At 63.6% G+C, this 227,809-nt stretch carries 218 protein-coding genes and 10 pseudogenes (1 of these 228 cut by a window edge); 132 read left to right on the forward strand and 96 right to left on the reverse strand.

The features are described from left to right. Positions 1-135 precede the first annotated feature (135 nt). The 3 genes from RM530_RS00005 to RM530_RS00015 all read right to left on the reverse strand — a co-directional run bounded on the left by RM530_RS00005 (position 136) and on the right by RM530_RS00015 (position 1,816). Positions 136-780 carry an outer membrane protein gene (locus RM530_RS00005; protein ID WP_311363146.1) on the reverse strand — a complete coding sequence of 215 codons (645 nt, stop codon included), beginning with the start codon at positions 778-780 and terminating at the stop codon, positions 136-138. Between the two features lie 335 nt (positions 781-1,115). After that, positions 1,116-1,469 (reverse strand): c-type cytochrome, encoded by a 354-nt coding sequence (locus tag RM530_RS00010; protein WP_311363147.1) that lies wholly within the window; start codon positions 1,467-1,469, stop codon positions 1,116-1,118. Positions 1,470-1,480: 11 nt separating this feature from the next. Next, positions 1,481-1,816, reverse strand: a complete 336-nt coding sequence (locus RM530_RS00015) for a c-type cytochrome (RefSeq protein WP_311363148.1) — start codon at positions 1,814-1,816, stop codon at positions 1,481-1,483. A 231-nt stretch (positions 1,817-2,047) separates the two neighbouring features. Here RM530_RS00015 and RM530_RS00020 point away from each other — a divergent pair, with 231 nt between their 5' ends. Both RM530_RS00020 and ppx read left to right on the forward strand, forming a co-directional pair. Then, a complete protein-coding gene (locus tag RM530_RS00020; RefSeq protein WP_311363149.1) occupies positions 2,048-2,455 on the forward strand; it encodes an MAPEG family protein in 408 nt (135 codons plus the stop codon). Beyond that, positions 2,455-3,972: an exopolyphosphatase gene (ppx, locus tag RM530_RS00025; RefSeq protein ID WP_311363150.1), complete on the forward strand. Its 1,518-nt coding sequence runs from the start codon at positions 2,455-2,457 to the stop codon at positions 3,970-3,972. The genes RM530_RS00020 and ppx overlap by 1 nt, the downstream gene beginning before the upstream one ends. 48 nt (positions 3,973-4,020) lie before the next feature. Here ppx and ppk1 read toward each other — a convergent pair whose 3' ends face one another. The 3 genes from ppk1 to pyk all read right to left on the reverse strand — a co-directional run bounded on the left by ppk1 (position 4,021) and on the right by pyk (position 8,547). Further along, complete coding sequence (ppk1, locus tag RM530_RS00030) at positions 4,021-6,132, reverse strand: polyphosphate kinase 1 (protein ID WP_311363151.1); 2,112 nt, start codon at positions 6,130-6,132, stop codon at positions 4,021-4,023. An 87-nt stretch (positions 6,133-6,219) separates the two neighbouring features. After that, on the reverse strand, positions 6,220-6,990 hold the full coding sequence (locus RM530_RS00035) for a glycerophosphodiester phosphodiesterase (protein ID WP_311363152.1): 771 nt from the start codon (positions 6,988-6,990) through the stop codon (positions 6,220-6,222). Positions 6,991-7,086: 96 nt separating this feature from the next. Continuing rightward, on the reverse strand, positions 7,087-8,547 hold the full coding sequence (pyk, locus tag RM530_RS00040) for a pyruvate kinase (RefSeq protein ID WP_311363153.1): 1,461 nt from the start codon (positions 8,545-8,547) through the stop codon (positions 7,087-7,089). A gap of 71 nt (positions 8,548-8,618) precedes the next feature. On the opposite strand from pyk, the gene purT reads away from it, so the two are divergent. Then, positions 8,619-9,806, forward strand: a complete 1,188-nt coding sequence (gene purT / locus RM530_RS00045) for a formate-dependent phosphoribosylglycinamide formyltransferase (protein WP_311363154.1) — start codon at positions 8,619-8,621, stop codon at positions 9,804-9,806. A 6-nt stretch (positions 9,807-9,812) separates the two neighbouring features. Here the strand turns inward: purT and dtd are convergent, their stop codons facing one another. Next, positions 9,813-10,253 carry a D-aminoacyl-tRNA deacylase gene (gene dtd / locus RM530_RS00050; RefSeq protein ID WP_311363155.1) on the reverse strand — a complete coding sequence of 147 codons (441 nt, stop codon included), beginning with the start codon at positions 10,251-10,253 and terminating at the stop codon, positions 9,813-9,815. Between the two features lie 735 nt (positions 10,254-10,988). Here dtd and RM530_RS00055 point away from each other — a divergent pair. From RM530_RS00055 to RM530_RS00075, 5 genes are all read left to right on the forward strand, one after another. Beyond that, complete coding sequence (locus RM530_RS00055) at positions 10,989-11,900, forward strand: lysophospholipid acyltransferase family protein (protein WP_311363156.1); 912 nt, start codon at positions 10,989-10,991, stop codon at positions 11,898-11,900. A gap of 80 nt (positions 11,901-11,980) precedes the next feature. Beyond that, positions 11,981-12,922, forward strand: coding sequence for an ABC transporter ATP-binding protein (locus tag RM530_RS00060; protein ID WP_311363157.1), 942 nt, complete (start codon positions 11,981-11,983; stop codon positions 12,920-12,922). A gap of 1 nt (position 12,923) precedes the next feature. Continuing rightward, positions 12,924-13,667, forward strand: coding sequence for an ABC transporter permease (locus tag RM530_RS00065; protein WP_311363158.1), 744 nt, complete (start codon positions 12,924-12,926; stop codon positions 13,665-13,667). A gap of 10 nt (positions 13,668-13,677) precedes the next feature. Then, positions 13,678-15,072, forward strand: a complete 1,395-nt coding sequence (locus tag RM530_RS00070; protein WP_311363159.1) for a GldG family protein — start codon at positions 13,678-13,680, stop codon at positions 15,070-15,072. Positions 15,073-15,081: 9 nt separating this feature from the next. Further along, on the forward strand, positions 15,082-15,975 hold the full coding sequence (locus RM530_RS00075; RefSeq protein WP_311363160.1) for a DUF4340 domain-containing protein: 894 nt from the start codon (positions 15,082-15,084) through the stop codon (positions 15,973-15,975). On the opposite strand, the pseudogene RM530_RS00080 reads toward RM530_RS00075, so the two are convergent. Next, positions 15,972-16,253, reverse strand: a pseudogene (locus RM530_RS00080) (GNAT family N-acetyltransferase); the annotation flags it as partial. The gene RM530_RS00075 and the pseudogene RM530_RS00080 sit on opposite strands and share 4 nt — an antisense overlap. A gap of 75 nt (positions 16,254-16,328) precedes the next feature. On the opposite strand from RM530_RS00080, the gene mutM reads away from it, so the two are divergent. Both mutM and RM530_RS00090 read left to right on the forward strand, forming a co-directional pair. After that, a complete protein-coding gene (gene mutM, locus RM530_RS00085; RefSeq protein ID WP_311363162.1) occupies positions 16,329-17,144 on the forward strand; it encodes a bifunctional DNA-formamidopyrimidine glycosylase/DNA-(apurinic or apyrimidinic site) lyase in 816 nt (271 codons plus the stop codon). Positions 17,145-17,251: 107 nt separating this feature from the next. After that, complete coding sequence (locus tag RM530_RS00090) at positions 17,252-18,565, forward strand: NADH:flavin oxidoreductase/NADH oxidase family protein (protein ID WP_311363163.1); 1,314 nt, start codon at positions 17,252-17,254, stop codon at positions 18,563-18,565. Here RM530_RS00090 and apaG read toward each other — a convergent pair. Both apaG and sufT read right to left on the reverse strand, forming a co-directional pair. Then, positions 18,558-18,944 (reverse strand): Co2+/Mg2+ efflux protein ApaG, encoded by a 387-nt coding sequence (gene apaG / locus RM530_RS00095; RefSeq protein WP_311363164.1) that lies wholly within the window; start codon positions 18,942-18,944, stop codon positions 18,558-18,560. The genes RM530_RS00090 and apaG overlap by 8 nt on opposite strands. Before the next feature lie 22 nt (positions 18,945-18,966). Further along, positions 18,967-19,515: a putative Fe-S cluster assembly protein SufT gene (gene sufT, locus RM530_RS00100; protein ID WP_311363165.1), complete on the reverse strand. Its 549-nt coding sequence runs from the start codon at positions 19,513-19,515 to the stop codon at positions 18,967-18,969. Between the two features lie 132 nt (positions 19,516-19,647). Between sufT and RM530_RS00105 the strand changes: the two genes are divergently transcribed. The 3 genes from RM530_RS00105 (at position 19,648) to RM530_RS00115 (ending at position 22,081) form a co-directional block, all read left to right on the forward strand. Beyond that, positions 19,648-20,406, forward strand: a complete 759-nt coding sequence (locus RM530_RS00105; RefSeq protein ID WP_311363166.1) for an SIMPL domain-containing protein — start codon at positions 19,648-19,650, stop codon at positions 20,404-20,406. Positions 20,407-20,540: 134 nt separating this feature from the next. Further along, a complete protein-coding gene (purE, locus tag RM530_RS00110) occupies positions 20,541-21,002 on the forward strand; it encodes a 5-(carboxyamino)imidazole ribonucleotide mutase (RefSeq protein ID WP_311363423.1) in 462 nt (153 codons plus the stop codon). Next, on the forward strand, positions 20,999-22,081 hold the full coding sequence (locus tag RM530_RS00115; protein WP_311363167.1) for a 5-(carboxyamino)imidazole ribonucleotide synthase: 1,083 nt from the start codon (positions 20,999-21,001) through the stop codon (positions 22,079-22,081). The genes purE and RM530_RS00115 overlap by 4 nt, the downstream gene beginning before the upstream one ends. An 18-nt stretch (positions 22,082-22,099) precedes the next feature. On the opposite strand, the gene RM530_RS00120 is transcribed toward RM530_RS00115, so the two are convergent. Next, the gene (locus RM530_RS00120; protein WP_311363168.1) at positions 22,100-22,867 is read right to left on the reverse strand and encodes a ParA family protein; all 768 of its coding nucleotides are present in this window, start codon (positions 22,865-22,867) and stop codon (positions 22,100-22,102) included. Next, positions 22,864-23,082, reverse strand: coding sequence for a DegV family protein (locus RM530_RS00125; RefSeq protein ID WP_311363169.1), 219 nt, complete (start codon positions 23,080-23,082; stop codon positions 22,864-22,866). The genes RM530_RS00120 and RM530_RS00125 overlap by 4 nt, the downstream gene beginning before the upstream one ends. A 248-nt stretch (positions 23,083-23,330) precedes the next feature. Between RM530_RS00125 and RM530_RS00130 the strand changes: the two genes are divergently transcribed. After that, on the forward strand, positions 23,331-24,878 hold the full coding sequence (locus RM530_RS00130; protein ID WP_311363170.1) for an amidase: 1,548 nt from the start codon (positions 23,331-23,333) through the stop codon (positions 24,876-24,878). Positions 24,879-25,049: 171 nt separating this feature from the next. Here RM530_RS00130 and gyrB read toward each other — a convergent pair whose 3' ends face one another. From gyrB to dnaA, 4 genes are all read right to left on the reverse strand, one after another. Next, positions 25,050-27,455 carry a DNA topoisomerase (ATP-hydrolyzing) subunit B gene (gyrB, locus tag RM530_RS00135; protein ID WP_349256132.1) on the reverse strand — a complete coding sequence of 802 codons (2,406 nt, stop codon included), beginning with the start codon at positions 27,453-27,455 and terminating at the stop codon, positions 25,050-25,052. A 96-nt stretch (positions 27,456-27,551) separates the two neighbouring features. Next, positions 27,552-28,634 (reverse strand): DNA replication/repair protein RecF, encoded by a 1,083-nt coding sequence (recF, locus tag RM530_RS00140; RefSeq protein WP_311363172.1) that lies wholly within the window; start codon positions 28,632-28,634, stop codon positions 27,552-27,554. Positions 28,635-28,648: 14 nt separating this feature from the next. Continuing rightward, positions 28,649-29,749: a DNA polymerase III subunit beta gene (gene dnaN, locus RM530_RS00145; RefSeq protein ID WP_311363173.1), complete on the reverse strand. Its 1,101-nt coding sequence runs from the start codon at positions 29,747-29,749 to the stop codon at positions 28,649-28,651. Positions 29,750-30,050: 301 nt separating this feature from the next. Beyond that, positions 30,051-31,373, reverse strand: a complete 1,323-nt coding sequence (dnaA, locus tag RM530_RS00150; protein ID WP_311363174.1) for a chromosomal replication initiator protein DnaA — start codon at positions 31,371-31,373, stop codon at positions 30,051-30,053. Positions 31,374-31,574: 201 nt separating this feature from the next. On the opposite strand from dnaA, the gene rpmH reads away from it, so the two are divergent. The 12 genes from rpmH to RM530_RS00210 all read left to right on the forward strand — a co-directional run bounded on the left by rpmH (position 31,575) and on the right by RM530_RS00210 (position 47,361). Next, positions 31,575-31,709 carry a 50S ribosomal protein L34 gene (gene rpmH, locus RM530_RS00155; RefSeq protein ID WP_311363175.1) on the forward strand — a complete coding sequence of 45 codons (135 nt, stop codon included), beginning with the start codon at positions 31,575-31,577 and terminating at the stop codon, positions 31,707-31,709. A 32-nt stretch (positions 31,710-31,741) separates the two neighbouring features. After that, positions 31,742-32,095, forward strand: coding sequence for a ribonuclease P protein component (gene rnpA / locus RM530_RS00160; protein WP_311363176.1), 354 nt, complete (start codon positions 31,742-31,744; stop codon positions 32,093-32,095). Continuing rightward, positions 32,080-32,295, forward strand: a complete 216-nt coding sequence (gene yidD / locus RM530_RS00165; protein ID WP_311363177.1) for a membrane protein insertion efficiency factor YidD — start codon at positions 32,080-32,082, stop codon at positions 32,293-32,295. The genes rnpA and yidD overlap by 16 nt, the downstream gene beginning before the upstream one ends. Positions 32,296-32,305: 10 nt before the next feature. Next, complete coding sequence (yidC, locus tag RM530_RS00170; RefSeq protein WP_311363178.1) at positions 32,306-34,033, forward strand: membrane protein insertase YidC; 1,728 nt, start codon at positions 32,306-32,308, stop codon at positions 34,031-34,033. 19 nt (positions 34,034-34,052) lie between these two features. Next, positions 34,053-35,393, forward strand: coding sequence for a tRNA uridine-5-carboxymethylaminomethyl(34) synthesis GTPase MnmE (gene mnmE, locus RM530_RS00175; RefSeq protein WP_311363179.1), 1,341 nt, complete (start codon positions 34,053-34,055; stop codon positions 35,391-35,393). A gap of 419 nt (positions 35,394-35,812) precedes the next feature. Next, a complete protein-coding gene (locus RM530_RS00180; RefSeq protein WP_311363180.1) occupies positions 35,813-39,103 on the forward strand; it encodes a helicase-related protein in 3,291 nt (1,096 codons plus the stop codon). Then, complete coding sequence (locus RM530_RS00185; protein WP_311363181.1) at positions 39,100-39,765, forward strand: DUF4391 domain-containing protein; 666 nt, start codon at positions 39,100-39,102, stop codon at positions 39,763-39,765. Before RM530_RS00180 ends, RM530_RS00185 begins: the two co-directional genes overlap by 4 nt. Positions 39,766-39,799: 34 nt before the next feature. After that, a complete protein-coding gene (locus tag RM530_RS00190) occupies positions 39,800-41,665 on the forward strand; it encodes a site-specific DNA-methyltransferase (protein ID WP_311363182.1) in 1,866 nt (621 codons plus the stop codon). 14 nt (positions 41,666-41,679) lie between these two features. Further along, positions 41,680-42,804, forward strand: a complete 1,125-nt coding sequence (locus RM530_RS00195; RefSeq protein WP_311363183.1) for a Fic family protein — start codon at positions 41,680-41,682, stop codon at positions 42,802-42,804. Between the two features lie 246 nt (positions 42,805-43,050). After that, positions 43,051-46,104: a type III restriction-modification system endonuclease gene (locus RM530_RS00200; protein WP_311363184.1), complete on the forward strand. Its 3,054-nt coding sequence runs from the start codon at positions 43,051-43,053 to the stop codon at positions 46,102-46,104. A 271-nt stretch (positions 46,105-46,375) separates the two neighbouring features. Next, the gene (locus tag RM530_RS00205; protein ID WP_311363185.1) at positions 46,376-46,840 is read left to right on the forward strand and encodes a YiiD C-terminal domain-containing protein; all 465 of its coding nucleotides are present in this window, start codon (positions 46,376-46,378) and stop codon (positions 46,838-46,840) included. Beyond that, positions 46,837-47,361 (forward strand): NUDIX domain-containing protein, encoded by a 525-nt coding sequence (locus RM530_RS00210; protein WP_311363186.1) that lies wholly within the window; start codon positions 46,837-46,839, stop codon positions 47,359-47,361. The genes RM530_RS00205 and RM530_RS00210 overlap by 4 nt, the downstream gene beginning before the upstream one ends. Before the next feature lie 4 nt (positions 47,362-47,365). Here the strand turns inward: RM530_RS00210 and RM530_RS00215 are convergent, their stop codons facing one another. Beyond that, a complete protein-coding gene (locus RM530_RS00215) occupies positions 47,366-48,145 on the reverse strand; it encodes an inositol monophosphatase family protein (RefSeq protein ID WP_349256133.1) in 780 nt (259 codons plus the stop codon). 118 nt (positions 48,146-48,263) lie between these two features. Here RM530_RS00215 and RM530_RS00220 point away from each other — a divergent pair, with 118 nt between their 5' ends. Continuing rightward, entirely contained in the window at positions 48,264-48,830 is a 567-nt protein-coding gene (locus tag RM530_RS00220) for a cob(I)yrinic acid a,c-diamide adenosyltransferase (protein WP_311363188.1), read from the forward strand. A gap of 10 nt (positions 48,831-48,840) precedes the next feature. Here the strand turns inward: RM530_RS00220 and RM530_RS00225 are convergent, their stop codons facing one another. From RM530_RS00225 to ampD, 3 genes are all read right to left on the reverse strand, one after another. Then, complete coding sequence (locus RM530_RS00225; RefSeq protein ID WP_311363189.1) at positions 48,841-49,641, reverse strand: helical backbone metal receptor; 801 nt, start codon at positions 49,639-49,641, stop codon at positions 48,841-48,843. A gap of 68 nt (positions 49,642-49,709) precedes the next feature. Continuing rightward, entirely contained in the window at positions 49,710-50,570 is an 861-nt protein-coding gene (ampE, locus tag RM530_RS00230) for a regulatory signaling modulator protein AmpE (protein ID WP_311363190.1), read from the reverse strand. Then, complete coding sequence (ampD, locus tag RM530_RS00235) at positions 50,567-51,139, reverse strand: 1,6-anhydro-N-acetylmuramyl-L-alanine amidase AmpD (protein WP_349256134.1); 573 nt, start codon at positions 51,137-51,139, stop codon at positions 50,567-50,569. Before ampD ends, ampE begins: the two co-directional genes overlap by 4 nt. Positions 51,140-51,244: 105 nt before the next feature. On the opposite strand from ampD, the gene RM530_RS00240 reads away from it, so the two are divergent. Beyond that, a complete protein-coding gene (locus tag RM530_RS00240; protein WP_311363192.1) occupies positions 51,245-54,043 on the forward strand; it encodes a M16 family metallopeptidase in 2,799 nt (932 codons plus the stop codon). Positions 54,044-54,138: 95 nt separating this feature from the next. Here the strand turns inward: RM530_RS00240 and RM530_RS00245 are convergent, their stop codons facing one another. After that, positions 54,139-54,444 carry a hypothetical protein gene (locus RM530_RS00245; protein WP_311363193.1) on the reverse strand — a complete coding sequence of 102 codons (306 nt, stop codon included), beginning with the start codon at positions 54,442-54,444 and terminating at the stop codon, positions 54,139-54,141. Positions 54,445-54,543: 99 nt separating this feature from the next. On the opposite strand from RM530_RS00245, the gene RM530_RS00250 reads away from it, so the two are divergent. After that, positions 54,544-54,849 (forward strand): putative signal transducing protein, encoded by a 306-nt coding sequence (locus RM530_RS00250; RefSeq protein WP_311363194.1) that lies wholly within the window; start codon positions 54,544-54,546, stop codon positions 54,847-54,849. Then, entirely contained in the window at positions 54,846-55,304 is a 459-nt protein-coding gene (locus RM530_RS00255) for a tRNA (cytidine(34)-2'-O)-methyltransferase (protein ID WP_311363195.1), read from the forward strand. The genes RM530_RS00250 and RM530_RS00255 overlap by 4 nt, the downstream gene beginning before the upstream one ends. A 215-nt stretch (positions 55,305-55,519) precedes the next feature. Here RM530_RS00255 and RM530_RS00260 read toward each other — a convergent pair whose 3' ends face one another. From RM530_RS00260 to RM530_RS00280, 5 genes are all read right to left on the reverse strand, one after another. Next, positions 55,520-56,245 carry a hypothetical protein gene (locus RM530_RS00260; protein ID WP_311363196.1) on the reverse strand — a complete coding sequence of 242 codons (726 nt, stop codon included), beginning with the start codon at positions 56,243-56,245 and terminating at the stop codon, positions 55,520-55,522. A 192-nt stretch (positions 56,246-56,437) separates the two neighbouring features. Then, positions 56,438-57,454, reverse strand: a complete 1,017-nt coding sequence (locus RM530_RS00265; RefSeq protein WP_311363197.1) for an NAD(P)H-dependent glycerol-3-phosphate dehydrogenase — start codon at positions 57,452-57,454, stop codon at positions 56,438-56,440. A 13-nt stretch (positions 57,455-57,467) separates the two neighbouring features. Beyond that, positions 57,468-57,962, reverse strand: coding sequence for a protein-export chaperone SecB (gene secB / locus RM530_RS00270; RefSeq protein ID WP_311363198.1), 495 nt, complete (start codon positions 57,960-57,962; stop codon positions 57,468-57,470). Positions 57,963-57,967: 5 nt separating this feature from the next. Continuing rightward, complete coding sequence (gene grxC / locus RM530_RS00275) at positions 57,968-58,237, reverse strand: glutaredoxin 3 (protein WP_311363199.1); 270 nt, start codon at positions 58,235-58,237, stop codon at positions 57,968-57,970. A 35-nt stretch (positions 58,238-58,272) separates the two neighbouring features. Next, positions 58,273-58,710: a rhodanese-like domain-containing protein gene (locus RM530_RS00280; protein WP_311363200.1), complete on the reverse strand. Its 438-nt coding sequence runs from the start codon at positions 58,708-58,710 to the stop codon at positions 58,273-58,275. Positions 58,711-58,788: 78 nt separating this feature from the next. Between RM530_RS00280 and RM530_RS00285 the strand changes: the two genes are divergently transcribed. The 3 genes from RM530_RS00285 (at position 58,789) to RM530_RS00295 (ending at position 62,311) form a co-directional block, all read left to right on the forward strand. Further along, the gene (locus tag RM530_RS00285; RefSeq protein WP_311363201.1) at positions 58,789-59,955 is read left to right on the forward strand and encodes a murein hydrolase activator EnvC family protein; all 1,167 of its coding nucleotides are present in this window, start codon (positions 58,789-58,791) and stop codon (positions 59,953-59,955) included. A gap of 144 nt (positions 59,956-60,099) precedes the next feature. Continuing rightward, positions 60,100-61,452, forward strand: coding sequence for a S41 family peptidase (locus RM530_RS00290; protein ID WP_311363202.1), 1,353 nt, complete (start codon positions 60,100-60,102; stop codon positions 61,450-61,452). A gap of 19 nt (positions 61,453-61,471) precedes the next feature. Continuing rightward, on the forward strand, positions 61,472-62,311 hold the full coding sequence (locus RM530_RS00295) for a divergent polysaccharide deacetylase family protein (protein ID WP_311363203.1): 840 nt from the start codon (positions 61,472-61,474) through the stop codon (positions 62,309-62,311). Here RM530_RS00295 and ubiB read toward each other — a convergent pair. The 4 genes from ubiB to RM530_RS00315 all read right to left on the reverse strand — a co-directional run bounded on the left by ubiB (position 62,250) and on the right by RM530_RS00315 (position 68,134). Continuing rightward, the gene (gene ubiB / locus RM530_RS00300) at positions 62,250-63,839 is read right to left on the reverse strand and encodes a ubiquinone biosynthesis regulatory protein kinase UbiB (RefSeq protein ID WP_311363204.1); all 1,590 of its coding nucleotides are present in this window, start codon (positions 63,837-63,839) and stop codon (positions 62,250-62,252) included. The two genes, RM530_RS00295 and ubiB, sit on opposite strands and share 62 nt — an antisense overlap. Continuing rightward, entirely contained in the window at positions 63,836-64,462 is a 627-nt protein-coding gene (locus RM530_RS00305) for a ubiquinone biosynthesis accessory factor UbiJ (protein ID WP_311363205.1), read from the reverse strand. The genes ubiB and RM530_RS00305 overlap by 4 nt, the downstream gene beginning before the upstream one ends. Beyond that, complete coding sequence (ubiE, locus tag RM530_RS00310; RefSeq protein WP_311363206.1) at positions 64,459-65,226, reverse strand: bifunctional demethylmenaquinone methyltransferase/2-methoxy-6-polyprenyl-1,4-benzoquinol methylase UbiE; 768 nt, start codon at positions 65,224-65,226, stop codon at positions 64,459-64,461. Before ubiE ends, RM530_RS00305 begins: the two co-directional genes overlap by 4 nt. Before the next feature lie 292 nt (positions 65,227-65,518). Continuing rightward, on the reverse strand, positions 65,519-68,134 hold the full coding sequence (locus RM530_RS00315) for a sensor domain-containing protein (RefSeq protein ID WP_311363207.1): 2,616 nt from the start codon (positions 68,132-68,134) through the stop codon (positions 65,519-65,521). A gap of 166 nt (positions 68,135-68,300) precedes the next feature. Between RM530_RS00315 and RM530_RS18545 the strand changes: the two are divergent. After that, a pseudogene (locus RM530_RS18545) lies at positions 68,301-68,465 on the forward strand (response regulator); the annotation flags it as partial. A 162-nt stretch (positions 68,466-68,627) separates the two neighbouring features. On the opposite strand, the gene RM530_RS18880 reads toward RM530_RS18545, so the two are convergent. From RM530_RS18880 to RM530_RS00340, 3 genes are all read right to left on the reverse strand, one after another. Continuing rightward, positions 68,628-68,846, reverse strand: a complete 219-nt coding sequence (locus tag RM530_RS18880) for a hypothetical protein (RefSeq protein WP_311363209.1) — start codon at positions 68,844-68,846, stop codon at positions 68,628-68,630. A gap of 93 nt (positions 68,847-68,939) precedes the next feature. After that, the gene (locus RM530_RS18885; RefSeq protein ID WP_311363210.1) at positions 68,940-69,134 is read right to left on the reverse strand and encodes a hypothetical protein; all 195 of its coding nucleotides are present in this window, start codon (positions 69,132-69,134) and stop codon (positions 68,940-68,942) included. 9 nt (positions 69,135-69,143) lie between these two features. Next, positions 69,144-69,698 (reverse strand): HNH endonuclease, encoded by a 555-nt coding sequence (locus RM530_RS00340; RefSeq protein ID WP_311363211.1) that lies wholly within the window; start codon positions 69,696-69,698, stop codon positions 69,144-69,146. A 234-nt stretch (positions 69,699-69,932) separates the two neighbouring features. On the opposite strand from RM530_RS00340, the gene RM530_RS00345 reads away from it, so the two are divergent. From RM530_RS00345 to RM530_RS00365, 5 genes are all read left to right on the forward strand, one after another. Beyond that, positions 69,933-70,610: a TetR/AcrR family transcriptional regulator gene (locus RM530_RS00345; protein WP_311363212.1), complete on the forward strand. Its 678-nt coding sequence runs from the start codon at positions 69,933-69,935 to the stop codon at positions 70,608-70,610. A 145-nt stretch (positions 70,611-70,755) separates the two neighbouring features. Next, positions 70,756-71,097 carry an aromatic-ring hydroxylase C-terminal domain-containing protein gene (locus RM530_RS00350; protein WP_349256135.1) on the forward strand — a complete coding sequence of 114 codons (342 nt, stop codon included), beginning with the start codon at positions 70,756-70,758 and terminating at the stop codon, positions 71,095-71,097. A 194-nt stretch (positions 71,098-71,291) separates the two neighbouring features. After that, positions 71,292-71,480: a hypothetical protein gene (locus RM530_RS00355; protein ID WP_311363214.1), complete on the forward strand. Its 189-nt coding sequence runs from the start codon at positions 71,292-71,294 to the stop codon at positions 71,478-71,480. Beyond that, the gene (locus RM530_RS00360) at positions 71,477-72,247 is read left to right on the forward strand and encodes a hypothetical protein (RefSeq protein WP_311363215.1); all 771 of its coding nucleotides are present in this window, start codon (positions 71,477-71,479) and stop codon (positions 72,245-72,247) included. The genes RM530_RS00355 and RM530_RS00360 overlap by 4 nt, the downstream gene beginning before the upstream one ends. Before the next feature lie 292 nt (positions 72,248-72,539). Then, on the forward strand, positions 72,540-72,815 hold the full coding sequence (locus tag RM530_RS00365) for a hypothetical protein (RefSeq protein ID WP_311363216.1): 276 nt from the start codon (positions 72,540-72,542) through the stop codon (positions 72,813-72,815). Between the two features lie 166 nt (positions 72,816-72,981). On the opposite strand, the gene RM530_RS00370 is transcribed toward RM530_RS00365, so the two are convergent. Then, positions 72,982-73,107, reverse strand: a complete 126-nt coding sequence (locus RM530_RS00370; protein ID WP_311363426.1) for a hypothetical protein — start codon at positions 73,105-73,107, stop codon at positions 72,982-72,984. 209 nt (positions 73,108-73,316) lie between these two features. Here RM530_RS00370 and RM530_RS00375 point away from each other — a divergent pair, with 209 nt between their 5' ends. Further along, positions 73,317-73,799: an antirestriction protein ArdA gene (locus tag RM530_RS00375; RefSeq protein ID WP_349256128.1), complete on the forward strand. Its 483-nt coding sequence runs from the start codon at positions 73,317-73,319 to the stop codon at positions 73,797-73,799. A 74-nt stretch (positions 73,800-73,873) separates the two neighbouring features. On the opposite strand, the gene RM530_RS00380 is transcribed toward RM530_RS00375, so the two are convergent. Both RM530_RS00380 and RM530_RS00385 read right to left on the reverse strand, forming a co-directional pair. After that, positions 73,874-74,116: a type II toxin-antitoxin system RelE/ParE family toxin gene (locus RM530_RS00380; protein WP_311363218.1), complete on the reverse strand. Its 243-nt coding sequence runs from the start codon at positions 74,114-74,116 to the stop codon at positions 73,874-73,876. 50 nt (positions 74,117-74,166) lie between these two features. Further along, positions 74,167-74,424, reverse strand: coding sequence for a type II toxin-antitoxin system ParD family antitoxin (locus tag RM530_RS00385; protein WP_311363219.1), 258 nt, complete (start codon positions 74,422-74,424; stop codon positions 74,167-74,169). Positions 74,425-74,592: 168 nt separating this feature from the next. On the opposite strand from RM530_RS00385, the gene RM530_RS00390 reads away from it, so the two are divergent. Both RM530_RS00390 and RM530_RS00395 read left to right on the forward strand, forming a co-directional pair. After that, positions 74,593-74,811 carry a hypothetical protein gene (locus RM530_RS00390; protein ID WP_311363220.1) on the forward strand — a complete coding sequence of 73 codons (219 nt, stop codon included), beginning with the start codon at positions 74,593-74,595 and terminating at the stop codon, positions 74,809-74,811. A gap of 31 nt (positions 74,812-74,842) precedes the next feature. Next, a pseudogene (locus RM530_RS00395) lies at positions 74,843-75,532 on the forward strand (IS66 family transposase); the annotation flags it as partial. 81 nt (positions 75,533-75,613) lie between these two features. On the opposite strand, the gene RM530_RS00400 reads toward RM530_RS00395, so the two are convergent. The 4 genes from RM530_RS00400 to RM530_RS00415 form a co-directional block, all read right to left on the reverse strand. Then, the gene (locus RM530_RS00400) at positions 75,614-75,802 is read right to left on the reverse strand and encodes a hypothetical protein (RefSeq protein ID WP_311363221.1); all 189 of its coding nucleotides are present in this window, start codon (positions 75,800-75,802) and stop codon (positions 75,614-75,616) included. 172 nt (positions 75,803-75,974) lie between these two features. Further along, positions 75,975-77,390, reverse strand: coding sequence for an NAD(P)(+) transhydrogenase (Re/Si-specific) subunit beta (locus tag RM530_RS00405; protein ID WP_311363222.1), 1,416 nt, complete (start codon positions 77,388-77,390; stop codon positions 75,975-75,977). A 9-nt stretch (positions 77,391-77,399) separates the two neighbouring features. Further along, positions 77,400-77,693 carry an NAD(P) transhydrogenase subunit alpha part 2 gene (locus tag RM530_RS00410; protein WP_349256129.1) on the reverse strand — a complete coding sequence of 98 codons (294 nt, stop codon included), beginning with the start codon at positions 77,691-77,693 and terminating at the stop codon, positions 77,400-77,402. 11 nt (positions 77,694-77,704) lie between these two features. Further along, positions 77,705-78,829: a Re/Si-specific NAD(P)(+) transhydrogenase subunit alpha gene (locus tag RM530_RS00415; RefSeq protein ID WP_311363223.1), complete on the reverse strand. Its 1,125-nt coding sequence runs from the start codon at positions 78,827-78,829 to the stop codon at positions 77,705-77,707. Positions 78,830-79,147: 318 nt separating this feature from the next. On the opposite strand from RM530_RS00415, the gene RM530_RS00420 reads away from it, so the two are divergent. From RM530_RS00420 to RM530_RS00440, 5 genes are all read left to right on the forward strand, one after another. Further along, positions 79,148-79,375 carry a hypothetical protein gene (locus tag RM530_RS00420; RefSeq protein WP_311363224.1) on the forward strand — a complete coding sequence of 76 codons (228 nt, stop codon included), beginning with the start codon at positions 79,148-79,150 and terminating at the stop codon, positions 79,373-79,375. A gap of 352 nt (positions 79,376-79,727) precedes the next feature. Next, positions 79,728-80,186 carry a MarR family winged helix-turn-helix transcriptional regulator gene (locus RM530_RS00425; RefSeq protein WP_311363225.1) on the forward strand — a complete coding sequence of 153 codons (459 nt, stop codon included), beginning with the start codon at positions 79,728-79,730 and terminating at the stop codon, positions 80,184-80,186. Positions 80,187-80,235: 49 nt separating this feature from the next. Beyond that, positions 80,236-82,005: an N-acetylglutaminylglutamine amidotransferase gene (locus RM530_RS00430; protein ID WP_311363226.1), complete on the forward strand. Its 1,770-nt coding sequence runs from the start codon at positions 80,236-80,238 to the stop codon at positions 82,003-82,005. A 46-nt stretch (positions 82,006-82,051) separates the two neighbouring features. Continuing rightward, entirely contained in the window at positions 82,052-83,791 is a 1,740-nt protein-coding gene (ngg, locus tag RM530_RS00435) for an N-acetylglutaminylglutamine synthetase (RefSeq protein WP_311363227.1), read from the forward strand. Beyond that, positions 83,772-84,932 carry an osmoprotectant NAGGN system M42 family peptidase gene (locus tag RM530_RS00440; RefSeq protein ID WP_349256137.1) on the forward strand — a complete coding sequence of 387 codons (1,161 nt, stop codon included), beginning with the start codon at positions 83,772-83,774 and terminating at the stop codon, positions 84,930-84,932. Before ngg ends, RM530_RS00440 begins: the two co-directional genes overlap by 20 nt. A 103-nt stretch (positions 84,933-85,035) precedes the next feature. On the opposite strand, the gene RM530_RS00445 is transcribed toward RM530_RS00440, so the two are convergent. After that, positions 85,036-86,382, reverse strand: a complete 1,347-nt coding sequence (locus RM530_RS00445; protein ID WP_349256138.1) for a D-amino acid dehydrogenase — start codon at positions 86,380-86,382, stop codon at positions 85,036-85,038. 15 nt (positions 86,383-86,397) lie between these two features. Next, positions 86,398-87,264: a D-amino acid aminotransferase gene (locus RM530_RS00450; protein ID WP_311363230.1), complete on the reverse strand. Its 867-nt coding sequence runs from the start codon at positions 87,262-87,264 to the stop codon at positions 86,398-86,400. Positions 87,265-87,950: 686 nt separating this feature from the next. Between RM530_RS00450 and RM530_RS00455 the strand changes: the two genes are divergently transcribed. The 12 genes from RM530_RS00455 (at position 87,951) to RM530_RS00510 (ending at position 104,808) form a co-directional block, all read left to right on the forward strand. Then, complete coding sequence (locus tag RM530_RS00455; protein ID WP_311363231.1) at positions 87,951-88,970, forward strand: AAA family ATPase; 1,020 nt, start codon at positions 87,951-87,953, stop codon at positions 88,968-88,970. Positions 88,971-89,079: 109 nt separating this feature from the next. Next, the gene (locus tag RM530_RS00460) at positions 89,080-89,907 is read left to right on the forward strand and encodes a DUF58 domain-containing protein (protein WP_311363232.1); all 828 of its coding nucleotides are present in this window, start codon (positions 89,080-89,082) and stop codon (positions 89,905-89,907) included. A gap of 19 nt (positions 89,908-89,926) precedes the next feature. Beyond that, positions 89,927-90,952, forward strand: coding sequence for a VWA domain-containing protein (locus RM530_RS00465; protein ID WP_311363233.1), 1,026 nt, complete (start codon positions 89,927-89,929; stop codon positions 90,950-90,952). A 125-nt stretch (positions 90,953-91,077) separates the two neighbouring features. Then, entirely contained in the window at positions 91,078-92,634 is a 1,557-nt protein-coding gene (locus RM530_RS00470) for a M81 family metallopeptidase (RefSeq protein ID WP_349256139.1), read from the forward strand. A gap of 181 nt (positions 92,635-92,815) precedes the next feature. Further along, the gene (locus tag RM530_RS00475; RefSeq protein WP_311363235.1) at positions 92,816-94,546 is read left to right on the forward strand and encodes a VWA domain-containing protein; all 1,731 of its coding nucleotides are present in this window, start codon (positions 92,816-92,818) and stop codon (positions 94,544-94,546) included. Between the two features lie 17 nt (positions 94,547-94,563). After that, positions 94,564-95,970, forward strand: a complete 1,407-nt coding sequence (locus RM530_RS00480; protein WP_311363236.1) for a hypothetical protein — start codon at positions 94,564-94,566, stop codon at positions 95,968-95,970. Between the two features lie 351 nt (positions 95,971-96,321). Beyond that, entirely contained in the window at positions 96,322-97,827 is a 1,506-nt protein-coding gene (locus tag RM530_RS00485) for a M81 family metallopeptidase (protein WP_349256140.1), read from the forward strand. A gap of 174 nt (positions 97,828-98,001) precedes the next feature. Beyond that, positions 98,002-99,501, forward strand: a complete 1,500-nt coding sequence (locus tag RM530_RS00490) for a M81 family metallopeptidase (RefSeq protein ID WP_349256141.1) — start codon at positions 98,002-98,004, stop codon at positions 99,499-99,501. A 328-nt stretch (positions 99,502-99,829) separates the two neighbouring features. After that, positions 99,830-101,143, forward strand: coding sequence for a dicarboxylate/amino acid:cation symporter (locus RM530_RS00495; protein WP_311363239.1), 1,314 nt, complete (start codon positions 99,830-99,832; stop codon positions 101,141-101,143). Between the two features lie 439 nt (positions 101,144-101,582). After that, entirely contained in the window at positions 101,583-102,641 is a 1,059-nt protein-coding gene (dgcN, locus tag RM530_RS00500) for an N-acetyltransferase DgcN (protein WP_311363240.1), read from the forward strand. Beyond that, positions 102,626-103,618, forward strand: coding sequence for an N-acetyl-D-Glu racemase DgcA (gene dgcA, locus RM530_RS00505; RefSeq protein WP_311363241.1), 993 nt, complete (start codon positions 102,626-102,628; stop codon positions 103,616-103,618). Before dgcN ends, dgcA begins: the two co-directional genes overlap by 16 nt. 266 nt (positions 103,619-103,884) lie before the next feature. Then, a complete protein-coding gene (locus tag RM530_RS00510; protein ID WP_311363242.1) occupies positions 103,885-104,808 on the forward strand; it encodes a LysR family transcriptional regulator in 924 nt (307 codons plus the stop codon). A gap of 21 nt (positions 104,809-104,829) precedes the next feature. Here the strand turns inward: RM530_RS00510 and RM530_RS00515 are convergent, their stop codons facing one another. Further along, complete coding sequence (locus tag RM530_RS00515; RefSeq protein WP_311363243.1) at positions 104,830-107,979, reverse strand: efflux RND transporter permease subunit; 3,150 nt, start codon at positions 107,977-107,979, stop codon at positions 104,830-104,832. A gap of 4 nt (positions 107,980-107,983) precedes the next feature. After that, the gene (locus RM530_RS00520) at positions 107,984-109,066 is read right to left on the reverse strand and encodes an efflux RND transporter periplasmic adaptor subunit (protein WP_311363244.1); all 1,083 of its coding nucleotides are present in this window, start codon (positions 109,064-109,066) and stop codon (positions 107,984-107,986) included. A 944-nt stretch (positions 109,067-110,010) separates the two neighbouring features. On the opposite strand from RM530_RS00520, the gene RM530_RS00525 reads away from it, so the two are divergent. From RM530_RS00525 to RM530_RS00575, 11 genes are all read left to right on the forward strand, one after another. Then, positions 110,011-112,968, forward strand: coding sequence for a TonB-dependent receptor domain-containing protein (locus tag RM530_RS00525; protein ID WP_311363245.1), 2,958 nt, complete (start codon positions 110,011-110,013; stop codon positions 112,966-112,968). Positions 112,969-113,041: 73 nt separating this feature from the next. Next, positions 113,042-114,451, forward strand: coding sequence for a CapA family protein (locus RM530_RS00530; RefSeq protein ID WP_311363246.1), 1,410 nt, complete (start codon positions 113,042-113,044; stop codon positions 114,449-114,451). A gap of 152 nt (positions 114,452-114,603) precedes the next feature. Beyond that, positions 114,604-115,716, forward strand: a complete 1,113-nt coding sequence (locus RM530_RS00535) for a HupE/UreJ family protein (protein WP_311363247.1) — start codon at positions 114,604-114,606, stop codon at positions 115,714-115,716. Positions 115,717-116,079: 363 nt separating this feature from the next. Then, complete coding sequence (locus RM530_RS00540; protein ID WP_311363248.1) at positions 116,080-118,965, forward strand: TonB-dependent receptor plug domain-containing protein; 2,886 nt, start codon at positions 116,080-116,082, stop codon at positions 118,963-118,965. 669 nt (positions 118,966-119,634) lie between these two features. Beyond that, positions 119,635-120,444 carry a DUF3450 domain-containing protein gene (locus tag RM530_RS00545; protein WP_311363249.1) on the forward strand — a complete coding sequence of 270 codons (810 nt, stop codon included), beginning with the start codon at positions 119,635-119,637 and terminating at the stop codon, positions 120,442-120,444. A gap of 20 nt (positions 120,445-120,464) precedes the next feature. Continuing rightward, positions 120,465-121,847, forward strand: coding sequence for a MotA/TolQ/ExbB proton channel family protein (locus RM530_RS00550; RefSeq protein ID WP_432276066.1), 1,383 nt, complete (start codon positions 120,465-120,467; stop codon positions 121,845-121,847). 32 nt (positions 121,848-121,879) lie between these two features. Next, positions 121,880-122,419 carry a MotA/TolQ/ExbB proton channel family protein gene (locus RM530_RS00555; protein WP_311363251.1) on the forward strand — a complete coding sequence of 180 codons (540 nt, stop codon included), beginning with the start codon at positions 121,880-121,882 and terminating at the stop codon, positions 122,417-122,419. A gap of 11 nt (positions 122,420-122,430) precedes the next feature. After that, positions 122,431-122,844, forward strand: coding sequence for an ExbD/TolR family protein (locus tag RM530_RS00560; RefSeq protein ID WP_311363252.1), 414 nt, complete (start codon positions 122,431-122,433; stop codon positions 122,842-122,844). A 73-nt stretch (positions 122,845-122,917) separates the two neighbouring features. Further along, complete coding sequence (locus tag RM530_RS00565) at positions 122,918-123,532, forward strand: energy transducer TonB (protein ID WP_311363253.1); 615 nt, start codon at positions 122,918-122,920, stop codon at positions 123,530-123,532. A 16-nt stretch (positions 123,533-123,548) separates the two neighbouring features. Continuing rightward, positions 123,549-124,877 (forward strand): tetratricopeptide repeat protein, encoded by a 1,329-nt coding sequence (locus tag RM530_RS00570; protein WP_311363254.1) that lies wholly within the window; start codon positions 123,549-123,551, stop codon positions 124,875-124,877. Positions 124,878-124,952: 75 nt separating this feature from the next. Further along, positions 124,953-125,675 (forward strand): queuosine precursor transporter, encoded by a 723-nt coding sequence (locus tag RM530_RS00575; protein ID WP_311363255.1) that lies wholly within the window; start codon positions 124,953-124,955, stop codon positions 125,673-125,675. A 21-nt stretch (positions 125,676-125,696) separates the two neighbouring features. Here the strand turns inward: RM530_RS00575 and RM530_RS00580 are convergent, their stop codons facing one another. Then, positions 125,697-126,137 carry a DUF3574 domain-containing protein gene (locus RM530_RS00580; protein ID WP_311363256.1) on the reverse strand — a complete coding sequence of 147 codons (441 nt, stop codon included), beginning with the start codon at positions 126,135-126,137 and terminating at the stop codon, positions 125,697-125,699. A 128-nt stretch (positions 126,138-126,265) separates the two neighbouring features. On the opposite strand from RM530_RS00580, the gene RM530_RS00585 reads away from it, so the two are divergent. From RM530_RS00585 to RM530_RS00600, 4 genes are all read left to right on the forward strand, one after another. Then, complete coding sequence (locus RM530_RS00585; protein WP_311363257.1) at positions 126,266-127,996, forward strand: autotransporter assembly complex protein TamA; 1,731 nt, start codon at positions 126,266-126,268, stop codon at positions 127,994-127,996. Further along, on the forward strand, positions 127,993-131,592 hold the full coding sequence (locus RM530_RS00590; RefSeq protein ID WP_311363258.1) for a translocation/assembly module TamB domain-containing protein: 3,600 nt from the start codon (positions 127,993-127,995) through the stop codon (positions 131,590-131,592). Before RM530_RS00585 ends, RM530_RS00590 begins: the two co-directional genes overlap by 4 nt. A gap of 286 nt (positions 131,593-131,878) precedes the next feature. Beyond that, the gene (locus RM530_RS00595; RefSeq protein ID WP_311363259.1) at positions 131,879-132,208 is read left to right on the forward strand and encodes a type II toxin-antitoxin system PrlF family antitoxin; all 330 of its coding nucleotides are present in this window, start codon (positions 131,879-131,881) and stop codon (positions 132,206-132,208) included. Continuing rightward, positions 132,205-132,711 (forward strand): type II toxin-antitoxin system YhaV family toxin, encoded by a 507-nt coding sequence (locus tag RM530_RS00600; protein WP_311363260.1) that lies wholly within the window; start codon positions 132,205-132,207, stop codon positions 132,709-132,711. Before RM530_RS00595 ends, RM530_RS00600 begins: the two co-directional genes overlap by 4 nt. A gap of 286 nt (positions 132,712-132,997) precedes the next feature. On the opposite strand, the gene RM530_RS00605 is transcribed toward RM530_RS00600, so the two are convergent. The 4 genes from RM530_RS00605 to RM530_RS18890 form a co-directional block, all read right to left on the reverse strand. After that, positions 132,998-133,132, reverse strand: coding sequence for a hypothetical protein (locus RM530_RS00605; RefSeq protein WP_311363261.1), 135 nt, complete (start codon positions 133,130-133,132; stop codon positions 132,998-133,000). Between the two features lie 190 nt (positions 133,133-133,322). Beyond that, positions 133,323-135,620, reverse strand: a complete 2,298-nt coding sequence (locus RM530_RS00610; protein ID WP_311363262.1) for a CaiB/BaiF CoA transferase family protein — start codon at positions 135,618-135,620, stop codon at positions 133,323-133,325. Positions 135,621-135,633: 13 nt separating this feature from the next. Continuing rightward, on the reverse strand, positions 135,634-136,332 hold the full coding sequence (locus tag RM530_RS00615; RefSeq protein WP_432276063.1) for an IS4 family transposase: 699 nt from the start codon (positions 136,330-136,332) through the stop codon (positions 135,634-135,636). A gap of 381 nt (positions 136,333-136,713) precedes the next feature. Then, positions 136,714-136,893, reverse strand: a complete 180-nt coding sequence (locus RM530_RS18890; protein ID WP_311363263.1) for a hypothetical protein — start codon at positions 136,891-136,893, stop codon at positions 136,714-136,716. Between the two features lie 328 nt (positions 136,894-137,221). Here RM530_RS18890 and RM530_RS00625 point away from each other — a divergent pair, with 328 nt between their 5' ends. The 3 genes from RM530_RS00625 to RM530_RS00635 all read left to right on the forward strand — a co-directional run bounded on the left by RM530_RS00625 (position 137,222) and on the right by RM530_RS00635 (position 138,773). Then, positions 137,222-137,548 (forward strand): hypothetical protein, encoded by a 327-nt coding sequence (locus tag RM530_RS00625; RefSeq protein WP_311363264.1) that lies wholly within the window; start codon positions 137,222-137,224, stop codon positions 137,546-137,548. A 129-nt stretch (positions 137,549-137,677) separates the two neighbouring features. After that, positions 137,678-138,124, forward strand: a complete 447-nt coding sequence (locus RM530_RS00630; RefSeq protein ID WP_311363265.1) for a hypothetical protein — start codon at positions 137,678-137,680, stop codon at positions 138,122-138,124. Between the two features lie 493 nt (positions 138,125-138,617). Beyond that, positions 138,618-138,773 (forward strand): hypothetical protein, encoded by a 156-nt coding sequence (locus tag RM530_RS00635; RefSeq protein ID WP_311363266.1) that lies wholly within the window; start codon positions 138,618-138,620, stop codon positions 138,771-138,773. 195 nt (positions 138,774-138,968) lie between these two features. Here the strand turns inward: RM530_RS00635 and RM530_RS18560 are convergent. The 5 genes and pseudogenes from RM530_RS18560 to RM530_RS00660 form a co-directional block, all read right to left on the reverse strand. Further along, positions 138,969-139,049, reverse strand: a pseudogene (locus tag RM530_RS18560) (transposase); the annotation flags it as partial. Beyond that, positions 139,019-139,600 (reverse strand): hypothetical protein, encoded by a 582-nt coding sequence (locus RM530_RS00645; RefSeq protein WP_311363268.1) that lies wholly within the window; start codon positions 139,598-139,600, stop codon positions 139,019-139,021. The pseudogene RM530_RS18560 and the gene RM530_RS00645, both read right to left, overlap by 31 nt. A 15-nt stretch (positions 139,601-139,615) precedes the next feature. After that, a complete protein-coding gene (locus RM530_RS18895) occupies positions 139,616-139,795 on the reverse strand; it encodes a hypothetical protein (RefSeq protein ID WP_311363269.1) in 180 nt (59 codons plus the stop codon). Between the two features lie 201 nt (positions 139,796-139,996). After that, the gene (locus RM530_RS00655; protein ID WP_311363270.1) at positions 139,997-142,465 is read right to left on the reverse strand and encodes an acyl-CoA dehydrogenase; all 2,469 of its coding nucleotides are present in this window, start codon (positions 142,463-142,465) and stop codon (positions 139,997-139,999) included. Between the two features lie 22 nt (positions 142,466-142,487). Continuing rightward, positions 142,488-143,120: a TetR/AcrR family transcriptional regulator gene (locus tag RM530_RS00660; RefSeq protein ID WP_311363271.1), complete on the reverse strand. Its 633-nt coding sequence runs from the start codon at positions 143,118-143,120 to the stop codon at positions 142,488-142,490. Positions 143,121-143,359: 239 nt separating this feature from the next. Here RM530_RS00660 and RM530_RS00665 point away from each other — a divergent pair, with 239 nt between their 5' ends. Next, positions 143,360-144,742, forward strand: a complete 1,383-nt coding sequence (locus RM530_RS00665; protein ID WP_311363272.1) for a DUF1329 domain-containing protein — start codon at positions 143,360-143,362, stop codon at positions 144,740-144,742. Positions 144,743-144,805: 63 nt separating this feature from the next. On the opposite strand, the gene typA is transcribed toward RM530_RS00665, so the two are convergent. Beyond that, positions 144,806-146,638 carry a translational GTPase TypA gene (typA, locus tag RM530_RS00670; protein WP_311363273.1) on the reverse strand — a complete coding sequence of 611 codons (1,833 nt, stop codon included), beginning with the start codon at positions 146,636-146,638 and terminating at the stop codon, positions 144,806-144,808. Positions 146,639-146,839: 201 nt separating this feature from the next. Between typA and RM530_RS00675 the strand changes: the two genes are divergently transcribed. Then, positions 146,840-147,595, forward strand: coding sequence for a DUF4197 family protein (locus RM530_RS00675; RefSeq protein WP_311363274.1), 756 nt, complete (start codon positions 146,840-146,842; stop codon positions 147,593-147,595). 8 nt (positions 147,596-147,603) lie between these two features. Here the strand turns inward: RM530_RS00675 and RM530_RS00680 are convergent, their stop codons facing one another. Then, entirely contained in the window at positions 147,604-148,629 is a 1,026-nt protein-coding gene (locus RM530_RS00680; RefSeq protein WP_311363275.1) for a 2Fe-2S iron-sulfur cluster-binding protein, read from the reverse strand. Between RM530_RS00680 and RM530_RS00685 the strand changes: the two genes are divergently transcribed. From RM530_RS00685 to glmS, 12 genes and pseudogenes are all read left to right on the forward strand, one after another. Further along, complete coding sequence (locus RM530_RS00685) at positions 148,628-149,491, forward strand: NAD-dependent epimerase/dehydratase family protein (protein WP_311363276.1); 864 nt, start codon at positions 148,628-148,630, stop codon at positions 149,489-149,491. The two genes, RM530_RS00680 and RM530_RS00685, sit on opposite strands and share 2 nt — an antisense overlap. A gap of 117 nt (positions 149,492-149,608) precedes the next feature. After that, positions 149,609-150,022: a large-conductance mechanosensitive channel protein MscL gene (gene mscL, locus RM530_RS00690; RefSeq protein WP_311363277.1), complete on the forward strand. Its 414-nt coding sequence runs from the start codon at positions 149,609-149,611 to the stop codon at positions 150,020-150,022. Positions 150,023-150,212: 190 nt separating this feature from the next. Next, positions 150,213-150,401, forward strand: coding sequence for a hypothetical protein (locus tag RM530_RS00695; protein ID WP_311363278.1), 189 nt, complete (start codon positions 150,213-150,215; stop codon positions 150,399-150,401). A 69-nt stretch (positions 150,402-150,470) separates the two neighbouring features. Continuing rightward, positions 150,471-151,412: a D-2-hydroxyacid dehydrogenase gene (locus RM530_RS00700; protein ID WP_311363279.1), complete on the forward strand. Its 942-nt coding sequence runs from the start codon at positions 150,471-150,473 to the stop codon at positions 151,410-151,412. Positions 151,413-151,471: 59 nt separating this feature from the next. Continuing rightward, entirely contained in the window at positions 151,472-152,383 is a 912-nt protein-coding gene (locus RM530_RS00705) for a lipid kinase (RefSeq protein WP_311363280.1), read from the forward strand. A 148-nt stretch (positions 152,384-152,531) separates the two neighbouring features. Beyond that, positions 152,532-152,897, forward strand: a complete 366-nt coding sequence (locus tag RM530_RS00710; protein WP_311363281.1) for a hypothetical protein — start codon at positions 152,532-152,534, stop codon at positions 152,895-152,897. Positions 152,898-153,017: 120 nt separating this feature from the next. After that, entirely contained in the window at positions 153,018-153,893 is an 876-nt protein-coding gene (locus RM530_RS00715) for a DNA ligase (RefSeq protein ID WP_311363282.1), read from the forward strand. Continuing rightward, positions 153,893-154,759, forward strand: a complete 867-nt coding sequence (locus RM530_RS00720) for a PHP domain-containing protein (protein ID WP_311363283.1) — start codon at positions 153,893-153,895, stop codon at positions 154,757-154,759. Before RM530_RS00715 ends, RM530_RS00720 begins: the two co-directional genes overlap by 1 nt. A 68-nt stretch (positions 154,760-154,827) precedes the next feature. Then, complete coding sequence (locus tag RM530_RS00725) at positions 154,828-155,016, forward strand: transposase (protein WP_432276064.1); 189 nt, start codon at positions 154,828-154,830, stop codon at positions 155,014-155,016. 3 nt (positions 155,017-155,019) lie between these two features. Further along, positions 155,020-155,247, forward strand: a pseudogene (locus tag RM530_RS00730) (IS701 family transposase); the annotation flags it as partial. Positions 155,248-155,472: 225 nt separating this feature from the next. Then, entirely contained in the window at positions 155,473-156,861 is a 1,389-nt protein-coding gene (gene glmU, locus RM530_RS00735) for a bifunctional UDP-N-acetylglucosamine diphosphorylase/glucosamine-1-phosphate N-acetyltransferase GlmU (protein WP_311363284.1), read from the forward strand. 55 nt (positions 156,862-156,916) lie between these two features. Then, complete coding sequence (gene glmS / locus RM530_RS00740; RefSeq protein ID WP_311363285.1) at positions 156,917-158,752, forward strand: glutamine--fructose-6-phosphate transaminase (isomerizing); 1,836 nt, start codon at positions 156,917-156,919, stop codon at positions 158,750-158,752. Positions 158,753-159,045: 293 nt separating this feature from the next. Here the strand turns inward: glmS and RM530_RS00745 are convergent. After that, a pseudogene (locus RM530_RS00745) lies at positions 159,046-159,246 on the reverse strand (hypothetical protein); the annotation flags it as partial. 155 nt (positions 159,247-159,401) lie between these two features. On the opposite strand from RM530_RS00745, the gene RM530_RS00750 reads away from it, so the two are divergent. Further along, a complete protein-coding gene (locus RM530_RS00750) occupies positions 159,402-159,587 on the forward strand; it encodes a CsbD family protein (RefSeq protein ID WP_311363287.1) in 186 nt (61 codons plus the stop codon). Between the two features lie 170 nt (positions 159,588-159,757). Here the strand turns inward: RM530_RS00750 and RM530_RS00755 are convergent, their stop codons facing one another. After that, positions 159,758-160,225, reverse strand: coding sequence for a DUF4124 domain-containing protein (locus RM530_RS00755; RefSeq protein WP_311363288.1), 468 nt, complete (start codon positions 160,223-160,225; stop codon positions 159,758-159,760). Further along, positions 160,209-160,628: a SufE family protein gene (locus tag RM530_RS00760; protein ID WP_311363289.1), complete on the reverse strand. Its 420-nt coding sequence runs from the start codon at positions 160,626-160,628 to the stop codon at positions 160,209-160,211. The genes RM530_RS00755 and RM530_RS00760 overlap by 17 nt, the downstream gene beginning before the upstream one ends. Positions 160,629-161,012: 384 nt before the next feature. Between RM530_RS00760 and rph the strand changes: the two genes are divergently transcribed. The 9 genes and pseudogenes from rph (at position 161,013) to hepT (ending at position 166,950) form a co-directional block, all read left to right on the forward strand. After that, positions 161,013-161,732 carry a ribonuclease PH gene (rph, locus tag RM530_RS00765; RefSeq protein WP_311363290.1) on the forward strand — a complete coding sequence of 240 codons (720 nt, stop codon included), beginning with the start codon at positions 161,013-161,015 and terminating at the stop codon, positions 161,730-161,732. 9 nt (positions 161,733-161,741) lie between these two features. Next, positions 161,742-162,149, forward strand: a pseudogene (locus tag RM530_RS18570) (GNAT family acetyltransferase); the annotation flags it as partial. Between the two features lie 90 nt (positions 162,150-162,239). Continuing rightward, a complete protein-coding gene (gene rdgB, locus RM530_RS18575; RefSeq protein WP_432276067.1) occupies positions 162,240-162,785 on the forward strand; it encodes an RdgB/HAM1 family non-canonical purine NTP pyrophosphatase in 546 nt (181 codons plus the stop codon). After that, entirely contained in the window at positions 162,779-163,948 is a 1,170-nt protein-coding gene (gene hemW, locus RM530_RS00775; protein WP_311363292.1) for a radical SAM family heme chaperone HemW, read from the forward strand. Before rdgB ends, hemW begins: the two co-directional genes overlap by 7 nt. Further along, positions 163,941-164,123 (forward strand): CPXCG motif-containing cysteine-rich protein, encoded by a 183-nt coding sequence (locus tag RM530_RS00780; RefSeq protein ID WP_311363293.1) that lies wholly within the window; start codon positions 163,941-163,943, stop codon positions 164,121-164,123. The genes hemW and RM530_RS00780 overlap by 8 nt, the downstream gene beginning before the upstream one ends. Positions 164,124-164,237: 114 nt before the next feature. Further along, the gene (locus tag RM530_RS00785) at positions 164,238-164,483 is read left to right on the forward strand and encodes a type B 50S ribosomal protein L31 (protein ID WP_311363294.1); all 246 of its coding nucleotides are present in this window, start codon (positions 164,238-164,240) and stop codon (positions 164,481-164,483) included. A 282-nt stretch (positions 164,484-164,765) separates the two neighbouring features. Further along, on the forward strand, positions 164,766-166,052 hold the full coding sequence (locus tag RM530_RS00790) for a citrate synthase (RefSeq protein ID WP_311363295.1): 1,287 nt from the start codon (positions 164,766-164,768) through the stop codon (positions 166,050-166,052). Positions 166,053-166,139: 87 nt separating this feature from the next. Further along, on the forward strand, positions 166,140-166,535 hold the full coding sequence (gene mntA, locus RM530_RS00795; RefSeq protein WP_311363296.1) for a type VII toxin-antitoxin system MntA family adenylyltransferase antitoxin: 396 nt from the start codon (positions 166,140-166,142) through the stop codon (positions 166,533-166,535). Next, on the forward strand, positions 166,525-166,950 hold the full coding sequence (gene hepT, locus RM530_RS00800; RefSeq protein ID WP_349256143.1) for a type VII toxin-antitoxin system HepT family RNase toxin: 426 nt from the start codon (positions 166,525-166,527) through the stop codon (positions 166,948-166,950). The genes mntA and hepT overlap by 11 nt, the downstream gene beginning before the upstream one ends. A 13-nt stretch (positions 166,951-166,963) precedes the next feature. On the opposite strand, the gene RM530_RS00805 is transcribed toward hepT, so the two are convergent. The 3 genes from RM530_RS00805 to RM530_RS00815 are packed head-to-tail and all read right to left on the reverse strand — an operon-like array spanning position 166,964 to position 169,612. Further along, positions 166,964-167,419, reverse strand: coding sequence for a GNAT family N-acetyltransferase (locus tag RM530_RS00805; protein ID WP_311363298.1), 456 nt, complete (start codon positions 167,417-167,419; stop codon positions 166,964-166,966). A 1-nt stretch (position 167,420) separates the two neighbouring features. Next, positions 167,421-168,893 carry a RimK family ATP-grasp domain-containing protein gene (locus RM530_RS00810; RefSeq protein WP_311363299.1) on the reverse strand — a complete coding sequence of 491 codons (1,473 nt, stop codon included), beginning with the start codon at positions 168,891-168,893 and terminating at the stop codon, positions 167,421-167,423. Continuing rightward, complete coding sequence (locus tag RM530_RS00815) at positions 168,890-169,612, reverse strand: C39 family peptidase (RefSeq protein ID WP_311363300.1); 723 nt, start codon at positions 169,610-169,612, stop codon at positions 168,890-168,892. Before RM530_RS00815 ends, RM530_RS00810 begins: the two co-directional genes overlap by 4 nt. Positions 169,613-169,834: 222 nt before the next feature. On the opposite strand from RM530_RS00815, the gene RM530_RS00820 reads away from it, so the two are divergent. The 11 genes from RM530_RS00820 to RM530_RS00870 all read left to right on the forward strand — a co-directional run bounded on the left by RM530_RS00820 (position 169,835) and on the right by RM530_RS00870 (position 178,756). Continuing rightward, positions 169,835-170,854, forward strand: a complete 1,020-nt coding sequence (locus tag RM530_RS00820) for an SPOR domain-containing protein (RefSeq protein ID WP_311363301.1) — start codon at positions 169,835-169,837, stop codon at positions 170,852-170,854. After that, a complete protein-coding gene (locus RM530_RS00825) occupies positions 170,836-171,948 on the forward strand; it encodes a glycoside hydrolase family 5 protein (protein ID WP_311363302.1) in 1,113 nt (370 codons plus the stop codon). The genes RM530_RS00820 and RM530_RS00825 overlap by 19 nt, the downstream gene beginning before the upstream one ends. Before the next feature lie 5 nt (positions 171,949-171,953). Next, on the forward strand, positions 171,954-173,180 hold the full coding sequence (locus RM530_RS00830; protein ID WP_311363303.1) for an MgtC/SapB family protein: 1,227 nt from the start codon (positions 171,954-171,956) through the stop codon (positions 173,178-173,180). Further along, positions 173,177-174,055, forward strand: coding sequence for a TIGR04283 family arsenosugar biosynthesis glycosyltransferase (locus RM530_RS00835; RefSeq protein WP_311363304.1), 879 nt, complete (start codon positions 173,177-173,179; stop codon positions 174,053-174,055). The genes RM530_RS00830 and RM530_RS00835 overlap by 4 nt, the downstream gene beginning before the upstream one ends. Before the next feature lie 690 nt (positions 174,056-174,745). Continuing rightward, positions 174,746-174,946, forward strand: a complete 201-nt coding sequence (thiS, locus tag RM530_RS00840; RefSeq protein WP_311363305.1) for a sulfur carrier protein ThiS — start codon at positions 174,746-174,748, stop codon at positions 174,944-174,946. After that, the gene (locus RM530_RS00845) at positions 174,946-175,740 is read left to right on the forward strand and encodes a thiazole synthase (RefSeq protein WP_349256130.1); all 795 of its coding nucleotides are present in this window, start codon (positions 174,946-174,948) and stop codon (positions 175,738-175,740) included. The genes thiS and RM530_RS00845 overlap by 1 nt, the downstream gene beginning before the upstream one ends. 14 nt (positions 175,741-175,754) lie before the next feature. Next, positions 175,755-176,147, forward strand: a complete 393-nt coding sequence (locus tag RM530_RS00850; protein ID WP_311363307.1) for an FMN-binding negative transcriptional regulator — start codon at positions 175,755-175,757, stop codon at positions 176,145-176,147. Positions 176,148-176,155: 8 nt separating this feature from the next. Continuing rightward, complete coding sequence (gene trmB / locus RM530_RS00855; protein WP_311363308.1) at positions 176,156-176,890, forward strand: tRNA (guanosine(46)-N7)-methyltransferase TrmB; 735 nt, start codon at positions 176,156-176,158, stop codon at positions 176,888-176,890. Continuing rightward, a complete protein-coding gene (locus RM530_RS00860; protein ID WP_311363309.1) occupies positions 176,887-177,816 on the forward strand; it encodes a phosphoribulokinase in 930 nt (309 codons plus the stop codon). The genes trmB and RM530_RS00860 overlap by 4 nt, the downstream gene beginning before the upstream one ends. 85 nt (positions 177,817-177,901) lie before the next feature. Beyond that, complete coding sequence (locus RM530_RS00865; protein WP_311363310.1) at positions 177,902-178,291, forward strand: DUF1761 domain-containing protein; 390 nt, start codon at positions 177,902-177,904, stop codon at positions 178,289-178,291. Positions 178,292-178,459: 168 nt separating this feature from the next. Beyond that, positions 178,460-178,756 (forward strand): DUF6763 family protein, encoded by a 297-nt coding sequence (locus RM530_RS00870; protein ID WP_311363311.1) that lies wholly within the window; start codon positions 178,460-178,462, stop codon positions 178,754-178,756. On the opposite strand, the gene RM530_RS00875 is transcribed toward RM530_RS00870, so the two are convergent. Next, on the reverse strand, positions 178,749-180,131 hold the full coding sequence (locus RM530_RS00875; RefSeq protein WP_311363312.1) for an AmpG family muropeptide MFS transporter: 1,383 nt from the start codon (positions 180,129-180,131) through the stop codon (positions 178,749-178,751). The two genes, RM530_RS00870 and RM530_RS00875, sit on opposite strands and share 8 nt — an antisense overlap. Beyond that, the gene (locus RM530_RS00880) at positions 180,128-180,904 is read right to left on the reverse strand and encodes an exodeoxyribonuclease III (protein WP_311363313.1); all 777 of its coding nucleotides are present in this window, start codon (positions 180,902-180,904) and stop codon (positions 180,128-180,130) included. Before RM530_RS00880 ends, RM530_RS00875 begins: the two co-directional genes overlap by 4 nt. 80 nt (positions 180,905-180,984) lie before the next feature. Between RM530_RS00880 and pyrE the strand changes: the two genes are divergently transcribed. Together pyrE and RM530_RS00890 are read left to right on the forward strand one after the other, a co-directional pair. Next, a complete protein-coding gene (pyrE, locus tag RM530_RS00885; protein WP_311363314.1) occupies positions 180,985-181,623 on the forward strand; it encodes an orotate phosphoribosyltransferase in 639 nt (212 codons plus the stop codon). 48 nt (positions 181,624-181,671) lie between these two features. Next, positions 181,672-182,340 carry a hypothetical protein gene (locus RM530_RS00890; protein WP_311363315.1) on the forward strand — a complete coding sequence of 223 codons (669 nt, stop codon included), beginning with the start codon at positions 181,672-181,674 and terminating at the stop codon, positions 182,338-182,340. Between the two features lie 6 nt (positions 182,341-182,346). Here the strand turns inward: RM530_RS00890 and argB are convergent, their stop codons facing one another. Genes argB through coaBC form a run of 3 tightly spaced genes read right to left on the reverse strand, consistent with a single transcriptional unit; the run spans position 182,347 to position 184,917 of the window. After that, positions 182,347-183,234, reverse strand: a complete 888-nt coding sequence (gene argB / locus RM530_RS00895) for an acetylglutamate kinase (RefSeq protein WP_311363316.1) — start codon at positions 183,232-183,234, stop codon at positions 182,347-182,349. A gap of 2 nt (positions 183,235-183,236) precedes the next feature. Continuing rightward, a complete protein-coding gene (gene dut / locus RM530_RS00900; RefSeq protein ID WP_311363317.1) occupies positions 183,237-183,680 on the reverse strand; it encodes a dUTP diphosphatase in 444 nt (147 codons plus the stop codon). Positions 183,681-183,693: 13 nt separating this feature from the next. Continuing rightward, positions 183,694-184,917 carry a bifunctional phosphopantothenoylcysteine decarboxylase/phosphopantothenate--cysteine ligase CoaBC gene (gene coaBC, locus RM530_RS00905; RefSeq protein WP_311363318.1) on the reverse strand — a complete coding sequence of 408 codons (1,224 nt, stop codon included), beginning with the start codon at positions 184,915-184,917 and terminating at the stop codon, positions 183,694-183,696. A 104-nt stretch (positions 184,918-185,021) separates the two neighbouring features. On the opposite strand from coaBC, the gene radC reads away from it, so the two are divergent. From radC to mtnC, 7 genes are all read left to right on the forward strand, one after another. Then, on the forward strand, positions 185,022-185,693 hold the full coding sequence (gene radC / locus RM530_RS00910) for a RadC family protein (protein WP_311363319.1): 672 nt from the start codon (positions 185,022-185,024) through the stop codon (positions 185,691-185,693). Positions 185,694-185,834: 141 nt separating this feature from the next. Continuing rightward, positions 185,835-186,071: a 50S ribosomal protein L28 gene (gene rpmB / locus RM530_RS00915; RefSeq protein ID WP_311363320.1), complete on the forward strand. Its 237-nt coding sequence runs from the start codon at positions 185,835-185,837 to the stop codon at positions 186,069-186,071. Positions 186,072-186,081: 10 nt separating this feature from the next. Next, positions 186,082-186,249 (forward strand): 50S ribosomal protein L33, encoded by a 168-nt coding sequence (gene rpmG, locus RM530_RS00920; protein ID WP_311363321.1) that lies wholly within the window; start codon positions 186,082-186,084, stop codon positions 186,247-186,249. Positions 186,250-186,399: 150 nt separating this feature from the next. Beyond that, the gene (mgtE, locus tag RM530_RS00925; protein ID WP_311363322.1) at positions 186,400-187,839 is read left to right on the forward strand and encodes a magnesium transporter; all 1,440 of its coding nucleotides are present in this window, start codon (positions 186,400-186,402) and stop codon (positions 187,837-187,839) included. 229 nt (positions 187,840-188,068) lie between these two features. Next, a complete protein-coding gene (locus tag RM530_RS00930; protein WP_311363323.1) occupies positions 188,069-188,683 on the forward strand; it encodes a methylthioribulose 1-phosphate dehydratase in 615 nt (204 codons plus the stop codon). Positions 188,684-188,703: 20 nt separating this feature from the next. Next, a complete protein-coding gene (locus RM530_RS00935; protein ID WP_311363324.1) occupies positions 188,704-189,264 on the forward strand; it encodes a 1,2-dihydroxy-3-keto-5-methylthiopentene dioxygenase in 561 nt (186 codons plus the stop codon). Positions 189,265-189,286: 22 nt separating this feature from the next. Continuing rightward, positions 189,287-189,964 (forward strand): acireductone synthase, encoded by a 678-nt coding sequence (gene mtnC / locus RM530_RS00940; protein WP_311363325.1) that lies wholly within the window; start codon positions 189,287-189,289, stop codon positions 189,962-189,964. Positions 189,965-190,058: 94 nt separating this feature from the next. Here mtnC and RM530_RS00945 read toward each other — a convergent pair whose 3' ends face one another. Genes RM530_RS00945 through cysQ form a run of 3 tightly spaced genes read right to left on the reverse strand, consistent with a single transcriptional unit; the run spans position 190,059 to position 192,221 of the window. Next, complete coding sequence (locus RM530_RS00945; protein ID WP_311363326.1) at positions 190,059-190,598, reverse strand: M15 family metallopeptidase; 540 nt, start codon at positions 190,596-190,598, stop codon at positions 190,059-190,061. Then, positions 190,595-191,431 (reverse strand): glutamate racemase, encoded by an 837-nt coding sequence (murI, locus tag RM530_RS00950; RefSeq protein WP_311363327.1) that lies wholly within the window; start codon positions 191,429-191,431, stop codon positions 190,595-190,597. Before murI ends, RM530_RS00945 begins: the two co-directional genes overlap by 4 nt. Further along, positions 191,424-192,221 (reverse strand): 3'(2'),5'-bisphosphate nucleotidase CysQ, encoded by a 798-nt coding sequence (cysQ, locus tag RM530_RS00955; protein ID WP_311363328.1) that lies wholly within the window; start codon positions 192,219-192,221, stop codon positions 191,424-191,426. Before cysQ ends, murI begins: the two co-directional genes overlap by 8 nt. A gap of 65 nt (positions 192,222-192,286) precedes the next feature. Between cysQ and yrfG the strand changes: the two genes are divergently transcribed. Next, on the forward strand, positions 192,287-192,946 hold the full coding sequence (yrfG, locus tag RM530_RS00960; RefSeq protein WP_311363329.1) for a GMP/IMP nucleotidase: 660 nt from the start codon (positions 192,287-192,289) through the stop codon (positions 192,944-192,946). A 292-nt stretch (positions 192,947-193,238) separates the two neighbouring features. Here the strand turns inward: yrfG and RM530_RS00965 are convergent, their stop codons facing one another. Beyond that, the gene (locus RM530_RS00965) at positions 193,239-195,707 is read right to left on the reverse strand and encodes an ABC transporter permease (protein ID WP_311363330.1); all 2,469 of its coding nucleotides are present in this window, start codon (positions 195,705-195,707) and stop codon (positions 193,239-193,241) included. After that, positions 195,704-196,417, reverse strand: a complete 714-nt coding sequence (locus RM530_RS00970; protein WP_311363331.1) for an ABC transporter ATP-binding protein — start codon at positions 196,415-196,417, stop codon at positions 195,704-195,706. The genes RM530_RS00965 and RM530_RS00970 overlap by 4 nt, the downstream gene beginning before the upstream one ends. Between RM530_RS00970 and RM530_RS00975 the strand changes: the two genes are divergently transcribed. The 6 genes and pseudogenes from RM530_RS00975 to RM530_RS01000 all read left to right on the forward strand — a co-directional run bounded on the left by RM530_RS00975 (position 196,416) and on the right by RM530_RS01000 (position 200,034). Then, complete coding sequence (locus RM530_RS00975; protein WP_311363332.1) at positions 196,416-197,066, forward strand: arylesterase; 651 nt, start codon at positions 196,416-196,418, stop codon at positions 197,064-197,066. The genes RM530_RS00970 and RM530_RS00975 overlap by 2 nt on opposite strands. Before the next feature lie 55 nt (positions 197,067-197,121). After that, positions 197,122-197,355 (forward strand): annotated as a pseudogene (locus tag RM530_RS00980) (FAD-dependent oxidoreductase); the annotation flags it as partial. Between the two features lie 124 nt (positions 197,356-197,479). Next, positions 197,480-198,178, forward strand: coding sequence for a class I SAM-dependent methyltransferase (locus RM530_RS00985; RefSeq protein ID WP_311363333.1), 699 nt, complete (start codon positions 197,480-197,482; stop codon positions 198,176-198,178). After that, positions 198,172-198,537 carry a hypothetical protein gene (locus RM530_RS00990; RefSeq protein ID WP_311363334.1) on the forward strand — a complete coding sequence of 122 codons (366 nt, stop codon included), beginning with the start codon at positions 198,172-198,174 and terminating at the stop codon, positions 198,535-198,537. The genes RM530_RS00985 and RM530_RS00990 overlap by 7 nt, the downstream gene beginning before the upstream one ends. Further along, positions 198,534-199,025, forward strand: coding sequence for a DUF2062 domain-containing protein (locus RM530_RS00995; RefSeq protein ID WP_311363335.1), 492 nt, complete (start codon positions 198,534-198,536; stop codon positions 199,023-199,025). Before RM530_RS00990 ends, RM530_RS00995 begins: the two co-directional genes overlap by 4 nt. Before the next feature lie 280 nt (positions 199,026-199,305). Then, positions 199,306-200,034, forward strand: a complete 729-nt coding sequence (locus RM530_RS01000) for a DUF4197 domain-containing protein (RefSeq protein WP_311363336.1) — start codon at positions 199,306-199,308, stop codon at positions 200,032-200,034. A gap of 294 nt (positions 200,035-200,328) precedes the next feature. Here the strand turns inward: RM530_RS01000 and RM530_RS01005 are convergent. The 14 genes and pseudogenes from RM530_RS01005 to rsmG all read right to left on the reverse strand — a co-directional run. Continuing rightward, a pseudogene (locus tag RM530_RS01005) lies at positions 200,329-200,571 on the reverse strand (reverse transcriptase domain-containing protein); the annotation flags it as partial. A 200-nt stretch (positions 200,572-200,771) separates the two neighbouring features. Further along, positions 200,772-201,188 (reverse strand): F0F1 ATP synthase subunit epsilon, encoded by a 417-nt coding sequence (locus tag RM530_RS01010; RefSeq protein ID WP_311363338.1) that lies wholly within the window; start codon positions 201,186-201,188, stop codon positions 200,772-200,774. Positions 201,189-201,267: 79 nt separating this feature from the next. Beyond that, positions 201,268-202,665: a F0F1 ATP synthase subunit beta gene (gene atpD / locus RM530_RS01015; RefSeq protein WP_311363339.1), complete on the reverse strand. Its 1,398-nt coding sequence runs from the start codon at positions 202,663-202,665 to the stop codon at positions 201,268-201,270. A gap of 70 nt (positions 202,666-202,735) precedes the next feature. Beyond that, a complete protein-coding gene (gene atpG, locus RM530_RS01020) occupies positions 202,736-203,599 on the reverse strand; it encodes a F0F1 ATP synthase subunit gamma (protein WP_311363340.1) in 864 nt (287 codons plus the stop codon). Positions 203,600-203,705: 106 nt separating this feature from the next. Beyond that, a complete protein-coding gene (gene atpA, locus RM530_RS01025; protein ID WP_311363341.1) occupies positions 203,706-205,259 on the reverse strand; it encodes a F0F1 ATP synthase subunit alpha in 1,554 nt (517 codons plus the stop codon). 29 nt (positions 205,260-205,288) lie between these two features. After that, positions 205,289-205,825 (reverse strand): F0F1 ATP synthase subunit delta, encoded by a 537-nt coding sequence (locus RM530_RS01030; protein ID WP_311363342.1) that lies wholly within the window; start codon positions 205,823-205,825, stop codon positions 205,289-205,291. A gap of 2 nt (positions 205,826-205,827) precedes the next feature. Further along, positions 205,828-206,298, reverse strand: coding sequence for a F0F1 ATP synthase subunit B (locus tag RM530_RS01035; protein WP_311363343.1), 471 nt, complete (start codon positions 206,296-206,298; stop codon positions 205,828-205,830). 41 nt (positions 206,299-206,339) lie between these two features. Next, a complete protein-coding gene (atpE, locus tag RM530_RS01040) occupies positions 206,340-206,600 on the reverse strand; it encodes a F0F1 ATP synthase subunit C (protein ID WP_311363344.1) in 261 nt (86 codons plus the stop codon). A 91-nt stretch (positions 206,601-206,691) separates the two neighbouring features. Then, a complete protein-coding gene (gene atpB, locus RM530_RS01045) occupies positions 206,692-207,531 on the reverse strand; it encodes a F0F1 ATP synthase subunit A (protein ID WP_311363345.1) in 840 nt (279 codons plus the stop codon). Positions 207,532-207,573: 42 nt separating this feature from the next. Then, entirely contained in the window at positions 207,574-208,008 is a 435-nt protein-coding gene (locus RM530_RS01050; RefSeq protein ID WP_311363346.1) for an ATP synthase subunit I, read from the reverse strand. A 157-nt stretch (positions 208,009-208,165) separates the two neighbouring features. Further along, positions 208,166-208,948, reverse strand: a complete 783-nt coding sequence (locus RM530_RS01055) for an SDR family NAD(P)-dependent oxidoreductase (RefSeq protein WP_311363347.1) — start codon at positions 208,946-208,948, stop codon at positions 208,166-208,168. A 291-nt stretch (positions 208,949-209,239) separates the two neighbouring features. Beyond that, a complete protein-coding gene (locus RM530_RS01060; protein ID WP_311363348.1) occupies positions 209,240-210,079 on the reverse strand; it encodes a ParB/RepB/Spo0J family partition protein in 840 nt (279 codons plus the stop codon). Next, positions 210,079-210,873, reverse strand: a complete 795-nt coding sequence (locus RM530_RS01065; RefSeq protein WP_311363349.1) for a ParA family protein — start codon at positions 210,871-210,873, stop codon at positions 210,079-210,081. Before RM530_RS01065 ends, RM530_RS01060 begins: the two co-directional genes overlap by 1 nt. After that, a complete protein-coding gene (rsmG, locus tag RM530_RS01070) occupies positions 210,870-211,508 on the reverse strand; it encodes a 16S rRNA (guanine(527)-N(7))-methyltransferase RsmG (protein WP_311363350.1) in 639 nt (212 codons plus the stop codon). Before rsmG ends, RM530_RS01065 begins: the two co-directional genes overlap by 4 nt. A gap of 107 nt (positions 211,509-211,615) precedes the next feature. Between rsmG and RM530_RS01075 the strand changes: the two genes are divergently transcribed. Then, positions 211,616-212,110 (forward strand): GNAT family N-acetyltransferase, encoded by a 495-nt coding sequence (locus RM530_RS01075; RefSeq protein ID WP_311363351.1) that lies wholly within the window; start codon positions 211,616-211,618, stop codon positions 212,108-212,110. 153 nt (positions 212,111-212,263) lie between these two features. On the opposite strand, the gene RM530_RS01080 is transcribed toward RM530_RS01075, so the two are convergent. From RM530_RS01080 to RM530_RS01105, 6 genes and pseudogenes are all read right to left on the reverse strand, one after another. Further along, positions 212,264-215,362, reverse strand: a complete 3,099-nt coding sequence (locus RM530_RS01080; RefSeq protein WP_311363352.1) for an efflux RND transporter permease subunit — start codon at positions 215,360-215,362, stop codon at positions 212,264-212,266. After that, a complete protein-coding gene (locus RM530_RS01085) occupies positions 215,359-216,597 on the reverse strand; it encodes an efflux RND transporter periplasmic adaptor subunit (RefSeq protein ID WP_311363353.1) in 1,239 nt (412 codons plus the stop codon). Before RM530_RS01085 ends, RM530_RS01080 begins: the two co-directional genes overlap by 4 nt. Then, positions 216,594-217,856 (reverse strand): TolC family protein, encoded by a 1,263-nt coding sequence (locus RM530_RS01090; protein ID WP_311363354.1) that lies wholly within the window; start codon positions 217,854-217,856, stop codon positions 216,594-216,596. Before RM530_RS01090 ends, RM530_RS01085 begins: the two co-directional genes overlap by 4 nt. A 68-nt stretch (positions 217,857-217,924) precedes the next feature. After that, entirely contained in the window at positions 217,925-218,278 is a 354-nt protein-coding gene (locus RM530_RS01095; RefSeq protein ID WP_311363355.1) for a hypothetical protein, read from the reverse strand. 30 nt (positions 218,279-218,308) lie between these two features. Continuing rightward, positions 218,309-218,440 (reverse strand): hypothetical protein, encoded by a 132-nt coding sequence (locus RM530_RS01100; RefSeq protein ID WP_311363356.1) that lies wholly within the window; start codon positions 218,438-218,440, stop codon positions 218,309-218,311. A gap of 45 nt (positions 218,441-218,485) precedes the next feature. After that, positions 218,486-218,722, reverse strand: a pseudogene (locus tag RM530_RS01105) (transposase); the annotation flags it as partial. 101 nt (positions 218,723-218,823) lie between these two features. Here RM530_RS01105 and RM530_RS01110 point away from each other — a divergent pair. Both RM530_RS01110 and RM530_RS01115 read left to right on the forward strand, forming a co-directional pair. Next, a complete protein-coding gene (locus tag RM530_RS01110; RefSeq protein ID WP_311363357.1) occupies positions 218,824-221,586 on the forward strand; it encodes a parallel beta-helix domain-containing protein in 2,763 nt (920 codons plus the stop codon). 55 nt (positions 221,587-221,641) lie between these two features. Next, positions 221,642-222,811, forward strand: coding sequence for an alpha/beta hydrolase family protein (locus RM530_RS01115; RefSeq protein ID WP_311363358.1), 1,170 nt, complete (start codon positions 221,642-221,644; stop codon positions 222,809-222,811). A 62-nt stretch (positions 222,812-222,873) separates the two neighbouring features. Here RM530_RS01115 and RM530_RS01120 read toward each other — a convergent pair whose 3' ends face one another. The 4 genes from RM530_RS01120 to RM530_RS01135 form a co-directional block, all read right to left on the reverse strand. Further along, positions 222,874-223,446, reverse strand: a complete 573-nt coding sequence (locus tag RM530_RS01120) for a YceI family protein (RefSeq protein ID WP_311363359.1) — start codon at positions 223,444-223,446, stop codon at positions 222,874-222,876. A gap of 55 nt (positions 223,447-223,501) precedes the next feature. Continuing rightward, positions 223,502-224,077 (reverse strand): YceI family protein, encoded by a 576-nt coding sequence (locus tag RM530_RS01125; protein WP_311363360.1) that lies wholly within the window; start codon positions 224,075-224,077, stop codon positions 223,502-223,504. Between the two features lie 22 nt (positions 224,078-224,099). Next, entirely contained in the window at positions 224,100-224,645 is a 546-nt protein-coding gene (locus tag RM530_RS01130) for a cytochrome b (RefSeq protein WP_311363361.1), read from the reverse strand. A 144-nt stretch (positions 224,646-224,789) separates the two neighbouring features. Then, entirely contained in the window at positions 224,790-226,955 is a 2,166-nt protein-coding gene (locus tag RM530_RS01135) for an acetyl-CoA hydrolase/transferase C-terminal domain-containing protein (RefSeq protein WP_311363362.1), read from the reverse strand. Between the two features lie 167 nt (positions 226,956-227,122). Here RM530_RS01135 and RM530_RS01140 point away from each other — a divergent pair, with 167 nt between their 5' ends. Continuing rightward, a protein-coding gene (locus RM530_RS01140) for a DNA/RNA non-specific endonuclease (RefSeq protein ID WP_311363363.1) crosses the window boundary here: on the forward strand, positions 227,123-227,809 show its 5' portion. 582 nt of this gene lie beyond the right edge of the window; only the first 687 of its 1,269 coding nucleotides appear in the window; the start codon lies at positions 227,123-227,125; its stop codon lies off the right edge, out of view.

The raw sequence follows: 227,809 nt of genomic DNA on the forward strand, positions 1-227,809 counted from the left end.
TAACCGTTCCCCTTGCCGGGCGAGTGGAGGACTTCCACCTCCAAGCAGGTGCGCTCTGCCGGGCGCACCAAACAAAGACCCCGTGTTTTTCACGGGGCCATTTGCATTCCGGCCTGCAGCGACGTTCTTTCGTGTTCAGACGCCGAAGTTGAAGCGTACCCCGGCACGCGCCTCGCCGATTTCCGGATCGAGTTGGTCCGCGCTCAGATCCATGTAGCGATACTCAACGAACACGCCGACCATCGGGCTGAAGTCATAGGAAATGCCACCTGTCGCCTGCAGGCCGTCGCCGAAATCACCGATGTCGACATAGCCGACTTCCACATAGCCAGCCAACTGCGGCAACAGATAGCCGCTGCTGCCGATATGGACGCCATAGCCGTCCTCATCAACATCGTCCGCCGTCAGGTCCGCCGGCAGATCGTTCAGCTCGCCTTCGACGTGGATGTATTCGACCCGACCGTACAGCGGCCATTCGAACGGCACGTAGCCGACACCGGCGCGGATGAAATCGAGGTCCAGATCCACAGCATCGCCGTCAACGTTGGCGATGTCGTCATAGGTGTTGGCTTGGTACTCGGCTGTGAAATACGCTTGGTCGATGAACTGGAACTCGCCTTTGATGCCGTATCCGTCTCCGTCGTCGACCTCGCCGGCTTCGGTGTCGATGTCCGAATAGGGGACGTAGTATCCGTCGAGATGCGTGCTGATCGGTACCGCGAGGGCCAAGCCTGGCGACAGCAGCAACAGGCCGGCAGCGAACGTTCTGGCGTGAGTCATGACAGCTCCTTGAGGTGGGGGGACAGCGGCGGTGGGCGAATGGAGACGCCGCAACAGTGGTGGCCCGCGTTGTGCGGATCCTCCCTGTAACCGCCGCCCGTACTATCGTAGCGCGCTCTGAATTCGGACTGAACGCAGGCGCTTGCCGGACACGCATCGAAGCTGTTCGAGCTGTGGCGCTTGTCCCCGCGTTCCGGACAAACCGCAGGCCTGAACCGAAACGATGGTGGCGCCGATGACGCGCGGCCCGGCTTTGCGCCCGCGCCATTCGACCACCCGACAAAAAACGGCCCGTGAGTACGGGCGGTCTCTTGTCATGCCTTGGGTCGCTTGCCTTACTTCGGCGTCGCCGGCGTGTGCAGCGGGCTGGGCTGCAGCGAGAAATACCGCGACAACACCTGAATATCGGCATCGCTCAGATTCGCGGCCTGCGCCGACATCACCGCGTTCTTGCGCTGCCCGTTGCGGTAGGACTTGATCGAGTGCTCGAGATAGTTCGCATACTGGCCGGCCAGGATCGGATAGTTTGGTGCGATCGGCTTGTCACCGTGCTCGCCATGACAGGCGGCACAGACGGTCACCAGTTCATCGACACTCCTTTGCGACGCAGCGTCCTCGTGATGTTCTTCGGCAGCCTGCGCAAAACCCGCGGACAGGCCCAGCACCAGCATCAATAAGGTCTTCTTCATAAGGCCCCCGTTCACTTGCCGACAGCGCCGTCAGCCGGCGCTGTCGACAGGAATGCCGCGATGTCCTGAATGTCTTCGTCGCTCATGCTCGACGCCTGCGCACCCATGGTCGGATGCTGACGCTCGCCCGAGCGGTAGGCCTTGAGCGCGGTGACGATGTACTCCGCACTCTGGCCGCCGAGCTTGGGTACACGGTAGGTCGGATACACATTGTTGTAGCCGGGGATGCCGTGACATCCGAAGCAGGTTTCAGATTTGTCGCGGCCGGCTTCGCTATCACCGGCGGCTACGCCTTGCGCAGACCAAAGCGCGATGACGGCGAAGGTCGCCCATCGCAGGGCTTTCATCGTGGAGGACTCCTGGATACATGCGCGGAACGCGCCTTTTCGGTCGCATATGGTCTGGGAAAGCGGCTGCCGAGTCAATGGATTGGCAATGTCATGCGAACCATGAGCGCCCTTCATGCCGGGCAAGTCTGGACGTGCCGACCCGCAATCCGCACACTGCCGCCTGCCGGTCAGGCAGATGTTCGCGAGCCGGCCTTACGCAGCCCCTTCCAGCATCAGACCGACAACGGCATGACCGAACTCCCGGAAAACCTGGTGATGAGCCTGCCGATCTCCGCCATTGCCGCCGCAGCGCTGGGCCTGTTGATCGTGGCGCTGGCTCTGAACGTGTCCAGACTGCGCTTGCGCCTGCAGATTTCCTTGGGCGACGGGGAACGCCCGGAACTGTCGCGTGCCATTCGAGCGCATGGCAACACGGTCGAAAACGCGCCGCTGTTCCTGCTGCTTTGCCTGTTGCTGGAACTGACCGGCAGCGGCGCCTGGCTGGCTTGGGCCGCACTGCTGTTTGTGCTCGGTCGCTACGTCTACGCCTGGGGCTTGCTGCGACGCAGCTTCTCCCGCCAGCGACAGATCGGCGCGCTGCTGAGCTATCTGATCATCGCGGGAATGTCGCTCGCCCTGTTATTGCGCCTGGCCTGATGAGCAGCTCCGGGGAGGGCCTGGCCGCGGCGCGCGCGCAGGAAGTCGCAGCGGTCGATCTCGGTTCCAACAGTTTCCACATGCTGGTGGCGCGCGCGCGCGGCGATGAGATTCAGGTCATCGATCGCCTGCGCGATTCCACGCGCCTGGCCGCGGGCCTCGATGAGGAACGCAAGCTGTCGCCGCAGGTACAGGAACGCGCGCTGGCCTGCCTGGAGCGCTTCGGTCAGCGCCTGCGGCATATCCCGCCTTCACAGGTACGCGCCGCCGGCACCAACACCATGCGTGAGATGCAAGGCGGCGAGGCTTTCCTGTCCGCTGCCGAAGCGGCGCTGGGCCACGAGATCGAAATCATCTCGGGCGTGGAGGAAGCGCGGCTGGTCTTCGGCGGCGTGACCCACGGCCTGGACGGCGCGCAGAGCCGGCGTCTGGTGGTGGATATCGGCGGCGGCAGCACGGAGCTGATCATCGGCCGCGACAACGATCCGAAACTGATGGAAAGCGTGTCGCTGGGTTGCGTGGTGCATACGCAACGCTTCTTCGCCGATGGCTCGATCAACAAGCGCAACTTCAACGCCGCAAGGCTGGCCGCACGTGTCGAACTCGAGTTTCTGGAAAAGACCTACCGCGACGCCGGATGGGATCTCGCCCTGGGTTCCAGCGGCACCATCCGCGGCATATGGCGGGTCATGTGCGCGCAGAAGTGGGCCGAGGATGAAATCACCCGCGAGGGCCTGGAGAAAACGGTCGAGCTGCTGCTGAAAACCGGCAAGATCAGCAAGATCGATTTCGACGGCCTGCGCGAAGACCGCCGCCCGGTGTTTGCCGGCGGTCTCGCGGTGCTTGCGGGCGTTTTCGATTCGCTGGGCATCGAACGCATGCGGACCTCCGATCGCGCCCTGCGCGAAGGTCTGGTGTACGACCTGCTGGGACGGCTGTCCGATCAGGATGTGCGCGCGGACAGTGTGGCCGCAGTGGGGCGGCGCTTCGGTATTGATGCGCGGCATGCCCAGGCGGTCGCCGAGACCGCGGGCGAGGCGCTGTCGCAGGTGGCCGCCAGCTGGAAGCTGGACACCAAGGAGTGCCGCAGCCTGCTGGGCTGGGCCGCCGGCCTGCACGAGATCGGCCTGTCGATCGCGCATTCCTCGTACCATAAACACGGCGAATACATGCTGCGGCACGCCGATCTGCATGGCTTTTCGCAGACCGATCAGCGTTTGCTGGCGGTGCTGGTACGCCTGCATCGCGGCAAGATCGCCGTCGCGCTGTTCGACGAACTGCCGACCCAGTGGCGCGAACCCTTGCGCCGCCTCACGGTGATCCTGAGGCTGGCCTATCTGCTGAACCGCTCGCGCATGCTCGACCAGCGGCCACGTTTCGTGTTGACCGCAGGCCGTCGCAGCCTGGAATTGCGCTGCCCGCGCGGCTGGCTGGAACAACACCCGCTGACGCGCGCCGATATCGAGCGCGAGCAGGAACTGCTCAAGGTTATCGACTTCAAACTTTCGGTGGATTGAACGGCCCGAGGCGACTTCGATCCGAGGAGCTGGGACGCTCTTCGCGATTCAGACCAGATCGCCGTCCAGCAATCGCTGTTGAACCGCGACGTCCTGCACATGGTCGGCACGGTGGTAGCCGCCGTCGGGCTGCAGATGCCAGCTTTGCGCGGTGTCGGCCAGATAGGCCTGCAAGTGCGTGATCAGGCGCTGGCGCAGCTTGTCGTCGAGTATCGGCGTGGCGATCTCGACGCGGCGATAGAGATTGCGTTCCATCCAGTCGGCACTGGAGATCCAGACCTCGGGTTTACCGGCGTTCTCGAAATGGAACACGCGATGGTGTTCCAGGAAGCGGCCGACCACGGAACGCACACGAATGCGATCCGATACGCCGGCAATGCCGGGTCGCAGCGAACACATGCCGCGCACGATCAGATCGATCTCCACACCGGCCTGTGAGGCGCGATACAGCTTGCGGATCAATTCCGGTTCCACCAGCGAATTCATCTTGGCGATGATTCTTCCCGGGTGGCCGGCGGCGACGTGCTCGATCTCGCGGTCGATGCGTTCGACCATGCCCTTGAACAGGGTGAACGGCGACTGCAGCAGCCGTTCCATCTTGTTGACCTTGCCCAGCGAGGTGAGCTGCAGAAAGACGTTGTGCACGTCCTTGCAGATCTTCTGGTTGTAGGTGAACAGGCCGTAATCGGTGTACAGCCGCGCCGTGCGCGGGTGGTAGTTGCCGGTGCCCAGATGCGCGTAGTGGCGCAGACCTTCTTCTTCCCGCCGCACCACCAGTATCATCTTGGCGTGGGTCTTGTAGCCGACGATGCCGTAGACGACATGTGCGCCGACGTCCTGGAGCTTTTCGGCAAGGTCGATGTTGTCGGCCTCATCGAAACGCGCGCGCAGTTCGACCACCACCGTGACTTCCTTGCCGGCCTTGGCGGCCTCCATCAAGGCATCGACGATCGGGCTCTTGGTGCCGGTGCGGTACAGGGTCTGCTTGATCGCCAGTACGTTCGGATCGCGTGCGGCCTGGCGCAGGAATTCGACGACCGGGACGAACGAATCGAAGGGGTGATGCAGCAGCACGTCGGCGTCGCGCACCGCGGAGAAGATGTCTTCACGCTGCAACTGGCGCGGTACGCGCGGCACGAACGGCTGGAACTTCAGATCGGGCCGGTCGACCAGATCGGGCAGCGCCATCAGGCGATTGAGATTGACCGGACCGTTGACCTGATACACATCCGCCGGGTCGAGCTGCACGGTCTGCATCAGATACTGCCAGAGATGATCCGGACAGTTGTGGGCCACCTCCAGTCGTACCGAATCGCCCCACTGGCGCTGCGACAACTCGCCTTCGAGCACTTCCAGCAGATCCTCGGCCTCCTCGACATCCACCAGCAGATCGCTGTTGCGGGTGATGCGGAACTGGTAACAGCCGGTGGCTTCCATGCCCGGGAACAGGTCATCGACATAGGCGTGGATGACCGAGGACAGGAACACGAAGTCGTGCGGCCCGGTGCCCTTGATCTCGTTCGGAACCTGGATGATGCGCGGCAGCGCGCGCGGTGCCTGCACGATCGCGAAGCCGCTGTTGCGGCCGAACGCGTCCTTGCCGTGCAGGGAAACGATGAAGTTCAGCGACTTGTTGAGAATCCGCGGGAACGGGTGCGCCGGGTCCAACCCCAGGGGCGACAGCACCGGCAGCAGCTCGTCATGAAAGAACTGCCGTAGCCAGGCATCCTGCTGCGGGGTCCATGAGGAACGGCGCAGAAAGCGAATGTGTTCTTCATCCAGCGCCGGAACCAGAACCTCGTTGAACACGCGGTACTGCTCGTCGACCAGGGCATGCGCGCGCTGGCTGATGTCGCGCAGCAGGTCGATCGACGAGAGCCCATCGGCGCCACGCTGGTTCTGCCCCAGTTCCACGACTTTCTGCAGTCCGGCCACGCGAATCTCGAAGAACTCGTCGAGGTTGGAACTGGAAATGCACAGGAACTTGAGCCGTTCCAGCAAGGGCAGCCGCTCGTCCTTGGCCTGCTCCAGCACGCGCTGGTTGAACTCCAGCAACGACAGCTCGCGATTGATGAACAGCTCCGGATTCAGCGGCTCGGCGCTGTCGGAAACGGGTTCGGCTTGACGGGCGGCGATGCTCGGGGCGTCCATGTTGCTCATGCGGTCAGGGTGGGGCACGGCTGGATCGGAAGCCGGGCCATTCGGCGGTGAATCCGGCAATCAGTCTACGCCTTGCCCGGGACCGGCTCAGGCGGCGCGGTCGACGAATACCGCGCGCTCCGGGTAGTCGGTGAACACACCATCGATACCGCAAGCGCGCAGCTGTTCGATGTCGTCCTGATCGTTGACGGTGTAGACATAGACCTTGAGTCCGCGCGATCGCGCATCGGCCACCAGTTCCGCGTCAACGAAATCGGAGGCGAGATTGATCGCCACCGCGCCGATTTCGGCGGCGCAGGCCGCCAGATCCAAGGGCACGCCACACAACAGCACGGCCGTCGGAATCATCGGCGCCAGGCGGCGGAATTCGCGCAGTTCGCGCAGGTGAAACGAGGACACCAGGAACTGATCCGGCACCCAGCCGCGCTGGTCGACGTACTCGCGCAACACCGATGCCACAGCGGCGGCAGTGCCGCCGAAGGACTTGAGCTCGATATTGACCCCGACCCGACGGTCGATGTGATCGAGCATTTCCTGCAGCGTCGGGATCGTTTCACCACGACCGGCATCGAGCTGACGGATCGTTTCCAGCGACTGTTCGAGCAGGCGGCCCTGGCCATCGGTGGTGCGATCGAGCCGGTCGTCATGAAACACCAGCAGCGTATCGCCGTGGCGTTGTACGTCGAATTCGACCCACTGCGCGCCAAGACGTACGGCGGTGTCCATGGCGAGGCGGGTGTTTTCCGGAGCGTGGCCCGAAGCGCCGCGGTGTCCGATGGACAGAAATCCGCTGGGCGCGCCAGCGGCAAGCTCCTGGCGGGTCTTGAACGGAATCGGCATTTTCAACAAGTCATCCATTTGCGTCACCGCCCCATACTGAGTGGGAAATAATGCAGTTTCGTGACCGTGGCCGCCTTCAGCAAGCGCCTTTGTGGCGATTCTGTCCCGGAAAACTCAGGGCGCCGTGAGAATCTTCATCGCGTTGGTACCACCGGGTCCGGTAAAATCGCCCTTGGTCAGCAGAACCCGGTCGCCACTGGACAACACGCCGCGCGCAGCGAGCATTTCCATCGCCTCGGTGGTCGGCTTGAGCGTCTCCAGCGCAGTCGGGACGAACGGCACCGGGTGCACGCCGCGGCACAAGGCCATGCGGCGCAAAGTGGCGACGTGCTGGGTCAGCGCATAAATCGGTATGCGCGTATCCGTGCGCGACATCATCAAGGCCGTGGCACCGGATTCGGTCAGCGCGACGATCGCCTGGGCGCGCATGTGGCGTGCGGTCCAGCTGGTTGCCATCGCGATCGCCTCGTCGGTCTCGCGGAAATGCGAATCCAGATTGATCACATGGCGCTCCGTGACCAGCTCGGCGGCCTCGGCGCCCTGGCAGACCCGGACCATCGCCTCGACCGTCTTCACCGGATACCTGCCGGTGGCGGTTTCGGCCGAGAGCATCACCGCGTCGGTGCCGTCCATGACGGCATTGGCCACGTCCAGTACCTCGGCACGCGTGGGGATGGGATTGTTGATCATGGTTTCCATCATCTGCGTGGCGGTGATGACCATGCGGTTCTGCTCACGCGACTCACGGATGATCTTCTTCTGCCAGCCCGGCAATTCGGCATCCCCGATCTCCACGCCCAGATCGCCGCGCGCCACCATCACCGCGTCCGAGGCCGCGACGATCGCGGACAGTTCGCTCAGCGCTTCGGCGCGTTCGATCTTGGCCACCAGAGCCTGGCGTCCGCCGGCCGCGGTGATCAGTTCGCGCGCGTCGATCATGTCCTGCGCGCTGCGTGGGAAAGAGATCGCGATGAAGTCCACATCCAGTTCGACGGCGTGCTTGAGATGTTCGCGGTCGGCGTCGGTCAGGGCGGCCGCGGACAGACCGCCGCCGAGCTTGTTGATGCCCTTGCGGTCCGACAGCCTGCCGCCGAGCACCACGGTGCACTGCACACGCGAGCCGCGCACCGAATCGACCTTGAGCGTGATCGCACCGTCATTCAGCAACAGCGTGTCACCGGCGTTCACATCGCGTGGCAGGTCCTCGTAGGCGCAGCCGACCACCTCGGCGGTGCCCGCGGTTTTCGGCCAGTGCGTGTCGAGCGCGAACGGCGCGCCTTCCTCGAGTTCGACATGGCCGCCGACGAAACGCTCGACGCGAATCTTGGGGCCCTGCAGATCGGCGAGGATGCCGACTTGCCGCTGCAAGGACTCGCCGACACGGCGTACTGCCGCGACCCGAACGGCCTGATCCTCGGGCTTGCCGTGCGAATAGTTGAGTCGCACCACGTCCACGCCGGCGGCGATCAGACGGTGCAGGACGGCCGGATCATCGGTGGCCGGACCGAGGGTCGCGAGAATCTTGGTGCTGCGTGGCGGCGGTGTCTGCATGCCACCGCATTCTAGGCCGATCATTGATGATGTATAGAACCCGGCGGTTCAGGTCGCGATAATCGGCGTCCGACCAAGCCCACGAGCACTTCATCATGACTTCAAGTCTGCGACTCGGCACGCCGCTGTCCCGCGACGCGACCCGTCTGATGCTGCTCGGCGGCGGCGAACTCGGCAAGGAGGTGCTGATCGAGGCGCAGCGGCTCGGCGTGGAGACCATCGCGGTGGACCGCTACGCCAACGCGCCGGCGATGCAGGTGGCGCATCGCAGCCACGTGATTCCGATGCTCGACGGCGCCGAGCTGCGCCGCGTCATCGAATCCGAGAAGCCCGACTACCTGGTGCCCGAGATCGAGGCGATCCACACCCCAACGCTGCTGGAACTGGAAGCCGAGGGCTATCACGTGATCCCCACGGCGCGCGCAGCGCGGCTGACAATGGACCGCGAGGGCATACGCCGACTCGCCGCCGAGGAACTGGGGTTGCCCACCTCGCCTTACCGATTCGCCAGCGACAAAGCCGGGTATCACGCGGCTGTGGAAGCGCTGGGCCTGCCCTGCGTGGTCAAGCCGGTGATGTCGAGTTCCGGCAAGGGCCAGTCCCTGCTGCGCGAACCGGCCGATATCGACAGCGCCTGGAACTATGCGCAGGCCGGCGGCCGTGCCGGCACCGGGCGCGTGATCGTGGAAGGCTTTGTGCCGTTCGACTACGAGATCACCCTGCTGACGGTGCGCAGCGTTTCGGGCACGCGTCACTGCGATCCCATTGGCCACTTGCAGGTGGACGGCGACTATCGCGAATCCTGGCAACCGCATCCGATGTCCGCGCTGGCGATGCAGCGCGCCCGCGCCGTCGCCGAGCAGATCACCGGCGCGCTCGGCGGGCGCGGCCTGTTCGGCGTGGAGCTGTTCGTCAAGGGCGAGGAGGTGCTGTTCAGCGAGGTCTCGCCGCGCCCGCACGATACCGGCCTGGTCACGTTGATTTCGCAGGACCTGTCCGAGTTCGCGCTGCACCTGCGTGCCATCCTGGGTCTGCCGATTCCCTCGCTGCGCCAGTTCGGGCCGTCGGCCTCCTGCGCGGTTCTGATGGAGGGCGACCGCAAGGCACCGCATTATTCCGGTCTCGAAGCGGCGCTGGCCGAACCCGACACCCAGCTGCGGCTGTTCGGCAAACCGGAGGTCGTCGGCCGCCGGCGCATGGGCGTGGCGCTGGCGCTCGGCAATTCCATTGACGATGCGCGCGCGAAGGCGCGGCGGGCGGCGGCGGCGATACAGGTCGGCTAGAACCTGTCAGCGCGTCTCCAACCAGAACGTAACCGGGCCGTCATTGATCAGAGACACCTGCATATCCGCGCCGAAACGACCGCAGGCCACATCACGATGCTCGTCGCGCGCGCGATTGACGACGTCGGCGAACAAGCGCCGCGCCGCGTCCGGCGGCGCGGCCGTCGTGAAACTGGCGCGCATGCCCCGGCGCGTATCGGCCGCCAGCGTGAACTGCGGCACCAGCAACAATCCGCCACCATGTTCACGCAGGCTGCGGTTCATGCGTCCGTCCGCATCGGTGAAGACGCGATAGCCCAGCAGTCGTTCAACCAGACGGCGTACATCGGTCTCAGCATCGTCGGGACGCACACCCACGAGTACCAGCAGACCGGGACCGATAGCGGCGATACGTTCGCCGTCGACGTCCACCGCTGCGGAGCGCACTCGTTGTAGCAATCCGATCATTTCTGAATTCGTCCCTGTTGGTCGGGTCTGCGTAGGGAATTCCCTACAGACCGTGTCGTCACCATCCGACTGTACTTGCACGGGCCCGCGCCCATACTGACATCAGAGTCACCAAGGATCAGGACGCAGGGATGGGTCCGGTGACTTCTCCAAGGATTGGAACAGCGCAGGAAGCGCGCTAATACCGACCGACCGTCAGGCAAGAGGCCCAACGGTCGGTTTTTTTCGTGGTGTCGGCGCCGGTGTTCGGATTTTGCGCGAAAAGTCCTACAACAAACATCGGCGCTGTCCGACTGTGTTGCCGCGATGGCGCGAGCACAATAGCCGCCAGTCGCCAAGGACAAGGAGCACACGGAGGTTCAGGCGACAACCGCAGGATGCGGACAGGATTCGCAGGACAGCTTGAAAACGAACCGGCCATCGACAGGGAATTCGATGGCCGGTTTTTTCGTGCCCGGATGCTCTCTTCGACGATACCGGAAATGAGCTACAGGCCACCGCGTGGGCACGCTGAGCTTTGCCCCCCCTACCGGCCGACAGGCGCGGGGTTCGCGCAAAGAGGCAAAGGCGCGAAGAACAGCCGTTAACCTGAATCACGCGCCGCGTGATGCCGACCGACCCGCGCGAATGCGAGCGCTGGGTGAGGGCAACGGCCATGCCGCAGCAGATTCATTCTGTGGGGTGCCGCTTGCGGCATGGCCGTTAGGCGGCCGCTGCCTCTACAATCCTGCACCCATGAAACTGCGTCTGGCGCGTTGGCTGTTGATGCTGAGCGGCTATCTGCCGTTGCCGCTGCTGCATGCCTGCGGCTGGCTGGTCGGACGGGTGCTGTGGTGGATTCCCAACAAGCCGCGTGCCATCACCCTGCGCCATTTGAGGCTTTGCCTGCCGGAACTCGATGACGCGCAGCGGCGACGGATCGCACGTGAAAGCCTGGGGCACATGGCGATGGCGGTACTGGAGGCCCCCGCGATCTGGTTCGGCCCGCAAGGCAGACTGCGCGCCTGGCTCAAGGATCCCGCCGCCGAGGCGGCATTGCGCGGCGCCTGCGCCGACGGCGGCACCATCGTGCTGTGTCCGCACCTGGGCTCCTGGGAACTGGCGGGCATGTTCTGCGCGGCGCAGGGGCAGATCACCTCACTGTACAAGCCGCAGAAAGGGGTGTTCGATCAGCTGATCCTCGAAGGCCGCCAACGGCTCGGTGCGCGGCTCGTACCGACGATCGGCAGCGGCGTCAAAGCCTTGCTCGAAGCCCTGCGCCAGGGCGAGATGATCGGCGTGCTGCCGGACCACGATCCACCGGCCGGCTCCGGCGTGTTCGCCCCGCTGTTCGGCATCCAGGCGCACACCACGGAACTGGTCAGCAAGCTCGCCGCACGCACCGGCGCCCCGGTATGGTTCTGCTATGCGGAACGCCTTGCGTTCGGCCGCGGCTTTCGTCTGCACGTGATGCCGGCGCCTGACGGCGTGGCCGACAAGACCCAGGGCGTCACCGCGATGAACCACGGCGTGGAACAATGCCTGCGGCACCTGCCCCAGCAATACTGGTGGAGTTACAAGCGCTACCGACGACGTCCGCCGGGCCAGCCGGACTTCTATAGGGCTGAAGGCCTGCGGACGCTCCCCGGAATCACCGATGCCGAGTAAGCCTTTTTGCAAACAAGACGGAACCCGGAACGAAGATCCGGGTCCGAATCCGCATCCAGCACACTACAAGGACGCAAACAATGGACGGTGAAATCCTCATCGAGGCCCGCCATTTGTCGCGCCGATACGGCCCGACACTGGCGGTTTCCGATGTCAACCTGACGCTGCGCAAGGGCGAGATTCTGGGTCTGCTGGGCCCCAACGGGGCCGGCAAGTCCACAACCATGAAGATGCTCTGCGGCTGCCTGTCACCCAGTCAGGGCGAGGTCCTGATCAACGGGCAATCGATGCAGGTCAAGCCGGAAGCCGCGAAACGCTCTCTGGGCTATTTGCCGGAACAACCGCCGCTGTATCCCGAATTCAATGTGGACGAGTATCTCGGCTACTGTGCCGGCCTGCATGGCATCAGTCGGGCCGAACGTGTGGCCGCGGTGACACGCGCCAAGCAGGCTTGCGGCCTGAGCCACATGGCCAAGCGCAACATCGCCAATCTGTCCAAGGGATATCAGCAGCGCGTCGGTCTGGCACAGGCGATCATTCACCGTCCGCCGGTGATCGTGCTGGACGAGCCGACCGTGGGTCTCGATCCAATCCAGATCCAGGAAATCCGCGCGCTGATCAAGGAGCTGGGACGCGAGCATTCGGTGATCCTGTCCAGTCACATCCTTCCGGAAATCCAGGCGGTGTGTTCGCGCGTGGCGATCATCGACAAGGGCCGGATCGTCTTCGCCGAAGCCATGGACGTCATCCAGCGCGAGAGCTTCGGCTCCATTGTGCTCGGCCTGCGGCGCCCACCGGATCTCGCAGCATTGTCGGCCCTGCCTGAAATCATCGGTGTGGAAGCGCTCGGCGAGCAGCATTTCAGACTGCGCTGCGCGCGCGAAGCCGATCCACGCGAGGCCATCGTGGCCGAAGCCGCCAAAAGCGACTGGGGCCTGATCGAACTGCGGCCCGAGGTACGCACCCTGGAAGAGATCTTCATCGAAAAGACATCGGGCGACGTGCTCGCGGAGGCGGCTTGACATGGGCAACACACTGACGATCGCCAGCGCCGAATTCCGTCGCATCTTCGTCTCGCCGCTGGCTTGGGCGGTACTCGCGGTACTGCAGATCATCGCCGGCTATGTGTTCGCGGTGACGCTGTACCAGATCAGCGCCAACCCGACAGCGCTCAATGATTTTCTCGGTGTCTCCGACTACGTGGGCGCCAACATCTTCGGCTTCATGACGGTGCTGTATCTGCTGGTGATGCCGCTGATGACGATGCGCGCGTTTTCCGAGGAGCGAAAATCCGGTTCGATCACCCTGCTGTTCTCGGCGCCGGTGTCGCTGAGCCAGATCGTGCTCGGCAAATTCATGGGCCTGTTCGGCTTCATGCTGGTGATGCTGCTGCTGGTGGCCCTGATGCCGCTGTCGCTGATGTTCAGCACCGACCTGGACCTGGGACGCATCGCCGCCGGCCTGTTCGGCCTGTTGCTGATGTTGATGGCCTTCGGTGCGGCCGGTCTGTTCGTGTCCACCCTGACCAAGGAACCGACGATCGCCGCGATCGGTGGTTTCGGTCTGTTGCTGCTGGTGTGGCTGGTCAATGTCATGGCGTATCAGGAAGGGGCCTACGCCGAGGTGTTCAAGCAGATCTCGCTGCTGTCGCACTACGAAAACCTGCGGCGCGGTGTGTTCAACACCTCGGATGTGACCTACTACCTGCTGTTCTGCGTCCTGTTCCTGTGGGGCTCGGTGCAGCGCCTGGACATGGAACGCAACTGAGGACCTGTCCATGAACAAGAATCCACAACACAAGAAGCCACATCTCTCGCAACACCTGCTGACGATCCTGCTGGTGCCGGCGATCATCCTCGCCCTGGGCTGGCTGAGCGTGCGCTACCAGACCGACTTCGACTGGACGGCCGGTAACCGCAATTCCTTGACCGAGGCCAGCGAGCGACTGCTGGACGCGATGCCCGACGAGATCGTCTTCACCGCCTACGTCTACCCGGATGGCGAGCAGCAGCGCCTGATCGAATTGGACCTGCGCCGCTACCAGCGTCTCAAGGACAACATCCGCATCGATTACGTCGATCCCAGCCGCAATCCGCAGCAGACGCAGGAGGCTGGCATCACCATGGCCGGCGAAGTGGTGGCCAGCTATCAGGGCCGCACCGAAACCCTGCGCGAGCTCACCGAACCGGTGGTCAGCGCCGCGCTGCAGCGACTCTCGGCATCGAGCGAGCAATGGATCGTGTTCCTCGAGGGTCATGGCGAGCGGGCCATCGACGGACAGGAACCGGGCGCCTTCGGTCGCTTCGCCGAGACGCTCAAGAGCAAGGGACTCAAGGCGCGCGGCCTGAACCTGGCGGCGACGCCGACGATACCGGACAACACGTCCGTGCTGGTCATCGCCAGCCCGCAACGCGCACTGCTGCCGGGCGAGGTCGAGCTGATCCGGCAGTATGTGGACGGTGGCGGCAATCTGATCTGGCTGTCCGATCCCGACAGCGCGCCGATTCCGGGTCTGGCTGAAACATTGGGTGTGAACTGGCTCAGCGGCATCGCCGTGTTCCCCGATTTCCAGTACACCTCGGGCGATCCGGCGGTGCTGCTGGCCAACCAGTACCCGCCACACCCGATCACGCGGCAGCTCGCCTACATCTCCATGTTTCCGTACGTGCACAGCCTGGAGGCCAAGCCGGATTCGGGCTGGACGGCCTTGCCGATCGTGCAGACCGGGCCGGTTGCCTGGCTGGAATCGGGTGATTTGTCGCAGGCCGTGGACTTCGATCCCCAATCCGGCGATGTCGGTGGCCCGCTCAATGTGGCGATGTCGCTGACACGCAATGTCGAACCGCCCAAGGCCGACGACGGCGACGGCGACGGCGACGAGTCCGAAACAGCGAAAGCCCGTCAACAGCGAGTGATCCTGGTCGGCGACGCGGATTTCGCCTCCAACGTCTATTACGAGCAGGTCGGCAACAGCGAACTCTCGATCAACCTGGTGCAATGGGCGGCCGCGCGGGACAAGCAACTCGACATCAATGTACCCAAGGTGCCGGACAGTTCGCTGTACCTGCCCAACTGGTTGCTCTACCTGTTGATTCTGGGCTTCGTGATCGTGCTGCCGCTGGCGCTGATCGTGTTCGGCGTGATCCGCTGGGCCGTGCGCCGCCGTCGCTGAGGACTGCCGATGAACCGCAAATACCTCAACCTCGCACTGCTGGTGCTGCTTCTCGGGCTCGGCGCCGTCCTGTATTTCGGTGACGAACAGGACGAGGAAGAGACGCCGTTGACCGCGCTTGCAGCCGCCGATGTCGAACGTGTGCAGATCGATCACCCGCAGCAGGCGCCAACCGTGCTGGTCAAACAGGACGGTGACTGGCGTCTGAGCTCACCGGTCGAGGCACGCGCCGACAACTTCGAGGTCAATGCGCTGTTGGCGCTGGCTGACACTCCAGTGCACAAGCAATTCCCGGCCGCCGGAACCGATCTGGCCGGGCTCGGACTGTCACCGCCGAAATACACGGTCACGCTCAACAACCGCGTGATCGATTTCGGCGATACCGAGCCGCTGCAACACCAGCGCTATGTGATGCTGGACGACGCGGTGGCCCTGATCGACGATCTCGGCTCGGCCGCCTTCGACGAGGACCCTTCCGACCTCGTCGCCAAGACCCTGTTGCCGGACGGTGCACGACTGAGCCGTATCGAACTGCCGAACCTGGTTCTGGTACGCAAGGACGATCGCTGGCAGTCCGAACCGGAGCGGCCCGAAGCCACTTCGGAACGAATCGAAGCGCTGGTCGACGCCTGGTCGCGCGCACGCGCGATGTGGAACGAAGCGATACCGGAGACCGGAGGCGGAGACCCGCTCACACTGGTTCTGGAGGACGGTCGTCAGATTCATCTGACCGTGGCTGCGCACGAACCCCAGTTGATATTGGAGCGGCCGGACTACGGCGTGCGCTACCACCTGTCCAAGGCGCTGGCCGATGAACTGCTGCGGCTGCCGCCGGCCACCGATGCGGCCGCCGATGAACCGGAGACAACGGAGGCAGCGCCGACTGCGGAGGGGCCCGATTAGAGATCGCGCGAATCCAGTGCCGACTGCAGATGGCGCTTCACACCGGGCCATTCCGATTCGATGATCGAGAACACCACGGTATCGCGATAGCTGCCATCCGCGAGGCGCTGGTGATTGCGCAGCACGCCATCCTGCTTCGCCCCGAGCCGCGCGATCGCCGCAGGTGAGGCGCGATTCATCCAGTGCTTACGAAACTCCACGGCGACGGTTTCGAGCGTCTCGTACGCATGCTGCAACAACAGCAACTTGCATTCGGTATTGACGGCGCTGCGCTGCACGATCGATGTGAGGAACGGCGCCTGCGCTATGCTGCGCCGCCGCCTTGCGCAAAGCCTGCCAGCTCCAGACGCACCGTGCCTGAACTGCCCGAAGTCGAGACGATACGCCGTGGCATCGAGCCGCATGTGCTCGGCCGACGCATCGAACGCGTCACCGTGCGCGACCGCCGCCTGCGCTGGCCGATTCCCGAGGATCTGGAGGCGCGCCTGAGCGGGCGTACCGTGCACGCGACCGCTCGCCGCGGCAAATACCTGCTGTTGGACGTGGGTGAGGACCAACTGATGCTGCACATGGGCATGTCCGGGCGGCTGTTCGTGCTGCCGGCCAATGAGCCGCTGCACAAGCATGACCATCTCGACCTCTTGCTCAGCGGCGATGTATTGCTGCGTTTCCACGACCCACGCCGCTTCGGTGCGGCACTGCTGTGGCCCAAGAACGAGCCCGAGCATCCGCTGCTCCGCGCGATGGGCCCGGAGCCGTTCGACGAAGCCTTCGACGGCGACTATCTGTTCCGGCGTTCGCGCGGACGCATCGCCGCCGTCAAGACCTTTCTCATGGACGGTCGCATCGTCGTCGGCGCCGGCAACATCTACGCCGCAGAAGCCCTGTTTCGCGCCGGCATCCGACCCTTGCGCGCGGCCGGCCGCGTGTCCCGCCGCGAATATCAGCAACTGGCCGAAGCCACGCGTCAGACCCTGGCCGACGCGATTCGCGCCGGCGGCACCACGCTGCGCGACTTCTTCGGCGCGGACGGCAATCCCGGCTACTTCCAGCAGGATCTCTACGTTTACGGCCGCGAAGGTCTGCCCTGCCATGTCTGCGGCTCGATCATCCGCCACGCGGTGATCGGCCAGCGTTCGAGTTGCTGGTGTCCAAGCTGCCAGCGCTGAGCGCATTGCGCCTCTGCGCGAGACAAAAGCCGGGTACTTGGCACGATCTGTCATGAGCGGCTGTCGGGTGCCGGGCATACTCCGCGCGAACCGGAGCGGGGAAACCGATGATCGATCCACTGGCGCAGCCGCTGACGCTGCCGTGCGGTGCGCGTCTGCCGAACCGTCTATGCAAGGCGGCGATGACCGAAGGTATGGCGGACGCGAAGCTGCGCGCCACCGAACGCCACGAACGCCTGTACCGAACCTGGTCACTGGGCGGCGCCGGGCTGCTGCTCAGCGGCAATGTGATGATCGATCGCGAGGTGCTGGAGCGGGCAGGCAATGTCTGCCTCGACGTTCGGCACGGCGTCAGCGATGAAGCGTTGGAGCGACTGCGCCGCTGGGCGCGTGCCGGCACCGAGGGCGGCAATCATCTGTGGATGCAGATCTCGCATGCCGGGCGACAGTCGCCGCGCTATCTGACGCGACGCCCGCTGGCGCCTTCGGCGGTGAGCCTGGACCTGCTCGGCAACTACGCACGGCCACGCGCGCTCGAAGAATCGGAAATTCTGGATTTCGTGGACCGCTTCGCGCGGGTGGCCGAGCTTGCGCGCGACACCGGCTTCACCGGTGTACAGATTCACTCCGCGCATGGTTATCTGCTGTCCTCGTTCCTGTCTCCGATCACCAACCAACGCGAGGACGCCTGGGGCGGCAGCCTGGAAAATCGTGCCCGCTTTCTGATCGAAACCCTGCGCGCGGTGCGGGCACGCGTCGGCGCCGATTTCTGCGTGGGCCTGAAGTTGAATTCGGATGATTTCCGCAAGGGCGGCTTCAGCAACATCGAGTGCCTGAAACTCGTGGAATGGCTCAATGCCGAGCAGCTGGACCTGCTTGAAGTCTCCGGCGGAACCTATGAGCAACCGCGCTTGCTGGGCTTCTCGGGCCGTGCCGATTCGGCCGTGCCGGAGCAATCCAGCACGCGCCAGCGCGAGGCCTATTTCCTGGACTATGCCCGCGCGATCAAGACGGTGGCGACCATGCCGGTAATGCTGACCGGCGGCTTCCGCTCACGCGCCGGAATGTGCGAGGCGATCGACGAAGGGGCCTGCGATGTCATCGGTCTGGCGCGTCCGCTGGCGACCGACCCCGAGGCCCCGTCCCGCCTGCTGTCCGGCGAGATCGAAATGCTCGATACCTACGAGCAAGGGCTGCGCCTGGGTCGCGCCAAATGGCTGTCGGCCGCCAGTCCGATTCTGCCGCTCAAACTGATCAACGTGCTCGGCAGCCAGGCCTGGGCGGGACAACAGATGCTGCGCCTCGCGGACGGGCTGGCACCGCAACCCGAACACGGCGTGCTGTGGGCGTTCCTGCGCTATCTGCGTGATGAACTCAGCGGCGCGGTGCGGCTTTGGCGATCGCGACGCGGGCTCAGTTGAGCAACTGCGGCACGGCGAGCCGGAAGGGGCGGATCGCGGCGTCGAAGCATTCGGTGAAGCCAATCACGGCCATCTGGAAACTGCCGTGCATGGTGCCCACCGGCGTTTCCAGCGGACAGGCGCTGGTGTATTCGAACTGTTCGCCGGGTGCCAGCGTCGGTTGATGGCCGACCACGCCGGGGCCGCGCACATCCTCGGTCTGTCCCTGACCATTGGTGATGATCCAGTGGCGGCTCAACAACTGCACGGTCCTGTCGCCCTCGTTGCGGATCGTCACGTGGTAGGCGAACAGCCAGCGCTCGTTCTCGGGATCAGACTGTTCCTCGATATAGCGAGGCCGGACCAGAATGCGGATGCCACGGGTGACTGTGTCAGACATTCGAAGTTCGGTCCGGATCGATTCAGAACATGCCCAGCGCAAGCTGCGCGGTTTCGGACATCATCTCGCGCGTCCACGGCGGATCGAAAGTCAGTTCGACCTCTGCGTCCTCAACGGTCGGAACTTCGAGCAGCTTGCTACGCACGTCATTGACCAGAAAATCACCCATGCCGCAGCCCGGCGCGGTCAGCGTCATCTGCACCGAGGCACGGCGCGAACCGTCGTCCTGCTTGTCGAGCCGGCATTCATAGATCAATCCGAGTTCGACAATATCGATCGGAATCTCCGGGTCGTAGCAGGTCTTGAGCTGCGCCCAGCAGGCTTTCTCGACGTCCTCGTCGCTGGCCTCGGCGGGGATCTCGACCGTGGCCGGCGGCTCGCGCCCGATCACGTCCGCATCTTTGCCTTCGATACGGAACATATGGCCTTCCACCAGCACGGTGAAGCTGCTGCCGAGCGCCTGCGTGACCGTGGCCTTGGCGCCTTCGGGCAGTTCGACTTTCTGGCCGGACGGGACCAGCGCGGCGACGACGTCACGCGTCAGAGCGACTGTTTCCTGGGTTTCTTGCATCGTATGGAAATCGTTGATTCGAACGGCTTGCAGAGCCGAACAGTCTAAACCTCCGGCGTGGTGCCCGCATCCGCGTCACGATCTCGCGTGTAAGCTTCGCCAGCCCCGTGCCCCCGAACAAGGAGAATTCCAATGACCGTTGTTCCTACATCCGCCACATCGTTGCGATTCGTCCTGACCCTGGCGGTCGCCGCCCTGTGTCTGAGCCCGGCGCTCGCACTGGCGCAGAATCCGCCGCCGATGCCCCCCCGCGCGATCTCGGTTTCCGGCAACGGTTCGGTACACACCCAGCCCGACCAGGCTTCCGTGAGCATGGCCGTGGACATCGTGGACGCGAAACTGGACACGGCGGAGGCCTCGGTCAGCCGCAGCGTTCGCGATTTTCTGGCGGCGGCGCGCAAGCTCGGCATCAGCGACAAGGATCTCGCCAGCGGCGCGGTCAGCGTGCGGCCCGAGTACGTCTGGGACGAGGAAACGCGCAAGCAGAAAATGGTCGGCTATCGCGTGCGCCGCGGCATCGTGGTCTCGCTCAAGGAGTTGGGCAAGCTCGGCGATCTGCTGCAAGCCGCCACCGGCGCCGGCATCAACGAGATTTCCCCGCCGACGCTGGAATCCTCGCGCGCCAAGTCGCTGCAGCGCGAAGCCCTGGTCAAGGCCACGCAGGACGCGCAGGAAAAGGCCGCGCTGCTCGCCAAGACCCTGGGCGTGGCGCTTGGACCGGTGCTTAGGCTGTCGGCGGACGACGGCATGAGCGCACCGCCCGTGCCGATGATGAAGGCTTCGCGGATGGTCGCGGACTCGGCCGAAAGCGGCAATTCCGGCATGGGCATCTCCACCGGCGAGATCGAGTTCCAGGCCAACGTGCACGCGGAGTTCGAACTCCAGCCGTAGGAGCCAGGCCGCGGCGGACCCGATCGAGCATGGCGCCTTTCGGCACAGGCGCCGCAGTGCCATAATCCGTCGCTTTCTCCGCAGCAAGGGGCAGATCCAAGGTGGCCGAAAGCAAGGCGTTGGTTGGCGTGATCATGGGCTCGCGCTCCGATTGGGAGACGATGTCGCACGCCACCGAGATACTCGATCGGCTGCAGCTGCCCTATGAAGCCGAGGTGGTGTCTGCGCACCGCACGCCGGATCGTCTGTTCGAATACGCGCAGACAGCCCAGGCGCGCGGGCTGCGCGTGATCATTGCCGGCGCCGGCGGCGCCGCGCATCTGCCCGGCATGACGGCCGCCAAGACCATGCTTCCGGTCCTCGGCGTGCCGGTACAGTCCAAGGCACTGTCGGGCATGGATTCGCTGCTGTCGATCGTGCAGATGCCAGCCGGTATTCCGGTGGCCAGCTTTGCGATCGGCCGCGCCGGCGCGGTCAATGCCGCGCTGTTCGCCGCCGCGATGCTGGCCACCGGCGACACCGCTTTGGCGCAGCGCCTGCAACAATTTCGGGACGCGCAGACCCAAGACGTGCTCGACGCAGCGCAGCTGCCGTGAAGATCGGGATTCTCGGCGCCGGCCAGCTGGGACGCATGCTGGCCCTGGCAGGCTATCCACTGGATCTCGAATTCACGTTCCTCGATCCGGCCACGGATGCCTGCGCCGCTCCGCTGGGCACGCACCTGCACGCGGACTACGAGGACGAATCCGCACTCGCCCGTTTCTGCGAACAGATCGATGTGGCGACCTACGAATTCGAGAACGTGCCGGCCTTCACCGCCGGCTTCGTCGGCGGCCTCAAGCCGCTGATGCCGCATCCTCGTGCGCTGATCGCCGCTCAGGACCGCTGCTCGGAAAAGCAGCTGTTCACCTCCTTGGGCATTCCGGTTGCCGGCAATGTCTCGGTGGGCAGCCTGGAACAGTTGCGCGCCGCGACCCGGGACATCGGTACGCCCGGCATCGTCAAGACACGGCGCTTCGGCTACGACGGCAAGGGCCAGAAGATCATTCGCGGTGAAGCCGATGTCGCCGCCGCCTGGGAATCACTCGGCTCCCGTCCGCTGATCTACGAAGCCTTCGTCGACTATCAGCGCGAGGTCTCGATGATCGGCGTGCGCGCCGCCGACGGTACCACCGCCTTCTATCCGCTGAGCGAGAACGTGCACCGCGACGGCATTCTGCGTGTTTCCACCCCCAGAGCGCACGACGCGCTGCAGGCCCTGGCCGAGGACTACACGCTGCGCGTGCTGGAACATCTGGACTACGTGGGCGTGATGGCCTTCGAGTTCTTCGTGGTCGGCGATGAGCTGTACGCGAACGAAATTGCACCGCGGGTACACAACTCGGGGCATTGGACGATGGACGGCGCGGTCTGTTCGCAGTTCGAGAACCATCTGCGCGCGATCGCCGGGCTGCCTCTGGGCGAAACCCGCCTGCGCGCACCCTGCGCAATGATCAATTTCATCGGCGAGGTTCCGCCCACGGAACAGCTGCTGGCGATTCCGGAACTGCATCTGCACCTCTACGGAAAGACCCCGAAGCCACTGCGCAAGGTCGGCCACGCCAATATCATGGCGCCGGATCATCGAACGCTGCAGGATCGTGTGGCCGCCGTCGAACGGCTCTGCTTGAGCTGAGCGGCGGCGCGGCGCGCTTCAGTCCGGCTGCTGCAAGCGCTTGAGACTGCGCTGAGCTTCTTTCCAGAGCGCATCGTAGGCCAGGTTTGCCACGTGCAGGCCCGGCGCGTAGGTTGCCAGCGGCGCACGGTATTCGCCCATGCGTTCGACCATCGAGGAGTACGGAATCGAGGTTCGACAGGCACCGGCCATCGCAGGCGGGGGATGGTCGAGCAATTCGTTGTGGAGATGACGACGACGGTCGACCATCGAGTAGAACGGCTTGAGCTTGGTCTCGTCCAGGTTCTTGCTGCGGAAGTATTCACGCAGCTGTTCCAGCGCCCGTACCGACAGATGCGTCGGCACCACCGGCACCAGAATCAGGTCCGAGGCTTCGAAAATTGCCTCGGCGAGGTGCGAGATCGTCGGCGGACAGTCCAGCACGACCAGCTGGTACTGCTCCGAGAACGGCTTGAGCAGGCGGCTCAGGACCTGACGCGGCCGGTCCGCCTTCTTCATCAGCACGTCCAGCGAACGGAACGAGAAGTCGGCCGGAATCAGTGACAGCCGCTCGAAGGCCGTGGGCTGGACCAGCCGGCCCACCGGCGTGGAACCGTCGATCAGCTTGCGCGCCTTGGCAGCGGTCTCTTCGGCTTCCAGATACCAGCTGGCGGCACCCTGGGCATCCAGATCGAACAACAGGGTGTGCAGGCCGGATGCGGCGGCGAGACAGGCCATGTTGACGGCGGCGGCGGTCTTGCCGACACCTCCCTTGAGGTTGTACAGCGCGAGCGTTTGCATCGTCATTGGTCGGATTTTAAGGGACGCCGATCGAGCGGCTCAGGATGCAAAAGGTACATGATCACGGGCGAACGCGATGCCGAGCGTTCCAGGAACACGGCGCGAATCTGCTCGGCGCTATAGGACAGCATTTCGTTACCGAGACGGATGCTGATCGGCAGTATTCGAATGCCGTGCTGTCGAATGAACTCCTGCGGCAAATCACAGCTGGCGTCCGCCACGATTCCTATGCGCATCTGGTTCTTTCCTCCCGATCTTGTTCTTGAACATCTCGGCGACGCGAAACACAGATCATCCCTGGAGATCATCCCTGGCGCTGCAACGACCGGCGGAATCGAGACGACCCGATTTTCCCGGCTTGCCGCAGCCGTGCCGGCACCGCAGAGTACCGCTGTCCAGAATGCTCAAGGGGAAGCCCCGGATGGAATTCCAAGCACGCTCGCGGTCGCCTGCCGCCCGGCGATTTTGCATGCTGCTGCTGCTTGCCATATCGCCGTCGGCCTGGTGCCTGTCCGCGGCCACGGCCCTGCACGAGGCCGACATCACCACGCTGCAAGCGGAAATGGACGCCGGGCGGCTCAGCTCGCATGAACTGGTCGAGCATTTCCTGCGACGCATCGACGCCTTGGACCGACACGGACCCACACTCAACAGCGTCATCGAACTGAATCCGGACGCCCTGACCATCGCCGATCGGCTGGACGCGGAGCGCCTCAAACACGGACCGCGCAGTGCGATGCACGGCATTCCGATCCTGCTCAAGGACAATATCGACACCGCAGACCGCATGCATACCAGCGCCGGTTCGCTGGCATTGATGAATGATCGGCCGAGTGAGGACGCGTCTATCGTGCAGCGGCTGCGCGACGCCGGTGCGGTCATTCTCGGCAAGACCAATCTCAGCGAATGGGCCAACTTCCGCTCATCGCGCTCGTCCAGCGGCTGGAGCGGTCGCGGCGGCCAGACGCTGAATCCCTACGATCCGGCGCGCAGCCCCTGCGGCTCCAGTTCAGGTTCCGGCGTGGCGGTCGCTGCCGGCTTCGCGGTCGTGGCAATCGGCACCGAAACCGATGGATCGATCGTCTGCCCCAGCAGCGTCAACGGCATCGTCGGAATCAAGCCAACGATCGGACTGGTGTCGCGTCGCGGCATCGTGCCGATCTCGGCCAGCCAGGACACTGCCGGCCCGATGGCGCGCAGCGTCGCCGACGCCGCCATTGTGCTCGCGGTGATTGCCGGCGCCGATGCCGAAGACCCAGCCACTGACGCTTTGAACGAGCGCTCGATTCCCGACTACCCGGCTTTGCTGAAAGACAGACAGGCACTGCGTGGCGCGCGCATCGGTGTTGCGCGCGATCTCGCCGGCTTTCACGAAGGTGTGGATGTCGTCTTCGAGCAGGCCATCGTCGCGCTGCGTGCCGCAGGCGCCGTGATCGTCGATCCGGCAAACCTCGAACTCGACGAAAGTCTTGGTGACGACGAATTTACCGTACTGCTCTACGAGTTCAAGGACGGCTTGGCGCACTACCTCGCCACACGCCCCGAGGCGCCGCAGGATCTGGGTGCGCTGATCGACTACAACCGTGCCCATCCGCAACAGGAGATGCCGTATTTCAGGCAAGAGCTGTTCCTGGCGGCGAACGAGAAAGCAAGCCTGGACTCGCCGGAGTATCTGAAAGCGAAGGAGCGCGCACAGCGTCTGGCGGGGCCGGACGGTATCGATGCCGCGATCCGCAGGCACCGGCTCGATGCCCTGATCGCACCCACGGTGGGCGCCGCTTGGACGATCGATTTGGTCAACGGCGATCACTACCCCGGCGGCAACGCATCGACGGCGCCGGCTGTATCCGGCTACCCGCACATCACCGTGCCAGCGGGCTATCTGCACGGCCTGCCGGTCGGTGTCAGCTTTTTCGGACCCGCCTGGAGCGAGCCCTCGCTACTGCAGTTTGCGAATGACTACGAGCACAAGACAAACATCCGGCAAACACCGATGTTGCCGGGTCCGGCTCCGTAACGAAGTGATCGCGCACGAACTTGTCTGTTTCTCGCGCAAAGGCGCAGGAATAAGAATAGTGTCGTGACTCAGCCTTGGGTCTTGGCAGCCTTCACGCGAGACCGAACGCCACGGCTTTTCCGGAGCGAAGCAAAGGCAAACGTGTCGGCTGAAACCGAGGTTTAACGCCTATCAGACGTCCAGATTACCCACCAACAGCGCGTACTTCTCAATGAACTCGCGACGCGGTTCGACGTGTTCGCCCATCAGCGTGGTGAACATCTGGTCGGCCGCCACCGCGTCTTCGATCTTGACCTGCACCAGGCGGCGTTGCTTGGGGTCGAGTGTGGTCTCGCGCAGCTGCTCGGGATTCATCTCGCCCAGACCCTTATAGCGCTGAATGCTGAGCCCGCGCCGCGCTTCCACCAGCAGCCATTCGTAGGCTTCGGCGAACGTGGCGACATTCTTGCTGCGCTCGCCACGCTGTATCGTCGCGCCCTCACCGATCAACGCCATGAATTCACGCTGTTGTTCGGCGATCCGCCGATATTCCGCACCAGCGAAGAACTCCGGCGTGAAATTGATGGTATGCGTCAGGCCATGGGTCAGACGGGTCACACTGACCGCCGGCCCGTTCTGATCGGCCCGCGTTTCGACCTTGAAGCTGCCCCGTTCCCGGCCGCGGTCATTGAGCCAGGCAGCGAGCTTTTCGCCCCAGGCTGGCAGTTCGCCATAGGCTTCCGGCAGCGGCGCATTGGCTCGAATCGCTTCAAGCTGGAAAAGATCGTAACGACGCGCGATCTTCGACAACATATTGTTTATATTTGAATATTCGCTTACGAGCCGAAGCAGTTCGTCGGCCTCGACCGCCTCGGCACCGCCGCGCGCGATCAACTTGCTGTTGTTCAGCGCAGCCCGCATCAGGAAGTCCGACAGTTCTTCATCGTCCTTCACATAGGCTTCGCTCTTGCCGGATTTGAGCTTGTACAGCGGCGGCTGCGCAATGTAGATGTGTCCGCCTTCAATCAGGCTGTACATGTGCCGATAAAAGAAGGTCAGCAGCAGCGTCCTGATATGTGCACCGTCCACGTCGGCGTCGGTCATGATGATGATGCGGTGATAGCGCAGCTTTTCCGGCTTCATCTCGTCGGCACCGATGCCGCAACCCAGCGCGGTAATCAGCGTCCCGACTTCGACCGATGACAGCATTTTTTCCAGACGTGCTTTTTCCACGTTCAGAATCTTGCCTTTCAAAGGCAGAATCGCCTGAAAATGACGGTCGCGACCCTGCTTGGCAGAACCGCCTGCGGAATCGCCCTCGACCAGGAACAGTTCCGACTTGGCTGGGTCCTTCTCCTGGCAGTCTGCAAGCTTGCCGGGCAGTCCGGCAATATCGAGCACGGACTTGCGTCGGTTGAGTTCTTTGGCCTTGCGCGCCGCTTCACGCGCGCGTGCGGCTTCGACAACCTTGCCACCAATGATCTTGGCGTGGCGCGGGTTCTCAAGCAGAAATTCCTTGAGTTTGTCGGTCACCACATTGGCGACGATCGGCGTCACTTCGCTGGATACCAACTTTTCCTTGGTTTGCGACGAGAACTTGGGATCACGCACCTTGACCGACAACACCGCCGTCAGGCCCTCACGCGTGTCCTCACCGATCATCGTCACCTTCTCGCGTTTGGCCAATCCCTCGCTTTCGAGGTAATCACCCAAAGTGCGCGTCAAGGCATTGCGAAAACCGGTCAAATGAGAACCGCCGTCCTTCTGCGGAATGTTGTTCGTAAAGCAGAAGACGTTCTCCTGATAGGAATCGTTCCACTGAAGCGCGCATTCGACCCGTGTTCCGTCATGATCCACGTCCACGTAAATGATGGAATCGTGCGCCGGCGTCTTGTTGCGATTCAGGTATTCGACAAAGGCCGCAATTCCTCCCTTGTATTCGAAGACGTCTTCCCGCAGCTCGTCGCGTTCGTCGCGCAGAACAATGCGAACACCCGAATTCAGGAACGACAGCTCGCGTAGCCGCCGGGCCAGGATCTCATAATGGAATTCGATGTTGGTGAAAACAGCCTTGCTGGGAAAGAACCGCACGCTCGAACCACGCTTGTCCGTAGCCTCGCCTCTTGCCATCGGCTCGAGCGGAACACCTTCCCGGTACTCTTGATGGTGATGATAGCCGTCGCGATAAATGTCCAGGCGCAGATTTTCGGAAAGCGCATTGACGACGGACACACCCACGCCATGCAAACCACCAGAGACCTTGTATCCGCTGCCGCCGAACTTACCGCCGGCATGCAACACCGTCATGATGACTTCTGCGGCGGATCGCCCTTCCTCCTCATGCACATCGACAGGAATGCCACGACCATTGTCCGTGACCAGCACGCTGCCCCCCGCCTGCAAAACCACTAGAATCTCGGTGCAATAACCAGCAAGTGCCTCGTCGATTGAATTATCGACGACCTCGAAGACCATGTGATGCAGGCCGGTACCGTCATCGGTATCACCGATATACATGCCAGGGCGCTGGCGAACAGCTTCCAGTCCCTTGAGAACCCGGATGCTGCGAGAGTCGTATGTGTTGTCGTTGGAGGTCATAAAAAGCGGGCACGTTAAAGCGTCGATTATACCCCAGGCAGCCCAGCCCCCGCCGATCAAGCGGGGAAGCCCCGTTTGATGTTCCCAGGCCGGCGATCAATCGTCTCGGGAACGAACCTGCCCTTGTTCCACGTGGAACAGTGTGCCGCCGAGCAATGCCTGCAAACCCGGATCGATCTGCAAGGCCGTAATAAAAAGCTGACCTTCATAAGTCTTGAGAACGTCGACAAAGCGACTTTGGAATTCCGCCCCAAGTTCGGCTGGGAGGTCATCGATCAACAGTATCGGGGGTGCACCACGTTCGATCCGGATCAATTCGGCCTGTGCCAGCACCAGGGCCGCGATCAGCATCTTTTGCTGTCCGCGGCTCACATGATTGCGAACGCTGTGTTCACCGAAGCGAATCCGAAGTTCGGCGCGATGCGGCCCTTCAACGGTTTGCCGCATTCGTCGGTCACGATCGCGGCCGGCATCCAGGGCCTCAGCGAAGCCGAGTTCCCGACGCCACCCTTGCTGAAGCTCGACGGTCCACCGTTCAATCCCGAGCAGGCGTCCTACGTGGTGGTTCAATATTGGCCGCAAACGCTCAAGGTACGCCTTGCGCAGCTCGGCAACCTGCACTGCGGAGTTGATGAGATCATTGTCCCAAGCGCGCAGCAGCCGGTCGCTGGCGCTTTGTCGCAAGGCCTGGTTTCGTTGTCGCAACGCGCGCTCGTAGGTCCGCCACACCTTCAAGAAGCGATGTTCCACGTGGAACACGCCCCAATCCAGGTATCGCCGACGATAGCCCGGCCCGTCTTCCAGTAACCGATGCTGCGCTGGATCAATCACCTGAATCGGCAGGCGCTCCACAAGCTCCGCTCGCTTGGCCTCATGCGAATCGATGTGAACAGATGTTTGACCGTTCTGCCAGCGCATCAGCATCGCTGAACCGGGCGTACCATCATCTGCGCTCTGGAGTCGGCCGCGCACGCCCCAATGCTGACCGGCAGGGCCGGCTAGCTCCCCAGCAGACGAGCCGCGAAACGAGCGTGCGCGTCCCAACACAAATATGCTTTCCAGCAGGCTGGTCTTCCCTGCCGCATTGGCGCCCACAAAAAGATTGAGCCGCGCATGCGGCTCAATCGAATACTTTTCCAGACAGCGGAAATTCTGAGCCGCCAGGGCACTTAACCACATTGCCTGACCGGTGATCAGAGACGCATCGGCATCACGACGTAACGGCAGTCACCATCGCTGCTCTCCTGAATCAGGCCGCTACTATCGGCAGATTTAAGGTCCATGATGAAATCGTCTGTATCCATTACGCCCAGCGCATCCAGCAAATAAACCACATTGAAGCCGATCTCCAGGGGCGCACCGCTGTAGTCGACTTCCAATTCTTCCTCGGCTTCTTCGTGCTCCGGGTTATGGGTCTGCAAGCTGAGCTTATTGTTCTCAAGCTGCAGCCGAACGCCACGAAACTTCTCGTTGGCGAGAATCGCGGCACGACCCAGCGCCTGCCGCATGCGTTCACGGTTGGCCGTGAGCCGCTTGTCGCCACCTTCTGGAACCACGCGTTCATAGTCTGGAAAACGACCGTCGATCAACTTGGAGGTCAATCGAATCGTGTCGACATCAGCCTGGAACTGTCCGTCGCCGATACGCATCTGCACGATCTCGTCACTGCTTTCGAGTAAACGCTGCAATTCAAGCACGGTCTTGCGCGGCAGGATCACTTGCAGGTCATCACTGAAACCCGTGTCCATCATCACTTCGCTCATCGCCAGGCGATGACCATCCGTAGCCACGGCGCGAACTCGCTTGGGGCTGATGTGCAGAAGCAAACCGTTGAGGTAGTAACGAACGTCCTGGGCCGCCATGGCGAACTGCGTGCGATCAATCAAACGCCGCAACGCCTTCTGGGACATGGTCAGTGATTGACCACCTTCTGCAATTCCGAACGCTGGAAACTCTTCCGCTCTCAGGGTGGCGAGCGTAAAGCGACTTCGACCTGATTTGAGGATCGCCTTATCCGCGCTGGCGTCAATCGTTATCTCCGCGCCTTCAGGAAGACCTCTGCAAATATCATTGAGCTTGCGCGCTGGAATCGTGGTTTTCCCCGGTTGGACTGTGCGTACACGGGCGCGACTGACCAGTTCCAGTTCCAGGTCGGTACCTGTGACAACAAGATCTTCTTCCCCGACATCAAAAAGCAGATTGGAGAGCACAGGCAAGGTCTGCCGCCGTTCGACAACGCCAATCACTGACTGCAGTGAACTCAGCAATTCGTTTCGCCCTACTTCGAGCTTCATGTGTGTTCCTGTTCGCTTAATAAATATCTTTTTATCTTGTAAGGAAAGACAGTGATGATTAGCCCGCTGCCTCTGCCCTGCAAAACAAGAATAAAAGTATAAACAACAACGGCTTACTTCATTCAAAAACTGTGTATAGCCAGCCTGCTCTAGGCTTGTGCCGGCTGTGCATAAGTTGTGTGCCGCATGGGCCTTTCAACTTGTGCATCGGTTTGTTCACACCCTTGTGCCCAAGCTTATCCCTAGCCCGTAGGCGTTGCGAGCCTGCGTCGATCGAGGCACGGGAACCGCCGGCACGAACCTAGCCACCGAGCTGCCGAACCAGATTCTCCCAATCCTCACGCATGCGGATATCTTCGTCCTTCAGTTGCTTGATTCTGCGGCAGGCGTGGAGCACGGTCGTATGGTCTTTGCTGAAGGATTCACCAATTTCCGGAAGGCTGTGCTGGGTCAGTTCCTTGCACAGCGCCATGGCCATTTGCCGTGGCCGGGCAAGTCCACGGTTACGCCGGACGGATGCCAGATCGGCAACACGAATCTTGTAATAGCTCGCCACGGTGCGCTTGATGTTGTCCATCGTGATCATCCGCTCGTAGGACGAGAAGATGTCATTGAGCGTTTCACGAGCGAAGTCTTCGGTGATGTCGCGACCCAGAAAGCGCGAACTGGCGGCGAGCCGGTTGAGCGCACCTTCTAGCTCTCGCACATTGGACCGGACCCGCTGTGCCACGAAGAATGCCACCTTTTCCGGAAGCGGCAATCCCAGGCCCTCGGCCTTCGACAGCAGGATCGCGACCCGCGTCTCCAGCTCAGGCGGTTCCACTGGCACCGTGAGACCCCAGGTGAAGCGCGACTTGAGACGCATGTCGAGCCCGTCGAGTTCGGCCGGATAGCGATCGCAGGTCATCACCATTTGCTGACGACCGTCCAGCAACTCATTGAAAGTATGAAAAAATTCTTCCTGAGAACCGGCCTTTCCGACCAGGAAATGAATGTCGTCGATGAGCAGAGCATCGACCGAGCGGTAGTTTTCCTTGAACGTTTCCGTGGTACCGCCGCGTATCGCCGAAATCATGTCGCGCACGAATTTTTCGGCACCCACATAGAGCACACGCGCCGCTGGATTACGGTCGATCACGAAGTTCCCGATCGCGTGCATCAGGTGGGTCTTGCCGAGACCGGATTCACCATAGATCAACAAGGGATTGAAACGGGCGCCCGGGGCCTCGGCGACCTGCTCCGCCGCGGCGCGACCCTGCGCATTCGATTTCCCCTGGATGAAGCTGGCGAAGGTGTAGCGTGCATCGACGCGGCCGACATAACGTGGCGCGGTGGACGGATCTTCCGTGCTCGGGGCCGGGTTGTTCTGCGGACCCTCGGTGGATCCCGAAACGGCGAGTTCGACCTGTGGCGCATCGTCGCCACCGACCCGCGACACTGTCAGCCGAATCACCGTCAGATAGTGCTCGCTGACGCGAGCCATCACCACCGGATTGGGTGCGAGCAGCAGCAGGCGCTCGCCATCGGCAACGGCACGCAAGGGCCGGATCCAGGTGGACAGTTCGCGATCCGAAAGTTCGCCTTCCAGACGCGTGAGACAATGACTCCATAACGCAGCCGACACAGCAGGCTCCGGGGCGATTCACGCATGGGAATGGCCGAGCAGTCTAATCCTTGATGGCTACGCTTATCCACAAGCATCCGACGACCGAGTTGCCACCTCGTTTCCCGACCTGAATTTTGGGCCAAACCGTGACCTTGCCGTGCTCTGGCTTAAGCGCTAAACTCCGCGACCTTTTTGACCCAACCCAACCGGGGCAGTGCCATGAAACGCACTTTTCAACCGAAAAATCTGCGCCGCAAGCGCACCCACGGCTTTCGAGCCCGTATGAGCACCCCAGGCGGTCGCTCGGTGCTTGCGCGCCGTCGTGCCAAAGGCCGTCAGCGGCTGATTCCGTAAGCCGATTCTTCCAGTCCAGGCCTGCGCGCCGCGTGCAGCGGTTCACACCGCAAAGCCGCCTGCGCAAGCCCGCTGAGTTCAAAGCGGTGTTTGCGGCCGGCAAGCGGTTCTCGGGACAACATCTCGGGGCCGTGATCAGCGATTGCCCAGGACAGGAGCCGCGGCTGGGTCTGGCGATCGCCAAGCGAGCCGTGCCGCATGCGGTCGACCGCAACCGGATCAAGCGTCAGATTCGCGAAAGCTTTCGCGTGAATCGCAGCCGCCTGCCGCAGGTCGATGTCGTATTCAAAGCGCGCAATGGCGCGGCCCAGGCCGAGAACGCACAGCTGCGGGCCGAGCTCGAACAGCTTTGGAAGCGGGTACGCGAGCGATGGGGCATTTGTTGATCGGCCTGATTCGTTTCTACCAGCGGTGGATCAGCCCGCTGCTGGGTCCTCACTGCCGCTTTCACCCCACCTGTTCCCAATATGCGATCGAAGCCATCCGCCGTTATGGAATGTTCCGTGGTGGCTGGCTGTCCTTGCGGCGAATCAGCCGCTGCCATCCGTTGAACCCGGGTGGTCACGACCCGGTTCCGACCGAATAAAGCACCTGCAATGGAAAATCGTCGTTTCTTCCTGATCTGCGTCGTTGGCGTCATCCTGTTCTTCATCTATCAGGCCTGGAAGGAGGATCACGCCGAGCCGTCGTCGATCATCAGCGAGCAGACACCGCAGACGGATGCTTCGGATGTGGTGGCACCGCCGGCGCAGAGCGGCGACGTCCCCAGCATCGAGGGTCCGGCGGATTCGACACCGACCGCGAGGCCGGCCGGGAATGCCCGGGTTCGAATCGATACGGACGTATATCGCGGCGAAATATCCTTGGCAGGCGGTGATCTGCATAGACTGGAGCTGAAAGCGTACGCGGCGGTCAAACAGCGTGAGGACATACCGGTGTCCTTGCTGGACGATCGCGGTGATCGTCTTTTCGTCGTTCAGAGCGGCCTCCTGGGACAAGGCGAGGCGCTGGTGTCGCAGTACACCGACTATCGGGCGTCGCAGACCGAATACGCCTTGGGCAAAGGCCAGGACCAGGTCGATGTCAGTCTCGAAGCCTCGCCGGCTCCGGGCGTAACCGTAACCAAGACCTACCACTTTCAGCGTGGCAGCTATGAGATTGGCCTGAGCCAGAAGGTCGTCAATACGGGCACGCAGGCCTTGCAGCTGAGCCCGTACGTACAGCTGCACCGCACCGAGTTCAAGCTCGGCGAGGAACCGCCTTTCGTCCGGACCTTCAGTGGTTACGGTATCTACGAGCAGAAAGCCGGCAGCAATGATTACCGGTTCCGCAAGACCGCGATGAACGACATCGCCGAGGAACCGATCGAGCTCAAGCAGACCGGCGGTTGGCTGGCAATGATGCAGCACTACTTCCTCACCGCGGTGATACCGCCGGAAAAGGAAGAACTGCGCTTCATCGCCCGCCCCAGCAAGACGCGGGGCTATCTCGGCCAGTACATCGGCGCCTACCACGTGGTGCCGGCCGGCGGCGAACAGGTATTCGAGAGCAAGCTCTATGCGGGCCCGACCTTGCAGCATGGTCTGGCGAGCAGCGACGACGCGGATGCCGGCTTTTTTGCACTGGACGGTCTGGAGAACATCGCGCCGGGTCTGGAGCTGACGGTGGATTACGGTCTGCTCACGCCGATCTCGGAGCCGCTGTTCTGGATCCTGCAGAAATTCCACGCCCTGACCGGAAACTGGGGCATCGCCATCATTCTGCTGACCTTGCTGATCAAGGGCGCAATGTTCAAGCTGTCCGAGGCGCAGTACCGCTCGATGGCGAAGATGCGCAAGTTCGCGCCGAAGATCCAGGACATCAAGGAGCGCTACGGCGACGATCGCGAGCGTCAGCAAAAAGCGATGATGGATCTGTACAAGAAGGAAGGCTTCAACCCGCTCGGTGGCTGCTGGCCGATGCTGGTGCAGTTCCCGGTGTTCATTTCGCTGTACTGGGTGCTGCTGCAGTCGGTGGAACTGCGTCAGGCCGACTTCATGTTGTGGATCAATGACTTGTCGGCCAAGGATCCCTACTACGTATTGCCGGTTCTGTTCGGCATCAGCATGTGGGCCCAGCAGAAACTGTCCGGCAATGCAATGACCATGGACCCGATGCAGAAGCGCATCATGAGCGCCATGCCGATCGCCATGGGCGCCTTCTTCACGCTGTTCCCGGCGGGTCTGGTGCTCTACTGGTTCTTCAGCAATCTCGTCAGCATCATCCAGCAATGGCTGATCAATCGAAAGCTCGACAAGGAAGGTCTCGGCAAAGCCTCCAACTGAGGCCGCCGCGGAGCCGCGCATGAGTGGCGGCGATGACACCATCGTCGCCATCGCTACGGCTGCCGGCCGCGGTGCGGTCGGCATCCTGCGCTTGTCCGGCGGCGATGCCTTCGCCATCGCCGAGCATCTGGCCGGCAGCTTGCCAGCCCCACGCCAGGCCCGCCTGCGCTCGCTGCGCGGCTCCGACGGCGAGATCATCGACCAGGGTCTGGTGCTGTGTTTTCGCGGGCCGAATTCCTTCACCGGCGAAGACGTGGTCGAATTGCAGGGCCACGGCGGCCCGGTTCTGCTTGAAGTCTTGCAGCGTGCCGCCGTCAGTGCCGGCGCCCGCCGCGCCCGGCCCGGCGAATTCAGCGAACGTGCCTTTCTCAACGGCCGCGTCGACCTGGCCCAGGCCGAAGCGATCGCCGATCTCATCAATGCCCAGACCGAGCAGGCCGCGCGTGCCGCACAGCGCTCGCTGGAAGGCGCCTTCTCGCGCCGCATACAGGCACTGCTGGACGCCCTGATCGGAATCCGAGTCTTCGTCGAAGGCGCACTCGATTTCTCGGACGAGGACATCGACTGGCTCTCGGACGAGGGTCTGCATCAGCGCATTGCGGAACTCGATGTGGCGATCGAACAATTGCTGCGCGAGGCCGAGCGTGCCAGTCGCCTGCGCGACGGCCTGGTTGTGGTACTGGCGGGCCAGCCCAACGTCGGCAAATCCACGCTGCTGAACCGGCTGGCCGGTCGCGAAGCGGCCATCGTCACCGAGGTCGCCGGCACCACACGAGATGTGCTGCGCGAGGACATCGCCATAGACGGCATGCCGCTGACGATCGTCGATACCGCCGGTCTGCGTGAATCCGACGATCCGGTCGAACGCGAAGGCATACGCCGCGCCTGGGCCGCCGTGGAGCAGGCCGAACTCCTGTTGTTCCTGGTGGATGATCGCGACACCCGGAGCCCGGCCGATACCGCCCTGCTGGAAAAGCTGCCGGACGCCATCCCGCGTCTGCAGATTCGGAATAAATGCGATCTCAGCGGTGCGGCGCCCGGGGCATTTGAAGGCGGCGTACGGATTTGCGCGCGCAGCGGCGCCGGCATCGAAGCCCTGATCTCGGCGATGCGCGAGGTTGCCGGCATTGCCGAAAGTGGAGAAAGCGCGTTCTCTGCGCGCGCACGTCACGTCGAGGCACTGCGCCTGACCGCACAACAGCTACGCGTCGCCGCCGCCACACTGGCCGCAGGCAGCGGTGCCGAACTCGCCGCCGAGGATCTGCGCCTGGCGCAAAAGGCGCTGTCGCAGATCACCGGCAGCTTCGGCAGCGACGAGCTGCTGGGACATATCTTCAGCAGTTTCTGCATCGGCAAATAATCTCAGTCCGGTGCGATTGACCTCGCCGTGACGATGATTTGCGCTTTCGGCGACACGTGATAAGTCACTGTGGGACGGAAGTGGGCGCCCACGCCGTCGGTCAACGTGACCAAAACAGCCAAACTGACAGTGCTACGACGCGCCGGTTTGGCCGCCTTGTGGGAGCAAGTGGGTCTCTCCTTGCATATTCCTGGCGCTTGTTGAGCTGTGAACTTGGAGTATTTGGCCGATCAGCGGTGGTCCGGACTTCGACCGCAGGCCGGTGCGTGCTGCGGGAATCAGAGGATCGGCCACGTAGGAAATCGTGGGTTGTTCTGACAATCTATAGAAATGAACAACATAAGACGTCTGCCAGCCGCGGCAGATTCACCCGTTGTCGGTAAGCATCGGTGGTTGGTTGACTCGGGGGGATCATTGCAGTGGATCTGATCGACAACATCAATTCTCTGCTGGGAGACGACTTGAAGCGCACGCTGCAGCCTGGGGCCAAGCTCAAGGTTGCGGCCTCGTGTTTTTCGATGTACGCCTACATCGCTCTCAAGCAGGAGCTGGAGGCCATCGAGGCGCTTGAGTTTGTGTTCACCTCACCGACCTTCGTGCCGGACCAGGTTGCGGACAAGCTAAAAAAGGAAAAACGGGAGTTTCACATCCCCAAGGCGGAGCGCGAGCGCAGTCTTTACGGAAGTGAGTTCGAGATCCAGCTCCGAAACAAGCTGACCCAACGCGCCATTGCCCGCGAATGTGCGGACTGGATTCGCCGCAAGGCTTCATTCCGGTCCAACAAGGCACAGGCACCGATGCAACCGTTCGCCGGCGTTCGAGGCGCCGAAGAAGACACCGTGTACATGCCCATACCGGGCTTCACCGCCGTCGACCTCGGCTACGAGAAGGGCAATGCGGTCTCCAACATCGTGACGCGCTTCAACGAGCCAGCGCACACCGCGATGCTCCTGAATCTATTCGACCACATCTGGAACAGTCCGGACCAATTGGAGGACGTCACAGCGCGGCTCTGCGATCACATCGCGTCTGTTTACCAAGAAAACCCGCCGGAGCGCATCTACTTCCTGATGCTCTACAACATCTTTCGGGAGTTCCTGGAAGACATCAACGAAGACGTGTTGCCCAACGACCGAACGGGTTATCAGGACACGCTGATCTGGCAGAAGCTCTTCAATTTCCAGCGCGATGCGGCCACTGGCCTGATCAACAAGCTGGAGACCTACAACGGCTGCATCCTGGCGGACAGCGTCGGCCTCGGAAAAACCTTTACCGCGCTCGCGGTCATCAAGTATTACGAGCTGCGCAACAAGTCCGTGCTGGTGCTGTGCCCAAAGAAGTTGGCGGATAACTGGCAGACCTACAAGGGCAACCTCAAGACCAACACCCTGTTCAAGGACCGGTTCAACTATGACGTGCTTTGCCACACCGACCTGAGCCGAACGCGCGGCGAGTCATTGGGCATCGCGCTGGACCGAGTGAATTGGAGCAACTATGACCTCGTCGTGATCGACGAATCGCACAACTTCCGCAACAACGACATCTACAAGGACAAGGAAACGCGCTACCAGCGCCTGATGAATCAGGTGATCCGGCAGGGCGTGAAAACCAAGGTGCTGATGCTTTCGGCCACCCCGGTCAACAACCGCTTCAACGACCTCAAGAACCAGCTGGCGCTGGCCTACGAGGGCGACAGCGAAACCCTCGGCGGCCAGCTGCGCACGGCCAAGGACATCGACAGCATCTTCCGCAGAGCGCAGGCCGCGTTCAACGCCTGGTCCGTGCTGCCGGCGGAAAAGCGCACCGCCACGGCCATCCTGACCGCGCTGGATTTTGATTTCTTCGAGCTGCTGGACAGCGTCACCATTGCGCGCTCGCGCAAGCACATCCAGACCTTCTACGACACCTCCGAGATCGGGCACTTCCCCGAGCGCCGCAAGCCGCTGTCCTTCCACTGTCCGCTGACCACGCGCGATGACGTCATCGGCTTCAACGACATCTTCGACCGCCTGTCCCTGCTGAAGCTGGCCGTCTACGCGCCCATCAGCTACATCCTGCCCAGCCGCCTGAAGAAATACGAGGAGTTGTACGACACCGAAGTCGAAAGCGGCGGCGGCAAGCTCAGGCAGGCGGACCGTGAGAAGAGCCTTCAGGCGCTCATGACCACCAACCTGCTCAAGCGCCTGGAAAGCTCGGTGCAAGCCTTTCGGCTCACGCTCAAGAGCCTGCGGCAGAGCCACACCAGCGCCCTGGACAAGATCGCGGACTGGCGCGAGCGCGGCGTGCCGAGCACTTTCGCTGACACTTCCAACGCGTTTGAAGACGTGTCGGAAGATGACGACGAACTGCCGCTGCCCGGTGACGCCACCATCGGCAAGAAGATCCAGATCAGCCTGGACGACATGGATTTGCCGAGCTGGGAGCAGGACCTGCAGGCCGATCTGGTCTTCATCAACGAGCTGCTGCGCGAGATGGAAAAGGTCACGCCCGTCGACGACGCCAAGCTCCAGCACCTCAAGACGCAGATCACCAGCAAGCTCACCTCACCGATCAACCCCGGCAACCGCAAGCTGCTGGTCTTCACCGCCTTCGCCGACACCGCCAACTACCTGTACGACAACCTGGCGGAGTTCCTGCTGAAAGCGCACAAGGTCCACACCGGCAAGGTCACGGGCTCGGACGCGCCCAAGTCCACACTCGGCACCATCCCCGGCAGCCGGCAGACCTACGACTTCCAGGGCCTGCTCACACTGTTCTCGCCGCGCTCCAAGGAAAAGGTGCTGGTCTACCCCAACGAGCCGCGCGAGCTGGACATCCTCATCGGCACCGACTGCATCTCGGAAGGCCAGAACCTTCAGGACTGCGACTACCTCATCAACTACGACATCCACTGGAACCCGGTCCGCATCATCCAGCGCTTCGGCCGCATCGACCGCATCGGTTCGCAGAACGCCAGCATCCAGCTGGTCAACTACTGGCCGGACATCAGTCTGGACGAGTACATCAACCTCAAGGAGCGGGTCGAGAACCGCATGATGATTGCGGACGTCACCGCCACCGGGGATGACAACGTGCTCAACGCCCAGGCCAACGACGTGGCCTACCGCAAGGAACAGCTCCGCCGCCTGCAGGACGAAGTGATCGAGATGGAAGACGTGCGCACCGGGGTCAACATCACCGATCTCGGCCTCAACGACTTCCGCATGGACCTGCTCAACTACATCAAGACCCACGGCGACCTGAGCAATATCCCCAACGGACTGCACGCGGTGGTCCCCGCTCGACCGGACTTGGGCCTGCACCCCGGCGTGATCTTCACGCTGCGCAACCGCAACCCCGCCGTCAACCTCAACCAGCACAACCGCCTGCATCCGTTCTATTTGATCTACATCGGCGCCGATGGCCGCATCGTCAACGACCACACCGAGGCCAAGCGTCTGCTGGACCTTGCCCGCACGGCCTGTCGCGGGTTCCACGAACCCGTGCGGGAAGCCTATCTGCCGTTCAACGAAGCGACACAAGACGGCAAGGACATGAAGCGCTACTCCGACCTGCTCGACCAGGCGATCAAGACCATGATCGACGTCAAGGAAGAAAAGGACCTGGACAGCCTGTTCACGCCCGGCAAGACCACGGCCCTGACCGGCACCCTCTCCGGCCTTGATGACTTCGAGCTGATCACCTTCATCGTGGTGCAAGCCGTCGCATGATCGGCGCCCCGTATAGCTACCCGGCCAAGGCCAGCTTTGGTCGGATCATCCCCAAGAATCGGATTTACGAGCACGGCCGCCTCGGCAAGGCCCTGCGCGAGCGCATCAAAGCCCAGGTGGACCGCATCACCTGGGCCGCGAAGCTGGCGCCAGAAACCACCAACCTGCCGGAAGCGCAGGGCGTGCAGGAAATCCAGATCATTGAACTGACTCAGCGCGACAACGACCTGGATACGTCCGTGCTGTTGGCCATTGACAGGGCGATTCCCAAGCCCACCCTGTTCCACCTGCGCTACCGGGGACAGGTTCGCATGGCCGCCGCCTACAAGCGGCCGAGCGAGGCGGACCGCAGCAAGTGGGTCATCGGCGAGCACTATCTCGGGGACTGGTACCCTGAGAACGGGGACCGACAGGCACTGCCGATTGCCCTCGACCTTCAGGGGCTCTACGAACAACTGCTGCGCGGCCTGCTGCCGCACCCCGCGCGGCCGGGCGAGAGCATCGCCGCGCATCTGGAACGGGTCGAAGCGATCCGTCGCCATGAGCGCGAACGGGCCAGGCTGGATGCCAAGCTCCAGCGGGAAAAGCAGTTCAACCGCAAGGTCGCGCTCAATGCGCAGCTGCGCACGGTCAACCAACACATCGAGACGCTGACCGCCTGACGGCAAGCCAGCGCTGTGCAACACGGGGAACACGATGGACAAGCTGAAGATGCACTCGCCGGACCTGACGCAGGACAACATCGCGCGCATTCGCGAGCTGTTTCCGGGGTGCGTGACGGAAGCCGCCGACAAGAATGGCAAGCTGCGACTGGCGGTGAACTTCGATCAGTTGCGGCAGGAGCTGAGCGAGCAGGTTGTCGAGGGTCCGCAGGAGCGTTATCAGCTTGATTGGCCGGGGAAGCGCGAAGCGCTGCTAGCTGCGAACGCGCCAATAGCAAAGACGCTGCGGCCTGTCCGCGATGAGAGCGTTGACTTCGATACCACCAAAAACCTGTTCATTGAGGGCGACAATCTCGATGCAGTCAAGCTGCTGCAAGAAACCTATCTCGGCAAGGTCAAGATGATCTACATCGACCCGCCGTACAACACAGGGAATGACTTCATCTACGAAGATGATTTCGCTGAGGACTCTGGTGAGTATCTACGCCGTTCCAATCAGATTGATGAATCGGGAATTAGGCTGGTAGCCAACACGACATCTAATGGTCGATTTCATTCCGATTGGTTGACCATGATTTATCCCCGTCTGCGCCTTGCTCGCAACCTGCTGCGTGATGACGGAGTGATCTTCATCAGCATCGATGATGAAGAAGTTCACACCTTGCGAAAGGTATGCGACGAGGTCTTCGGGCGCGAAAATTTTGTTGCTCAGTTTGTTTGGAAGGCTAGGCAGTTTACGGATGCGAGGGCCAAAACCAACGTGTCCACAGACCATGAATACATCATTGCTTACGCTAAGAACAGTGGGTTTTCATTAAAGGGAGTTGGTCGAGATGAGTCCAAGTTCTCAAATCCAGACAATGACCCTCGCGGCGACTGGATGAGCCGTAGCATTCTTGGCCTCGCGACCCGCGACCAGCGCCCAAACTTGCATTACGAAATTGTTGAGCCTGGAACAGGGCGTGCATTTCCTCCGAGCCCATCCACGGGCTGGCGATACTCGAAGGAAAGAATGAATGAGTTGGCCGTAGAGGGGCGCATCCTCTTTCCAAAAAACGATGATGGCAGGCCGAGGGAGAAGAAATTTCGTAAAGAAATGAAGTCGGACTTCATCGCTTTTCGGTCCATCATTGATGATGTCCACACGGCAGATGGTACGCAGGAGATACGCGCCCTCTTTGGATCAGATCTTTTCCCATTTCCGAAGCCAGTCGCCCTTATCGCAGACCTCGTCAATCAGGTTGCAGATGAAGAGGATCTGGTCATGGATTTTTTCAGCGGGTCCGCAACCACGGCCCAGGCCGTAATGCAGGTCAACGCTGGTGACGGTGGAAAGAGAACATTTGTCATGGTGCAGCTTCCAGCGCCCTGCGATGAGAAATCAGATGCGCACAAGAGTGGCTACAGAACTATTGCCGAGATCGGCAAAGAGCGTATCCGTCGTGCTGGCAAAAGAATCCTCGAAGCCCAGTACCACGCAAGTTGGAACAAGGACACCGGCTTCCGCGTCCTGAAGGTGGATGCCTCCAACATGGCGGACGTGTACTACTCGCCGGACGCTGTAAAGCAGGACCTGCTCGCCGAACAAATCGACAACATCCGCTACGACCGCACCCCTGAAGACCTGCTGTTCCAAGTACTGCTCGACTGGGGCGTCGATCTTTCGCTGCCGATCCGGCAGGAGAGCATCGCCGGCAAGACGGTGTTCTTCGTGGATGACAACGCGCTTGCCGCCTGCTTTGATCCTGGCGTGGATGAGGCCTTCGTCAAGACGCTGGCCGGCTACAAGCCGCTGCGCGTGGTGTTCCGGGATTCGGGCTTCGCAAGCGATAGCGTGAAGATCAACGTGGAGCAGCTGTTCAAGCTGCTGTCGCCGGGCACGGAAGTGAAGTGCGTCTGACCCGGTAACCCGCCATGCCAACCCACACCCCTTACGAACCCGACGTCTTGCCGCTCACCGCGCTGGACTGGCGGCGACTGTTGCCACTGGTGGGCCAGGCCAACGCGGCGCTGGCGCGCTATGACGGGCTGCTGCAGGGCATCCCCAATCCGGCGGTGATGCTTTCGCCGCTGACCACGCAGGAGGCGGTGCTGTCGTCCAGGATCGAAGGCACCCAGGCCACCGTAGACGAGGTGCTGGAGCAGGAGGCCGGGTTGCTGAAGGAAGGCTCGAAGTTCCAGGACATCCAGGAGATCTCCAACTACCGCGCGGCGCTGTATGCCGCGCGCGAGCAGTTGAAGGATTATCCGATACGGCTGGCCTTCGTGCGCGAGCTGCACCGCATTCTGATGAGCAGCGTGCGCGGGCAGGACAAGACACCCGGCGAGTTCCGCAAGGACCAGAACTGGATCGGCAAACACGGTTGCCCCATCGAGCAGGCCAGCTTCGTGCCGCCCAACCCGGTGCAACTGCCCGACCACCTGCAGGCCTGGGAACGCTATCTGGACAGCGACGATGCCGATTTCCTGCTGCAGACGGCCGTGGTGCACGCCCAGTTCGAGCTGCTGCACCCCTTCAAGGACGGCAACGGGCGCATCGGGCGCATCCTGATCCCGCTGTTCCTGTTCCAGAAGCGTGCGTTGTCACAGCCGATGTTCTACCTGTCGGAATACCTGGAGGCGCACCGCGAGGACTACTACGAACGGCTGAAGGCGATCTCGGCCGATGGCGACTGGGACGGCTGGATCGCGTTCTTCCTGCAGGCCATCGTGGCGCAGGCAGGCACCAACAGTGCCCGGGTGACGGCCATACAGGCGCTGTACGAGGAGATGAAGTTGGCCATTCAGGAGGCCACGCATTCGCAGTACACCGTGCATGTGCTGGACGCGATCTTCAGCAAGCCCATCTTCCGTTCGTCGGACTTGACCGCGCAGCTGAAGCGCGATTTCGGCATCCACGAGAAGACGACGCCCGGCCTGCTGCGGCAGATGCGCGACGCCGGCATCCTGCGGGAACTGCAGGCCGGCAGCGGCCGCCGCCCGGCCACACTGTGCTTTCCGCGCCTGATCAACCTGGCCGAAGGCCGCGAGGTGCTTTGAGATGCTTGTGGAGCGCCTGAGCGCGACTAGCAGGCTTGTGGTGTCCATTTTTTGTTTTGGACTCCGCAAAACCGTTTGTGGCGTTCCCAGGCTCCGCAAGTTGTCCGCGGCTTGCAGAAACGGCCGAACCGAAGTCGGCCGCCGCGCGCGCGGAGAGCCACGACAAATCAATGGCTTAGGCTTTTCTGCAGGTCAAACACCGCAGGAAGCTTGTAGAAAGGGTAAAGAAAGCGAGCGCAGATTCGAATGAAACTCAAGTTCAAGGTCCAGCCGTACCAGACGGCTGCGGTTGAGGCGGTGCGGGATTGCTTCACCGGACAGCCGCCGGCCGCCCCGGTGCGCTACCGCATCGATCCGGGCAGCGCACCAGCATCCGAGCCGGCACCCCGGCAGGTGGGCATGTTCGGCGACGAGCCGCCCCCGGTCGATGCGGGTTTTCGCAATGCTGATGTGATGCTCAGCGCCGCGCAGCTGCTGGAGAACATCCAGACGGTCCAGCGGCATCAGAACCTGCCGCAGTCTGCCGCGATGGTCGTCGACAAGAAGACCGGCTGCGCGATCAATCTCGATATCGAGATGGAAACCGGCACGGGCAAGACGTACTGCTACCTGAAGTCGATGTTCGAGCTGAACCGCTGCTACGGCTGGAGCAAGTTCATCGTGGTGGTGCCGAGCATCGCGATCCGCGAGGGCGTCTTCAAGTCCCTGGAGATCACGGCCGACCACTTCCTGCGGGAGTACGGCAAGAAGGCACGGGCCTTCATCTACAACTCGAAGCAGTTGCACGAGCTGGAAAGCTTTTCGTCTGACGCCGGCATCAACGTGATGGTCATCAATGTCCAGGCGTTCAATTCCACTGCCAAAGACAATCGACGCATCTACGAGGAGCTGGATGACTTCCAGTCGCGCCGGCCCATCGACGTGATCAAGGCCAACCGGCCGATCCTGATCCTGGACGAGCCGCAAAAGATGGAAGGCGAGAAGACGCTGAAGTCACTCAGCGAGTTCAAGCCGCTGATGATCATGCGCTACTCCGCCACGCACAAGACCGAGTACAACAAGATCCATCGGCTGGACGCGCTGGACGCCTACAACCAGAAGCTGGTGAAGAAGATCAGTGTGCGCGGCATCACGGTGAAGGGCCTGACGGGCACCAATGCCTATCTGTACCTGGAAGGTATCGAGACCTCGCCGAGCAAGCCGCCGATCGCGCGCACCGAGCTGGAGATCAAGCAGGGCAACGGCATCAAGCGGGTGATGCGCAAGCTGGGGCGCAACGACAACCTGTTTGACCTGTCCGGCGGCCTGGATCAGTACAAGGGTTTCGTCGTCTCCGACATCGATGCGCGCACCAACACGCTCAGCTTCTCCAACGGCAAGGAGGTGAGCGCGGGAGAAGCCACGGGCAACGTGGACGAGGCGGCGATGCGGCGGATTCAGATCCGTGAGGCCATCCGCGCACATCTGGAGAAGGAGCAGACGCTGTTCCCGCAGGGCGTGAAGGTGCTCACGCTGTTCTTCATCGACGAGGTCGCGAAGTACCGCCAGTACGACGCCAGCGACGAAGTGCCGGGCGAGTACGCGCGGATCTTCGAGGAGGAGTACGCGAGCCAGCTCAACGAGCTGAAGACCCTGCTGGAGCCGGAGTACACCGCCTACCTGAACGGCATCGCGGCCCAGAACACCCACGCCGGCTACTTCTCGATCGACCGGAAAACCAAACGGCTGGTGGACCCTGCCACGGGCCGAAGGTCCACAGAGACGGACGACGTCGATGCCTACGACCTGATCCTGAAGGACAAGGAGCGCCTGCTGTCGCTGACCGAGCCGGTGCGCTTCATCTTCTCCCACTCCGCGCTGCGCGAAGGCTGGGACAACCCCAACGTTTTCGTGATCTGCGCGCTCAAGCACAGCGACAACACCATCTCACGGCGGCAGGAGGTGGGGCGCGGCCTGCGTCTATCGGTGAACCAGAATGGTGACCGTATGGACAATCCCATCACGGTTCACGAGATCAACGAACTGACGGTGGTGGCCAGCGAGAGCTACAGGGATTTTGTGAATGCGTTGCAAAAGGACATCAGCAACTCGCTCTCCGCGCGGCCGCGTATTGCTGACGAGGCGTACTTCACCGGCAAGGTACTGAAGACGAGCACAGGTGATTTGGAAGTAACGCCGCTGATCGCCAAGCAGATCTATCGCTACCTCGCGAAGAACGACTATACCGACGACTACGACAAGATCACGGATGCCTATCACACCGCCAAGAAGGAAGATCAGCTGGTTGAGCTTCCTCCCGAGTTACAGCCCTACACGGAGCAGGTATTCGCCCTGATCGATAGCGTCTTCAGCGAGGCTCAGCTGCCGACGATTGGCGATGACCGAATGGCGAAGACCAATGCACTCAACAAGAACTTCGAGAAGCAGGAGTTCCAGGCACTCTGGGGCAAGATCAACCAAAAGGCGGCCTATACCGTTCACTTCGATACCGATGAGCTGATCAAGAAGTGCGTGCAGGCTCTGGACAATGAGCTGAGAGTCACTCCGATGAAGTACTTGATCGAGCGCGGAACGCAGATCGACAAGGCGAAGCACGAGGACCTACAGGCCGGCTCGGCGTTCCGGGTTCTCGAAACCACGCGTGAGGAGTATCAGCATTCCGTGCACTCGGCAGTGAGGTACGACCTGATCGGCAAGCTCGCGGAGGCCACCCAGCTTACCCGACGCACCATCGCCAGCATCCTGACCGGGATCAACGAGGTTGTATTCGGACAGTTCCGGACCAACCCTGAGGATTTCATCGCGAAAGCGGCCATGCTGATCGGCGAACAGAAGGCGACCGCCATCGTCGAGCACATTGCGTACGACCCCGTCGATGAGCGGTATAACTCGGACATCTTCACAACAGAGAAGCCACGAGACGACCTCAGCAAGGCGTTTGAGGCCAGGCGTCACGTCTACGACTACGTATTTACCGACTCCAAGAACGAACGCCGTTTCGTCGAGGAGTTGGACGCGAGCGCCGAGGTCGTGGTCTACGCCAAAATGCCGAAGGGCTTCTTCATCCCGACGCCGGTCGGCAACTACAACCCTGACTGGGCCATCGCGTTCCAGGCGGGCAAGGTGAAGCACATCTATTTCGTGGCCGAGACCAAGGGCTCGATGTCATCCTTGGATCTGCGAGCGATCGAGCAATCGAAGATCGACTGCGCGAGGAAGTTTTTCGCCAGGATCACGTCCGACCAAGTTCGTTACGACGTCGTTGATAGCTACGGTAAGTTAATGGATTTGGTTGGTTGATAGCATCTAAAGCTGCGGCAAGGTTCGCCCTATTTGTTTGATGCTAGACCGTCGTCATCGGCCGGCGAACAGAAGGTCTCTGACATTTGTGTCCACTTTTGGGTGGTGCTCCTTTCAGATTCGCGCAATGTCAAGATATTCAAGCAGTCTTCAATAGTTTCTTCATCGAGAGGCTTGGACGAATACGCGCTCAAGGACAGAGCGGCCGATTGGCGTCTTCAGATCGCTGCGCTATGGTGCGGCTCAGTCCCGATCATGAAATCCGCCTCCAATGAACGCCCTGCCCGGCGCACGAGAAATTACGCAATTCCTGCATCAAAGCATCCCGCTGACCGCGGCTGCGCAACTCGATGTCCTGGAATTTTCGATCACGCGCGTCCGTATCGCGGCGCCGCTGGCGCCCAATCGAAACCACCATCAAACGGCCTTTGGCGGCAGCCAGGCAATGGTCGGTGTGGTCAGCGGCTGGACGCAGGCGCACGCACTCGTATTGCAGTCCGGTGTGTCGGTGACGTTGGTGGTGCAACACAGCGCCATGGATTTTCACGCGCCGGCACGTGCTGACTTCGAAGCGCTCAGCAGTTTGCTCGATTCGGAGGCGCAGGCCTTCGTCGAGACCTTGCGGCAGGGCCGGAAAGCCCGCATCGAGATTCACACCGAGATTCGACAGGCGGGCCGTCGCGTGTCGGGCCATGTCGGCCGTTATGTCGCCCTACCCGAGGAGCAAGCCACATGAAAACGCCCCGATTCTGTCTCGATTGTGCAGCGCCGCTGGTCGCGGCGGAGCAAGGTGGGATGACGCGCCTGGCCTGCTCGGCGCCGGACTGCGCTTACGTGCACTGGGACAATCCGACGCCGGTGGTCGCCGCCGTGGTCGAGTATCGCGGCAAGATCGTGCTGGCCCGCAACAAGGCCTGGCCCGGCCCCTTCTTTGCGCTGATTACCGGTTTTCTCGAAAAGAACGAAGTGCCGCATGAAGCGGTGCTGCGCGAAGTCGAGGAAGAATTGGGATTGCACGGCGAAGTCGCAAGCTTCATCGGCCACTACGGTTTCGAACGCATGAACCAGCTGATCATCGCCTATCACGTGCGTGCCGAAGGCGAGATCGTGCTCGGCGAGGAACTGGCCGAATACCGGCTCGAGAACCATGCGGACATCGTGCCCTGGCCGGCCGCGACGGGTCTGGCGCTCTACGACTGGCTCAAGGCGCAGGGACACGAACCGCCGACGCCGCGCTGGACGGTGCGGCCCGAATGAGCCCTCATCCGGAGGTGTAGGCCAGCGCCTCCAGCAGCATCGGATGCAGCGCCGGGACCGCCGCCAGCAGATTGCGCGTGTCCAGATTCACTTCGCCGCCGTCGAGTTCGCTGACCACGGCGCCGGCCTCGCGCAGGATCACCGTCAGCGCGGCGATGTCGAGGATGTTCAGATCCGATTCGAGCACGGCATCGAGCTTGCCGTCCGCGAGCCAATGGTAGTGCAGGAAATCGCCATAGCCGCGAATGCGGTGCAGGCGCGGAATCAGCTCGCCGAAACGCATCCAGGCCGGTGACTGCGCCAGGGACTTGAGGTTGCCGGTGGACAGCGTCGCTCGGTCGAGGCGGTCCACCTTGCTGACCGCAAGCGGACGCGGCGTCTCGTCGTCACGCGCGAACCAGGCGCCCTCACCGCGAGCGGCCCACAGACGTTCGGTGCCGTACCAGCACGGCGCGCTGGAGACGCCGACGATCAGATCGCCGCGCTGCATCAGCGCGATCTGTGTCGAAAACACCGGATAGCGACGCACGAAGGATTTGGTGCCGTCGATTGGATCGATCAGCCACAGAAAATCCGCATCGGCATTCTCGCGTCCGAATTCCTCGCCGAAGAATCCGTGCTCGGGAAAGCGCGTCTGCAAGACCTGCTTGATCGCCTTCTCCGCGTTTTCATCCACTTCCGTGACCGGACTGGCGTCCTGCTTGTAGCGCACGTCGAAGGGCTGGGCATAGGCCGTACGAATGACCTGAGCCGCCGCGTCGGCGGCTTCCAGCGCGGCCTGCAGGTAAGGGTTCGACGTGGCGTTCGACATGGACAAGACAATGTGAAAAACGGGGCGCAAAGCATACCCGAAGCCCGCCGCCGGACTGTGGCCGGGCGGTACGGTGAATTACACTGCGGCGATGGGCAAAAGACTATCCAAGATCGTGACGCGCACCGGTGATGCCGGTGAAACCGGCCTGGCGACGGGCGCGAGACTGGCCAAGACCGATCCGCGTATTGCGGCGATCGGCGAGGTCGATGAACTCAACAGCCATCTCGGCGTGCTCATCGAAATGGGTTTGCCCTCGCCCTTGCCAGAAATTCTGCGCGAAGTGCAGAACGATCTGTTCGACGTGGGTGGCGAGTTGTCGATGCCGGGACTGGCGCCGGACCAGGCCCTGATCCGCGATGTCGCGCTGGAACGACTGGAAGCGGATTTCGAGCGCATCAACGATACGCTGCCTCCGCTCACGGAATTCGTGCTGCCGGGCGGCACCCCGGCCGCCGCGCAGGCGCATGTGGTGCGTGCCGTGTGCCGGCGCGTGGAACGCGCACTGTGGTCCGTGCCGGACCCGGCGATGAATCCGTTGCTGCCGCGCTATCTGAATCGTCTGTCCGATCTGATGTTCGCGGTGGCGCGCCAGCTGGCGCGGATCGACGGCGGCAGTGAAGTCATGTGGCGGCATTCACGGAAAAAGAAGAACTGAGCGGCCGGCTTCAGTCCTTCGGCAGCTGCTCACGCATGCCGACGCAGAGCTGCTCGATGCCGTCGAGGATGCGCGGCGACTGACGCGCCAGCAGGCTGGCGTCGACGCGCACGAAGGCCTGGGCGTCCACGGCCGGAATCGCATCGAACCGCGCCCAGTAGTCGCGCACGCTTGCGGCATCCTCGTGCTGGCCGTAGACGATCAGCTGGGGACTTTGCGCGATGATCGACTCCATGCCCACCGGCGCGGCGATGGCTGGCAGATCGGCGAAGACGTTGAGGCCGCCGCAGAGTTCGATGGCCTCGCTGATCGGCGAGGCCGCATTGACCGTGAACACCGGCTGCATCTGGATTTGGTAGAGCACGCGCCAGGGATCCGCGTTCACCGGTCGCCGAAAGCGTTCTCTGACGGCTTGAAGACGTCGTCGGTAGTCCTGTTCCAGTTCACAGGCGCGATCCTCGGCGCCGATCCAGCCGCCGATATCCAGAATCGCTTCCCCGATATCGTCCAGCCCTCCGCTGTCGATCCAGACCACCTGCAAGCCGAGCGACTGCAGACGCCGCACGGTGTCATCGCGGGTGCCGCCGCGCCAGGCCAGCACCAGATCGGGTTTGGCCGCCAGCAGTTGTTCGAGGTTCAGATTCGCAGCATCGCCGATGACCGGCTTGGCCGCTGCCTCCGCCGGGTAGTCGGTCCAGGCGATCACCCCGACCAGCGCATCGCAGCGGCCGAGCGCGCAGACCAGTTCGGCCAGGTGCGGTGCCAGCGTGACGATGCGCTGTTGGGCCTGGAGCGGTGGCGAGAGCAGCATTGCGGAGAAGACAAAACCGAGTTTCGCGCAAAGACGCAAAGACTCAGCGACAAAAGCCGGAGATCCTCTCAAACGATGAATCCGCCGGCGGTGAAGGCCGCGAACGCCGCGAGCAGAATCAGCAGCGCGCGATTCTGCAGCGCCAGGACTTCGCGCAGCACCTCGTCCAGGGTCGAGGGCAGCGCCGGGCCGTCTCCGTCCTCCGGTTCGCTGCTGAGCGCAGCCACGGCCACGCCGGCCAGCACGTCCCAGGTGCGTTCGCGCCAGTCCGTAGCCCGTTCGCCGACGCGCCGCCAGGCCGCGAGTGCGTCGTCGAGACTGCCGGACAATCCGAACAGCAGCGCCACCACGCGTGCTGTCCACCACGCGGCCGCCGCATGCAGCCGCATCGCGGCCAGCTCCGCCGCGCCGCCCGGCTGGATTTCGTGCCAGATGCGCGGCAGCCGGCTGGCGGCGCGATACAGCACGGCGCCGGCCGGGCCCAGCAGAAAGAACCACAGCAACACGCCAAACAGGCGTTCGTGCGACTGAACGAACAGGGCGCCGAGCAGGGAACGGCGCTGCCCGTAGTCTTCCACGCTGTGCAGCAGGGTCTGAGCCAGCGCATCCGAGCGTCGCTGATCGCCAGCCTCGCGCGCGGCCATCAGCGCACGTACATCGTCGCTGAGGTCGCGTGGTCCCAGGCACAGCACCAGAATCACGACGCTCAAAAGTGTCTGCAGCAAGGGTCCGTGAATCAGCAGGTCGACATAGCCGGTCAGCAGCACTGGTATCGCCAGCAGCAGCGGCGGCAACCAGGCCGACTGCAACCAGGCTGCGTCGCCGGCCCGCGAGATCAGCAGGCCGGGCAGGGTCGGCCGGCCCAGCGGCAGGGTCTGCGACAGCAGTCGTTCGAGCGCCAGTGCCAGCAATATGCCGAGCAGGGTCATCGTGCATGCTCCAACAGCGTGAGGAATCGCGGCCAGTCGAAATGCGGGCCGGGATCGGTCTTGCGGGCCGGCGCGATATCGGCGTGACCGATCACGCGCGACAGTTCGATCGCCGGGTAAGCGCGCATCAGTGCCGCACCGGCTTCGACCAGCCGGCGATACTGTATCTCCTCGAAGGGCTGCGTATCGCTGCCTTCGAGCTCAACGCCGATCGAAAAATCATTGACCCGGGTGCGGCCGTCGAACCAGGACTCGCCGGCATGCCAGGCGCGCTGGTCGAAGGGAACGTATTGGGTGATGCGTCCATCGCGGCGGATGCACAGATGCGCCGAGACGCGCACATCGCGCAGGCCTTTGAAGTCGGGATGCGCATCGCAATCCAGCTGACCCAGAAACAGGTCGTCGATGTAACTGCCGCCGAAGGTCTCGGGTGGCAGGGCGATTGCGTGAATCACGATGGTGTCGATCTCCATCGTCACCGGGCGCGCGTCGCAGTGCGGTGACGACAGAAACGTCACGTCTTGCAGACGCTGCGTCTGGGCGTCGACCTCAAGCCGCGGCAGACGCATCTGTGGCGGCGGGCCGGAACTTCGGGAAGCTGATGGGGTCTGCTCGGACATGGTGGCACGATAAGCCGTAGACTCGTTCGAATCCAATATCGGGACCAGTACCGAATGCTTTCAAGCAAGAACATGCTCGTGGCCGCAAGCGCGGCCGCCCTACTTTGCGGCTGCGCGACGGCCACCGTATCCACGGACGCGCCCAAGGCGGCAACGCAGGCGGGCGAACTTGCCCTGCCGAGCGTCAGCATCGATTTCGAGAAGTTCGTGCTGCCGAATGGCCTGACCCTGATTGTGCATGAGGACCACAAGGCCCCCATCGTGGCCGTGTCCGTCTGGTACCACGTCGGTTCCAAGGACGAGAAGCCGGGCAAGACCGGATTCGCCCACCTGTTCGAACACCTGATGTTCAATGGTTCGGAAAACTATCCCGGCGAGTTCTTCGCGCCGTTCGAACAGGTGGGCGCCACCAGCATGAACGGCACCACCTGGCTGGACCGCACCAACTATTTCGAGAACGTGCCGAGTACCGCCGTCGACCTCGCGCTGTGGATGGAGTCGGACCGCATGGGCCATCTGCTCGGCGCGATCGATCAGGCCACGCTCGACGAACAGCGCGGCGTGGTGCAGAACGAGAAGCGCCAGGGCGAGAACCAGCCCTACGGCATGGTCTGGGAACGCTTGCAGCGCGCCAGCTTTCCGGAGGGCCATCCCTACCGCTGGGAAACCATCGGTTCGATGGAAGACCTCAATAGGGCTTCGCTGGAGGACGTGAAGAACTGGTTCGGCGAATACTACGGCGCGGCCAACACCACCCTCGTGCTGGCCGGCGACATCACACCGGAACAGGCCAGGGCCAAGGTGATGCGCTACTTCGGCGACATACCGGCCGGACCGCCCGTCGCACGCCGCGAACAATGGGTCGCAGCACGCACCGAGTCCACCCGCGACCGTATGCAGGATCGCGTGGCGCAGACGCGCATCTACAAGTCCTGGAATGTGCCGCCGTTCGCCAGTGAGGACGCCGACCTTCTGGATCTGGCGGCCAAGGTGCTGGGCGGCGGGCGCACTTCGCGTCTCTACCAGCGTCTGGTCGTCGATGAGTCCCTGGTCGATAACGTCAGCGTCAGTGCCGAGCCGTTCGAACTGGCCAGCCTGTTTCTGGTCACCGCCGACGTGAAAAGCGATGCCGATCCGAAGCGTGTGGAGGCGATCATCGACGAGGAGATGCAGACCTTCTTCGAGCAAGGCCCCAGTGTCGAGGAACTCAATCGCGCCAAGACCTCGATCTTCGCCGGTCTCGTGCGCGGTGCCGAGGAGATTGGTGGCTTCGGCGGCAAGGCCGATCTGCTGGCGAGCTGCCAGACCTACACCGGCGATCCCGCCTGCTTCGAAACCTCGCTGGACACGACCCGCAAGGCTTCACCCGAGGCGGTACGCAAGGCGGCCCGGACCTGGCTGGCGCAGGGTGACTACACGCTCACCGTGTCGCCGTATCCGAGTTTCGAAACCGTTGCCAGCGAGCTGGATCGCAGTGCCGGGCCGCCACAGGTCGACAACTTCCCCAGCCTCGGTTTCCCGGCGCTGCAACGCGCCGAACTGTCGAACGGCATGCAGGTGGTTCTCGCCGAACGACATGATATGCCCTTGGTCGAAATGCGCCTGCAGTTCGACGCCGGCTACGCCGCCGACGCTTCGGGCTTTGGACTCGGCACCGCGAGCTTCACGATGGCGATGCTCGACGAGGGTAGCGAGGGCCTGCAGGCACGCGAGATCGCTGAGCGCTTCGAGGATCTCGGTGCACAGTTCTCGGCGGACAGCGGCCTGGATACCTCCGAAGCCGACCTGTCGGCGCTGCGGGCGCGCTTGCCGGAAACCTTGGCGCTGTTCGCCGAGGTGGTGCGCAACCCGGCATTCCGCGAAGATGATCTGGAACGCTTGCGCGGCCAGTGGTTGGCCAGCATCGCGCAGGAGAAGTCGGAGCCGATGGGCTTGGCGCTGCGCAATCTGCCGCCCTTGCTCTACGGTGAAGGCCACCCATATGCGATGCCGTTCTCCGGCAGCGGCACCGAGGAGTCGATTACCGCGCTCAGCGCGGACGATTTGCGCCGCTTCCACCAGACCTGGATACGACCCGACGAGGCCACGCTGATCGTGGCCGGCGACGTGAGTATGGCCGAGCTCAAGCCGCTGCTGGAGAAATCACTGGGAGACTGGACCGCGCCGGCGCAGGCCGCGCCGCTCAAGTCGATACCGGACGTGGCTGCGCAGGCGAAGCCGCGGGTCTTCCTGATGGATCGACCGGGTGCTCAGCAGACCGTGATTCTGGCCGGCCAGCTGGCGCCCTCGTCCAAGGCCGAAAACAGCCTGCAGATCCAGACGATGAACTCGATCCTGGGCGGCGTCTTCACCGCGCGCATCAACATGAACCTGCGCGAGGACAAGCACTGGGCCTACGGCGCCTACAGCTTCATGCCGGGGGCTCTGGGTCAGCGGCCCTACCTGTTCTACGCCCCGGTGCAGACCGACAAGACCGCGCCGGCGATCAAGGAACTGCTCGGCGAGATTCGCGATTATATCGGCAGCAAGCCGGCCACCGAAGCGGAACTCGACAAGATCAAGGCCAAGGATGTGCGCAGCCTGCCCGGCAAGTTCGAAACCCTGAGTGCGGTCGCGGGCGCGGTGCAGAGCATCGTCACCTACGATCGGCCAGACGATTACATCGACACGATCAAGCAGCGCACTGAAGCGCAGACCCTGTCGCAGATTCGTGCTGCGGCTCAGCAGATCATCACGCCGGACCAGCTCACCTGGCTGATCGTCGGCGACCTGTCCACGATCGAAAAACCCGTGCGGGCGCTCAAGCTCGGCGATGTGATCCTGCTGGATGCCGAAGGGCTGCCGCAGCCCTAGGGTATCCGCGCGCGGCGCCCATCACCGGATTCCGGACAAGGCAAAGCGGCGTGGCCACAATGGCCACGCCGCTCATGAACGCGCCGCGTTGCGATTTATTCCAGCTGACCCAGCGGCCGCGTGAACGTATAGCTAAACGGTTCCACCACCAGCTTGTCGCCCGGCGCACTCGACCATTCGCCGTCGGCGGCGGCCTGAATACCGTTGAACGGAAGCTGCAATACCCAGAGTCCAGTACCGAGTACCGTTCCGACCAGTGAAATCGGTCGAACCACCACCAGGTCGAAGGCCATGGCGCCGGCCGACGGCGAGTGTTCGATTTGCTGATAGTCTTGCGCGGAGGCGACTGACACCGCCCCCAGCAAGGCCACTGCGGCACACATCTGCTTGAACTGTTTCATGTCCCTGATCCCCGCCTCGACACATCGAATACCCGGCGAGCGTAGGCACCGCCTCCGCTGGCTGTCAATTCAGGCGCGGCTGCCCAAGACGGTGTGCTGATGCGCACCCTGTATCTGGCGGCCAATCCGGTCGATGCGCGCCTCGCCGCGGATTTTCTGGCCGGGCATGGCATCGCCGTACACATCTTCGACGAATTCGCCTGGGGCGGGCGCGGCGATCTGCCGGTAAATCAGTTTCCACGCCTGATGATCGAGGATGAATCGCAGTATGAACGTGGCCGCGCGCTACTCAAGCAGTATGAGCGCGGCGTTCCTGGCGCACCGCCGTGGACCTGTCCGAACTGTGCCGAAGGCGTGGATCGCGGATTCGATCTGTGCTGGAACTGCGGTGGCGAGCGGCCATGACCGAGGTTGCGCTTTACCAGCCGGAGATTCCGCCGAATACCGGCAACGTGATCCGCTTGTGTGCGAACACCGGGGTCGGGCTGCACCTGATCCATCCGCTTGGATTTCGTATGGAGGACCGCGAGTTGCGGCGCGCCGGCCTCGACTATCACGAATATGCACGGGTCGCCGAACATCAGGATTTCAAGGCCCTGAAAGCGGCACGGCCGCGGGCGCGGATACTGGCCTTCACCACCAAGGCACAGCAGCGGTTCGACCACTTTGAGTACGCGCCCGATGATCTGCTGTTGTTCGGGCCGGAGTCACGCGGCCTCCCGCCGGAGGTGCTGGATGCGGCGGATGCCTGCCTGCGCATACCCATGCGGACCGGTTCGCGCAGCCTCAACTTGTCGAACGCCGTGGCCGTGGCGGTGTTCCAGGCCCTGCTCCAGCTCGGCGCCGATTCGCTCGACTGACTACCGGACCAAACTTTCGGCGACCGCGAACATCAGCGAGGCGACCTTCACCGAGGTGGCCGCGATTCCCGGCTTGCCGATCCACGCCAGCCAGCGCGGAGCCGGCGCCGGGCCGCGCCAGTCGGCGTCACGGCCTGACGGGCCTGAATCAAGACCCCCAGATCCGGGATGGTTCCCGCGAATCGTTTCCGAACCTTGTCGCCCGGCTTGCCGCCTCAGGCGTTCAGCACCGCCGCGCGTCGCGATCGCGTCGCCATGGCCGCGCGCCGATACTGGATCAGCGCGATCCCGAAAATGATCGGCAAGCTCATTTCAAAGCCTTCTTCGTAGGCACCGATGAAGCGGCCCAGCAGGCCAGTGATTTCCAAGCCAAACCAGTCGTTCGCCCAGGAAATCATTCGATCCAGTATCTTCGAAGCGAACACCGTGACCGTACCCAGCACCAGCGTTTGCATCCACTGATGCTGCAGGGCATTGCCGCTGCGCAGAAAACGGATGCCGAGGTACAGCCCGTGGAAAATCAGGGCGAAGGCGAACAGCGCGACCATGCCGGCAGGCACTTTTTCCGCCAGCGGTGCCGGCGAATCGAAATAGTAATTGCTCTTGAAAACGCTGTCGGCGGTGAAGGCCTTGTGCCAGTCCGCTTCGCGCGCGGCGGCGAACAGAGCCAGCAGGCCGCAGACCACCAGCGGCTTCCTGATCTCGTGTGCGAAGTCGAAACACCACGCCGCCAGCATCAGCCACAAGGGAATGCTGAGCATTTCGAACGGACCACGCTCGGAGAACACGGTCTGTTTCTGTTCGGGACTGAGTATCAGCACCAGTGCCGTCAGGCCCAGTGCATACACCAGCAGGGCGATACTCAATATCCGCAGATTGATTACGTCGAAGCCGCGAGCTTCCACGTATTCCGATCGCGATTCGTAGGTCGAAATCGACACCGATGGTCACCTCCGGGAATTCATGCCCGACTGTCGTTTCTCGTGCGTCGGTGTCGCAATGACGCCGCCTGACTGAAACAAAACAATCATTATACGGACAGCGCTGTCCCGAAGATGAAGCGGCATGCAACCGGGCCGCGCGCCGCCGGCGCACCCTCCAGCACCAGCCCCGGAAAATGCCCCGGAAAAGTCTTATTCGCTTTCGTGACGCGCAGGACGCGTTGCCAGCGTGCGCAGCGCATCCAGCGGCGTGGTGCGTCCGGCCAGGACTTCCACAACCTGATGCGTGATCGGCATGTCCACGTTGTAGCGTTGTGCCAGACGCAGCACCTCGGGCGCCACGCGCACGCCTTCGACCACCTGACGGATTTCGGCCTGCGCCTCGTCCAGGGTCTTGCCCTTGGCCAGCAGCAGACCGGTGCGTCGGTTGCGTGATTGATCGTCGGTGCAGGTCAGCACCAGGTCGCCGAGGCCGGCCAGGCCCATGAAGGTGTCGCGCTCGCCGCCGAGCGCCTCGCCCAGGCGCATGATCTCCGCCAGGCCGCGCGTGATGAGGGCGGCCCGGGTATTCGCGCCCAGGCCCAGGCCGTCGGCGATGCCGACGCCGATCGCCAGCACGTTCTTGACGGCGCCGCCGATTTCCACGCCGACGACATCCGGCACGTAGTAGGCGCGGAAGCCGCCGAAGTGCAGGGCGTTGACCACCGCTTCGCCGAAGTCGACGTCAGTGGACGCCACGGTCACGGCGGTGGGAAGGCCCTGGCCGACTTCCTTGGCAAAGGTCGGTCCGGAAATCACGGCGAGTCGGCGGGTACGGCCGGCGCCCTCGCCGATCACTTCATGAACCAGGCGGCCGGTTTCGGGCTCCAGGCCCTTGCAGGCGCTGATGATGCCCTGAGACTCGCGCAGCAGCGGCTTGATTTCACGCGTCACATCGCCCAGCGCGTGACTGGGCACCGCCAGCAATACGTGCTCGGCGCCCGCGACCGCCTTGGCCAGAGAGGGCTCGACTTTCAGTCCGACGGGAAATTTGCAGCCCGGCAGATAATCCTCGTTCTCGCGCGCCTCGCCCATCGCCAGCAGGGATTCGCCGTTGCGGCCCCACAGGACGATCCCGACGCCACGTCGGGCCAGATGGATCGCCAGCGAGGTGCCGTAGGAGCCGGCACCGATCACCGCGATGCGTTTGAACAGGGGGGCATCGCTCATACAGTCTTCCGTTTCAGTGTGTGCGTGCAACACCGTCCGCAGCAGCCGGCGTCGTCTCGGCGCCGGGCTCGGCGGCAGCACGTTTGCGGTGTTCCAGATAAAGCGCGTCGAAGTTCACCGGCTGCAACAGCAGCTGCGGGAAGCCGGCGCGTTGCACCAGATCGGCGGCCGCTTCGCGGGCGAACGGGAACAGCTGATTGGGGCAGTAGGCGCCGAGTACGGCGCGCCGCTCTTCGCTGTCCTTGTCGAAACCACGAACCGCGAACAGGCCGGCCTGGTGGACCTCGATCAGAAATGCGGTGTCATCGCCGAGTTTGGTGGTGACGGTGACCGACAGCACGACCTCGACGCTTTCATCGTTCATCGGCTTGGCCGCGGTCTGCAGCTGCACATCCACCTGCGGCTGCCACTGCCGGGTGAAGACCGCAGGTGCCAGCGGAATCTCGACCGAGGCATCCTTGAGGTAGATCTTCTGCAGCAGCACCTGCTTGGATTCTTCGTTGCTCATGAACTCTATGGACCTTTGACTGCGGCGAGCAGTGGATCGAGCCCGCCTTGATGATCGAGGGCGGACAGATCGTCAAAGCCCCCGACATGGGTATCGCCGACGAAGATCTGCGGCACCGTGCGGCGTCCGCCGGTACGCGCGAGCATTTCGTCGCGACGCGCCGAATCCTCGTCGACCCTGATTTCCTCGATCGAGACGCCCTTGGACTGCAGCAGGCGCTTGGCCATCATGCAGTACGGGCAGACCCGTGTTGTATACATCTGTATCTTGCTCATTGAGCCTACCCTTCGCTGATCGCCCCGGCTTGCGTCTACTTGCTCGTGACCGGCAGTCCGTCGGTCTGCCAGCCGCTGATTCCACCCTTCAGAGCAAACGCCGTGCCGTAGCCGAGTTTTTTGAGTTCGGAGGCGACGGATGGAGCGGTGGTGCCGATCGCGCAGTAGACGATCACCGGGCGTTCCTTGTCCTTGGGCAATTCCTTGATGCGTTCCTTGAGCTTGGCCGCCGGGATGTTGATGGCATTGATGATGTGGCCACGCTTGAAGTCGCCGGGTGCCCGTACATCGACGATCGCCGCATCCTGATCATTGATCAGGCGCACCGCCGCGCCGGCCGGCAGGCGCTTCTCGCCGCCGAGTTGTGCAAGTGCTTCATTGGCGACCAGGGCAGCCACCGCAACGGCCAGAGCCGTGAACAGGAAAGGGTGGTCGCCGACGAATTGAAGCAGCGACGGCAAGGATAGATCCATCGTGGAAAGTGCGCAGTGCGGAGCCGAAAGTGGCCTATGATTGTAACCTTTTTGGCCCCCGGCCCGATTCGCGACCGCATGATGCGCCGCCGAAACCCCGCTCTGCTGCTTGCCCTGATCATTGGCCTCGGTGCCGGCTGGGCTGCGAATGCCCAGGATTCCCAGGGCCTATCCGAGCGTGCCGCGGAACTCGGCAAGGTGCAGCGCCGCATCGCCGAGGTTGAAAAGACGCTGGCGCGCGATCGCGGTAACCGTGACAGTGAAGCGCGCGAGTTGCGGGCAGCGCAGCGCGAAGTGGCGGCGGCAGCCGCCGATCTGAACGAAATCCGGGCGCGGGTGCAGACCCAATCCGACAAGGTCGAGGCGATCCGCGATCGTCAGCACCGCGAAACGCAGCGTCTGGCCGAGCAGCGCCACGCATTGGGCCGGCAGGTCCGGCTTGCCTATCAGCTCGGTGGGCAGGCGCAGACACGGCTACTGCTCAATCAAGAAGATCCGGCCGAACTGTCACGGGTGAGCACCTGGTTCGACTATCTCAATCGCGCCCGTGCCGCGCGTATCGCCACGATCCGTCAGCAACTGCAGGTTTTGCTCGACCTCAAGGCCACGCTGGTTGGCGAACTCGAAACCCTGACCGTCTTGCGTGACGAACAGCAGTCGCGCGTGTCCGAGCTGGACCGGCGTCGACTGGAAAGCGCCAATGAACTGGCGGCCCTGGAATCGAAGTTGCGCAGTCGGGGACAGGAATTGTCGCAACTCCAGGCCGACGAGCGCGAACTGCGCAAGCTCATCGAATCGCTGCAGGACGCACTGGCGGATGTCCCGCCTGATTTTCCGTCGGACAATCGGCCGTTTGCCGAACAGCGCGGTGAGTTGCCGTGGCCGGTGCGCGGCACGCTGTTGGCCCGCTTCGGGCAATCCAAGGCCGATGGCAAGCTCAAGTGGAACGGCGTCTGGATCGCCGCTGACGAAAACGCGCCGGTCCGCGCGGTGTCCGCCGGGCGCGTCGCCTATGTCGGCTGGATGCATCGTTACGGACTGATACTCGTGATCGAGCATGGCAAGGGCTACTTCACCCTGTATGGCCACAATGCCTCGGTCGACAAGGCCGCCGGAGAGACGGTGCGCACTGGCGAGACCATCGCTCAGGTCGGTGCCACCGGTGGCCAGGAACGGCCCGGTCTGTACTTCGAGATTCGCAAGGGTTCCGACCCGGTCGATCCGCAAAGCTGGCTCGCAAAATAGGGTCTCGCGGTTCCCGCCGGACCGCACGGGCCCAGACCGGCCTCGACGGGAGCGGCCGGCTGTGGCGCGCCTGCGATGTGCTACGCTCGCTCGAAACCCGTTTCGCAGCTTGAAAATCCATTGTTTTCCGGAGTCGTAAACCAGATGATCCGATCAGTACGCACGCCGCTCGCCGTCGCCGCGGGCATGTTCCTCGGTTTGTCGGTGGCGCTCACGCATGGCGTGTGGGCCGACCGCCAGGCCGCCGTGCAGATGTCGGACGACATGGGATCCTTGCCGGTCAAGGATCTGCAGACCTTCGTCGAGATCCTCAATCGCGTGAAGGCGGACTACGTCGAAGAAGTGAGCGACGAACAACTGTTCGAAAGCGCCATTCGCGGCATGCTCGATGGCCTCGATCCGCATTCGGCCTATCTGGATGCGGAGGAATTCCGCGAGATCACGATCTCCACCTCCGGCAAGTTCGGCGGCCTCGGCATCGAAGTGCAGATGCAGGACGGCTTCGTGCGTGTGGTCGCGCCGATCGATGAAACCCCCGCCGCGCGTGCCGGCATCCAGCCGGGCGATCTCATCGTCAAGATCGACGACGCGCCGGTCAAGGGTCTGTCGCTGATCGACGCAGTCAAGAAAATGCGCGGCGACCCCGGTACCAAGATCAAGCTGATGGTAGTCCGTCAGACCGAACCGCAGCCGCTGAACGTGGAACTGACGCGCGACATCATCAAGGTGTCCAGCGTGCGCAGCCGCATGCTCGAAGGCAAGCTCGGCTACGTGCGCATCAGCACCTTCGCGTCCAACACCGGACAGACCCTCGACGCCGAGATCAAGAAGCTGCAGAAAGAAGCCGGCGGCGAACTCGAAGGCCTGATTCTGGACCTGCGCAACAATCCGGGTGGCGTACTCAACGCGGCCGTCGAAGTGTCGGATACCTTCCTGGACTCAGGCTCGATCGTCTCGATCAAGGGCCGTGAGGCTGATGCCGGCCGCGAATTCAATGCCACCGCGGGCGACGCCCTCGGCGGCAAGCCGCTGGTGGTGATGGTCAACACCGGCTCCGCATCGGCTTCCGAAATCGTCGCTGGCGCCTTGCAGGACCAGCACCGCGCCGTGCTGGTGGGCGCCAAGACCTTCGGCAAGGGTTCGGTGCAGACCATCCTTCCGCTGCAGAACGATTCCGCGATCAAACTGACCACGGCGCGTTACTACACGCCGTCCGGCCGCTCGATCCAGGCCGAAGGCATCGAGCCGGACATCAAGATCCGTCCGCTCAAGGTCAGCCAGGTCGAGGACAACGATCTGACACCGATCACCGAGGCCGATCTGTCGCGCCATCTCGAAAATCCGGACAGCGAGGACGCCGAGAACGACGGAGCGGCCGATGAAGCCAAGCCCACCGTCGATTCGCCTGAGGACCTCAAATCCCTCGCCGAGAACGACTACGCGCTGTACGAATCGCTGAACCTGCTCAAGGGTCTGGTTATCTCCGGCCGTCGCTGACCGTCAGCGGGGGCTTCGAGTGCGGGGACAACTCGAACTGCGGACAAGCCTGCTGGTCACCTTGACGCTGCTCGGCGTGCTGTTCGCGCCGAGCGGCCAGGCCGAACCGGCGATCGCCATCATCATCGACGACATCGGCTACCGCCGCGCCGATGGCCTGCGTGCGCTGGCTCTGCCCGGGGCGCTGGCCTACGCGGTGCTGCCGTTCACGCCTTACGGCGTGGAACAGGCCGCGCTGGCGCGCGACAAGGGTTCCGAAGTGCTGCTGCACCTGCCGCTGGAAGCGCAGAGCGGCGTGCTGCATCCGGCTGCGATCCGCATCGATGATGACCGTGCCGCGCTGGCGCGGCGTTTCCGTGACGCCATGCTGTTCCTGCCCGATGCCGACGGCATCAACAATCATCAGGGCAGCCTGGTCACTGCCAGCCGTCGCGAGATGAACTGGCTGATGTCGGAAATCAGTGCGCTCGGCGGCCTGTACTTTGTCGACAGCAAGACCAGCTCGATGAGCGTGGCCTATGGCACGGCACGCAGTGCCGGAGTGCCCAGCACGCAGCGTGATGTGTTTCTGGACGATGCGCCGGGTCTCGAAGCCGCGCATCGCCAGTTTCATCGCCTCGTCGCACGCGCCTACAAGAAGGGCACGGCGCTGGCGATCGGCCATCCGCACCCGCAGACCCTGTCGGTGCTTGAGGCGGAGCTGCCGCGGCTTGCCGACTACGGTGTGCGACTGGTATCGCCAAGCGAGCTGATCCGTGAACAGAACGGTCAGCAGACTAGGCCAGCCGAGCCGCTGATCAAGGCCGACGCCGGCTCCGCCACCCCATCAGCAGCCCCGCCGCCGCGACTGGCGCGCTGATCCACGGCGTGACCGCGCAGGCGAAGCCGATCGCCGCCGCGATGATCAGGCCGGTGCCGACGACGGCTTGACGCAGCGCACGCTGCCCCTCCCGCATCTGCGCATGCAGTGCCAACAGCGCGAGCTGGGTACGCTGTGCATCGCTGCCATCAAGCTGTTTCAGCGCCCGCGTCGCCAGCTCCGGCAGCACTTCGGCGAGCGTCGGCAGCTGCGCACGTGCGCGCTCCAGCATGCCGGCCGGGCCCAGGCGGTTGCGCATCCATTCTTCCATGATCGGCTTGGCCGATTTCCACAGGTCCAGCTCCGGATCGAGCTGGCGGCCCAGGCCTTCGACCTGCAACAGGGTCTTCTGCAGCAACACCAATTGCGGCTGCACCTGATAGTCGAAGCGTCGCGCCACCTGGAACAGCCGCATCAGGAAGAAACCGAAGGAGATGTCCTTGATCGGCCGGCCGAAGATCGGTTCGCTGATGGTGCGGATCGCAGCCTCGAAATCCTCGACGCGCGTGCTCGAAGGAATCCAGCCGGATTCCAGATGCAGCTCGGCGATGCGCCGATAGTCGCGATTGAAGAAGGCCAGGAAGTTCTCGGCCAGATAACGCTGATCCGAGGGCGCCAGCGTGCCGACGATGCCGAAGTCGATCGCCAGATAGCGCGGGTCCTGCGGGTCCGAGGCGTCGACGATGATGTTGCCGGGGTGCATGTCCGCGTGGAAGAAATTGTCGCGGAACACCTGTTTGAAGAAGATTTCGACGCCGCGTTCGGACAGCTTCTTGAAGTCCACGCCCAGTTCACGCAGATAGGCAAGCTCCCGAATCGAAACGCCGTGGATGCGCTCCATCGTCAGCACGTCCGGCTTGGTGTAGTCCCACAGCACCAGCGGGTGATAGATCAGCGGCGAGCCCAGCCAGTTGCGGCGCAGCTGCGAACAGCTGGCGCCTTCGCGCATCAGGTCCAGCTCGTCAAGGATGATGCGTTCGAACTCGGCCACGATCTCGCGCGGCCGCAGACGGGCCGCTTGCTGACTGAATCGCGTGGCCAGTTCGGCCAGTGTCCGCATGAGGGCGATGTCACCGCGTATCGTCTTTTCGATCCCTGGGCGAATCACCTTGACCACGACCTCGAAGCCGGGATCGTCGGCGCTGACCGGATGCAGGCGCGCCGCGTGAACCTGCGCCACCGAGGCCGAGGCCATCGGCGTTTCGTCGAACTCGGCATACAGCTCCGAAACCGGTTTGCCGAGCGCGCGTTCGATGATCGCGCGCGCCTCGCTGCCCGGAAACGGCGGCACCTGATCCTGCAGTTTCATCAGTTCCAGCGCGATGTCCGCCGGCACGATGTCCGGCCGCGTCGACAGCGCCTGGCCGAACTTGATGAACACCGGCCCGAGTTCCTGCAGCGCAAGACGCAGGCGTTCGCCGCGCGGCGTGCCGGTCTTGCGCGGCTTGCCGTCGAGAAATTCGCGTAGACCGTAGCGGTGGACGATGCGATGAATCTGCCAGAGCCGGCCGAGACGGCCGCCCCTCATGCGGCGGGCTCCGACAATTTGCGATCGAGTCGGTCCAGGCGCGCGCCGAAGCGCTCCACGTCATCGCGCAGGCGCTCCACGCCATCGCCCCAGAGTTCGATGTCGGCGCGGTGCACCAGATCGCGGCGTTCCTCGCGCAGGTAGTCCGCCGTGTCCAGGGACAGGCTCGACGCCGCCTGCCGGCCCCAGCCGAACAATCCCTTCGCCGTTCGCACCAGGCGCACCGCGGCCACGTCGCCAAGCACACGCGCCGCCAGTTCCTCGGGGTCGAAGCCGACCTTCGCGAACACGCGTTGTACCTGGGCCAGTAGTCCCGCATCACCCTGCACCGACAGGCCGGTGGGCAGGGCGTCCTCGCTTCGCAGCTGCTGGCCGATCAGGCGCAGTACCGCCGTCAGTTCGCCGGATACGGTGGCATCCGGCGCGCGTTCTGTCTCCGGCGCCACACGCAGGCCGTTGTCGAGGAATTCCAGATGGAAGCTCCAGTTCGTCACCGGCATGCGCATCGCCAACACGCGGCCGCGCAGCTTCGCGCATTCGGCCACTGCCTCGGGTTCCAGCTGAAGATGACGGTTGAGCGCGACTTCCAGCGCCGCGCAGGCCAGACCGGGTGCGCCGCTCATAGCTTGTAGCCGCGATGCACCGCGACCACGCCGCCGGTCAGGTTGTAGACCTGAACGCGCGAAAAGCCAGCCAATTCCATCATGCTCTTGAGTGTGTCCTGATCCGGATGCATGCGGATCGACTCCGCCAGATAGCGATAGGAATCCTCGTCGCGTGCGATGAAGCGACCCAGGCGCGGAAGCACCTTGAACGAGTACTGATCGTAGAGTTTGGCGAACCCCTCGTGGAGTGGCTTGGAGAACTCCAGAATCAGCAGACGCCCGCCCGGCTTGAGCGTGCGCAGCATCGAACGCAGCGCTGCATCCTTGTCGGTGACGTTGCGCAGGCCAAAGCCGATGGTGATGCAGTCGAAGCTGTTGTCGGCGAACGGCAGGCATTCCGCATTGGCCTGCACCGCCGGTACATTGCCGACGATGCCGCGATCAGTCAGGCGCGAACGCCCCTCCTCGAGCATCGCCGCGTTGATGTCGGAAAGCACCGCCAGCCCGCTCGCGCCCACGGCCCTGGCAAACGCCGCCGTGAGGTCGCCGGTACCACCGGCCACGTCGAGCACGCGCTCGCCGCTACGGACGCCGGCAAGATCGATCGCGAAGCGCTTCCAGACGCGATGCACGCCCATGGACATCAGGTCGTTCATCAGGTCGTACTTGGCCGCAACCGACGAAAACACTTCGCGTACGCGCTTGGCCTTGTCCGTGACCGGAACCTGTTCGTAACCGAAGTGCGTGAAACCGGGACGGTCCCCGGTGGGCTTATCAACCATGGATTCAACCGTTGTCGAAATGACGACGGCAATTATGGCGGTTTGTCGGCGAGCCCGTGGTGAAAACCCGCCGCGGCCCAGCCGCAGCCGATACCGAGGTGGAATCGACCGCGTGTCCGATGGTCGTTATGAGCGTCGGGGCGAGGCGCAAAGTCTGTTGGCAGTCCACCCGTATTCAATTACGCCAACCCGGCCCCAACGCATTAACGCATTCTCTCGGCCTGAGCAGTGCGCGGCTTGCTTTATCTCGCCGGGTCGGCGGGATGAGAACAAAGTAACTACTCACCCCCTACTACCTGGCTGTGAGTGCTTGACAACGCAGATGTCTGAGCCGATGCGCTTCGATCTTCGCCATCACGGACTGAAGTTCGTCAATTGATACGGCCTGGCTGTACCGAAGCCCTTGAGCCTCGTCGCAGGCGCGCGCCCGCAGGTAGTTTTGCTGCTGCTCGGTCTCAACCCCCTCTGCCACGACACGGATATCAAGACTGTGCGCCATCGCGATGATCGCGTTGATCACCGCAGCGTCAGCGGCGTCGGTATCGAGGTCGCGAACAAAGGATCGGTCAATCTTGATCTTGTCTATCGGGAAACGCGTCAGGTAAGACAAACTGGAGTAGCCGGTGCCGAAGTCGTCCACGACAACGGTCACCCCCAGACGGCGTAGCGCATGCAGCATTTCCGCGCTCTCTTCGGTGTTCTGCATCAGCATGCTTTCGGTGATCTCGATTTCCAGACTGTGCGGCTGCAGGCCGCTTTCCTCCAGCGCCCTGCGCACAACTGTCGGCCACTCCTTCTGCTGAAATTGGCGAGTGGAGACATTGACCGCCACCCTCATGCGTCGTCCTAGACGGTTTTCCATGGCGGCACAGTCCCTGCAGGCGGTGCGCAGCACCCATTCACCGAGCTGCAGGATCAAACCGGTTTCCTCGGCGACCGGGATAAACCGGTCGGGCGTCACCGCCACGCCGTTGAGCCCGTTCGGCCATCGCGCCAGCGCCTCCATTCCGATCACGGTGCCGTCCCACAGCGATATCTCCGGTTGATAGTAAACCTCAAGCTCATGATGCTCGATGGCATGACGCAGTGCCGTGCCCATAACGAGCTTTTCCTCGGCCTGTTTCAACATCCCTGGAGTGAACAGCTGAAAATTGCTACGGCCTGCCGACTTTGCGCAATACATTGCGGTGTCGGCATATTTCAGAAGCGTCGTGGCATCGGTGCCGTCCGTGGGAAAAACACAGCCCCCGATACTCGGCGTGATCACCAGCTCGTGCCCATCAATCGACATGGGCTCCGAGATCGCCTTCATGATGCGTTCCACGGTGGCCAGAAATTTATTGCCCTCGTCGATCTCGGTCAGTACCAGCACAAATTCATCCCCGCCAAGGCGGGCAACCGTATCGGCGTCGCGCACACGGCTCTGCAGCCGATTTGCAATGTTGAGGAGCAACTGGTCGCCAACCGGATGTCCCAGCAGGTCGTTAACCTGCTTGAAGTGATCGAGATCGATCATCAGTACAGCCAGCGGCCCACCGTGATGCTGTGACTGGCGGATCGCCTTCTCGAGCCGTCCCAGCAACATGGTGCGGTTGGGCAGATCCGTCAGCGCATCGTGATGCGCCAGGTGATTGATGAAGGCCTCGGCCCGCTTCCGCTCCGTGATGTCGTAGGCAACCTTCAGGAAGCCGTTGACCGTGCCGGAGTCGTCCCGCATGGCGGTGATGGCGAGATTGACCGGCACATGCCTGTCATCCTTGCATACGTAGGTCCATTCGCGTTCGTCGGCGGCATCCTGGCTACCGGCGGCAACGATCACCTGGAAATTGGGTGCGATTATCCTGCCGGTCTGGTGAGCCAGCACGGTCGCGCGCGACTCCAGTTCCCGGGCGTCGTGAATCATCAACACCGACTGCCCGATCAGTTCCTGTCGTGAATAGCCCAGCATGCGCTCGGCGGCAGGATTCGCGGTAAGGATGATGCCGTCGGTATTCGTAGCGATGATGCTGAACGGCAGGCTATCCAGAATCGACTGCCGCAGCGTGTTTACCTGGACCGCACGCTGCAATTTTTGGGCGTTGAGTCGCTCGGTGATGTCGATCACCGAGGCGAGTACGAAATGTTCGTCGCCGGTGTAAAGCGGATTCAGGCCGATTTCAATTGGAACTTCCGTTCCGTCTTTTTTCAGACCGTAGAGATCGCGCCCGGCGCCCATGGCACGGGTATCCGGACGAGCAAAAAAGCCTCCGCGATACTGCTTGTGGTGGTGGCGGAAACGTTCGGGGATCAGGCTCTCGATGCGCTGCCCCAGCAGTTCGTCACGAGTGTGGCCGAACAGTTTTTCCACCTGCGAATTGACCAATACGATTTCGCCACGCGAATTGACCATGAGCATCGCATTGGGAGCCGCCTCGATCACCAGACGGAGACGGTCTTCCGCCCGCTTGCGCTCGGTGATGTCGATGATCGAGGCCAGGACGAAAACGCCGTCGAACATATTGATGGGATTCAGCCCGATCTCGATCGGGACTTCCGACCCATCCTTTTTCAGCCCGTACAGATCGCGGCCGGCACCCATCGCGCGGGTATCGGGGCGAGTGAAGAATCCCCCTCGATACCGCTCGTGCTTTTGACGGAACCGCCTGGGGATCAGGACTTCGATACGCTTTCGCAGCAGCTCGTCACGGGTATGTCCGAACAGTTTTTCCGCCTGTGAATTGGCCAGTACGATCTCGCCGCGTGAATTGACCATCAGCATCGCATTGGGTGCCGCCTCAATCACTTCACGAACGTGATGCTGATCAAGCCCAGGCACCTCAGACCCGGCGACCTTGGACGTGAGGTCGGCAATATTCGGGTCCGCACGCGCGATTCTGCCTCCACCCATCCCGTACCCATATTCAGACATCGCCAGTCCTGTTCGTTGTCACATCCGAGCGCGGCACACCCGCTCGCCGCCGTGATCCGGTCACGCCCAAAACGGTGTAACCCCGGGGGAGAATGCTCAGGAAGGATCGCGCGATGCGCGGCAACGCCAGACTGACGAACGTACGCCCGGCCCGGGGCGCCGCCGTTTGCTGGTGGTCGACGATCAGCCGATCAACATCCAGATCCTTTACCCGTTGTTTCAGCAGTGCCATGAGGTCTTCATGGCCACCAGCGGACAGGCTGCGCTGGACGTGATGATGCCGGACCTCAGCGGCATCGAGGTCTGTCGCCAGCTCAAGGCCGATATCCCGACCGCCGTCCGCGTTCGAGCTGTACATCGGCCAGCTGCGGCCAGGCGGTCTGCCCGCTGGCCTTGGCTCGGGCGGCGCGCGCGGCTGTCGCGGTCGACGGCTCGTGCATGGCATGCGCCATGTTCATTCCCGGCATCGATATCGCGGCCATGCCCATGTCCGTCATCGGGCGGCTGAAGGGCGGCACCGGCGCCAGCGTGGCGCGGGCGTAGCCGCTGCGGTCCAATTGGCCGCCGGCGGATGTCCGCCCACAGGTCGCACCACGGTGTGCTGCCGGTAGTTGTAGTAGTCGCCCATGCGCTTGAGCTTGGCGAACGCTGAATGCGGGTCTTCGTCGGTCCAGTCGTTGAGCATCACCACGTAATCGCGGTCGTGGCTCACGGGGTCGGCTTCGCGGGGTTCGATCACCAGCGGACCGTTGGGGCCGGTCTGCTCGTGGAAGCCCGAATGGCTGTGATACCAGTAGCTGCCGTTTTACCAGACCGGAAACCGATAGGTAAGGGTCTCGCCCGGCGCGATGCCGGGGTGGCTGCAGCCGGTGGCGCCGAAGCAGCAACAGCGGTGATGACCGGCTGCGGCCTTCATCGGCATGGCCGCCGAATTGCTCCATGCGTGGTTCATCGGCGCGTGGCCGGCGGCAATCGCCAGCAGAATGCCGAGACCTCGCATCGCCCGGGCTCAGGCTGCCGCGGTCTTGCGCGAAAACGCCTGCAGGAAGTCCATCTGATCGGCCAGGATGCGGCGGTTCGACAGAATCAGGTATTCGGCAAGGTTCGGGGTGTACGGCACCGCCAGCAGCTTCATGTTGGCTTCCTCGGGGGTGCGGTCGTCCTTGCGCTGGTTGCAGTGGCGACAAGCTGTGACGCAGTTTTCCCACACGGTCAGCCCGCCGCGTGACACGGGATGAATGTGATCGCGCGTGAGTTGCGAGGTGGAATACTGCTTGCCGCAATACAAACACAGGTTGCGGTCGCGCTGGAACAGCGTGCGATTGGTCAGCAGGGGTACGCCTCGTGTGAAGCGCCTGGAACGGTCGGCGACGGCGATGATGGAGCCGATTTCGAATTGCGAACGCTCGCCCGTCGCGGAGTTGAGGCCGCCGCGAACGACAAAACGTTCCTGCCCCGTCTCCCAACAGACGCGGTGTCGAGCGTAGAGCGTGACCGCCGTTTTCCAGGTGATCCAGGCTACCGGCAGTCCGCCCGTGTCCAGTTTGAGGATTGACGGGATCATGATTTAAGTCGCCTGATCTCGAATCACTGTATCCGGTTTTCGGGTCAGTGTGTTGACAATCGTTTCGCGGGCGGCGGTGAGCTGCATCCGGCTTGAATGCAGGCAGTGCCCGTCCAGGTGAAATTTTATGGGCAAGAGCCAATAATTGTCCGCAAAGTAAAATTATTCATGGCGGGCCCCGGGCCCGGCCGAAACATGGGCGCATGCCTGCAACAATCGGGTAAATCTCTGATGGTGAAAGCGGGCCCACACAACAAGAAGCCCCAGGGGCGTCGCCCTGGAAGGCCGCGGCTGCGCGACCAGGCGGCTCCGATCACAGAGATCATTCTCGATCTGGCCTTGCAGGAGTTTGGGTATCACGGATTCGAAGGCACCAACATTGCCGGTATCGCCGAGCGTGCGGGTGTCGCCAAGCCCTTGGTGCACTATCACTTCGAGACCAAGGAAAAGCTCTGGCAGGCGGCGGTCGGTCACGCCATGGAGAAGCTGGCACGCGAGTTTCGCAACCTCAATTTCGAATTGAAGGACCTCGATCCGGTGGCCGCGCTGTCCGTGGTGATCCGCAGATATACCTACTTCTGCGCGCGCAACTACGCGGCCACCAACATCGTGATTCAGGAGGTCGCCCGTGGCACCGACCGGGCCGCATGGCTCTCGGAAACCTATCTCAAGCCGATGTACCTGACCGCGGAGCCGTTCCTGCAGGCGGCGGCGTCTCAGGGCCGCTTGCGCGAAATGAACCCCGCACACTTCCTGTCCATGGTCAGCGGCGCGATCAACGGCTTCTTCGCGTTTTCCGGCCTGATATCGGAGATGTACGAGTTCGATGCCCTGAGCGAGGAATCGGCGAGCGAACATGCCGAGATAGTCGTCGATGTGCTGCTCAATGGCCTGCGCGTGAAAACGACCTGAACCGACCGGCCACATGCAGCGGTTGACAATCCAGATAGACCAATAAATTATACCATTAAGACAAATCGATGGCAGACATGAAGCGCCCCGGTGCCTGGCTGGCGCGATTCGCGCTGGAGCAGACACCTACCGATGGCTGCCTCCACTGGAGCGCGAAGGAGAACTGTTGTCGAGCCTCGACTTGATCGGCAAGGATCACCTGTGTTTGTTGGTCGATCCCGCTTGGCGTCGAGATTGGGAAAGCGCGCTGGAACAGACGCGCGACGCCTTGTCGTATCCGGTGGCGCTGCTCGCCATCGTTGATGGCGACGGCGCGGACGCCACGCCCGAGGACAATCTGTGGTTCGAACGGCGCGGTGTCGACGCCAGCGGTGCCGTCCTGATCCGGCCGGACGGTCACCTTGTCTGGCGGACCCGTTCTCTGCCGGCCGATCCCGCACCGAGCCTGCGCGAGGTGTTCAAGCACTTGTCGCAGGCCTTCAACTGAGAACGTCGATGATGAGAATGTCGATGAATACCGTTCAAAGCCACGCATCCGCGAAGGCCCGAGCATGAGCCAGGGTCCCATGCCGAGTACTCTGGGGCGGCGATGCTGGCTTGGTATCGCGCGCTGACCGGCGCGCCGCTCGCCTATGATCGTTCGTGCCACAGGAATAACGAATTGAACCATGGAGAATGCCCGTGAGCGCAAGCTCGAACATTGATCTTGGAGGGCTGGCGCTGGCGCCCGACGACGCACGCAAGTTGCAGGCGCTGATCGAAGCCCGGCTGGCCGCGCAGGAACGCGAACTGGCCGATGCGGTTGAGCGGTCCTTGGGCATCGTGCCCAGGTTGTTGCGTGGACCGATCAAGAAAGTGCTGGGGCTATGAGTCTGCAACAGGTCGAGGCGAACCGGATCGCGGCCCTGCTCAAGGTTCCGGCCACGGAATTGTCGTTTCTGCAGGACTGCGCGCCGGCCGAGTTGACGCGCCTGCGCAAGCGGATCACCGCAGCCGGCATCGAACGCCATCGCCGCAGCTTCGAACGCCTGTCGCGCGCCTCCGGCCTGATGCCGGTGCCGATCGCCGCGCGCATCGCGCAGGACGTGCTTGGCCCCGAGATCGTGGCGCAGCTCACGCCGTATATGCCCGTGGAGCGGTCGGTCAAGGTCGCGCAGCAGATGAGTATCGGGTTTCAGGCGGATGTCTCAGTGCACATGGTGCCGCAAGCCTCGTCGGACCTGCTCGCGGCGCTGCCGCACGAACTGCGGCGCGCGGTTACCCGCGAGTTGCTGGCGCGCGGCGAGTACGCCGTCATGGGGACGGTGGTCGATTTTCTGCCCGAGCCGGTGATTGCCGATCTCGCCCAGGAGATCGAGGATCCCGAAGCCTTGCTGGAAACCACCGGCTACGTCGAAGATAAGTCGCGCCTGGGTCGGGTCGTCTCCAATTTTTCCGACGAGCGCATCGACGAACTGTTGCGCAGCGCCGCGCAAGGCGGGCGCATGGCCGTGCTGTGCGAACTGGTGGCCGCGATCGGGGATGCACCGCGCCGACGCCTGGCGCCGATCCTCGCGTCGGCCGATCCCGCAGTGCAGGCCGAATGGCGCAAGGTCTGGAGCGAATTGAAACTGGGTCGCGATCCCTTGCTCGAATGAGCGCCTGGTTCTGGATCCCGCTGATCAGCGCGTTCGTCGGCGGTGCGACGAACTGGCTCGCGGTGTTCCTGACCCTGCACCCGGCACGCGAGCAGCGCCTGGGGGCCGTTTCGATTTCAGGGTTTCCTGCCGCGCAAATCGCACCGCATCGCCTACGCATTCGGCCAGCGCATGCTCGGCGACGAGCTGCTGGCCGAAACGCTGTCTGCGGTCAATCCCGAGTTCTGGGCCAAGCTGCGTCCGGCTGTGCGTGCGCACTGGATGCAGCGCATGCGGCCCGCTGCTGCCGCGCGTGATCGCCCAGACCTTCCGCCAACTGCAAGGCGATCCGGAGCACGACGTCGATTTCCCCCGCCTGGTCGCCGATTGGTTGCACGACGAGCCGGAGATCCTGCGCGAGTTTCCGGCGGACGCCTACGGCGACCTGATGCGGAAGGCGACGTCGGGTTTGTGCCAGCCGATTGTCGCGATGATGCCGCCCCACGACACGTACATGGCCCGGATGTTCCCCGCCCCCCGCGCCCCGCTCGGCACCCTCCGCCAGCTGACCGGCGCTCGACCGAGCTGATTTCTGCGCCAGTCCGATTCAACGAAGCGCTGCCGACGGCCGTGATCGCGGGTCTTGGGTGCTTCGAGCACGCGCCGAGTGCTGTTTCCCCGGCTTGCGCGTAGGCGTCGCCCTCCGGACTTCGCCGGAACCTGCTGAACCTGCTGGGTTGGTGTGAGGCGCTACTTCAGGAGAGAGCCGGAGGTCGCACCAGGTAGAGCAGCTCGGTGACCCGATGCAGCACGTCCTTCACCGGGCAGGCGCTCGGCAGGTGCAGCTTGATTGCGATCCCCGTTCCTGAAACCTTCTCCACCCGTGTTTGAAAGCCGCCGTGAGCGGCTGATCTGTTTGTGTCTGCTATGGGGCGTCGCCCCTCGCGCATGCAACAATAATAGACGCGGGCCGTGTCCTCGGCTGTGCCTGCAGACCGCACCAACCCGCACGATTTTTATTGCATTTGCTACCCCCATCCTTGCCGGAAGGCAGGGGTTCAGGAGTGAACCCCAAGCCCTATTGGAAAGGATGAAAGCCATGACCTGCCAAGCCGAAATTCGTATCTATGTCGCCTGCCTTGCGACCTACAACAACGGCATCCTGCATGGCAGGTGGATTGACGCTTGTCAGGATGACGACGACATTCGGGGCGAGATCGCTGCAATGCTGGCAGCGTCACCGATTGCGGGTGCCGAGGAATACGCGATCCACGACCATGAAGGCTTCGAGGGGGCGAGCGTTTCCGAATATGCCGGGATCGATGAGGTTACGGAACTGCTGGCCTATTTTGGCGATCTGGACGATGCGCGCACCGCGATGGAAGACCACTACGCCGGAGTCTATCGCTCGGTCGCCGACGTCGCCGAGGAGCTGACCGGGGAAACCACGGAGATTCCGGACAATCTGCGCTTTTATATCGACTGCGAGCGGATGGCGCGTGACCTGGTGGTCAATGACATGCTGGTCATCGAGTTGTCCTTCGAGGAAGTGCATGTCTTCTGGAGCCACTGAGGCGGTGGGGGTGGTGACATGGATTCGCCGTCGGATGGCTCAGGGCGAGTTCTCTCGCAGCGTCTCCAGCCCGGTCATGTCTCCCCACCTTCCCGCAGCGCGACGCTCACATCCCGTCCGCGCAGAATGCGGACGATCAACACGCCGTCGCCATCTTCCCGGTAGTAAATCGCATGTGCGCCGTAGACGCTGCGCCGCATGCCGGGCCGGATATGGTCGATGCCCTGGTACAGACGCGGCTGTTCCGCAATCCGGGTGAAGCGCTCCAGCATGCCGGCGGCGTAGGCGTCGGCCTGTTCCAGGCCAAATGTCAGCACCCCCGTACACATACAGACTGTCGAAATCCTGGTCGGCGCTGTTGCTGAGCCTATATGTGGCCATCCACCTTCAGCCTTTCCCGAGCCGCCTGCAGAATGTCCGCAGGGGAGCGGTCGCTGATGCCGCTTTGCTCGCCCTCGATCAGAGCGGTGCGCAATTGCTCGATTTCGGCGTTGCGGGCCTGATCACGGCGGATCAGGTCGCGGAAATACTCGCTGTCATTGGTGAAGTCACCGCTGGCAATGCGGGCCTTGACCCAATCGCCCTGCTGATCGGTCAGCGTGATGGTCTTGCGGATCGTGGTCATCTCAGCCTTCTTTCATCAATCATCATACTATTGATGTAGTATAGCGTATCGCGCGGCGTTTCTGAAAGGTAACTACTCACCCCCTGCTACCTGGCCGTGAGTGCTTGACAACGCAGATGCCTGAGCCTACGCAGCCGATCCGACTGAGGTGGACGGGGATCGGCGGTGATGGCCAACTATTTCGGACCCACGACGCATACATGGAGACCCACCTCGATGGTGGACCGGGTGCACTGGGCCCGCTATGCAGGTAAGAATCACACGGACCGGCAACGCATCAAGCGCAAGGCCGAGAACTGGGGGCGGCGTTATCGCGCCTTGCCGCCCGGCGAACGGCTGGCGGTGCTCTGCGCGCTGATGGCCGCCGAGGCCGGCGAGCACGCGTAGGCACGTCGGCCGCGCTCCATGGCCAGCGTCAACAAACAGTCCCTGCGGCAAGTACGTCTTGAAGTTCCTGCACCCCAAGCGTGGGCTCGAAGCGATGGCGGACATCGGTGTCATCCCGTGCTACGGCGGCGCCATGATCCACGACTGCTGGGCCTCCTACTTCTCGTACGACCACTGCGGGCACGGGCTGTGCGGCGCGCACCTCTTGCGGGAGCTCACCTTCATCGCCGACGCCGACGGCTACGCCTGGGCGAGAAACCTCAAGCGCCTGCTGCAACAGACCTGCGCGGTGGTCTCCAGGCGCAAACGGAAAAAGCTCAACGGCCGCGAATACGCAAAACTCCAGAAACACTACCGCAACATCCTGACCCGGGGCGACAAGGAACTCCCGCCGATTCCCCCACGGCAGAACGGCAAGCGCGGCCGAATCGCCAAATCAGATGCCCACAAGCTGTGGGAACGACTGAGCGACCATGAGAGCGCCGTCCTGCTGTTTGCCAAAGCGTCTCATGTCGCGTTTACCAACAATCGTGCCGAGCGTGAGCTGCGCATGAGCAAGGTCAAGCAGAAAGTCTCCGGTTGCTTCCGCAACCGGGCGTACGCCCAAGCCTATTGCCGCATCTCCAGCTACCTGCAGACCATGGCCAACCGCGGATACAATCCCCTCATCGCTATCCAACTCGCGCTTTCCGGCCAGCTCTACGCTGAAACGGGTGAGTAGTTACCCGCAGGGACTGTTTGTTGACGTTATCGTTGTAGCATCAGCCTTCGTTGCCGGTGTTGTACGGCGGGTCGATGAAAATCAGGTCCACGGCACCGGCGTAGCGCGGCAACAGGCTCTTGAGCGCGTGCAGGTTGTCGCCGCGATCAGGTTGCCGGCGAGGTCCGCTGGCCCGATCGACTTCGCGGAATCCGGAAACAGCGGACGATACGGCACCGTCAGGTGATGGTTGTAGACGTATTCTTTGCCTTCGAAGACGATTTCAGGCATCGGGCAACCTTGGGCGGAAGGTGGTTTTGAACGCGCTGGCCGCTGCTGGACAGCCCTTGGTGGGAATTGTAAGCGCAGCGGTAGCACCTCGCCGGGCGTCAGGCAGTGCGCTGAAACGAAAAAGGCCGGCGTCTCCGCCGGCCTCATTCTCAACTGCTTTTGCAGCGAAGGCTCAGTGACCGCCGCTCAGTGACTTCACCGCCTGGATCATGGCGACCATCACCTTCTGCGCGTCACCGTAGACCATGTTGGTGTTGTCGGCGAAGAACAGTTCGTTCTCCACGCCCGAGTAGCCCTTGCCCTGGCCGCGCTTGATCACGTAGGTCTGCTTGGCCTTGTCCACGTTGAGGATCGGCATGCCGTAGATCGGCGAGGACTTGTTGCTGCGTGCCGCCGGGTTGACGGTGTCGTTGGCGCCGATCACGAGGGCCACGTCGGCTTCCTTGAACTCCTCGTTGATGTCTTCCATGTCGTAGATGATGTCGTACGGCACGCCGGCTTCTGCGAGCAATACGTTCATGTGTCCCGGCATACGGCCCGCGACCGGGTGGATCGCGAACTTCACTTCCACGCCTTCCTCTTCCAGCAGCTTCACGAATTCGTAGAGCTTGTGCTGGGCCTGCGCCACCGCCAGACCGTAGCCCGGCGCGATGATGACCTTGGACGCATAGCGCATGTTGACGGCGGCATCCGAGGCCTCGGCCGGCTTCATGCTGCCCGCGATCTCGCCGCCGGTGTCGTCCGAAACGGCGCCGAAGTTGCTGAACAGCACGTTGCTGACCGAGCGATTCATCGCCTTGGCCATCAGCAGGGTCAGCAGGGTGCCGGCGGAGCCGACCACCATGCCGGCAATCATCAACGCCGGGTTCTGCAGCACATAGCCTTCGAAGCCAACCGCAAGACCGGTGAAGGCGTTGTACAGCGAGATCACCACCGGCATGTCGGCACCGCCGATCGGCATCGTCATCAGCACGCCGTAGATCAGCGCCAGGATGAAGAACAGCGCCACGGTAAAGGTGCTGACATGACCGCCGTGCGCGACGATCCACAGGCCGATCAGGGCAGTGACCAACAGGAACACGCCGTTGATCATCTGCTGGCTGGAGACGCGCCACACGCCGTTGATGCGACCGTCCAACTTGGCCCAGGCGATCAGCGAACCGGACAGGGAGACGGCGCCGATCAGCGCGCCAAGCACCGCCAGAATCAGGGTGACCGTGCCGTGCGCCTTGCCGCCGAACAGTTCGATCGCTGCAATCGCAGCGGCGGCGCCGCCCCCCATGCCGTTGTACAGCGCCACCATCTGCGGCATCTCGGTCATGGCCACGCGTTTGCCGCCGCGCCAGGCCCAGCCCAGGCCCACCGCCAGCGCCACGATCGCGAGAATCATGTTGCTGACCAGCTGCGGTCGCGCTTGCGGTTCCACGTTCAGCGTGTAGAGGAAGCTGGCGGCCACGGCGATGACCATGCCCCAACCGGCAACGACGATGCCGGAGCGCGCCGTGACCGGCGAGCTCATGCGTTTGAGGCCGAAGATGAATAAAAATGCGGCCAGCAGGTAGCTGGTCTGAATGATCAGGTTGGTCATGGCGAGCCCCTACTTCTTCTTGTCGCTGGGCTTGAACATCTCAAGCATGCGTTCGGTGACGACGTAGCCGCCGGCGGCGTTGCCGGCACCCAGCAGCACGCCGAAAAAGCCGATGATCTGCTCAAGGCCGTTGGTGGCGTTGAGCAGCGCCCACATGGCGCCGACCACGACGATGCCGTGAATGAAGTTGGAGCCCGACATCAGCGGGGTATGCAGAATCGCCGGCACGCGGCCGATGATTTCGTAGCCGGTGAATGCCGCGAGCATGAAGATGTAGAGCGCGACGAGGCCTGTGATGATCATGGTGTGTCCTCTCAGTTGCCGTTCACGGCTTTGCTCGCCGCTTCGTTCTTGATTTCGCCGCCGTGCGTGAGCGCGGCCTTGGCGATGACCTCGTCATCCCAGTCGAGATTGATCGCGCCATCTTTCACGATCAGTTCGAGCAGGTTCAGCAGGTTCTTGGAATACAGCTCGCTGGCATGTTCGGCCAGCAGGCTCGGCACGTTGAGCGGCGCCACGATCTTGGCGTGACCGACCTGCGTGGTCTCGCCCGGCACCGTGTATTCGCAGTTGCCGCCGCCTTCGGCCGCCAGATCCACGATCACCGCGCCCGGCTTCATGCCGTCCACCTGCGCCTTGGAAATCAGCTTGGGGCTGGGCCGGCCGGGAATCGCGGCCGTGGTGATGATCGCGTCGGCCTGCTGGATGCGCTTGGTCAGCACTTCGGCGACCTTGGCCTTTTCCTCATCCGTCAGCTCGCGGGCATAGCCGCCTTCGCCGCGTGCGTCGATACCGGTGTCGACGAACTTGGCGCCCAGTGACTCGCACTGCTCCTTGGTTTCGGGGCGCACGTCGTAGCCTTCGACCATGGCGCCGAGGCGGCGCGCGGTGGCGATCGCCTGCAGGCCGGCCACGCCCAGGCCCATGACCAGCACCTTGGCCGGACGGATCGAACCGACCGCCGTGGTCATCATCGGCAGTATGCGTGCGAGTTCGGTCGCCGCCAGCAGGCCGGCGTAGTAGCCGCTCAGCGCGGCCTGGGACGACAGCGCGTCCATCGCCTGGGCGCGCGTGATGCGCGGTACCAGTTCCATCGCGAAACAGGTGATCTTGCGGTCGCGCAGCGCCTTGACCAGCTCGACTTCGCGATGCGCATAAATGAAGGACATCAGGATCGAGCCTTCCTTCATCTGCGCGACTTCGGCAAGGCTGGGCGGCTGCACGCGCATCACGATGTCGGTGGCCGCCAGATCGACTGGGCCTACATTGACACCGGCTGCGCTGTATGAGGCATCCGGAATCAGCGCGGCGTCGCCGGCACCGGTTTCCAGCGAAATCTCGACGCCGAGTTTTTGTAGTTTCTGAACCACCGACGGAACCAGCGCCACGCGCTGCTCGTTGGGACGCGTTTCTTTCGGCACGGTTATGGATACCGGCATCGCTTACTCCCTTGCACACGGAAAACGGCTTGTGGGGCGACAATACGCCCGATGCGCGCGGGATACGCACGCAAAGTGGCGCGCAGTCTACGCAACCCGAAAAATAGAAATCAATCTCAACTCGTCTGAAATACCGGAGCCGACGACCGTGAGTGAGAACAATGGCCCCGCCGCACTTTATCTGGTCGACGCCACGATTTATGTATTTCGCGCCTGGTTTTCGATCCCGGTTACAAAGCGAATCGCGAGGCCGCGCCTGCGAACTGGGGCTGAGCGAGCGTATGGCGCGCCGGATCGTCGACCAAATTCCACGAAGTGATGATCGACAACAACGGCGACGCCGTCGAGGACATCACTTTCCAGTTCCGCTTCACCAACACCGACAAGGGCCTGTCCCTGCCGATCGGCCCTGACGGCTCGGACGTGGCCGTGCCGCTGCTGAATATCGGCGGCATCGGCCCCAATGCCGAAGACACCGACAATCTCGGTCTGATCCTTACCCTCATCCTCACAAAATGGGGTAATCCATCAGGGAAGTGGGGTTAACGGCCATGCCGCCAAGCGGCACCCTGCAGAATGAATCTGCTGCGGCATGGCCGTTCCCCTCACCCACCGCTCGCATTCACGAGCGGCCCCCCTCTCCCGCAAGCGGGCGAGGGTAGCTCGGCATCACGCGGCGCGTGATTCACGCTAACAGGTATTCGCTTATCCCCCGTCATTCCGGACCGGCCGCAGGCTTGATCCGGAATCCATGCGGGGTTCAGCGGTCGCGGCACGGGCTTCGGGTGGCCCCGGTTCCAAAGCCTGGCCGCGGGCAGGCTAATCCTTTGCGTTCAAAGCAATTTCCGGCATAATCCTTTGCGTTCAAAACATCGTGCACGAAACGCCCTACTCGAATATGCGGACGCAGACTTTTTTGTTGCTCGGCGCGCTGCGCAGAATCACGCAGGCGCTCGATACGCACTCCAAGTTTCTCGAACAATCCGTGGGATTCACCGTGCCGCAGATGCTGGTGCTGGAAGCCTCGCGCTTCGAGGCCGAGCCGCTGAGCGCGGGGCGTATCGCCGAGCGCGTGAGCCTGTCCCAGGGCACGGTGACGCTGATTCTGGACAAGCTCGAGTCGCGCGGGCTGGTCAGCCGCGCCCGTGACGAGGGCGACCGGCGCAAGGTGCTGGTCAGTCTGACCGCGGGCGGACGTCGCGTGCTCGAGTCGGCGCCACCCTTGATGCAGGCCCAGTTCATCCGCCAGTTCGAGAGTCTCGGCGCTGAACAGCGCAAGGAACTGGTGCGCTCGCTGGAACGCGTCGCCGAGCTGATGCATAGCCCCGAAGAAGCAAGGCTGACGCCGGTGGCATGAGCCGCCGAACCATCGAAACCCAACGAATCGAATCGAAAGGATCAATCTGATGTGTGGATTTGCCGGCGAACGCCGCTACGACGGAGCCCCCGCCGATATCGCAGCCGTGGCTTGCATGAACGATGCGCAGGCCAAGCGCGGACCGGACGGCTCCGGTCTGTTTCAGGCCGGGCCGCTGGCCGTGGGCCAGCGCCGCCTGAAGATCATGGATCTGACCGAGCGTGCGCAGCAGCCGATGATCGACAACGAGCTGGGTCTGGGCATCGTCTTCAATGGCGCCGTCTACAACCACCCGGAGCTGCGCCAGACTCTCAAGCAGAAGGGCTATCACTTCTGGTCGGAAGGCGACACCGAAGTGCTGCTCAAGGCTTATCAGGAGTGGGGCCTGGATTTCGTGCAGCACCTCAACGGCATGTTCGCGTTCGCGATCTGGGAGCGTGATTCGGGCCGTATCGTGCTTGGCCGCGACCGCCTCGGCATCAAGCCCCTGTACTTCTCCAAGACGGCCGGCCGCCTGCGTTTCGCCTCTACCTTGCCGGCGATTCTCAAGGCCGGCGATGTCGATACCGACATCGATGCGGTGGCCTTGCATTACTACCTCAACTTCCATGCGGTGGTGCCGGCGCCGCATACCATCCTCAAGGGGGTGCGCAAGCTCGCGCCGGCCACGCTCGCCGTGATCGAGAAAGATGGCTCGATGCACCAGCACGAGTACTGGCGCCCCTCGTTCGAACGCACCGCCGAGGACGAGGCGCGCAGTTTCGAGGATTGGCGCGACGATACCCTGACAGCACTGCGCCAGGCCGTGAAGCGGCGTCTGGTTTCGGACGAGCCGGTCGGCGCCCTGCTGTCCGGCGGCGTGGATTCCAGCCTGATCGTGGGCCTGATGAGCGAGGCCGGCTCCAATCTGCGCAGCTACTCGATCGGCTTCGAGGACGTGGGCAAGGAGGAAGGCAACGAATTCCGTTATTCGGACATCGTCGCCAAGCATTTCGGCACCGATCACGAACAAATCTTCATCGACAGCCGCACCCTGCTGCCGCGTCTGCCGGAAGCGATCGCGGCGATGAGCGAGCCGATGGTCTCGCATGACTGCGTGGCCTTCTACCTGCTGTCCGAGGCGGTGTCCAAGCGCAGCAAGGTGGTGCAGAGCGGGCAGGGTGCCGATGAAGTCTTCGGCGGCTATCACTGGTATCCGCCGATGCTCGAAGGCGGCGATCCGTTCACCGTCTACTCCAAGGGCTTCTGCGATCGCACGCATGCCGAATACGCGGATGTGGTCGACCCGCGCCTGTACGGCGAGGATCATGCGCGCAAGTTCATCGCCGATCACTTTGGCCTGCCGGGCGCGCCGGAGGCGATCGACAAGGCCCTGCGCCTGGATACCCAGATCATGCTGGTGGACGATCCGGTCAAGCGCGTCGACAACATGACGATGGCCTGGGGTCTGGAAGCACGCGTGCCGTTCCTGGACCATGAGCTGGTCGAACTGGCAGCCAAGATTCCGGGGCGCCACAAGATCGCCGAAGGCGGCAAGTACGTGCTCAAGGAAGCCGCGCGCCAGGTCATTCCGGCGGCGGTGATCGACCGGCCCAAGGGCTATTTCCCGGTGCCGGCGCTGAAGTACCTGCAGGGCGACTTCCTCGAATACACGCGCGATCTGCTCGATGCACCGGCGGCGCGCGGGCGCGGCCTGTTCAAGCGCGACTACGTGGAGATGCTGTTCCGGTCGCCGGAATCGCACATCACGCCGCTGCGCGGGTCCAAGCTGTGGCAGCTCGCCTTGCTCGAAGCCTGGCTGCAGACGCACATTTCGTAATGAAGCATCCGGACAGACACGCCCAGCGTCGTCAGGGAGAATCCGAATGAGCGAACCCTCCATGCGCAAACCCGCTGCGGATGCATCGGCGTCCGCGCCCAATAATCACAACGTCACGCTGGAGTGCGGTTGGGGTCAGCTGATCCTGGCGCAGACTTTCGACAATCCGGCGGACGTGGCCCGTGCCGTCATGTCGGAGCGCGATGGCGCACGCAATATCGCGATGTACGTGCGCGACCCGCACGTGATTCTGGCGCAGTCGCCGCAGATGCTGTTTCTCGATCCCTCGCATACCTTTCGTCTGCGGCTGGACCGCTATGATCCGGACAGCCTCAAGCTGCGCGGGCTGACGATCCGGCCGATCGAATCGATGCAGGACGCCGAGTCGATCAACCGCATCTATCAGGCGCGGCGCATGGTGCCGGCGGATCCGGGTTTCCTCTGGCAGCACCGCAAGTCCCCGAACATCACCTATCTGGTGGCGGTCGACGAGACCACGGATACCGTGGTCGGCACCGTCACCGGCGTCGATCACTGGAACGCCTTCGGCGACCCCGAGAACGGTTCCAGTCTGTGGTGTCTGGCCGTGGACCCCTGCGCGACACAGCCCGGCGTCGGTGTCGCGCTGGTCAACTACCTTTCCGGTTTCTTCAAGGCGCGCGGCCGCAGCTACATGGACCTGTCGGTGATGCACGACAACGAGCAGGCCATCGGGCTGTACGAGAAGCTCGGCTTCGAACGCGCCCCGGAATTCGCGGTCAAGCGCAAGAACGCGATCAACGAGCCGCTGTACACCGGGCCCACGGTGCAGGCCGACGAAGGGCTCAACATCTACGCCAAGATCATCGTTGACGAGGCGCGGCGACGCGGCATCAACGTCGAGATACTGGACGCCGAGGCCGGTTATTTCCGTCTGTCCCTGGGCGGGCGTTCGATCATCTGCCGCGAGTCGCTGTGCGAGCTGACCAGCGCCATCGCAATGTCGCGCTGTGCCGACAAGCGCGTGACCAGTCGCCTGCTGGCGCAGGCCGGGCTGTCCGTGCCGCAGCAGCGCATCGCCGACGGCAGCGGCGAGGATCTGGCGTTTCTGAAGACGCACGGTTCGGTCGTGGTCAAGCCCGCCGACGGCGAACAGGGCGCCGGCATCAGCGTAGACGTGCGGACCGCGCGCGAGCTGCGCACGGCGATCCGCAGTGCGCGCCAGCATGGCGACACCGTGCTGATCGAGCAATACTGCTCGGGGCAGGATCTGCGCATCGTTGTCATCGGTTACAAGGTGGTGGCAGCGGCACTGCGCAAGCCGCCGGTGGTCACCGGCGACGGACGCCATACCGTGCGCGAACTGATCGAGAAGCTGTCGCGCCGGCGTGAAGCCGCCACCGGCGGAGAGTCAAAGATTCCAATGGACGCGGAAACGGAACGATCGGTGAAGCTGGCCGGTCACAAGATGGACGAGGTGCTCGCGGAGGGCCAGAAGCTGGCCGTACGCAAGACCGCCAATCTGCATACCGGCGGCACCCTCCACGACGTCACGCACATCCTGCACCCGCGTCTGTGCGCGGCCGCAATCGAGGCCGCCAAGACGCTGGAAATTCCGGTAACCGGCCTGGACCTGCTGGTGCCGTCGCCGGCCAAGCCGGACTACGTGGTGATCGAGGCCAACGAGCGGCCCGGGCTGGCCAACCACGAACCACAACCCACGGCTGAACGATTTCTGGATCTGTTGTTTCCGTTCAGCATTACGCGTGAATACAAATATGAAGAACATGCAGAAGCTGGACATTGACCACGAATATCTCAAGCAGACCTTGCTTGAGTTGCTGGCAATCCCGAGCCCCGTGGGCTTTACCGACGAGGTCGTGCACTACACCTGCGGCAAGCTCGGCGAACTCGGCGTTCCGTATGAACTGACGCGGCGTGGCGCGATCCGCGCCACGATCAAGGGCGAAACCGACCGGCCGGCCTGCGCCGTGGTGGCGCATCTGGATACGCTCGGCGCCACGGTGCGCCTGATCAAGGACAACGGCCGGCTCGCCCTGCTGCCGCTCGGCAGCTGGTCCAGCCGCTTCGCCGAGGGCGCACGCGTCACCCTGTTCACCGACATCGGCCCTTTTCGCGGAACCATCCTGCCGCTGATGGCCTCCGGCCATGCCTTCAACAACCAGGTCGACGATCAGCCCACCAACTGGACCCAGGTGGAACTGCGTCTCGACGAGAACGTGCATTCCAAGGCCGATCTCACCCAGCTCGGCGTCAATATCGGTGACTTCATCGCGATCGATCCGCAGCCGGAACTGCACGAGAACGGCTACATCTCCTCGCGTCACCTCGACGACAAGGCCGGAGTCGCCGCCCTGCTGGCGGCGATCAAGGCGATCGTCGAATCGGGCTTGAGTCTGCCGGTCTACTTCCATCCGATGTTCACGATCACCGAGGAGGTCGGCTTCGGCGCTTCGGCGGTGCTCGACGCGCGCATCAGCGAGATGGTCTCGATCGACATCGCGATACCGGCTGAGGGCCAGAACTCGCGCGAACACGGCGTCACCGTGGCGATCTGCGATTCCAGTGGACCGTTCGACTATCACCTCACGCGCGAACTGCTGCGCCTGTGCAAGGATCACGAGATCGAACACCAGCGTGATGTATTCCCGTACTACTTCTCGGATTCCGCAGCCGCCCTGCGTGCCGGCTACGACATCCGTCATGCCCTGCTCGGCTTCGGTGCTGACGCTTCGCACGGCTATGAGCGTACGCATCTGTCGTCGCTGCACGCCATCGCCGAACTGGTGACGCTCTACGCCCAGAACGGGCCGGTCGTCGCGCGCGACCGTCGTGCGATCGGCCCGCTCGAAGGTTTTCCGCACCAATGGAAGCCCGAAGACATCGAGGAACCGACGCCGATGCCACATCCCAAGGAGTTCCTGTAGCGAGCCGGCGCCCGTGACCTGGCAGCCTGTCGGACTTAGGGGGTCGTAGCGAGGGTTTGGCAGGACCGAAGTCGCAGTCGATCATCCTGAGTCCGACAGGCTGCTAGGCGTGCCCGCAGAAGGCGTAATCGACGTCCGGTCGCCGGCCGTCGATGATGTCGGCGAGAGCCTGACCGGAACCGCAGCCGTGGGTCCAGCCCAGCGTGCCGTGTCCGGTATTCAGATACAGGCCGCGCACGCGGCTCGGGCCGATATAGGGCAGATTGCTCGGAGTGGACGGACGCAGCCCGGTCCAGTAGCGGCCCAGTTCCGGTTGGCTCATGCCCGGAAAGACCTGCAGGGTCCGCTTGAGCAGCGCCTGGCAACGGACCTGATTGAGTTCCATCGAATAGCCGTTGAATTCGGCAGTGCCGGCGACGCGAATTCGCTCGCCGAGGCGCGAAAAAACAATCTTGTGTTCTTCGTCGGTGACGCTGACGCTGGGCGCCCGCTCGGGGTCCAGAATCGGCAGGGTCAGTGAATAGCCCTTGACCGGATAGATGTCGAGTTTGACGCCCACGGTTCTGGCGAGCTCACGGCTGAAGCTGCCGAGTGCGAGCACATAGGCATCCGCCGTCGCGGTCTGGTAGGCGCCGGTTTCGTCCGCGTATTCAACGCCGCTGAGACGTCCGCGCTCTTCAGTGAGGCGGGTGATGCGCACCCCGTACCGGAAGCGGACGCCGCGCTTCTCGCAGCGCTCGGCCAGACGCGTGGTGAACAGGTGAACGTCGCCGGATTCGTCGGCGCTGGTGTAGGTCGCGCCCACCAGCTGCGAACGGATGGCGGCGAGGGCGGGCTCGATCCGCAGGACTTCGTCGACGTCGATGCTGCGCCGTTCGCAGCCCAGGTCGCGCATCACGCGCGTCATCGCCATCGTGCCTTCGAAGGTCTTGGCGTTCGTGAAGTAGTGCAGGATGCCGCGTGACAGGTGGTCGTATTCGATGTCGAAATCGGTGCGCAGGGCCTGCAGCAGCGTGCGGCTATACGTGCCGAGCCGAACCAGTTGCACGGCGTTGGCGCGCGTACGCTGGGCCGTGCATTCGCGCAGAAACCTGAGTCCCCAGGCCCACTGCGCCGGGTCAGCGCGCAGGCGGAACAACAGCGGCGCGTCTTCACGCCCCAGCCAGCGCAGCATCTTCAAGGGTGCAGACGGTGTGGCCCAGGGTTCCGCGTGGCTCACCGAGATCTGGCCGCCGTTGCCGAAGCTGGTCTCGCGGGCCGCGCCGGCATTGCGTTCGAGCACCGTCACTTCGTGTCCGGCCTTTGACAGATACCAGGCCGTTGCGACGCCGATGACGCCGGCGCCCATGACGATGACCTTCATTGATTCAACTCCAGCTGACTCCAGCAAAGTGAGGCGTGAACATTCGGCCGGTTCGGGATGATCGATCGTGCTGCCGCGGATTGGCAGTGGTCTTGGTAATGACTACTCGCAGCAGATATTGCGTTTGAACTCGACGTAGCGCCGCGCCAGGGCTTTCCAGACTTCACCGGGGCGGCCGTGGCCCACCGGCTTCTGGTTGAGGCTCACGATCGGCATGACATCCTTGGTTGAACTGCTGATCCAGATTTCATCCGCATCCAGCAGCTCCGCTTCGGATACTGCACGTTCTTCGAATGGCATGCGATTCTTTCTGCACAGTTCGATCACCAGATCGCGAGTGATGCCGCCGAGAATCCGGTTGCTGAGCGGCGGTGTCGCGATCAGACCGTCCTTGACCACGAACACATTGGTGGACGAGCCTTCGGTCAGGAAACCATCCCGAGTCAATATCGCTTCGACCGCACCGCTTGCCACCGCTTGCTGACGTAGCATGGCGTTCGGCAGCAGCGAGACCGACTTGATGTCGCAACGGGCCCAGCGCGGATCGTCGGCGCTGATGGCGGCTGCGCCGCTGGCGCTGTCCGGCTGTGTCACCGCTGTTTCCGCATTCAGTGCTGCGGTCGTCATGAAGATGGTGGGCGGGATCGGAGGCATTGGAAACGCGTGGTCGCGAGTCGCGGCGGTGCCCCGCGTCACCTGCAGGTAGACCGAGGCATTGCCGCCGCCATTCCGGAGCAGCAGCTTCTGACAAAGCATCTGCCAGGTTTCTCTGGAGTGCGGATTGTGGATCTGCAGTTCGCCCAAGGAACGTTCCAGCCGGGCGAGATGTTCATCGATTCGAAAAAGGACGCCGTTGAAAGCGGGGATCACTTCGTACACCCCGTCCGCGAACAGGAAACCCCGGTCCAAGGGTGAAATCCGCGCACGCTCGGACTCCATGAAAGTACCGTTGAGATAGACCTCGGTCATGAGTGGCTCGAATCCCGTAATTCAGAGTGAACGCCGCATCGCGCCAAAAAATAAATTGAGACCCGCCCAACCTCGGATCCCGCGCGTCACCGGCGACAAGGTCCCGCCAAGCGGCCGCGAAGACCTGGTCGAAGCCGGCGCCGGTCCGCGGCGCGGAGCATGCTTGATTGATGGTGCGGAGCCTAGCGGGAGTGCTCCGCACGGGCTAATGAAAAGAGTGGGATGAGACATAACCCTTTATTATGGTGGACGGATCGCGGTCATGTGCGGCCTCCGAAAGACGCCGTTGCCGACGCGTCTGCGACCGATGAGCCCATGAGTGCGCCGCCGGTTCGTCAGGACGAGCCCCCGGACCTGTTCACTGAAGCGACATCGTTGCGAATCCGGTCTTGTGCCATGGCGGCGCGGACGCGCCGACGGGACGGTTTGGCGTGTCGCGGAGCAGGCATCACGCCCTGATCGCATAACCTTGAGTTATGCGATCTCCCGGTCAATTCATTAGCTCCCGAAGCGACCACTCCATATGGTTGCCTAGGCCTTGAATGAGACAAACCCATGCAAATGAGAACCGACGCTGTCAATGCCTTGCCGCCTGCTGCGCGCCTCACGAAGTTGCGTATTCACGGTCATCGGGGGGTGGCGGCCACAGCTGCGATGGTCGCTCCGGTCCCGAATGGTGAGTCGCGATGAGCGCCACCTCCGCTGAGGTTTCGAACGCGGTGTCTCCCGGCGCGCAATGGTCGTCGCGTCTGTCCGCCGAGATCGGCAAAGCGGTCCTTGGGCAGAGCCAGATCATCGAGCGTTTGCAGATCGCTTTGCTGACGGGTGGCCATGTCCTTCTGGAGGGTATGCCGGGGCTCGCCAAGACCCTGCTGGTCAAGTCGCTGGCGCAATCAATGGGCGTCTCCTTCGAGCGCGTTCAGTTCACGCCGGACCTTCTGCCCAGCGACATCGTCGGCACCATGGTGTATTCGCCGGGAGACGGTCGGTTCTCGCCGCATCTGGGGCCGATCTTCGCCAATCTCGTACTGGCCGACGAAATCAACCGCTCGCCGGCCAAGGTGCAGAGTGCCTTGCTGGAAGCGATGCAAGAGCGTCAGGTCACCATCGGCGGTACCACCTATCCCTTGCCGAAGCCGTTTCTGGTCATGGCCACGCAGAACCCGGTCGAGCAGGAAGGGACCTATCCACTGCCCGAGGCGCAGCTCGACCGATTCCTGTTCAAGTTGCTGCTCGACTACCCGGCCCTTGATGAGGAACTGGAAATGGTGCGGCGTTGGGGCAACGTCACATCGCAGCCGGCGCTGAGCGCCGTGGCCAGTGGCGAGCAGCTTCTGGAACTGCGAAAGGAGGTTGATGCGATTCATGTCGCCGAATCCATGCAAGGATACATGGTCGCTCTGGTGCGCGAGACGCGCACGATCGCCGCAAAGCGCGAGGAGACAGGCGCTGCGCCCAAGACCCTGGCTTTTGGTGCTTCGCCGCGCGCCTCGCTCAGCCTGTTCCAGGCGAGTCGTGCCCTGGCATGGATGCGCGGCAGCGACTTCGTTACCCCGGCCTTCGTCCAGGAGGTGTTCCTGGATGTGATGCGGCACCGTGTCGGTCTGACCTACGAGGCGGAGTCGCTCGGCATCACCGCCGACGAGGTGCTCAGTGGAATTCTGAAGCAGACCGCCGTGCCCGAAAGCGGCGCCGTGGCCGGCTGATGCGTTTCGCATGATTCGGAGTTCCACGACGTCGACCGCGCCCTCGACCGTGTTGCCATCGGCACCGCGGACGGTACTGCGCAGGTTGGAGTGGCAGGTCCAGCACTCCGTGAACACCTCGCTCAGCGGCGACTACCGTTCCGCGTTTCGCGGGCGGGGCATGGAGTTCGACCAAGTCGTCAAGTACCAGTGGGGGGACGACCTGCGTTCCATCGACTGGAATGTCACCGCCCGGCTCGGTGAGCCCTACCGCAAGAAGTTCGTGGAGGAGCGTGAGCTTTCGCTGATTCTGGTGTTCGAGGATTCGCCGGTCCTGCAGTTCGGTTCCGGGCAGCGCACGCGGCGCGATTCGTTGCTGGAAGCCGCCGCATTGCTGATGCTGGTGAGCGCGACCAACCGCGATCGTGTTGGATTGTTCTATAGCTCGCCGGAGACATCCTGGTTCCAGCGGCCGCTGTCCGGCCGCAAGGCGATTCTGCGTCTGGCCATGCGGCTGCTGAGCCAGGCGCCGCCACCGCTGGATGTGTCGCCGTCGTGCGCCCTGCCTTGGCGGATGATCCGCCGAGCCGCGCCCAACGGCGGCGTGCTGCTCTGGTTCGGGCCGTTCGTGCCGACCGAGGCGCCCGAGGCTTGGCGCGGCCTGCAACAGCGCTGTCAGACGATCGGTGTCCGCGCCGACGATGTCTGGGATCTGGAGTTGCCACCCCGCACACGCTTGTCTGCCTACGATCCCGTGGCCGGACAGCTGGTCAACATCGACACCGCCTCGCATGCGACCCGCGCCGCACATGCGCGCTGGAGCCGGTGGCGCGAGACTCATTTCACGCGCCTGTTCGCCGCGGTCGACCATCGCCTGATCATTCACAACGATGCCGATCCCCTGCAGGCGTTGATGGCCTATTTCCGTCAGCACGGGCGCGCAGGTCGCCGCGGATGAAGACCTCAAGGATCAGGGCATGCTGAGCGGCTGGACCTTCCACGATCCACTGTACCTGTGGCTGCTCGGACTGCTGATGGTGGTCGCCGTGTTGCGGCGTCAGCGCAGCGTAACGGTGCTGATGGTGCCGGGCGCCGAGGAGTGGCAGGCCTCGACCGCGGCGAACTCGGCACCTTGGCCGGTTTTCTGCGCCTATGTCGGACTGGCCCTGCTGATCGTCGGTCTCGCCCGCCCGCAATACATGGAGCCGGATACGGATCACAAGCGCACCGGCTATGACTTCATCATCGCCATCGATCTGTCCACCAGCATGTACGCCGAGGATTTCCAGCGCGGCGACACGATGACCAATCGTCTGCAGGCGATCAAGCCGATGATCTCCGCGTTCATCAATCGCCGGCCGGATGATCGAATCGGTATCGTCACCTTTGGCGGGCGCGCCTATACCTTCGCGCCGCTGACCTTCGACCACGAGTGGCTGCGCAAGCAGACCGCGCGTCTGTCGATCGGCCTGATCGAGGACGGTACCGCCATCGGCGATGCGATCGGGGTGTCGCTGGCGCGTCTGCGCCAGGGCCAGCGGGATGACGATGCGGACAAGCGCGAAGGCGCATTCATCGTGCTGCTCACGGACGGCGCCAGCAACAAGGGTTCGCTCGATTCGCGTGCCGCGGCGCAACTCGCCGCAATCGACGGCGTCATGGTCTACACCATCGGCGCCGGTGCCGAAGGCGACATTCCGATGCCGGTCTTCGACTATGCCGGCAATCGCATCGGTACCGAAATGCGGGCTTCCGAAATCGACACGCTGGCGCTACGCGACATCGCCGACACCACCGGCGGGCTGTTCTTCCGCGCCACCGATGAAAACGCCGTGGAGGATGCCTTCAGGGCGATCAATCAGGACAACAAGATCGAGTTCGACGCGCCGCCGCCCTTGATCAGCCACGAACTTTTTCACGTCTTTGTATTGCCCGGCATCGCGCTGCTGGGGCTCGCTCTGTTTGGCGCCGTGCGGCGATCGGACGACAGGGCCTCAACGTGAATCACGCGCCGCGTGATGCCGGAATTCGCCGGGTGCGGTAAAGCCATTCACATGAGGTTTCGTCCATGACGATGTTGCGCCGTCGCTTCCTTGGGGCCCTGGGTCTGGGTGCTATGGTGTTCTTGATGTTCGGCCAAAGCGCCTGGGCAGCCGAAAAGCGGCCTTCGCCGACCAAGCCGGTTCGTATCGCGGTGATGCAGTTCATGCACGAAACGGTCACCTTCCTGCCGTTCGACACTGTCACCGAGGACTTCATCTACGAAGGCTCGCCCGCGCGTGGTGATGCGCTGCTGAGCGCGTCGAGCTATCACATCAGCCGGTCCTCCATGAGCGGCTTCGTCAAGGTGGCGCGCGAGCACGCCAATGTGGATCTGGTCGGCATCGAATCACCGCTGGGCTCGAAGAAGGGGTCCGGCTCCGGCTGGATCACCAAGGAAGCCTTCGAGCATTTCGTCGACAAGATGGCGGCGGATCTGAAAGCCCAGGGCCCGTTCGACGGTGCCTACCTGTCGCTGCACGGCGCCATGGGCGTGCGCGGCGTGGCCAGGCCGGAAGCGGAGCTGGCGCGGCGGGTGCGCGAGGTGGTCGGTTCCAAGGCGATCATCGCCGGTACCTTCGACCCGCATGGCAATGAAGACGACGAATTCCTGCGTTATGCGGACCTTGCCTTCACGATCAAGTACTACCCGCACTACGACGGCTATCTGCAGGGCGAGCGCGCGGCGCGCACCTTGATCCGCTCGATTCGCGGCGACTACAGGCCGACCAGCGCCACCCGCAAGCCGCCGATCATCACCGCCTCGGTGCTGCAATGGACCGGTGCCTCGCCATGGATGGATCTGGTGCAGCGCGCGCTGACCTGGGAGGCGCGCGAGCCCGACGTCTACGTGAATTTCTACTACGGTTTCGCGTTCGCGGACGTGGTCGACGCCGGCATGGCGTTCCAGGTGATGACCAATGGTGGTCCGGAACTGGCCGAGCACATTGCCGACGACATGGCCAACACCGCGTGGCGCCTGCGCGACGAGCTGGTACACGGCACCACGGTCTATTCAATGGCCGAAGGCGTGCAGAAGGCCAAGGCGGCGGTGAAGGAGGCGCAGGTGCCGATCGTGTTCGCCGATCACAGCGATCGCACCGGCGCGGCCACCTGGCTGCTCAGGCAGGTCATCGAGCAGAAGATGGGTCACACTTTGTTCGGCACCATCGCCGACGAAGACGTCATCGAGGCACTGCGCAAGCAGGGTGTGAAGCCGGGCGATGCCTTCGACATGGAGATCGGCGGCAAGCTCGATGTCTCTGCCGGCGAGCCGGTGCGCGTGGTCGGTACCGTCAACACCGTCAGTGGCGGGCTGGGGCGGGGCGCCGCCAAATCCCAGCTCTGGGTCAGCGTGAAGTTCGGTGATGGCAATGTGGTCATCATCAGCCCGCATCTGCATCAGAATCGCTGGCCCGAGGAATTCCTGGAGATCGGTATCAACCCGGCGGACTTCGAAGCGATCGCCATCAAGTCGCGCGTGCACTTCCGTCGCGGCTACTACGACAACGGTTATGCCAAGACCATCCTGCTGGTGGAACCCGAGCAGCCGTTCCTCGGAACCGTTCGCCTGGAAGCGCTGGATTACCAGCATCTCAAGCTCGATCACCTCTACCCGTACGGAAAGAACCTCAGCTACCCGTGAGCATGCGCGAACCTTCCGTGACACCGAACAAATCGGGGCGGGCGCCGCCTGCCATGCGGGCGATGCGTAATGGCGGTCGCGTCCGCGCCAGTCTGGGGCCGGGCCGGTGAGTTGGGGCGCTCCATGGTGCTTGCTCGCGCTGATATTGCCGCTGCTCGGTGCCGTGGGCATCGTTCGCCTCATGCGCGCCGCACCGCGGCTGCAATGGCACGCGATCAAGCGGGTGGCGATTGCCGGTCAGCGTCTGCGCGCGGCGCAGTCTCAGCCGCGGCGCCCCGCGTTCATCACCTTGCTCGCGATCACGCTGGCATTGATCGCGGTGGCGAAGCCGCGTTGGGGCGAACAGAACCAGGAATCGTATACCCACACGCGCGAAGTGATGATCGCGCTCGACCTGTCACGGAGCATGTTGACCGAGGATGTCGACCCTTCTCGGCTGGAACAGGCGCGCACGGTGACCGAGTCCCTGCTCGATGCGCTTAAAGGTGAACGGGTCGGGCTGATCGTCTTCGCCGGGACCGCCTTCGTTCAAGTGCCGCTGAGTTCCGACTACCAGATCATCCGTGAATTCCTGCCGCTGCTGGACCCCGATTACCTGCCGCAGGGCGGCTCGGACTACACCGGCATGCTCAATGCGGCCTTGGAAGGTTTTGGCGAAAACGAGGACGCCGATCGCTATTTGATTGTTCTGAGTGACGGCGAAAGCACCACCGAAGGCTGGAACAAGCTGCTCGACAAGCTGACCGAACGCCAGATCCACGTGCTGTCGATGGGCGTCGGTACCGAAGAGGGCGGGTTCATCCCGGACGAATACGGCGGTTATCTTCAGGATGCCGATGGCGGTACGGTCCATTCCACCTTGATGCCGGCGACGTTGCAGACCCTGGCGCGGCGCACCAATGGTCGGTATCTGAACGCCAGCACGCTGGCGGACGTCGAACCCCTGCTTGCCGACACCGTGGAAACCGGACGCAAAGGCCTGTTCGGGGGCGAAGTCAGCGGCACGCAGAAGGAACGCTTCCAGTGGCTGCTGCTGCCCGCAGTGCTGCTGGGGATGCTGGGCCTGGTTCGTGAATTCCGGCAGCGGCCACAGCCGCGCCAGATTCGCTTGCGCGGCGTTGACGCCAAAGCGGCGGCTTCGCGCCTGTCCGCGAGCGTCGCCGTGCTGGCCTGTCTGCTGTCGATGACGGCGCCGCCGGCAGTGCGCGCGCATTTCGATGCGGAAGCCGGTTTCGACGTACGCGAGGAATTCGACAGCAATCCGGTCGACCGCTTGCGCGCCATCGTCAGGCACCTTGGGGAATTCGACTACGACGCCTATGACCTGCGGCTGATGGTGGAGGCGACGATCAAGTACGGGCTGGACGAGCAACGAACCGGATTGCTGCCGGCCGAGGGCGTGATTCGGGATGCGATCGAAGCCACCCGGCACGGTGAGCAGCTCGACTCCTCGATCGCCGATTGGGGGCTCTACCGTTCGCGCCTCACGGCGATGCTCGCGCCACCGGAATCGGAGCAGGCCGAGGCCGAGGCCGACGAGAAGCGCAAGGAGCTGATGGACGAGGAAGACAATCCTCCGGTCGTTACCGGGCAAAGCACGCAGCAGTCCGCAACCGACTCCTTCGGGCAGGGCGCTTCGACGAAAACCGATGCCGCGCTGGGTGATCTGTCGCCGGGCGAAGACCCGGCCATCTCCAGGGGCAAAAAGCCGCCGCTGCCCAAGAGTGTGCGCAAGGCGGCCGCCATGCGTTCCAAGCCGGGAGGCGGTTCGGGGTCCAGCGTCGACCCGATTCTCGAATTCTCGAAGAAGCGAATGAAAGACGTGACGAGCAAGGATTCGCCGGGGCGCCTGCACCAGTTGTTGAGCGACGGGGCTCAGGAACAACGCGACACCAGCCAGAACGATTGGTAATGAGGTCAGGAACCGCAATGAAGTCGATCGTCCGTGTTCGCCACCTCATGTGGGCAGCCCTGCTGCTGGCCGGAACGCTGTGTTCGATCGCTCAGCCGGTGCTGGCGATCCCCGCCGAGGAGGCGGCGGCCCCGCCGGAGCTGGTGGCGCCGTCGCCGATCCTCGAGCCACTGAAACCTGGGCAAAGTGGTGCGCTGCCCTGGGCGTTCAATCCCGTCTGGTTCCTGCTGCTCGGGCTGACATTACCGGCCGCGGTCTGGACAGGCCTGGCCTGGAAGCGTGCTTTCGATACCGACCCGGCGCGCTTGCGCCGCTCTGGCGTGCGTGACCTGCATCGCCTGATCGCGGAATTGCGACGCCCCGGCGTTTTCCCGCAGGCTCGCCATCTGTACCGGTGGATGGATGCCTCCGCAAGAGCATGGAACCTGCAGGTGTCCACCCCCACCGCCAGCGAAATCTCCAGCGCCGTATTCGAGCTGAGCCAGGACGCGGTCTGTAGCGGCCGATGGTATGCGCTGTGGTGTTCGACGGAACGCGGTCTTTTTTCGGCCGAGGCTGCATTGCCGAGCGATTGGCTGGAGCGCGCCGGTAGCGCCGCCGATGACATCGAGATGCCGCCGCGCGAGCATCGCCTACCCGACCGTCGTGCGCATTGGCTGCCGACGATGCAGACCTTGATGCTGGCGACCGTGCTCGGCTTTTCCGGCGCAGCGCGATCCGCCGAGATCCCGGTCGAGGATGCCCCGGTGGTCGACTGGGCGCAGGTCCAGGCGCCGGCCCAGTCGGCGCTGCAAGCCGACTGGACGGACTGGGCCGCGCACGAGAATCTGGCGATGCTCAACATCGAACGGGAAAACTGGAACGTCGCCGTGGCGCATGGGACGGCCTCGTTCCTGCTGCATTCCTCGGCACCACACGCGCGCAACAATCTGCGCTTCGCGCTGGCGCAGACCGCGATGGCCGATCCGACGCTCAAACGCTTGTTCTTCGGCGCCTGGTATCAGCGGCTGCCTTCATGGCTCTCGGCCAGCGGATGGCAGCGTCTGGCGCTGCTGTCCGGCCTGCTGTTGGCGTTCGCGCTCGGTGTAGTCGTGATCGCGCTGTATCGGCCACGCCGACGCCTGCTGATCGGGCTCGGCGCTGGCGGCGGCGCGACCGCCGTGCTGCTGCTGGCCGTCAGCGTGCTGTGCTGGAGCGCGTACGGCGACCTGCGGTACGTGGATGTCGGCATGGTCGTGCAGAAGGTCAAGCTGAGCCCGGAACCGACCGACCTGGTACCCGAGGAAGAAACCGCGCCCCTGGTGGCCGGTGCGGTGGTGAAGGTCTCGCGCTCGTTTCTGGGCTGGAAGCGGATCGTTGCCAGCCAGGGGCCATCGGGTTGGGTTCGCGACAATGCGGTGATTCCGCTGTATGCCGATCGTTGAGCCTGATCGAGCGTCGCGCCGACATGTTCGAGCGAGGTTCGCCAGTGGCCGGAATTTGCGAGATGCCGACATAACCACGAGTTATACAGGCTCGCGATCAATTCATTGGCCGCTGCGGAACTCGCTCTATATGGTCTTAGTCGCTCTCGAAACCTGTAGCGAGACCGCCGTGGGACCCAGCGCAGCCAACAGCGGCCCGCAGGAATTCGAAGTCACTCAGACCAAGAGGATGCATTCATGAAGTTACCGCGCCGCACTCTACTCACGATGCTCTGTCTGGTGGTCGTCGGACTTTCGCCCTGGGGCTTCGGCGCGCAGGCCGCCGACAAGCGCATCAACGCCACCAAGCCGGTGCGCATCGCGGTCATGAAATTTTCGCACGAGACCGTGACCTTCCTGCCATACGACACCACCACCGACGACTTCATCTTCGAAGGCTCCCCGGCCCGTGGCGAGTCGCTGTTGAGCTCATCGCCGCAGGGCTACATCGGCGGTTTCGTGCAGGTCGCGCGCGAGCACGCCAATGTGGAGCTGGTCGGCATCGAATCACCGCTGGGTTCGAAGAAGGGTTCCGGCTCCGGCTGGATCACCAAGGAAGCCTTCGACTACTTCGTCGACAAGATGGTCGCCGACCTCAAGGCACAAGGTCCGTTCGACGGTGCCTATCTGTCCCTGCACGGCGCCATGGGCGTGCGCGGTGTGGCCAAGCCGGAAGCGGAGATCGCGCGGCGTGTGCGCGAAGCGATCGGGCCGAAGGCGATGATCGCCGGCACCTTCGATCCGCACGGTAATGAAGACGGCGAGTTCCTGCGCTACGCGGACCTCGCGTTCACCATCAAGTACTACCCGCATTACGACGGCTACCTGCAGGGCGAGCGCGCGGCACGCACCCTGATCCGTTCGATTCGTGGTGACTACAAGCCCACGACCGAATCGCGCAAGCCGCCGATCATCACCGCCTCGGTGCTGCAGTGGACCGGTGCCTCGCCGTGGATGGACCTGGTGCAGCGCGCCTTGACCTGGGAAGCGCGCGAACCCGATGTCTACGTGAATTTCTACTATGGCTTTGCATTTGCGGATGCCGTCGATGCCGGCATGGCGTTCCAGGTGATGACCAATGGTGATCCGGAACTGGCCGAGCACATTGCCGACGACATGGCCAACACCGCCTGGCGCCTGCGCAAGGAGCTGGTCTACGGCACCAAGGTGCACAAGATGGCCGAAGGCATCGGTCTCGCCAAGAAGGCGGTCGAGGACGGCAAGGTGCCGGTGGTGCTGGCGGATCACAGCGACCGCTCGGGAGCCGCCACCTGGCTGCTGCAGCAGGTCATCGAGCAGAAACTGAGCGGCGTGCTGATCGGCACCGTCGCGGACGAGGACGCCATCGAAACCCTGCGCAAGCAGGGCGTGAAGCCGGGCGATCCCTTCGACATGAAAATCGGCGGTCGTCTTGATGTGTCGGCGGGAGATCCGGTGCGGGTGGTCGGCACCGTCAACACCGTGAGCGGCGGCATGGGGCGGCGGCGTGGTGGCACCAGCGCGACGGCGTCCCAGCTCTGGGTCAGCGTCAAGTTCGGTGACGGCAACGTGGTCGTCATCAGTCCGTACCTGCACCAGAACACCAATCCCGAGGCGTTTCTGGAGATCGGCATCAATCCTGCCGACTTCGACGTGATCGCGATCAAGTCGCGCGTGCATTTCCGGCGCGGCTACTACGACAACGGCTACGCCAGGACCATCCTGCTGGTCGAGCCGGAGCAGCCGTTCCTGGGCACGGTTCACCTCGAAGCGCTGGATTACCAGCACCTCAAGCTGGATCACCTGTATCCCTACGGCAAGAACCTCACCTATCCCTAGTTATCCGGTGACGTGCACCAGCGGCAAAGATTCCCTTAAGCGATCCGATGAGCCCTTGATATGACGACTGCAAGACGAACGGTACTGATGTTGCTGGCCCTGGCGGCGATGGGTGCATCGCTGCCAGGCGGCGCGGCGCTGGCGGCGGACAAGCCGATCAACACCACCAAGCCGGTGCGCATTGCGGTCATCTACTTCGTGCATGAAACGGTGACGTTCCTGCCGTACGACACGCGGCTGGAAGACTTCATCTACGAGGGTTCGCCGGCCCGTGGCGAGGCGCTGCTGAGCGCATCTCCACGCAGCTACATGGGCGGCTTCGTGCAGGTGGCGCGCGAACACGCCAATGTGGAATTGATCGGCATCGAATCGCCGTTGTTTCCGAAGACCGGCTCCGGCTCGGGTTGGATCGACAAAAGCACCTACGATCACTTCGTCGACAAGATGATCTCCGAGCTCAAGGCACAGGGGCCGTTCGACGGCGCCTATCTGGCCCTGCATGGCGCGATGGGTGTGCGCGATGTTGCCAAGCCCGAAGCGGAGCTGGCGCGCCGCGTTCGCGAGGTGATCGGGCCCAAGGCCTTCATTGCCGGCACCTTCGATCCGCACGGCAACGAGGATCAGGATTTCCTGAGGTATGCCGACCTGGCCTTCTGCGTGAAGTACTACCCACACTACGACGGCTATCTGCAGGGCGAACGCGCGGCACGCACGCTGATCCGTTCGATCCGAGGCAACTACAAGCCGGTGACCGAAACGCGCAAGCCGCCGATCCTCACGCCGTCGGTACTCCAATGGACCGGCGCTTCGCCGTGGATGGACCTGGTGCAGCGTGCGCTGACCTGGGAAGCGCGCGAGCCCGATGTCTATGTGAACTTCTACTACGGCTTCGCCTTCATGGATTCGGCCGAGGCCGGTATGGCCTTTCAGGTGATCAGCAATGGCGATCCCGAGCTGGCGGCGCACATCGCCGACGACATGGCGAACACCGCCTGGCGCCTGCGCGACGATCTGGTGCACGGGACCAAGGTCTACTCGATGACCGAAGGCGTGCGCCTGGCCAAGGAGGCGATGAGCAAGGGTGAGTATCCGATCGTGCTGGCCGACCATAGCGATCGCTCGGGCGCGGCGACCTGGCTGTTGGAGCAGGTGATCGAGCAGGATCTCAGCGACACCCTGATCGGTACGGTCGCCGACAACGAGGCGATCGAGGCACTGCGCAAGAAGGGCGTAAAGCCGGGCGATCCTTTCGACATGGCGGTCGGTGGCCGTCTCGACCAGTCCGCCGGTGATCCGATTCGCGTGGTCGGTACCGTCAACACCGTCAGCGGCGGCATGTGGCGCGGCGGTTTTGGGGCCGGCGGCTCGCAGCTGTGGGTCAGCGTGAAGTTCGGCGACAACAACGTGCTCGTGATCAGTCCCTACCTGCACCAGAACACCGAACCGGAAGCCTTCCTCGACATCGGCATCAATCCCGATGATTTCAAGGCGATCGCGATCAAGTCCCGCGTGCACTTCCGCCGCGGCTACTACGACAACGGATACGCCAGGACGATCCTGCTGGTCGAGCCCGAACAGCCGTTCCTGGGCACCATCCGCATTGACGCGCTGCCGTACAAGTACCTGGACGTGAACAACTTCTATCCTTACGGCAAGGACGTGTCCTATCCCTGACGGCCATGCCACAAGCGGCACTCTGAGAATGAACCGCCTGCGGCATGGCCGTTCCCCTCACCCACCGCTCGCATTCGCAAGTGGTTCCCCCTCTCCCGCAAGCGGGCGAGGGTCGGTCGGCATCACGCCGTGCGTGATTCACGCTAAGGCAGCCTGCCCGCCGCGACGCCTGCATTGACAGGCGCGCGGCAGACGGCGAGGGTGTTGCGTATCAATCGGCGTTGTTGAATCCAGCAAGCCCGCTGCCGGGGCATGGCGGCGGGCTTGCTGTGCGAGGATTGAATCTGGATCGCTCCGTCTACGTACATCACCACGGTCGTGCCCCACGATGAACTCAACGAATGAATCCCCATCGCTTGCCACCGCGAATCCGGGGCGCCGACTGACGATCCGGATCTTTGTGGGAATGGGGCTGGGCGTACTGCTTGGTGGCTCGATCAATCTGCTCGGTCTGCTGCCCGCCACCGAGTCCCTCAGCGCCTGGCTGGTGGACTACGGCGCCAACGGCATTCTGTACATCATGGGGCAGGCCTTCGTGCGTCTGCTCCAGGTCATCGTCATCCCGCTGGTCGTGGTTTCTCTGACCTGCGGTACGGCCTCGCTCGACAGCATCCGCCAGCTCGGCCGGATCGGCGCCAAGACATTGGGTCTCTATCTGCTGACTACGGCTGGCGCGATCACGCTCGCCTTGCTGGCGGCACTGATCTTCAAGCCCGGCCAGGGTTTGTCGCTCAGCTCCGACGCGAGCTTCGACACCCGCGATGCACCGCCGCTGGTCGACGTGCTGGTGAACCTGTTTCCGCGGAACATCTTCGAGTCCATGAGCAGCGGCGACATGCTGCCGGTGATCATTTTCTCGATCCTGCTTGGGCTGGGCATGACGATGGCGGGCGAGCCCGGCAAGCGGATGCTGAGCTTCTTCCAGGACCTCGACGCGATCATCATGAAGGTGGTCGGCATCGTCATGAGTCTGGCGCCGTACGGCGTGTTCGCACTCATTGCCCGCACCTTCGCCACCGAGGGCTTCGGCGCCTTCCTGCCCCTGCTGAAGTTCCTGCTGCTGGTGCTGGCGGTGCTGGCGACGCATGCCTTCCTGGTCTACCCCAGCCTGCTCAAGCTGCTCAGTGGACTGAGCCCGCGCACCCTGCTGCGCAAGATTCGGGACGTGCAGCTGTTCGCGTTCTCGACCGCATCGAGCAATGCCACCATTCCTTTGAGTCTGGGGGTTCTTGAGCGCAAGCTCGGCGTGAAGAACGCAGTGGCCTCGTTCACGGTGCCCTTGGGCGCGACCATCAACATGGACGGCACCGCGATCATGCAGGGCGTGGCCACGATCTTCATTGCGCAGGTCTACGGCATCGACCTCGACACCAGCCAGCTGCTCATGGTGGTGCTCATCGCCACTCTGGCGTCGATCGGCACTGCCGGGGTGCCTGGTGTCGGCCTGATCATGCTGTCGATGGTGCTCACCCAGGTTGGACTGCCTGTGGCCGGCATCGGCCTGATCATCGGCGTCGACCGCATTCTGGACATGGCGCGTACGGCGGTGAACGTGACCGGCGACTGCGTCGTGACCTGCATCGTCGCCAATAGCGAAAAGCAGCTGGATACCGAGGTCTACAAGCAGTCGGGCCCGGCCTGATCCGGAACAGGCCGGGCGGTCGCTCCAGGCCGGGCCGCCTCTGCGACTACGCAGGTATTCCACGATTCCCGGGAGCGCGCTTGGCGGCCCGGCGGCTCGTATGGCGCACTTGCCGGCGCGCGCCCCCGCCGATGCGTTCGGCACCGCGCTTTGCGCTTCGCAAAATCTGGCCTATCTCCTTGAATTGAGTGGCGCTTGTCGGCGCTGCAGGCCTTGAACCACAACGAAGATAACCCTCAGTTATGGGCTCAATCGATCTTTTGATTGGAGCCCACTCGCCTGTGCCGACTATCGTTTTGCGTACCAATGCGAAGGCTGCCTCCACCCTCCAGGCGTCCGGATAGAAGCGGCGATTTCCGCGGCGAACCGGTTTGCAGCTTGATGCGTTTGTGCTGCCCGACATCCCGATAACAAAACCGGAACGCCTCCCTGGATTCCAATGCCCAATTCCCACGAAAACAAACAACCTGAAACGAGTGCCCCCGCGAGCTGGGGGCCGCCCTATCTGCTGTATCTGGGCAATGCCGCGGACGAACTTTCGATCAAGACGGCGCGTGGACTGGCTTACTGGCGGCCTCAATGGTGCATCGGTCAGCTGCGCGGCGCCGAGTGCGTGCCCGAACTGAAACTTCCGTACCTGTCCTGCGTCGATGCCAAGGCCGCTGGTGCCAACACCATGGTTCTCGGCGTTGCCAATGCCGGCGGCCGTTTGAGCCCGGACATCGTGCGCGATGTGGTTACGGCGCTGGAGGCGGGTCTCAACGTGGCCTCGGGCCTGCACCAGCGTCTGAGTGCGCATCCCGAGATCGTCGCGGCCGCTGCCCGTACCGGCCGGGAATTGTTCGAGGCGCGCCAGTTCCAGCATGAGATTCCGGTCGGAAAAGGCAGTCGCCGCGCCGGTCTGCGTCTGCTGACCGTCGGCACGGACTGTTCGATCGGCAAGATGTATACGAGCCTGGCGATCGAGCGCGAAATGCTCAAGCGCGGTATCGCCGCCAACTTTCGCGCCACCGGCCAGACCGGCATCCTGATCGCCGGCGGCGGCGTTCCGATCGACGCGGTGGTTGCCGACTTCATTTCGGGTGGCGCGGAATGGGTGTCGCCGGCGCGCGACGACGGCGGTTGGGATGTGATCGAAGGGCAGGGCTCGCTGTTTCATCCGTCCTACGCCGGGGTGTCGCTGGGCCTGCTGCACGGCTCGCAGCCGGATGCGCTGGTGCTGTGTCATGAGCCGGGGCGGCCGCATATGCGCGGGCTCCCGGAGTTCAGCCTGCCTGAGCTGAAGACCTGCCTGGAGACGAACCTGCAGGCATCCCGACTGACCAGCCCGGACGTGGTGGCGGTCGGCGTGGCGCTGAACACCTCCAAACTCGATAACGAAGCGGCGCAGCGCGCCTGCGCTGAAATCGAGGACTTGATGGGCCTGCCGTGTCAGGATCCTGTGCGTATGGGATTGGATCGTATCGTCGATCAGGCCTTGGCATGTTGCGGGAACTGAAAGTAAGCGTCGAAAGCTGGCCGTTGCTGGTACCGTTTCGCATCTCGCGCGGCGTCAAGACGGCCGCCGAGGTGGTGGTGGTGGAAATCGTGGAAGCCGGCGTCCGTGCGCGGGGCGAAGCGGTGCCGTACTCGCGATACGGTGAAACCACGCGAACAGTCGTCGAGACCATCCAGCGCATGGCCGGCGCCATCGCCGCGGGCGCGTCGCGGGCCGAGCTCGAAGAACTGATGCCGCCGGGCGCCGCGCGCTGCGCGGTCGATTGCGCGCTTTGGGACCTGTCTGCGCGAATCTCGGGTGTTTCGGTGACGGCGCAGCTCGGCCAGCCGTCATTGCCACCATTGCAGAGCGCGCTGACTGTCAGTCTCGACACGCCGCAAGCCATGTCGGAGGCGGCGGCCAAGCTGGATGACGGCGGTCTGATCAAGATCAAGGTCGACGCGAGCCGGCCGGAGGCGCAAGTGCGCGCCGTGCGGGAGGTCTTGCCCGAGGCGCGGCTGATCGTGGACCCAAACGAAAGCTGGAACCTCGAACTGCTCAAATCACTGGCGCCCACGCTGCAGGCCCTGCGCGTGGACCTGCTCGAACAGCCGCTGCCGGCTGATGCGGACGAAGGTCTTGAAGGTCTGAATCTGTCGGTGCCGGTGTGTGCCGACGAGTCATGTCACGTCAGCGAGGACTTGCCGCGTCTGCGTAGCCGCTACCAGGCGGTGAACATCAAGCTTGAAAAGACCGGTGGGCTGACCGAGGCGCTGAAGCTGCTCGAGTCTGCGCAGGCAGCCGGATTCACGATCATGTCGGGCTGCATGGTGTCGACCTCTCTCGACATCGTGCCGGCGTTTCACATCGCCCGGCATGCGGATTTCGTGGACCTTGACGGTCCGATCCTGCTGGCGCGGGACCGTCCGGGCGGGGTGTCGTTCAAGGGTGGCCAGTTGCTGCCACCCGATCCAGGGTTCTGGGGCGAAGCCGCCTGAGCGGCGCCAGTCTGCGACGAACAGGGACCGTCCTGTTCATCGCAGACAAGTCCGTATCCCGCCTGCTGATGCTGTGGGCGTATCCAGCGTGAAGAAATATTCCTGTGGCCGTACCGCCGTGCGGGCCTGAAGGCGTGCATCGCCTTTTTGTAGGGTGCTTGTGACACTGGCATGAAATCTGCGACCTCGCAGTCTGATTGCCGGGTGACAACACAACGGGATTCGCGACGTACGATTCCCGCCCAGACAGGATGGATATGCCAGCTATGCGCCTTCGTCATATCGAAGTATTTCAAGCCATCATGGAAGCTGGAACGCTGACCGGGGCGGCGTCCATCCTCAACATTTCGCAACCCGCAGCGACCAAACTGCTGCAACAGGCCGAACGCCGCCTCGGCTTCGCACTGTTCGTGCGGGCCAAGGGACGGCTGCATCTCACGCCAGAAAGCATGCTGCTGAAAGGGCAGATCGAACGCATCTCCGACGAGCTGCGTGACCTTCAGCGCCTGGCATCGAACGTTGCACAGGCCGGCAAGTACGTGCTGCGTGCGGTGAGCACGCCGACGCTGGCGAACTCGATCGTGCCGAAGTCGATCACCCGCCTCCGACAAGATTTTGGCAATACCGCCATTGAACTGTCGACGCAGCATTCTCGCGAAATGCTCACGTCCATCCTGCTGCGCGAGACCGATATCGGCCTGACGCTGCAGGAGCTGAATCATCCGGATGTGCGTTGCGAACCCTTGTGCACGGGTTCCCTGGCCTTGATCGCACCGCCTGGAACCTGGCCCAAGATGGAGTCGGTGCAGCCGATCGGAATCGACTGGATCGCCGGTTCCCAGCTGGTCGGCATTGCCACCATGGACTGTCTGGGGCGCCAGCTCCAGGCTTACCTGGAACGCCTGACGCCAGCGCCGCGCATCACCACCTGGGTGCAGACCTACCAGATCGCCAAGGAACTCGTCTGTGCCGGAGAGGGGCTGGCGCTGGTCGATCCGTTCACCGCGGTCTCGGCGGGCCCCGATGTTCAGATCAGGACGGTGGTCCCGAACTTCCCGGTCAGGCTGTATGCGGCCTACCGCATCGACGGTCCGCTCAACAGCGTGCAGAAAACCTTCCTGCAGTGCGTCGAGGGCGTGTCGCGGGAATTGATCGATGCGCTTCAGGGCGTCGGAACCGAAGCGGCCTAGCCTCGCTCGTTGTGCCGCCGGCTATCGCGGCGGAGCCGCTTCGAGACGCTCGGCGTCGCGCAATTGAGTCAGTTCCAGGCGGATGTCGTCCGCCTGTTTCAGCCCGGCGGTGCTGTTGGCGCCCGTGAGGCGATGACACAGCCGATCCATCAGTACGTAGATGATCGGAATCACCAGCAGCGTGAGAAACGTAGAGAGCGTGAGGCCGCCAACGACAACCAGCCCGAGCGGGTTGCGGGTTTCGGCACCCGCGCCGTCGCTGATCGCGATCGGTACGGCACCAAGCACGGTTGAAATCGAGGTCATCAGGATCGGTCGGAAGCGCAGGATGGCCGCTTCCATGGCGGCCTGGGTCGCATTGAATCCACGCTCGATCTGGAGCTGGTTGGCGAACTCGACAATCAGGATTCCGTTCTTGGCCACCAGGCCGATCAGCATGATCAGGCCGAAGCGCGAGAACAGGCTGTCGGTCATCGGCACGCCCCAGTAACGCGTGCAATACAACACCGTGATGCCGCCGGCGATCGCGAGCAGCACGCCGGTGAATATCGTGATCGGGTGCGCCCAGGATTCGAACTGAGCGGCCAGGATCAGAAACGTGAACAGCAGGGCCAGGCCGAACAGCGCGGTCGTATCGCTGGCACCTTCGACGAATTCGCGCGCCTGTCCGTCCCAGGAGTAGGAGTAGCCGGCCGGCAGTTCGTCGCGGGCGACGCGCTGAAGAAAATCGATGCCATCACCGATAGCCACGCCTTCTCCGAGCTGTGCGGACAGCGTTACCGCACGCAGGCGATTGAAGTGTGGATAGCCTTCAGGTACCGATGATTCCGTCCAGTCGACCAAGCTGCTCAGCTGTACCGTCCCGCCGTTCGCGGAATGCACGTAGAGGCGCGCCAGGTCCTGAGGTGTGGCCCGCCGGGCGTTTTCCATCTGCAGGATGACGTCGTATTGCTGGTTGCCGCGCTGGAATTCGGTGACGCGTCGGCTGCCCAGCATCGTCTCCAGCGTGGCGGCGATTTCACCGACCGAAACCTGCAGCGCGGCGGCCTTGGCGCGGTCGATCTTCACGTCGATCTGCGGTTTCGTCGGCGACGGATCCAGACGTGTGTTGCCGAACAGCGGGCTGCTGCGCGCTTGCGCAAGTATGGCTTCGCCGGAGCGTTGCAGCACGTCGAAGTCGGCACCTTGCAGCACCAGCTGCACGGCGCTGGCGCCGCGGCGGCCGCCGACGCCGCCGAACGGGCGCGAAGTGGCGACGTTGATCTGCACGCCGGTCATGTTGCGGCGAAATTCCGCGCGGAGTGCGGCGATGATTTCCTGAGTGCTGCGTTCGCGTTCTTCCCAGGGCTTGAGCGTGCCGGTGACGTAGGCCTCGTCGTCACTGACCCGGTGGAACGTGCGGTCGATCTCCGGCAGATCGAGGATCGCCTGTTCGATCTGCGTGGAGTAGTGCCGTACATAGGCCGGTGTCGATCCGACCGGCGCGATGATGGTCGCGGTCAGAATGCCGCGATCCTCGGTGGGAACCAGTTCGCGCGCAAGCTGCGTGTAGAGGAATCCGCCGAGCGCAACGAAGCCGACACAGGCGCCGAGGACCAGGCCTTTGTGATGAAAGGCGCCTTTGAGCAGCCCCTCGAAGCGGCGGTTGAGCCATACGAAGGCCGGCTCGGTCTTGTCATAGAACCAGCCGTGGCCCTTGGCACCCGGCGCCTTGAGCATGCGCGCGCAGAGCATGGGCGTCAGCGTCAACGCGACGAAGGCGGAGACCAGCACCGACACCGCCAGGGTAATGCCGAATTCGTAGAACAATCGCCCGATCTGCCCGGACTGAAACGCCACCGGCAGGAATACGGCGGCCAGCGTCAGCGTGGTGGCGATGATCGCGAACGCGACCTGGCGGGCGCCGAGAATCGCTGCATAGATCGGTGGTGTGCCCTCTTCGATGCGGCGATAGATGTTTTCCAGCATCACGATGGCGTCGTCGACCACCAAACCGATCGCCAGCACGCAGGCGAGCAGCGTCAGCACATTGATCGAGAAACCCAGCGAGGCAATGATCGCAACCGAACCGATGATCGACACCGGGATCGCCAGCAGCGGAACCAGCGTGGCACGCCAGTTCCGCAGAAACAGGAAGATCATCAGTATGACCAGCACCACCGCCTCGTAGAGCGTCTTGAAGACCGCCTCGACAGATCGGCTGACGTAGACCGAATCGTCTTTGCTGACCTGAATGTTGATCCCGGCCGGAAGATCCTGAGCAAGCGTGGGGAGCAGCGCCTTGACGCCGTCGATCAGCTCCAGAAGATTGGCCTGCGACTGACGCATGACCCGCACGCCGACGGTCGGGCGCCCCATGAACATGGTGTCGGAGCGGTAGTTCTCGGCGCCGAGTTCGACCCGGCCCACGTCGCTGAACTTGACGTGATAGTTGCCGCGCGATGCCAATATCAGGTTTTCGAACTCCGAGGTCTCCTGCAGGCTGCCGAGCAGCCGCACCGGAAATTCACGCGCATTGGACTCGATACGGCCGCTCGGTACCTCGATATTCTGCAGCCGCAGGGCACGTTCGATATCCGAAACCGTCAAGCCGTAGGCGGCGAGCCGGTCGCTGTCGATCCATAGACGCATCGCGAAGCGCGGGCCGTCGATGCGCACCGAACCGACGCCGGGAACCGTCTGCACGCGCGGAACCACGAACCGCTCCAGCAGCTCCACGATTTCGAGGCGGCTGTAGACCTCGGAGTTGAACGAGATCGTCATCACCGGCGAGGAGTCGGGATCGGATTTCGTGACCTGTGGCGGATCCACATCCTGCGGCAGACTGACGCGACTGACGCGGTCACGAACATCGTTGGCGGCCTCGTCGATGTCGCGGTCAAGCTTGAATTCGATCGAGATTCGAGATTCCTGTTCGTTCGAGGTCGAGCGAATCAGGCGGATGCCCTCGATCGCGGAGATTTCCTTTTCCAGCGGTTCGGAGATCTTGCTCTCGACGACCTGGGCGGATGCACCGACGTATTCGGTCTGCACTGACACCGTCGGCCGATCGACCTCGGGATATTCGCGCACCGGCAGTTCGCTGAAGCGCAGCAGGCCGACGATGACGATCAGCAACGCGACGACGATGCAGATGATCGGGCGCCGGACTGAAATTTCTGAGAGCACCATGTCGTCAGTGCTGCGAAATTGCGCTGTAGGCCTGAGCCGCCGGGCGGGGTGACAGCGGGCTGTCCGGATACAGTGCGAGAGCACCGACGCCCGCGGTCACGACGGACTGATTCTCAAGGTTTTCGCTGGCCCGGACTTCCACCAGGCCCTCGCTGCGCAGACCGAGCTCGACCGCGATGAACGCGGCGGTGTAGTCGTCACCGCGCGCGCGCGCGAGCACGATCTGCGGACCCTGTGTCGAATTCAGGATCGATGCTTCCGGCACCGTCAGTGTCTGTCTGCGCACGTCGAGCACCAGTTCGATATTGGCGAACATGCCCGGCCTGAGGGCGTCGGACGCGTTGTCGAGCACGCCCTTGACCAGACTGGATCGGGTGTCCTGATTCACGGCCGAACTGACGAAGTACACCTTGCCGGTGGTCGCTGCGTCCGCAGCGGAGCCCGAGCCGTCGGAACGCAGCGCGAAGGCGGTGCCTGCGCGGACCTTGTGCAGATAACGCTCCGGCACCTCGAATGCGACCTTGAGTGGACTCAGGTCATCCACCGTGGTGATGCCGGTCTGCGGGTTGACGTAATCGCCCGGCGAAATCGAACGGGCGCCGACCACGCCGTCGAACGGCGCCTTGACCTCGGTTTTCGCAAGGCGGCTGCGCACCAGCGCAAGCTCTACACGCGCGCTGTTAAACACCGCGGTCGAGCGATCGAGATCGGCTTGTGAAGCATTGCGTGACTTGCTCAGATCCCGAACCCGTTCGAGGGTAATGCGCGCCAGATCGTACGCCACCTCGGCCTGCGCTTCCTGAGCAACCAGTTCGCTGTCCTCGATTTTTAGCAGGACCTCGCCTGAGCGAACCTGCTGGCCTTCGGCGAAGTCGATCCGCTGCACGACGCCGGCGATCTCGGACTGGATCTGCGCGGACTCGTTGGGCATCACCGTGCCCACCAGGCTCAAGGTCTGCACCAGATCGCGCCGCGTGATCTTCATCACCTCAACGGGCTGTGCGGTCTGGACTGCCGGTGGTGACACCGAGGCATTGCTGTCGGAGGAGCATCCGGCCAGCAGCTGGAGCCCCGCAATGAGTGGCATCGAATAGAGAAGCAGGCTGGAACGCATCAAGTGGTCTGGGAGATAACCCGAGAAACGGAGACAGTGGTACGGATCGGGATGAATTCCCGCCCAGCCTTACATAATTGAGTTTCGTGGAAGATAGATAGGGCCGTGCCTGGGGGCCAATGAATAGATGTGGGGTCACCATAACTGTGAGTTATGGTGCAGGCGCAGTCAGGCTGGCGCGTGTGTTGCGGAGTACGCACTGGCGGTAATTTTGAATGCCCTGCTGTGCGTGCCCGTCGAATGCCGGAACGCAATAGAGAGTTTTTACCGCCGGGCGCGACGAACCTCGTGTCTGATTGGCTGACTGAGTCGGCGAATTTTGTCGGTCGGCGCGGTTTGTGCGGCCAATAGCGCACCGATTTGGGGCGAACCCATTCCAACAATGAGCGCCGCGACAGCAGATGGTGCAAGCGCATAACGAATGGTTATGCCGCTTGGCGGCCTTTTCATTGGTCTAGGCCAAAGGCACCCACTAAGGTTGATAGCCACCGAGGAAGCTGTTGTTTCGTGGTTGATTCCGAGAAGGCGAATAACCAGGCGCGAATATCAAATGATTGTTCGCGGGGGGCGGGAAATCTTCCGATTCTCAGCCACAGCTTCTCTTGGTCCTGAGGGATCAGGAATAAAGCGTATCAGGCCGCCTTGGGGTGTGAATCGGGGGCAGTGCTTGTGGGGTTGTTTTTGTGGAATCAAGGGTGCTTCTTTCAAGAATTCATGTGTGTGAAGAAGTCCGATAGATCGCATTTCTGCGAAGCGCTGGGGATCGTCGTGATCCATCGAGACGCTTCGCCGCAGACACCATTTACTGATCGGGAGTTCTTGTGTTGACGACTAAGACATCGCCGCTAGTCCAACGGGATCGAGTGGCCAACGGGGCGCGGAACCTGTACCGGAAGCCCAGGGGCTTCGTGGGAACCTTGCTGCTCGCCGGAATCACCTGTGCGCATGCGCAGGAGCCGGCCGCCACCGCCGCGGAAGACGTGGTGATGGAGGAGGTCGTTGTGACCGGCACCAGCATTCAACGCGGTGACGACGCGGCCTTGCCGGTCACCGTGATGAGCCGCGAGGAAATGGACCTGCGCGACGCGGGTTCGCCCGTGGATCTGCTGACCTCGCTGCCGGCGGTCACCGGCGTGCCTTTGAACGAATCCACTCAGGGCGGCGCCGGTGCGCGCGGTGACGTGGCTTCGATCGCGATGCGCGGCCTGGGGTCCGGCAGCACGCTGGTCCTGCTCAACGGCCGCCGCATGGCGGCGCATGGTATTTCCGCGAACGAGAATGGCGTTCCTGCACTGTCAGTCAACTCGAACGTGATGCCGGTCCGCGGGCTGGATCGCGTCGACGTGCTGCGTGACGGCGCGTCTTCGATCTACGGTTCCGATGCGGTTGCCGGTGTCGTCAACTTCGTCGTCGATACCGACTATGTTGGTAACGAAATCCAGCTGCAGGGTGGCTTCGCCGAAATCGGGTCCGGCGACGACCGTCGCCTGACGCTGACCCACGGTGACTACTATCTCAATGACAGGATGCATTGGATCTCGACCTTCGATCTCTATGATCGGGACGCGACCAAGAGCGCGGACGTCATGGGCGACTCGAACAAGGTCGATCAGGCGCCCGAAGGTTTCAATTCGCTGACCGGCCGCTTTTTCGATCGCAGCTCATCAAGTGCCTATCCTGCCTACCGCGTCGGTGACTCCACGTCGACACGGTATCTGGTGCCGACGTCTTCCGGCGCGGCGTTCAGCGACACCGTTCCGGCCCGAGACGGCGAGTTCGCATCGGACTACTACTACGATTTCAACGTGGGCTATGCCTTGCCCGAGACGACGCGCCTGAACTGGTTCAACCAGGTCGACTATGAGGTCAACGACCACCTCACGATGTTCGGCGAAGTGATGCTGTATGCCGCCGATTCCACGATGGTGCGCGCGCCGGTCTCCTACAGTGCCTCGTCCAACCGCAACATCGTGCTGGGTATCGACAATCCCTGGAACCCCTACGGTACGCGCTTCAATCCCGATGATCCGCAGGAGGTGACGATCACCTCCTACCGATTCGTCGACAACGGCAACGAAACCGTCGAGATCGAAACACGTGCCTATCGCTTCGTGCTGGGAGGCCGCGGTGCGATCAATGACCGCTGGAACTGGGAATCGGCGGCGACGTTTTCTCGCTCGGGTACCCGAGACGTATCACAGAACGCCATACGCGAAAGTGCGGTGCTCGATGCGATCGGATCCGGTTCCTACAATCCCTGGAACTACGACTTCGGCGTCGTCGACGGTCAAGTGGTGCCGACGACGGCCTATGTAAACTCGCAAGACTCCATCGATCCGTTCTCTCAGGATTTCATTCAGACCGGGCGTGACATCCTCGCCACCATCGATGCCCGCGTTACGGGCGACCTGATCGACACATGGGCGGGCCCCTTGCAGGTGGCGGCAGGCGCCGAGCATCGCTGGGATGACTACTCGCTGACGCGTCCCCAGTATCACGGTCTCAACTATGAAGGTAACGCCCTGGGTCTGGATCCCGGCGACAACGATTTCATGCAGGCCTCGCCGGTCGGCAACATCGTCGGTGATCGCACTGTGGCTGCCGGTTTCATCGAGACTGTGATCCCTCTGGTTTCGGAGTACAACGAAGTTCCCGGCATCCGCAGCCTGTCACTCGGTGCATCGGTGCGCTATGAGGAGTACAGCGACTTTGGCGGGACCACCAATCCGAAGTTCACCCTGGACTTCCGTCCGGTCGATCAGGTCATGATTCGCGCCTCGTACAACGAGGGATTCCGCGCACCGAGTCTGGCCGCCATCAACTATCCGTCTCGGACCTCCGTGGGGTCCTATTCCGATCCCTACCGTCAGGATGTGACTGGTCTACCGGAGGACGGGCAGATTCAGCGTCTGCAGACCACCACCGGCAATTCCGATCTCAAGCCGGAAGAGTCCAAGGGCTACACGCTGGGTACGGTCGTGGACGTGCCGTGGATCGACGGCCTGCGCTTCTCGGTCGACTGGTTCAAGATCGAGCAGGAAAACATCATTGCCGCGCCCAACGCCAACCAGTTGCGCATCGACGATGCAGAACGTCTTTTCAATGCCACGCAGGCTGCGCTGGCGGCCGGTGTCGCCTACGAGGACATCGATCTTGGCAGCGGTACCGATGACTACGCCGGCAACGCTCTGGTTCGCCGCGCCGAGGTGACCGACGATGACATTGCCAACTTCGAGGCGTACAACGAAGGCAGGCCGCAGTCGGAATGGGTGGCCCCGGTCGGCGCCCTGGTCGAGACCCTGACGCCGTTCGACAACCTGGACTCGTCGCTGATCAAGGGCTACGACTTCAACATCACCTATGACCTGCCGTCATTCAGCTGGGGCAAGCTCAGGCTGTCCACCGACTGGACCTATCTCGACACCTTCAAGCGTCTCGGCGGAGCCGATGGGTCCTCGTCCACGCAGCTGGGTATCGATGGCAATGCGCGTCTGCGCGGTTCGGCCGCACTGAGCTGGACCAACGGCGCCTACGCTGCGGGTCTGAGCGCCTACTACATCGGTGAGTACGCGGATACCGGTGCCTCGATTTCCGATGCGGTGTACCAGGAGCTGGGCCAGCCCGGCTACGTCAAGACGGTCGACGGCGTCCACTACTGGAAGGTCGACGATACCGTCACCTTCAACGCCTTCGCGTCCAAGACCTTCATGTCCGACAGCCTGCTGCTCGACGGCCTGAACCTGCGCCTCGGCGTCAAGAACCTCACGGACGAGAAGCCGCCGCTGACGTCCGCGACGTCCGGCTACGATGCTTCGGTCTACAACGCCGTCGCAGCAGGACGGGTCTGGACACTGCGACTCAGCAAGAGCTTCTGATCGCGGTTTTACTTGCCGGTGGGGCGCCAGTGATGCCGCCCCACCGGCCCTGTTTCTGAAGAGAATGGCAGATATGAAATTTCGAAAACCTTTACGGCTTACTCTTTCTACCGGCTTGCTGCTCGGCGTGGTCTGTCTGCAGGCCAGCCCGCTGGCTCATGGCGCCAGCGTCGATCGCGCGTGGAAGTCCGCCGCCGGCGCCGACGATGAGACGGTGTTCGCAATCACCGGCGATTCGATCATCAACCGCCGCCTTTCGACCTTCGCAGCCCCTGGCGTCGAGCAGATGTTCGGTCTGATTCGCGGAGCCGATGCCGCGTTCACCAATTTCGAAACCCTGATCCACGGCTACGACATGCCGGGTGCCCAGCAAAGTGGCGGCACCTACATGACCTCGCCACGTTTCGTCGGCGAGGAGCTGGCCTGGGCTGGTTTCGATCTGCTCGGCCTGGCCAACAACCACACCAATGACTTTGGCGTGGAGGGCATGCGCAGCACCGTGGCCGCTCTTGCCGAGACCGACATGGTGTTTTCCGGGGTTGGTGAGAACCTGGCGTTTGCGCGCAGCCCCGGTTATCTGGATACGCGCAAGGGTCGCGTCGCGCTGATCTCCACCTCATCCTCGTTTCCGGAGGCGATTGCCGCCGGCCCGCAGCGCAAGGATCTGATGGGGCGTCCCGGACTCAACCCGCTGCGTCACGTCGAGACCTACACCGTCACCCAGGAAACCTACGACACGCTCATCAAGCTGCGCGGCCCCGTGCGTTACGGTATGGGAGGTGACGATTCGGGCGTACTGAAGTTCGGTGGCTCCAACTTCGTGGTCGGCGACGAGATCGGTGTGAGTTCCAGGGTCGACGAGAAGGATCTGCGCGAGCTGTCCGCCAGCGTGCGCGATGCACGCCAGCAGGCCGACTGGGTTGTCGTTTCCGTGCATTCGCACGAGTCGGCCGATCCGGCAGACCGGACCCAACCCGCCGAATTCCTTGTCGAGTTCGCGCACGCGATGATCGATTCGGGTGCCGACATGGTGGTCGGACACGGTCCGCACATCCTGCGTGGTATCGAGGTGTACAAGGGCAAGCCGATCTTCTACTCGATGGCCAATTTCATCTTCGAGAACGATCTTGTCGGGTTCCAGCCCGCCGAGAACTACGAGAAAACCGGCCTCGCGCACGACGCGCTGCCCGGTGACTACTACAGCAAGCGATCCAAGAACGACACCGTGGGGTTTCCGGCCAGTCGCAAGTACTGGCAGAGCATCGTGGCCGAAGTGGTCTACACCAATGAGCGCGACCTCAAGGAAGTGCGCCTGCATCCGGTCGCGCTGGGTTACGGTCAGCCGCGTACCAAGCGTGGTCAGCCATATCCGGCACCTGATGCCGAAGCCTCGCAGGTGATCGACGATCTGGTCGAACTGTGTGAACCCTACGGCGCGACCGTGAACTACAAGAACGGTGTCGGCATCCTGTCCTGGAAATAGTCCATTGAGCGGGTGCCTCACATCATCGTGTTCTTGCCGCGTCATGGGCATGCCCTCTCCCCGTGTTCATGGCGTTGCAGGTGGGCGGTGCCGGCGGAGTTCCGCCGGCACCGGCGCCCCCGGGATCGGCTGAGCCCGAACCAGAGTCGCCCATGAAACTGCTGATCCGGCTGCTGTGCCTGGCATCGCTCGCGTTTCCGGGATGGCTTGCTGCGCATCCCGGCAGCGAGTCGTTCATGACGCTCGAAGTGAGCGGCGAACATCTTGAAGGCGAGCTGAAGATCAAGTTGCTGGATCTGCGGCGTGCGTTCGAAATGGACGCTGACGGCGACGGCCTCATCGGCTGGCCCGAGATCAAGCAGCGCAAGTCGGAGATCGAGGACTACGAACAGGCCCGACTGAGAGTCCTGATCAACGGCGAGGAACTGCCGCTGCGTTTCCAGCGCTTCCGCTATGGCACGCAGGACGGCGAAGATGTCATCGCCTCGCAGTTCGTGGTCGATGCGCCCGAGCCCATCCGTCAGCTCGACATCGGTTACGCACTGTTTTTCGATATTGACCTGCAGCATGAAAGCTTCGCCCGTATCGTCTGGGAGGGTTCGCCCGGTCGGGAAGCGGTTTTTTCGGTCGGCAGCGCCTATCAGAGTTTCAGTGGCTCGGTCGAGGCCGCGCGTGGGTTTCTGCAATTCCTGAGATCCGGCATCTGGCATATCTGGATCGGCTACGACCACATACTCTTTCTGATCGCCCTGCTGATTCCGGCGGTCTATCAACGCCGCGGCCGCGGTCGCGAACCGGTGGCGCGCCTGGCTCCTGCGCTGTGGCGCGTGACGGCCATCGTGTCGGCTTTCACACTGGCGCATTCGATCACCTTGAGCTGCGCGATGCTGGGCTGGATCGAACTGCCGAGCCGTCTGGTCGAATCGGCGATCGCCGTTTCGGTGTTTCTGGCCGCACTCAACAACTTCCTGCCGACCACCGCCGGCGGTCGCGGCGCCTGGCTCGCATTTGCGTTCGGCCTGCTGCACGGCTTCGGCTTTGCCGGCGTGCTCGGTGAACTCGATCTCGGCGCGGGGCAGCTATGGCGGCCGTTGCTCGGGTTCAACCTTGGCGTCGAAGTCGGACAGCTTGCGATCGTTGCGGTGTACTTCCCCCTGGCGTACTGGCTGAGACGAACCCGGTTCTATCGACTGGGCGTGCTCTACGCCGGCTCCGCCGCGGTGTGTCTGTGCGCGCTTTTCTGGTTCTTCCAGCGCGCGCTCTGAAGCGCGGAAGGGCTCGCCTCCGCCGGCTTTCCAACGGCCATGCTGCGAGCGGCGAGCCTTGCCAGGCGGCAGCCGGCAATCCCTGACCCCAGGTTTCAAACCGTGTCAGTCGCGCGCACTTCGGTGCACTGATATGGCACGCCAGGCGCTATTGAAGGGCGGCCCGGCAGGACATGGTGCACCGGCATAACGAACAGTTATGCGGCTTGGCTGCCTTTTCATTGGCTGGGGCAAAGGCGGCTTATTAAGCTAGTCCTGTTCGCCAAAGAAAATGTCGTGAGCCCACCGAACGACTTTTCGGGGGAAATACCGTCACTACTTTGGCCTATTGGCGCGCTCTGCTGCATCTATTGGGAAGCTCTAGTGTTGATACCAAAGATATTGCCGCATGCCTGTCGACGCCGAGTTGATCACCTATCGCCGAACGTTGCTGGTCTAGCAAAGTGCCTGTTGGGCGTACTTGCGCTCACCGGAACCACATTCGCCCATGCGCAGGAATCTTCACCTGCGGCGTCCGCGCCGACTCGGTCGTCCGCGGTACTCGAAGAAGTCGTCGTCACCGGCTCTCGCGTTGCGCGCAATGGATACGACACGCCGACACCGGTGACGGTTATTGGAGAAGCCGAGATCGAAGCCGCTGCGCCGGTGAACCTTGCCGATTTCGTGAACGAGTTGCCGTCGGTGTCCGGCAGTACCACGCCGTCCACGTCCAACAGAAGCCTGAGTTCGGGAGCGGCCGGCATCAGCTCGATCAACTTGCGGGGCTTGGGCAACGCAAGAACCCTGGTGCTGCTCGACGGCCGTCGTTCGGTCGGTTCGCTGGCCCAGGGCACGGTCGACATCAACACCTTTCCGCAGGCCTTGGTCAAAAGTGTCGAGGTGGTGACCGGCGGCGCATCCGCAACCTATGGTTCGGATGCGGTATCGGGCATCGTCAACTTCATTCTCGACAAGGACTACACGGGCTTCAAGGGAACGCTGGAAGCGGGTGAGACCACCTATGGCGACGACCAAAGCTGGAACGCTTCGCTGACCGGTGGCATCCCGTTTGCCGGAGGACGCGGACATCTGCTGCTTAACGGCCAGATGTCCCGCCGCGATGGCATCTATGGCATGCCTCGCGACTGGGCGCAGGAAGGTTGGCACATGGTCAACAACCCCGCCTACGAAAGCGGAAACGGGCTGCCGGAATATCTGGTGGCCAGTCAGTCGGGACAGAGCGTGATGACCGCGGGCGGCATCATCACCAATACCGAACTGCGCGGTACCTATTTCGGAGTCGGCGGCGTGGTGAATCAGTTCGCCTACGGCGAGACACGCGATCCCTGGACGATCGGTGGCGACTGGGCGCTGGGTGAATCCAACGGAAGAACCTCGCTGGAGCCGGAATCGAAACGGGACGGTGTTTTCTCGCGGCTGAGCTATGAACTCACCGACCGCATGGAAGTGTTTGCGGAAGCATCGTGGAACGAGAATGTCGCCCAGCAGTGGGGTGGCTCGCAGTCCGACAAGGGCAGTGTGATCATCTATACGGACAATGCGTTCCTGCCCACGGAGGTCGCTCAACGCGCCGCGGATCTCGGCATCACGCAATTCAATCTGGGCACCTACAACGCCGATATTCCGACGCGCATCACCGACAACACCCGGACCGTTAAGCGCTACGTGCTGGGCTTCAACGGTTCGTTCGATGCGGTCGGCAGCGACTGGGACTGGGACGCTTACTATCAAAGAGGCGTCACCGATACCGACGAGACCTTGCTGACCACGCACCGGGGCAGGCTGGCCGAGGCGCAGGACGCCGTGTTCGATCCTGGCAGCGACGAGATCGTGTGCCGTTCGTCGCTGGACAACCCGGGCAACGGTTGTGTGCCGTTCAACCGCATGGGCATCGGCGTCAACGCCCCGGGTGCGCTTGACTACTTCATGGGCGTGCCGGAACGCAGACAGCGTTTCGAGCAGGATGTCGCGGCGGTCAATTTCAGCACCAACGTCGCCAATCCGTGGCTGGATCCGATCGGCATCGCGTTCGGTGCGGAACATCGGCGCGAAGAAATTTCCGGCTCGGTCGACGAGCAGTATCAGAACGGCTGGACCTACGGAAACTACCTGCCGACCTTCGGCGACTACAATGTGTCCGAGGCATACCTCGAAACGCTGGTCCTGTTGCCCAAGGGTGTCGAATTCAATGGCGCGGTGCGTGGAACCGACTACAGCACCTCGGGCTTCGTCACCACCTGGAAGGCCGGCCTCACCTGGTCTCCGATCGATGACCTGAAGCTGCGGCTGACGAAGTCCAGGGACATTCGCGCGCCCAATCTGGAGGAGCTGTATCAAGCCGGGCGTCGCAACACCAATTTCGTGACCGATCCGTTCTACGGCAACATTTCGACGCGATACACGCAGGATTCGACGGGCAACCCGGACCTGAAGCCGGAGGAGGCCGACACACTGGGTGTGGGCTTCGTGTATCGGCCGTCCTATGTGCCTGGACTGGGCTTGTCGGTCGACTACTATGACATCAAGATCGACGATGCGATCTCCTCGGTAACGCCTCAGAACATCGTCGATCGCTGCCATGAGGGCAACCAGACGTTCTGCAATGCCTTCTACCGCATTCCGGAGTCCGATACCGGTCTGGATCTGTACATCAACAACAGCCCGTTCAACTTCGTCGGGGAGCGTGCCCGCGGTATCGACGTGGAGGTCAGCTACCTGATGCCGTTGTCCAATGTGGTCGACGGCTGGCGCGGCGATCTCACGCTGCGGGCGCTGGCCACGCACTATCTGGAAATGTCCTCCGACAATGGAGTTGATCCCGCCACCGATTCGGCCGGACAGAATACCGGTGGTGGCCCGCCGGACTGGTTGTATCGACTCACGGCGGGTTATGCGCTCGACCGGTTCAGTGCGATCTTCACGGGGCGGGGTGTCAGTGCCGGCACGTATGACAACACCTACATTGAATGCACGAGTGGCTGTCCCGAGTCGTCGTCACAGAACCGTACGATCAACACCAACCATATCGAGGGCGCGTTCTACATCGACGCGTACTTCGCCTGGAACATGGATGTCGGGAATCTGGAAAATCAGCTCTATTTCAAGATTACCAATCTGCTGAACAAGGATCCGGAAGTCGTCGGACTTGGGCCGGGCGACAGCAGCAATGTCGAACCGGGCGTCAACCGCGCGCTCTATGACTATCTCGGGCGCGTGTTCCGCATCGGCATTCGTTTCAACTGGGGTTGAACGGCAAGATCGCTCAGGTGCTGGTTGTCCCAGGCAGCGCCGCGTCTGCCGAAGACCTACTGATTGAATTCGAGCCAGTAGCCAAGCCAGGAAATTAATTCAACATGGCAGAACAAATGTCGCGTAATCGTCAAGTGATCCAAGTACGCTTGCGCGATCGGTTGCGCCGATGGGCGAGAGCCCGGGGCTATGGCGGTATCAGTGCCGCGAAGCGCAGCTTGTCGCGATCAGGCTCCGCGCCAAGCGTCCAACGACGTTTATGTTGTGAGGTAATGAGGATTTCCGGATTGAGGGAAGACTCGGGGACTCCATCGCAGACCTGTCAGAAATCCAGCTTCCGGGGACGTGTCTGCGTTACTCAACGGGCCAGCGGCATGGAAACAAGATTCGTCCGGGACGCATTTGTACCCGTCAGGCGTAGCAAACAGCTTCGTTAATCAGGTGCGTGGAGGAGGGTTCAGTGGCACATGGACAGCGACGGGTGAATCGTAGACAGCGACGGGTGAATCGGCCCGCCTCGTTCACAGCGCTCAGGTGTCGCCTGGCGTTGCGCTCTCCCGTTAAGAAGGCAAGATTTTCGCAGCAGCGCGTGCCTGGTCGCGCGCGTGGATCGACGGCCGTCGATTTCAACACCCCTAATCAAGTGATTCAGTCGGAGGAAAGACGGGTATGAGGTTTACAACGATCGGCGGCGGACAGCGCCATTCCAGCAAGCACGGACTTCGTGCCGCTCCGTGGTTGGCCACGGTTCTGTTCACACTGTCTCCCCTGGCAATGGCCCAGACCATCGACCAAGTCCTCGAAACAGGCGAAGCCAAGGCAGCCGAAGGCCGCGCCTCGCAGGCCAAGATCGACCAGGTGGTGGACGCCAAGCAAGGCAAGCTGATCAAGTACCGTGCGCTGCTCAAGCAGATCGAAGGTCTGGAGCAGTACAACGAGCAGCTGTCCACGCAGGTGCAGGGCCAGACCGCGCTGATCGAGCAATTCCAGGGCTCGGTCGAGCAGGTCGCGCAGATCGAGCGCCAGATGCTGCCGCTGATCATGCGCATGGAAGGCGCCCTGTCCGACTTCATCGACATCGACCTGCCGTTCCACGAAACCGAGCGACGCGACCGCATCGGCTACGTGCAGAAGAGCCTCGCCCGCGCCGACGTCAGTGTCGCCGAGAAATTCCGCCAGGTGATCGAGGCCTACCAGATCGAAATGGACTACGGCCGCAAGATCGACGCCTACCACGACATCATCAAGATCGACGGCGAAGACCAGGAAGCCGACATCCTGCGCTTCGGCCGCGTGACCCTGGTCGCCCAGACCCCCGACGCCGGCACCACCGCCGTCTGGAACCGCCAGAGCGAAGCCTGGGAAACCCTCCCGTCCAGCTACCGCAACAGCGTGCGCCAGGGTATCCGCATGGCCAAGAAGCAAGCCTCCATCGAGCTCATCACCCTCCCGATCGCCTCCCCGGAGGCCGCCCAATGATTCTTTCCCACACGTCCGCCATGAAGACCGCCCGGATCGCCGCCCGCCGCCTGCTGCCCAGCCTGCTGCTCGGCAGCGCCCTGATCGGGAGTGGAATCAGCCAACCCGCCGCCGCCCAGAGCAGCGACGAACTGTCGATGCAGAAGCTGCTCAATGAAGTGCGCCAGGGCCGCTCGCGCGACGCCGCCGATAACCAGAAGCGCGAAGCCGCGTTTCGCGCCGACGCCGCCCAGCAAGACCGACTGATCCGCGAAGCCGAGCAGACGATCAACCAGCTCGAAGCGCGCAGCGCCAGCCTGGAAAAGACCTTCAACGCCAACGAGATCAAGGTCGAAGAAGCGCGTGCCCAGCGCAACGAACGCCTCGGCGCCCTCAAGGAACTGTTTGGCCACCTCACCGGCGCCGCCGGCGACCTGCGCAGCCGCTTCGCCAACTCCATCACCACCACCCAATACCCCGACCGCCAGGCCTTTCTCGAAGACCTCATCGAGAAGATGAACGACGACACCGACCTGCCGACCGTCGCCGAGATCGAGCAGCTCTGGTTTGAAATGCACCGCGAGCTCACCGCCTCCGGCCAGACCGTCAAATACCCGACCCAGGTCGGCACCGACGCCGGCCGCGAAGTCGTGCGCATCGGCCTGTACCAGCTCGTCTCCAACGGCGACTACCTCGCCTACGACGACGCTACCGGCAGCGTCTCCGTCCTGTCGCGTCAGCCGGCCGGCGTCGCCGGCGGTGCCGAAGACCTGCAGGCGGCCGATGCCGGCTTCACCCCGGTCGGCATCGACCCCACCGGCGCCGCCGGCGGCGGTTATCTCAAAGCCCTGATCGACACCCCCACGCTCACCGAGCGCTGGCAGCAAGGCCAGATCGTCGGCTACATCATCACCGCCGTCGGCATTTTCGGCCTGCTCGTCGCCATCTGGCGGCTGCTCGCCCTGTCCGCCCTGTCCGCCAAGGTCAATCGCCAGCGCAAGGCCGGCACCGCCAGCGACGACAACCCCCTGGGCCGCGTCATCCTCGCCGGTGAAGCGCATGCCAACGACGACGTCGAAACCCTCGAGCTGAAGCTCGGCGAAGCCATCATCAAGGAGCGTCCCGAGATTCAGCGCGGGCTGTCCCTGATCAAGATCATCGCCATGGTCGCCCCGCTGATGGGCCTGCTCGGCACCGTCACCGGCATGATCATCGTCTTCCAGGCCATCACCATCTACGGCGCCGGTGATCCCAAGGCCATGGCCGGCGGCATTTCCAGCGCCCTGGTCACCACCGTGCTGGGCCTGGTCGTCGCCATCCCGATGCTGCTGCTGCACAGCTGGCTGTACGGCCGCTCGCGCGCGATACTGCACGTCCTCGAAGAACAGACCGCCGGCATCGTCGCCGAACGCGCCGGGCGCTAGCCCGGCGCAGCAGGAGGACTGGAGAACCGACGATGTTTCTACTGTTACTCGACGCCGAAGCGGCGATCGCGCACTTTTTCGAATCAGGCGGCCCCGTCCTGATCGTGATCGCCGCCGTCACCTTCTTGATGTGGGCGCTGATCCTCGAACGCTTCTGGTACCTCACCGCCCCGTTTCGCAATGAACTGGCCGAAGCCCACGAGCGCTGGGAATCGCGGGCCGACCAAAGCTCCTGGTACGCCGAAGCGATCCGCGGCAAGCTGATCTCCGAGATGCGCGTACGCATTGAACAGAACCTGCGCCTGATCAAGGTCATGATCGCGCTGTGTCCCCTGTTTGGTCTGCTCGGCACCGTCACCGGCATGATCGACGTGTTTACCGTGCTGTCGATCACCGGCGGCGGCGACGCCCAATCGATGGCTGGCGGCGTCTCGCGCGCCACCATCCCCACGATGGCTGGCATGGTCGCCGCCCTGTCCGGCGTCTTCGGCAACATCTACCTATCGCAAGTGGTGCAGAAGCGACGCCTGAACGTCGCCGAACAACTGCCACCGCACCACCACACCGCCTGAGGTCATCACATATGGCACGTAGCTACGTCACCCCCGACGACGCCGAAGAAGATGCCGCCGTCGACCTGACGCCGATGCTCGACGTCGTCTTCATCATGCTGATCTTCTTCATCGTCACCGCCACCTTCATCAAGGAGACCGGCGTCGAGGTCAACCGGCCCGAAGCCAGCACCGCCGAGCAGAAGGACAACGTCGCCGTGCTCGTCGCCATCAACGCCGACAACAGCGTGTGGATGGACGGCCGCCGCATCGACGTATTGTCGGTACGCGCCAACATCGAACGCCTGCACGCCGAGAATCCCAACGGCGGCGTCGTCATCCAGGCCGACGAACTCGCCTCGATGAAGACCTTCACCCAAGTGCTCGATCAGGCCCGCGAAGTCGTGCCCGGCAGCCAGATCGCGCTCGCCACCGACGACCGCTGATCATGCCTTGGGTGCGTGATCCGGGATGGCGGCCGGCGCGTGAAATATCGCGTCGGCCCGTAGGAGAAACAAAATGACAGCTGCAAGTCGGACCCTGCTGGTCCTGCCCCCAGCGGCGCTGGTCACCGCCGCGCTGATTCTGCTGATGGTCAGCCTGATCGAGTTTGCCGACAAGGACCTCGACGACAACAAGCGCATGAAGCTGCCTGACATCGTCATGCCCAGTGCCGAGATCCGCACCCAGCGGCAGATCGAAAAGCCCGACAAGCCCGAGATGGACGACACCCCGCCGCCGGACGTGCCGCAGCAGGACTTCGACAGCATCGACGGCGACGCCGCCGTCGGCCAGCTCAGTGCCCCGGCCAGCGTCAATGCCAATCTCGACCTGAGCATCGGCGCCGGCCTGTCGGTGACCGACGGCGAATACCTGCCGATCGTCAAGGTCGCCCCGAGCTACCCCAGCGCCGCCATGAGCCGCGGCCTGGAAGGCTATGTGATTCTCGAATACACCGTGACCCGGCAAGGCACCGTGCGCGACCCGGTCGTGATCGAATCCTCATCCAGCCTGTTCGAGCGCTCCGCGATCCGTTCCGCCGAACGCTACAAGTACAAGCCCCGCGTGATCGACGGCGAGCCGGTCGAAGTGCCCGGCGTGCGCACCAAGATTTCCTTCAAACTCGCCGAATAGCCCCCGGAGGAACGCCATGACCATCAACCGATTCCTGCCGGCACTGCTCGCCGCTGGCCTGCTGCTGGGCGGCCCGGCATCGGCCGCCAAGGGCGACAACGTCGCCGGCGCCATCGACGCCCGCACCTTCGACCAGCTCATGGAAGCCCAGGAGCTCACCGAAGCCGGCCAGCACAGCGAAGCCCTCAAAGTGCTCGACGGATTAAAAGCCAGCGGCAAGCTCAACGGCTACGCCCAATCGCAGATGTACAACTTCTACGCCTTCATCTACGCCAACCAGGAGAACTACCCCAAGGCCATCGACGCCTACAAGCAGGTCCTGGGTCTGGAAGACGCCACCGAAGGCCTGAAACTCACCGCCAAATACTCGATCGCCCAGATGTACTTTCAGATCGAGGACTACCAGGCCTGTATCCGCTTCATGGAAGACTGGCTCAAGCAGGTCGACACGCCCACGCCGACCGCGCACATCATGCTGGCGCAGGCCTACTACCAGACCGAAGCCTACGACAAGGCCCTGAGCAACGTCTCCACCGCCAGCAAGCTCGAAGCCGCCGCCGGCAAGCCGATTCCCGAATCCTGGCTGCGCCTGACCGCCGCCCTGTACTACGCCAAGAACGACTACGCCAAGACCGCCCGCGTCTACGAAGAACTGATCCGGCGCTATCCCAAGCTCAGCTATCTCAAACAGCTGGCCGGCATGTACAGCGAACTCGGCGAGGAAAAGAAGCGTCTGGCCGCGTACGACGCCGTCTACGAACACGGCGCCCTGGACAAGGAAGCCGAAGTGCTGAATCTGGCCTACATGTACCTGGGCCAGGACGTGCCGTACAAGGCCGGCAAGATCATCGAAGCCGGCATGAACGCCGGGCAGATCGAAAAATCCGCCAAGAACGTCGAAACCCTGGCCAATGCCTGGGCCGCGGCGAGTGAATACAAGAAGGCGGTACCGGCGCTGCAGCAGGCCGCGAAGATGTCCGACAAGGGCCTGCTGTACGCCCGCCTGGCCGGCGTGTACTTCGATGCCGGCGAATACGCCGAAGCGGCCCAGGCCGCACGCGCCGCCGACCAGAAGGGCGGGCTCAAGAACAGCGCCTCGAATCTGATGCTGCTGGGCATGGCCAACTTCAACGACAAGCAGTATGAAGACGCCCTGCAAGCCTTCCGGCGGGCCAAGCAGGACAAGAGCAACTACGCCGCGGCCTCCCAGTGGGAGGACTACACCATGGCCGAAATCCAGCGCATCAAGGCCCTGGAACAGGCCAAATTCGAACTGCAGAAGCGCACCGAACAGACCATCCAGGAACAGCAGGAAGGTGAGGGCGTCATCGAGATGCGGGAGTAGGCGGGCGCCGCTTCACCCGGAACGATCCATGCATTAACGTTCCCCGGCCGGCGGCTCACCGGAACGGGGAACCCTATGCACAGCTTTCGCTACTACGATTTCATGGTCGCTGGCATGGTGGCCGTCCTGCTGTGCTCCAACCTGATCGGACCGGCCAAGGTCTGCGCGATCGACCTGCCTTTGCTCGGCGTGTTCAGCTTCGCTGCCGGCAACCTGTTCTTTCCGATCAGCTACATTTTCGGCGACGTGCTCACCGAGGTGTACGGCTATTCGCGCGCGCGCCGCGCCATCTGGGCCGGTTTCGGCGCGATGGTCTTTGCCACGATCATGAGCCAGATCGTGGTGCGCATGACGCCGGCCGCCAACGAGCCCTACAACGAGGTGCTGCAACCGGCGCTGGAGGTGATCTTCGGTTCCACCCCGCGCATCATCGCGGCCTCGATGATCGCCTACTGGGTTGGTGACTTCGTCAACTCCTTCGTGATGGCAAAGATGAAGGTCTGGACCCAGGGTCGCAAGCTGTGGGCACGCACCATCGGTTCCACCGTGGTCGGGCAGGCCGCCGATTCGCTGATCTTCTATCCGGTGGCGTTCTACGGCGTCTGGAGCAGCGACCAACTGGCGGCCGTGGTGGCGTTCAATTTCGTGTTCAAGGTTTCGCTCGAAGCCGTGCTGACGCCGGTGACCTATCTCGTGGTCGGCTGGCTCAAGCGCAGCGAAGGTGTCGATGTCTACGACGCGCACACCCATTTTTCGCCGTTCTCGCTGCGCGACGAAGGCGAACAGCGCAACTACTGAGACCGGCGCGAGCCCTATCTTTCAGTCGAAGCGTACGCAACTCGGGCTGCGGTCGCGCAACACGGCTTCCTGCTGGAACTGTTGCCGGTAGGCATGGGTGATCACTTCCACGCGCCGATTGAGCTCCGGCGTGTCCGGATGCAGCAAAGTCAGCACCGAAGATGGTTCGTCGGAAACCACACCGTCGCGGTTGCGCCACTGCCCGTAGGCGTCGGTGACGGTGAGTCCTTCGGGAAACTTGGGGGTGACCACTTCATCGAGGAAAGCCTGCCATTCCTCGTCGCTGATCGACCGGCCACCGGGACGCAGGCGCCCGAAGTAGAGCACCTCGCGCGTCCATCGCTGTTCAGCGCTGTCGCAGGCAAAGCCGGGTTCCGGCAGCGCGCGGCTCGGGAACGCGCATGCGCTCAGGGCGGTTGCGCAGAGCAGCCATAGCAGGTGGAGCGCAGCGGGTCGAATCATGGGGGCTTGGCGCCGGTCAGGCCTTGTTGAACACGGGACAGCGTGGAGCGCACGAATGATAGTCTTGCAGACCCCCCGCCACCAGGGCCGGGCGCTGAACCCCGGTCCCGACGTATGACGCTTGCCCGATGAGACAACTCGTGCCGTGTCTGCTCGCGCTGTCGTGCATGCTGAGCCCCGGCATCGGCAGCGCCGCCACGCGTGTGCAGATCGAGGGCCTGAGCGGGGACTTGGCGGACAACGCGCGTGCCGCGCTGGCATTGCAGTCGGCGGTGGAGAGCGGCATGGATCATCCGGGCACCTTGCGGCGCTTGTACCGCCAGGGGGACGAGGAGATCGCCAAGGCCTTGCAGCCATACGGCTACTACACGCCCCGGATCGAATCCAGCCTGGACGGCGATTTCCCTGATGCCGTGGCCACGTTCCGGGTATCGCCGGGTGGCCGCACCACGGTGAGCACCGTCGGCGTGAAGGTCGAGGGCGAGGGACAGGACGATGAATTGCTTCAGGCCCTGATCAAGCGCTTTCCGCTCAAGCCGGGCGATCCGCTGGTTCATGCGCCTTACGAAACCTTCAAGCAGCAGTTTGCGCAGGCAGCGTATGGGCGTGGTTATATCGATGCCGAATTGACGCGCCGCGAGATTCGCATCAATCCGGTGACACAGCAGGCCGAAATCCTGCTGACGCTCAAGACCGGGCGTCGATTCCGCTTTGGTGAAGTGCGTATCGAACAGGATATCCTGCGTGACGAGGTGGTGCGCCGCTACGTGCCGATCGTGCCCGGAGAATGGTTCGATCCGCAGGTGCTGCTCGACACGCAGTTCGCGCTCAGCGATCTCGATTACTACGCGACGGTGGACGTGCAGCCGCTGCGCCAGCAGGCCACCGACGACCGTGTGCCGGTGCTGATTCATGCGGAACCGCGCCCGCGTACCCGCTATGACTACGGCATCGGTTACGGCACCGATACCGGCGCGCGGCTGTCCGCCGGCATCGACCGTCGCTGGCTCAACGATCGCGGCCACAAGCTCGAAAGCGATCTCCAGCTGTCCGAGATCAAGAACGTGATCGGCACCGAGTACAGCCTCCCGCTGGGCATCAAGGCCGGTGAGAAGCTGAGCTTTCCGGCGGCCTACACCGAGGAACAGTTCGAAACCGGCAACAGCACCAAGTACAGCGTCGGCGCCAGCTTGTCGCGCATTCCGGGCGATTGGCAGCGGCGCCTGTACCTGAATTTCGAGCATGAGGAATTCGATTCCGGCGAGAGCCTCGAAAGCACCAACCTGCTGATGCCCGGCGTGGCGCTGAATCGCAGCGAACTCAATGACGAGATCTATCCGACACGCGGATGGTACTTTTTCGTGGACACGCATGGCGCACACGAAAGCGTGATTTCGGACACCAGTTTCGTCCAGGCCAGCACCCTGACTCGTGGCGTGTTTCCACTCGGCGAGCACACCCGGTTTCTGGCGCGCGTGGAATACGGCGCAACCTGGGTCGACGACTTCGGTGTGCTGCCGTCCTCGCAGCGCTTCTTCGCCGGCGGCGACCAGAGCGTGCGCGGCTACGGCTATCAGTCGATCGGTCCGCGCAATGAGGATGGCGATGTCGTCGGCGGCCGTTATCTGGCCACTGCCAGCGCCGAGGTGGAGCGGCTGATCTGGGGCAACATCGGGCTCGCCGCGTTCTATGACATCGGCGGCGCCGACAACAATGCGCTGCCCACGCTGTACAGCGGCGTCGGCCTGGGTTTTCGCTACCGTTCGCCGATCGGCATCATCCGGCTCGATCTGGCCCATCCACTCGATGGGGATTCCAGCGGCATCCGCATCCATTTCGGTATTCGGGTGGGCCTGTGAAGAAAACCACAGCCCCCAATGCCCCGATGAGCCGCGCGCAGCGACTGCGCCGCTGGGCCGCGCGCAGCTGGTACATCATCGCGTTCGGATTCAGCGCGATGCTGGCGCTGAGTCTGGGCTTGACGCTGTGGCTGCTGAGCACCGAGGCCGGCTTGCGCAACGCCCTGGCCGTGGCGCGGCAGTTCACCGGTGGCGCACTGACGGTCGAGCAGGTCGAGGGCCGCCTGCTCACGCCGATGCATCTGAGCGGCGTCCGCTATCGGTCCGGGGGGCTGGAGGTCGAGGTCGACGAGGTCGATCTGGCGATGGACCTGTCGCAGATTCTCAGACTCAATGTGGTGGTCCGCACACTGGAAACCTCGGGTGTGCGCGTCAAGCTGGCGCCGCCGAAACCCGAAGAACCGGAGCCCGAGCCCGGTCAGCCACCCGAGCTGCGTCTGCCGCTCGGTGTTTTCGTCGGCAAGGTCTCGATCGACGATCTGGCCATTCGCAGCGCCGAGGACACGGAGCTGTTCGCGCTGGAGCACGGTGACTTGTCCGGCCACTGGAATCGCGACGACATTCGCATCGATACGCTACAACTGGTGCACGAGGAATACGGCGAAATCGGACTGAGCGCGCAGGCCACGGCATTGGCGGACGGCGTGCTGATCGATGCGCTGGACGTGACCGGGCCGGGCAGGCTTTCGCTCGCCGGCCGCGTGGGTCTGAGCGCGCAGGCCGACAATGATCTGAACCTGAAATGGGACGATCTGCACTGGCCACCGCAAGGCGACCCCAGCATCACCAGCCCGGATGGCCGGCTCAGCGTCCAGGGCACCTGGACCGCGCTGAGTTTCGACGCCGACGCCGGGATCGGGCCGCAGGCACGCATCACCGCCCAGGGCGACTGGTCGCCCGACAACATCGATGCGCACCTGGCCTGGACCGATCTGGCCGATTTCAAGAACCCGTCGCAGTCGATCTGGCGCAGCAGGCGCGGACGCCTGGACGTGACCGGCGTGCCCGAGGACTACCGTTTCGAACTGAACGGAGAGCTGGTGGCGCGTGAGCTGCCGGGCAAGATTGCCGGTGAGGGACAGGGCAATCTGCAAGGCCTGCATTTGCAGCGTTTTGTCCTTGAAGCCCTGCAGGGCTCCCTGACCGCCAAAGGTGATGTCGCCTGGAATCCCGAAGTCAGCGCCCAGCTGAGCCTGCGCGCCCGCAAGCTGGACCCTTCAGCGATCCTCGCCGGCTGGGCCGGCAGCATCAACGGCGATGTGGACTTCAGCCTGGCGATGCCGCAACAGCAGCCGGACGCCCGCTTCACGGTGGCGATCGACGACTCGGTGCTGCGCGACAGGCCGCTGTCGCTGCAGGCTCAGGGGCGCTACAGCGGTGATGCGCTCAATCTGCAGCAGGTGGAGCTGCACAGCGGCCGCACCACATTGACGGCCAGCGGCCGCGCCACGGCGCCCTTCGACCTCAAGGCCGATCTCGACAGCCCCAATCTCGAAGCCTTGTGGCCGGGGCTGGGCGGTCGCGCGAGCCTGCAGGCCAGCCTGCAGGGCGAGCTGCCGATCCCGGGGCTGCAACTGCGCGGTCAATTCGACGACGTGGCCTATCAGGCCTACCGCCTGGCCAGCGCCAGCATCGACGCAGAGGTCTATCCGCAACAGCCGATGACGGTGCGGCTGGATGCCCGCGGCATCGACGTCGGCGAGTCGATCGACAGTCTAGGCCTGACGCTGGACGGCCCCTTGGCCGATCACCGCCTGCAGCTCGACGTGCTGACCGAAAGAGGCACGGTCTCGATGGCGATGGCGGGCGGCTACCAGCCGCAGGCGCAGCGCTGGGACGGAAACCTGCAGGCCCTGAGTGTGGCGCCCGGCAAGGCGCCGCCGTGGACGCTCCAGGCGCCGGCGCCGTTGACGCTGTCGGCGCGCGAAGCCGGGATCGAACGTGCCTGTCTTGGCGGAGACGGCGGCGAAGCCTGCCTGAGCGCGAACTACACCCCGGACGCGACGCAGGCGTCCGTCGACCTCAGCCGTTTCGCCCTGGAATACCTGCGCCCCTTGCTGCCCGAGGACTACGCCTTCCGCGGCGAACTCAGCGGGCAGGCCGATGTGGCACTTGCCGGCAGCACGCTGCGCAGCGCCAATGTCGATCTCAAGACCACCGAATTGCGTCTACGTGTCGGCGCCACGCTGCTGCAGTTGCAGCCCAGCACGCTGATCGCGCACGAGAACGAGCAGGGGCTGGATGTCGATACCCGGATCAATCTCAGCGAAGGCTCGATCATCCTGCAGGCACATGCGCAGCCCGGCGAAGTGCTGGCGCAGCGCGCGCTCGAAGGGAGGCTGGCGATCAACATCCCGGACATGGGCGTTCTGGAGCGGGCTTCGCCGGAAATCGGCGAAGCCAAGGGGGTCTTGAACGGCGCCTTCGATCTCGGTGGCACGCTGGGGCTGCCGGCCGTGAATGGAAAGCTGGCGGTCGATGACGGTTCCATCCGGTTGGAAACGCCGGGCATCGTACTGAGCAATCTGCAGGCCGACGTTCGCGGCACCAGCACCGGCCAGGTTCAGCTGGCGGTCTCGGCCGAATCGGGCAAGGGCACCCTGGAAATCGGCGGCGACATCGATTTCGCGGCGAAGCCACTGGTGGCGGATATCCACATCGGCGGCGACCGATTCCAGGCCGCGAACACGCCGGTCGCCAAGGTCTGGATCGATCCCGATCTGAACGTGCGGCTCGGCGCCAAGGGGCTCGATATCCGCGGCAGCGTCGGCGTGCCGCAGGCGCTGGTCACGCCGGAGCGCTTCAAGGGCGGCGGCGCGAGCTCGCCCTCGTCCGACCAGATCATTCTCGAAGGCGATGGCAGCGAGCCCGAACCGGCGCTGCCGATTCGCGCCGAAGTCACCGTCAAGCTGGGTGAAAAGGTCCGCTTCGAGGGCTACGGGCTGGAATCGCGCTTCAGTGGCTCCCTGACCGTCATCGAACAGCCCGGAAAGCTCACCTCCGCACGCGGCCAGATCAGCATGGTCGATGGCAAATACCAAGCCTATGGCCAGGATCTCACGATCGAGACCGGCCGCCTGATCTACAGCGGCGGACCGGTGGTCGACCCTGCGCTGCAATTGCGCGCCTCGCGCCAGCCGCGCGACAACATCACCGTGGGCGTGATCGTGCGCGGCACGCTGGGCCAGCCGCAGTTCAGCCTTTACTCCGATCCCTCGTCGATGACCCAGCAGGAGCAATTGTCGTGGCTGGTGCTGGGGCGTGGTCTCTCCAGCGGCGGCAGTGACGACGCGGCGCTCGCCAACGCGGCGCTGTCGCTGGGCCTCAAGGGTGGGCAATGGTTCGCCGAAAAGATCGGTGGCGGCATCGGTCTGGATGACCTCAGCGTGGGTTCGGAGCCAGGGCAGACCGCAGATCAGGCGCAGCTCACGATTGGCAAGTACCTGTCACCCAAGCTCTACGTCAGCTATGGCGTCAGCCTGTTCCAGCCCGGCCACACCTTCAAGCTGCGCTATGACCTCGGCAAGGGTTTCTCGGTCGAAACCGAATCTGGGGTCTACAGCGGTGGTGATCTGCTGTATTCGATCGAGAAATGATGGGATCGGGAGGCGTGAGGCATTGCCCAGGCGTCAGGTTTTTGAACCTGAAGCGGATGAAGGGACTCGAACGCCTTGCGCGGTGAGTCCGGTTAACCTGATCTCGCGGACAATCAGTAGTCACGCAGAACTCGGGCGGTGTCCGCCGACGAGGGCATGTATCCCCTATTGCCCCAAGAGCGTCGGCGAAGTGGCTCGGCGCGGCAGGCAATGCATACGCATTGCCGTGACAAGGTGATTGCATTACCATGCCCGCATCCATCCTGTTTTTGATGCGGAGTGCGCCATGTCAGCCACCCTCGAAGTCGAATCGACCTTGACCGACCGCTACCAGACCACGGTGCCGGAAACAGTCCGGCGCGTCTTGCGCCTGAGCAAGCGCGACAAGATTCATTACATCATCCGTCCGAACGGTGAAGTGGTGTTGACCCGCGCTGAAGACGGCGAAGCAGCCGATCCGGTTCTCGGCCAGTTTCTGAGCTACCTCGCGCGCGACCTCGCCAACAGTCCAGAGCGTCTCCAGGCCGTTGACGCTGGACTGGTCCAGCGGCTCAAGTCGCTCGTCGGCGACATCGAGGTTGATCTCGATGCGCCGCTATCGGCGGACGATGAATGACCGGCGGCAAGCCGACACCGCTGGTCATTCATGGCTGGACCGTCTTCGCCCATCCGCTGTTTCTTGCGCAGCTTGAAGCGCTCGCGGACAAGGTCGAGGCACTGAAGCAAAAGGACCCGGTCGGGTACGTCAAGAAGAACGCCAATAAGCGCTTGGCGGCCATCACCAAGCTGGCGTTTGAGGTCATCCCGCAAGACCCGACGCAGCCGGAGTACCGGCAAGGCGGCACGCTCGGCGACGATCACAAGCACTGGTTCCGGGCGAAGTTCTTTCAGCAGTATCGGCTGTTCTTTCGGTATCACGCCCCGAGCAAGATGATCGTGCTCGCCTGGGTCAACGACGAAGACACCAAGCGTGCCTACGAGAGCGGCGACGACGCCTACCGGGTGTTCCGCAAAATGCTCGAAGCCGGCCATCCACCGGATGACTGGAATCAGTTGCTGAGTGAAGCGCGAGCTGAGCTCAAGCGTCTGCAGCAGTTCACGTCCACGGGCGCGAGGTAGCCGTCGCCATAGACAGTCAAAGCGTCCCGTCGCGGACCATCTGATCGAACGCGCTGCGCGCGTTCTGCTGCGCCTTCTGGATGATCTCCGGCTTTATCAAGGCCGCGATCTGGCGCGTCAGCATCACGTCCTCCAGCAGCGTGAGAGAAGGTCGGGGTCAAAGAAGGTCGGGGTCAGGAAGGTCGGGGTCAGGTCTTGCGCCTTGACGCAGCCCGCCGATCCACACCTCGCGCGATCCGGCTTACCGTCGAGTAGTCGAGTAGTGCTACCCGAAGTGCACACCGATCTACGGAAGTTGTCGGTGTCCGCTCTCGTAGGCGTCGCGACCTTCGTCATTGAGGAAGATTGCTTGACGGGCATTGCCGCGCGCCATCACATGATGGATCGCGCCGGGGAATTCGATACGCAGAGGGCGGGCCATGCGGGGAACGTAGCGAAGCCAAAGAAATTTGGCAAGGAACAAGACCTGACCCCGACGTTCGACGTTCCGGACCCCGACGTTCCGTTGGCGAATGGTCGCGCCGGTATCGTGATTTCTGGCGGCGCCTACTTCACTCAGACCGGTAACGTGCTGATACTGGACGCGGAATAGACAAACATGCCTGCAGTTCCTAAATCTCGTACGCTGTACCGAGGTTTTGTGGCAACAACAAATCGTCGGTGTTCAGATCGCCATAGAGCGCCCGAATTGAATCATTGTGCTGTCCGAGGTCGGGACCTTTGGTGCATACGGCTGAACCCCCTCGCCGAAAACGAAAAGGGAAACCCGGCAGGCGAACAGCATCTACGGTCTGTAGCCAATCCCGCGCGGCCAGATGTTCGTCTTGAGACAAATCTTGTGCGTTGAACACAGCGCCAGCCGCGATTCCTTCAGCCTGCAATATCCGCATGGCACTGCGGCAATCCTGGCGGCAGGTCCACGTTCCTATTAATGCGTCGATCTCGTCGTGCCGAGTGCTCCGACCGGACACCGTAGCGTAGCGACCGTCCTGCTCCAGTTCCTTGCCCCCTATGATGCCGGCCAGTTTTCGCCATTGCGCATTGCTCGTAATGCATATGGTTACCCACCGGTCCTTCCCGGAGCAGGGATAGCAGCCCTGCGGCGCATAAAATGCGTGGCGGTTACCCACCAAGAGCGGCTCGGTTCCGCTCGACGACGCCATGGCTATGTATTCGCCAATGAGCCAGCAAGAAGTTTCCGTCTCGGACAGATCGATCCACTGGCCGACCGTGGTGGACTGGCGATGGAATAGCGCCGTGAGCGCGGCACAGAGTCCGAATATGCCATTCAGGACATCCATCTCGCGTATGCGATAGCGTGGGCCGCCCCTGTCATAGGCGGTGAGCGCCTGCATCCCGCTAATCGCCTCTATGGTGCCGCCATATCCAGCATAAGCGGCGTATGGACCGGTAGCGCCAAATGCTGACATGGACAGCATGATGATGTCCGGTTTGATGTCCCGCAAGGTATCGTAGGCGAGCCCCAGCCGCTGCATCACACCGGGACGAGAATTTTCCAGTACGAGATCCGTCGCCGCTACCAGACGCCGACAGAACTCATAGTGATCAGGCCGCTTAAGATCAAGCGTTAATGATTTCTTCCCACGATGCAACTGCCAAAACCGTGGAAATCCATTGATCTTCTGCTTATATCCGCCGCGCATCGAGTCGACTCGGCCGGGATACTCCACCTTGATGACCTCTGCGCCGAAGTCCGCCATCACTCGGGCAGCGTGCGGCCCTGCCCAGTCGTGAGAAAAATCCAGAATTCGTAAGCCTTGCAGAGGAGCGGCGACTGGTTGTTCTGTGCCATGAGCGGGCACAGGAACGGGAACGGGCACCGCTTGCTCGTGCATGCCCGCATTGCGCCAACGTGATACTTGGCTGCGAAAAGGCGCGCCGGGAATGCGGCATTTACGGCCGTCCGGTAACTGCGCATCTTGGAAGAAGTCACGCGCTTCATGCTGCGGGTCTGCGAGGACTTCACATACAGAAGCCAAGGGTGACCATGCCAGCCCGCGCTCCTGTCCGAGTAAGAACAACTGCTTTTTTGCCTTGCTCGCAAGCCAGGGCCGGAGCAGGGCTTCGAAAGCCTTGCGATTCACCAGCCTCTGTTCAACATCAGCGAAGCGGGGCTGGAGCAGCTCTGGAACATCGAACTGCTCGATGGCTCCAACCCAGTTGCGTACTGGTCCACCAACGATTGCAACTTCACCATCCGCGCAGGGGTACGTACGCCACGGCACCATTCCATGCTCGTCGCCGTTGCGACGGGGCACGGCGCCGCTATGAAGGTGGTCGGCAATCGCGGTCTCGTAGTTCTCCAACGCCGATTCATGCACTGACAGGTCAATGAAATCACCGATCCCATCGCGGCCGCGGCGAAGCAGCGCCATCAGGCTAGCGGCATAGGCATTGAGACCACCGGACAATTCACAGATCCTCGGCCGGGCATTTAGCGGTTCGCGCTGACCATGGCCAGTGCTGTGCATTAGGCCACTCATCGCATACAGCGTGATGTCCTCAGCCTGATAGTGCTGGTAAGGCCCGCTCAGGCCGAACGAAGAGATTCGGCAAGTGATCAGACGCGGATGACGCTGAGCGAGCGCTGCGGCAGCCAATCCGAACGGATCACTGGCTTCAACGGCTCGGGCATCGATCAGCAGGTCAACGGATTCCAGCAACCTATGCAGAACATCCGCTGCCTCGGGCACCTGCCAGTCAAAATCCAGTCGGCCCTGTTCGATCTCAAACCACAGCATCTCCTCAGGCGAGTGTAGCGCCGGCTCGAAGCCGGGCGTGGCCATCGCTTGAACCGTGGCACCGAAGCCGCGCAAGAGCTTGCTGCAGTAAGCAGCGGCAACCCGGCTGCCAATTCGCAGCACGCGGATATGGTTCAATGTCCCCATCACTGCTGTCCAGTTAATACCCGAATAGATTCAACTGGTTGCTGGTCTCGTCCAGTTCGGAATTGTGGCGATGCCCAAGAAATGCCTGCTGGATGGGCATTTTCTCGAACAGGGTGAGCGAGAAAATCTGTAGCAAAGTGTAGAGCGAGGCATCCAGGTCGAGCCGCTTCTTGACGATGGCGACGAGCACATAGACCGACACGGCGATCCAGATCTGAGTCTTCACTGCATTCTCGGAGTTCCCGAGAAACCGCTTGATCCGAAGGTGTTGCTTGATCCACTTGAAGAACAACTCGACTTGCCAGCGCTGCTTGTACAGCGAGCAGATGGTCGATGCGGGAAAGGTGAACTGGTTGGTCAGAAAGATCAGCGTCTTGTCGGTTTCGGGGTCTTTGAAGCGGACGCGGCGCAGATGATCGGGATAATCCTTGGCCGAGTATTGACCATCGAGCGCGATGGTCTGGTCGCAGACAATTCCTGCGATACGATCCGTGGGCGCCGAATAGACACGATGGAAATCCATATTGGACTTGGCTCGTGTCACGAAGAAGCTGCCAGCCCGGTGCATGACATGCAAGCGGGAGAAGTCCACGTAGCCCCAATCCATCACGTAAATGGCGCCGGCCTCCAGAACCAGCAGGTCGAGCACATTGACGTCGTGAAGCTTGCCGTTGGACATGAGTTGGGAAAACAGGGTCTTGCCAGAATTCATCGCCGCCTCCGGAGGAATTTCCGGCAGGCTGCATCAATACGGCGTTCAAATTGGCACCACCCAGTTTCACGTCTAACCTCTTGTCAGAACAGCAGATTTATCGAAGATGACTATCAGTTAACTGGACAGCAGTGAAAACCCGTAACTACTCACCCGTTTCAGCGTAGAGCTGACCGGAAAGCGCGAATTGGATAGCGACGAGGGGATTGTATCCGCGGTTGGCCATGGTCTGCAGGTAGCTGGAGATGCGGCAATAGGCTTGGGCGTACGCCCGGTTGCGAAAGCAACCGGAGACTTTCTGCTCAAGGTCGGGGCCACAAGGTCGGGGTCAGGTCTTGCGCCTTGACGCAGCCCGCCAATCCACACCTCGCGCGATCCGGCTTACCGTCGAGTAGTCGAGTAGTGCAACCCGAAGTGCGCACCGATCTGCGGAAGTTGTCGGTATCCGCTCTCGTAGGCGTCGCGATCTTCGTCATTGAGGAAGATTGCTTGACGGGCATTGCCGCGCGCCATCACATGATGGATCGCGCCGGGAAATTCGATACGCAGAGGGCGGGCCATGCGGGGAACGTAGCGAAGCCAAAGAAATTTGGCAAGGAACAAGACCTGACCCCCAGGGCTGCGTGTTGGCGTTGCACCGCGCATCGATGCACGGTAGTTTCCGAGGCACACACTCGGCGGGGGCCGTCGTGATCATCCAACTTCATTCCAGCTTTCTCAGCTTCGGTTACCTCGCGGCGTCAAGAGCAGCTCGGCCAACCAGGCGCTCCAGCCGACGTATTTGCCTCCGCTTCGCTACGGCAAATCCGCGGCTGAGCTAGGGCGTTGGGCTTATAAAATCTCCCGTCCGTGCCGAGCGGTTCTCAGCACATTTTTAGGAGTTTCTACCATGAAGCGTTTATCAGTTTTTCTTGCAGCCGCAGTAATGTCCGGTTCTGTTTTCGCCGATACCTACGTTCAGGGTTACACCAAGAAGGACGGCACGTATGTGCAGGGTCACTACCGCAGCAGCCCTGACCAAAATCGATACAACAATCGCAGTTCACAAAGTTTCGGCGGCACACAGCGCGACGAATTCAGTAATGGCGGAGGCGCCACGAACAAGCGCAACTCCAGCTACGGCGCTTACGACAACGACCGTGACGGCCTCTACAACAGTTACGACCCTAAGCCAGAGTCAAAAAGCAACTGCTATCCAGGCACTTACGGTTGCTAAAAAGCCGCCCAACGAATAGGGATAGATTAAAGTGAAAAGGGGACAGATTTATTTTTTGGATTCAACCTGCCTACCAGCTAACCAGAAAATAAATCTGTTCCCTTTTTTCGAGCAAAGGGGAGTTGTCTTATGTTGAGAAAAATCGCTTCGGTAGTGCTGCTGGCTTTGCTGGCTGGCTGCGCCACACACAACGTGCAGCTTTACGGACCCATTGACACTTCGAATAAAACCGTCACGGTTCCACCTGGCTCAGAAGGATTGAAGGGCAAATTGAAACAGGCATTGGCAAACGACGGTTGGAAACTCATCGTCTATAGGGGCCCTTCGGTCACAGAGGGTGAGGTTGGGGAAAAAACCAAAATCGAGCACTACGACACATTCAATTCAAGATATAGGCTTATCACCTCCTCTTACCAGTTCGATCTATGCATCAATGGCCTCACACCAGCCATTAAGTACGACATATCGTTCATTGATAACAAGTCGGGGGCGGAGGTTTTCACGATTAATGGTCGTGGTTGCGAACCCGATGCAGTAGAGAAATTCATGAATGCACTGCGAGGCAAAGACAAATAATGCATAACATTGAAGTGAAAAGGGGACCGGTGAAAAGGGGACAGATTTATTTTTTGGATTCAACCTGCCTACCAGCTAACCAGAAAATAAATCTGTCCCCTTTTTTTCTAAAGAAATTTGGCAAGGAACAAGACCTGACCCTGACGTCCGATTCGGCCGACGCGCGAGAGACCGCGACCTACTTCTTGCCCTTCTCAGCCTCCTTCCGAATCGTCCCGATCTTTTTATCGGAGCGCGTATCCCGACCCGTATTCGGATCGCGGATTGTACCGGGGGGAAGGCCGTGCTTCTTCTCGTGACTACCCACGGTCTGATCACTACGATCTCTTCTTGTCATGACGCATGCCTCATAGGTTGGTTCAAATGGGCCGCTTCGTAGGGGAAACCAAGCGGACCGTGGCGTCAAGTGTGCATCATTCGCACCTCCGACGAGACAGATAGTATCTCCAAATTCTATGATAGTCTAGGACGATAGATTTCAACGGAGAATGACGTGCCTCGGAAGCCAGGAGATGGGAACTACACCCTGCGGGAGAAGCGGCTGATCGCCGAGAAGAAGGCGCTCGAAGCGGACAACAAGGCGAAGGACGCTAAGCTGAAGGCCAAGGATGCCAGGATCGCGGAGTTACGAGCCAAACTTGGCGGGTAACTGCTCTCTCAGTGACGCCCAACGCCGAGCTTCAGCCGCGGCTGCGCTCGCAAGGTCGGGGTCAGGTCTTGCGCCTTGACGCAGCCCGCCGATCCACACCTCGCGCGATCCGGCTTACCGTCGAGTAGTCGAGTAGTGCGACCCGAAGTGCGCACCGATCTGCGGAAGTTGTCGGTGTCCGCTCTCGTAGGCGTCGCGATCTTCGTCATTGAGGAAGATTGCTTGACGGGCATTGCCGCGCGCCATCACATGATGGATCGCGCCGAGGAATTCGATGCGTAGAGGACGGGCCATCCGGGGAACGTAGCGAAGCCAAAGAAATTTGGCAAGGAACAAGACCTGACCCCGACGTTCTTGATTTCCTCCCGAAGATCATCGGCCATACGGTGTGCAAGCCACTCATTCGCTTCAAGGCGGTCGTAGTGGTCTTCCGGCGCGTGATGAAATTCTTTTCGGAAATCCTTCATTGCATCTTCGCGAATCTCCGGAATACGACTGTGCAGCCTCGACGCGTAATCAACAGAGACATTTCCAGTGTCCGTATACATGTCCCTTAAATTACCGCTGAATTGACCCTGCAACCCACCGCTTGGGCCGGCCATTGGATTGCCTATGCTCAAGCCGAGATTGGCGCCGACGCTGCCGCCCAATTCTTTGGTCCGCTGTTCCCCGTCCGTCGCCTCCAAATGAACACCTCGCCCTGCAGTGATCGCCTGACTCGCATTCACGATTAGGGAGGACATCGTCTCATCGTCTTTCTCGCCCGTCATGATGTCGGCAAGGTCGGGGTCAGGTCTTGCGCCTTGACGCAGCCCGCCGATCCACACCTCGCGCGATCCGGCTTACCGTCGAGTAGTCGAGTAGTGCGACCCGAAGTGCGCACCGATCTGCGGAAGTTGTCGGTGTCCGCTCTCGTAGGCGTCGCGATCTTCGTCATTGAGGAAGATTGCTTGACGGGCATTGCCGCGCGCCATCACATGATGGATCGCGCCGGGGAATTCGATACGCAGAGGGCGGGCCATGCGGGGGAACGCACAAGTGGGGTCAGGTCTTGCGCTTTGACGAGGGTCGCCGATCAATACCTTGAATAGTGCAGACCGGAGAGCGCGCCGATCTGAGAAAAGGTGCGGCAAGGAACAAGACCTGACCCGAATGGCGCTTACTTCCAATCAACCGGGCGCGCGACGAACGCCGACAGTTCAGGAGAAACCTCGGCTCACCGTTCAAGCAACATGCTGTTGCCGAGCACCCGTGACCTTGTGCGCATCCACGGCCGCAATGCGGCGCAGGTATTCAGGTGAGAAATCGTCGGTCTGGATGGCGTCGAGGCGCGCCTTTTCGTAGTCGTCCAGCACCTGGGACTGCTCGGCGGTGATTCGGCCGTTGGCAATCGCGTTCTTCAGGCGTTCTGCCTGGGTGTCTCCCGGCGCCTCGCCGTCTTGCGCGGCGCTGTCGAGCAGGTCGGTGACGGCGGCGGCTTCGTGCAGCAGCGTGAAGGCGCGTTCCATGCGGCCAACGGGGTCGTCTGCGCCGCCGGTGGTGTAGACCGATTGGCTGAGGCGATCGCGCAGCGCGCTCGGCAGCATTATGTGTTCGGCCAGTTCTGCGGTCAGCGTATCGGACGGCTCGCGATGCGAACGGCCCAAAGGGAACACCAGGCGGCGCATCACGCCGGCGGCAAGGCGGTTCGGGAAGTTGGCGAAGAAACCTTCGAACGCGAGTCCGATCTGCGACAGGCAGTGCTGCAAGGCCCAGTGGGCATAGGGCAGGTCTTCTTCCGGCTCGCCTTCGTCACGGTGGTACTTGAGCACGGCGGAGGCCATGTACAGGTGCGACAACACGTCGCCGAGGCGCGCGGACAGGCGTTCCTTGCGCTTGAGGTCTCCGCCCAGGAGACCCATGGTCACGTCGGAGACGATGGCGAGCGAGGCGGACATCCGTTCGAGCTGCCGGTAGTACGGGGCCAGGGGACCGCTCAGCGGTGCGCACGCAAGGCCGGCGCCGCTGAGGCCCAGGCTGAGTGCGCGCACGGCACGATTGATCGAATAGCCCAGGTGCGCCCATAACGTCTGGTCGAAGGCTTCGAGGTCGTCGTGTCTTGAGGCTTCCATTTCCTTCAGCACGTAGGGATGGCAGCGGATTGCACCCTGGCCGAAGATCATCAGATTGCGGACCAGGATGTTGGCGCCTTCCACGGTGATCGCCACCGGCGCGGCCTGGTAGGCGGAGGCCAGGTAGTTGCGCGGGCCCTGCTGGATGCCGCGCCCGCCGTGCACGTCCATCGCGTCGGCGACGATGCGGCGCATCAGTTCGGTCATGTGGTATTTGGCGATCGCGGTGACCACGCCCGGCGCGCAATGGTCCACCGCAGAACTGGTGAGCACGCGCGTGGCTTCCATCAGGTAGGTCAGCCCGGCGATGCGGCCGGTGGCTTCCTGCACGCCCTCGAACTTGCCCACGGGCAGGCGAAACTGGGTTCGAATGCCTGCGTAGGCTCCGGTCATGCGGTAGGCGGTCTGCGCGGTTGCGGCGGCCAGTGCCGGCAGCGAGATGCCGCGACCGGCGGACAGACATTCCACCAGCATGCGCCAACCGCGACCGGCATTGGCGGGGCCGCCAATGATCCAGTCCAGCGGCACGAACACGTCCTTGCCGAAGATCGGGCCGTTCATGAAGGCGGAGCCGGGGTAGTGGCGGCGGCCAATCTCGACGCCAGGGTGGTTCGCCGGCACCAGCACGCAGGTGATGCCGTAGTCCACCCGCGACTTGTCGCCAAGCAGGCCTTCCGGATCGCCGAGTTTGAAAGCCAGGCCGACCACGGTGGCAATCGGCGCCAGCGTGATCCAGCGCTTGGAGAAGCTGAGGCGGATGCCGAGGGTGCGGCGGCCCTCGAGTTCGCCGTAGCAAACCTCGCCATGGTCCGGCATGGCGGTGGCGTCGGAGCCGGCTTCGGGTCCGGTCAGGCCGAGGCAGGGAATCTCCCGGCCGGACACCAGCCCCGGCAGCCATTGTTTCTTCTGCTCGGGCGTGCCATAGATCATCAGCAGTTCGCCCGGCCCCAGGGAATTCGGAACCATGACGGTGACAGCCACGGCGATCGAGCGCGTGGCGATGCGCGTGACCACTTCCGATTGGGCGCGCGCGGAGAAACCGAGCCCGCCGTGCTTCTTGTCGATCAGCATCGCCAGAAAGCGCTGTTCGCGGATGTAGTCCATGACCGGAGCCGGAATCTCGCGCAGTTCGAAGTCGATCTGCCAGTCGTTGATCATTGCGCACAGCGTGGCGCACTGATTGTCGAGGAAGGCCTGTTCTTCTTCGGTGTATTCGGTACGCGGAAAGTCGAGCAACTGCTTCCAGTCGGGGCGGCCGCGAAACATCTCGGTTTCCCACCAGGTGTCGCCGGCCTCCAGTGCATCGCGCTCGGTCTGCGACATCTCGGGCATCACGGCCTTGAAGCGTTCGAACAGACCGCGCGTGAGCACGCCGCGTCGCAGCGGAACAATGTTGAACACCAGCAACAACAGCAGTGGCACACCCAGTATCGCGGCGCCCACGGTACCGAGCAGACCGGTGACCAGCAGCGCGGCATAGGCCACGGTGACCACGGCGGTCCAGACCAGCAAGGGCGCGCCGATGTAGGCCAGCGTCCAACTCAGCGCCAGCACCACCAGCGTGACGGTAAGGCTCAACATCCCGATTCCTCCGGATTGGAGATTAAGGCCCAGGCGGTGCCGCGTGCTTGTCTGCGGGGCCCGGAACGCGTGCGGACTCGATATCGCGAGCCCGCGGAATCAGCGTTTTGATCATCAACTTGAAATACTGGCTGAATTCTGCGCCTTCGGGAAAGGTTTCCGGTGCATCGCGGTGCACCTGCTGATTACCGATGAAGGTGGCGTAGGCGAAGGTGGACCACAGCTTCGCCTCGGGCTCGCCGAGTCCGAGCGCCTGATAGCACTCGTGCAGGTAGTTCATGCGGCGCGCCGAAACACGACGCACGACGGTGCCGACATGCGCGTGGTCCGAGGCGGCGGCCAGCGCCAGATAGAGCCGCCCGGCACGATGGCTGGCATTGGCCCGCTTGAACAATTTGACGATGCGGTCATAGGGATCCGACGCATCGGCAACCGCGATGATCATATCGTCGGTTTCCTGACGCTCCCACAGTTCCAGGGCGCGGCGCATCAGCGCTTCGCGACTCGGGAAATGCCAATAGAAACTGCCCTTGGTCACGCCCAGCGAACGGGCCAGCGGTTCGACCGCCACGGCCTCGATCCCGCTGGACGCCACGGCCTCAAGCGCGGCAGCGGACCAGTCATCGGCGGTGAGATTTTGTCGGGGAGTGTCCATATCGGATCCTGGGCGTAGCGGTCTCCTCCGCCTGGCTTTGCCCTCAGCGGCCGCGCGACTCTAGCAATGCGCCTGCGTATGGGCAAACCGAACGCGATGACTGAGGACCGTGTCGACGCGGTGTGGCAAGCTGCACCGGGAAGGCAATGGCGGCATGATAAAACCCGCTGCGGGCGCGCACGATGTACCGTCCGGTGAAACGACGGATGACGAAAATCAGGGATGAGGAGAACCCGATCATGAGATCAAGCCACCGCTTGCCGGCCTTGTTGATTGCCGCGGGCGCCGTGGCCGCGATCGCACTGATCATACCGGCCCACGCGGCGGTTCCCGATGCGCAGGCCGCGCAACTGGGCGGAGTTCTGACTCCGCTGGGTGCGGAAGTCGTCGGCAACGCCGAGGGCACGATTCCGCCCTGGAATGGCGGACTGCTGGGCGCGCCGCCCTGCTTCGCCGGCGCCGGCTCGCGCTACTGCGATCCCTTTGCGCACGAGCAAGCCCTGTTCACGATCACGCCCCAAAACCTCGGGCAGTACAAGGACCGGCTCAGCGAAGGGCAACGGGCGATGTTCGAGCAGTATCAGGACTACGCCATGCCGGTCTATCCGAGCCGACGCACCGCGTCCGCGCCGCCCTGGGTGTACGCGGCTACGCGGGCCAATGCCTCGCGCGCCGAGCTGACGGAAAATGGAGAAGCGCTGCACGACGCCGCCACCGGCATCGCCTTCCCGATTCCGCAGAACGGCCGCGAGGTGATCTGGAATCATAGAACCCGTTATCGCGGTGTCGCACTGCGGCGCTGGAACAACCAGTTTGCGGTCACCGCCGCCGGCATCGTCAATGCCGTGAAGTTTCGCGAAGACGTGCTGTTCAACTACTCGCAGAACGGCGCCGCGCCGGACGATCTCGATGACTGGCTGATGTTTGTCGCGCTGGTGATCAAGCAGCCGGAACGGTTGGCGGGCACGATCCTGTTGCTGCACGAGCCGCTGGACCCGGAGGAGGAGGACCCTCGCGCCTGGCAGTTCAACCCCGGCCAGCGCAGCCTGCTCAGCCTGCGACGGGCGACCAATATCGGCTACGACAATGCCGCGCTGGCCGCCGACCGGCTGTTGACCAACGACCAGTTCGACAGCTTCAGCGGAGCGATGGATCGCTACGACTGGAAGCTGCTGGGCAAACAGGAGCTGTTCGTGCCGTACAACAGCTATCGGCTGCACAGCGACCAGTACCGCTACAGCGAGATTCTCGGCAAGCACCACATCGAGCCGGCGCTGACGCGTTATGAACTGCATCGCGTGTGGGTGGTGGAAGCGCGGGCCAAACCGGGAATCGTGCACATTTATGACCGGCGCGTGTTCTTCGTCGACGAGGATTCCTGGCAGATCGTGATGGCGGACCTCTACGACCGGCGCGGCGAGCTGTGGCGCCTGCAGGAAACGCACACGATCAACCAGTACGACAAACTCCGCATCGCGCCGGTGGCGCAGGTGGTCTACGACCTGCCGGACCGGCGCTATCTGGTGCAGGGGCTCAACAACGAAGACCCCGAGGATCAGGACATGGACTTCGACGCCGACGATTTCTCGCCCGGCCGCGTGAGGCGCCGAGCAAAAAAATAGGCGACGTACAACGAACCAGGCCGGCGCAGTGCGCCGGCCTGGTTCGTGACAACCGCCCCGGGATCAGTCGCCGCGGTACGAGCGCTTGCGCTCGTGTTCCTTGAGGAACTTTTTGCGCACGCGGATCGACTGCGGCGTGATCTCCACCAGCTCATCGTCATTGATGAATTCCAGCGCCTGTTCCAGGCTCATCTTCACCGCGGGCGTGAGCAGCACGTTTTCGTCGCTGCCGGAGGCACGGACGTTGGTCAGCTTCTTGCCCTTGAGGATATTGACGACCAGATCGTTGTCACGCGAATGGATGCCGACGATCTGGCCTTCATACACCTCGTCGCCCGGCTCGGCCATCATGCGGCCGCGATCCTGCAGGTTGAACAGCGAATAGGCCAGCGCCTTGCCCTGCTCGTTGGAGATCAGCACGCCGTTGTGGCGATTACCGACATCCGCGTCAGCCTTGGGGCCGAAGTGGTCGAAGTTGTGGGCAAGCAGGCCGGTGCCCGAGGTCATGGACATGAACTCGGTCTGGAAGCCGATCAGGCCACGTGAGGGAATCGCGTACTCCAGGCGAACCCGGCCCTTGCCGTCCGGCACCATGTTCTGCATGCGGCCACCACGCTCGGACAAGCCCTGAATCACGCTGCCCTGGGTCGCCTCTTCCACGTCGGCGGTCAGGATTTCGAACGGTTCGTGAATTTCGCCGTCGACCTCGCGCAGGATCACCTGCGGACGCGACACCGCCAGTTCGTAGCCCTCGCGGCGCATGTTCTCGATGAGAATGCCCAGATGCAGCAGGCCGCGACCGGACACGCGGAACTTGTCCGGGTCGGCCGTGGGTTCCACGCGCAGCGCGACGTTGGTCTTGAGTTCGCGTTGCAGGCGGTCACCGATCTGGCGGCTGGTGATGAACTTGCCTTCCTTGCCGGCGAACGGGGATTTGTTGACCTCGAAGGTCATGCTCATCGTCGGTTCGTCGACCTGCAACGTCGGCAGGGCATCGGGTGACTTGGCGTCGCAGATCGTCTCGGAGATGCCGAGGTCGTCGATGCCGGACAGCGCCACGATGTCGCCGGCCTGCGCTTCGGTCGCCTCGATCTTGTTGAGGCCGAGAAAGCCCATCACCTGCAGAATCTTGCCGTTGCGCACCGTGCCGTCCCGGCTGACCACGGACACCGGCATGTTCGGACGCACCTTGCCGCGCTTGATGCGGCCGGTGCCGATGATGCCGACGAAGTTGGAATACTCCAGCGAGATCACCTGCATCTGGAACGCGCCTTCCGGGTCCACGTCCGGCGACGACACCTTGTCGACGATGGTCTGGAACAGCGGCGTCATGTCGCCCTCGCGCACGTTCTCATCCTCGCCCGCATAGCCCTGCAGGGCGGAGGCGTAGATGAACGGGAAGTCGAGCTGCTCGTCGGTGGCGCCGAGCTTGTCGAACAGGTCGAACACCTGGTCGATGACCCAGTTCGGTCGCGCGCCCGGGCGGTCGATCTTGTTGATGACGACGATCGGCTTCAGGCCCAGCGCAAACGCCTTCTGCGTGACGAAGCGCGTCTGCGGCATCGGGCCGTCCACGGCGTCGACCAGCAACAGTACCGAGTCCACCATCGACAGCACACGCTCGACCTCGCCACCGAAATCGGCATGGCCCGGGGTGTCGACGATGTTGATGCGGAATTCGGTATCGTTGCGCGGGTCGGTCCAGCGCAGCGCGGTGTTCTTCGCCAGAATGGTGATGCCGCGCTCCTTTTCGAGCGCGTTGGAATCCATGATGCGTTCGCCGAGGTCCTCGCGCTTGTCCAGCGTGCCGGACTGACGCAGCAGCTTGTCGACGAGAGTGGTCTTGCCATGGTCGACGTGCGCGATGATGGCGATGTTGCGTAAATTCTGAATCACGGGGACGGCTGCTCGATCAGGGGCCGGGAAACGGCGCTAGCGCGCATGGCCGGACGGCCACGCGGGTAAAAGGCGGCGGATTATACGCTCGGAAGGGTGACGCCGGTAGTGTGCAGCGCCAGGCCGCGCAATACGCACGCATCGTGCATTTCAAGGCGGTGCCCGGACAGGCACCGGCTCAGGACGTTCACGGATTGAATCATGGGACAGGGAGCGACAGCACCGCAGCTGCGCAGGCTGATCTTGGTGTCGGCACTGCTGGCCGGCTGTGCCTCCGCGCCCGTAGCGCGCAAGCCATCGCCGCCGGCGCCATCGCCGCCGTCGCCGGTAGTGAAAAGCGTCGATACCGGCAGCGCGATGCGCCAGCTGCTCGAAATCAGTGGCCAGCGCAGCGTCGCGCAGCTGGCCAAGCGCGAGGCGATCTGGAACGACCCCGGTCTGCGCATTCCCCTGCCCAGAATGATGAAACGTGCCTCGCGCTATCTGACGATGCGTGGCTATTCGCAGGAACTGCAGACCTTCCACAAGTCGATCAATCACGCTGCGGAACTGGCGATCGCCGATTTCGGTGGTCCGCTATCCGATGTGACGCTGGCGGTGCAGTGGCCGGCTGGCGGCCGCGTCGCGGGTGGCGATGTCGCCGCCACCGCCTATCTGCGCAATCAGGCGGGCAAAACCGTGCGCCGTCAGCTCGGTCCGCTGGTCGACCTCGCCCTGCGCCAGACCCAGGCGAACCGCGAATACGAAGCGCTGATACTGGGTGCCGGCGACCTCGGCGCCTTTCTCGCCGGTCCGCGCGACGATCTGTCCGCGTTCGTGGCCGATCGCGCCGTCGCTGCACTGTTCAAGACCATGGGGCGTCAGGAAGCACGGCTGCGCCGCGACAGCGACGGCGGCGGGGTCGACATCCTGCGGCGCTGGTATCAACAGAATGCGCGGGCAGCGATCTCTCCGTAGCCTTTCGACTACGGAGCATTCGCGACCGGAAACGTCCGGTACGCGTATTCGAAGCTGTCGTAATACATCCGGGCGGGATCGAGCCCGGCCTCGGTGAACGCGCGTTTGCCGGCTTCGATCATCGGCGGCGGGCCGCTCATGTAAAGCTCGTGGCCGGCGATATCCGGGACCTGCCGCAGCACTTCCTCGTGGACCCAGCCGCGCGCACCGTGCCAGTCTGCATCCGGCTCCGACAGCACGGGCACGTATCGCAACGACGGACAACGTTCGCTCAGCTCACGCAGCTCGGCGTCGCAATACAGGTCGCGCTGCGCGCGTGCCCCCCAGAACAGCGTCATCGGCCGCGTTTCACCGCGTTGCACGCATTCCTGGAGCATCGCCCGCAGCGGCGCCAGACCGGTGCCGCCGGCCATGAACACCATCGGCCGCCGCGTGTCGCCGCGGATGAAGAAGGCGCCCAGCGGCGCCTCGAAACGCAGGATCGTGCGCAGCGGCATGTCGTGCGCCACCCAGTTGGCGAAGCGGCCGCCCGGAACCACGCGCAGGTGCAGCTCGATCAGCTCCGAGCCGGAGGCATTGGCGATCGAAAAGCTGCGGCGCGCGCCGTCGTCGGTCAGTACATCCAGATACTGGCCGGCAAGCCATCGCAACGGCCGTTCGCTTTGCGGTAACCGCAGGCTCAGGCCGATCACGTCATGCGCGAGCCAGCACTTTCCGATCACGCGCGCCGGCCACAGCTGTGGTCTCAAGGTCGCGAATGCACCCGGCAGATGCAGATCCAGATGCACTTCGCCCATCGGCCTGGCCAGGCAGCTCAGCGTAAAGCCGGCTTCACGTTCCGCCGGACTCAGGGCCGGCGGTTCTCCCAGGGTTTCGACCCGGCCCTGCGTCACCTGGGCACGGCAGGCGCCACAAGTACCGCTCTGGCAGCCGAACGGTAGATTCAAGCCTTGGCGCTGCGCGGCGGCCAGGATGGTTTCGCCTTCGGAAACATCGAACGCGGTATCGCTGTTGGCCAGATAGACTTTGTGCATGAATCGGGCAATCACCCTGTCGGGAAAGGCATTGATCGTCGGTTGCGGCGATATAGGCCAGCGCGTCGCGCGGCGGCTTCTGGAGCGCGGCGTCGAGATTAGCGGAGTGGTTTCTTCCGAGCCAGGCGTGATCCGGCTGGCCGGACACGGCGTTCCCGCGCTGGCATACGATCTCGACCGCCCCGCGACACCGCCCGAGGCCCCGCTGCTGTTCTGGTTCGCGCCGCCGCCCAAGGCCGGCCTCGGCGACCCACGCCTGCGCAACTGGCTGGCCGCGGCACGCGGTATCGAGCGCATCGTCTACATCTCGACGTCCGGCGTCTATGGCGATTGCGAAGGACGCTGGATCGACGAGGACGAACCGTTCAAGCCCCAGACCGATCGAGCGCGGCGCCGGGTCGATGCCGAGAACGCGCTGGCCGAGTGGCGCGCTCGCGGCGGCGAGACCGTCGTGCTGCGCGTTCCCGGCATTTACGGACCGGGCCGGCTGCCGGAACGACGCCTGCGCCAAGGCTTGCCGGTGATCGACCCGGCCGAAAGCCCGTACAGCAACCGCATCCATTCGGAAGATCTCGCCACAGCCGCCTGCGCGGCGGCGCAGTCCGGTATCGACGGCACGGCGTACAACATTGCCGACGGCCATCCCAGCCCGATGGCGGACTACTTCCTGCGCTGCGCGACGCGGCTGGGCCTGCCGCCGCCGCCGATAATCCCGATGGCACAGGCACGGCGCGCGCTGACGCCGGCGATGCTGTCGTTTCTGGAGGAATCCAAACGATTGCGGATCGACCGCATGCGCGAGCAGCTGGGCGTGGTACTGCGGTATCCGAGCCTGCGCGAAGGACTCGCGGACTGCGTCTGAAGGCGCTTGGTTCAAGCGCGGCTCAGGCACCCCGCGTGATACTCGGGCCCGCTGCCAGGCCAACGGGCAGCATTGATCCAGCGTAAAGCCGCCAAGACCCGCCAGGAGACGATTCGGATGAGCATGATGCAGGAATTCAAGACGTTCGCGATGCGCGGAAACGTCATCGACATGACGGTTGGTATCGTCATCGGCGGCGCCTTCGGCAAAATCGTCTCCTCGCTGGTGGCCGATGTGATCATGCCGCCGCTGGGCATGCTGATCGCCGGCGTTCCGTTCAGGAATCTGGCCGTGGTGCTCAAACAAGCCTCCGAGAACGCACCTGAAGTGGCGATCCGCTACGGGCAGTTCATCCTCACGATCGTCGATTTCATCATCATCGCCTGCGTGATCTTCATGGTGGTCAAGGGCATCAATACGGTTCGCCGCAAGGAGGAGGCCAAGCCAGCCCCGCCACCTGCGCCACCGGCCCCAAGCAAGGAACAAGTGCTGCTCGGCGAGATTCGCGATCTGCTGAAGACGCGCCAGTAAATCCAGGGCTCAAGCCCGACGGTCGATGCACCGGATTCCGGCGTAGTTCCTGCCCTATGCCGGAATCCGGGATGTCCGACACAGTTTGTCGCTCTATCCCCCATCTACGGGATTGTCGTGCCTGCGCGACACGACTATCGTTTCGCCCTGATACGCTGGAGCGTTTCCGGGGCGTTTAGGGAGGGGAACAATGAACATGGACCGTGAAATCGGCAAGATCGTGCTGCATGTGCAGAATCTGCTGCGTCAAATCCAGCAGGAGGGCGATGTGGAAGCCCTTGCCGCGCTCGAAGCCACTCTGCAGATCGCCACCACCAAGTTGCGCAACGCCAAGCGCAGCATGCGCGGCAAGCTCACATCGCTACGCGTGGCCTGCTGATCGCCACCACATAGGCAAGCCGCGCGGCACACGTTCTACAATCGGGCTCCATTACTTGCCCGAGCCGCCATGCGCGCAGTGCTTCTGGACGCCGGCAGCCTCGGCCACGATGTGGACCTGGGCCCGATCCGGCAACAAGTCGACTCACTGGACATTCACGACGCCACTTCGGCCGATCAGCTGATCGAGCGCCTGCAAGGCGCCGAAGTGGCGCTCAGCAACAAAGTGGTGATCGACGCGCAGGCAATCGACGCACTGCCCTCGCTGCGCCTGATCTGCGTGCTGGCCACCGGCACCAACAACATCGACCGTGCCGCCGCGCAGGCGCGTGGCATCGAGGTCGTCAACGTCGAAGCCTACGGCACCGCCAGCGTCGCCCAGCACTGTCTGATGATGATGCTGGCGCTGGCCACGCAGCTGCCGCGCTACCAGCGCGATGTCGCCGAGGGCCGGTGGCAGACCAGCGAGCGATTCTGTCTGATGGATCACCGCGTGGTGCAACTGGCCGGCAAGCATCTGGTCATCGTCGGTTCCGGCGCGCTCGGCCAGGCGGTCGCCCGACTGGCGCGGGCCTTTGAAATGCGCGTCAGTTTCTGTGCCCGTCCCGGCAAGGAATCGCAGGATTCGCGCCCGCCACTGGCCGCCCTGATCGAACAGGCCGACGTGCTGAGCCTGCATTGCCCGCTGACCGAGGCGACTCATCATCTGGTCGACGCATCGCTGCTGGCGCGCATCAAGCCCGGCGTCCTGCTGTTGAACTGCGCACGCGGCGGACTCATCGACGAACTCGCGGCGCTCGATGCCTTGCGCACCGGTCGTCTCGGCGGTCTCGGCGTGGACAGCCTGCCGCAGGAGCCGCCGGTGGACGGGCACGCGCTGATCGAGGCCCTGCACGAACCGCTGAACCTGCTGGTCACGCCGCACAGTGCCTGGATCTCACCCGAAGCGCGCCAGAACATGGTGAACCTGAGCGCGCAGAATCTGCGTCGCTTCCGCGAAGCGCTGCGTTAAGCCTCCATTCCCGGCAGCTTCATAGACTGTCTGTCGGTATATAGCGCAGGCACACCCGCTTGAACAAACCATGTGCGTTGTTGATCTACAACCCGCACGCCCGCAACGGCGACAACAATCTGGACGCCGGCATCAAGCTGCTGCGCCGGCATGGGATCGAGGTCCTGGAAGCCACACCGTCGAGCGCCAGCGAGCTGGCCGAGCTGTGCGAGCAGCATCGTGGACGTATTGATCGTGTGATCGCCGCGGGCGGAGACGGCACGGTCAATCTGGCGCTCAACGGAATCTTCGGGCTCGACCTGCCGTTGGGTGTGGTGCCCATGGGCACCGCCAACGACTTCGCCAGAACCCTGGAACTGCCCAGCATGATCGAGGACGCTTTCGCGCAGATTTCGGAAGGGCGAACCGTCAGCGTCGATGTCGGCGAAGTCAACGGACACTACTTCCTCAACGTGGCGCATATCGGCTTCGGCGTAGCGGTTTCGCACCACCTCGATTCGAGCCTGAAGCGCTGGCTGGGTCCGCTGAGTTATCTGATCGCCGCCACCAGCGCGCTACGGGTATTGCGACGCTTTCACGCCACGCTGCGCTTCAACGGTCAGCGCATGACGATGAAAACCGTGCAGGTCACGGTGGGCAATGGCGTGTTCTACGGCGGCGGCACGCCGGTTGCCGAAAACGCGCGCATCGACGATGCCGGGCTTGACCTCTGCGTGGTGCCGCCACAACCCTGGTGGCGCTGGCTCAAGGTGGCGCTCGCCCTGCGCACCGGTTCCACCCACAAGCTGGTGGACGTATTCACGCAGCGGGTCCGCGCGGTGGAAATCGACACCACACGTCCGCATACGATCACCGCAGACGGCGAGATCATCGGCAAGTCGCCGGCGCGCTTCGTTTGCCATCCAACGGCCTTGCGCGTGTTCGCGTCGCAGACCCTGCCCGACAAGCGTATCGATCAGGAAGCGGCCTGAAACCAGCAGCCAGGGACCGTTCGGCCGCCGTTGTACCGCCGCCGATCCTGTGCGTCCTGTTCGCCGCCGTCAGCAGCGATCAGATTGTCATCCAAGCGTCATTCGCGAACGAACCCGAGGTTCGCGCGCAGACATGGAGGGCACCGCAATGACCGACTACATTTTGCTGACAGCGCTGATCATCGTAGGCATCACTGCCTTTCTCGACGGACGTTTGCTGTACCGACTCAACCGCCGCTGTGTTCATGCCCGCGAGGGCCGCAACGCCGATAACCGCCTGTTGCGCTGGTACGCGCAAGGCTTCGATCAGCCTTTGCGGCTGGCGCGCTGGCTGGTTCGGATCAACGCCCTGCTGCTGGCGGCGGCGCTGCTGCTGCAAAGCGACCCGGTATTGGTCGCCAGCGCCGCAGTGATGCTGATCCTTGGCGTGTATGAACTGCGGTCTGGATCCAGCGTGGCGCGTCGCCACCTGGAGACCATCAACGTCCAGCAGCGACCGCCTGCCTCCCGCTGAGCATTCTTTTACCGCGTTGCCCGCTTGGTTCGCGCCGCCACTACTGAGACACTGCCTCATGTCCAAAACGGGACCGGACTGAAGCATCGTGCCGGCTCCTGAGCCTGGGAGGGGTACGGCATGAAGCTCATCATCACAATCGGTCTGGTGCTGTGGTTCGCGCAAGCCCTCGTGATTCGCGCGGCAAATCCGCCGGCACTGATGCTGGCCGAGCGCTATGAGACCGGCGTCGATCTCGACGCCTACTGGGTCAGCGAAAAGCTCGATGGCGTACGCGGCTACTGGAGCGGCACCGAACTGCTCACGCGCGGCGGCTACCGCATCGAAGCGCCGCCCTGGTTCACGCAAGGCTGGCCGTCGCAGCCGCTGGACGGCGAGCTGTGGATGGGCCGCGCGCGCTTCGCCGAACTCAGCGGGACCGTACGGCGCGCCACACCGGACGAGGTCGCCTGGCGTGAGCTCAAGTTCATGGTCTTCGACCTGCCGGCCCATCCCGGCACCTTCGACGAACGCCTGGCCGCGCTGCGCGAATTGATACCGACGCTGCAGATTCCCTGGCTACGGCTGATCGAACAAAGCCATGTCGCCAATGCCGCCGAACTGGATCGACGGCTCGATCGCGTGGTCGCGGCGGGCGGCGAAGGCCTGATGCTGCATCGCGGCGCGGCGCCGTATCGCGCGATTCGCAGCGACGATCTGCTCAAGCTCAAGCCTTACGACGACGCCGAAGCGCGCGTGGTCGGCTACGTGCCGGGCCAGGGCAAATATCAGGGCGTGCTCGGATCGTTGGTGGTGGAAAGACCGGATGGCCTGCAATTTCGCCTGGGCAGCGGCCTTTCGGACGAGCAGCGTGCCGATCCTCCGGCACTGGGCAGCTGGGTGACGTATCGTTACAACGGCTTCACCGTCAACGGCATTCCCCGTTTCGCGCGCTTCATGCGTATCCGCGACGAGATGCCGCCACCCGATCCGCCCGCCGAACCCGCTCAGCCCTGATGTCCAGTCCCATCGACCTGCATTGCCACTCCACGGCATCCGATGGTCGTCTGCGTCCCGCCGCCGTGGTGCAGGCGGCGTCCGCGGCCGGCGTCCGCGTGTTGGCGTTGACCGATCATGATGGTGTCTCCGGCCTGCCCGAAGCGCAGGCCGCGGCGGCCGAAGCCGGCCTGCATCTGCTGCCCGGAATCGAACTGTCGACCACCTGGAACCGTCAAGGCGTGCACATCGTCGGACTGGGTATCGACCCCAGGGCATCCGCCTTGAATGACTGCATCGCCATCGTTTCGGCGCGCCGCCGCGCCCGCGCCGAAACGATGGCGCACAAGCTTGAAGGTTTTGGCCTGAGCAATGCTCTGCAGCGTGCGCAGGCCCTGGCCGAAGGCGGACTGATCACGCGCACCCATTTCGCCCGGCTGTTGGTCGAATCCGGCGTCAGCCGCGATCTCGGCCGGGCGTTCAAGAATCTGCTCGGCAATGGCAAGCCTGCGGATGTGAAGATCGAATGGATCACGCTGGCCCGCGCCATCGAGGTGATCCATGCGGCCGGCGGTTGCGCGGTGTTGGCCCACCCGATGAAGTACAAGCTCAGCAACACCAAGCTCCGGCAACTGTTCGCCGACTTCGCCGCGCTGGGCGGCGACGCCGTCGAAGTCTGTTGCGGAAACACGCCGAGCGACCAGACGCAATTCGCCGCCGCGCAGACGCGTCGCTTCAATCTGGCCGGATCGGTGGGCTCGGACTTTCACGACCCCGGGCAGACCTGGATCGGTCTCGGTCGCTTGCCGCCCTTGCCGGTAGACATCACGCCGGTCTGGGAACGCCTGCCCACCCAGCGCGCCGTCATCGAAGCCGCGCTGGCCTGAGCAGCGTCTAGTTCTACTATGTCATCAATTTCAATAAGCTAGACTCATCATGAAGCGGATTCTCAAGGATGGGTCAATCGGAAGCTCGGCTGGATCGGTATCTTGAGGGCTTGGTGTCGGTGCTGGGGCACAAGGACCGTCATGCGCCGTGCCGGGACTATTGCGTGGGCCTGCTGCTGGATGGCGAGCGCAAGAGCATGCAGCCGATGGCCGCCCGGCTGTCCCCGGCGTCGGTGGGCGTGGCCCGCCAGTACTGAGGGCAACGGGACTACCAGGAACTCAAACAGGAAGTCGGTCTATCCCATTTCGAAGGCCGCTCGTGGCGAGGGTTTCACCACCATGCCAGCATGAGCATTGCCGCCTATGGGTTTTTGATGAGCGAACGCCTGCGCGCACAGCGCCGCAGTAAAAAACCCCCTGGCGTTTTGCTCGACGTGGCACCGCTTCCGGCCGACTACGTCCCCCGCGGCGCTACCCGTCCGGCCTGAGCGACACCTACCCGATTCGATCGCCACCATGCGCCGCCTGATCCAAGCGCACCTGATCCGACGACTACCGCGATGTCCGTGCTGTGGGCTGCCCGCCTCTCCCGGAATCCGAAGGGCGCCGAATAATCAATGACTCTATTGACACAGTAGAACTGGGATTCATGGCCGGCTGACGCGGAGCCTCGCTTTTTGGCAGCATTGCGGGATTTTCCACCCGGAGTTTCGATGAATACTGCCTCCCTGCACTGCATCGTCCTGGCGGCGGGCAAGGGCACGCGCATGAAAAGCGCCCTGCCCAAGGTGCTGCACCCGATCGCCGGTCGCCCGATGCTGGCGCATGTGCTGGAGGCGGCGCGTGCCCTCGGTGCCGTTGGCACCCATGTGGTCTATGGCCACGGTGGTGATGCGGTGCGGGCGTACTTCGACGAGCACGATCTGCGTTTCGATGGTCTCGAATGGGTGCATCAGGCCGAGCAACTGGGCACCGCTCACGCCGTCAAGCAGGCCATGCCCAGGATTCCGAATGGCGCGCGCGTGCTGGTGTTGTATGGCGACGTGCCCTTGATCCGGCCGGAGACTTTGCGCCGTCTGATCGCCGAGGCTGACGATGGACTCGGCCTGCTCACCGTGGAGCTGGATGATCCCAGCGGTTACGGCCGGATCGTGCGCGATGCGCGTTTCAAGGTGAAGCGCATCGTCGAGGACAAGGATGCCAACACCCGGCAGAAGGCGATCCGCGAGGTGAATACCGGCGTGCTGACCGCGCCGGCCTCAGCGCTGCGCGCCTGGCTGGAGCGGATTGGCAACGACAACGCCAAGGGCGAGTACTACCTGACCGATGCCGTGGGCCTGGCAGTGGACGACAAGCAGCGTGTCGCGGCAGTCACCGCAAGCAGCGCGGCGGAAGTCGAAGGGGTCAACGATCGTCTGCAACTGGCACATCAGGAGCGCGTGTTCCAGGCGGCCGCAGCGGAGCGCCTGTTACGCGCCGGGCTCGGGCTCGCCGATCCCTCACGCTTCGATCTGCGCGGTGCGCTCGAATTCGGCCGCGATGTCAGCCTTGATGTCGGCGTGATCATCGAAGGCAAGGTGAGGCTGGGTGATGGCGTACGCATCGGTCCGTACTGCGTGCTGCGCGATGTCGAGATCGCCGCCGGGACCCAGGTTGCCGCACATTCGCTGATCGAATCGGCCCACATCGGGCGCGATTGCCGCATCGGGCCGTTTGCCCGCATCCGGCCGGATACCGTGCTGGAAGACGAAGTGCACATCGGCAACTTCGTGGAAACCAAGAAGACGCAGATCGGCCACGGCAGCAAGGCCAACCATCTCAGCTATCTGGGTGACGCAACAATCGGCAGTGGCGTCAATATCGGCGCCGGCACCATTACCTGCAACTACGACGGCAGCAACAAGCACACCACCGTGATCGAGGACGGCGCCTTCGTCGGTTCCAACACCTCGCTGGTGGCGCCGGTACGGGTCGGCAGCAAGGCCACCGTCGGCGCAGGCTCGGTGCTCACGCGCGACGCACCGGACGGTGCCCTGAGCATCGCGCGTTCGCGCGAGCAGAAGTCCTATCCCAACTGGCAGCGCCCGGACAAGAAGAAGTAGGGCGCCTTGCGGCGGGCCTTATACTGGCCGTCTTCCCCCTGCAATATTCAAGGAAATGTGCGGAATCGTCGGCGCCATCGCGCAGCGTGACATCAGCGAAGTTCTCGTCGAAGGCATCCGCCGCTTGCAGTATCGCGGCTACGATTCCACCGGCCTCGCCATGCTCGGGGACAATGGCGCCATCTGCATGCGGCGCGCCGTCGGCAAGGTCTCCGAACTCGAAAGGAAGCTGGAGGCGAGCCCGTGCCGGGGGCGGCTTGGAATTGCGCATTCGCGCTGGGCCACGCACGGCGGCGTGACCGAAGCCAATGCGCATCCGCACCTGTCCGGCGAGCGGATTGCCGTCATCCACAACGGCATCATCGAAAACTACGAATCGATCCGCGAAGAACTCGCGGCCAGGGGCTACGAATTCCGGTCCGAAACCGATACCGAAGTCATTGCGCACCTGATCCACGATCTGCTCAAGCAGGACATCGACCTGACCGAGGCCGTGCGCCAGGCCATGCGCCGTTTCGAGGGCGCCTACGCCATCGTGGTGTTCGACGCCCAGCAGCCGGACCGCCTGGTCACCGCACGTATCGCCAGCCCGCTGGTCATCGGGCACGGAGACGGCGAGAACTTCGTCGCCTCCGGCATTCAGGCGCTGCTGCCGGTCACGCGGCGGTTTTCGGTGCTCGACGAGGGTGACATGGCTGAGGTCCGTCTTGATGGCGTGACCATCTACGATGCTGACGGAAACATCGTCGAACGCGAGATCACCGTGTCCGAGCAATCGGCGGACGCCGTGGAGCGCGGTGACTACGCGCACTACATGCTCAAGGAAATCTACGAGCAGCCGCGCGCAATCGCGGACACCTTGTCCGAACGCATCCTCGGCGATCACGTGCTGGAAGCCGCCTTCGGGCCCCGCGCCGCCGAAATCCTGCCACAAGTCGACAACGTGCATATCGTCGCCTGCGGCACCAGCTACCACGCCGGGCTGGTCGCGCGTTACTACCTGGAGCAGGGCGCGCGCATACCGTGCACCGTCGAGGTCGCCAGCGAATACCGCTACCGCAATCCGGTGGTGCAGCCCGGCACCCTGTTCCTCGCGATCTCCCAGTCCGGCGAAACCGCCGACACCCTGGCCGCCCTGCGTGAAGCCAGGAAGATCGGCTACGTCGCTACCGCCGCGATCTGCAACGTGGCCGAGTCCTCGCTGGTGCGCGAGGCCGACCTCAGCCTGATGACCCGCGCCGGTCCCGAAGTGGGCGTAGCCAGTACCAAGGCCTTCACCACCCAACTTGCCGCTCTGGGCCTGCTGGGGCTTGCCATCGGCCAGCGCCGCAGCGTGGATCGTCGCCTGGTCGGCGTCTACGCCAGACAGATGCAGCGCGTGCCGGAAATGGTGCAGCAGACGCTGAAGCTGGATGCACAGATTCGCGTGTGGGCGAGGCACTTCGCCGACAAGCACCACGCCCTGTTCCTGGGCCGCGGGCCCACCTACCCGGTAGCCATGGAAGGTGCACTCAAGCTCAAGGAAATCTCCTACATCCACGCCGAGGCCTATCCGGCCGGCGAACTCAAGCACGGCCCGTTGGCGCTGGTGGACGACGACATGCCGGTGATCGCTGTCGCGCCCAACGACCGGCTCTTGGAAAAACTCAAATCCAATCTGCAGGAAGTGCGCGCGCGCGGCGGTCGTCTGTTCGTGTTCGCCGACCCCAACACCGGTTTCACTCCGAGCGACGGGGTGGACATCATGACCATGCCCGAGCACATCGAGCCATTGCAGGCCCCGCTGATCTACACCGTGCCGCTGCAACTGCTGGCCTACCACGTGGCCGTGCTGCGCGGGACCGACGTGGATCAGCCGAGGAATCTGGCGAAGTCGGTGACGGTGGAGTAGCGAGCCTGTCGGCTTGCGCGCCTTTGCTGGTTCGCAAAGAGCCTGAAACCGGATGGGTTCGCTGAAGCTTCAGCGAGGTCACGCCAAGTCGTCAAAGTAGAGCCGCACACCCATGCGCTTGTGCAGCACGCCGATGATGTCGACTCCCCTGCACGAACCAGATAGAAAATCACACGCTTTCGGCGGCTTCGCGCATGTCCGGGGTGACGCGTAGCGGCGGCAGGGTTGCGGTTTTCATGGGCGGCGACCGTATTGCAAGTGCGATGCAATGCTGTTTGATGCGGCCGATGCCGTCAACTTGCCGCTGCGTCCGGCCCGCTCAGGCGCGTGTCCCGGTAGAGCGCATCCTGCAAGTCATGCACGGCCTGCTCGAACCCGGTTTTGCTGCCGAAGGGGCGGATCAGCTGCATCGGTGTGCCCATCTGGTTGAACGGCCGGATTTCGAGCACGCGTACATTGTCCAGGCCGGTGATGATGCCGTCGTCCTGGTATTTGAATCGGGATGCCATGGACGGTTGCGCTGAGCCTGAACGCGGACTCTCAGCGAGAGTTCAGGCCGTCTGGCACACCCTGTACGCAGGCTTCAAGGAGGACCGGCGGCAGATATTGGCTGGTCCGCATCAGTACCAATCGTCAAAGGAGTATCCCGATGGCAGACGACAAGCGCTACGAAGGCAAGACCGAAAACCTCAAGGGCAAGTTCAAGGAAGGTGCCGGCAAGGTTTCCGGCGACGAGCAGCTCGAGAATGAAGGCAAGGTCGATCAGAAGACCGGCAAGATCAAGGATACGATCGGCAAGGTCAAAGATACGGTGAAGGATGTGGTCAGCCACTAGTGTCGTATCACCGCATCAACAAAAAGGCGTCCTGAACGGGGCGCCTTTTTGCTGGGAGGCGATCGGTGGTGATGGACCGGGCAGGCAACGGTCACCTTCTGGTTTTCGGCGGGTCGCGTGAATACCGGGTCAGGCTGCGGCTTGTCCGGAGTGACAAGGGTGGGCAGACCTCATTCGCAGCTGCTGGCGATCTGTTCGAGCGCCTTGTCGCGCTCCGCGTTGAACATGTCTTCAGTGAAGCGCACGCGCTCGCCATTGTCGTCGACGCGCATCAGCCGCCTTGCCGTCTTCGCGTCAAGGTAGGCCAATCGATCACGTGCGGCTTGGCACTGCTGCTGGCGCTCATTTCGCGCGACCTGGCGTGCGTGCTCTGCTGCGGCGCGTGCGAGTTCGTCGGTTTCACTCGACTCCACGAAATCATCGATCGATTCCACGGCGGGTGCTGGGTGAGCCCTGGGAGCCCGCGGTTCGTACTTGCTGTAGGCGCCCTGTCCGGGAGGTGTCTGCGAATAATGGACCTGGCCTTGAGCATCGACCCAGCGATAGGCCGGGCTTGCGGCAGCGGCGCTGCTCGCCAGGCACAGGATCAGTGCCGTGACCCAGCCCGGCATGCGCAGCGAATCAGGCGGCGCCGGCATGTTCGGCGGCCATGGCGCGTATGCGCTCCACCATCGAATAGAAACCGTTGCGGCGGTTCATGGTGATCTGGTTCTCCAGGCCGAGCCTTGCGAAAGCCTCGGCGATATCCAGATTCAGTATTTCGTCGGGCGTTCGTTCGGACACCAGCATGAACAGTAGCGCGATAAGACCTTTGACGATGTGAGCGTCCGAATCACCGTAGAACTTCAGTCGCTTCGGTTCGCCGGGAACAAGCTCATGGTCGAGCCAGACCTGCGACATGCAGCCACGGACTTTGTTCGACTCGTTCTTGGCAGTGTCCGGCATCGGCGGCAACTTGCGGCCGATGTCGATCAGGTAGCGGTAGCGCTCTTCCCAGGGCCCCAGCAGTTCGAAATTCTCGACGAGTTCATCAACGTTCATGCGCCCTATTGTAAGGAGCGGATGATCACTCGTGGCGAACTACCAGAGCAGTCCGCTCGCCAGCCAGAGCCCGGCGGAGAATCCCGCCAGCATTTCGGTGAGTCGCGCAAAGCTCGCCGTCAGCCAGCTTGCGGCGACAGCTTTCGATTTACGGGGAGGCGGGTGGGCCATGGATGGACCTCTATGGATGTGTCTGGTACTCCAATACGCAGAGTATCGACGGCTGGATGCGGGAATTGAGCACCACTTGGCACCGGGAGTGTCGGAATTTCGCGCAAGTGCCCGTAGTCCTGATCCTGCAAAGCGCGGGTCTTGGCGCCTGGCCGGGGGGCGGAATGGGGCACGGCAGTTATACTGCGCGGCCGTTTTGAGGTTCCCAGCTCGATGACCCGACACTCCGGCCGTAGCGCCGACCAGCTTCGCCCTGTCTCTTTCGTTCGCGGTTTTACCGAACACGCGGAAGGCTCCGTGCTCGTGAGCTTCGGCGGCACGCGGGTCCTGTGCAACGCCACGGTGGAGGAGCGCGTGCCGGGTTGGCGTCGCGATTCCGGTGCGGGCTGGCTGACGGCCGAGTACGGCATGTTGCCGCGGGCCACCCACGGCCGCAGCCGTCGCGAAGCGGCCCAGGGCAAGCAGAGCGGCCGTACGCTGGAAATCCAGCGCCTGATCGGCCGCAGCCTGCGCGCCTGCGTGGACCTCGAAGCGCTCGCCGGCTGCACCATCACCATCGACTGCGATGTACTGCAGGCCGACGGCGGCACCCGCACCGCAAGCATCACCGGCGGCTATGTCGCCCTGGTGGACGCGCTCGCCAAATTGCGCAAGCAGCGCAAGCTCAAGAAGGAACCGCTGTTCGGACAGATCGCCGCGGTGTCGGTCGGTATTGTCAACGGCGCGCCGGTGCTCGACCTGGATTATGTGGAGGACTCCAGCGCCGAGACCGATCTCAACGTCGTCATGAACGAAGCCGGTGGCTTCGTCGAGGTGCAGGGCACGGCGGAAGGCCACGCCTTCCGTCGTGACGAACTGGATTCGATGCTGGGGCTGGCGTCCAAGGGCATTTCCGAGCTGATCGCCGCGCAGCGGGCCGCGCTCGAAGGCTGAGCCTCGCCGATGCGGATCCGGCCCTTTCTCGAATCCGACACCGAAGCGCTGATCGCGTTGTGGCAGCGCTGCGGCCTGACGCGGCCCTGGAACGACCCGCGCCGCGACATCCTGCGCAAGCTCGACGTTCAGCGCGAGTGGTTTCTGGTGGGCGAGACCGACCGGCAACTGGTCGCCAGCGTGATGGCGGGTTACGACGGTCATCGCGGCTGGGTCAACTATCTGGGCGTGGACCCTTCGCATCAGCGCCGAGGCCTGGGCGGCCTGTTGATGCAGGCGGTCGAAACCCGCTTGCAGGCGGCGGGCTGCCCCAAGATCAATCTGCAGATCCGGCATGACAATAACGCGGCCGTCGGCTTCTATGCCGCGCTGGGCTATGTCGAGGACGCCACGCACAGCTTCGGCAAGCGCTTGATCGATGAGCAGGACAGCACTCCGCCGCCCAGCGCCGCATCCTCGTCCCGCGAGGTCGTGCTGGCCAGCCGCAATACCAAGAAACTGCGTGAGATGCAGGCGCTGCTGTCGCCGCTCGGCTGGCGGGTGCGCGCGGTATCCGAATTCAGCGACGAAGAGCCCGAGGAAAGCGCGGTGAGTTTCGTCGAAAATGCGCTGATCAAGGCACGCCATGCCGCCGCAACGTCCGGATTGCCGGCGATCGCGGACGATTCGGGGCTGGAAGTGGCGGCGCTCGGCGGCGCACCGGGCGTGCGCTCGGCACGCTACGCCGGCGTGCATGGCGACGATCAGGCCAACAACCAAAAGCTGATCGAATCGCTGGCGGCGATTCAAGGCGCGGATCGTTCCGCGCGTTTCGTATCGCTGATGGTCTATTTGAGGCACCCCGACGACCCCACACCGATCGTGGCCGAAGGCGCCTGGCGGGGCCGGATACTCGAAGCGCCGCAAGGCGACTCCGGATTCGGCTACGACCCGCTGTTCTACGTGCCGGAGACCGCGTGCAGTGCTGCCGAACTGGCGCCGGAGATCAAGAACGCGATCTCGCATCGCGGCCGCGCCGCGGCACTGCTGCAGCAGCGTCTGCACGAGTGCTGAGCCGGGACGCGCAGCCTTTGGCGCTGTACGTCCACTTCCCGTGGTGCGTGCGCAAATGCCCGTACTGCGATTTCAACTCGCACCCGCTGCGCGGCGAGGTGCCCGAAACCGCCTATGTCGATGCCTTGATCCGCGATCTTGATTTCGAGTTGCGCAGTTTCGATACGGCGCTGGCGGCGCGCGGTCTCGGCTCGATTTTCATGGGTGGCGGCACACCCAGCCTGTTTTCCGACGCGGCGATCGCGCGCCTGCTCGATGCGGTGGCGGCGCGCCTGCCGATGGCGCCGGACATCGAGGTCACACTGGAAGCCAATCCCGGCACGGTTGACGAATCGCATTTCCGCGGCTATCGCGCTGCTGGCGTCAATCGCCTGTCGATCGGCGTGCAGTCGATGGACGATGCGCAGCTGCGTGTGCTGGGCCGCATCCACGGCCGCGACGATGCGCTTCGTGCCGTGGACATCGCCCGTCGCGCCGGATTCGACAATCTCAATCTGGACCTGATGTTCGCCTTGTCGCGGCAGACGCCCGAGGCCGCCGAGACGGATCTGCGCGCCCTGATCGCGCTGGCACCCGAGCACGTGTCGTACTACCACCTGACGCTGGAACCCAATACCGCCTTCGCCGCTGCGCCACCGCCGTTGCCGGACGATGACGTGGCCTGGGCAATTCATACCGCGGGTCAGGCGCTGCTGGCCGAGGCCGGCTATGCACAGTACGAGGTCTCGGCCTACGCCAAGCCGAATCGCCGCGCGCGCCACAATCTCAGTTACTGGACATTCGGCGACTATCTGGGCATTGGCGCCGGCGCGCACGGCAAGATCGGAACCGGCGTCTCCGGAATCCGTCGGCGCGCGCGCCACAAGTTGCCGAGACTGTTTCTGGCCGGCGCCGGCAGCGCCGCGGCCTTACAGAGCGACAGCGTGGTCGAGTCAGCCGATCTGCCGTTCGAATTCATGATGAATGTGCTGCGCCTGCATGAGGGTTTTGCGCCGCAGGCCTTCGTCGACGCGACCGGTCTGGCGCTGGACAGCATCGAAATCCCGCTCGTCAGGGCGCAGACTCTGGGACTGATCGAACGCACGCCGCAGCGGATCAGACCCAGTGCGCGCGGCCGTGACCATCTCAACAGCCTGATCGAACTGTTTCTGCCCGATGCTTGAAGACGCCGAAATCCAATGCCCCTACTGTTGGGAAACCATCGTGCTGGAACTCGATCTTTCGGCGGGCGCGCAGACCTATACCGAGGACTGCTCGGTGTGTTGCCGGCCGATACTGGTTCGGCTGGAAACCGATGGTGAGGCCTTTTCCGTGCACATCCAGGCCGAGGGCGAGTAGGGCGCGAATCGCGGCATTCATATGACTTTGGTGTGCATCGTCGGGCACGCTTGCGGCGGCGGCGGTGTCGCCGTACAATTCGCGCCCTTTTCGCCCGCCTGCGGTAGCTGTCCGATGAAAGCCGATATCCATCCAAAGTACGACTACGTGGTCTTCCAGGACATGTCCAGCGACTACATGCTGTTGACGCGTTCCACCATGTCGAGCCGCGAAACCATCAAGTGGGAAGACGGCAAGGAATACCCGCTGATCAAGATGGAAGTCTCCAGCGCTTCGCATCCGTTCTACACGGGCAAGCAGAAGATCCTCGACACCGCCGGCCGCGTCGACAAGTTCCGTCGTCGCTACGCGAAGTCCTGATCCGGAACTGATACCGAATCCGCTTGCGGGTTCATGAAACGGCCGCTTTTCGCGGCCGTTTTCGTTTTCGTTTGCGGGGCAGTCCGCGTCGCTGACACGGTTCGCGTTGCGGCGCAGCACGCGCGACAGGCATAATTCCGCTGCTGCGTACGCGGCCGTACGTCAATCCTGCCGATCGCCTAACCATCCCGGACTCTCCGGAATCGTGTGTTCAGGGGCGGTTCGAGCGTGAACGCCGGCCCTTCGCCCGCTTCTTATAGAACAGACCAACCGGAGTGAATGATGGCTCAGTACAGCCTTATCAACGAAGACACCGGCGCCAAGCTCGAACTTCCCGTCAAGCAGGGAACTCTCGGCCCGATCGGCCTCGATGTCGGCAAGGTGTACGCAAAAGAGGACGTCTTCACCTACGATCCGGGCTTCACCTCGACCTGTTCCTGCGAGAGCGCCATTACCTATATCGATGGTGACGCTGGGGTGCTGCTGTATCGCGGCTACCCCGTGGATCAGCTCGCCGAACACTCCAGCTTCATCGAAGTGGCCTACCTGATCCTGTACGGAGAGCTGCCGAGCCCGAGCGCACTCGAGGAGTTCGAAGCCTCGATCAGTCGCCACACGATGATCAACGAGGGCGTGAAGCGCTTTTTCGACGGTTTCTATTACGACGCGCATCCGATGTCGATGCTGACGGGTGTGGTCGGCGCGCTGTCCGCGTTCTATCACGACACCAGCAACAGCAAGGATGCCAAGCAGCGCGACATTTTCGCGCATCGCATGATCGCCAAGATTCCGACGATCGCCGCGGCGGCCTACAAGAAGTACTTCGGCCAGCCGTTCATGTATCCGCAGAACAACCTCGACTACTGCAGCAATCTGCTGCACATGATGTTCTCGGTGCCGGCCGAGCCCTACGAGGTCGACCCGATCGCAGCCAAGGCGCTGGACGTGCTGTTCATCCTGCACGCCGACCACGAGCAGAACGCTTCGACTTCCACGGTGCGCATGGCCGGCTCCACTGGCACCAATCCGTATGCCGCGATTTCATCCGGCATTGCGGCCCTGTGGGGGCCAGCGCACGGCGGCGCCAACGAGGCCGTGCTGAAGATGCTCGAAGAAATCGGCACCCCGGACAAGGCCCCCGAGTTCCTGCAGAAGGTCAAGGACAAGGTTGAAGGCGTGCGCCTGATGGGCTTCGGCCATCGCGTGTACAAGAATTTCGACCCGCGCGCCACGATCATTCGCGAGCACTGCCATCGTGTGCTCAAGCACCTCGGCAAGGAAAACGACCCGCAGCTCGAACTGGCAATGAAGCTCGAAGAGGTGGCGCTGTCGGACGACTACTTCAAGGAGCGCAAGCTCTATCCGAACGTCGACTTCTACTCCGGCATCATCTACAAGGCGCTCGGCATCCCGGTGAACATGTTCACCCCGATGTTCGCTATCGCCCGTACCGTGGGCTGGGTTGCCCACTGGTCGGAAATGGTGTCCGAGCCGCTGAAGATCGCACGTCCGCGTCAGGTCTACATGGGCGCCGACAAGCGTGACTACGTGACGGTCGACAAGCGCTGAGTCCAGCGCCGCGTCGAGAAAACGCCCGCTTTTGCGGGCGTTTTTCGTTTACGCTGAGATGACTTGTTTCACTCATCGCAACACCGCATGGACTTACAGCCGCTTGTGCATCAGCTTAGGCAGTCGCTGGACGGACTGCTCGCCGTCTACCTGTTCGGCAGCCATGCGCGCGACGAGGCGCGGCCGGACAGCGATCTCGACATGGCGATATACGCCGGGCGGCGCCTTGATCCTGAGCAGCTATGGATGCTGTCCGGCAGCTTGGCCGCTGCCGCGAACTGCGACGTGGACCTGGTTGATCTGGTCGCGGCATCCACGGTCATGCAATACCAGATCATCACGCGTGGGCGGCGCCTGTGGGCGCTCGACTCTCAGGCGTCAAACTACGAAAGTTTCATACTCAGCGAGAAAATCGAACTCGATGCTGCGCGCGCGGGCCTGATCGCTGACATTCGTGAGCGGGGATACGTGCATGGTCGATGATGTGCTGCTGAACAAGGCCGCGAGCATCGAACGCTGCGTTGCCAGGGCGCGTGAGGAATACGAACACGACCCTGCGGCGTTCCCCGCCGATTCGACTCGCCAGGATGCCGCCATCCTCAATATTCAGCGTGCCTGCGAGGTGGCGTTGGACATGGGCCAGCACCTCATTCGGCGCGAGGCGATGGGTTTGCCGCAAAGTGCACGGGACGTATTTTCGATACTCGCCGATCACGGATGGATCGACGCGCAGCTGGCCGAGTCACTGAAGCGCATGGTCGGATTCCGCAATATCGCGGTGCATGCGTATCAGCAGTTGCAGATACCGATCGTGATCGCAGTGATCACTCGGCATCTGGATGAATTTCTGCAATACACCGGCCGGCTCTTGCGAAAGGACGCGGGCACCTCTCCCTGAAGCGGACCGTGGTTCAGAATGTACGCCGCAGCCGCAGGCCGGTTTCGCCGTCTTCGTAGTAGTCCGGCAGGCAGGCGTGCAGGTGATAGCCGAGCCGTTCGTAGAGCGCGCGTGCCGCCTGGTTGTCGGCGCGCACTTCCAGCGACATCGTGCGGCAACCGCGCTTGCGCGCTTCCGTCTGGGCCGCGTGGACCAGGCGGATGCCCAGGCCGTGACCGCGCGCCTCGGGATGCACCACCAGCGAATAGATGCGCGCGATCGTGGAGCCGCGGCGCGTGGTCATCACCAGGGCGCCACAGGTCCAGCGTTGGCGCAGCGCCACCCAGGCGGCGGCGCTGGGCACGCCGAGCAGACGCCGGATCGCGCGGTCCGACATGCGGTCGCCGGGGAACAGCTGTTCGAGCGCGATGATCGCCTCGGCGTCTTCGCGCCGGGCGCGACGCACGCGGACCTCCGGCTGTGACGCCATTTCAGCGCGCACCTTCGCGAACGCGCGACTCCAGGCGGCGCAGGAAGAACTCCATCACCTTGCGGTACAGCGCCTCCTTGAGCACCAGGTCTTCCACGCCGAAGTCGAGGTTCGGGTTGTCGTTGACCTCGATCACCTTGACGCGCTTGCCGAACTGCTTGAGGTCCACGCCGTACAGTCCGCTGCCGATCGCGCGTGCGGCCTGCACGGCCACGTTGAGCACCGGCTTCGGCACGTCCGCGATATCCAGGGTTTCATGCTCACCCTCGGACTTGCTGCCCTTGCTGTCGCGCTTGACGATCTGCCAGTGTTTGGGCGCCATGTAGTAACGGCAGGCGTACAGCGGCTCGCCGTCGAGCACGCCGATCCGCCAGTCGTATTCGGTGGGTTCGAAGGCCTGGGCCACGATCAGGTCCGAGCGTTCCAGCATGTCCGCGGCCTTGCGGCGGAACTCCGCCGCGTCGTCGACCTTGATCACGCCCTTGGAGAAGGCCGAGTCCGGTTGTTTGAGCACACACGGAAAGCCGAGTTCGGCCGCGGCCTGCTTGAGGTTGCGCGGGTGGATCAGCACGGTTTTCGGCGTGGGGATGCGGTGGCGGTCCATCAGCTGCGCGAGAAACACCTTGTTCGAACAGCGCAGGATCGACAAGGGATCGTCGACCACCACCAGGCCCTCGCGCGCGGCGCGGCGCGAGAAGCGGTAGGTGTGATGATTGACGGCGGTGGTCTCGCGTATGAACAGGGCGTCGAATTCGGCGACGTGGCCGTAGTCGCCCTTGTCGAGGATCTCCACGTCGAAGCCGAGGTCTTCGGCGGCCTTTTCGAACAGCTTGATCGCGCGCGGGTTCGATGGCGGTTCCTTCTCGTCCTCGTTGACCAGAAACGCCATGTCATAGCGATACGAATCGCGCGTGGTGCGGCGCGGCGAGCGCTTGCGCAGGAAGTAGTCGAGCGCCGACTCCAGCATGAATTCGTGATGCGTCTCCGGAATCTCGCCGAGCGCAATCGGGCCCAGGGCGTCGACGCGCCATTCGTCGCCCCGCCACGAGAACTTGGCCTGCAACAGCGGTGCCGGAAACAGGTTGAACAGCGCCGCGGCCAGACGTTCATGCCGCTTGGCCAGACTGCGCCCGAAATACACGTTGAGCACATAGCGCTCGCCACCGATGCGCGACAGGCTCTTTTCGATCAGCTCATCGACTTCGTCGGCGACCACGCGTGGACTTTCGGCGAGCTTGAGATCCTGGATCGTGGTGATGTCCGGCAAGGGCCGATGGTCGCGCGCGCCGGCCAGCAGCGACACGTAGTAGCCGGTGGATTGATAGCTGAACGAGCGGCACAGGTTGTAGATGCGCGTGCGCCGGCTGCGCGTGAATTCGTCCTGCGTCAGGTAGTCCCAGGCCGTGACCACGTCCACGCCGGGAATCTCCACGGGCCAGTCCGACAGTTGGTCGACAATGACAATGCCGCTCACGCTCCAATGCTCCTTTTGCAGGGTTCGATGACCAGCAGATTGCAGTCGAAGGACACCACGCCCAGCAGTACCGAGGCGATCAGCCGCTCGATCTTCACGGGATAGGATCGCGCTTCGCTGTAGGGATTGCCTTCGTAGGGGTCGGCCACCCAGACCTCGCGTTTGGCACGGTCGTAGCCAGACAGCACCACGAAGTGTCCGGCCGGCTCGCCGTTGAGATCGTCTTCGGTGGTGTCGTCGAGTTCGCGCGGAGTGCGGTACAGCCAGGTCGAGGACAGGCCGGTCATCACCGGGATTCCGCGCGATAGATAATGGCGCAACAGTTTGCCGGTCAGGTCCGCGATCTTGAGCTCACCGCCCATTTCGAGGAAATCGATGTAGCCCTTGGTGGCGATCGCGATCTTGGGGTGGCGTGCCTCCTTGATCGCCCACTGGTGGCGCAGCTTGTCGATGATCGCCGACTTGGACAGCTCGAACCAGGTCGGGTCGAACAGGGATAGATTGTGCATGTAGATCGTTGCGCGATAGCCGCGGCGCAGCGCGTGGTCAGCCAGAAAGGCGTCGAGCGTGCCGCCTTCGCGCAGCGCGCGGGTTTCCGCGATCACCTCGTCCAGGCTGATATCGTCACCGTAGTAACGATAAACCGCGTGCAGACAGGTCGGCCCGCAAGTGGTTTCGGTCGGTTGAGCCGGGATGGCGAACGAAATCCGCGTAGTCATTGTTATGAGTGTCCAGGTCCGTCGGCTGCACTGAACCGACGTGAATTTTCGCCTCGCGCACGGACGGATGCGCAGTGTGCTGATTGCGTCGTGGCGCGTCCAGATGATTCGTGCGGTGGCGTCGCCGTTCGAGACAGCGCTCCGGTCAGCCGTGCATCATGCGGCAAAGTGAGGGGGCTTGGTTTGAAAATCGGTTCGGGGGAAACGATGTCGAGAAACCTGGTGAACAGCAGTCGCGTACAAAACAGGTATCCGGAATGCTCGCTCCTTTCGGGGCTGGCGCTCCTCGTCGGTATCGGCGGTCTGCACGCGGCAAATTCCACGGCTGGCAGCACCGCGGTTCTGGATCGCGCGCAGCTGCGGCCGCCCGCGCATATCGTGCATGACGGCCAGACCCGCAGCTTGAGCGCCAATGCCAGCCTCAGCGCCGGAGACCGCGTCAATACCGGCGACAATGGCCGCGCCGCCTTCGTCTTCCCTGGCGGCGGTTACCTTTCGCTGGGTGCGGACGCGAGCCTGCGCGTGCATTCGGTGGATGCGCAGCCGGGCAGCAAGACCGTGGTGCGCCTGGTGCTCGATCGCGGCGTGCTGCGCGTCGACCCGCGCAATGGCGAAGACCTGCGTCTCAACGCCGGAGAACTGCGCGTGCGCGTCTACGGCGCCGATGTCTGGATCGGCGTGGAAACGGCCGGCGACACGGTCTGTCTGCTGCGTGGTGCCGTCGAGTTCCAGTACGTCGCCGGCGGCGGCGACCGCATCGACCGCCCCGGCGAATGCGTATTCATGCGTTCCGGTTCGGCGGCGCTGCGGTACACGCCGACCCAGCAGATTCTCGCCAGCAAGCTCAACAAGGCCGATCTGGGCTCGGCCAGCCTGTCGGTGTCGCTGCCGGCGCCCGCAGCAGCTCAGACCCCGGTGGCTGCGCGTCCTGCTCCCGTTGTCCGGGCGCCGCCGACCCCGGCTTCGACGGCACCGTCCGCGTCGCCGCCTTCCGGCTCACTCGCCACGCATGGCTGGACCGTGGTCGTGCTGTCGCTGACAGACGCGGAATCGGCCGAACTCGAAGCCGAAGATTTCCGCGATCGCGGCTTCGACGCTCACACCTTTGCCCAGCCGGTGGACGGTCGCGTGCTGCACCGCATCGGTATCGGACGCTTCGCCACGCGCGAGGAAGCGCGCCAGTTCGCCGCCAACGTCAAGGCACGGCTGCACATCGATCAGGCATGGGTCGCGCAGTACTGATCAGTCTGTTGCTGGTGCTCCCCCTGCTGGGCTGCGGCTCACGCGAGGCGGCACCGACCGGCCCCGATCCGCAGCGGGTGGAGCGGCTCGCGCGCGGTGTCAATCTCGCGCATGCCTTCACCGCCTCCAGCGACGGACCGCCAGTGTGGAATGTCGGCGCGCAGGACTACGCACTGATTCGCGGACTCGGTCTGCGCCATGTCCGCACCCTGATCGAACTGGGCCTGATCATCGACCCCGGCAGCGAGGATGGCCTGAACGCCGCCGCGGTCATCGAGCTGCACCGTGTGATCAAGGAAGCCAACCGCGCCGGCCTGATGTTCGTCCTGGCGTTGCAACTCGACGATGCCTCCAAGCAACGGCTTGCCGTAGACTCGACCGCACGGCAAAGACTCGTGACGCTGTGGCAGGTTCTGGCCAAGGCGCTGGCCGCGATTCCGCCGGACGACCTGCTGTTCGAGTTGCTCAACGAACCGACTGTCGAGGATGCGATCATCGTCCAGTCACTGATGGCGCAGTTGGTAGCGGCGGTGCGCGAAGTGGCGCCGCGGCACACCCTGGTCGTGACCGGCCCGCATTTCTCGGATGCGCAGAACCTGCTGCAATTGCAGCCCCTGGCCGACCCGAATCTGGTCTACAGCTTCCACTTTTACGAGCCGCACAATTTCACTCATCAGGGCGCAAACTGGGGCTGGTCGATGTGGCGGCAGCTGCACAATCTGCCCTATCCATCCTCGCCGGAAGCCGTGGCGCCGGTGCTGGACACATTGACAGCCGATGCCAGGCCGCACGCCGAGTGGTACGGGCAGGAGCGCTGGAACCGGGACAGGCTCGCCGCCCCGATCATGCAGGTCGCGGAGTGGGGGCGTCGCCACAAGCTGCAAATCTGGTGCAGCGAATTCGGTGTGTATCGCTATTACGTCAATGAACGGTATCGCAGCGCCTGGCTGCGCGATGTGCGTGAGCTGCTGGAATCCGGCGGTATCGCCTGGACGCACTGGGACTATGCCAACGGGTTTGGCCTGGCGAGCGGCGAACCCGGCGAACGCAAGGCCGATGTTGCGACCGTGCAGGCATTGGGGCTGATGCCTTGACGCCGATGGCGCCCGAACTGGTCGGCTATGCCACGGCCGTCGGTGTCGGCGCGATGATCGGTATCGAACGCGAACGTCGCAAGGGCCAGGGTGCTCATCGTGCTTTCGCGGGCCTGCGCACCTTCACCCTGTCCTGTCTGCTCGGCGCCATCGCCGGCGCGTCCGGCAGCATCCATTTGCTGCTGGTTCTGGTGATGATCGGCGCACTGGCGGTCATCGCCTACCAGCGTGACGCCGGGGACGATCCGGGGATCACCACCGAAATTGCGCTGCTGCTGACCGTCATGCTCGGCGCGATGGCCATGAAAAACGCGCCGCTGGCCGCGGCCCTGGGTGTCGTCGTCACCGGATTGCTGCTGGCGCGGACGCAACTGCATCGCTGGGCCAGCGAGGTCCTGAGCGAGCAGGAGCTGCGCGACGGGCTGGTGCTGGCGGTCTGTGCGCTGGTGTTGCTGCCGCTGATGCCGGATCGCACGGTGGGCCCGTTTTCGGTGCTCAATCCACGCGCCCTGTGGCAATTGCTGGTGCTGGTGCTGAGCCTCAACGCCTGCGGCTATGTCGCGGTGCGGACCTTGGGGCCGCGGCTTGGGCTGGCCTTTGCAGGGCTTGCCTCGGGTTTCGTGTCCAGTGCGGCCACGATCGCAGCGATGGGGGCGCGCGCGGCCTCCACACCGGGTTTGCGCCACGGCGCGGTCGCCGGTGCCACCTTGTCGTCTCTGGCGACCGTGGCGCAGTTGGCGATGGTGGTCGGCGCGACCGATCTGGAGACGCTGATGGCCCTGCTGCCCTCGCTGTTCGCCGCCGGCGCCGTGGCCTTGGTCTACGGTGCCTGTTTCGCGTGGCGCGGATGGCGCCGTACCGATGCCGATGCACTGCCGGCGGGCCGCGCCTTCCGCCTGCGCGACGCGCTGAGCTTCGTCGCCCTGGTCGCCGGTGTCCTGCTGGTGTCGGCAGCGGCCACCACATGGCTCGGCCGGTCCGGCACCGCGATCGCAGCCGCCGTCGCCGGTTTCGCCGATGCCCATTCCCCGGCCATCGCGGCTGCCGCCCTGGTCGCCGCCGGCAAACTGCACGCCAACGCGGCCGTGGTGCCGGTGCTGCTGGCCTTCAGCACCAATGCCGTGACCAAGCTCGTACTTGCCCGCAGCGCTGGCGATGCAGCGTTCGCGCGTGCGGTCAGTCCCGGCATTGTGCTGATGACCGCGGCGGCCTGGCTCGCGGCCTGGCTGTGACGCCGCAGCTCAGCGTCGTGGTGCCGACGCTCGACGAGGCCACGGCCGCGCCGGTGTTGATCCGGGCGCTGCACGCGCAACAGGGCATCGAGCTGGAGGTCATCATTGTGGATGCCAGCCCCGACGAGACCACCGCCCGCGCCTGTCGCGGCCTGGGGGCTCGGGTTCTGCGCAGGTCGCGCGGTCGCGGCCGGCAGATGAATGCCGGCGCCGCAGCCAGCCACGCGGACAGCCTGTTGTTTCTGCATGCCGATTCGCGACCGACACATCCGCGTCAATTGCGGCGGGCGCTCGACTGCCTGAATGCCGGAATCGCGGCGGTCGGCGACACGCGCACCGCGGGACACTTTCCGCTGCGTTTCCTGCGCAACCGGTCCGGGCACGGACGACTGTTCCGCTTCATCGAGGCCAAGAGCGCCAGCAACCGGCCGGGCACCGTCAATGGCGATCAGGGCCTGCTGATCCGGCGCGACTATTTCGAGGCGCTCGGCGGTTTCGACACGCATCTGCCGTACCTGGAGGATCAGCGCATCGCTGCCCACATCTTCGCGCAGGGCCGATGGCTGCTGTTGCCGGATGCGCTCGAAACCTCGGCAAGGCGATTCGAGGCCGGCGGTCATTATCGAGTCTACGCACTGATGGCGCTGATTCAGGTCATGAACGAGGCCGGGGTCGATGGCTTCTTCGAGCGGGCGGCCGGCCTGTATGCCGCGCAGAGCGAACTGCAGCGCATTGAGTTACGGTCTTACCTGAGAGCGGCGGCCGAGGCGATTGCCTTCCATCCACGGCGGCTCGAGCTGACGCGCCGGATCGCCAGGAACCTGGGTGGCAATGCCTGGCAGATCAACTTGCTGATGTCGGTGCTGCGCCCATGAGACGGACAAACCTTCTTCGGAAATCGCTCCGATATTCTGAGGCTCGCGCAGCGGCCCCGGAATCCCGGCGAGCACCGGGTTTCGCAGGGGCTACCGATCAGGCCTGCGGCCGGGTCCGAATTTGCCAGACCCTGAGGACCATGCCAGCAAGGAGCCCCAAAATGAATTTTGCACCCGATATGGCCACTTTCTTCCCACGGTAGTGCACCATCCGTTCTGTAATTTGGTCTGAGTCGGAAAGGCGACCGACACCGCTGCCTGACAAGCCTGGCTTGTCGTCGATCTTTGGTCGGTCGGAGGCTGGTCAGCCGGGCGCTGGCTTGAGGTGGGCCAGGCCCTTCCAGCTACACCGTCCCAGGCCGTAGCGCGCTTCAGGCAGGAGATGCCCGCCTCGATGTCGGCGCGGAAATGGCGCAGCTTGCGATACACCCAGGGACTCGGTGCTCGGCCTAGCGTTCGAATATACTGGTCTGGACCTTGCGTTCAATGCGCATCAGTCACCCCGTTTTTGTCGGAAAATCAATGTTTTAACGACTCTAGATTTTACCAGCTTAACGGGGATTTTTATCGCCGTTTGTCGAAAACCGTCAGCCATATCAAAATGTTAGCGTTTCTGGACGGAAACTGACTAGCCGAGCCGTCGGCCTGCGGTAAGATGTCGGGCTCAGTTTGACGAGCCTGAGCAATCCCTTGGATATCACTGTCAATGGCCGTCCGCAGGTGCTGCCGGACGGCAGTTCAGTCCTCGACCTGATCCGCGCCCTGAAGCTCGAAGGTCGGCGGCTGGCGATCGAGCGCAATGGCGAGATCGTGCCGCGTTCGACCTTTGCCGAATCCCGCCTGAATCCGGCGGATCGGCTGGAAATCGTTCACGCAATCGGAGGCGGATGATGGACGTACGCGTCACCCAATCCCCGCTGGTCATCGCCGGCCGCGAATACCGTTCGCGGCTGCTGGTCGGCACCGGGAAATACAAGGATCTCGACGAGACCCGTCGCGCCATCGAGGCCAGCGGTGCCGAGATCGTCACGGTCGCAGTGCGCCGCACCAACCTCGGCCAGAATCCGGACGAGCCCAATCTGCTCGACGTGCTGTCGCCGGATCGTTACACCATTCTGCCGAACACGGCCGGTTGTTATACCGCCGAGGATGCGGTGCGAACCTGCCGGCTGGCGCGCGAGTTGCTGGACGGGCACAAGCTGGTCAAGCTCGAAGTGCTGGGCGATCCGAAGACGCTGTATCCGGACGTTCCGGCAACCCTGGAAGCGGCACGCACGCTGGTGGCCGACGGTTTCGACGTGATGGTCTACACCAGTGATGACCCGATCATCGCCAAGCGGCTGGAGGAGATCGGCTGTGTCGCGGTGATGCCGCTGGCGGCGCCGATCGGCTCCGGCCTCGGCATTCAGAACAAGTACAACGTGCTGGGCATCGTCGAGAACGCGAGCGTGCCGATTCTGGTCGACGCCGGCGTCGGTACCGCCTCGGACGCGGCCGTGGCGATGGAACTGGGCTGCGACGGCGTGCTGATGAACACGGCCATCGCCGAAGCGCGCGATCCGGTGCTGATGGCCTCGGCGATGAAGAAGGGCATCGAGGCGGGGCGCGAAGCGTTCCTGGCGGGCCGCATGCCGCGCCGCCGCTACGCCTCGGCGTCGTCGCCGCTGACCGATCTGCCCTTCTAGTTCGCGATGAAGTCATGGCGACCTACATTCCCAGCGCGTTCGCCGGAAGCCAGGACGATGCGCGGCGGCTGATCGATCGGTATCCGTTCGCGGTTCTGCTGACGCAGGGAAAGGACGCTCCGCAGATCTCGCATCTGCCGCTGCTGTTCGAGGCGCGGGACGGCGGCGATGTATTGGTCGGGCATGTCGCAAAGGCCAATCCGCAGCTCGAGCCGATGGCTTCGCGGATGCCGTCGGCGCGTCGGGCGGCGTTGCTGGGCGGCATCGTCGGTTTCGAACCCGCGATCCGGCAGGTCGATGTCACGCTCAAGCTGAGTCAGAACAAGAGCGCGGCGGATCGTGTAGGGGTCATCGCCGGTCTGCGTGGCGAGAATCAGGAGGAGCTGTTGTCTTGGATGCTGCTTTGAATTCCGATATGCCTGAAATTGACGAAGCCTCCGCGCCGGAGCGCCGGCCGATCCGTTCGTTTGTTCGCCGCGAAGGCCGGCTGACGCCGGCGCAGAAGGACGCTCTGGAGCGCCTGTGGTCGCGCTATGGTCTCGATGCGCCGCCGCAGCCCTTGGACGGCGGGGCCACGTTCGGGCGCGAGGCGCCACTGACTCTGGAGATCGGCTTCGGTGCCGGACATCATCTGCTGGCCCGTGCGGCGGCGGAACCGGAGCGCGACTTCGTCGGCGTCGAGGTGCATCGCCCCGGTGTCGGTCGTGTGCTGGCGCAGGCCGAAGCGGCCGGTTTGGACAATCTGCGGATCGCCTGTTTCGATGCCGTGGAAGTCCTGCGCGACTGGATCGCACCGCTGGCGCTGGACGAACTGGTGATCGAGTTTCCCGATCCCTGGCACAAGAAACGTCATCACAAGCGGCGCCTGATTCAGCCGGATTTCGTGAAGCTGGCGGTGTCGCGGCTGCGCTGCGGCGGGCATCTGCGGCTGGCGACCGACTGGGCGCACTACGCCGCACAGATGCTGGACGTGCTGATGGCCGAAGCGGCGCTGCGCAATACCGCCGAGGGCTACGCGGCGCGACCGGCCTCGCGCCCGGTGACGCGTTTCGAAGCTCGTGGCGAACGTCTCGGCCACGCGGTCTTCGACCTCGATTTCATCAAGCTTGAAGATGCCTCGGCGCTTGCCGGATCGCGGCTTCCCGAATGAGCGACCGCCACCCGATCGTCGCGGTGACCGGTTCCTCCGGCGCGGGCACCAGCACGGTGATCGGCGCTTTCGATCGAGTACTGACTCAACTGAAGTTGGTAGGCGCCTTTGTCGAAGGCGATGCCTTTCATGCTTTCGATCGGGAGCAGATGCGGGCCGCCGTGGAGCGTGCCCGGATACGCGGTGAGAACTTCAGCCACTTCGGCCCACAGGCGAACCTGCTGGAACGGCTGGAAGGCTTGTTTCGCGAATACGGCGAGCATGGCACCGGAACCTCGCGCCGCTACCTTCACAACGAAAAACAGGCGCGTGAGGCGCGCCGCGACATCGGGACGTTTACGCCCTGGATGCCACTGCGGGCCGACAGCGATCTGTTGATCTACGAGGGCCTGCACGGCGGGGTGGTGACGCGCGAGGTCGATGTGGCAACGCATGTCGACCTGTTGATCGGTGTGGTGCCGATCGTCAACCTGGAATGGATACAGAAACTCAGTCGCGACACCAGCGAACGCGGCAAGGCGCCCGAGGATGTGATGCGCACGATTCTGCGACGCATGCCGGACTATGTGCACTACATCACACCGCAGTTCTCGCGCACCGACATCAATTTTCAGCGCGTGCCGCTGGTGGACACGGCCAATCCCTTCGTCCTGCGTGATATTCCAAGGGACGAGGAAAGCCTGATCGTGATCCACTTTTCGCCCAACTCGCGCGCACCGCGCCAGTTCGCGACCTGGCGCCGCAAGATTCCCGGCGCTTTCCTGTCACGGCCGGACACCATGGTGGTACCCGGCGTGCAGCAACAGTACGCTCTGGAGCTGATTCTGTTGCCGGCGCTCAAGCGTATCGCGGCACGTCGGCGCACCATGCTCAAGGGTGCGCGTCGGCGGATTCCCCCCGGTGGCGGCGGGCTGAGCACTCGCTGAGGCTTCAAGTTTGGGGCCGAGGCGGTCTGTGCGATCATCGGTGCCGAGGCGGCCAGGGGGGCGCTGATTTCCAGGGGAGTACACGATGGCAGCAATCAATCTCTGGGCCGTGCTGGTCGCGGCTCTTTCGGCATTCATGCTCGGTGGTCTGTGGTACGCGCCGCCGGTGTTTGGCAAGGTCTGGCAGCGTGAATCCGGCGCCCCGGAGCAGCCCGGGCATCCGATCAAGGTGTTCGGCGGGACCTTCGTGCTGTCGCTGATCGCGGCGGCGGTATTCGCGATGTTTCTGGGTCCGGCCCCGGGCCTGCCACTGGCGCTGGGTGCCGGCTTCTCCGCCGGCCTGTGCTGGGTGGCCTCAAGCTTCGGCATCAATTACCTGTTCGCGCAGCGCAGTCTCAAACTGTTCCTGATCGACGGCGGCTACCACACCATCCAGTTCACGCTGTACGGCCTGATTCTGGGAATCTGGCCCTGAAATTGATTGCCTGTGCAGCATTTCCGGGCGTCGGCCTGTCCGACAGACGGCGGCGGTCAGCCTTGAAGCCGGGCCGGCATCGGCCTATAACCGACGCATGCTTTCTTGATGCTTCCACCCGGGCACCGAATCCTCGCGAGCTCACGCTGTGGAAGGCGGAGGTGGCGTATGGCGGATTGGCTGCGAAGCCTCGACGCGGGCCAGTGGTACGAAGCCGATGGTGTGCGATTTGAAATCGTCGGCATCGATATCGGTCAGGAGCTGGTACTGGTCCAGCATTTCGACGGCGCTCTGGAAGAGTTCGACTTCGAGAACTGGATGGAACTGAGCGCACGACCTGGCGCGCCGCCGGAGGACTGGTCCGGCGCCCTCGACCTTGAGCCCGAGGACTACGGCATCGACCCCGACCAGGTTCAGCCGCAATGCTGGAACGGCGTGATGAACCGCCTGGACGAGCTCAACTAGCGGTGCTTGGGCTGTTGGCCGGCTCGGCGCGCATCAGGAAGTAGAGCAGGATCAGCGCCGGAACGCCGAGCGCCGAAGTGTAGAGGAAGAAGCCCGGCCAGCCGATCTGGTCCACGACCCAGCCGGAACCGCCCATCAGCAGCTTGCCCGGCAGTGCGTAGAACGACGAGAACAGCGCGTACTGCGTGGCCGTGTACGAGGCACTGGTAAGCCCGGACAGATAGGCGATCAAGGCGGTGCCGGCCACGCCCATGGCCAGGTTGTCGGCGCCGATCACGATGCCCAGCCCCCATAGTCCCGGATCGTCGGTCATCGCCAGGGTGGCGAAGCTCAGATTGGTGGCGATCACCAGGACGCTGCCGGCCAGCAGCGTGCGCCGCGTGCCGAAACGGGCGATGGCGACGCCGCCGAGTATCGTGCCCGCAATCTGGGTGATGATGCCGTAGCCCTTGGCGATGGCGGCGATTTCCTTGAGCGTGTAGCCGATGTCCAGATAGAACGGATTGGCCATGACCCCCATCGTGAAATCGGTGAGCCGGTAGCAGCCGGCAAACGCCAGGATCAGGATGCCGGTGCGGATGCCGATGCGCGAGAAGAAATCCAGGAACGGGCAGACCACGGCGGCGACGAACCATTCGCCGATATCGCGCAGCAGCTTGGGCAGGTGGGCGTGTGCCTCCACCCAGGCCAGGGCGCGGCGTTCCTGCTCGGCACTGAGCGGGTTGGCGCGGGCCGCCGGTTCGGAAATCACCAGCGTGGTCAGTACCCCCACGCCGACGCAGGCGGCCATCACCAGATAGGCAACGCGCCAGCCCAGATCGGCCGCCAGCCACAGCGCGCCGGCGCTGGCCACGGTGATCGCGACGCGGTAGCCGAGTTGGTAGGCGGCGGCCATCGCGCCCTGGTATTCGGTGCCCACCGCCTCGATGCGCCAGGCGTCCACGGCGATATCCTGCGTGGCCGATGAAAACGCCACCAGCAGCGCCAGCCAGGCAAAGATCGACAGGCCGTCCTCCGGAGCGTGCAGGGACAGTCCGGCCAGGCCGGCGGCGATGCCGCATTGGGCGAGCAGCATCCAGCTGCGACGTCGGCCCAGCAGGCGGGTCAGGAGCGGTATCGCCAGGCGGTCGACCACCGGCGCCCAGAAGAACTTGAGGGTGTAGGCCAGCCCCACCCAGGACAGCATGCCGATCGTGGTCTTGTCGATGCCGGCCTGCTTGAGCCAGGCGGATAGCGTGGAGAACACCAGCAGAAACGGCAGCCCGGACGAGAAGCCCAGGAACAGCATCGCCGTGACGCGCGGATGCCGGTAGACGCGCAGCGCCTTGAGGCCGGACAGGCGCGGTGGCGCCGTCGGCTCCGGGGCTTCGCTCACAGCGCGTAATCCAGCGTCAGCGGTGCGTGATCCGAAAAGCGGGAATCCTTGTAGACCGCGGCGGCGCGAAGCTTGTCGCGCAGCGAAGGCGTAACGATCTGGTAGTCGATGCGCCACCCCACGTTGTTGGCCCAGGCCTGACCACGATTCGACCACCAGGTATAGGCCTCGCCTTCGGTCTCCGGGTACAGCGCGCGGTAGGCATCGACCCAGCCCACCTCGTCGAACAGCCTGTCCAGCCAGGCGCGTTCGTGCGGCAGAAAGCCGGAATTCTTCTGGTTGGAGCGCCAGTTCTTGAGGTCGATATTGCGATGCGCGATGTTCCAGTCGCCGCACAGGATGTAGTCGCGGCCAGAGGTGATCCATTCGCGCATCTGCGGCAGGAAGAAATCCAGAAAGCGGTCCTTGCTGGCCTGGCGTTCCGGACCGGAGGAGCCCGACGGCAGGTACAGCGAGGAGACCGACAGCTTGCCGAAACGCAGTTCGATATAGCGGCCCTCGTCGTCGAATTCGGCGACGCCCAGGCGATCGATCACGGCATCCGGTTCGCGCCGCGAAAAGATCGCGGTGCCGGCGTAGCCCTTCTTCTGGGCGTGATTGAAATGCGCATGCCAGCCGTCCGGTGAAAACGTCCGGTCACCTTCCAGATCGCTCATCTGCGCCTTGATTTCCTGCAGGCAGAGAATGTCCGCCTGCTGCTCGGGGAGCCAGTCGAACAGGCCTTTTCGGGCCGCCGAACGTATGCCGTTGGCGTTGAGCGAAATCACGCGCATGTGAAAATCCGGGGATAGGCACCAAGAGTGACTCAGTGTAGCTTTTCTGACCCGCGACTCCCGATCTGTACTGCCGACGCATGAAAACCTATCAAACCGAATTCATGGAACTGGCGCTTGAGCATGACGTGCTCAAGTTCGGCCAGTTCACGCTCAAGTCCGGGCGCGTCAGCCCGTACTTCTTCAATCTGGGCAAGATCAGCACCGGCTCGGCGCTGGCGCGTCTGGCGGATGCCTATGCCGAGGCGCTGGTCGCCAGCGGGATCGGTTTCGACATGCTGTTCGGACCGGCCTACAAGGGGATTCCGCTGGTGGCGGCGGTGGCGGTCGCCCTGTCGCGGCGCGGCATGGATCTGCCGTTTGCCTACAACCGCAAGGAGGCCAAGGCGCACGGAGAGGGCGGCACGATGGTCGGGGCGCCGCCGCGCGGTCGCGTGGTGATCGTGGACGACGTGCTGACCGCCGGAACCGCCTTGCGCGAGTCGTATCACATGCTGGTGGCGGCCGGCGCCGAGCCGGTGGCTGCGATCACGGCGCTGGATCGACAGGAGGTCGGTCCTTCGGGCCGTTCCGCCGTGGCCGAAGCCGCCAGCGAACTGAAGCTGGCGATACTGTCGCTGGTCACGGTGCGCGAGGTGCTCGAATTTCTCGGCAAGTCCGGCGGCGATGCCGAGACGATTCAGGCCATCGAAAACTATCAGGCGCAATACGGCGCCTGAGTCACGCGGCGGGATGCATACGTCGCGGTGCAATCGGGAGGACATGGCATGTGCAAGGCCATGATGGGAATCGCAATGCTGCTGGTGGCGCTGGCCGCTCACGGCCAGCAGCGCATCGTCTGCTGGACCGACGAACAGGGCCAGCGCGCCTGCGGCGATCGTGTGCCGCCGAAATACGCCCGGTCCGAACGGCAGGTATACGACCGGCGCGGCCTCGTCGTCGAGGTCAAGGCGCGCGAAAAGACGCCCGAGGAACTCGCCGAGGAGGATCGGCTGGCCAGGTTGGCCGCCGAGAAGCAGGCCCGCGAGCAGGAGCAGGCGCGCTACGACGGCTATCTGTTGCAGGCCTACCAGAGCGTCGCCGACATCATCGACACCCGCGACAGTCGCGTGCGTGTGCTCAATGGCCGTCTGGGGCTGACCGAGAAGTCGATCGCCGACGCCGAGCGTGCCCTGATCGACCTGCGCAAGCGCGCCGACAGTCTGGACGATCAGGACAAACCGGTGCCGGCCAAGCTCGAACCCCAGATTGCGGACTTCGAGACCACCCTGCAGCGCAATCGCGACTCCGCGGCGCGCATACGTGCCGAACGCAGCCAGATCGTCGAGCAGTTCGCGCAGGACATCGCGCGATACCGCGAACTGAGAAATCTGCCGGTCGAGGACATCCCGCCGGCACCGATGCCCGCCCCGGTGCCGACTGGCAAGCCGGAATAGCCTGGACTACCCGCGAATCAGCGTGCCGATACCTTCGTCGGTGAACAGCTCCAGCAGCACCGAGTGTTCCAGCCGGCCGTCGACGATGTGCGAGGAGCGCACGCCGGAATTCACCGCGTCCAGCGCACAGCGAATCTTCGGCAGCATGCCGCCGTGGATGGTGCCGTCGGCAATCAGGGCTTCGACCTGCGGCGGCTTGAGGCCGGTCAGCAGTTCGCCCTGCTTGCTCAGCACGCCGCGCGTGTTGGTCAGCAGGATCAGTTTTTCGGCGTTCAGCACCGAGGCCAGCTTACCGGCCACCAAGTCCGCGTTGATGTTGTAGGACTGCCCGCTGTCGTCCACGCCGATCGGCGCCACCACCGGGATGAAACCGGTCGCGCACAGGCTTTCCACCAGGGCCGGGTCGATCGACTCGACCTCGCCGACATGACCGATGTCGATGATCTCCGGCGCTGAGGCCAGGCCGCCCGACAGGATCATCTTGCGCGCTCGGATCATCGCCGAGTCCTTGCCGGAGATGCCGACCGCTCGTCCGCCGGCCTGCGTCAGACCGGACACGATCTCCTTGTTGACGAGGCCGCCGAGCACCATCTGCACCACGTCCAGGGTCTCGTCATCGGTAACGCGCATGCCCTGCACGAACTCGCTCTTCTTGCCAAGCCGTTCGAGCAGCTTGCCGATCTGCGGCCCGCCGCCGTGCACCACGATGGGATTCATCCCGACCAGGCGCATCAGCACCACGTCGCGCGCGAAGCTGGTGCTGCAGGCGCCTTCGTCCATGGCGTTGCCACCGTACTTGATGACCATGGTCTTGCCGGCGAAGCGGCGGATGTACGGCAGCGCCTCGGTGAGAACGTGGGCGGTCTCGATTGCCTTGCTGTGGTCGATGCTCATGTTCAATGCCGGCCGCTGGAACCGAAGCCGCCTGCACCGCGCTGCGAGGCCGCGAATTCGTCGACGATCTCGAACTGCGCCTGTACCACGGGTACCAGCACCAGCTGCGCGATGCGTTCGCCGGGTTCGATCGTGAATGCGGTCTGTCCGCGGTTCCAGCACGACACCATCAGCTCGCCCTGATAGTCCGAGTCGATCAGACCGACCAGATTGCCGAGCACGATGCCGTGTTTGTGACCGAGGCCCGAGCGCGGCAGGATCACCGCCGCCAGCCCCGGATCGGCGATGTGAATCGACAGGCCGGTCTTGATCAGGGTGGACTGCCCCGGAGACAGGCTCAGCGGCGCATCGAGCACCGCCCGCAGATCAAGGCCGGCGGAACCTTCCGTGGCATAGGTCGGCGCCTGCGCGCGCGGATCGAGAATCTTGAGTTGTATCGGTTTCATTCCGGGGACGGTTTCAGACGCTTGGATTGAGCGCGAGGTAGCGCGCGGCGATCAGCTCGGCGAGGGCACGCGCAAGCTCGGTCTTCGGCGCGTGGCCGAGGTCGGTTTCCTGCTGTGCCTCGACGACGATCAGATGATTGTCATCGACATCGAAGGCGCGCCCGCCGCCGACCTCGTTGGCCGCGACCATCTGCAATTGCTTGCGCCGCAGTTTGTCGCGTGCGTAGTCCACCAGGGATTCGGTTTCCGCAGCAAAGCCCACCATGAACAGCGCCGGATGACGGTCCCGGACCGTGCTCAGGATGTCGGCGGTGCGGCTCAGCGCCAGACTCAGGGTGTCGGAGGATTTCTTGATCTTGCCAGGCGCCGTCTGCGCCGGGCGATAGTCGGCCACGGCCGCCGTACCGACAAAAATCTGAGCCTGCGCCGCTGCGGCCAGGGACGCCTGTAGCATGTCGTCAGCACTCTGCACATCGATTCGTTTCACCCCGGGCGGTGTACTCAGCGACACCGGCCCTGCGATCAGGCTGAGCTGCGCACCGAGCCGGGCCAGAGCCTCGGCGACGGCGAAGCCCATCTTGCCGGACGAGCGGTTGGTGAGCACCCGAACAGGGTCCACGGCTTCATGCGTAGGTCCGGCCGTGACGACGGCGTGGACGCCTTGCAGCGGACCGCCCGAGAGCGCCTGTGCGAGCCGCGCGACCAGCTCCAGCGGCTCCAGCATGCGACCGTCGCCGGTTTCGCCGCAGGCCTGCGAGCCGCTGCCGGGGCCGAACAGCGTCACGCCGCGATTCTGCAAGCGGCGGGCGTTGTCCTGGGTCGCGGGATTGGCCCACATCAGTCGGTTCATCGCCGGCGCACAGAAGATCGGCTTGTCCGTCGCCAGGCACAGCGTGGACAGCAGTTCATCCGCAAAGCCGTGCGCGAGTCGTGCCAGGGTATTGGCGGACGCCGGGGCGATCAGGATCGCATCGGGCCAGCGCGCTAGCTCGATATGCCCCATCGCCGCTTCGCCGGCTTCGTCCCACAGGGAGCGCCGCACCGGCCGGCCGGACACCGCCTGGAAGGTCTGCGGACCCACGAAGCGCGTCGCTGATTCGGTCATCACCACCTGCACATCGGCGCCCGCGTCCTTGAGCCGGCGCACGAGGTCGGCCGATTTGTACGCGGCGATGCCACCCGTCACGCCCAACAGGACGCGCCGGCCGGCCAGCGAAGGGGCGGAGAGGTTCGACATTCCGGCATTTTAGTGCCGATACGCCCCCGCGTGCTTGACCGTGTCGAACAGCCCCCAGCCCTTTCGCCTCACGCCTCACGCCCAAGCGCGCTAGGATTCGAGGCATGGGGATCAAGGACTGGCCCGCCGCCGAGCGGCCGCGCGAGCGGCTGCTGCAACAAGGTGCCGCAGCGCTGACGGATGCGGAGCTGCTGGCGATCTTTCTGCGCACCGGTATTCCGGGCGCCAGCGCGCTGGACCTGGCGCGGCAGCTGCTCGCGCATTTCGGCGGCCTGCGGGGGCTGCTCGCGGCGGATCGGACCTCGTTCTCGGCGGTCAAGGGCATGGGCGACGCCAAGTACGCGCAGCTTCAGGCGGCGCTGGAAATGGCGCGCCGCCATCTTGCCGAGCAGTTGCCGCAGCGTGATGCCCTGAAGAATCCCGAAGATGCACGTCGCTGGCTGCAGCTTCGTCTGCGCGACGAGCCGGTGGAAATCTTTGGCATGCTGTTGCTGGACAACCAGCATCGTGTGATCGGTTTCGATGCGCTGTCGCACGGCACCATCGACGGTGCCTCGGTGTACCCGCGCGAGGTCGTCAAGCGTGTGCTGGCCAAAAATGCCGCCGCCGTGATTCTCGCGCACAATCATCCGTCCGGAGTGTCGGAACCCTCGCCGGCCGACCGCTCGCTGACCGAACGCCTGCGTCAGGCGCTGGCCCTGGTCGACGTGCGCGTGCTCGACCATATCGTGGTCGGCGAAACGCTCACCAGCTTCGCCGAGCGCGGCTGGATCTGAGTGGTTTTCGGTGTGGCGCGGCCCCGTTTCCAGCAGGCCGTGCGCTTGCCCTGTCCGGAAGACTCTGATATAAAGCCGCGCTCTTTTCGGCGTCCTCCACGGACAGCCGCAATCTACCGTCTGCATTTGGAAATTTTGGTCATGTCCAGAGTCTGTCAGGTCACCGGCAAGCGCCCGATGGTCGGCAACAACGTCTCGCACGCGAACAACAAGACGCGTCGTCGTTTCCTGCCGAATCTCCATACGCATCGCTTCTGGGTCGAATCGGAAAAGCGCTACGTGACCCTGCGCTTGTCGTCCAAGGCCATGCGCATCATCGACAAGAAGGGCATCGATGCCGTTCTGTCGGACGTGCGTGCACGCGGCGAAAAGGTCTGAGGATTAAGTAATGGCGAAGAAAGAACGTGACAAGATCCGCCTGATTTCCACTGCGGAAACCGGCTACTTCTACACCACGACCAAGAACAAGAAGAACACCCCGGACAAGCTGGAGTTCAAGAAGTACGATCCAGTGGCGCGCAAGCACGTTGTCTTCAAGGAAGGCAAGATCAAGTAGCGCGTATACGGCAGCGCCTCGCGCGCCGCAACGGTTGAAGCTTCAGGTTTGCAGAAAGGCCCGCACGATGCGGGCCTTTTGCGCTGTCGGGACGACAGCCCCGATCCACCGGCATAAGATGCCGGCGTTCTCACGCGATGGTTCGGGGGCATGGTCGAGACTCAGCATCCACACCACCGACACTTGGAGCAGGCGCGCTCGCAGGTGATCGAGCTGCTGTCGCGGCAGGCGATCGAGCGGGATATCGTCAGCCGGTCCGAGAATCGCAATCAGGATGTGGTGGCCGGTCTGGTGGCGCGTCAGCAGCGCACCCAGTTGTCGCTGAGGCTTGCTCAATTTCATCCGGCCGACGTCGCCTTCGTGCTTGAGGCGCTGGCCCCGGAGGCGCGCGCGGCGGCCTGGAATCTGGTGGGCCACGACCGTCGCGGCGCGGTACTGCTGGAGGCCGCCGACGCCGTTCGCCGTCAGTTGGTGGCGGCGATGCCGGCCGCGGAGATCGCGGCGACGGTGGCGCCACTGGATTCGGACGATATCGCCGATCTGATCGCCGAGCTGCCGGACGAGCAGCGTGCCGATGTGCTGGCGCGGCTGGACCAGTCCGATCAGGCGGCGGTGCGTTCCGTGCTGTCGTTTCCGGATGGCACCGTCGGCGCCGAGATGGATCTGGACTTCGTGTCGGTGCGTGAGGACGCCTCGCTCGACGCGGTGCTGCGCTACCTGCGGCGGCGTGGACGCCTGCCCGACGACACCAATCAGATCTTCGTCGTGGACCGTCAGAACAACCTTCGCGGGGTGCTCTCGCTGGAACATCTGCTGCTGGGCGATCCGGAGCAGAGCGTGGCCGAGCTGATGGACGCCAATCCGCGTCTGTTCTACACCGATGACCCGGTGCACGAGGCGGTCGGCGCCTTCGAACGCTACGACCTGATCACGGCGCCGGTGCTCAATCTTCAGAATCAGGTGGTGGGCCGCATTACCGTGGATTCGGTGCTCGACAGCCTCAACGAACGTCTGCAGCGACAGCGCCTGGAAGAAGTCGGCCTGTCCGAGGATCAGGACGTGTATGCCCCGATACCGCAGGCGGCGCGCGAACGCTGGGCCTGGCTTGGCATCAATCTGGCGACGGCCTTCATCAGTTCGCGCGTGATCGGAGCCTTCGAGGACATCATCCTGCAATTGGTGGCCTTGGCCACGCTGATGCCGATTGTCGCCAGCATGGGGGGCAATACCGGCAACCAGACCGTGGCCCTGGTGATTCGCGGTCTGGCCCTGGGCCAGCTTGGCGGCCCTCAACTCAAGCGCCTGGTCTGGCGTGAGCTGGCGGTGAGTGCCTACAACGGCGTGATCTGGGGGGCGGTGCTGGGCCTCGCCGCGTTGTTGCTTTACCAGAATCCCGGCCTGGCCCTGGTGATCTCGGTGGCGATGCTGCTCAACCTGATCGTGGCGGCCACGGTGGGTATCTTTGCGCCGGTGCTGCTCGACCGCTTCGGACGCGATCCGGTGCGCGGCAGCAGCATCATCCTGACCTTTGCCACGGACAGCATGGGTTTCTTGATCTTCCTCGGGCTGGCGTCCCTGGTATTGACCTGAGCCGCGACTATGGCTCGCGGTATTGTTTGGCTGCGGCCCATGTCCTGACGGCCATGCTCCAAGCGGCACCCCGCAGAATGAATCTGCTGCGACACGGCCGTTTCCCCACCCACCGTTCGCAGTCGCGAGCGGTCCCTCCCTCTCCAGCAGGCGGGCGAGGGTAGGTCGGCATCACGCCGCGCGTGATTCACGCTAAAGTGCGCGGCCCGAACTGCATGGGCTCTGGCCGATGATGGACGCAAGCCGAAGCGAATCGCTGATCGCCGCCGGACGATTGTTCCATCAGCGCGGCTGGGTGCCGGCCAGCGGCGGCAATTTTTCGTACAAGATCAGCACTGATCGAATCGCGATCACAGCCAGTGGTTGCCACAAGGGCGAACTTTCGGCGGAGAACCTGATGCTGGTCGACTCCGCGGGTGCGGCGATCGACCCCGCGCGCCGATCTTCGGCCGAAACCTTGCTGCACTGCCAGATCTATGCGCGCGACCCATTGGCCGCCGCCGTATTTCATACGCACTCGGTGGCGTCCACAGTGCTGTCACGAACTCGGAATAGCCTGCGCCTCGCCGATTTCGAGCTGCTCAAGATTCTCGAGGGGATAGAAACCCACGAAGCCGCTGTCGAAATCCCCGTGTTCGAGAATGATCAGGATATCCGGCGACTGGCGGCGCAGGTCGATGCCGCGATGCTGAACGGACAAGGACGCCACGGTTATCTGATCCGCGGGCACGGTCTGTACGTTTGGGGCTCAAGTGTGGAGCTGGCCCGTTATCGAATCGAGGCGCTGGAATTCATGTTCCAGTGCGAACTGGAAGCCGCGCGCGTCGGCGGATCGAGTGACTGAATGAGTGGAGGAACAAGAGCATGAGCAAGCTGTCGATCTTTGCGGAGGGCAATCCGCATCGGGCCGAAGTGGTACACCGCGACTTTGATTCGATTCAGTCGAATCTCGCTGCCATCGGGGTCGCGTTCGAGCGCTGGGAAGCCTCGCGTGAGCTGGATGCGCATGCCACGCAGGACGAGATCATCGAAGCCTACCGGGAGTCGATCGACCGGCTCATGCATCGCTACGGATTCAAGGCCGTGGACGTGATCTCGATGACTGCTGACAACCCTCAGAAGGAAGCGGCACGAGAGAAATTTCTGCATGAGCACACCCATGACGACTTCGAGGTCCGCTTTTTTGTCGAGGGCGAGGGCGTGTTCTACATCCGCACCGATGCCAAGGTCTACGCGATGCACTGCCTGCGCGGGGACCTGTTGTGCGTGCCGGCGAACACCACCCATTGGTTCGATATGGGGCCGAATCCGAATCTCAAGGCGATTCGGCTGTTCGTGAATCCGCAGGGCTGGGTGCCGGCCTTCACCGGCGACGACATCGCCGACCGCTTTCCCAGGCTTGACACCCTGGACCGCGCCGCCTGAGCGCGGGGCGACTTCACCGACCATGATCAAGGCCATTGTCACCGACATCGAGGGCACCACCTCGTCGATCGATTTCGTGCACGAATCGCTGTTTCCGTATGCGCGCAAGCACATGCGGCAGTTCCTGCGTGACAACGCCGGCGACGAGAGGGTGCAGCTGGAGCTGCATGAAGTCGAAAAGGTCGAGGGCGAGGACCTGTCACTGGACGATGCCGCCGAGGTGCTGGAGCGCTGGATCGCCGAAGACCGCAAGTACACGCCGCTCAAGGCTTTGCAGGGCATGATCTGGGCGCAGGGCTACGCGGCCGGTGAACTCAAGGGGCACGTTTATCCGGATACGCCTGATTACCTGCGACGCTGGCACCAGGCGGGCCTGAGCCTGTTCGTCTATTCCTCCGGATCGGTGGAGGCGCAGCAGCTGATTTTCGGGCATTCGCAGGCCGGCGATCTGCGGCCGCTGTTTTCCGGGTATTTCGATACTCGGGTCGGCGCCAAGCGCGAGGTCGACGCCTATCGGCGCATTGCCGAACGGGTGGAACTGGCGCCGGATTCGATCCTGTTTCTGTCCGACATCGGTGCGGAACTCGATGCGGCCCAGGCCGCCGGCTTTCAGACCTGCCAGTTGCTGCGCGATGACAAGGCGGTGCCGGCCGAAGGCCACCGCCAGGCGCGGGATTTCTCAGAAGTGATCCTGGGCTGACGGTGAGACCGGCATAGCCGGAAAAGGCTGGACGGGGGTCGTGCTCCGCCCGCAGCCTTTTTCGCCTCACGCCTCACGCCTCACGCCTCACGCCTCACGCCTCACGCCCAAACCGCCAATGCCACGGTTCGTAGACGTAGCCGTGAGGATTCCCGCGCGGGTAGGACAGCGAAAAGCCGCAGTCGCCGGCGTGTTTTCGCAGCCAGGCGTAGGCCTCGGTCTGTTCGAACACCTCATCCAGCAGCGGGCAGCCCGGCGTGCCAATGTCCAGCGCCCGTCCGGTGTGATGTTCGCTGCATCCCGGTGGGGCGTTGACGGCGAGAATCTCGGCCAGCGTGCGGCCGCGTTCGAGCTTCTGACGAATCAGCAGCGCCTGATAGTCGTAGCTGCGAAACGCGGATACCACGCTCAGCACCACACCATCCGCGGCGGCGGCTTCGCGCATCTTCAGCCAGGCCTGCGCGGCCCGCGGCGTCAGGACCTTGTCGCGATGGTCGGTGCCGAGGCCCACGGGCGCAAGACGTCGCGCCTGCCGGTAGAGGGGCAGGGCGCGTCTGCTGATCTCGTCCGGGTCGATGCCGAGCTGATCAAGCAGCGTCGTGAGATAGCGCTGGTCAGCGGTGTTCGGTTTCATGAGGTGCTCAGTCTCAGTTCGGAGGTCCAGGGCAGCGCTTGCGCCGGAAAATGCAGGCCCAGCAGCTGCTCGATGGCTGTTTCCAGATGCGCGGGTTCACCGGAACTGAGGAACCGGTGGCGCGGGCAGCCGCGTCCGTCGTTGGCCAGCGTCCGTGTTTCGAGCACACGACCCAGTTGCCGTGCCACGGCTGGTGCCGGATCGATGATCGTGACGCCGGCCCCGGCGATGCGCGCGATCAGCGGTGCCACGAACGGGTAGTGTGTGCAGGCAAGCACGATACGGTCCGCGCCGGCGTCGAGCATCGGCGCCAGCAAGTCTCGCAGCAGCGCTTCGGTGTCGGGCGATTCGAGCCGGCCCGCCTCGATCTGCTCCACCAGGCCCGGGCAGGGCTGATTGATCAGGCGTACATCCGCCGCGTAGCGCTGGGCGGTCTGGGCAAACAGGGCGCCGACGAGTGTGCCCGGCGTCGCCAGCACGCCGACCACGCGGCTTTGCGTGGCTTTCGCCGCCGGTTTGACGGCCGGCTCCATGCCGATGAACGGGATCTGCGGAAAGCGCGAGCGCAGGGCATACAGCGCCGCAGCCGAGGCCGCATTGCAGGCCACGACGATGGCCTTGCAACCCAAATCCAGCAAATGCACGGTAATCGCCTCGGCGTAACGCAGGATTTCCGTCGGGGGGCGCGGGCCGTACGGGATGTGCGCTTGGTCGGCGAAATAGATCGTCGATTCGGCGGGCCACTGCCGCCGGATTTCACGCCACACCGACAGCCCACCGACGCCGGAGTCGAACAGCCCGACCGGGGCGGTGCTGAGCGGGCGGTCAGCCACCACGCAGACGCTCCGGCCAACCGAAGGTGGTGTCGCCCACGACCACGAAGCCCGGATTGATCAGCGAGGCCTTCTGGTTGTAGCGCAGCGGCGTGAGTTCCGGCAGTTGCAGCACCGCACCGCCCGCCGCTTCGAGCACGCATTGCCCGGCGGCCGTGTCCCATTCCGATGTGGGGCCGGTGCGCGGATACAGGTCGGCCTCACCTTCGGCGATCGCACAGAATTTCAGCGAGCTTCCGCGCGACAGGGCGTGATGCTCGGGCAGGCGTTTCATCATTGTCTGAAGCTGCGTGTCCTGGTGCGAGCGGCTGACGAAGATGCTCGGCGTGCCGGGAACCGTCCGTGTCCGGATCGGTACGCGTCCGGACGCGTCGGTGCGATGGGCGCTGTGTCCGCGCCGGGCACTGTAGATCTTGCCGCTGGTCGGTGCGTAAACCACCCCGAGAATCGGGCGGTCATCCTCGATCAAGGCGATGTTGACCGAGAACTCACCGTTCCTGCGGACGAACTCCCGCGTTCCGTCCAGCGGATCGACCAGCCAGTAGCGGTGCCAGCCGGCGCGTTCCTCGAAGCCGGCATGGTGGCCCTCTTCGGACAGCACCGGATACTCTGGGGTCAGCGCCGACAGGCGCCGCTCGATGATGCGATGCGCCGCCAGATCAGCCTGCGTCACGGGCGAATCGTCGGCTTTCTCCTGCACGTCGAAATCGCTGCCATAGACGCGCAGGATCGCTTCGCCGGCGTTCAGGGCGATGGCTTCCACGGTCTCAAGCAGTGACGGGTCTGGCATCGGATTCGGGGTCGTTGGCGCATTCGGAACAATGCCGCCAGTGGCAGCTGGTTATCATACCGGCCATGCTCAACTGGGATGCCATCGACCATGTTCTGCTGGACATGGATGGCACGATACTCGACCTGTCTTTCGACAACCGTTTCTGGCGTGAGCTGGTGCCGCAACGCTATGCGCAGCGGCTTGGCCTGAGTCTGGAAGCGGCTATCGCCGAGTTGGAACCGCAGTTTCGCAACACCCAGGGGCTCCTGCAGTGGTACTGCCTGGATCATTGGGGTGCGATCACCGGGCTCGATTTGGTGGCGATGAAGCGCGAGGTCCGGCACTGGATCGCGCCGCTGGACGGTGCGGTAGACTTTCTGGAAGCTGTGCGCGCGCATGGAAAGTCGCTGTGGCTGGTCACCAATGCGCATCGCGGCAGCCTTGAGGTCAAGCTCGCGCAGACCGGCCTTGGCGTGCATTTCGATTGCGTGGTGTCTTCGCATGACTTTGGTGCGCCGAAGGAGCACCCCGATTTCTGGGCCCGCTTGTCCGCTGCGTTTCCGTTCGTGCGCGAGCGAGCCTTGTTCGTCGACGATTCGCTGCCGGTGCTGCACGCGGCTCGTGCCTATGGGATTTCCGAGGTCGTCGCGATTCTCCGACCGGACAGCCGCCTGCCGCCGCGCGAGATCGAAGGCTTCAAGTCGGTGCTGTCGCTTGGGCAACTGCGACCGAATCAGCAATAATTGCCGGAAATTCGCGCAAACTCCCCTATGTAGGGGACGCGAGGCGCAAAGCAAGTGTCTAGAATTTTCCCAGCGGCGCTTCGGCGCTGCGCAGAGCTGAATGCCCACGCTCTGTCTGACCGGCAGTCTTAGGGCGGCTTTCCCGAGCCGCCCATTTTTTTGGGTGGCCGGTGCTGCAACACCCACCGCCGTCATTCCGGGGCCCGCGTGGCGGGAACCCGGAATCCATGTTGGCCCACCGAACGCCGCACGGATTCCGGATCAAGCCTGCGGCTCGTCCGGAATGACGGGGCTATTCGCCGCGCAGCACCGTATTGGGCGGTGTATCCAGCGTGCGGCGCAGCGCGAACCAGCCGAGTGAGGTGACGATCGCCGTGCCGGCACCGGCGCCGATCAGCCACAGCAGCGGACGCGGCCCGTAGTCGATGCCGAACACGAATTCAGCGAGCGTCCAGCTCAGCGCCTGCGCGCCGATCGCGGCGACGCTGCCGGCCAGCAATCCGAGCACCGCGTATTCGGTGAGCACGCCCTGGCGCACCACCGAACGGCGAGCGCCCAGGGCGCGCAGCAGGCCGATCTCGCGGCGGCGTTCGTCACGCGTGCCTTCGATCGCGGCCAGCAGTACCGTCAGTCCGGCCACCAGGGTGAAGATGAAGATGAACTCCACGGCGCGTGTGATGCGGTCCATGATCGAGCGGACCTCGCGCATCACGCTGTCGATGTCGAGCACCGTCACGTTCGGGAAACGATCGACCAGGGCGCGCAGCAGCACTCGTTCGTCCGGCGGCAGGTAAAAGCTGGTGAGAAAGTTGGCGTCGGCGGGGTCGAGCACGCCGGGCGGCGCCAGCAGAAAGAAATTGGGCTGAAAGCTGTCCCATTCGACGGTGCGGAAGTTCTTCACCGTGAGCGTGACTTCGCGGTCGGCGATCGCCAGCGTCAGCGTGTCGCCGAGTTTCAGCCCGAGGCGTTCCACCGCGTAGTCATCCGCCGACAGCCAGGGCTGACCCTGGCCGGATTCGCCCCACCATTGTCCGTCCGTAATCGTGTTGTCCGGCCCCAGGGTCTCGGTCCACGACAGGTTGAACTCTCGATTGATCCATCGCCGCGTTTCCGGATCGTCGAAGGATTCCGAGCTGACGGCTTCGCCGTTGAGCCCGACCAGGCGACCGCGCACCATCGGCCACAGTTTCAGTTCGTCGTAGCCGCGCTCGGCGAAGAACGCGTTCATCGGTGCGACCTGATCCGGCAGCACATTGATCAGGAACTGGTTGGGCGTGCCGTCCGGAAGGCGCGCGCGCCAGGTTTCGAGCAGATCGGTGCGGGACACCGAGACCAGCAGCAGCGCTAGCAGCGACAGCCCCAGCGCCACCACCTGCGCCACCGTGGCCGCGCGTCGCCGCGACACATTACCCAGGCCGAAGCGCCAGGACGCGCCGACCCGGCCGCGCAGCGGCGCCAGCAGGCGCACCAGCAGCAGGGCCAGCCCGGCCAGAACCGCGATTGCGATGGCGGCGCCGCCGAGCACGTAGCTCGCCAGCTTGACGTCGCGGGTCTGCCACCACAGCAGCGCGGCGATGGCGCTGACCGCGGCCAGTGGCACCAGACGGGACATGCTGGTTCCGGCATCGACACGCTGGAACACGCGCACCGGCGTAACGCGGCGCGCGTCGAGCACCGGCGGCAGGCCGAAGCCGAGCAGCATCAGCAGTCCCACCAATTGCGCAGACAACAAGGGCCACAGCGTGGGGGCGGGCAGCTCGGTATCGAGCAAGGAGCCGATCAGTCGCACGATCACGAATTGCGCGAGCCCGCCGACCGCCGCACCGACCAGCCCGGCCAGCACACCGGCGAACAGCAGGCTGCCGGCCAGCGCCGTGACGATGTAGTTGCCGTGCGCGCCCAGGCATTTCAGCAGCGCGACCTCGTCGCGCAGGCGCGTGCCGTAGCTGCGCGCGCAGATCGCCACGGCGGCGCCGGACAGCAGCAGCGCCGACAGCACCGCCAGATCGAGAAAGCGCTGCGCGGTATCCAGTGCATTGCGCACCGCCGGGCTCGCGTCCTGCGGCGTGACGGCGCGCGCATCTTCGGGAATGTCCAGCGCTTCGAGCGCCGTCGTGGGCCCGGCCAGCATCAGTTCGTAGCTGACGCGGCTGAAGGCGCCCATCAGCTGTGTGGCCGGCAGGTCTGCGGCGTTGATCAGCAGGCGCGGCGCCAGATCACCGAAGCTGCCGCCCCGGTCGGGTTCATAGGCGATCACGGCGCCGATATTCAGATCCAGATCGCCAAGCTTCAGCGATGCGCCCGCCGAGAGCCCCAGATCGGTCCACAGGCGCGCGTCGACCCAGGCTTCGCCCGGCGGGGGAATGCCGGCGGCGACGCGTTCGGTGCCGAACGGCTGATCGGTGATGCGCAGTTCGCCGCGCGGCGGATAGCCGGCCGAGACGGCCTTGACCGAGGCCAGGCGGCTGGTTTCGCCGTGGAACACCACGCTGGGCAGCGAGTACACGGATACGGCGTCGAGTCCGTCGGCACGCGCCTGTTCGAGCAGCGCATCCGGCAGTGCATCATGCGCGCTGACGATCAGGTCGGCGCCCATGGTTTCGCCGGACTGCGCGGCCAAGGCTGCGCGCACGCGATCCGTGAACAGACCGACCGCGCAGCTGGTGCCGACACCGACCGTCAGCGCGACCGACAGGATCAGAAGCTCACCGGAACGCCAACCGCGCGCGTAACGGCGCCAGGCATAGCGCCAGGCGCTCACATCAGCGACTCGACGATGCGCCCGGCCTCGATGCGGAGCGCACGCTTGCAGCGAGCCGCCAGGGTGTTGTCATGCGTGACCATCACCAGAGTGGTGCCGCGTTGCGCGTTGAGATCGAACAGCAGATCGATGATGCGCGCGCCGGTGGCGGTATCCAGATTGCCGGTGGGCTCATCGGCGAACAGCAGCTTCGGCTCGCCGGCAAAGGCACGGGCGATCGCCACGCGCTGCTGCTCGCCGCCCGAAAGCTGCGTCGGGTAATGATTCAGGCGATGCTCCAGACCGACCTGCTGCAGCGCTTCGCGTGCGCGCTTGGCCGGTCGGTCCAGGCCCGCCAGTTCGGCCGGCAGCATCACGTTCTCCAGGGCAGTGAAGCCGGCCAGCAACTGGAACGACTGGAATACGAAGCCGACGCCGCCGGCGCGGACCGCGGCGCGCGCGTCCTCGTCCATGGCGCCGATGTCGTGACCGGTGAGTTCGATGCGGCCGGTGCTCGGCAGGTCCAGCCCGGCCAGTAGCGACAGCAGTGTGGTCTTGCCGGAGCCGGAACGACCGATGATCGCGACGGTTTCGCCTTCGGCTATGCTTAGGTTCACGTTCTCGAGAATCGTGAGTACGCCAGCGGCGCCGTCGATCGACTTGCCGACGCCGTCCGCGACGATCACGTTTCCGCTAGCCGTTTCGGCCTCAACTGTCACCTCGTCCCTCATGAGCATTCGTCTTCTGCTGTTCGTATTGAGTCTGTGGTCCGCACTTTGGACCGGCGTGGTGCGTGCCGATACGGCGCCGACCATTCTGGTGTTCGGCGATTCGTTGTCCGCAGGCTACGGCATCGATGTGAATTCCGGATGGGTGCAGTTGCTGCGCGATCGGCTGAAGGATCAAGGCTATCCACACCAAGTCGTCAACGGAAGTGTATCCGGCGAAACCACCGCCGGTGGCCTGTCGCGCCTGCCGGCGACGCTGCAACGGCATCCGCCTGACATCGTGCTGCTGGAACTGGGCGCCAACGATGGTCTGCGCGGATTGCCGCTGGAGACGATGCGCAAGAATCTCGAAGCGCTGGTCGCGGCCAGCCAGGACACCGGCGCAACGGTGGTGCTGTTCGAGATGCGGCTGCCGCCGAACTACGGCAGCGAGTACACGGAGCGTTTTCGCGCGGTATTCCACGCCGTGGCCGAAGATAGCGGGGCGATCCTGCTGCCGTTCTTCATGGCGAGCATCGCGCGCGATCCCGCCAATTTCCAGGCCGACCGCGCGCACCCCACCGCGGCGGCGCAGCCGGCCCTGCTCGATGCGATCTGGCCGACGCTGGAACTACTGCTGGAAGGGAAAGCCGCGGCCGCGCCTGCATCCTGAACGCGGCTTGATCCGTATCGGTATCACTTCCCCAATTTTCGATATCGACCGGATCATGAAAATCGCCGTCATCGGCAGCGGCATCTCGGGTCTTGCGGCCGCTTATTTCCTCGGCCGGCGCCATGAGGTCACGCTGTACGAACAGGACCGTCGCGTGGGCGGTCACACCAACACCGTGGACATCGACACCGCCGCGGGGCCGCTGTCGATCGATACCGGTTTCATCGTCTGCAATCCGGTCAACTATCCGAATTTCTATCCGCTGCTCGACAGTCTCGGCGTGGAACGCCAGAACACCGATATGTCGCTGGGCGTGTCGGTCGAAAGACGGGCGTATCGAGTGGGCCGGAGACGAAGATCTGAGCAAGATCTTTGCGCAGCCCTCGCTGAGGTTCTCGCCCACGCACATCCGCATGCTGCTGGCGGCGATGGCGGGGCCGATCTGGAACGCCTTGCTTGCCGAGGATGCGCTCAGCGACACGCCGATCGGCGTCAGCTACTGGATGAACCAGCTGCAACCGATACCCGGCCCGGTGAACTACATCGTCTCGCTGAATCCGCCACGGCCACCGCACGCGGACTCGGTGCTCTACCAGACCCGGTACGCGCATCCGCAGTACGGCGCCCTGCAGCACCGCCGCGCCAACACCAAGCACCGCGCCAAGGAAAACATCCAGTATCACTACGATCTGGGCAATGATTTCTATCGTCTGTGGCTCGACGAGAGCATGGCCTATTCCAGCGCCGTGTTCGCCAGCCCCAACGACACTCTGCATCAGGCGCAGCTCAACAAGTTCGAGAACCTGTCCCAGGAACGGCTGGTCGAAGCCAGCGCCCGTGCCGAGCGTGAAGCTGTGGCCGAGCGCGTGACGTTCGAATTGTGTGATTACCGCGACGTGCGCGAACACTGTGACCGGATCTTCTCCGTCGAGATGTACGAGGCCGTGGGCGAGCAATTCTGGCCCACCTATTCCGAGACGATCCATCGCGTGCTCAAGCCGGGCGGCATCGCCTCGAACCAGGGCATCACGATTTCCGACAAGATCTTCGATCAGTACCGCAACAAGCGCGACTTCATCCAGGAGTACATCTTTCCGGGGGGGGCATGCTGAGCCCGGTGCACCATTTCCAGAAGCTCGCCGCCGCCGGTCTGAGGCCCGAAGTCCCGCAGCTGTTCGCGCTCGACCATGCCGAAACCCTGGCGCACCGGCACCGCAGCGTGCAGGCCGTGCGCGAGCCGATCAAGCGTCAGTTCGGCGAGCGCTTCTATCGCATGTGGCCTTACTCTCTGGCCTTCACCACGTTCTGGCTGTGGGCCGCCTACAAGCTCAGAACCTGGTCAGCCCGTATCGCCTGGCTGCTGGCGATCTATCTCGCCGGTAACATGGCCATGGCAGTGTTCGTGCTATGGCAGGTCTGGACACTTCCGCGCGACGCCGGTCTCGACGCCTTGCTGACGCGTCGCGCGTGAGCGGGGCCCGGTCGTGGCTGCGCCGGCACTTGCTGGAGCCGGTGCTGAATCAATTGCGGCAGGGCGTGTCACCCGAAAAGATCGCCTTGACGATCGCCCTGGGGCTGAGCCTGTCGGTGTTCCCGATACTCGGCAGCACCACACTGCTGTGTCTGCTCGCCGGCATCGCCTTCAAGCTCAACCAGCCGCTGATCCAGATTGCCAACTATCTGGGCTATCCCTTGCAGATTCTGCTTTTGCTGCCGTTCTACCGGGCGGGTGAATGGCTGGGCACGCCGCATCTGGCCTTGTCGGTTCCCGATTTGGTCGCGCGCTTCAAGGCCGGCCCGTGGCAATTCATGCTTGATTTCGGCTTGATCGCGCTTGGCGGCGTCGGCATCTGGTGCCTGTGCGCACCGCTGTTCGTCGGCCTGGTCTATGGGGTGCTGCTCGTGACGCTGCGCCTGCTGGGACGGCGCGTTACAGCTGCGCGTAGCGCGCCGGTTTAACGTGAATCACATGCGACGTGATGCCGACCTAGCCTCGCCCGCTTGCGGGAGAGCGGCGGGTAGAGGGGAACCGCCATGCCGCAGGAGATTCATTGTTCGGCTGCCTGGCCGGAGGTGCTGGCGGCGATCAGAACCTTCGCCTGAACCGGGCCGACAAAGAATGATACGGGCCGAGATGGACGTGATACGGGAATGAGACGGTCGCAGCCGGTGCGTGGACGCGACACACCGATGCTGCCACCCTTGGGCGCATTGCCTATCCAGACTGGAGTCCCCCCGTATGCGCCGCCTGCCCATGCTGTTGTTGCCGCTGGTTTTCAGCGCCTGTGCGGACTCCGATTGGCAGGCCAGTTCCGGCCGCATCCTCGATGCGATCCAGACCCAGCAGGGCAGCGGTCAGCTCAGTCAGAGCGATATCCTGTCGGGTCTGCGCGAGGCTCTGGCCCAGGGTACGACCACGGCGATCAACCAGCTCGGCACCACTGATGGCTTCTGGAAGGACGGCGAAGTCCGGATTCCCTTGCCGGCGGCGCTCGCCAAATACGAAAGCACCGCACGTCAGTTCGGTTACGGTCCCAAGCTCGATGAATTCCAGCTCACCCTGAATCGCGCCGCCGAGCAGGCGGTGCCACAGGTGGCGTCGATCTTCGGCAATGCCGTGGGCAAGATGACGGTGGCGGATGCGCGCTCGATCCTGCAGGGCAGCGACGACGCGGCCACGCAGTACTTCCGCAGAACCGCCGGCACCGAGCTGTACAGCAAGATCAATCCGATCGTGAAATCCGCGACGGCCAAGGTTGGCGTGACCCAGCAGTACAAACAGCTCGTCGGTTCGCTGGGGTCGATCCTGCAGATGGGCGGCATTACCGCGACCGATCTCGACGACTATGTCACCAATAGAACGCTCGACGGGCTGTTCCTGAAGATCGCGGACGAGGAGCAGCGCATTCGTGAGAATCCGGCCGCACGCACCACCGACATCCTGAGGCGCGTGTTCGGTAGCGGCTGAGCCGCAGGCCGTCGCGTCCTCCACCGTCATTCCGGACAAGCCGCAGGCTTGATCCGGAATCCATGCGCGGTCCGATGAGCCTACCTGTCACGGCGCATCGGGTAGGAGGCGGGTAGAGGAATAATTCTACCCGCCGTCACCGGGTGGCCGGAGGCAGTTGCCCACCTCCGGCTCCCACAGAACGTCGCGTGCGGATTTCCCGCACTACGCTCTTCGGATGTTGATTCACAGCACTGCGAGCGCTCGCAACTCCCCCGTAGAAAAGTGCCAGCTTCGGTCGCAGCAAGGGCAGTCGGTCTGCACATACACGTTGCAGTCGTCCGCGTAGCGACAGAAGCAATGTCCGCGCTTTTCCAGTTCCCGGTCCAGATCATCGAGCAGAATGTTGGACAACAGCGGCGACAGCGGCCCGCCTTGCGGCGTGCCCTGCGTCCGCGGGCTCACCAGCCCGCCCTCCATCATCCCGGCGCTGAGGTAGCGGCGGATCAGTTTCAGGACACGCTTATCCTTCACCTTGCGCGCCACCCGCGCCATCAGCGTGGACTGCCATTCAAGGCAGTCCATGACGGCCCCTGCTCACTCCTCCAGATTCCGCCTCGCGGCGGACACCCTTGGCGTTCGGCTAACTCTTCCCCTTGCCGGGCGAGTAGAGGACTTCCACCTCCAAGCGGGTGCGCCCAGCCGGGCGCACCAAACGCAAAAGGGCCGCTCGAAGCGGCCCTTTTGCAGGCATTCGCCTAGCGAATATCCTTGAGCTTCTTGACGAAGTGCAGGCGGGCTGCGGCTTCGACCAGTTCGGCCTGGGCACGGGCCAGATCCATTTCGCCCTTGGCGTTCTCCACCGCTTCCTCAGCGGCGCGCTTGGCATCGGCCGCGGCGGCTTCATCCGCATCCTTGGCACGCAGCGCGGTGTCCGCCATCACCGTGACCAGATGGGGCTGAACTTCCAGCAGGCCGCCGGACACGAAGAAGTAAAGCTGTTCGCCGTCGGCGGTCTTCACCCGGACTTCGCCGGGCTTGAGCCGGGTCAGCAGGGGCGAGTGCTTGGGCGCGATGCCGACTTCACCGAGTTCGGCCGGGGCAAACACCATCGCGGCTTCGCCGGAATGGATGTGGCCCTCGGCCGACACGATGTCTACATGCAGTTGGGACATGGAACGCCTCTAGAGTCCTGAATCCGGGGGTGCAACGCATGAGACCAAACGCTTCGCCTCACCCGCCACACCGTTCGGATCAAATGTTCTTGGCCTTCTCGACGGCTTCGTCGATCGTGCCGACCATGTAGAACGCCTGTTCCGGCAGGTGATCGTACTCGCCATCGACGATGCCGCGGAAGCCGCGAATCGTCTCCTTCAGCGACACGTACTTGCCCGGCGCGCCGGTGAAGACTTCCGCCACGTGGAACGGCTGGCTCAGGAAGCGCTGGATCTTGCGCGCACGGGCCACGGCCTGCTTGTCCTCTTCGGACAGTTCGTCCATGCCGAGGATCGCGATGATGTCGCGCAGTTCCTTGTAGCGCTGCAGCACACCCTGTACGTCACGCGCGGTCTGGTAGTGCTCGTCGCCGATCACGTCCGGGTCGAGCTGGCGGCTGGTGGAGTCCAGCGGATCGACCGCCGGGTAGATGCCCAGCGAAGCGATTTCACGCGACAGCGTCACCGTGGAATCCAGATGCGCGAAGGTGGTCGCCGGCGAAGGATCGGTCAAGTCATCGGCCGGTACGTAGACGGCCTGGATCGAAGTGATGGAACCCTTCTTGGTGGAGGTGATGCGCTCCTGCAGCACGCCCATTTCCTCGGCCAGCGTCGGCTGGTAGCCCACCGCCGACGGCATGCGGCCGAGCAGCGCAGAGACTTCGGTGCCGGCCAGGGTGTAGCGGTAGATGTTGTCGACGAAGAACAGCACGTCGCGGCCTTCGTCGCGGAAGTACTCGGCCATGGTCAGGCCGGACAGCGCCACGCGCAGACGGTTGCCCGGCGGCTCGTTCATCTGGCCGTAGACCATCGCCACCTTGGATTCCGGCAGGTTGTCCTGCACGATGACCTTGGCGTCCGACATTTCGTGATAGAAGTCGTTGCCTTCGCGGGTACGCTCACCGACGCCGGCGAACACCGACAGACCGGAATGCGCCTTGGCGATGTTGTTGATCAGCTCAAGCATGTTGACGGTCTTGCCGACGCCGGCACCGCCGAACAGGCCGACCTTGCCGCCCTTGGCGAACGGGCACAGCAGATCGATGACCTTGATGCCGGTTTCGAGCAGTTCGGTGGAACCGGACTGGTCCTCGTAGCTCGGCGCGTCGCGGTGGATCGCCCAGCGCTCCTCGGATTCGACCGGACCGACTTCATCGATCGGCTCGCCGAGCACGTTCATGATGCGGCCCAGGGTGGCCTTGCCCACCGGCACCGAGATCGGCGCACCGGTGTTGCTCACGGCCAGGCCGCGCTTGATGCCTTCGGAGGCGCCCATGGCGATGCAGCGGACGACACCGTCGCCCATCTGCTGCTGGACCTCGACCGTGAGGCCGGTTCCGTCGACAGTCAGCGCGTCGTAGATATTGGGGATCGCGTCACGCGGGAATTCCACGTCGATGACGGCGCCGATGACCTGAACAATCTTGCCCGTGCTCATTTCTATAACCCTTGCTGGTTAAGCCGTTTCCCACATCCGCCCGAAGGCCGATGCAAAAGATTCATTTGCCTCAGACCGCCGCCGCGCCACCGACGATTTCCGCCAGTTCCTTGGTGATGCTGGCCTGGCGGGCCTTGTTGTAGGCGAGTTCCAACTGACTGATGATCTTGCCGGCGTTGTCGGTGGCCGCCTTCATCGCCACCATGCGTGCGCTCTGCTCGCAGGCCACGTTCTCGATCACGCCCTGATACACCTGCGATTCCACGTAACGCTGCAGCACCGTGTCGAGCAGTTCGCTCGATTCGGGCTCGTAGATGTAGTCCCAGTTTTCGAGCAGGTTCTCGGTGTCGTCCACCGGCTGCACCGGCAGCAACTGCACCAGATCGGCCTTCTGCGTCATCGTGTTGACGAACGCGGCGGATGCGATGAACACGCGATCCACTTCACCTTCGCGGTAGGCATCGGTCAACACCTTGATCGTGCCAAGCAGATCCTCGAGATGTGGTCGATCGCCCAAGTGTGTTGCCTGCGCGCTCAGCTTGGCGCCGAAGCGCTTGAAGAACGACACACCCTTGGCGCCGATCACCGACAGCTCGCAGTCGACGTTCTGATCCTTGTAGTCGCGCAGGGCGCGCACCACCTGGCGGAAGGTGTTGACGTTGAGACCGCCGCACAGACCACGGTCGGTGCTGACCACCAGTATCGCGACACGCTTGACCTTGCGGTCCAGCATGAACGGGTGCTTGTACTCGGGGTTCGCGTGCGCGAGGTGCCCGATCGTACGGCGGATGCGCTCGGAATACGGGCGCGCGGCCGACATGCGCTCCTGTGCCTTGCGCATCTTCGACATCGCGACCTTTTCCATCGCGCGCGTGATCTTCTGCGTGTTCTTCACGCTCTTGATCTTGCCGCGGATTTCCTTCGCGTTTGCCATTGCTTTGCTCGTTAGGCGTGAGGCGTTAGGCGTGAGGCGATTGCCCCTGCGCTGTTCATGCCGTCACTGGATCGGGAAACATTCACATCTGCCTCACCGGCAATCATCAGATCGCCGACTGCTTGACGTAGGCTTCCATCGCCGCCTTCAGTGCGGCTTCGAGATCGCCGTTCCAGTCGCCCTTCTCGTCGAGCTTGGCCATCAACTCGGCATGCTCGCTGGCGAGGAACTGGTGTAGACCGGCTTCCCAGACCAGGATCTTGTCGACCGCAACCTTGTCGAGGAAGCCCTTTTCGACGGCGTACAGCGAGGCGGCCATCTTCGACACCGGCAGCGGCGCGTACTGCTTCTGCTTCATCAGCTCGGTGACGCGCTGACCGCGCTCCAGCTGGGCACGCGTGGCGGCATCCAGGTCGGACGCGAACTGGGCGAAGGCCGCAAGCTCTCGATACTGCGCCAGCGCCAGACGCACACCGCCGCCGAGCTTCTTGACGACCTTGGTCTGCGCCGAACCACCGACGCGCGACACCGAAACGCCGGCGTTCATGGCCGGGCGGATGCCGGCGTTGAACAGATCGGTTTCGAGGAAGATCTGGCCGTCGGTGATCGAAATCACGTTGGTCGGAACGAAGGCCGACACGTCACCGGCCTGGGTTTCGATGATCGGCAGCGCCGTCAGCGAACCGGTCTTGCCTTTCACTTCGCCGCCCGTCATCTGCTCCACGTACTCGGCGTTGACGCGTGCGGCACGCTCCAGCAGACGGGAATGGAGATAGAACACGTCGCCCGGATAGGCTTCGCGGCCCGGCGGGCGCTTCAGCAGCAGCGACACCTGACGATAGGCCACGGCCTGCTTCGACAGATCGTCGTAGATGATCAGCGCATCTTCGCCGCGGTCACGGAAGTATTCGCCCATCGAGCAGCCGGAGTACGGCGCGATGTACTGCAGGGCGGCGGCCTCCGACGCGGACGCGGCGACAATGATGGTGTGCGCCATCGCGTCGTGCTCTTCGAGCTTGCGCACCACGTTGGCGATGGAGCTGGCCTTCTGGCCGATCGCGACGTAGACGCACTTGATGCCCGAAGATTTCTGATTGATGATCGCGTCGATCGCCAGCGCGGTCTTGCCGGTCTGGCGGTCGCCGATGATCAGCTCGCGCTGACCGCGACCGACCGGGACCATGGAGTCGATTGCCTTGTAGCCGGTCTGCACCGGCTGGTTGACGCCTTCACGCGCGATCACGCCCGGCGCGATCTTCTCGATCGGCGAGGTGCCTGCGGCCTTGATTTCGCCCTTGCCGTCGATCGGGTTGCCGAGCGAATCGACGACGCGGCCGAGCAGGCCCTCGCCGACCGGCACTTCCAGAATGCGGCCGGTCGTCTTGACCGTGTCGCCTTCCTTGAGGTGCTTGTAGTCGCCCAGGATCACGGCGCCGACGGAGTCACGCTCCAGGTTCAGCGCCAGTCCAAAGGTGGATTCACCACCCTGGCCCGGGAATTCGAGCATTTCACCGAGCACCGCGTCGGACAGGCCGTGGATACGGGTGATGCCGTCCTGCAGCGACACGATGGTGCCGGTGTTACGGGCCTCGGTTTCGGCATCGAAGTTCTGGATGCGCGCCTTGATCAGATCACTGATCTCGGAAGGATTGAGTTGCATGGAACGAATCCTCGAAAAATTCTTGGGTGTCAGCCCGTCAAGGCGGACTGCAAACGCGACAACTCGCCGGCAAAGGAACCGTCGATCACCATGTCACCGGTGCGGATACGCGCGCCGGCAATCAGGCTTTCATCGGTGGCCCAGCTCACTTCGAGTTCGCGGGACAAACGCTTGCCGATCGCGGTCGTCAACGCGGACTGCTGCGACGCCTCGACCGGTACCGCGGTGGTGATCTCGACTTCGACGCGACGCTCGGACTCGTCCTTGAGCGCGTCATACTGTTCCGCGACCTGCGGCAACAGCGACAGACGCCCGTTCTCCGCCAGCAAGCGGACCAGATTGGCTTCCTGCGCCGAGAGTCCGCCCTTGAAGATCGAGACCAGCAGATCTGCCTGCTGCGCCCGCTTCAGGGAAGGATGCCCGACAGCCGCGCTCAGCTCCGGCATCGCCATGGCCTGCGCCAGCGAATCCAGGGTGGTCGCCCACTGATCCAGCGAACCCTCGGCCTGGGCGATCTCGAAGACCGCCTTGGCGTAGGGCCGCGCCATCGTGCTCTGCTCGGCCATGATCAGATCTGCGCCGCCAGCGCGTCGATGACTTCAGCATGCGCCTGGGTATCGAGCTCACGCTTGAGTATCCGCGCGGCACCGAGAACCGCCAGTTCGCCGACCTGCTTGCGCAGGGCCTCACGGGCGGAGGCGAGTTCACGCTCGACCTCGTCGTGACCGGCAGCCTTGATGCGATCCGCTTCGGACCGTGCGGTCTCGCGGGCGTCCTCGACGATCTTGGAAGCCTGCCTGGACGCGTTGGAGAGAATCTCCTGCGCCTGCGTGCGGGCCGCCTTGAGCTCAAGCTCGGCCTGGGTCGCGGCCTCTTCCAGCGCCTTCTCGCCCTTGTCCGCGGCGGCAAGCCCACTGGCGATGCGCGCCTGGCGTTCCTTCATCGCCTGGGTGATCGGCGGCCACACGAACTTCATCGTGAACCACACGAACAGCGCGAACGTGATGACTTGAACGATCAGGGTGGCATTAATGCCCATGGCTCACCTCGTTGCTTTGGCCAATGACTGTTGGGACGTTCTTAGCCCTGGGGCATCTGGCCGATCAGCGGGTTCGCGAACAGCATCAGCAGCGCCATGGCGACACCGATGATCGCGACGGCGTCAAGCAGGCCGGCGATGATGAACATGCGGGTCTGCAGCATGCCCGCCATTTCCGGCTGACGCGCAGCGCCTTCCAGAAACTTGCCGCCAAGCAGGCCGAAGCCGATGCCGGTGCCCAGCGCGGCGAGGCCGAAAATGAAGCCGATGGCGAGGGCGGTGTTGCCGATGATGAGTTCCATTGTGCTCTCCGGGGTCAGTCTCTTACTGATGTGGAACGGATTGATTGAATGAACCGCTTAAACAAACTGTTTTAGAACTGTTCTACGAAATTCAGTGATGCTCATCGTCATGGCTTTGATAGGCCATGCCGAGGTAAACGATGGTCAGCGTCATGAAGATGAACGCCTGCAGCGGAACCACCAGCAGGTGGAACACGGCCCAGGCGAACTGCAGCACGCCCTGGCCCAGAATCGCCGCCCAGCCGCTGAAACTGGTGACGTAGTGCCCGATGCTCTCGCTCAGCGTGAACAGCGCGATCAGGATGAAGATCAGCTCGCCAGCGTAGAGGTTGCCGAACAGTCGCAGCGCCAGTGACAAGGGCTTGGCGAGCAGCTCGACGAAATTGATGATCAGGTTGAACGGCATCAGCCAGGGCCCGAACGGGTGCGTCAGAAACTCCTTGAAGTAGCCGCCGACGCCCTTGCCCATCACGCTGTAGACGATGATCAGGAAGAACACCGAAATCGACAGCGCGAAGGTCGCGCTCATATCGGCCGCCGGCACCACGCGCAGATACTGCGCACCGCCCGCGTGGAAAATCGACGGCAACAGGTCGACCGGAATCAAGTCCATGAAATTCCAGAGGAAAGTCCAGACGAACACGGTCAGCGCCAGCGGCACGACCAGACGCGACTCACCCGGAAATGACTCCTTCACCGCGTTTTCGACGAATTCGACCAGCAACTCGCAGAAGTTCTGCAGGCCGGTCGGCACTCCTTCCGACGCCGTGGCGGCCGCACGACGGAAGAAGAACAGGAACAGCACGCCGAGCACGACCGAAAACAGGATCGTGTCGATGTTGAACGTCCAGAATCCCTCACCAACCTGCCAATGCGTCAGGTGATGGGTGATGTATTCGGAAGACGAATGCCCCTGCTCTTCAACTGCCATCGATCCCTAGCCTCGCCCTGCCTTCGTTCGGGTGTGCACCGCTCAATCCCGCCAGCGCAGCGCCCACAAAAAAACCAATCCAGTCAGTCCGTAAGTCGCGATCACCGGCAGAAACACGTCTGCGAAGTAACGGATCGCAAATACGAACATCGCCAACACCAGCGCCAGCTTGATCGCCTGGGCGACCACGAAATTGCGCAACATATGCGGCGCATCACCACGGCCGCGCAAAAACACGCGTGCCGCAAAAAAGCCGTTGCTGACCACTCCGATCATTCCGCCGCAGAGCGCCGCAAGGCCCTCGTGCGCAGACGCGACCGCTGTCCATACAGCGCCCGCGGTACCACTGATCAGAACCTGCCAAATTAAGAGGCGGGCCGGCACTCTGCCCATCTTGTGCCCCGCCGTTTGTGATGCCACCCCTGATTCGTTCCGCCTTGGCGGAACGGCCGGCGCGGCGTGCGCGTCTGGCGGCATCCTTCAGTCCATAAAAATGCTCGAGGACAACCCCGAGCGCGGCGCAGGAGTTTACTCAAGCCCGGGAACCGGGTCAACGATACTGATGTCCTAGTCGGCCGCCCGCACAAAACTGATTTTTTCGCACCGCAGCATTGCTGCCGGGTCAACGACTCGCTCAGCGGTCCAGCGCGCGGTCGAGGAATCGCGCAATGAACGTCTGGGGCAGCAGGCGGCTGCCGGCCGCAAGCCACTTGGACGACTGCCTCGGCAGCACCACCGGGCGCGCCCGCTCGAGACCGAGCAGAGCGTCGTCCACCACGCGATTGGCCGAGGCCACGGCGAAGCGCGGCACATATTCGCGCATCGTGCCGGCGCCGGAGGTTTCAAAAAACGGGGTGTCGACCGGCCCCGGGCACACGCAAACTACCCGAATGCCGCGCTTTTTGTATTCCGCCCACAAGCCGAGCGAGAAATTCAACACGAACGCCTTGGTAGCCGAATACACGCTCATGCGCGGCATCGGCTGGAAGGCCGCCAAGGACGCTACATTGACGATCCCGCCGCGACCAACAGCCAGCATCGGCGGCAGGAAGGCCTCCACCAGATCGACCACCGCGGCGCAGTTGAGCTGCACCATGTCGTAGGGGCGTCCGGCTTCCTGCGCATCGAAGGCACCAAGGTGACCAAAACCGGCGTTGTTGATCAGCAGGTCCACATGCATGCCGAGCGCTTCCACCGAATCGGCGATGCGTCGTCCCGGTCGCGGCTGCGTCAGATCGGCTGCGATCACCTCGATGCGGCAGCCATGCCGCTCGCGCAAATGTTCAGCCAGCGCCAACAGCTTTTCCCGCGAACGGGCCACAAGGATGAGGTCGTAGTTGTCAGCCGCGAGCTGTCGTGCGAATTCCTCGCCGATGCCGCTGGAGGCGCCTGTGACAAGTGCGGTTCGGCCAGTCATGCGTGTTCCGTGTTTGAAAACTACACGCTCACGCTAGCAGTCCTTCCATGAGAAGACTACGGATATGGATGTGAGCCGAATCGATGAGTGCCCCATTCTCGCGGAGGGAGAAGGGTTGGGGATGAGGGCGCTCAGCGCCCATTTGTACGCTGAGACTGCCTGTAGCGGGCGCCCTCACCCCGACCCTTTCCCGAAGGGAGAGGGAGAAAAGCCGTCCTTGGCGATACCCGCAGTTATCAGTTACGTGGACTACCAGCACGGGTGGATAAACCTTCCCGTGCTGGGGCGGGATCACCCGATCGACTTCAGAATCCGGTCAAGATCGCCCAGGTCGCGGAAGCCGATGGTGAGCCGCCCCTTGCCGCCGTGCGTCTGGCGAATCTGTACCTTGGTGCCGAGCTTGGCGCCAAGCTCGTTCTCCAGGGCCAACATTGGGCTCGGCATCGGTCGCTTCGGCGGCGCCGGATCGGCGGCCGCCAGCGCCTCGGTCTGGCGCACGGACAGGCCTTTCTCGGCCACCGTTCGCGCCAGCTCGACCTGATTTTCCGGCTCTGCGCCGAGCAATGCCCGCGCATGACCGAAGCTGAGCTTGCTCTCGCGCACCAGTTCCTGAATCTCTTCCGGCAGATCGAACAGCCGCAGCAGATTGCTCACCGAAACCCGCGACTTGCCGACCGCCACCGCGCACTGTTCGTGCGTGAGCCCGCATTCGTCGATCAGGCGGCGCAGCGCGGCGGCTTCTTCGAGCACGTTGAGGTCGGCGCGCTGGATATTCTCGACCAGCGCCACCGCCATCGCCGACAGTTCGTCGAGTTCGCGGATCACCGCCGGCACCGTGACCATCCCGGCCAGCTTGGCTGCGCGCCAGCGCCGCTCGCCGGCGACGATCTCGTAGCGGCTGGGGCCGATCGGACGCACCACGATCGGCTGCACCACACCCTGCGCCTTGATCGAGGCCGCCAGCGCCTCCAGCGCCTCGGTATCGAAATGGCGGCGCGGTTGGTGCTTGCCGGATTCGAGCTGGGCCACCGGCAGGTCGCGCAGCTCGTCACCGGATTGCGCTTCCGACGGGTTGCCGCTGCTCAGCAGCGCGTCGAGGCCACGGCCCAGGCCGCGCTTCTTGACGGCCATCAGAGCGTCCCTCCGAGTCGCATCTGGCCGCCGTCATGACGGCGCATCATCTCGCCGGCCAGCGCCAGATAGGCGCGCGCGCCGGAGGAGCTGGCATCGTAGATCATCGCCGGCAGGCCATGACTGGGCGCCTCCGCCAGGCGGATGTTGCGCGGCACGATGGTGCGGTAGACCTTGTCGCCGAAATGCTGGACGAGCTGGGCGGAGACATCGTTGGCGAGATTGTTGCGCGGGTCGAACATCGTTCTCAGCAGACCCTCGATTTCGAGATTCGGATTGATGAGCTTGCGGATCTTGTGGACGGTGTCCATCAGCGCGCTGAGCCCTTCGAGGGCGTAGTACTCGCACTGCATCGGCACCAGCACGCCATCGGCCGCGACCAGGGCATTGACGGTGAGCTTGGACAGCGCCGGCGGGCAATCGAGAATGATGTAGTCGAAGGCCTCGGCCAGCTCGGCCAGCGCGCTCTTGAGCGCGAAGTCGCCGAGCGGCAGTTCGCGCAGCTTGATTTCGGCTTCGGTCATGTCGCCGTTGGCCGGGATCAGGCTGATGCCGAGTTCCGGCAGCGGAATCACGGTCTCCAGCGGCGTGGCCTTTTCCAGCAGCAGATCGCGCGCCGTCAGTTCGACCTCGCTCTTGTCGACGCCCACGCCCATCGTCGCATTGCCCTGCGCGTCCAGATCGACCAGCAGCACGCGGCGGCCCATGGAACCCAGCGAGGCGGCAAGATTGACCGAGGAGGTGGTCTTGCCGACTCCGCCTTTCTGGTTGGCCACGGCGATGATGCGCGTCATGAGGCGCGCGTCGCCACGACCAGTTGCCGCGCTTCGGCGAGGCCTGGTACGGCCAAACGATGAATGTCGAGAATCTTCACGTTCCCGGGGATGTCCTTGGTTTCACTGTGGCTGAGCTTACCTTTCATCGCCAGCCACTGCCCATCTGCGGCCAGTGCGCCCTCGGTGAGGCGCAGGAAATCGGCCAGCGAGGCGAAGGCGCGCGAAACCACGGCCGGAAACGGTGCTTCGGCCTCCAGATCCTCGGCCCGCCCTTCGACCACTTCGACGTTGTCCAGGCCCAGCGTACGCGCCGCGTGGCGCATGAACCGGGCTTTCTTGCCATTGGAATCCAGCACGGTCACCTGCAACTGCGGTCGCGCGATCGCCAGCACGATGCCGGGTAGACCGGCGCCGGCGCCCACGTCAAGCAGACGCGTCTGTGGCAATGTGAAGCGCGTTTCGCCGCCCCGGATCAGCACCAGCGAATCGAGCAGGTGGCGCGTCACCATCTCCGCCGGGTCGCGCACCGCCGTGAGGTTGTAGGCGCGGTTCCACTTCTCCAGTTCGCCCAGATAGCGCAGCAGTGGTTCCGCCAGCGCGGCGTCTAGCGACAAGGCGGCGAGGCCGCTGTGCAGGACGGTTGCGGATTTCACGGGAGAAAAGCCAACTCAAAAAAATGGCGCGCAGTATAGCCGGCACCCGATGCGACCGGACATCGGCTTGACCGTACGATACGCTCAGGCCTCGTCCGCGCAATCCCATGTCCATCACTGTTCGTGACGCCACTGAATCCGATCTGCCACGCATTCTGGAGATTCTCAACGAGGCCATCGCCAACACCACCGCGGTGTGGTCGTGGACGCCGCTGGACCTTGCGAACCGCCAGGCCTGGCTGGCCGCACGCCGTCAACGCGGCTTCCCGGTGCTGGTGGCCACGGACGAGTCCGGCGTGCTCGGCTATGCCAGCTACGGCCCGTTTCGGGACTGGGACGGCTATGCGCAGACGGTGGAGCATTCGGTCTACATCGATGTCGCCGCACGCGGCCGGGGTCTTGGCCGCAGTCTGCTCCAGGCCCTGATCGCGCGGGCACAGGAGGCCGGCCTGCACGTGATGATTGGCGGCATCGACGCCAGCAACACCGTGTCGATCCGCCTGCATGAGTCGCTGGGCTTCACCGAGAGCGCACGCATGCCGCAGGTGGGCCGCAAGTTCGATCGCTGGCTGGACCTGGTGTTCCTGCAGAAACAGCTTTGAATCGCTCTTGGGTCTCGCGCAAAGACGCAAAGAACGCCAAGAACAGAAAAAGCAGTTTCAGCTTTCAGCTTTCAGCTTCTCCTTTGCTTCTTTGCGTGAGACCCGCCGTTCGCTTTTTCCATGGCGTTCCTTGCGCGACACGGCCTTGGCTTGTCAGCGCCGCCCATGAATCAGCTTGTAGGCCGCCGGCAGCACCAGCATCGACAGCAGCGGCGCGCTGATCATGCCGCCGATCATCGGTGCGGCGATGCGCTGCATGATCTCCGAACCGGCGCCGCCGCCCCAGAACATCGGCAACAATCCCGCCACGATCACCGCCACGGTCATCGCCTTGGGGCGCACGCGCTGCACCGCGCCTTCGATGATCGCGGCATCGAGGCCGTCGTCGCTCAGCGTTTCGCCGGACTCGCGGTAGCGGCGCAGTGCCTGGTCCAGATAAATCAGCATGACCACGCCGAACTCCGCCGACACGCCCGCCAGCGCGATGAACCCGATCGCGCTCGCCACCGACACGGCATGTCCCAGCGCCCAGATCAGCCAGACACCGCCGATCAACGCGAACGGCAGCGTACCCATGATCAGCAGCGCCTCGGGCCAGCGCCCGAAGCTCAGATACAACAGCACGAAGATGATCGCCAGCGTCACGGGGATCACCAGCCGCAGGCGCTGCGCCGCGCGTTCCAGGTACTCGAACTGACCGGCCCAGGTGATCGAATAGCCGGCCGGCAACGCGAGCTGCTCGGCCACCGCCTGTTTGGCCTCGGCGACGTAGGAGCCCAGGTCGCGGCCGCGAATGTCAACGAAAACCGTGCCGGTCGGCCGCGCGTTCTCGCTCTTGATCATCGGCGGGCCGTCGACGATGGCGATCTCGGCGATGACGCCCAGCGTCAGCGTCTGCCCGTCCGCCGTGAGTAGCGGCAGCGATTCCAGCGCCGCCACCGAATCGCGCCATTGGCGCGGGTAGCGCAGATTGATCGGATAGCGCGCCAGACCCTCCACGGTCTGGCCGATGTTCTGGCCGCCGACCGCCACGGCGACGATGCGGTTGAACTGCGCGATCGACAGACCGTAGCGCGCGAGCTGTTCACGATGTGGATGCAGTTCGATGTAGCGACCGCCATCGACGCGTTCGGCGAAGGCCGACACCGTGCCTTCGATCGGCTTGAGCACAGCTTCGATCTCGCCGCCGATACGGTCGATCACGGCCAGATCCGGGCCCGAAATCTTGAGGCCCACCGGCGACTTGATGCCGGTGGCAAGCATGTCGATGCGATTGCGGATCGGCTGTACCCAGACGTTGCCCATGCCGGGAATCTGCAAGGCGGCATCGAAGGCTTCGATCAGTCCGGCCTGCGTCATGCCGGGCCGCCATTGATCGCGCGGCTTGAGGCGGATCGTGGTTTCGATCATCGTCAACGGCGCCGGATCGGTCGCCGTATCGGCGCGGCCGACCTTGCCGAACACGGTTTCGACTTCCGGAAAGGTCTTGAGGATACGGTCGGTCTGCTGCAGGGTTTCGGCGGCCTTGCCCGGCGACACGCCCGGCAGCGTGGTCGGCATGTACAGCACATCGCCTTCATCCAGTGGCGGGATGAACTCCGACCCCAGGCGCGTCATCGGCCACAGCGACAGCAGCAATACCAAGCCGGCCAGACCCAGCGTCCACCACGGATGGCGCAGCACGCGCAGGATCACCGGCCGATACAGGCGTACCAGCACGCGGTTGAGCGGATTGGCGGACTCGGGCCGGATGCGTCCGCGCACGAACAACACCATCAGCACCGGCACCAGGGTCACGGACAGGCCGGCGGCCGCCGCCATCGCGTAGGTCTTGGTGTAGGCCAGCGGTGCGAACAGGCGTCCTTCCTGTGCCTGCAAGGTGAACACCGGCACGAAGGAGGCGGTGATGATCAGCAGGCTGAAGAACAGCGCCGGCCCGACTTCGGCGGCGGCCTCGGCGATGCGCCGGACATGATCGCCGCCGCTGCCTTCGTGCTCGATGCGCTTGTGTGCGTTTTCGATCATCACGATCGCGGCATCGACCATGGCACCGATGGCGATGGCGATGCCGCCCAGGCTCATGATGTTGGCGCCGATGCCCTGGTAGCGCATCACGATGAAGGCCACCAGCACGCCGACCGGCAGGCTCACCACCGCGACCAGCGCCGAACGCAGGTGGAACAGGAAGGCCGCGCAGACAATGGCGACGACGATGAATTCCTCCAGCAGTTTGTGCCCGAGGTTGTCCACGGCCCGCTCGATCAAGGCCGAACGGTCGTAGGTCGGCACGATCTCGACACCTGCCGGCAGGCTGCCCCGCAGTTCTTCGAGCCTGGCCTTGACCGCGGCGATGGTCTCCACGGCGTTGGCGCCGTAGCGCATCACGATGACGCCGCCGACGGTCTCGCCCTCACCATCGAGTTCGGCGATGCCGCGACGCAGTTCCGGACCGAGGCGGATTTCGGCGACATCCGCCAGGCGCAGCGGCACGCCGTCACCGCGCACACCGAGGCCGATCTGGCGGAAGTCGTCGAGCGAGCGCAGATAGCCGCGCGAGCGCACCATGTATTCGGCTTCGCCGAGTTCGAGGATGGAGCCGCCGGCCTCGCCGTTGGCGTCGCGCACCGCCTGTATCACCTGATCCACCGTGATTCCGTAGGCACGCAGCCGGTTCGGATCGACCACGATCTGGTACTGGCGATTGAAGCCGCCGAGCGTCGCCACCTCCGAAACGTTCGGCAGGCTCTTGAGTTCGTACTTCAGGAACCAGTCCTGCAGGCTGCGCAACTGCGAGAGGTCGTGCTGCCCGCTGCGATCCACCAGCGCGTATTCGTAGACCCAGCCCACACCGGTGGCGTCCGGCCCCAGCGATGCCCGGGCGCCGTCCGGAAGCCCCCCCTGAATCTGTGACAGGTACTCCAGCACGCGCGAACGCGCCCAGTACAGATCCACTCCGTCCTCGAACAACACGTACACGAAGGACTCGCCGAACATCGAATAGCCGCGCACGGTCTTGGCATAGGGCACCGACAACATCGTCGTGGTCAATGGATAGGTGAGCTGGTCCTCGACCAGTTGCGGGGCCTGCCCCGGCCAGGTGGTGCGCACGATCACCTGCACGTCCGACAGATCGGGAAGCGCGTCCAGCGGGGTGGTTCGCACCGCCCATACGCCCCAGGCCACCGCCAGCGCCGTCGCCAGCAGCACCAGGAAACGGTTATCGATACTCCAGTGGATCAGGCGCGCGATCATGGGTGTTGCCCGTGAGGCGTGACTTGGTCCATGCGCGCATAGACGCCTTGCAGGCTCGCCTCCGAATCGATCAGGAATTGACCGGAGACGACGACCTGCTGATCTTCTTCAAGCCCGCCCACGATCACCGTACGGCCACGGCGCTCCGGGCCCAGTTCCACGGACACGGGCCGGAAACGGCCTTCGCCCTCGGCAACGATCACGGTGTTGCGCGAGCCGGTTCGGATCAGGGCTTCGCTCGGCACCGTCAGCACGTCGCGGCGCGCGCCGCCGTACAGCGTCACGTCCACAGACATGCCGGGCCGCAGCAGACCGTCCGGATTGTCGAACACCAGCCGCGCACGCACGGTGCGGCTGGCGGCGTCCGCCGTCGGATACAGATAGTCGACCTCGCCTTCCAGCAGACTCCCGGTGCTGTTGAGCAACTGCACCTCGGCCGGGCGCCCCTGAGCGATCCAGTCAGCCTGGGCCTCCGGAATGTCGGCATACACCCACACACGCGAGAGGTCGGCGATGCGCATCAGCGGCATGCCGGGTCCGATCTGGCGGCCTTCGTGGGCGTCCAGGTCGATCACCACACCGTCGATCGGCGAGACCAGGGACAGCTCGCGTTCGGCCGTGCCGCGCCGCCGAACGCCGTCGACCTGAGCCTCGGTGGCGCCGAGCAGCCGCAGACGTTGGCGTGAAGCTTCAGCCAGCGCCGCATCACCGGCCCGCAGCGCCAGCACATACTCCTGTTGCGCCGCGTACAGGGCCGGCGAATAGACGCCGGCGACGCGTTCGCCGCGCCGCACCGTCGCGCCGACGGTATGCACGGTCTGAGATTCGATCCAGCCCGAGGCGCGACTCTCGATGACGCGGATGCGCCGATCGTCGATCGCGACGCTGCCCACCGTATCGATGCGCTGCCAAAACGTGCCGCGCTCGACCGGCGCGGTGCGCACGCCCAGGTTCTGGGCCATGCGCGGATCGATGCTGACAAGGCCTTCACCAGAAACGGCCTGCCGGTACTTCGGCACCAGCGCCATGTCCATGAACGGTGAGGGACCGGGTGCGTCGAAATGCACGTCCGGCTTCATCGGGTCGTACCAGTACAGCACCTCGCGTGCATCCGCAGCCGAGGCGGCGGGCGGGGACTCGGCGTCGGAGGCTTTCGGCGCACGTGCATACCAGATGCCGCCGGCCGCCACCGCGATGATCAGCAACGATGCGGCGATCAGACTTGTCCTGTTCATTCGGATTCTCCGGCGGCGAGCCATTGCAGGCTGGCCGTTTTGTTCAATTCCTGGGTCTGCAGCCTCAGGCGTTGCAGACGAAGCTCCAGCACGGTACGGCGCGCATCGAATACCGGGGCGAGGCCGCCGTTGCCGGCGCGGTAATCCGCCAGCGCGGTGTCCGTGCGGCGCTGTGCCAGCGGCAGCAGCGTGTCGTCGTAGCGCCGCAGGCGTTCGCCAAGGCGGGTCCATTCGCGGTAGTCCGAGGCAGCCTGCGCACGCAGCTGCCGCAGGCGGTCCTCACGGCTGGCCGACTGTCCGGCCAGCATTGCGCGGGCGGCGGCCAGCTCGCGGTCCTGACGCCGGCTGGCGCCGACCCAGGGCAGATCGATAGCCACCTCCACGCTGATCATGTCGTCGTAAGGCTGGCGATAGGCATAGCCGGCCTGCACCTGCCAATCGGGCTTGTTCTGCGCCTGCGCGAGTTCGATCTGCGTCTGCGCCAGCGCCTCCAGCCGGTCTTCGCCGCGGATCTCCGGATGGGCCGCAAGACCGGCCAACAAGGTTTCCAGGGATGGCGGAGCCCTCAGCTGCGGCGCCTTGTCAGGCAGCGCCTCCTGCGCCGCCTGGTCCCCGATCCAGCGCGCCAGACGCGCCCGATCGACGGCCTGTTGCTGTTCGAGTTCCGCGATCCGGTCGCGCATTCGTTCCAGATCCAGGCTGGCCGCGAGCACCGTGGTCTGCCCGCCCTGGCCGCTGCCAAAACCGATCGTCGCGGTGTCCTGCTGATGCCGGCTTTGCGCGGTCAGCTGACGCATCAAGGCCAGCGCGCGTACGCCGCTCCAGACCGCGATCCAGGCCTGTGCCACATCCCGATCGATGCGTCGCCTCAATGCCTGGTAGCGGACTTCTTCCAGCGCCGCCGTGTCCTGCTCGCGCTGCGAGGCAAGTTCGCGCTTGGCGGCATTGGGCACGACCTGACGAATCCCGATTCGCGTCATGCTCATGCGTTCGGCGTCGTTGCGATACGGGTTGGGATCGGACAGGCTGAGGTTGCTCAGGCCCAGGTTCAGCGCCGGCACCGGCAGTTGCGCCGCCGAGACGGCGCGCTCTCGGGCCGCATTGATGTCGGCGCGCTGCGCCAGCAACGCGGGCTGCTGTGCGAGCGCCAGACGCTGCGCCTGTTCAAGCGCCAGCGTCGGCGCGGCCGCCACAGGCTGCGCCAACACGATCAGGATCAAGGCCCACGCCGCAGCGAAGGTGCCTGCCATTCTAAACATGGATGTCTCCGCAAGAACGGACGGATCGCGAGCCCGGAACTGGCCCGGAAACGCGACTCGGTGAACGCTTAACTTGCGGAGCGGATCGGAGGTCGAAGTCGGGGAGCCTGCGGCAGCAGGCTCGAAATCGGCAGCGGCGCCGAGACACGAAGCACGGCCGGCCCGATGGGCGCCGTGACCGCAAGCGCCATCGGCAAGGCCGCCGAGGTACAGCCGCTGGGGCAGTGGCAGGCGCTGGTCTGGCAGCACGGCAAAAGCTCGTCGCCCGCGTCGGCCGTCATGCCGTCGTGGCAATGCTCGGCGGGCATGCCGCTGGGCTCGGGCACGCTGGCGGCCGGCAGCATCGGCGGCATGGCCACGGACGCGTAGGCCTGTCCGCACAGTGCGAACATCAGCAGAACCATGGCGCCAAGACGAATCATCGGCGCCATTGTAGCCACAAGCGGCGCCCGCTATTCGCCCAGGTGACGCTCGCTGATTTGCTGCGCCTGAATTTCATCCTCGTGGAAGGGGAAACGCAGCCAGCGCTTGTGCGAATAGGCCTCGGTGAAATCGGCGTAGCGCGGGCTCGCCGGATCGGTCACATCGAGCAGCAGCAGACCTCACACTGAAACCAAAACCCAAGGACGGCTATTCACGAGATTGGAGACGGCGAGCTTGGGCGGGTACTCGACCAGCCGGTGCACATGATCGTCCTCGCCGCCCATCTCGATCAGTTTCGCCTCGAAGTCGGCGCAGGTCTTGGCGAAGATCGTGCGCAGCCGGTCAATGGCGCTGCCGTCAGCAGAATGGCCACGAATGTGGCAGCCCCAGTCAATCGCATGATCTCCTCCTTGATTTATCGTCCAGCTCGCAAACAGGCGCATCTGACGTGCGTGCCGGGACGTTAGCACGCGCGGTCAGACAGAAAAACCAATGGCGCTCGTCGTTTCAGGACGGGTGCACGAGAGCAGGGACGGGTATGCAGATGAACGGCACGTGGACACGGGTGGTACTGGCGCTGGGCCTGGCGGCTCTCGGCGGCTGCGGCAGCAGCCCGGGCCCCAGCGGCGACGGTAGCGGCAGCGGATCGGGCAGCGGCTTCAAGACCTTCGAGGTCTGCGGCAGCGACGCGCAGGTCCGCGACCAGGCGCTGATCGCCTTCTTCGATGCGCGTGAAGGCGACACCATCGAATTCTGCGAAGGCAGGTTCAGCATCTCCACCGGCCTGATCCTGCACGGCAAGCGCGGCATCACCATCAAGGGCCAGGGCATGGACAAGACCATGCTGGACTTCGCCGAAAGCGACAGCGCGGAAGGCCTGAACATTTCGCACAGCGACGGCATCACCCTGCTGGGCTTCACCGTGCGCGACACCCCCGGCAACGCGATCCGCGTATTCCGTTCCAAGTACGTCACCTTCCGCCAGATTCGTGCGCTGTGGAGCGGCTACGATACCTGCGACACTGATCCCGACGCCGACGACTCCTGCGCCCATCATGGGGCCTACGGTCTGTATCCGGTGGAATCGCAGCATGTGCTGATCGAGGATTCCGAAGCCTTTGGCGCCTCCGATGCCGGCATCTACGTCGGCCAGACCAGCGACGTGATCGTGCGGCGCACGCGTGCCGAATACAACGTGGCCGGCTTCGAGTTCGAGAACACCTATCGCGCCGTGTTCGAGGACAACATCGCCACCAACAATACCGGCGGCTTCCTGGTGTTCGACCTGCCGAATCTGGCGCAGTACGGCACCAAGAACATCATTCGCAACAACCAGTCGTACAACAACAACACCGACAACTTCGCGCCGATCGGCAATATCGTGGGCATCGTACCGCGCGGCACCGGCATGCTGTTGCTGGCCACCGACCAGCTCGAGGTCTATGGCAACGAGGTCAACGACAACGACACGCTGGGCATCGCCATCGTCAACTATGCGCTGGCCGACCCGAACCAGCCCGACCAGAAGTACGACTTCTTCCCGGAGGGCATCCACATCCACGGCAACAGCTTCCGCGACAACGGCACCAATATCCAGCTGCCGAGCGCCGATCGCGGCACGTCCTCGCTGCTGCCGCTGCTGCTCAAGCTCAAGAACCTGGGCCGCTCGGCCCACATCACCTGGGATGGCGCGGTCGATGCGCCCAATGGCTGCACCCAGATTCCGTTGGACGCCGACGGCATCCCGCTGACCGAACCGAACCCGAATGAAACACGCCCCGAACCGCGCGTGGACGAACGCGGTCGTCCGAATTTCATGGGTTCCGATCCCGAACCGGAATGCAAGTGGACCGAATGGAAGTTCGCCGAGGGCGAGGATGAGCCGAAGCTGCCGGAAAACGGGCTGTGCATCGAGGACGACAACATCTTCGAAAATACGCAGCCGCTCGGCAATCTCACCACCACCGACTTCCTCAACGCCAAACTCACCTCGTCGGCCACCGCGCAGTTGGTGATCGACCTGCTCAAGCCGGCGACCACCAGCCTGGAACCGCATCGCTGCCAGCTACCCAGGCGCGCCGATCCCGATCTGGGGCTGCCGTTCGTGCCCAGCGCCGATTCGGACAGCGCGCGACCCAGCGATTCGGAAGTCAGCAAGGCCTGCAACGGTGGCCCGTCCGGTGAGCCGAACTTCGCGGCCGCGGCCCAGTACAACTGCCCGGACCTGGCGCAGTACGGCCTGTTCCATGACGACGAAGATCCGCGCAGCGGCGCCAATGGCGGTGTCCTCTACGGTCTGAGCACGCCGCTGTTCTCGGACTACGCGAACAAGCACCGTTTCGTGTTTCTGCCGCCCGGCAAGGCGGCGAAATACCAGGACCATCATGACGGCATCACCGCCACGCTGGACTTTCCGGTCGGCACGATCATCGCCAAGACCTTCTCGTTCCTGGACGGCGCCGACGAGCACATCATCGAGACCCGCCTGCTGATCAAGCGCGAGACCGAAACCGGCACCACCTGGATCGGCCTGCCCTATATCTGGCAGGACGAAGGCGGCAAGCGCGTGGCCAAGCTCACGGTCGAAGGCGGCTCCGCCAAGGTGCACTACAACTTCGACGATCCGGACCCCGACGTGGACGCCCACTACGAAGGCCAGGTCGAGCGCTACGGTATTCCGGCCGCGATGAACTGCATCTCCTGCCACGGCGGCGATGATCGCGAACCCGGCTCGGCGCCGATCGGTCCCAAGCCGCGCCTGATGAACCGCGACATGGATTACGGCGACGAAGGCGTGATGAACCAGCTGGTCTACTGGCAGATGCACGGCCTGCTCGAAGGCCTGCCGGCCAATCTCGAGGACGTGGAACGCCTGCCGCGCTGGAACGTACCGGGCGACACCGGCGAGCTGCCGGACAGCGAGGCCGATATCCACCTGCGCGTGCGTGCCTACCTTGAAACCAATTGCGCGCACTGTCACAACTCGCACGGCGGCGCCAGCAATTCGGGCCTGTACCTCGACAGCTTCCGCACCGTCGACAACCGCTACGGCATCTGCAAGAAGCCGGTCGCGGCCGGCAAGGGTTCCGGCGGGCGGCTCTACGACATCGTGCCCGAATCGGCGAACGATTCGATCCTGCCGTTCCGTGTCGGCTCGGCCGAAGCCGGCGTGCGCATGCCGCCGATCGCGCGCACCGTACCGCACGGCGAGGCCGTGGCCCTGATCCAGCAGTGGATCGACACGGTACTTCCGACCGACGACACCGAAGACGCGGACGTCTGCACAGGACCGCTTTCGGGCTTCTGAGTTTGGGGCGTAGACTCCTCCGGTACAGGTCGACGATCCTGTACCGGAGGAGTCTATGAAAAGGACAGTGACCGGTCGCGCCTGCGTGACCATTGCTTCAGGCTTTCTACTGGGCGTGCTACTCAGCGCCTGCGGTGGCGGAGGCGGCGGATCGGACGACGGTGGCATCGATCTCGACGACCTCAAGACCGAAATTACCGTGACCCGTGAGGCCTGTACCCCGTTCGGTGCACCGCCACGGCCGCTACAGGCGACCAATGCGCTGTTCCAACCCACCTGCATCACCGGTGGCGAGCGCATGGCGGACTGGACGGACGCCGAGGGAACCGCCCGCACCGCCTGTCTCTACGAACCCGAACAGGCTTCCACCGAAGCGCCGCTGCCGCTGGTGGTCTACCTGCACCCTTCGATATTCGGTCCCGACATTTCGCTGGCATTCAACAACGTGCGCGGCGGGCTCGAAACCGCCGATCTCAGCGGTGACCCGGAACGCCCGGGTTTCATCATGCTGGCGCCCTACGGTCGCGTTACCGAGCGCTATTACCCGTTCCCGGATGATGGCCTCACGCCGGGCTGGGACAACTGGTATCGCCAGATGCTGCCGGACCAGCCCAGCCGCAGCGTCAACGGCGAAGCCTGGCCGATCAATGTCGATGTCGCTGCCATCGATCACTTTCTCGATGAGGTCGTCGCCAGCGGCAAGGTCGATACCGACCGCATCTATCTCATGGGCTGGTCCAATGGCTCGGCGTTGGCCGTGCTCTACGCCCTCAACCGACCCGAAATCGCGGCCGCCGCCGTATATTCCTCGCCGGATCCGTTCGAAGCGTTCAACGATCCCTGCGTGCAGCTTCCGGTACCGGATGCGCCCAAGGACGACACCGAGCTTCAGGTATTCAACGCCGGCCTGCCGATCTTCCACATCCACAACGATTGCGATCTGGCCGGCCTGTGCCCGAACGGGCTCCATCTGAAGCAGACCGTGCTCGGCACCGGGGTAGCCGATTTCACGAGCCAGATCATCAATACGGCGCTCGATCCGGTGGATGCCTGCGTCGACGCCTGCGGCACCGATCCGCTCGCAGACTACGCCAGCCTCAGCGAGATTCCAGGCTATCTCGGCAACCTGCCGGGTTACACGGTAGGGCTCGTCAACCACCTGCGCTGGCCGATCGGCTATACCGACTCGATGTATGCCTTCCTGCGGGATCATCCGAAGAACTGAACGCAAACAGCCCCTCCGCCGTACGCGGCAGAGGGGCTGGGTGACTGCGTGGATGCGGCCGCTTACGGCTTCTTCAGCGCCTCGACCTGAATCTGCAATTCCACACCGGTACCCGAGGACGCGCCGTAGTCCATGCCGAAGTCGGTGCGGTCGAAGCTCGCCGTGGCGTCCGCACCGCAGACCTCCACCTTGAGCATCGGATGCTCGATGCACTTGAAGGAATTGATCTTCAACGGCACCGGTTTGCTCACGCCGAGCATCGTCAGTTCACCGTCGACAGCCACCGGCGTCGCACCGTCGAAACTGATCTCGCCGCTATAGGTAATCGTCGGGTATTCGGCAGCATTGAAGAAATCCTCGCTGCGCGCATGCTCGTTCATCTTCTCGTGACCGAAATCGACGGTCGAGGCGTCGATCATGATGTCGACGCTGCCCGTGGCGGCCGCGGTATCGAGCATCACGCTGCCGCTGGTCTTGTTGAACTTGCCACGCCAGAACGAAATGCCCATGTGCGGCGCGGTGAAGCTGGGATAGGTGTGATTCGACTCGATCACATATTCGGTCGGGGCGGCCTGGGCGAGACCGGCGGTGGCAAGCAGCACGGCGCTGAGGCCGAAGGTGAAGGTGCGAAACATGTTGAACTCCTCGATGGGACGATTTTGACCGGGGGTGAAAGCAGCGTGGCATGCCTCAGTCGGCAGTGGCCACGACGCGGAAATTGATGACGACCTCGTCTTCGAGCACTTCGTTCCAGTCGGGGTCGCCGATGGAATAGGCCTTGCGCGACAACGTCAAGCTGCCTTCGAACACCTGTGCGTCACCATCGGCCTCGGTGCTGAAGCGAATGTCGCGAGCTTCGGTGCGGCCCTTGAGCGTGAAGTCGCCATGCGCGATGAAACTGCCTTGGGCGTCGGCACTCACCGAGGTCGAGACGAAGCTGGCCTGTGGATACTGCTCGGTCGCCAGCCATTCGGGCTTGCGCACCTCGGCGTTGTAGTCCTCATCACCGATGTCGAAGCTCGCCGTATCCACCGTGATCCGTGCGCTCGAATTCCGCGGCACGGCCGGATCGAACTGGATGCGGCCTTCGAAGCGATCGAAGCGGGCGCTGACCGGAACGCCCATCTGCTTGAAGCGCACGCTGATCTCGCTGTCGTCCGCGTTCACGGTCCACAGCCCGGCCGCGTAGGCCAGGGTGATCATGCCGGCGGTGCCCAACACCAGCAGGCGCAGGCCGTACAGCATCGAAGCCGGGCAGTAACGCATCGCAGGACTCCTCGTGTGTTTTTTAGCCATCGCGCCCGATGCGGAACATCCGCATCAGGGTGCCGTCATGGTCGATGAATTGATGCTTGATCGCAGCGGCCGCATGAACCACCACCAGCGCCACCAGCGTGAACGCCAGAATTTCATGCACTTCGACCAGGACCTCGGCGACGGCCTTGTTCTTGTCGAGCAGATCCGGCAACGGAATGACACCGAAATACACCACCTTGAAACCGCTGGCCGAACTCATCAGCCAGCCGCTGAGCGGAATCACGAGCATCAGCAGGTACAGGCCACCGTGGCTGATGTGGGCCGCGCGGCGTTGCCAGGCTGGCATGCCGGGCGGCAAGGGCGGCGGGCGGTGCGTGATGCGCCAGATGCCGCGGATCAGCACCAGCAGGAACACCGACACACCGATCCACTTGTGCCAGCTGTAAAGCTTGAGCTTCTGCGGCGAAAACGGCAGATCGTGCATGTACAGGCCGAGCCCGAAGCCGCCGAAAATCAGCACCGCCAGCAGCCAGTGCAGGGTGATCGCGGTGCGGGTGTAGTGGGGCTCGGCGTTCATCGGGGATACGCAGCGCAGACAACGCGCTTCCGGTTCTTGGGGGCGCCGTCACTATAGATTCGCGCTGCCGGGGAGACCAGCCGAAGCTTTCGATCAAACTGATCGGCCTGATGAATCGGTCGGTCGACGATCAGGGGCCGGACGCTATCGCATCGCGTAGGCTGCGCGAACCAGGCGCGCCATGAAGCGCTCGCGCAGCCCGGCCGGTCGGGCCAGATCCAGATGATCCAGCGCGAAGACCAGGTCCTCGCGATCCGGCAACGCCGGTGCCAGCAGCGCACCGAGCAGCCGTAGGCGTCCGCCCCAGCTGGCGCCTGCCGACTTGAGCCGGCCCAGCGTCGCGATCAGATCGATCTCCTGATCCTTGAGATCGCTGCCGAACGGCAGCTTCGGCAGCGCACCTCCATCAATGAAGCTCTGCACGGCGGCGGTGATCGCCTGGGGCGTGTTGTTGCGGGCACTGTCGGGCACGCGATAGTCGGCCGGCAACTTGCCGGCCTTGCGGGCGGCATCCGCCAGTTGTTCCTGGAAGCGGCTGTCGGCGATCGCGATCAGCGCCTCGATGCATTCGCGATCGGTCTTGCCACGCAGATCGGCCGCACCGTATTCGGTGATGACGATGTCACGCAGATGACGCGGGATCGTGGCGTGCGCGTACTCCCAGACGATGTTGGACTCGGCCGTCTTGCCCTCGCCGTGCGTCGAACGCAGCAACAGGATCGAGCGACCGTCCTCGAGCTGATGCGCCATCGACACGAAGTTGTACTGCCCGCCCACGCCGGAAATGACCTGCCCGTCCTTGAGCTGATCGGATACCGCCGCGCCCAGCAGAGTGACCTTCATCGCGATGTTGATGAAGCGTGCGGCCTGGCGTTGCAGGCGTTCGAGTTCGTAGTGCGTGAAGATGCGATTGACCTCGGCCACCGAGGTCATCCCGATCAGTGCGCGCCGGGGCTCGTCCAGCATCTGCAGGCGTCGATAGAAATCGGCCGGGCCGATGAAGAAGGCGCCGTGCATGCTGGCGCCGTGACGCAGACCCTCCCCGATCGCGCTGCGGTTGAGCGCGGCTCGCACCTCGGGATCGTCCAGCGCATTGTCGACCACATGAGCATCCGGCAGACGCAGCTGCGGGCCGCTGCCGACCAGCCCGGTGCGCGCCAGGCCCACGTCCTGCAGCCATTCGATGTAGGCCGACGACAGGCGCTTGTCGAGCGCACCCATGGCCCACAGCCGGTCGTAGAGATCCGGCGGTAGATGGTCGGGATCGGCGCCGTCGTTGACCAGCCGTTGCAGCGTCGCATCTTCGTAGACGCGGCGTCGCACGATACCGTCCTCGAACAGGGCAAACAATGGATTGGAGATCAGCTCACTGGCGACGTACAGACCCTTGCCAAAGCGGTCGACGCCGCCCAGCGGTTCGACCAGCGGCCCCGGTTGCAGCGCCGCCAGCAACTTGCGATAGGTCACGTTGTCGGATTCGCGCAGGCGCAGACCCTGGCAGGCAGCGTCACCGAGATTGCCGATGCCGACTTGCAGGGTGCCGCCGTCACGCACCAGTGCCGAGGCACGCACACCGATCGCGTAGTCGATCGCGGAGATCGGCGCGTGCGGTACCGCGAACGGACTGTGATCCAGCTCCGGCGCATCCAGCACGATGTCGAAATCGGCCTCGGCGACCTCGGCATCATTACCGAACCACGGCATCTCGCGATTGATCTGCGCCACCGCCAGCCAAGGCCATTCGACATCCTTGAGCATCGGCACGATCTGCAGCGTCACGTCCGGATTGCTGGACAGGCTCAGGCGCCGCCGACCTTCGTCCTCGCGCAGCGAGACCGCCTGCAGCAGCAGGTTCACGCCGCGCGACAGCATGTCCCGCGCCACATGGGTGTAGTTGCTGCTGATGTAGTTCTGCTGCCCCACCGGATTGTGCAGTCGCGCGCCGCTCTTGACGTAGAACTCGACGACGCGAACATTCGGCGGCAGAGACTGCGCCTCCAGCGCATCGAGATAGTCCAGCCTCGGATAGTCGCCCCACACGCGCTTGCGGATCGGCCGCAGCACGCGCTCTTCCAGATCGGACGCGCCACGCGGCGGGTTCAGCGACAGTGCGGTGATGATGTCCAGCGAGATCGTCGGATCTTCCACCGCCCGTTGATACAGGGCATTGAGCAGCGCATTCGGCTTACCGATGCCCAGCGGCGTGCCCACCACCAGGCGCTTGCCGAGCCGCCGCAGCATGTCCGAAACCGCCTCGCTGGCATGAGATGTCACCAGCGTAGTGCTGGCTCGTGCATTGCGTGTGCCCATTGCTCGCCCCGTGCTTGTCTGATTCTTTTCGCTTCTCAGCTTAACGATCACGGCTGAACTTTTGCGGACAGCCGCCAAGACCACCGCAGCGACCCTGGGGTTTGCCCGAGACTGGGAATGATCCCAGATGGCAGAACGTAGCGGCCGGCCTACGCTGGGCGCCCCATTTGCTCCGGGTCGCCGACGTGGCCGTGAACGCCCTGTCCTCAAGCACAATCGAGTCTGCCGTACCGCCGCACGCCCTGTCCGGTTTCGGACTGGACACCACCGAGCTCGGCGATCAGCTCGGCGCCCTGCTGGCACAGGATCCGGAAGGCGGCACCGCCAGCCTGCGCGAATCGCTGGACACCCTGCCGGAAGCCGACCGCGCGCGGCTGGCCCAATCGCTGGTCGACACGCTCGACGAGGACGCCATCAGCGCCCTGCAAGCCACGCCCGAGGGACGTGCGGCCCTGGCCGGCACCTTGCGCAGCGCCGCCGACGAAGGCGGTGGTGCCGACCCGCGGGCTGCCGCCGACCTATCCGCTGGGAAACGCGAACTGCTGCTCGACCTCACCCAGATCGGCCTTGGCGTTGCCGGCGTCTTCGACCCCACGCCGATTTCGGACGGCGCCAGCCTGGCGATCTCGGTGGCACGCGGCGACTGGTTCGGCGCCGTGATCGACGGCGTCAGCATGATTCCGTATGCCGGCGACCTCGCCAAGATCGGCAAGCTCGGCAAATTCGCCGACACTGTGGACAGCGCCGTGGACCTGGCGCGCGGTGACGCGGCGTTTGCCGAAGCGCTGCGCCCGGCACTCGGCGGCCTCGACAAGGCCCTCAAGGCCGTGCCGATCGACGAGTTGCCGGCGGCG

Source organism: Banduia mediterranea, from assembly GCF_031846245.1.
In the GTDB taxonomy this organism is placed as follows: domain Bacteria; phylum Pseudomonadota; class Gammaproteobacteria; order Nevskiales; family Nevskiaceae; genus Banduia; species Banduia mediterranea.

Excerpts from the sequence above, each read along its gene's own strand:
- RM530_RS00005 (WP_311363146.1), bottom strand. The coding sequence starts at position 780 with ATGACTCACGCCAGAACGTTCGCTGCCGGCCTGTTGCTGCTGTCGCCA.
- RM530_RS00010 (WP_311363147.1), bottom strand. The coding sequence starts at position 1,469 with ATGAAGAAGACCTTATTGATGCTGGTGCTGGGCCTGTCCGCGGGTTTT.
- RM530_RS00015 (WP_311363148.1), bottom strand. The coding sequence starts at position 1,816 with ATGAAAGCCCTGCGATGGGCGACCTTCGCCGTCATCGCGCTTTGGTCT.
- RM530_RS00020 (WP_311363149.1), top strand. The coding sequence starts at position 2,048 with ATGACCGAACTCCCGGAAAACCTGGTGATGAGCCTGCCGATCTCCGCC.
- ppx (WP_311363150.1), top strand. The coding sequence starts at position 2,455 with ATGAGCAGCTCCGGGGAGGGCCTGGCCGCGGCGCGCGCGCAGGAAGTC.
- ppk1 (WP_311363151.1), bottom strand. The coding sequence starts at position 6,132 with ATGAGCAACATGGACGCCCCGAGCATCGCCGCCCGTCAAGCCGAACCC.
- RM530_RS00035 (WP_311363152.1), bottom strand. The coding sequence starts at position 6,990 with ATGGATGACTTGTTGAAAATGCCGATTCCGTTCAAGACCCGCCAGGAG.
- pyk (WP_311363153.1), bottom strand. The coding sequence starts at position 8,547 with ATGATCGGCCTAGAATGCGGTGGCATGCAGACACCGCCGCCACGCAGC.
- purT (WP_311363154.1), top strand. The coding sequence starts at position 8,619 with ATGACTTCAAGTCTGCGACTCGGCACGCCGCTGTCCCGCGACGCGACC.
- dtd (WP_311363155.1), bottom strand. The coding sequence starts at position 10,253 with ATGATCGGATTGCTACAACGAGTGCGCTCCGCAGCGGTGGACGTCGAC.
- RM530_RS00055 (WP_311363156.1), top strand. The coding sequence starts at position 10,989 with ATGAAACTGCGTCTGGCGCGTTGGCTGTTGATGCTGAGCGGCTATCTG.
- RM530_RS00060 (WP_311363157.1), top strand. The coding sequence starts at position 11,981 with ATGGACGGTGAAATCCTCATCGAGGCCCGCCATTTGTCGCGCCGATAC.
- RM530_RS00065 (WP_311363158.1), top strand. The coding sequence starts at position 12,924 with ATGGGCAACACACTGACGATCGCCAGCGCCGAATTCCGTCGCATCTTC.
- RM530_RS00070 (WP_311363159.1), top strand. The coding sequence starts at position 13,678 with ATGAACAAGAATCCACAACACAAGAAGCCACATCTCTCGCAACACCTG.
- RM530_RS00075 (WP_311363160.1), top strand. The coding sequence starts at position 15,082 with ATGAACCGCAAATACCTCAACCTCGCACTGCTGGTGCTGCTTCTCGGG.
- RM530_RS00090 (WP_311363163.1), top strand. The coding sequence starts at position 17,252 with ATGATCGATCCACTGGCGCAGCCGCTGACGCTGCCGTGCGGTGCGCGT.
- apaG (WP_311363164.1), bottom strand. The coding sequence starts at position 18,944 with ATGTCTGACACAGTCACCCGTGGCATCCGCATTCTGGTCCGGCCTCGC.
- sufT (WP_311363165.1), bottom strand. The coding sequence starts at position 19,515 with ATGCAAGAAACCCAGGAAACAGTCGCTCTGACGCGTGACGTCGTCGCC.
- RM530_RS00105 (WP_311363166.1), top strand. The coding sequence starts at position 19,648 with ATGACCGTTGTTCCTACATCCGCCACATCGTTGCGATTCGTCCTGACC.
- purE (WP_311363423.1), top strand. The coding sequence starts at position 20,541 with ATGGGCTCGCGCTCCGATTGGGAGACGATGTCGCACGCCACCGAGATA.
- RM530_RS00120 (WP_311363168.1), bottom strand. The coding sequence starts at position 22,867 with ATGACGATGCAAACGCTCGCGCTGTACAACCTCAAGGGAGGTGTCGGC.
- RM530_RS00130 (WP_311363170.1), top strand. The coding sequence starts at position 23,331 with ATGCTGCTGCTGCTTGCCATATCGCCGTCGGCCTGGTGCCTGTCCGCG.
- gyrB (WP_349256132.1), bottom strand. The coding sequence starts at position 27,455 with ATGACCTCCAACGACAACACATACGACTCTCGCAGCATCCGGGTTCTC.
- recF (WP_311363172.1), bottom strand. The coding sequence starts at position 28,634 with ATGTGGTTAAGTGCCCTGGCGGCTCAGAATTTCCGCTGTCTGGAAAAG.
- dnaN (WP_311363173.1), bottom strand. The coding sequence starts at position 29,749 with ATGAAGCTCGAAGTAGGGCGAAACGAATTGCTGAGTTCACTGCAGTCA.
- rpmH (WP_311363175.1), top strand. The coding sequence starts at position 31,575 with ATGAAACGCACTTTTCAACCGAAAAATCTGCGCCGCAAGCGCACCCAC.
- yidD (WP_311363177.1), top strand. The coding sequence starts at position 32,080 with ATGGGGCATTTGTTGATCGGCCTGATTCGTTTCTACCAGCGGTGGATC.
- yidC (WP_311363178.1), top strand. The coding sequence starts at position 32,306 with ATGGAAAATCGTCGTTTCTTCCTGATCTGCGTCGTTGGCGTCATCCTG.
- mnmE (WP_311363179.1), top strand. The coding sequence starts at position 34,053 with ATGAGTGGCGGCGATGACACCATCGTCGCCATCGCTACGGCTGCCGGC.
- RM530_RS00185 (WP_311363181.1), top strand. The coding sequence starts at position 39,100 with ATGATCGGCGCCCCGTATAGCTACCCGGCCAAGGCCAGCTTTGGTCGG.
- RM530_RS00190 (WP_311363182.1), top strand. The coding sequence starts at position 39,800 with ATGGACAAGCTGAAGATGCACTCGCCGGACCTGACGCAGGACAACATC.
- RM530_RS00195 (WP_311363183.1), top strand. The coding sequence starts at position 41,680 with ATGCCAACCCACACCCCTTACGAACCCGACGTCTTGCCGCTCACCGCG.
- RM530_RS00200 (WP_311363184.1), top strand. The coding sequence starts at position 43,051 with ATGAAACTCAAGTTCAAGGTCCAGCCGTACCAGACGGCTGCGGTTGAG.
- RM530_RS00205 (WP_311363185.1), top strand. The coding sequence starts at position 46,376 with ATGAACGCCCTGCCCGGCGCACGAGAAATTACGCAATTCCTGCATCAA.
- RM530_RS00210 (WP_311363186.1), top strand. The coding sequence starts at position 46,837 with ATGAAAACGCCCCGATTCTGTCTCGATTGTGCAGCGCCGCTGGTCGCG.
- RM530_RS00220 (WP_311363188.1), top strand. The coding sequence starts at position 48,264 with ATGGGCAAAAGACTATCCAAGATCGTGACGCGCACCGGTGATGCCGGT.
- RM530_RS00225 (WP_311363189.1), bottom strand. The coding sequence starts at position 49,641 with ATGCTGCTCTCGCCACCGCTCCAGGCCCAACAGCGCATCGTCACGCTG.
- ampE (WP_311363190.1), bottom strand. The coding sequence starts at position 50,570 with ATGACCCTGCTCGGCATATTGCTGGCACTGGCGCTCGAACGACTGCTG.
- ampD (WP_349256134.1), bottom strand. The coding sequence starts at position 51,139 with ATGCGTCTGCCGCGGCTTGAGGTCGACGCCCAGACGCAGCGTCTGCAA.
- RM530_RS00240 (WP_311363192.1), top strand. The coding sequence starts at position 51,245 with ATGCTTTCAAGCAAGAACATGCTCGTGGCCGCAAGCGCGGCCGCCCTA.
- RM530_RS00245 (WP_311363193.1), bottom strand. The coding sequence starts at position 54,444 with ATGAAACAGTTCAAGCAGATGTGTGCCGCAGTGGCCTTGCTGGGGGCG.
- RM530_RS00250 (WP_311363194.1), top strand. The coding sequence starts at position 54,544 with ATGCGCACCCTGTATCTGGCGGCCAATCCGGTCGATGCGCGCCTCGCC.
- RM530_RS00255 (WP_311363195.1), top strand. The coding sequence starts at position 54,846 with ATGACCGAGGTTGCGCTTTACCAGCCGGAGATTCCGCCGAATACCGGC.
- RM530_RS00265 (WP_311363197.1), bottom strand. The coding sequence starts at position 57,454 with ATGAGCGATGCCCCCCTGTTCAAACGCATCGCGGTGATCGGTGCCGGC.
- secB (WP_311363198.1), bottom strand. The coding sequence starts at position 57,962 with ATGAGCAACGAAGAATCCAAGCAGGTGCTGCTGCAGAAGATCTACCTC.
- grxC (WP_311363199.1), bottom strand. The coding sequence starts at position 58,237 with ATGAGCAAGATACAGATGTATACAACACGGGTCTGCCCGTACTGCATG.
- RM530_RS00280 (WP_311363200.1), bottom strand. The coding sequence starts at position 58,710 with ATGGATCTATCCTTGCCGTCGCTGCTTCAATTCGTCGGCGACCACCCT.
- RM530_RS00285 (WP_311363201.1), top strand. The coding sequence starts at position 58,789 with ATGATGCGCCGCCGAAACCCCGCTCTGCTGCTTGCCCTGATCATTGGC.
- RM530_RS00290 (WP_311363202.1), top strand. The coding sequence starts at position 60,100 with ATGATCCGATCAGTACGCACGCCGCTCGCCGTCGCCGCGGGCATGTTC.
- ubiB (WP_311363204.1), bottom strand. The coding sequence starts at position 63,839 with ATGAGGGGCGGCCGTCTCGGCCGGCTCTGGCAGATTCATCGCATCGTC.
- RM530_RS00305 (WP_311363205.1), bottom strand. The coding sequence starts at position 64,462 with ATGAGCGGCGCACCCGGTCTGGCCTGCGCGGCGCTGGAAGTCGCGCTC.
- ubiE (WP_311363206.1), bottom strand. The coding sequence starts at position 65,226 with ATGGTTGATAAGCCCACCGGGGACCGTCCCGGTTTCACGCACTTCGGT.
- RM530_RS00315 (WP_311363207.1), bottom strand. The coding sequence starts at position 68,134 with ATGTCTGAATATGGGTACGGGATGGGTGGAGGCAGAATCGCGCGTGCG.
- RM530_RS18885 (WP_311363210.1), bottom strand. The coding sequence starts at position 69,134 with ATGCGAGGTCTCGGCATTCTGCTGGCGATTGCCGCCGGCCACGCGCCG.
- RM530_RS00340 (WP_311363211.1), bottom strand. The coding sequence starts at position 69,698 with ATGATCCCGTCAATCCTCAAACTGGACACGGGCGGACTGCCGGTAGCC.
- RM530_RS00360 (WP_311363215.1), top strand. The coding sequence starts at position 71,477 with ATGAGTCTGCAACAGGTCGAGGCGAACCGGATCGCGGCCCTGCTCAAG.
- RM530_RS00375 (WP_349256128.1), top strand. The coding sequence starts at position 73,317 with ATGAAAGCCATGACCTGCCAAGCCGAAATTCGTATCTATGTCGCCTGC.
- RM530_RS00385 (WP_311363219.1), bottom strand. The coding sequence starts at position 74,424 with ATGACCACGATCCGCAAGACCATCACGCTGACCGATCAGCAGGGCGAT.
- RM530_RS00390 (WP_311363220.1), top strand. The coding sequence starts at position 74,593 with ATGGCCAACTATTTCGGACCCACGACGCATACATGGAGACCCACCTCG.
- RM530_RS00400 (WP_311363221.1), bottom strand. The coding sequence starts at position 75,802 with ATGCCTGAAATCGTCTTCGAAGGCAAAGAATACGTCTACAACCATCAC.
- RM530_RS00405 (WP_311363222.1), bottom strand. The coding sequence starts at position 77,390 with ATGACCAACCTGATCATTCAGACCAGCTACCTGCTGGCCGCATTTTTA.
- RM530_RS00410 (WP_349256129.1), bottom strand. The coding sequence starts at position 77,693 with ATGATCATCACAGGCCTCGTCGCGCTCTACATCTTCATGCTCGCGGCA.
- RM530_RS00415 (WP_311363223.1), bottom strand. The coding sequence starts at position 78,829 with ATGCCGGTATCCATAACCGTGCCGAAAGAAACGCGTCCCAACGAGCAG.
- RM530_RS00420 (WP_311363224.1), top strand. The coding sequence starts at position 79,148 with ATGATCGACAACAACGGCGACGCCGTCGAGGACATCACTTTCCAGTTC.
- RM530_RS00425 (WP_311363225.1), top strand. The coding sequence starts at position 79,728 with ATGCGGACGCAGACTTTTTTGTTGCTCGGCGCGCTGCGCAGAATCACG.
- RM530_RS00430 (WP_311363226.1), top strand. The coding sequence starts at position 80,236 with ATGTGTGGATTTGCCGGCGAACGCCGCTACGACGGAGCCCCCGCCGAT.
- ngg (WP_311363227.1), top strand. The coding sequence starts at position 82,052 with ATGAGCGAACCCTCCATGCGCAAACCCGCTGCGGATGCATCGGCGTCC.
- RM530_RS00440 (WP_349256137.1), top strand. The coding sequence starts at position 83,772 with ATGCAGAAGCTGGACATTGACCACGAATATCTCAAGCAGACCTTGCTT.
- RM530_RS00450 (WP_311363230.1), bottom strand. The coding sequence starts at position 87,264 with ATGACCGAGGTCTATCTCAACGGTACTTTCATGGAGTCCGAGCGTGCG.
- RM530_RS00455 (WP_311363231.1), top strand. The coding sequence starts at position 87,951 with ATGAGCGCCACCTCCGCTGAGGTTTCGAACGCGGTGTCTCCCGGCGCG.
- RM530_RS00465 (WP_311363233.1), top strand. The coding sequence starts at position 89,927 with ATGCTGAGCGGCTGGACCTTCCACGATCCACTGTACCTGTGGCTGCTC.
- RM530_RS00470 (WP_349256139.1), top strand. The coding sequence starts at position 91,078 with ATGTTCGGCCAAAGCGCCTGGGCAGCCGAAAAGCGGCCTTCGCCGACC.
- RM530_RS00475 (WP_311363235.1), top strand. The coding sequence starts at position 92,816 with ATGCGCGCCGCACCGCGGCTGCAATGGCACGCGATCAAGCGGGTGGCG.
- RM530_RS00480 (WP_311363236.1), top strand. The coding sequence starts at position 94,564 with ATGAAGTCGATCGTCCGTGTTCGCCACCTCATGTGGGCAGCCCTGCTG.
- RM530_RS00495 (WP_311363239.1), top strand. The coding sequence starts at position 99,830 with ATGAACTCAACGAATGAATCCCCATCGCTTGCCACCGCGAATCCGGGG.
- dgcN (WP_311363240.1), top strand. The coding sequence starts at position 101,583 with ATGCCCAATTCCCACGAAAACAAACAACCTGAAACGAGTGCCCCCGCG.
- dgcA (WP_311363241.1), top strand. The coding sequence starts at position 102,626 with ATGTTGCGGGAACTGAAAGTAAGCGTCGAAAGCTGGCCGTTGCTGGTA.
- RM530_RS00510 (WP_311363242.1), top strand. The coding sequence starts at position 103,885 with ATGCGCCTTCGTCATATCGAAGTATTTCAAGCCATCATGGAAGCTGGA.
- RM530_RS00515 (WP_311363243.1), bottom strand. The coding sequence starts at position 107,979 with ATGGTGCTCTCAGAAATTTCAGTCCGGCGCCCGATCATCTGCATCGTC.
- RM530_RS00520 (WP_311363244.1), bottom strand. The coding sequence starts at position 109,066 with ATGCCACTCATTGCGGGGCTCCAGCTGCTGGCCGGATGCTCCTCCGAC.
- RM530_RS00530 (WP_311363246.1), top strand. The coding sequence starts at position 113,042 with ATGAAATTTCGAAAACCTTTACGGCTTACTCTTTCTACCGGCTTGCTG.
- RM530_RS00535 (WP_311363247.1), top strand. The coding sequence starts at position 114,604 with ATGAAACTGCTGATCCGGCTGCTGTGCCTGGCATCGCTCGCGTTTCCG.
- RM530_RS00545 (WP_311363249.1), top strand. The coding sequence starts at position 119,635 with ATGAGGTTTACAACGATCGGCGGCGGACAGCGCCATTCCAGCAAGCAC.
- RM530_RS00550 (WP_432276066.1), top strand. The coding sequence starts at position 120,465 with ATGAAGACCGCCCGGATCGCCGCCCGCCGCCTGCTGCCCAGCCTGCTG.
- RM530_RS00555 (WP_311363251.1), top strand. The coding sequence starts at position 121,880 with ATGTTTCTACTGTTACTCGACGCCGAAGCGGCGATCGCGCACTTTTTC.
- RM530_RS00560 (WP_311363252.1), top strand. The coding sequence starts at position 122,431 with ATGGCACGTAGCTACGTCACCCCCGACGACGCCGAAGAAGATGCCGCC.
- RM530_RS00565 (WP_311363253.1), top strand. The coding sequence starts at position 122,918 with ATGACAGCTGCAAGTCGGACCCTGCTGGTCCTGCCCCCAGCGGCGCTG.
- RM530_RS00570 (WP_311363254.1), top strand. The coding sequence starts at position 123,549 with ATGACCATCAACCGATTCCTGCCGGCACTGCTCGCCGCTGGCCTGCTG.
- RM530_RS00575 (WP_311363255.1), top strand. The coding sequence starts at position 124,953 with ATGCACAGCTTTCGCTACTACGATTTCATGGTCGCTGGCATGGTGGCC.
- RM530_RS00580 (WP_311363256.1), bottom strand. The coding sequence starts at position 126,137 with ATGATTCGACCCGCTGCGCTCCACCTGCTATGGCTGCTCTGCGCAACC.
- RM530_RS00585 (WP_311363257.1), top strand. The coding sequence starts at position 126,266 with ATGAGACAACTCGTGCCGTGTCTGCTCGCGCTGTCGTGCATGCTGAGC.
- RM530_RS00595 (WP_311363259.1), top strand. The coding sequence starts at position 131,879 with ATGTCAGCCACCCTCGAAGTCGAATCGACCTTGACCGACCGCTACCAG.
- RM530_RS00600 (WP_311363260.1), top strand. The coding sequence starts at position 132,205 with ATGACCGGCGGCAAGCCGACACCGCTGGTCATTCATGGCTGGACCGTC.
- RM530_RS00605 (WP_311363261.1), bottom strand. The coding sequence starts at position 133,132 with ATGGCCCGCCCTCTGCGTATCGAATTCCCCGGCGCGATCCATCATGTG.
- RM530_RS00610 (WP_311363262.1), bottom strand. The coding sequence starts at position 135,620 with ATGGGGACATTGAACCATATCCGCGTGCTGCGAATTGGCAGCCGGGTT.
- RM530_RS00615 (WP_432276063.1), bottom strand. The coding sequence starts at position 136,332 with ATGAATTCTGGCAAGACCCTGTTTTCCCAACTCATGTCCAACGGCAAG.
- RM530_RS18890 (WP_311363263.1), bottom strand. The coding sequence starts at position 136,893 with ATGGCCCGCCCTCTGCGTATCGAATTTCCCGGCGCGATCCATCATGTG.
- RM530_RS00625 (WP_311363264.1), top strand. The coding sequence starts at position 137,222 with ATGAAGCGTTTATCAGTTTTTCTTGCAGCCGCAGTAATGTCCGGTTCT.
- RM530_RS00630 (WP_311363265.1), top strand. The coding sequence starts at position 137,678 with ATGTTGAGAAAAATCGCTTCGGTAGTGCTGCTGGCTTTGCTGGCTGGC.
- RM530_RS18895 (WP_311363269.1), bottom strand. The coding sequence starts at position 139,795 with ATGGCCCGCCCTCTGCGTATCGAATTCCCCGGCGCGATCCATCATGTG.
- RM530_RS00655 (WP_311363270.1), bottom strand. The coding sequence starts at position 142,465 with ATGTTGAGCCTTACCGTCACGCTGGTGGTGCTGGCGCTGAGTTGGACG.
- RM530_RS00660 (WP_311363271.1), bottom strand. The coding sequence starts at position 143,120 with ATGGACACTCCCCGACAAAATCTCACCGCCGATGACTGGTCCGCTGCC.
- RM530_RS00665 (WP_311363272.1), top strand. The coding sequence starts at position 143,360 with ATGAGATCAAGCCACCGCTTGCCGGCCTTGTTGATTGCCGCGGGCGCC.
- RM530_RS00675 (WP_311363274.1), top strand. The coding sequence starts at position 146,840 with ATGGGACAGGGAGCGACAGCACCGCAGCTGCGCAGGCTGATCTTGGTG.
- RM530_RS00685 (WP_311363276.1), top strand. The coding sequence starts at position 148,628 with ATGAATCGGGCAATCACCCTGTCGGGAAAGGCATTGATCGTCGGTTGC.
- RM530_RS00680 (WP_311363275.1), bottom strand. The coding sequence starts at position 148,629 with ATGCACAAAGTCTATCTGGCCAACAGCGATACCGCGTTCGATGTTTCC.
- mscL (WP_311363277.1), top strand. The coding sequence starts at position 149,609 with ATGAGCATGATGCAGGAATTCAAGACGTTCGCGATGCGCGGAAACGTC.
- RM530_RS00695 (WP_311363278.1), top strand. The coding sequence starts at position 150,213 with ATGAACATGGACCGTGAAATCGGCAAGATCGTGCTGCATGTGCAGAAT.
- RM530_RS00700 (WP_311363279.1), top strand. The coding sequence starts at position 150,471 with ATGCGCGCAGTGCTTCTGGACGCCGGCAGCCTCGGCCACGATGTGGAC.
- RM530_RS00710 (WP_311363281.1), top strand. The coding sequence starts at position 152,532 with ATGACCGACTACATTTTGCTGACAGCGCTGATCATCGTAGGCATCACT.
- RM530_RS00715 (WP_311363282.1), top strand. The coding sequence starts at position 153,018 with ATGAAGCTCATCATCACAATCGGTCTGGTGCTGTGGTTCGCGCAAGCC.
- RM530_RS00720 (WP_311363283.1), top strand. The coding sequence starts at position 153,893 with ATGTCCAGTCCCATCGACCTGCATTGCCACTCCACGGCATCCGATGGT.
- RM530_RS00725 (WP_432276064.1), top strand. The coding sequence starts at position 154,828 with ATGGGTCAATCGGAAGCTCGGCTGGATCGGTATCTTGAGGGCTTGGTG.
- glmU (WP_311363284.1), top strand. The coding sequence starts at position 155,473 with ATGAATACTGCCTCCCTGCACTGCATCGTCCTGGCGGCGGGCAAGGGC.
- glmS (WP_311363285.1), top strand. The coding sequence starts at position 156,917 with ATGTGCGGAATCGTCGGCGCCATCGCGCAGCGTGACATCAGCGAAGTT.
- RM530_RS00750 (WP_311363287.1), top strand. The coding sequence starts at position 159,402 with ATGGCAGACGACAAGCGCTACGAAGGCAAGACCGAAAACCTCAAGGGC.
- RM530_RS00755 (WP_311363288.1), bottom strand. The coding sequence starts at position 160,225 with ATGCCGGCGCCGCCTGATTCGCTGCGCATGCCGGGCTGGGTCACGGCA.
- RM530_RS00760 (WP_311363289.1), bottom strand. The coding sequence starts at position 160,628 with ATGAACGTTGATGAACTCGTCGAGAATTTCGAACTGCTGGGGCCCTGG.
- rph (WP_311363290.1), top strand. The coding sequence starts at position 161,013 with ATGACCCGACACTCCGGCCGTAGCGCCGACCAGCTTCGCCCTGTCTCT.
- rdgB (WP_432276067.1), top strand. The coding sequence starts at position 162,240 with ATGCAGGCGCTGCTGTCGCCGCTCGGCTGGCGGGTGCGCGCGGTATCC.
- RM530_RS00780 (WP_311363293.1), top strand. The coding sequence starts at position 163,941 with ATGCTTGAAGACGCCGAAATCCAATGCCCCTACTGTTGGGAAACCATC.
- RM530_RS00785 (WP_311363294.1), top strand. The coding sequence starts at position 164,238 with ATGAAAGCCGATATCCATCCAAAGTACGACTACGTGGTCTTCCAGGAC.
- RM530_RS00790 (WP_311363295.1), top strand. The coding sequence starts at position 164,766 with ATGGCTCAGTACAGCCTTATCAACGAAGACACCGGCGCCAAGCTCGAA.
- mntA (WP_311363296.1), top strand. The coding sequence starts at position 166,140 with ATGGACTTACAGCCGCTTGTGCATCAGCTTAGGCAGTCGCTGGACGGA.
- hepT (WP_349256143.1), top strand. The coding sequence starts at position 166,525 with ATGGTCGATGATGTGCTGCTGAACAAGGCCGCGAGCATCGAACGCTGC.
- RM530_RS00805 (WP_311363298.1), bottom strand. The coding sequence starts at position 167,419 with ATGGCGTCACAGCCGGAGGTCCGCGTGCGTCGCGCCCGGCGCGAAGAC.
- RM530_RS00815 (WP_311363300.1), bottom strand. The coding sequence starts at position 169,612 with ATGACTACGCGGATTTCGTTCGCCATCCCGGCTCAACCGACCGAAACC.
- RM530_RS00825 (WP_311363302.1), top strand. The coding sequence starts at position 170,836 with ATGGGTCGCGCAGTACTGATCAGTCTGTTGCTGGTGCTCCCCCTGCTG.
- RM530_RS00830 (WP_311363303.1), top strand. The coding sequence starts at position 171,954 with ATGGCGCCCGAACTGGTCGGCTATGCCACGGCCGTCGGTGTCGGCGCG.
- RM530_RS00845 (WP_349256130.1), top strand. The coding sequence starts at position 174,946 with ATGGACGTACGCGTCACCCAATCCCCGCTGGTCATCGCCGGCCGCGAA.
- RM530_RS00850 (WP_311363307.1), top strand. The coding sequence starts at position 175,755 with ATGGCGACCTACATTCCCAGCGCGTTCGCCGGAAGCCAGGACGATGCG.
- trmB (WP_311363308.1), top strand. The coding sequence starts at position 176,156 with ATGCCTGAAATTGACGAAGCCTCCGCGCCGGAGCGCCGGCCGATCCGT.
- RM530_RS00860 (WP_311363309.1), top strand. The coding sequence starts at position 176,887 with ATGAGCGACCGCCACCCGATCGTCGCGGTGACCGGTTCCTCCGGCGCG.
- RM530_RS00865 (WP_311363310.1), top strand. The coding sequence starts at position 177,902 with ATGGCAGCAATCAATCTCTGGGCCGTGCTGGTCGCGGCTCTTTCGGCA.
- RM530_RS00870 (WP_311363311.1), top strand. The coding sequence starts at position 178,460 with ATGGCGGATTGGCTGCGAAGCCTCGACGCGGGCCAGTGGTACGAAGCC.
- RM530_RS00880 (WP_311363313.1), bottom strand. The coding sequence starts at position 180,904 with ATGCGCGTGATTTCGCTCAACGCCAACGGCATACGTTCGGCGGCCCGA.
- pyrE (WP_311363314.1), top strand. The coding sequence starts at position 180,985 with ATGAAAACCTATCAAACCGAATTCATGGAACTGGCGCTTGAGCATGAC.
- RM530_RS00890 (WP_311363315.1), top strand. The coding sequence starts at position 181,672 with ATGTGCAAGGCCATGATGGGAATCGCAATGCTGCTGGTGGCGCTGGCC.
- argB (WP_311363316.1), bottom strand. The coding sequence starts at position 183,234 with ATGAGCATCGACCACAGCAAGGCAATCGAGACCGCCCACGTTCTCACC.
- dut (WP_311363317.1), bottom strand. The coding sequence starts at position 183,680 with ATGAAACCGATACAACTCAAGATTCTCGATCCGCGCGCGCAGGCGCCG.
- coaBC (WP_311363318.1), bottom strand. The coding sequence starts at position 184,917 with ATGTCGAACCTCTCCGCCCCTTCGCTGGCCGGCCGGCGCGTCCTGTTG.
- radC (WP_311363319.1), top strand. The coding sequence starts at position 185,022 with ATGGGGATCAAGGACTGGCCCGCCGCCGAGCGGCCGCGCGAGCGGCTG.
- rpmB (WP_311363320.1), top strand. The coding sequence starts at position 185,835 with ATGTCCAGAGTCTGTCAGGTCACCGGCAAGCGCCCGATGGTCGGCAAC.
- rpmG (WP_311363321.1), top strand. The coding sequence starts at position 186,082 with ATGGCGAAGAAAGAACGTGACAAGATCCGCCTGATTTCCACTGCGGAA.
- mgtE (WP_311363322.1), top strand. The coding sequence starts at position 186,400 with ATGGTCGAGACTCAGCATCCACACCACCGACACTTGGAGCAGGCGCGC.
- RM530_RS00930 (WP_311363323.1), top strand. The coding sequence starts at position 188,069 with ATGATGGACGCAAGCCGAAGCGAATCGCTGATCGCCGCCGGACGATTG.
- RM530_RS00935 (WP_311363324.1), top strand. The coding sequence starts at position 188,704 with ATGAGCAAGCTGTCGATCTTTGCGGAGGGCAATCCGCATCGGGCCGAA.
- mtnC (WP_311363325.1), top strand. The coding sequence starts at position 189,287 with ATGATCAAGGCCATTGTCACCGACATCGAGGGCACCACCTCGTCGATC.
- RM530_RS00945 (WP_311363326.1), bottom strand. The coding sequence starts at position 190,598 with ATGAAACCGAACACCGCTGACCAGCGCTATCTCACGACGCTGCTTGAT.
- cysQ (WP_311363328.1), bottom strand. The coding sequence starts at position 192,221 with ATGCCAGACCCGTCACTGCTTGAGACCGTGGAAGCCATCGCCCTGAAC.
- yrfG (WP_311363329.1), top strand. The coding sequence starts at position 192,287 with ATGCTCAACTGGGATGCCATCGACCATGTTCTGCTGGACATGGATGGC.
- RM530_RS00975 (WP_311363332.1), top strand. The coding sequence starts at position 196,416 with ATGAGCATTCGTCTTCTGCTGTTCGTATTGAGTCTGTGGTCCGCACTT.
- RM530_RS00970 (WP_311363331.1), bottom strand. The coding sequence starts at position 196,417 with ATGAGGGACGAGGTGACAGTTGAGGCCGAAACGGCTAGCGGAAACGTG.
- RM530_RS00985 (WP_311363333.1), top strand. The coding sequence starts at position 197,480 with ATGCTGCTGGCGGCGATGGCGGGGCCGATCTGGAACGCCTTGCTTGCC.
- RM530_RS00990 (WP_311363334.1), top strand. The coding sequence starts at position 198,172 with ATGCTGAGCCCGGTGCACCATTTCCAGAAGCTCGCCGCCGCCGGTCTG.
- RM530_RS01000 (WP_311363336.1), top strand. The coding sequence starts at position 199,306 with ATGCGCCGCCTGCCCATGCTGTTGTTGCCGCTGGTTTTCAGCGCCTGT.
- RM530_RS01010 (WP_311363338.1), bottom strand. The coding sequence starts at position 201,188 with ATGTCCCAACTGCATGTAGACATCGTGTCGGCCGAGGGCCACATCCAT.
- atpD (WP_311363339.1), bottom strand. The coding sequence starts at position 202,665 with ATGAGCACGGGCAAGATTGTTCAGGTCATCGGCGCCGTCATCGACGTG.
- atpG (WP_311363340.1), bottom strand. The coding sequence starts at position 203,599 with ATGGCAAACGCGAAGGAAATCCGCGGCAAGATCAAGAGCGTGAAGAAC.
- atpA (WP_311363341.1), bottom strand. The coding sequence starts at position 205,259 with ATGCAACTCAATCCTTCCGAGATCAGTGATCTGATCAAGGCGCGCATC.
- RM530_RS01030 (WP_311363342.1), bottom strand. The coding sequence starts at position 205,825 with ATGGCCGAGCAGAGCACGATGGCGCGGCCCTACGCCAAGGCGGTCTTC.
- RM530_RS01035 (WP_311363343.1), bottom strand. The coding sequence starts at position 206,298 with ATGGGCATTAATGCCACCCTGATCGTTCAAGTCATCACGTTCGCGCTG.
- atpE (WP_311363344.1), bottom strand. The coding sequence starts at position 206,600 with ATGGAACTCATCATCGGCAACACCGCCCTCGCCATCGGCTTCATTTTC.
- atpB (WP_311363345.1), bottom strand. The coding sequence starts at position 207,531 with ATGGCAGTTGAAGAGCAGGGGCATTCGTCTTCCGAATACATCACCCAT.
- RM530_RS01050 (WP_311363346.1), bottom strand. The coding sequence starts at position 208,008 with ATGCCGCCAGACGCGCACGCCGCGCCGGCCGTTCCGCCAAGGCGGAAC.
- RM530_RS01055 (WP_311363347.1), bottom strand. The coding sequence starts at position 208,948 with ATGACTGGCCGAACCGCACTTGTCACAGGCGCCTCCAGCGGCATCGGC.
- RM530_RS01060 (WP_311363348.1), bottom strand. The coding sequence starts at position 210,079 with ATGGCCGTCAAGAAGCGCGGCCTGGGCCGTGGCCTCGACGCGCTGCTG.
- RM530_RS01065 (WP_311363349.1), bottom strand. The coding sequence starts at position 210,873 with ATGACGCGCATCATCGCCGTGGCCAACCAGAAAGGCGGAGTCGGCAAG.
- RM530_RS01075 (WP_311363351.1), top strand. The coding sequence starts at position 211,616 with ATGTCCATCACTGTTCGTGACGCCACTGAATCCGATCTGCCACGCATT.
- RM530_RS01080 (WP_311363352.1), bottom strand. The coding sequence starts at position 215,362 with ATGATCGCGCGCCTGATCCACTGGAGTATCGATAACCGTTTCCTGGTG.
- RM530_RS01085 (WP_311363353.1), bottom strand. The coding sequence starts at position 216,597 with ATGAACAGGACAAGTCTGATCGCCGCATCGTTGCTGATCATCGCGGTG.
- RM530_RS01090 (WP_311363354.1), bottom strand. The coding sequence starts at position 217,856 with ATGTTTAGAATGGCAGGCACCTTCGCTGCGGCGTGGGCCTTGATCCTG.
- RM530_RS01095 (WP_311363355.1), bottom strand. The coding sequence starts at position 218,278 with ATGATTCGTCTTGGCGCCATGGTTCTGCTGATGTTCGCACTGTGCGGA.
- RM530_RS01110 (WP_311363357.1), top strand. The coding sequence starts at position 218,824 with ATGAACGGCACGTGGACACGGGTGGTACTGGCGCTGGGCCTGGCGGCT.
- RM530_RS01115 (WP_311363358.1), top strand. The coding sequence starts at position 221,642 with ATGAAAAGGACAGTGACCGGTCGCGCCTGCGTGACCATTGCTTCAGGC.
- RM530_RS01120 (WP_311363359.1), bottom strand. The coding sequence starts at position 223,446 with ATGTTTCGCACCTTCACCTTCGGCCTCAGCGCCGTGCTGCTTGCCACC.
- RM530_RS01125 (WP_311363360.1), bottom strand. The coding sequence starts at position 224,077 with ATGCGTTACTGCCCGGCTTCGATGCTGTACGGCCTGCGCCTGCTGGTG.
- RM530_RS01130 (WP_311363361.1), bottom strand. The coding sequence starts at position 224,645 with ATGAACGCCGAGCCCCACTACACCCGCACCGCGATCACCCTGCACTGG.
- RM530_RS01135 (WP_311363362.1), bottom strand. The coding sequence starts at position 226,955 with ATGGGCACACGCAATGCACGAGCCAGCACTACGCTGGTGACATCTCAT.